Source organism: Ottowia sp. (assembly GCF_047601385.1).
In the GTDB taxonomy this organism is placed as follows: domain Bacteria; phylum Pseudomonadota; class Gammaproteobacteria; order Burkholderiales; family Burkholderiaceae_C; genus Ottowia.
In genome coordinates, this window is the sequence record NZ_JASGJP010000001.1 from 1,682,347 (window position 1) to 1,908,369 (window position 226,023).

The following is a 226,023-nucleotide window of genomic DNA, read 5'->3' on the forward strand; positions in this document are numbered from 1 at the left end:
TGTCGGCGTAGTCAACCGTGTCGGTGTGGAACTGCTCCAGCACCACGGTGAACAGGTCTTCGCGCGCGAAGCCGCGCACCACCTGGGGCGACTCGGGCGCCACCGCCACCGGGTTGCTGTTGTAGACCACCAGCGCGTCGATGCGCGGGCCGAAACCGTCCGAGGCCGGGCGCAGCAGGTCGTCGCCGATGGTCACCATGTTGACGGCGCGCGGGCGCCGTGCGCCCAGCAGGCCGGGCCGCTGCAAGGCCGCGCGGTCCACGGGGAAGTGGCCCGAACTGGACAGCAGCACGCCGCCGGCGCGGTGCCGCCAGGCGCCCGTGAGCGCCGGCAGGCAGGCGATGGCGCGCACGGCGTTGCCGCCGCCGGCGCAGCGCTGCACGCCGTAGTTGAGGCGGATCGCGGCCGGCCGCGTTGTGCCGTAGGCACGCGCCAGCTCGACGATCTGCGCCGCCGGCACGCCGCAGACTTGCGCGGCGCGCTCCGGATTCCAGAGCAGCGCGCGCTCGCGCAGCGCCGGCCAGCCGAGGGTGTGGCGCGCGATGTAGTCGTGGTCGAGCCAGTCGTGGCGGATCAGCTCGTGCATGATCGCCAGGGCCAGCGCGGCGTCGGTGCCGGGGCGCAGCGCCACGTGCTCGTCGCACTTGTCGGCCGTCTCGGTGCGGCGGGGGTCGATGCACACCAGGCGCGCGCCGCCCCGCCGCGCCTGCTGCGCCAGACGCCAGAAATGCAGGTTGCTGGCGATGGAGTTGCTGCCCCAGATCAGGATCAGCTGGCTTTCGGCGAAGAACTCGGTGCGCATGCCGACCTTGCCGCCCAGCGTGTGCGCCAGCGCCTCGCCGCCGGCGGTGGCGCAGATGGTGCGCTCCAGCAGGCTGGCGCCCAGGCGGTGGAAGAAGCGCCGGTCCATCGACTCGCCCTGCACCAGCCCCATGGTGCCGGCGTAGCTGTAGGGCAGCACGCCCTGCGGGTCGCGCGCGGCGATGGCGGCCAGGCGCGCGGCCACCTCGTCCAGCGCCTCGTCCCAGCCGATGGGCGCGAACCGGCCCTCGCCCTTGGCGCCGACGCGCCGCAGCGGCGTCAGCAGGCGCTCGGGGTGATGCGTGCGCTCGTGGTAGCGCGAGACCTTGGTGCACAGCACGCCGGCGGTGGGCGGGTGCGCCGGGTTGCCGCGCACGCGCACGGCGCGGCCGCCTTCCACCGTGGTGACCAGGCTGCAGGTGTCGGGGCAGTCGTGCGGGCAGGCGCCGACGATTTCAAACGGGGATGTCATGAGCAGTCGGGACTGAACAGGTCCTGCGGGCGGTGCGCCGCATTGTCCCGCATGCGGCGCTAGACTGGCGCCATGAACCTGATCGAACCCATCCTGGCGCAGGCCGCGGCCATCACCCAACTGCGGCGCGACATCCATGCGCATCCCGAGCTGTGCTTCGAGGAGGTGCGCACCGCCGACCTGGTGGCGGCCAAGCTGGCCGAGTGGGGCATTCCCATCCACCGCGGCCTGGGCACCACCGGCGTGGTGGGCATCGTGCACGGGCGCGACGGCGGCCGGAGCGGCAGGGCCATCGGCCTGCGCGCCGACATGGACGCCCTGCCCATGACCGAGTTCAACACCTTCGCCCACGCCAGCCGGCACGCTGGCAAGATGCACGCCTGCGGCCACGACGGCCACACCGCCATGCTGCTGGCCGCCGCCCAGCACCTGGCGCGGCACCGCAGCTTCGACGGCACCGTGTACCTCATCTTCCAGCCGGCCGAGGAAGGCGGCGGCGGCGCGCGCGAGATGATCAAGGACGGCCTGTTCGAGCAGTTCCCCATGGAGGCCGTGTTCGGCATGCACAACTGGCCCGGCATGGCGGCGGGCAAGTTCGCGGTCAGCCCGGGGCCGGTGATGGCCTCCAGCAACGACTTCCGCATCACCATCACCGGCAAGGGCGGCCACGCCGCGCTGCCGCACACGGGCACCGACCCGGTGCCCGTGGCCTGCCAGATCGTGCAGGGCTTCCAGACCATCCTGACGCGCAACAAGAAGCCGATCGAGGCCGGCGTCATCTCCGTCACCATGATCCACGCCGGCGAGGCCAACAACGTCATCCCCGACGCCTGCGAGATCCAGGGCACGGTGCGCACCTTCACCTTCGAGACGCTGGACCTGATCGAGCGCCGCATGCAGGAGATCGCCGAGGGCGTGAGCGCCGCCTTCGGCGCCACCTGCGCGTTCCACTTCAACCGCAACTACCCGCCCACCATCAACACGCCCTACGAAGCCGATTTCTGCCGCCGCGTCATGGCCGGGATCGTCGGCAACGACAACGCCCTGGCGCAGGAGCCCACCATGGGCGCGGAGGACTTCGCCTTCATGCTGCAAGCCAAGCCCGGCGCCTACTGCTTCATCGCCAACGGCGACGGCGCCCACCGCGGCCGCTACGAGGGCGGCGGCCACGACGCCGGCCCCTGCACGCTGCACAACCCGCACTACGACTTCAACGACGAGCTGATCCCGCTGGGCGCCACCTACTGGGTGCGGCTGGCGGAGGAGTGGCTCGGCCACGTCAAGCCATGATCCCGATCCCGTCCGCCTTTTCTCCCAGCTACGCCAAGGCGCGCGTCAAGTTCCTGGAAGCCGCCGCCGCGGCGGGCACGCGCATCGAGTCGCACAACCACCCGCTGCCCGGCCGCGAGGGCGAGGTGCTGGCGATGGACGTGGCGCTGGACGCCGCCGCCACCGGCAGCCCCGGCGAGCGCCTGCTTATCGTCAGCAGCGCCTGCCACGGCGTCGAAGGCTTCTGCGGCAGCGGCGTGCAGGTGTTCGCCCTGCACGACGCCGAGTGGCGCGCCAAGGCGCGCGATGCCGGGGTGGACGTGCTCTACATCCACGCGCTCAACCCCTGGGGCTTCTCGCACATCCGCCGCGTGACGAACGAGAACGTGGACCTGAACCGCAACTTCCACGACTTCAGCCGCCCGCTGCCGGTCAACGAGGGCTACCGCCGCGTGCACCCGCTGCTGCTGCCCGAAACCTGGCCGCCGAACGAGGCCAACCGCGCGGCGGCGCAGGATTTCATCGCCCGCGAGGGACTGGCCGTGTGGCAGGCCGCCATCTCCGGCGGCCAGCACGAGTATCCCGGCGGGCTGTTCTTCGGCGGCACGGCGCCCACCTGGAGCAACCGCACGCTGCGCGAAGTGCTGGCGCGCCACGCCGGCGCCTGCCGCGAGGTGGCGTGGATCGACCTGCACACGGGCCTGGGGCCGGGCGGCGTGGGCGAGCGCATCTACGCCGGCCGCGACGACCGCGCCACCGAGGCGCGCGCGCGCCGCTGGTGGGGCGAGCAGGTGACCTCCATCTACGACGGCAGCTCCACCAGCGCGCTGCTGACGGGGCTGATGTGGGAGTCGATCCACGACGCCGCGCCGCAGGCCCGCTACACCGGCATCGCCATGGAATACGGCACCGAGCCGATCACCGAAGTGCTGGAGGCGCTGCGCGGCGACCACTGGCTGGCGCTGCACCCGGAAGCCCCGCCCGAGCTGGCGAACGCGATCCACGCACGCATGCTGCGGGCCTTCTACACCGACACCGACGCCTGGAAGGGCCAGATCGTCAGCCAGGCGCGCCAGGCGCTGTTCCAGGCCGTCGAGGGGCTGGCGGCCTGAGCGGCGCCCGCCCGGCTCAGAACCCTGAGTGCAGCGCCTCGCGCTCGGCGGCGATCGCCAGCAGGCCGTCGAAGATGAGGCTTTCCACCAGCTCGTAGGACCGCCCCATCGAAGGCAGCATCTTCCAGCCGGCGCCGCCGGTCATCAGGCACAGCGGCTCGGCGCCGCAGCGCGCCTTCAGGTGCTGGAACATGCGCTCGCACGCGCCGGCGATGGCGAAGCTGCCGCCGCTGGTCAGGCCGTCGCTGGTGTTGGTGGGAAAGTTCGTCACCTCGCCGGTGGGCACGTGCAGGCCGGCGGTGCCGGATTCGAGCGCGCGCAGCATGATGCCGTGGCCGGGCAGGATCAGCCCGCCCAGGAAGCGCCCCTGCTCGTCGATCGCCTCCACGGTGACGGCCGTGCCCACCATCACCAGGATCACCGGCCGCGCCGGGCCGTGCCGCAGCATGTGCTGGCGCGCGCCGATCATCGCCACCCAGCGGTCGGCGCCCAGCCGGGCCGGGTAGTCGTAGCCGTTGACCAGGCCGGCCTCGGCTTCCGAGGCCACCACCCAGCGCGGCTCCACCGCCCACAGCTCCATCTGCTCCTGCACGCGGTACTTGACGGCCTGGCCGGCGACAATGCAGCCCAGCATGCGCGTGGGCTCGGGCAGTTCCACCCAGGTCGATTCCGACAGGCGGTCGATCTGCTCCAGGAACTCGACCCCATGCGCCAGCACGAGGGCGCCCGGTTCGGGGCGGTCGTACAGCGTCCATTTCAGTCGCGTATTGCCGACATCCAGTGCCAAAAAGCTCATGGGGCCGCAATATAAGTGGTTTTGTCCTACAGGCACTGCGGGGCAACCCGGCCCGGAACGGCGGCTCGGGCGGGTACAGTGTCGGCTTCCCGATCCACCAACCTAGGAGAAAGCGCATGGGATTGTTCAGTTTCATCAAGGAAGCCGGCGAGAAGCTGTTCGGCGGCAAGGAGGTCGAGCAGGCCGCCGCGTCCGGCGCGCCCAACGTGGCCGAGCTGAACCAGAAGGCCGGCGACGCCATCAAGACCTACATCGAGCAGCAGAACCTGGGCCTGTCGGGCCTGAGCGTGGCGTTCGACGGCGCCGTCGGCATGGTGACGCTGGCCGGCAGCGCCCCCAGCGAGGAAGCGGCCGAGAAAGCTGGCCTGGCCGCCGGCAACGTGGCCAGCGTGCGCAGCGTGGCCAACAATCTCGAATACCCGGCCGGCACCGCCTCGCAGTACCACGACGTGGTGCGCGGCGACACGCTCTCGGCCATCGCCAAGAAGTACTACGGCGACGCCAACAAGTACCCGGTGATCTTCGAGGCCAACAAGCCCATGCTGACGCACCCGGACAAGATCTACCCGGGCCAGAAGCTGCGCATCCCGGCGCTTTGATTTCGATAGCTGCCAGCGCTTGCTCCGCAAGCGCTGGAGCCCAATTCGATGCATAAAAGGCACCTGCGGGTGCCTTTTTCATCGCCGGGCCGCCCCAAGATGAAAAAGCCCCTCTCGGGGGGCAGCGGACCACGCGCAGCGGGGAGCTTGCGGGCCATTTTCCATCGCCACAGGCCACGCTCTCTTCTAGCGCGCCCCCCAACCGCGCGCCAGCAGCACCGCCAGCAGCGGGATCAGCGCCAGCAGGTGCGCCTCGATCATCACCAGCCGGCGCGTGGCGCGCACCTCGGCCGCGGCGGGCAAGGCGCCCGTGGCGCGCAGCGCGCGGCGCCAGCGCAGAAAGCGCAGCGTGGGCGCGATGGAGACGAGCCCGGTCACCACGAACAGCGTGACCTTGGCGTGCAGCAGCGGCTGCGACCAGTACCAGCCCGCGCCCTTCAGGCCCCACCAGGTGCGCGCCAGGCCCGTGGCCAGCAGCACCAGCGCCGAGACGGCGTAGATCAGGTCGACGCGCGCCAGCCGCTCGACCACGGCGGCGTTCATCCATTCGGGGCGGCACAGCGCGGCCTCGCTCGCGAGGAACGTGACGGCCATCAGGATGGCAAGGATGTGCGCGTAGGCGAGCAGGGCTTCGGTCATGGCGCGATGGTATTACCTGCGCCAGAAGGCGGGATCGCCGAAGCGCTCCCGGAGGTGGTCCACCCACAGCCGCACGCGCAGCGGCGCATGCCGGCTGGCGTGCGGCAGGATGGCGTAGATGCCGTTGGGCGGCGCGGCGAAGGCTTCCAGCACCGGCACCAGCAGGCCGGCGGCGATCTCGGACTCCACCTCCCAGGTGCTGCGCCAGGCGATGCCGTGGCCGGCCAGGCACCAGTCGTGCAGCACCTGGCCGTCGGAGCAGTCGAGCGGGCCGCCGGGGCGCAGGTGGATCACCTCCTCGTTGCGCTCGATGGAGGCGCCCGCACCCGCAAGCGCGCGTTCATCTTCCTGCCCTTGGGCGTTCCGCGGAACGCGGAACGCCCAGCCGCGCGTCTGCGAGGCGTCGCTGGACAGCACCAGGCAGTCGTGCTGCAGCAGCTCGCGCGGGTGGCGCGGCGCGCCGCGCCGCGCCAGGTAGGCGGGCGCGGCCACGGCCAGGCGCCGGTTGTCGGCCAGGCGGATGCTGACGAGCGACGAATCCGGCAGGTCGCCCACGCGCACCGCGCAGTCGTAGCCCTCGCCGGCCAGGTCGACCACGCGGTCGGACAGGTTGAGCGAGATGCGCAGGCGCGGGTGCGCGGCGTGGAACCCGGGCACCAGCGGCGCCACGTGCCGGCGCCCGAAGCCGGCCGGCGCGGTGACGCGCAGGTGCCCGCTGGCCTGCACGCCGCCGGCCGAGACGCTGGCCTCGGCGCCCGCCACCTCGGTCAGGATGCGCTGGCAGTCGTCCAGGAAGGCGGCGCCCTCGTGCGTGAGGGCGATGCGGCGCGTGGTGCGCACCAGCAGCTTCACGCCCAGGTGCTCCTCCAGCGCGTCGAGCCGGCGCCCGATCACGGCCGGGGCCACGCCCTCGGCGCGCGCGGCGGCGCTCAAGGAGCCGCGCGTGGCCACCGAGGCGAAAGTCTCGAGTGCCTTGAGTTTGTCCATGCGCGGGCATTATCCGCAGGGGACGGCTGTGCGATCATGGCGCGCCGCATGCCGCGCACGCCCCCATGTCCAAGGACTCCCCGCTTTCCGCCAGCCCTGCCCGCCCGCACATGGACGTGCGCAGCCTGAGCCTGGCGCAGTTGCAGAAGCTGGCCGCGCAAGGCAGCCGGCGCGCCCGCGCCGAACTGGAAGGCCGCATGCGCGCGGCGGCGCCGCGTACCGACACCCCGGCGCCGGCCGCGCCCCAGCCCGCGCCGCCCCCCGCCACGGCGGCCGCGCCCGCACCGGCCGCCGCGCCCAGCCACCGGCTGGCCGACCAGCTCGAACTGATTGCCCGCCAGGACAGTCAGCGCGCGCGCCAGGACGGCCCGCCGCGCCTGGTCGGCATGGTGCTGATCGCCTGGGGCGCGTTGATCCTGCTCGGCGGACTGGTGATGCTGGCGCACCGCGGCGGCCCCTACTACCTGTTCTGCGCCCTGGGCGTGGCGGCGGTCGGCGGGCTGCTGATGCGCCGCAGCCGCTGGGCGATGGCGCTGCACGGCGCGCTGCTGCTGGTGGCGCTGGGCTGGGCCTGGCGCAGCGCCGGCGGCAGCCTGGCCACGGCGCTGGTGCAGGCGGCGCCGCTGCTCATCCCGGCGGCGTGGATGGCGGTGCGGCCGGTGCGCGAGCCGCTGGAATAATTTTCAAGCCAAATCGGCCTCCAGCGCTTACTGGACAAGCGCTAGAAGCTATCAAAAGAGAAGCGTTTTCCGCTAACTGCCTTCTCAGCCCATGACGACGGCGCGCAGGCTGGTGTAGGCCTCGATGCCCGCGCTGCCGTTCTCGCGCCCGTGGCCGCTGTCCATGACGCCGCCGAAAGGCGTTTCGGGCTGCATGAGCTGCACGGCGTTGATGCCCACGGCGCCGGCGCGCAGGCCCTCGCCGAGCCGCCGCGCGCTGGCCAGGCTCTGCGTGAAGCCGAAGGCCGCCAGCCCCACGGGCAGGCTGTTGGCCAGGGCCAGGACCTCGTCCAGGTCGTCGAACGGCACCACCGGCACCAGGGGGCCGAACGGCTCCTCCTGCATCACGCGCGCGTCCAGCGGCACATCGGCCAGCACGGTGGGCAGGTGGAAGAAGCCGGCCTCGCCGCCGGCCGAGTCGCAGGCCCGGCCGCCGCACACCAGGCGCGCGCCGCGGCGCGTCGCGTCCTGCACCAGCGCCTGCACCGCGCGCTGGCGCCGCGCGCTGATCACCGGGCCCATCGTGGTGGCCGGGTCTTCACCGGGGCCGACCACGGTGCTCTCGGCCACCTGGCGGAAGGCGTCCACGAAGGCGCCGTAATGGCGCCGGTGCACGAAGAAGCGCGACGGGTTGGCGCAGATCTGGCCCGCGTTGCGCAGCTTGATCTGGGCCAGCGCGGCCACGGTGGCCGGCAGGTCGGCGTCCTCGCACACCACCACGGGCGCGTGGCCGCCCAGCTCCAGCGTGATGGGCTTCAGCCGGTCGCCCGCCCGCGCCGCCAGCAGGCGGCCCACGGGCGTCGAGCCGGTGAAGCTGAGCTTGTGGATCTGCGGCGCGTCGATGAGCGCCGCCGAGATCTCGGCCGGCACGCCCAGCACCATCTGCAGCGCTTCGCCGGGCACGCCGGCCTCGTGCAGGCAGCGCACCAGTTCCGCCACGGCCAGCGGCGTCTCCTCGGCCGGCTTGAGCACCACGCTGCAGCCGGCCGCCAGCGCCGCCGACGCCTTGATGGCCGACAGCATGACCGGGAAGTTCCACGGCGTGAGCGCCGCCACCGGGCCGATGGGTTCGCGCTGGGTGTGGAAGCGCGCGCCGGGGTAGCGCGTCGGGATGGTCTGCCCGTACAGGCGGCGGCCTTCCTCGGCATGCCACTCGATCATCTGCGCCGCGTTCTCGATCTCGCGGCCCGCTTCCACCAGGGTCTTGCCCTGCTCGCGCGTCAGCAGGCGCGCCACGCCGCCGCCGCGCGCGCGCAACAGCTCGGCGCCGCGGCGCAGGATGGCGCAGCGCTCCAGCGCGGTGCGCGCGCGCCAGTCGGCGAAACCGCGCTCGGTGGCCGCCAGCGCCTGCTGCAACTGCGCGCCCGAAATGGCCTGGAACCCGGCCAGGGGCTGCGCCGTGGCGGGGTTGAGCACCGTCACGCGCGTGGCGCCATCGCCCGCGACCCAGGCGCCGGCGATGGACTGCAGGTTGGTTTCGATGGCACCGCTCACTGGACTACCCTCCGTCCTTCGGACTGCGGGGGGGTTGACACAGGGTGTCTCATGACGCCACCGCCTGGGCTTCGCTGCCCGCCAGGCCCAGGTCCTGGGCGATGAAGTCGGCGGCGCGTTCGCCGATCATGATGATGGGCGCGTTGGTGTTGCCCGAGACGATGCGCGGCATGACCGAGCCGTCCACCACGCGCAGGCCGTCCACGCCGTGCACGCGCAGGCGCGCATCCACCACCGCCATCGGGTCGTCCCGCGGCCCCATGGCGCAGGTGCCCACCGGGTGGAAGATGCTGGCGGCGCGGCGGCGCACCCAGTCCAGCACTTCGGCGTCGCTCCGCGCGGCCGGGCCGGGCTCGTGCTCGCCGACCACGTACTTCGCCAGCGGCGGGCTGGCGGCGATGTCCTGCATCTTGCGCACCATGGCCACGGCGGTGGCGCGGTCGCGCTCGGTCTGCAGGTAGCCGCTGAAGATGCGCGGCGCCTTCAGCGGGTCGCCGTCGGCGATCTCGATGCGGCCGCGGCTTTCCGGGCGCAGGTCGCAGGCCGACAGCGTGACGCCGGGGAACGGATGCGGCGGCTGGTGCGGGCGGTCGAAGCTGACCAGGCCGAAGTGGATCTGCACGTTGGGCCAGCCCTGGTGGCCGCCGGGCGGCAGCTCGAAGAAGGCGCCGGCGCGGTACACGCCGTTGCGCAGCGAGCCCTGGCGCGTGAACTGGTAGCGCAGGAACTCCGCCGCGCTGCGCCAGGTGCTGCGGGCGATGTCGTTGAGCGTGACCACGCCCTGGCAGCGGTAGGCGGGCCGCACCTGGAGGTGGTCCTGCAGGTTCCGCCCGACGCCGGGCAGGTCCAGCGCCACCTCGATGCCGTGCCGCTCCAGCAGCTCGGCCGGGCCGAAGCCCGAGAGTTGCAGCAGCTGGGGCGACTGCAACGCACCGGCGCAGAGCGCGACCTCGTGGCGGGCGCGCAACTCGCGCGCCTGCCCCTGGTACAGCACCCGCACGCCGGTGACGCGGCGGCCCTCGCGCAGCAGCCCCAGCGCCTGCGCGCCGCTCAGCACGCGCAGGTTGGCGCGCGATTCGGCCGGGCGCAGGTAGGCGCGGCCGGTGCTCATGCGCACGCCGTTGCGGGTGTTCATGCGGAAGTAGCCGGCGCCGGTGTTGTCGCCGCCGTTGAAATCGCGCGTGGGCGGAATGCCGCAGCGGCCCGCCGCCTCGATGAAGGCGTCCGACAAGGGGTCCGGCGGCACGTCCGAGATCCACAGCGGGCCGCCCTGGCCGTCGGCCTCGCCGCGCGAGACCTCGCCGTGCATCGAACGGCGGAAGTACGGCAGCACCTCGCGCCAGGACCAGCCGGGGTTGCCGAGCGCCGCCCATTGGTCGTAGTCGCGCTGGTGGCCGCGCAGGTACAGCATGCCGTTGATGAGGCTGGAGCCCCCCAGCCCCTTGCCGCGCGGCCAGGGCAGGCGGCGGTCGGCCATGCCCGGGTCGGGCTCGGTCTCGAAGCCCCAGTCGAAGCGCGGGTTGCCCACGGTCTTGAAGTAGCCGATGGGGATGTCGATCCACGGGTAGCGCGTGCGCTCGCCGGCCTCGACGAGCAGCACCTGGAGCTGCGGGTTCTCGCTCAGCCGGGCGGCCAGGGCGGCGCCGGCCGATCCCGCGCCGACCACGATGACGTCGGCGCCGTTCATGTCGCTGGCGGCCATGGCGCTCAGTCCACCGATATCTTGGCGTCGCGCGCCACGCGCAGCCACTTCTCGGACTCGGTGGCGATCACCTTGCCGAAGGCTTCGGGCGGCATCGGGTCGGCCTCCAGCGCCAGGGGCGCGAAGCGCTCGCGCACCTCGGGGCTGGAAAGCGCCGCGTTCAGCTCGGCGTTGAGGCGCTTGACGATCTCCGGCGGCGTGCCCGCCTTGGCCGCGAAGCCGTCGAACGAGCGCAGCACGAAGGCGGAGTAGCCCAGCTCGGCCATGGTGGGCACGTCTTTCAGCGCGGGCAGGCGCTGCGCGCCGGTGGTGGCCAGCGGCCGCAGCTTGCCGCCCTGTATCTGCGGCAGCGCCGCCGAAGCCGTGAGGAACATGAAGTTGGCGCGGTCGCTCAGCAGGTCGGCGATGGCCATGGGGAACTGGTTGTAGGGCAGGTGCGTGGTCTTGATGCCGAGCTGCTGGTTGAACAGCTCGCCGGCCAGGTGCGCGGGCGTACCGTTGCCGCCCGACGCGAAGCTGAGGCTGCCCGGCTTGGCGCGGGCGGTGTCGATCAGTTCCTTGGTGGACTTGATGGCGCTCTGCGTGGGCACCACCAGCACGTTGTAGTTCCAGGATTCGTGGCCGACGGGCGTGAGCGACTTGAGGAAATCGACTTTCTGCGTCGGGTACAGCAGCGGCGCCACCAGCGACGCCGACGACAGCGAATACAGCGTATAGCCGTCGGCCGGCTGGCGCAGGACATCGGACAGGCCGATGGTGCCGGCGGCACCGGGCTTGTTGTCCACCACGATGGGCTGGCCCAGGCCGGCGGCCATGCGCTCGCCCACCACCCGCGCGGCCACGTCGGCCGGCGTGCCAGCCGCCCAGGGCACCACCAGGCGGATCGGTCTATGGGGGTAGTTCTGCGCCGCGGCGCCCAGCGGCAGCAGGGCAGCGCACAGGGCGGCGATCCATGCGGTCTTCATGCGAGATGTCTCCTCTTGGTGGTTACGCCGCCCCGGCGACGGCGGCTGGCTGACCGCGATTGTGGGTAGCGCCTTGTCCTGCATCCAATGCAAAATGCGGGCGCATTCATACCAGCACCGTCATGAATCGAGCCCCCCTGGACCTCCAGCGCAAGCTCACGCTCAAGCAGTTGCGCCTGCTCGGCGTGCTGGGCGAGGAGCTGAACCTGAGCCGCTCGGCCGAGCGCCTGCACACCACGCAGCCGGCGCTGTCGCGCGCGCTGGCGCAGCTCGAAGGCGTGGTGCGGCGGCCGCTGTTCGAGCGCACCACCAAGCGCGTCGTGCCGACGCCCGCGGGCCTGGCGCTGATACAGCATGCCCACCGCGTGCTGGCGCAGATCGACCTGGCCGAGCAGGACCTGCTGGGCCTGCAGCAGAGCACGCACGCCCCGCTGGTGGTGGGCGTGCTGCCGGTGTTCTCGCACGAGCTGCTGGCCGCGGCCGTGACGCGCGTGCGCGCCGTGCTGCCCGGCGCGCTGCTGCGGATACGCATGCTCGACCAGGTCGCGCTGTACGAGCAGCTGCTGGACGGCGGCATCGACCTCATGCTGGCGCACGCCGAGATCCGGGTGGACCTCAACCGCGTCGAGGTGCGCCCGCTGTACGAGGAGCACAACGCCGTGCTGTGCGGCCCGCAGCACCGCCTGGCCCGGCGCCGCAGGGTCGGCTGGGCCGAGCTGGCGCGCGAGGCCTGGGTGCTGCCGCCGCAGGGCACGCCGCTGCGGCCCAAGCTGGACCGCCTGCTGTCGGTGCACCGCTCGCCGGGACACGAAACGCTGGACGTCGAAACCGACTCCTCGCTGCTGGCCATGCAGCTGCTGCGCCACGCGCCGCTGCTGTGGAGCATCGCCAGCCGCCTGGCGGCGCTGCTGGAGACCTCGGGGCAGCTGGTGCGCCTCAATGCGCCCAGCGACCTGGTACGCGGCCCGATCTGCTGCATGAAGCTGCACGACCGCGTGCCCTCCACCGCCATGCGGCTGCTCATGGACGGGCTGGAGGTGGCGGCGCGCGAGCAGCGGCCCGGCGCCTGAGCGCGCCCCGCAAGCCAGCCGGCCCGCGCCTGAAACCTTCACCTTTGCAAAATCGTCATAAGTTTTTCTATCCTGGCGTCGTTTATTGCCTAAAACAAATCGAATACATTGCCAGCGAGGGCGCCGCAGCGGCGCCCGGCCTTTTCCTGAACCCGCCCCGAGGACCACCCCATGACCGCACGCACCGCCACCCACGACCTCCAGGTCGCCACCCCGCTGTACGACTTCGTCAACGCCGAGGTGCTGCCCGATCTGGGTATCGCGCCCGACGCCTTCTGGCGCGGCTTCTCGGCCATCGTGACCGATCTGGCGCCCAAGAACGTCGCCCTGCTGGCCGAGCGCGACCGCCTGCAAAAGGAGCTGGACACCTGGCACCAGGCCAACCCCGGCCCCATCAAGGACATGCGCGCCTACCGCGCCTTCCTGGAGCGCATCGGCTACCTCGTCAAACCACCGGCGCAGGCCAAGGTCACCACCACCAACGTCGATGACGAGCTGGCCGTGCAGGCCGGCCCGCAGCTGGTGGTGCCCATCCTCAACGCCCGCTACGCGCTGAACGCCGCCAACGCGCGCTGGGGCAGCCTGTACGACGCGCTCTACGGCACCGACGTGATCCCCGAGACCAAGGGCCTGGAAAAAACCGGCAAGTACAACGCCAGGCGCGGCGCCAAGGTGATCGAGTGGGCGCGCCACGTGCTGGACCGCACCGCGCCGCTGAAGAAAGGCTCGCACGTCGATTCCACCGGCTACGTGGTGAAGGACGGCGAGCTGGTGGTCAAGCTCAAGGGCGGCAAGAGCAGCAAGCTGGCCGACGGCAGCCGGTTCGTGGGCTACCAGGGCGAGGCGAAGGCGCCCACGTCCATCCTGCTGGTGCACAACGGCCTGCACCTGGACATCCGCGTCGACCCGGCCTCGGCCATCGGCCGCAACGACCCGGCCGGCGTGGCCGACCTGGTGGTCGAGGCCGCCGTCTCCACCATCCTCGACCTGGAGGACTCGGTGGCCGCCGTCGACGCCGAGGACAAGCTGCTGGGCTACCGCAACTGGCTCGGCATCCTGCGCGGCACGCTGACCGAGTCGTTCGACAAGGGTGGCAAGACGGTGACGCGCGGCCTGAACCCCGATCGCGTCTACACCGCCGCAGGATCGGAAGGCGCCGCCAAAGGCGGCGCGGGCCAGCGCAGCGTGCGGCTGCACGGCCGCTCGCTCATGTTCGTGCGCAACGTCGGCCACCTGATGACCACCCCGGCCATCCTCTACAAGGCGGCCGACGGCAGCCTGAAGGAGATCCCCGAAGGCATCCTGGACGCGGCCGTCACCACCGCCATCGCCATGCACGACTTGAAGGGCCTGGGCAAGGACGGCCTGCGCAACTCGCGCAAGGGCAGCGTCTACATCGTCAAGCCCAAGATGCACGGCCCGGCCGAGGTGGGCTTCGCCGCCGAGCTGTTCGGCCGCGTCGAGAAGCTGCTGGGCCTGAAGGACAGCACCGTCAAGCTGGGCATCATGGACGAGGAGCGCCGCACCAGCATCAACCTGCAAGCCTGCATCGCCGCCGCCCGGTCGCGCGTGGCCTTCATCAACACCGGCTTCCTGGACCGCACCGGCGACGAGATGCACAGCTGCATGCAGGCCGGCCCGGTGTACCGCAAGGGCGACATGAAGACCAGCGCCTGGATCCAGGCCTACGAGCGCAACAACGTGCTGGTGGGCCTGGCCTGCGGCCTCGCTGGCCGGGCGCAGATCGGCAAGGGCATGTGGGCCATGCCCGACCTGATGGCCGAGATGATGAAGCAGAAGATCGGCCACCCCCGGGCCGGCGCCAACACCGCCTGGGTGCCCAGCCCCACCGGCGCCGTGCTGCACGCCATGCACTACCACCAGGTGCTGGTGAGCGACGTGCAGAAAGCCATGGAAGCCGACCTCGCCAAGGCCGACCCGGCCGCGCTGCGCGACGAGCTGCTGACCGGCCTGCTCTCCATCCCCGTGGCGGCCGAGGCCAGGTGGAGCGCCGCCGAGCGCCAGCAGGAGCTGGACAACAACGCCCAGGGCATCCTGGGCTACGTGGTGCGCTGGGTGGACCAGGGCGTGGGCTGCTCCAAGGTGCCCGACATCCACGGCGTCGGCCTGATGGAAGACCGCGCCACGCTGCGCATCAGCAGCCAGCACATGGCCAACTGGCTGCTGCACGGCGTGGTGAGCAAGGGCCAGGTCGAGGCCACGCTGCAGCGCATGGCCGCGCTGGTGGACCAGCAGAACGCGGGCGACCCGGCCTACCGCCCGATGCACGGCAACTTCAAGAAATCCGCCGCCTTCCAGGCCGCGTGCGAGCTGGTGTTCAAGGGCGTGGAGCAGCCCAGCGGCTACACCGAGCCGCTGCTGCACGCCTGGCGGCAGAAGGTGAAAGCCGGCGCCTGAACCCGGATTGCTATCTTAAAAATAGCTGCCAGCGCTTGTCCAGCAAGCGCTGGCAGCCTTTTTTATGCATAACCCAAGCGCGGCCCCGGCCTACAGCCTGTCCACGAAGGACGGCAAATCCGAGCCCAATGCCTCGACCCAGAGCTTCAACTCGATCACATCCAGCCGCCGCACCCCGGTCTCGACCTTGCTCACGTTCACCTGTGTCCAAGCCAGCCGCTCGGCCAGTTCGGACTGTGTGACCCCTTGCGCCTGGCGCAACTCGCGGAGCTGGGTCAGGAGTGCCTGATACTGCGTTGTATAGAGAGACTTGTGCATCGGCCGGGGCGTCCGGCCGGCACAATGAATGCGAAACCGAAATATGCGAAAATCGCGTACAGCACGCTGTCACCACATCCATCATCCGGCCAGTACGCTGGCCGGGAGGCACCAGCAGACCAGGAGGGCCCGGCCGTTCGCGGGCGATCGTTTGGACCGGGTTCAGGCGCCCGGCACGGTCATCGGACGCGAAGCGCGCCACATGGCGCCGGCGTTCGTTCAACCCATGAACAACGGGGCCAAGGCCGAAGCACGGGAAAAACGTGCGGCCGAAAAGAGCCCGCTCCCGGCATTGCGGCGGCTGGGATCACGGCCGCCGGCCCGGCCCACGATTGCTTCATGAAAGATAGCTGCCAGCGCTCGCTGGGCAAGCGCTGGCAGCTCTTTCAATCACGAGAAGCGCCGTCCCTCAAGCGGGCTGGGCCTGTTCCCACTCCGACTTGCACTGCACGCCGTGCCGCGTCATCGGCTCCGCCTTCAGGCGCTCGAACGGGCTCGGGCGGCCGCATTCCTCGCAGTCGCCGTAGCCGCCGTCCGCCATCTCGTCCAGCGCGGTCGGCGCCGCGTCCACCTCGCGCGTCTGGTGGGCCAGGCGGCCGCGCTCGTCCTGCGACACGCTGCCGCCGGTGTTCTCGGCCGGCGCCAGGTTGGCGCGGCTCTGCGCCACCTGGGCCTGCAACGCCTGGCGGCGGGCCTCCAGCAGAGCCGTCAGCTCCTGCAACTGGGGTGCGGTCAGGGCCTGGATCACGCCGTTTCCTCTGTGATCGCCGCAGGGGTGTCTTCCCCCAGAATACCCGCATGGAGCTTGCCGACACCGCCCCCGCCCCTGCGCGCTGCCCCTTGTGCGGCGGCCCGAACGGCTGCGCGATGGCAGTGCCGCGCGCCGCGAACGGCCTGCCGCCAGCCTGCTGGTGCATGGCGGCCGCCTTCCCGCCCGCGCTGCTGGCGCGCGTGCCGCCGGCCGCGCGCCGCCAGGCCTGCATCTGCGCCCGCTGCGCCGCCGCGCAGCCGCCGGACTCCCCCGGCGAGTAAAGCCGGGCTGCAAGCCACGCGCGGCGCGGCTATGCTCGCGGCTGCCCCAGCCTCCTCCCCCGCCCCATGCCGCCCCAGAACGAAGCCCCCTCCGGATCCAGCGCCGCGCTCGCCGCCCGCTATGGCGAGCGCTACCGCTGGCTGCTGCTGCTGTCGGTGATGGTAGGCACGGTGGCCGCCATCATGTCGTCCACCGTGGTCAACGTGGCCATCCCCGGCCTGTCGCACCAGTTCAACCTGGGGCAGGCGCGCGCGCAGTGGGTGACCAGCGGCTTCATGGTGGCCAGCACCGTGGCCATGCTGACCACGCCCTGGCTGCTGGCGCGCTTCGGCTACCGCGCCACCTACAGCGGCTGCATGTGGATGCTGCTGGCCGGCGGCCTGCTGGGCGGCTTCGCGCAGAACTTTCCCCTGGTGCTGGCCGCGCGCGTGGCCGAGGGGCTGGCGGCCGGCGTGGTGCAGCCGATCCCGGCGCTGATCATCATGCGCGCCTTCGAGCCGCACGAGCAGGGCCGCGCCAGCGGGCTGTTCGGCATGGGCGTGGTGCTGGCCCCGGCCGTCGGCCCCTCGATCGGCGGCCTGCTGGTGGACTGGTTCGGCTGGCGCTCGATCTTCTTCATGGTGACGCCGTTCTGCATCGCCTGCCTGTACCTCGCGCGCCGCTACGTGCCCGTGACGGCGCCCGGCGGCGCGGCGGCCAGCCGCGACGAGGCGCTGGACTGGGTGGGCCTGACGCTGGGCACGGCGGGCACGCTGTGCCTGCTGAACGGCCTGGTGGCGCTGAGTGGCGGCCCCGCGTGGGAGGCCGGCGCGCTGCTGGCGCTGGCCGTGCTGAGCGCGCTGGCCTTCGTGGCCTGGCAGCGGCGGCGCTCGGCGCGCGGCCAGGCGCCGCTGATGGACCTGGCGCTGTTCGCCTGGCGGCCCTTCGCCATGGGCTCGCTGGTGGCGCTGATCTACGGCACCGCGCTGTTCGGCTCCACCTACCTGCTGCCGGTGTACATGCTGATGGGGCTGGGCCTGTCGGCCACCAGCGTGGGCGGCATCCTGATGCCGGCGGGCATCGCGCTGGCGGTGGTGATCCCGCTGGTGGGACGGCTGGCCGACCGGCAGCCGACCCGCCTGCTGGTGAACATCGGCCTGTCGCTGCTGGCTCTGTCGTTCGCGCTGATGGTCACCATCGGCTTGCAGGCCAACCTGTGGTGGCTGATGGTGTACTGCATCGTCGGCCGCGTCGGGCTGGGCTTCATCCTGCCCTCGCTCAACCTGGGGGCGATGCGCGGGCTGGCGCCCGAGCTGCTGGCGCAGGGCTCCAGCGTGATCGGCTTCGTGCGCATGCTGGGCGGCGCGGCGGGCGTCAGCCTGTGCGGCATCGTGCTGGAATGGCGGCTGGCCGCGCACGGCACCGCGCTGACCGACGGCCGCCACCCGGCGGCGCGGCTGGCGGCCTTCGACGAGGTGTTCCTGATGCTGGCCGCGCTGTGCGCGCTGGCCATGCTGGCGGCGCGGGGCTTGAGCCAGGGCAGCCGGCTGACGCCACCCAGATAATGCCGCCATGTGCCAACTGCTGGGAATGAACTGCAACACGCCGACCGACGTGACCTTCAGCTTCGCCGGTTTCGCGCAGCGCGGCGGGCGCACCGACCACCATGCCGACGGCTGGGGCATTGCCTTCTTCGAGGGGCGCGGGGCGCGGCTGTTCATCGACAGCAGCGCGGCCTGCGACTCGCCGGTGGCCGAGCTGATCCGCCGCTACCCGATCAAGAGCCGCAACGTCATCTCGCACATCCGCAAGGCCACGGTGGGCGACGTGCGGCTGGAGAACTGCCACCCCTTCGTGCGCGAGCTGTGGGGCCGCTACTGGGTGTTCGCCCACAACGGCGACCTGAAGGACTACGCGCCGCGCCTGCACGGCCAGTTCCGCCCCGTGGGCAGCACCGACAGCGAGCTGGCCTTCTGCTGGCTGATGCAGGAGCTGGCCAAGGCGCACGCCACGGTGCCGCCGGTGGAGGAGCTGACGCGCACGCTGCGCGAGCTGCTGCCGCGGGTGGCGCGCCACGGCACCTTCAACATGCTGCTGTCCAACGGCGAGGCGCTGTGGGCGCACGCCAGCACCAAGCTGTGCCACATCGTGCGCCAGCACCCGTTCGCCAGCGCGCGGCTGGCCGACGAGGACCTGGCCGTGAACTTCGCCGAGCACACCACGCCGGCCGACCGCGTGGCCGTGGTGGCCACCACGCCGCTGACGCGCGACGAGACGTGGACGCCGTTCGCGCCGGGCGAGCTGCGCGTGTTCGTGGACGGCGCGCTGCAGGCCGCCTGAGCGCATTTGCTCCTAATTCAGTAGCTGACAGCGCTTTCCCTGCAAGCGCTGGAGCCCATTTTCATGATGAAGCCCGCCGCTTCGGCACCCGGCGGGGGCGGGGCACGGGGGCGGCGGTGCTCTCGCGCAGCAGGCGCCGCACCAGGGGCGGCTCGCCGCCCACGTGGAAGGCCCACTTGCGCTCGCGCAGCGCCACGTCGGCGGCGGTCACGCGCTCGAAGCGGCGCAGGTGGTCGGTCCAGGAGGCGTCCTCGATCACCTCGACGAAGTAGCCCGGCTCGTTGATGTCCGACAGCAGCTCCCAGGCCACGGCGCCCTGGCGCAGGCGCGCGCGGCGGCTTTCCTCCATCAGCGCGCGGAAGGCCGCCGCCTGGGCCGGGTCGATGCGGTATTCGATGGTGACCACGACGTGGCCGCTCTCGGGCGGGGCGGCGGCCTCGGGCCAGGGCTGCGGGCCGGCGGGCGTGGGGTCGTCGATCATGCCGCGGTCGGGCCAGCGCCAGTTGGCCAGCGCCATCGCCGCCGCGCCGGCGGCGGCGGCGATGCCCAGCGCCCAGGGCACGCTGGACCAGGTCGCCACCTGGCCCCACGCCGCCGCGCCGGCGGCGCTGGCGCCCATGATGGCCATCTGGTACATCGACATGCCGCGCGCGCGCACCCAGTCCGGCAGGCTGGTCTGCGCCGACACGCTGAGCGTGTTGGCGGTGGTGATCCAGGCCGCGCCGCCCAGCGCCATGGCCAGCACGCCCAGCCACAGGCTGTGGTTGACCGCCATCACCGCCGTGGCGAGGGACTGGCCGCAGGCGCCCAGCAGCACCAGGCGGTCGCGCGCGAACGCGCGGCGCAGCCGGGGCAGCGCGAAGGTGGAGGCGATGGCGCCCGCCCCCATGGCCGCCAGCAGCACGGTGAAGGTGCCGGCGTTGCCGCCGTCGATGGCGCGCGCGGCCAGCGGCAGCAGCGCCAGCAGCCCGGTGGAATGGAAGAAGAAGACGGCGATGCGCAGCAGCACGCCCTTCAGGTGGTAGGACTGCGCCAGGTACTGCACGCCCACGCGCATGGCGCCGCGCAGGCTCTCGCGCCCCAGCCGGCTGGGGCGGTGCTCGCGCCGCCAGCGCGAGATGACCACCGCCGCCGCCACCGACAGCACGGCGTTGAGCAGGAACACCCAGGCGCTGCCCAGGCTGGCGATGACGGCACCGGCGACCAGCGGCCCGAGGATGCGCGAGGCGTTCATCGACACGCCGTTGAGCGCCAGCGCCGCCGGCAGCTGCGGGCGCGGCACCAGCTCGGGCACGATGGCGGCGAACACCGGCCAGCGCATCGCCAGGCCGATGCCGTTGAGGAACACCAGCAGCAGCAGCAGCGGCGGCGTGACCACGCCGGCGAACACCGCCGCCGACAGCAGCGTGCCGACCACCGCCATCCACACCTGGGTGAAGAACAGGAAGCGCTTGCGGTCCAGGATGTCGGCCAGCGCGCCGGAAGGCAGGCCGAGCAGGAACATGGGCAGCGTGGCCGCCGTCTGCACCAGGGCCACCCAGATGGGCTTGGACGTGAGCGTGGTCATCAGCCAGGCCGATGCCACGTCGTTCATCCACATGCACAGGTTGGCGATCAGCCAGGTGCTCCACAGCATGGCGAACACGCCGTGCCGGAACGGCGCCAGCGCGCCCAGGTCGTCGTCGGCGCCGACGGGCGGGCGGCTCGGGGGCAGGGCATCGGGCATGGCAGCCGATGATAGTGAAGCCCGCGGGGCGCCGCCTTTCATTCCGGCCGCGCATGGCCGGCGCAGCGGCCGCGCCCGGCGAACCGACCGCTGGCCGGCGCGGCACGCACCTGCTAGGAGTCTGCGCGGCAGAACCTGCGCCGGCTGCAACGCGCGAGAAAACGGTCCATCGCGGCGCTACCGCCTGCGCCCAGGGGGCCTACCCTGGGCTTGTCGGTATCACCACGCTGTCCTCGTTTTTCGCGCGTTTCGCTTCGGCGGCTTCTGCCGCGCAGACTCCTAGGGCGCCGCGCGCAGCCGCGCCGTATCGATCTGGAACACGAACGGGAAGCGCGCCGCCCAGTGCAGGTACTTGCGCGCGCCGGACTCCGACAGGCTCCACAGCCGGCCCGCCTCGTCCACCGCCAGGCCCTCCAGGCCCGGCACCATCGGGTAGCCGGCCCGAACCTGGCCCTGGCGGTCGAGCCGGTACAGCCGCGCCCAGCGGCCGTTGCTGGCCGACAGCCACAGCCCGCCCTCGCGGTCGAAGGCCGCGCCCTGCGCCTCCAGCGGCACCGGCAGGGATTCCAGCGCCTGCGCCTCGCTGATGGTCTGCCCGTCCAGTGTGTCGAACAGGCTGGCCGGCAGGCGGTACATGCGCGCCGCGCCGGGCTCGCGAGTCCAGGTGCCGATCCACGGGTCGCGCCCGTCGAAGGCGGCGTAGGCGCCGCGCAGCGCGCCGCCGAGCTTCAGCGTGCGCGCGGCGCCTTCGGTGCCGCCGCTGGCCAGCGCCCGCGCCAGGTCGATCAGGAAGAGCCGGCGCGTGTCGGCCAGCAGCAGCCGGCCCGGGCCGACCAGCACCAGGCCGCCGGCGTGGGTGCAGGCGCCCGGCGGGACGTCGAAGCGCCCGGTGACGGCGCCGCTGGCGGCATCGACGCGGAACACCCGGCAGGGGCCGCCGTTGGCCTTCAGGTCGGGCATCGGCCGGTAGGCGCTGACGTAGAGCACGCCGCCCGGGGCGCTGGCCAGGCCCTGGGGCACGTAGCCCTCGTCGAGGCCGGGCACCCAGATGCGCCGGCGCAGCGCGTCGGCATTGGGCACGTCCAGGGTGGCGCCGCCGAGGTAGCCGGGCGCCGCGCCGCGCGCCGGACCGCCGGCGGGCGCGGTGGCGCAGCCGGCCGCGAGGGCCGCGAAAAGAACGGCAAGGAGGACGGCAAGCAGGCGGCGCATGGCGGGAGGCGCCCGGTCAATCGGCGCCCGCGCGCCACACTCGCGCCAGCGTCGCCAGCTTGCCGCGCCAGGTCTGCCGCTGGTCGGACAGCGCGTCGATGAAGTCCGACAGACGCTGCGACTTGATCAGGGTGTAGAAGGTCAGCCAGGTGAAGAAGCCGGCGACGAGGATGAACATGCCCAGCTTGCGCCACCACGGCGCGTCGGCCTCGGCCAGCAGATTCATGCCCAGGAAGCCCGTGGTCACCGAGCCGATCAGGCCGAACAGCGTGACCACGGTGAGCCGCATCACGGTGTTGGCCTGCCGGCGCAGGCTGTCGGTCTCCAGGTAGGCGTTCATGTCGGCGATGCGGTCGCGCACCTCCTGGTAGAGCGCGTCGGTGTCCAGATGCCGCACGCACAGGGCCGAGAGGGCACGCACCTGCGCCTGCTCGGAAATCTGGTGGAACCAATAGCGGTGCGTGAAGCGCAGGAAGCGCTCGAAGGCGGCGCGGATCGAGCGCTTGAAGCGCTTGACGAGCCGCACGTCGCGGATGTCCAGCCGCTGCAGGGCCTCGACGAGCTGGGCCGAGAACATCAGCAGCGCGGCCTTCTGGAAGTGCGCGATCAGGAACAGCAGGAAGTGCTGGTGCCGGAACTGCGCCAGCACGCCGCGCAGCGGGCAGCGGAAGAACTCGGCGCGCGCGTCGCCCACCACCACCAGCGCGTGGCCGCTGCACAGGTAGCGCGTGTAGGGCGCGGCGCCGCCGGGGGACCAGAAGCGGTCGTAGCAGCAGCGCTGCTCGAAGTCGTCCAGGTGCTGCTCCGAAAAGGGCAGGTCGCCGTCGGCGCCGCCGGGGCCGGTGACCAGGCCCAGGCGAACGAACTCGGCGCGGGTGAGGCGCTGGGGCTCGTCCACAGCCAGGTAGGCCATCATGGGCATGCGGTAGTACTCGATCTGCCGGTAGCGGAGCGCGCCGACGGCACCGGAATGGTCGCTGACCAGCGGCCGCATGACGTAGTCCCAGTGGCTGGCCACGCGCGGCGCGCGGTGCTCGGACACGTGGGCGAGGAAGACCTCGCGCTCACGCGCGTCGGAGCTGGCCAGCACGGCGCCCTGCGCATCGAGCCATTCGACGCCGTGCATGCAGTGCAGCGCGGCGCCGTCGGGCTTCCAGCCGGCGGGGTAGGCGCGGCCGAAGCGGTAGAGCTGCTCGTGCGCCTGCGCCAGGCTCAGGTCGTCGGCGCCGACCTCGACGTTGAGGATCACCACGTCCACGTCGTAGAAGAAGTACAGGTCGATGTGCGCCACGTGCAGCGTCAGGGGCGCGTCGCCCGCCCGGGGCACCACGCGCAGCGCGGCGATGTCCTGGCGGCGGAACACGCGCATGGGCGAGTCGCCTCCGCGCTCGGCGCGGCCCTCGCCGCGAGAGCCGCCGCGGCCTTCGCCGTAGAGGAAGCGCTGCACGTAGGGCAGGAAGCTGACGAACTCGTTGTAGTGCCGCTCCTGGAAGCGCCCGCCGCCGCCGGCGTCGTATTCGTCCACCACCTCGCGCCAGGGCGAGGCCTCGCCCATGGCCTGCAGCAGCTGCCAGGCGGGCACCGTGTCGGGGCCCCGGTGATCGGGCCGCATCAGGCGCACGGGCCAGAGCAGCACCTGGCGCAGATGGCGGACGACGGGCGCGCCGGTACAGCCTGCCGGCCCAGGGGCGGATGCGGTGCGGGAATCTGTCATGGCCGGGCGCGGGAGTGGCGGTGGCCGCAGTGTAGGGGCGGCGCCCTGCGCGTGCCAGGGGTGGGGCGGGCATCCGCATCCAAGAACGTGTTCACGATCTCCTGAGCAGCGGGGCATGGCCGCCGCGGGCTCTCCCGCGGGTTCCGCGCGAAGGCGCGGCCCGAGGTAGCGCGCCGCGCGCCATTCGCACCTCGTCGCGGGGTTGGTTTTCTGGTGAATTCAGTGCGTCGCGCCGCGCCGGAACCGCCGCCCGAACCACTGCGCCACGTCGTCCACGTAGGTGAACACGGCCGGGATCACCAGCAGGCTGAGGAAGGTCGAGGTGATCAGCCCGCCGATCACCGCCACCGCCATCGGCGAGCGGAAGCTCGGGTCGGCCGCGCCCCAGCCGACGGCGATGGGCAGCATGCCGGCGCCCATGGCGAGCGTGGTCATGACGATGGGGCGGGCACGCTTGTGGCAGGCGTCCATCAGCGCGTCGAAGCGGCTCATGCCCGCGACGGCCGGCCGGCCGTCGCTGCCATCGTGCCCGCGCCGCGCCATGATGGCGTACTCCACCAGCAGGATGGAGTTCTTGGTCGCCACGCCCATCAGCATGATCAGCCCGATCAGCGAGGGCATGGAGAACGACTTGCCCGCCAGCAGCAGCGCCACGAAGGCCCCGCCCAGCGACAGCGGCAGCGCCGCCAGGATGGTGACCGGGTGCAGCACGTGGTGGAACAGCAGCACCAGCACCAGGTAGATGCACAGGATGCCGGTGAGCATCGCCAGGCCGAAGCCGACGAACAGCTCGCCCATCACCTCGGCGTCGCCGATCTCCACCACGCGCACGCCGGCCGGCAGGTTCTTCACCGCCGGCAGTTCCTTGGCCTTGGCGGCCACGTCGCCCAGCGCCTGGCCGGACAGCTCCACCTCCAGGTTGACGTTGCGCGCGCGGTCGTAGCGGTTGATGACGGCCGGGCCGCCGCTGTAGCTCAGCGTGGCGACCTGGCTGAGCGGCACCGGCCCGCGCGCGCCGGGCACGTGCAGGTGCGCCAGCACGTCCAGGTCCTTGCGCGCGTCGGTGGCGAGCTTGACGACGATGGGGATCTGCCGCTGCGCCAGGTTCAGCTTGGGCAGCTGGGCGTCGTAGTCGCCCACCGTCGCCACGCGCAGCGTCTCGGCGATGGCCTGCGAGGTCACGCCCAGGTCCGCCGCGCGGGCGAAGTCGGGCTGCACGGCGATCTCCGGCCGCACCAGGCTGGCGGTGCTGGTGATGCTGCCCAGGCCCGGCAGCGTGCGCAGGTCGGCCTCCACGCCGCGGGCGGCCAGCGACAGCGCGTTCGGGTCTTCGCCTTGCAGCACCAGGATGTACTTCTCGCCCGAGCCGCCCAGGCCGACCTTGCTGCGCACGCCCGGCAGGTCGGACAGCAGCTGGCGCAGGTCGGCCTCCACCACTTGCTTCTTCGGCCGCTCGGCGCGCGGGCTGAGCTGGATGGTGAGCGTGGCCTTGCGCACGTCGGGGTTGGAGGTGGCGAACGGGTCGCCCCCCGCCGAGCCGCCGCCCACGGTGGTGTACACGCTCTTGACGCAGGGGTTGCGCAGCAGGCGCGCGCGGGCCTGTTCGGCCGCCTGCAAGGTCTTGTCCAGCGTGGCGCCGGGCGGCAGCTCCAGGTAGACCTGGGTCTGCGAGTTGTCGTCCGGCGGGATGAAGCCGGTGGGCAGCAGCGGGATCAGCGCCACCGAGCCGATGAAGAACAGCAGCCCGCCGATCAATGTGACCAGCCGATGCCGCACGCACCACGCGGCCCAGCGGCCGTAGACGCGCAGCCAGCCGGGCTCATGGTGCGCCTTCGGATCAGGCTTGAGGATGTAGGCCGCCATCATGGGCGTGAGCAGGCGCGCCACCACCAGCGAGGCGAACACCGCCAGCGCCGCCGTCCAGCCGAACTGCTTGAAGAACTTGCCCACCACGCCCGTCATGAAGGCCGTGGGCAGGAACACCGCGATCAGCGTGAAGGTGGTGGCGATCACCGCCAGGCCGATCTCGTCGGCCGCCTCCATCGCCGCCTGGTAGGGCGGCTTGCCCATGCCCTGGTGGCGCACGATGTTCTCGACCTCGACGATGGCGTCGTCCACCAGGATGCCCACCACCAGCGACAGCGCCAGCAGCGACACCACGTTGATGGTGAAGCCGAACAAATACATGCCGATCAACGCCGGCAGGATCGACATCGGCAGCGCCACCGCCGCCACGAAGGTGGCGCGCCCGTTGCGCAGGAACAGCCACACCACCAGCACCGCCAGCAGCGCGCCTTCGGCCAGCATGTGCAGCGAGGCGTGGTATTCCTCCTCCACCGGCGTGACGAAGTCGAACGCCTCGGTGAAGCGCAGGTCGGGGTGCGCGGCCGCCAGCTCCGCCAGCGCCCGGCGCACGCCGGCGCCCACCTCGACCTCGCTGGCGCCGCGGCTGCGCGCCACCTCGAAGCCGACCACCGGCTTGCCGTCCAGCAGCGCGGCGGTGCGCGGCTCGGCCACGGTGTCGCTCACGGTGGCGACCTGGTCCAGCCGCAGGCTGCGGCCGTCCGGCAGGGCGATGGGCAGGGCGCGCAGCTGGCCGGCGCTCTGCACCGTGGCGAGCGTGCGCACCGGCTGCTCGCCCTGGCCCAGATCGACACGGCCGCCGGCGCTTTCCATCTGTACCTGGCGCAGCTGGCGCGACACCTCGGCCGCCGCCAGGCCCAGGCCTTGCAGCCGTCCCGGCTCCAGCGCCACCTGCACCTGCCGGTCGGCGCCGCCCACGCGCGTGACCGCGCCCACGCCGGGGATGGCGAGCAGGCGCTTGGCGACGTCGTTGTCCACGAACCAGGAGAGGTCGGCCGCAGTCATCGACGAACCTGCGCCCTCGCGGGCTGCGGTGCTGGCGCCTTCGGGCGGCCGGGCGGCGCCGCGTCCGGACGCCACCGCGAACGCCAGCATCGGCGACGACGCCAGGTCGAGCTTGGCGACGATGGGCTCGTGCAGGTCGGTCGGCAAATCGCTGCGCACGCGCGAGACGGCCGAGCGCACGTCGTCCACCGCCTCCTGCAAGTCCTTCTCCAGCCGGAACTCCACCATGATGCTGACGGCGCCGTCCACCACCGTGGTGCTGATGTGCTTGACGCCCTGCACCGTCGCCAGGCTGTTCTCGATCTTGCGCGCGACGTCGTTCTCCAGCTGCCCCGGCGTGGCGCCCGGCAGCGAGGCGGCCACCGTGACCATCGGCATCTCGATGTCCGGGAAGTTCTGCACCTTCATCTGGTGGAACGCGAACAGGCCGCCCAGCGTGAGCAGCACGAACAGCATCAGCGCGGGCACCGGGTTGCGGATCGACCAGGCGGAGAAGTTCATGGCGATGCGTCGCTTACTACTTATTTGATAGCTGCCGGCGCTTGACTGGCGGGCGCTGGAGCCTGATTCGGCTCTGAATCCTGCACCACCCGCACATGGTCGCCGTCGTTCAGGAAGGCGGCGCCGCGCACCACCACGGTGGCGCCTTCGGGCAGCGCGTCCAGCAGCTCGATGCGGTCGCCCGCCAGCCGGCCGGTGCGCACGCGTTGCAGGCGCACCGCGTCGCCCGGCTGCATCAGCAGCACGTGGGCGAAGCCGTCGCGCATGACGATGGCCTCCTGCGGCACCGTGAGCGCGCGGCTCTCGCCCACGTCGATGCGGCCGCTGGCGAACATGCCGGCGCGCGCGAGCGAGCCGGCCGGCAGATCGACGTAGACGGTGGCGTAGCGCGTCTTCGGGTCCACCGTGGGGCCGAGCTGGCGCACCGTGCCCTGTACGCGCGGCACGGCATCCGGCGGGCCGGGCAGGGTCAGCTCGGCGGCCTGGCCGGGGCGGATGCGCGCCAGGTCCTCGGCCATCACGTCGGCGCGCCACTCCAGCCGGCCGCGCCGCACCAGGCGGAACAGCTCGGTGCCGTTGTCCGCCACCTGGCCGACGGTGGCGCTGCGCGCGGAGATCACGCCGGCGTCGGGCGCGCGCACCTCGGCGCGGTCCAGCCGCAGGCGCTGGGCGGCCACCACCGCGCGCGCCGCCTGCACGCGGGCGCGGGCGGTCTTCTCGGCGGTGCGGTACTGGGCGATCTGCTGCGCGCTCAAAGCGCCGCTGGACTCGACGGCGGCGGCGCGCGCGGCGTTGCCCGCGGCCTCGGCCAGCGCCGCCTCGGCCTCGGCCAGCGAGGCCTGCGCCTGCGCCTCGTCCTGGCGCACCGGCGCGGCGTCGAAGGTGGCCAGCACCTGGCCGGCGCGCACCACGTCGCCCACGTTCACCTTCACGTCGGCCACGCGCAGGCCCTGCACGTTGGCGCTGACGATCGCCTCCTGCCACGCCGCCACGTTGCCGTTGGCGGCCACCTGCTGCGCCAGCACGCGCGGCTCGGGCCGCGCCACCGTCACCGTGAGGGCGGCGCGCGGCGCGCTGGCGGCGGCCTGCGGGGCGCTGGCCTTGTCGGCGGCGGCAGGCTTGTCGCCGCCGCCGCAGGCGGTCAGCAGCGTGGCGGCCAGAGCGGGGATCAGGAGGGTGCGGAAATGCGTCATGTGCGGCATCCGTGTTCAGTGCGCCCAGCCACCACCGGCGGCGCGATAAAGCTGCACGCCGGCGGCGCGCGCGTCGTGCTCGGCTTGCAGCAGGCCGGTCTCGGCGGCCAGCAGGTTGCGGCGCGCCTCCTCCAGTTGCGGCAGGCTCGCCATGCCCTGGCGGTACATCGCCTCGGTGGCGGCGAACTGCCGGCGGTAGCCGGCGACGGCGGCGCGCGCGTCTGGCGTGCGTTCGCGGGCGGCGGCGCCCTGCACCAGCGCGGTCTCCACCTCCTGCACCGCCTGGCGCACCTTGGCCTGGTAGTTGGCCACCGCCTCGTCGTAGCGGCCGCGCGCGGCAGCCTGGCCGGCGGCGATGCGGCCGCCGTCGAACAGCGGCAGCGACAGTTGCAGCGGCCCGAACGACCAGATGCTGAAGTCCTGCGACACGCCGCCGGCGCGCAGCCGCAGCGCGCCGATGCTGCCGGCCAGGCTGAGCGCGGGCCAGCGCGCGACGTCGGCGGCGCCCACCTCGGCGCGCGCGGCCAGCACCTCGCGCTCGGCGGCCCACACGTCGGGGCGCTGGCGCAGGGTGTCGGCGGGCATCTCTACTATCGAAAAGAGAGCTGCTGGCGCTTGACTGGCGGGCGCTGGAGCCATTTTTTGCATCAAATCAGGTTCGGGCAGGCCGGTCAGCGCCACCAGCACCTTGCGCTGCGCGTCGCAGGCGGCGCGCTGCTGCGCCGTGCGGGCGCGCGCGTCGGCCGCGCTGGCGTCGGCCAGGGCCGCGGTGGCGGGCGCGGTGAAGCCGGCGCCCTGGCTGATGGCGGCCAGCCGCGCGGTCTCGGCGCGCGAGGCGGCGTCTTGCGTGGTGGTGTCCAGCAGGGCCTGGCACAGGCGCAGGCCGTAGTAGGTGTCGGCCACGTCGGCCGCCAGCGACACGCGCGCCAGCTGCGCCAGCGCCCGGGCGCCGTCGGTGCGCGCCTGGGCCGCTTCGACCAGCGCGCGCTGGCGGCCGAACAGGTCGATCTCCCAACTGGCCTGCGCGCCCGCTTGCAGCGTGGTGACCACCGGCAGATCGACCCCCGGCGCCGTGGTGCCCACGCTGCCGCCGTTGCCGCGCGAGGCGCTGGCGGCCACGCCGAGCTGCGGCAGCAGCCCCGCGCGCGCGCTCTGCGCCTGCGCGCGCGCCTGGGCCACGCGCGCCTCGGCGGCGGCCAGCGTGGGGCTGCCGGCCAGCGCGGCGTCGATCAGCGCCGACAGCGCCTCGTCGCCCGCCTCGCGCCACCAGCCGGCCAGCCGCGCCGGGTCGCCGCCGTGCGGCAGCGGGGCTTGCCAAACGGCGGGCCAGGTGGCTTCGAGCGCGGGCGGTTCCGGGCGCGGCGCGGCGCAGCCGGCGAGCAGGCCGGCCAGGGCCAGCGCGGCGGCTTGCGCGTGTCGTCGGATGCGAGGGCGGTGAAGGGCGATCCACATGGCGGTATGAAACGAAGCCGGCCATTGTGCCGTCAGCCCGCGCCATTTCTGTGTCCTTCCGCTGCGTGGGGGTTCACCAGCGGTTGAGCGGAATGGCGGCAGAGCGGTGCTGGCTGGAATGAAAGCGATGGCGCGATGCTCGCGGCACCGCGCTCGGCGCGCCAGCGGCTTGCGACGAAACGCGGTGTGGCGGGCGCGAAATGCACCGGCGGCGGGACGGATGGCCGTCCGGTACCGACATTTCCCTTTGAATGTGTATTGTGATTTGCGCTACGCCGCTACAATAGACCGTTCATCAAACCCCGTGAGGCCCGCCATGACCCTCGCCGCCCGCAAGGAACACCCGTTGTCGCTCCGGCTCGCCGAAGCCGACATTGCCGTGATCGACCGCGCCGCAGCGCTGCGCGGGCGCTCGCGCACCGAGTTCATGCGCGACGCGGCGGTGCGCGCCGCCGAAGAGGTGGTGCTGGACACGCTGCCGATCCGCATGAGCCCCGAGGGGTTCGACGCCTTCCTGGCCGCCCTGTCGGCGCCTGGCGCGGCCGTGCCCGAGATGGTGGAAGCGCTGCGGCGCCCGGCGCCCTGGGAACGCACGCTGGAATGATCGAGGGGCCGGAGCCGCTTGCCGAGCGGCACGACGTTTCGGCCTTCTCCTGCGGCCATGCGGCGCTGGATCGCTGGTTGCAGACGCGCGCGCTGTCCAACCAGCAGAAGGGGTTCACGGCGGTCGTCGTGGTGCACGTGGGCGGGCGCGTGGTCGGGTTCTATGGCCTCTCGCCCACGGCGGTGCTGCCGGCACAGTTGCCGCGCGCGATCCGTACCGGCCAGCCGCCCGACCCGGTGCCCTGCCTGCTGCTGGGGCAGCTGGCGACGGACACGGCCTGGGCCGGCCGAGGCGTCGGCACGGGGCTGGTCAAGCACGCCTTGCAGCGCAGCGTGGCCGCGGCCCGCCTGATCGGCGGGCGCGCACTGGTGGTGCATGCGGTGGACGCGGACGCGGCGGCGTTCTGGGTGCGCCGCGGCTTCGTGGCCTCGCGCGACGATCCGCTGCTGCTGTTCCGGTCGATGACGGACATCGCCGCGTCGCTGGCGGCTGCCGGCGCTCTGCCGGATCATTGAGGAAAACTCCGAAAAAGATAGCTGCCCGCGCTTGCCTGGCAAGCGCTGGAGCCTGATCAGGCTTTCATGTCGCCGAACACCGCCTGCCACAGCACCATGATCGCATCGCGCTCAGCCGCCACGCCTTCGGGCGGCACCTGGGTGGGCTGCTCGTCAAGCCGCGCCATGTGCTGGCGGCGGCGCAGGCTGCGGTAGGCGTCGCCGGCGTGCTGGCCGACGCCGGGCGGCAGCAGGCCGGCATCTTCGGCGCGGCGCAGCAGGGCGATGTTGCCCAGGTTGGGCTCCAGCCCGGGGTGGGCGCCGCTGTCCGCCAGCACCAGGAACTGGGTGACGAACTCGGCGTCGACCATGCCGCCGGGGCTGTGCTTGACGTCGAACAGGCCAGGCGGCACCGGGTGGGCGGCGCGCATGCGCTCGCGCATGGCGATGATCTCGGCCTTGAGCGCGGCGCGGTCGCGCGGCGCGGTGACGACGGCGTGGCGCACGGCGTCGAAGCGGGCCTCCAGGGCGCCGGCCTCACCCAGCACGGGCGGGATCATCCGGGCGCGCGTCATCGCCTGGTGCTCCCAAGTCCATGCCGTGTTGCTGCCACGGTTCTCCTGGTAGTCGGCGTAGGCGTCGATGCTGGTCACCAGCAGGCCGGAGTTGCCGTTGGGGCGCAGCGCGGTGTCGATCTCGAACAGGTCGCCCTCGCCGGTCTTGACGGTGAGCCAGTTGATCAGCTTGCGCACCAGCGCGCCGTAGATCTCGGGGGCGCGCTCGTCGTCGTCGTCGAACACGAAGACGATGTCGAGGTCGCTGCCGTAGCCCAGCTCCTTGCCGCCCAGCTTGCCGTAGGCGATGACGCCGAAGCGCGGCTCGCCGCGGTGCTTCTGCCGCAGGCGCGGCCAGCACCAGCGCGTGGTGACGCGCAGGATGGCGTCGGCCAGCGCCGACAGGTCGTCCGCCACCTGCTCCACCGTGAGGCGGCCGGTGACGTCGCGCACCAGGGTGCGGAACACCTCGGCGTGGTGGGCGCGGCGCAGCAGGTTGAGCAGGTTCTCCTCGTCGTCCTCGCGGGTGCGGCGCAGGGCGGCGTGGCGCTCTTCCAGCTCGCGCTCGAAGGTGGCGGCGTCGAAGCGCTCGGCCAGCACGCCGGCGTTGGCCAACTCGTCGATCACGCCGGGGTGCTGCAACAGGTAGCGCGCCGGCCAGCGCGCCGTGCCCAGCACCGTGAGCAGGCGCTCATGCACGGAGGGGCGCTCCAGCAGCAGGGCGACGTAGCTCTCGCGCCGCAGCAGCGGCTCGACCCAGTCGACGAAGCGCAGCACCGCGTCCTCGCCGACGCGGCCCTCCCGCAGCCACTGGGCGGTGCGCTGCAGCAGGCGCAGCAGGCGGCCGCGCGCCTCGTCGCGCAGCGCCTGCACGCGCGGGTGCTGGCGCCACTCTTCCACGCGCTCGCGCACCGGCGGAGGCAGCAGGGCCAGCACGGCCTCGATCTCGGGCGGCGCGGCGCGCGCGGCGGCGCCCTGGCCCTTCTTGCCGCAGCCCTTGCAGGGCGCGTCGCCTCCGAGCAGGCGGTCGAACTCCTGCGCCACGAACTCGCGGTGCGCGCCGAGGTCGGCGAGAAAGGGGCAGGCGCTGTCGTAGCCCAGGGTGCGGGCGATCCAGTCGAGATCCTCGTCCTGCGTCGGCAGGATGTGGGTCTGCTGGTCGTCCAGGTACTGGATGCGGTGCTCGACGCGGCGCAAAAAGACGTAGGCGCGCGCCAGCGCGTCGGCCGTCTCCCGCGGCATCAGGCCGGCGCGCGCCACGCGCTGCAAGGCCTCCAGCGTGGGGCGGGTGCGCAGCTCGGGGAACTGGCCGCCGCGCACCACTTGCAGCAGCTGCACGGTGAACTCGATCTCGCGGATGCCGCCGCGCGACAGTTTCACGTCATTCGCGCGCTCGGGCCGGCCGGCCGAGCGCTTGCTGGCGTGGTCGCGGATCTGGTGGTGCAGCGTGCGCAGCGCCTCGAACACGTTGTAGTCGAGGTAGCGGCGGAACACGAAGGGCAGCACCACGCCGCGCAGCGCCTGCGCCGAGCCGCCTTTGATGGCGGCGCGCGGGGCGACGGCGCGGCTCTTCATCCAGGCGAAGCGCTCCCATTCGCGGCCCTGCACCTGCATGTATTCCTCCAGCGCGTCGAGCGAGCACACCGTGGGGCCGGAGTTGCCGTTGGGCCGCAGCGCCAGATCGACGCGGAACACGAAGCCGTGCTCCGTCACGTCGCCCACCAGCGCCTGGATCAGCTTGACGGCGCGGGTGAAGTACTCCTGCGCCGAGACCTGGCCGCGCCCGTCGGCGCGGCCGGTGGTCTCGCCGTCCTCGTCGTGGATGTAGATCAGGTCGATGTCGCTGGACACGTTCAGCTCGCGCGCGCCCAGCTTGCCCATGCCGATCACCCACAGGTGCGCGCACGCGCCGGCCGCCGTCAGGGGCGGGCCGTGGCGCTCGTCGAGCTGGGCGAAGGCGTCCTCGCAGGCGGCGTCCAGCGCCAGCCCGGCCAGCTCGGTAACGGCGCGGGTGACCGCCTCCAGGGGCGCGGCCTGCTCGCAGTCGAGCACCACCAGGCGCTCCATCACCAGTTGGCGCAGGATGCGCAGGCGCGCGCCGAGGTCGTGGCCGCGCCCGGCCAGCGCCGCCAGACAGGCCGTCATGCTTTCGCGGTTGGGGGCGCCGGGCGGCAGCAGGGCCAGTTCGTCGGCATAGCGGCGCCGCAGCCGCTGCACCAGGCGCGAATGCGCGGCGCTGCCCGGTGCGCCGGCGAACGGCGCTGACAAACTCTCACTGTTGGTCAAAGAACCTTGCGCGTCGCCGCCGGTCATAATTTCTCTCGTTGCCTCCTGGCCGGACCCGCATTGCTGCCGGGGCGGCCTTTGCCCTCGTCGGAACGCCTTGGTCCAGTTCTCCATCCGCCTCGCCGCCAGCCTGATGAAGTGGGCCGTGCGCGCCGTGGCGACCTTGTTCGTGCTGCTGGCGCTGGCCTGGGCCACGCTGCATTGGGTCATTGTGCCGCGAATCGACGAATGGCGTCCGCGACTGGAACAGCTGGCGTCCGAGGCCCTTGCGGCGCCGGTCAGCATCGGCGCCATCCGGGCCGAATCCAACGCGCTGGTGCCCGCCGTGGCGCTGCTCGACGTGCAGGTGCGCGACCCCAGCGGCCGCCCCGGCCTGCGCGTGCCGCGCGTGCTGGCGGCGTTCTCGGTGCTGTCGCTGGCGCAGGGCGAGCTGGAGCAGTTGGTCATCGACCAGCCCGAGCTGGAGGTGCGCCGCACCGCGCAGGGCCGGCTGCTGGTGGCGGGCATCGACCTGTCGGGCGACGCGGCGGGCGACACCGGGGCCGCCGACTGGTTTTTCTCGCAGCCCGAGTTCGTGGTGCGCGGCGGCCGCGTCAGCTGGATCGACGAGCAGCGCGCCGCGCCGCCGGTGGGCCTGCACGACGTGCAGCTGGTGCTGCGCAACGGCCGCTGGCGCCACCAGATGCGCCTGGACGCCACGCCCGAGGACGGCTGGGGCGAGCGCTTCACGCTGATCGGCCGGTTCCGCCAGCCGGTGCTGTCGCTGCACGCCGGCCAGTGGCGCGACTGGGACGGCCAGCTCTACGCCAGCCTGCCGCACGTGGACGTGTCGCTGCTGCGCCAGTACGCCGACCTGAAGGCCGAATGGGGCGTGGACCTGCGCGAGGGCCGGGGCGCGCTGCGCGCCTGGGCGGACGTGCGCCGGGGCGCGCTGGCGGGCGTCACCAGCGACCTGGCGCTGGGCGCGGTGTCGGTGCGCTTCGGTCCCGAGCTGGAGCCGCTGGCCTTCGGCAGCGTCAGCGGGCGCCTGGGCTGGCGCCACCAGGCGGGCGCGGTGGACTTCGACACGCAGGGCCTGCGCTTCGTCGATGCCGACGGCGTGGCCTGGCCGGGCGGCAACTTCGCCCTGCACTACCGCGACGGCCAGGGCGGCCAGTCTGCCGGCGGCGAGCTGCGCGGCGACACGCTGGACCTGGCCGCGCTGGCCAAGATCGCCAGCCGCCTGCCGCTGCCGCCCGCCGTGCACGCACGGCTGGCGGCGCACCCGGTGCAGGGCCGGGTGGACAACATCCTCGCGCGCTGGGACGGCCCGCTCGATGCGCCGCGCGACTGGCGCCTGCAAACGCGTCTGAGCGCGCTGTCGGTCGGCGCCCGCCCGGCGCCGCCGCGCGCCGACGGCACGCCGGTGGAGGGCGTGCCCGGCATCGAGGGCGCGTCGCTGGATCTGGAGGCCAGCGGCGCCGGCGGCAAGGCCACGCTGGGCATCCGCGACGGCGCGCTGGTGTTCCCCGGCGTGTTCGAGGAGCCGCGCATTCCGCTGGCCGAGCTGGCGGTGCAGGCGAAGTGGCGCGTGCAGGGCGAGCGCATCGAGGTGGATGTCGATGAGCTGAAGCTGCGCAACGCCGACGCCACCGCCAGCTTCAAGGCGCGCTGGCACACGGCGGCCGGCGAGCGGCGCTTTCCCGGCGTGCTGGACCTGGAGGGCGCCTTCAGCCGCGCCGACGGCGCGCGCGTGCACCGCTACCTGCCGCTGGGCATCCCGGCCCCGGCGCGGCACTACGTGCGCGACGCCATCCAGAAGGGCGAGGCGCGCGACTTCGCCGTCAAGGTCAAGGGCAACCTGCTCGACGTGCCGTTCGACAAGAACCCCGCCGCCGGCGAGTTCCGCTTCGCCGGCCAGGTGCAGGGCGTGACCATGGCCTACGTGCCGCGCGCCCTCCAGCCCGAGGAGCAGGCGCCCTGGCCGGCGCTGGAGGCGCTGGCGGGCGAGCTGATCTTCGAGCGCAACGGCATGCAGGTGCGCAACGCCAGCGCGCGCGTGCAGGGCCACCCGGGCTGGCGCTTCGCGCGCATCCAGGCCGGCATCGCCGACATGGGCCACGCCCGCGTGCTGGTCGAGGCCGACGGCCAGGGCGCGCTGGCGGCGGCGCTGGGCATCGTGCGGCAGTCGCCGGCGGCGCAGTACACGCAGCACGCGCTGGACGAGGCCAGCGCCAGCGGCGACGCGGCGCTGAAGCTCAGGCTCGACCTGCCGGTGGACCGCATCGAGAACGCCAGGGTGGAAGGCCGCGCCACCCTGCAGGGCAACGACCTGCGCATCACGCCCGCGTCGCCGCCGCTGGGGCGGGCGCAGGGCGTGATCGGTTTTTCCGAGACCGGCTTCACGTTGCAGGACGCGCGCGCGCACCTGCTGGGCGGCGAAGCGCGCATCAGCGGTGGCACCGTGGCGGGCGCGGCCGCCGGCGCGCCCTCGGTCGTGCTGCGGGCCAGCGGCACGGCCACGGCCGAGGGCCTGCGCGCCATGCACGACTGGGCGCCGCTGCCCGCCTTCGCCCGCCAGGCCAGCGGCAGCGCGGCCTACGAGGCCAGCGTGGGCTTTCGCGCCGGCGCGCCCGAGGTGGCGGTGACGAGCGACCTGCGCGGCCTGGCGTTCGATCTGCCCGCGCCGCTGGGCAAGAGCGCCGAGGCGGCGTGGCCGCTGCGCTTCCAGTCCGGCCCGCAGGCCGGCGAGGCCGGGCGCGAACGCCTGCGCCTGGCCGTGGCCGACCAGCTGGCGCTGGACTACGAGCTGGACACCGGCGTCCGCCCCGCCCGCGTGCTGCGCGGCGCCATCGGCATCGGGCCACAGGCCACGGCGGGCCTGGCGCTGCCGGCCGCGGGCGTGCTCGGCCGCCTGCGGCTGCCCGCGCTGGACGTCGATGCCTGGGACACCGCCGCCGAAAGCCTGCTGGGCGACGCAGCGTCCGCCGCACCAGGCACTGCGACCGGCCCGGCCGACCGCGCCTACCTGCCCAGCGCCTGGTCGGTGCGCGTGGGCGAGCTGCGCGTGGACGACCGCGTGCTGCACGAGTTGGCGAGCGAGGGCACGCGCGAGGGCGCCACCTGGCGCGCCGAGGTGCAGGCGCGCGAGCTGGCCGGCCGCGTCGACTACAGCGAGGGCGCCAACGGCCGCGCCGGCAAGGTGCACGCCCGGCTGGCGCGCCTGTCGATCCCCGCCAGCGCGGCCGGCGAGCAGCCCGCCCTGCTGACCGACCCGCCGGCCCACATCCCGGCGCTCGACATCGTGGTGGACGAGTTCGAGCTGCGCGGCAAGAAGCTCGGCCGGCTGGAGCTGGAGGCCGTCAACCGCGACGCCGCGCCCGCGCGCCAGGGTGCCGCCGGCGGCGTGCAGGAATGGCAGCTCTCGCGCCTGCTGCTGCGCACGCCCGAGGCCAGCTTCACCGCCAGCGGGCTGTGGGCGGGGCCTGCGCGCGGGCCGGCCCCGCCCGCCGACCCGCGCGCGCCCCGGCCGCCGGGCGAGGCGCGCCGCACGCAGCTCGACTTCAAGCTCGACATCCAGGACGGCGGCGCGCTGCTCGCGCGGCTGGACATGCCCGGCATGCTGGCACGCGGCAAGGGGCAGCTCGAAGGCAGCATCGGCTGGGCCGGCGCGCCCTTCTCGCCGCACTACGCCAGCATGCATGGCCAGCTGCACCTGGACATGGGCGCCGGCCAGTTCCTCAAGGCCGACCCCGGCATCGCCAAGCTGCTGGGCGTGCTCAGCCTGCAAGCCCTGCCCCGGCGGCTGACGCTGGACTTCCGCGACGTGTTCTCCACCGGCTTCGCGTTCGACTTCGTGCGCGGCGACGTCGCCGTGCAGGGCGGCGTGGCCAGCACCAACAACCTGCAGATGAAGGGCGTCAACGCCGCCGTGCTGATGGAGGGCAGCGCCGATATCGACAGGGAGACGCAGGACCTGCGCGTGCTGGTGGTGCCCGAGATCGACGCCGGCACCGCCGCGCTGGCGGCCGCCGTCATCAACCCGGCCATCGGCATCGGCGCCTTCGTCGCGCAGCTGGTGCTCAAGCGGCCGCTCATCAAAGCCGCCACGCGCGAATTCCACGTCGGCGGCAGCTGGGCCGACCCGCAGGTCACGCCCGTCAACCCGCGCGCGCAGGCCCCCAAGGACACCGAGGAGGAACGTTCATGAAAGTCGCCGCCATCCAGATGGTCTCGGGCACGCAGGTCGAGCCCAACCTGCGCGCCGCCCACGCCCTGCTGGCCGAGGCCGCCGCCGCCGGCGCCGAGCTGGCCCTGCTGCCCGAATACTTCTGCGTCATGGGCCGGCGCGACACCGACAAGCTGGCGCTGCAGGAGCCGCTGGGCCACGGCCCCATCCAGGGCTGGCTGGCCGCCACCGCGCGCGAACTGGGCCTGTGGATCGTCGGCGGCACGCTGCCGCTGGCCTGCGAGCCGCGCGATGCCGGGCATGTGCGCAACGCTTCTCTAGCGTTCAATCCGCAGGGCGAGCGCGTGGCCTGCTACGACAAGATCCACCTGTTCCGCTTCCACGACGGCAGCCGCCTGTACGACGAGGCCGCCGTGCTGCTGCGCGGCACCCGGCCGACGCTGTTCGACCTGCCCTCGCGCGACGGCCACCGCTGGCGGGTGGGCATGAGCGTGTGCTACGACCTGCGCTTCCCCGAGCTGTACCGCGCCTACGCCGCCGAGGGCGCCGACCTGCTGCTGGTGCCCAGCGCCTTCACCCACGTCACCGGCCAGGCGCACTGGGAGGTGCTGCTGCGCGCCCGCGCCATCGAGAACCTGGCCGGCGTGGTGGCCGCCGCGCAGGGCGGCACGCACGAGAACGGCCGCCGCACCTGGGGCCAGTCGATGGCGGTCGACCCCTGGGGCCAGGTGCTGGCCCTGCAGGCCGAAGGCGCCGGCGTGGTGCTGGCCGAGCTGGACCCGGCGGCGCTGGCGGCGCGGCGGCAGCAGTTGCCGGCGCTGTCGCACCGGGTGCTCTGACTACGTTTTTGATAGCTGCCTGCGCTTTCTGCATGAGCGCTGGCGGCATTTTTCATCATCAACAAAGTCCACTCAAGCCGCTGCGTAATGGCGTCCGGGTTCTGGCGGCAGTCCAGCACCGCGACGACCATGGCAACGCCGCCTTCCAGGCCGTGGTGAACGGCGAAGGGCATCGCCGCTTGGCCAGCGTGCGGTGCGGGCGCCCATCGGGCCTGGGGTGAACGCCCGCGCACAGGGCGAGCGTGTCGATGGCCCCAAACAGGCTGTCGAGAAGCCACCCCCGATGCCCGCCTGCCGCCGCCCGTGGAACACGTAGCCTTCCAGCAGATCATGGCGGCGCCGGCGTTTCAGGCATGGTGTCGGCACGTGGCGGCACGTGGCGGCGGCAGGGCCAGCGCCTCTAGATTTGCCGCCGCATCCCGAACGAGACACAAGGGCGCGAAGATGCCGCGCGCGCCGGCAAGGATCGGGGCCGCGTAAGCTATTGTTTTGAGAGCCTCCAGCGCTCATCCGGCAAGCGCCGGCACCGAAATTGCGTAACATCTCCCCGCATTCCCGCCCATCCTCCAGGAGCCCACCACGATGCCGCGCCCCACCGCCCTCGCCCTGCTGGCGTTCTCTGCCGCCGCCCTGCTGGCCGCGCCCCAGGCCGGCGCCCAGGCCGCCTACCCGAGCAAGCCCATCACCCTCATCGTCGGCTACCCGCCCGGCGGCAGCACCGACCTGACCGGCCGCACGCTGGGCGAGGCCCTCTCCAGGCAGCTCGGCGTGCCGGTGGTGATCGACAACGTGGGCGGCGCCGGCGGCGCCATCGGCGCGCAGAAGGCCGTCAACGCCGCACCGGACGGCTACACGCTGTTCGTCGGCGCCAACAACGAGGTCGCCATCGCCCGGCTGATCAACAAGTCCGTGAAGTACAACCTGCAGGACTTCACCCCCATCGGCCTGGTCGCCACGCAGCCCATGGTGCTGGTGGCCTCCACCTCCTCGGGCGTGAAGAACATCGACCAGTTCATCGCCAAGGTCAAGGCCGCGCCTGGCAAATACAGCTACGGCAGCTCCGGCGTCGGCACCGCGCTGCACCTGTCCGGCGAGACGATCAAGGAGCGCGCCGGCCTGTTCATGACCCACATCCCCTACCGCGGCGTGGCGCCGCTGACCACCGACCTGATCGGCGGCAACCTGGACTACGGCGTGTTCGTGCTCTCCAGCGGCCTGCCGCACATCAGGGCCGGCAAGGTGGTGGCCCTGGGCACCACCGAGGCCAGGCGCTCGCCGATCACGCCCGACATTCCCGCGCTGGCCGAGGACCCGAGGCTCAAGGGCATGGACATCGGCAGCTGGTTCGCGCTGCTCGGCCCGGCCAAGCTGCCCGAGCCCGTCGTCGCCCGGCTCAAGACGGCGCTGGGCGAGGCGCTGAAGTCGCCCGAGTTCCGCAAGAAGATGGAAGAGTCCGGCTCCGTCGTGGCGCCCGCCAGCGGCGGCGTGGACCTGGGCAAGTTCATGCAGGCGGAAGCCGCCAAGTACCAGAAGATCGTGCAGTTCGCGAAGATCGAGCAATGAGCACGCCCGCCCCGCTGGAATTCGAGCTGCCCCGGCCCGACATCGCCGCCTGGCGCGCCGGCAACACCGGCGTCGAGGGCGTGTGGCGCTTCGACACCGGCCGGCCCGGCCGCGAGGTGCTGATCAGCGCACTGATCCACGGCAACGAGCTGTGCGGCGCCTGGGCCCTGAAAGGCCTGCTCGAAGCCGGCCTGCGCCCCGCGCGCGGCGCGCTGACGCTGATGTTCTGCAACCTCGCCGCCTTCGACCGCTTCACCCCCGCCCGCCACGACGCCGCCCGCTTCGTCGAAGAGGACATGAACCGCCAGTGGAGCGACGAGCGCCTGAACAACCCCACCACCCTGGAGCGCCGCCGCGCCGCCGCGCTGCGCCCCTTCGCCCTGCGCGCCGACTGGCTGCTGGACCTGCACTCCATGCACGAGCCCTGCACCCCGCTGCTGCTGACCGGCGTGCAGCCGCGCAACCTGCAACTGGCGCGCGCGCTGCGCACGCCCGAGCACGTCGTCGTCGACGCCGGCCACAAGGACGGCGTGCGCATGCGCGACTTCGGCCGCTTCGGCCTGCCCGACGAAGCGGCGGGCGACACGCGCTCGCTGCTGCTGGAATGCGGCTTCCACGGCGACCCGGCCAGCCGCGCCGTGGCGCAGGACATGTGCCTGCGCTTCCTGGAGCAGGCCGGCGCGCTCGACGCCGGCGCGCTCGACGCCGCCCTGCCTGGCTGGCGCCTGCCCGACGCGCCGTGCCAGTGGGCACTGGCCGTCGAAGGCGCGGCGGTGGCGCGCAGCGAGCGCTTCGCCTTCACCGGGCCCTTCACCGGGCTGGAGATGTTCCCCCAGGCCGGCACCGTCATCGGCCACCACGACGGCCCCGGCCAGGGCGAGGCGGTGACCACGCCCTACGACGACTGCGTGCTGGTCATGCCCTCGGTGCGGCAGGCGCGCAAGGGCGTCACCGTGGTGCGCTTCGCGCGGCGCAGCGCACTGTAGGGCACCACACGGGACTACAAGCCTTTTTGGCCTCCAGCGCCCGCCAGGAAAGCGCTGGCAGCTATCAATAGAGAAGCGTCGCCGCATATCCTTGCCCGCATTCCTTGCCGCCGCCGTCGTGCTGGCAGCCAGCGCATGGCTTGCATAGTGGCGCGCACCGGTCGATCGCTGCCGATGGCCGCAGGTGTCGGCTTGACTGACCTGTCCATCGACCACGCGATTGCCAAGCGTGGAGCACGGCTCACCAGGCCGACACTCGCAACGACCGTGATCTGCCGACAGCGGCCACTGGGCCGGCCGATGGCGCCGCCATCGTCGCCCGCCACGTGATACACCTCGAGCCTATCCCGGGGCTGTTATCAACCCGCGCGGATATCTCCCGACGAAACGTGTTCAAACAAGGCATGAAAGGACATCGCCATGCGTGATCTCGGCATCAACAGCGGCAGCATCGACTACGAAGTGGCCCTGGAAATCTTGGGCCAGAGCCTCCAGCCCTTCATCATGACGATCCAGCGCGAGCGGGAGAAGCCGCACCCCTCCAAAGCGCTGATTGCATACTGCAAGGCTCGGATGGCCGCCATTGGCGACCTACAGGAAGATCTCCGCGTCAATGACCGGGAGACCATCGAACGCATCCTGAACCCCCAGGACGACGTATTCGGGCCGCGCATCAGGAGGATGGCTGCGCCCGAAGATAGCCACGGTCAGCGCTTCTGACGCATAAGAGCTTGCTCAAGCAACTCACCAGGTTGCCAATCGACAAGATCTCGAAGGTGGGCGAGTGTGAACTTGTCCGGCAAGGGCCACCTCGAAGCATGCGAGCCGTCGTCCGCAATGAAACATGCCTCTTTCGAATCGCAGGCCTGGCTGGCGGCGGCTACCTTGTGCAAACCGCTTGGCTTCTGTGCCCGTGGCGTCGTCATGCGGTGAGCCCCAGGGTATCAACGCGGATCGCCTCGATGTCGAAGTCTTCAGCCGCCGCCATGCGCAGCAACCCGACCGGATTCTTGTCGGTCTGGGTAAGTCGACGGTACTCGGCAATCGGCTGAAGCGCGAGAGCGGGCTCACCGTACTCGGTGATGATGACCGTGCTGCTTTCGCGGGCCACCCGCTTCGCCGCGCTCACGTTGTCCAGGATCAGCGCCACCGGTCACCCCTTCTGTTGGCATTTCATTTGTTCGATTCTGCTGGATACCAACAAATCACGCGGATGCCAGCGCGCTGCCACGGACTTACACGGACAACAAAAAGCCCGCAATGCAGGGCTGCATGCGGGCTGGCGGAGGTTGGCGGACTTCTGCGAACGAATTCTTGGCGCGGCTGGCGGGGATCGAACCCACGACCCTCGGCTTCGGAGGCCGATACTCTATCCACTGAGCTACAGCCGCGCGGGATGAAGCCCGGCATTATCCCCGATCACACGGGCGGCAGGCCGATGCCGCGCAGGTAGGCGTCCACGGCCTCGGGCGCCTCGGCCTCCAGCGCGAAGCCGCGCTCCAGCAGCCAGTGGTTGATCAGGCCGAAAATCAGCGCGTCCAGCCCGCGCGCCAGCGTGGCGGCCGGTGCCGGCAGCGCCGCGCCGCGCTGGCGCGCGGCCTTGTCCAGCACCCGCTCGAACCGCAGCACCGAGGCCTGGACGGCCTGCGCCCGCCGCGTGCGCAGCGCGCCCAGGTCGTCGACATGCTCCACCATCAGCATGGCGATCTCGACGACGCGGCGCGTCTGCCCGTCGTGGACGATGCGGCCGATGGCCGCCCGCAGATGCGCGCGCAACTGCGCCACGGGGTCGCCGTCGGCCTCCACCGCCTTGGCGATCTCGGCCTCCAGCGGCAGCGTGACGCGCTCCATCATGGCGCTGAACAGGTCGGCCTTGTCCTTGAAGTGCCAGTAGATCGCCCCGCGCGTGACGCCGGCCGCCTGCGCGATCTCGGCCAGCGAGGTGCGCGCCACCCCGCGCTGCAGGAACACGCGCTCGGCCGCGTCGAGCACGGCGGCGCGGGTGGCTTGGGCGTCTTCCTTGGTGCGGCGCGCCATGGCGTATGAAACCGGGGAATGAATGGCCATTGAAAGGAAAGACCGGATTCTATTGCATACATTCATGTATGTATATAAAATGCGCCGCTTGCCCTGCTGGAAATGGCGGTTTGCCGTCTAATGGGTGCCTGCCGGACGCGGCCTCGCCGGGAGAGCGGGAGGCTCTTGCGCCGCCGACACGCCCCGCCCGCAGGCTTTGGCCTTGCTCCGTTTCACGCCCGGGAATTCTTGCTTTCCGCGGCGCCTGCAATCGTTCTGGAACCACACCATGCCCGTTTTCACCGACCTCCGTTCCGTGTCGCCCGCCCGCCGCGCGCGCGCGGTTGCCGCCAGCGTGCTGGCCGCCGCCGCGCTGTCGGCCTGCGGCGACAAGAAGGCCGATGCCGGGGCCGGCGCGGGCGCCCCGCCGCCGCCCGAGGTGGCGGTGGTCACCGTGCAGCCGGGCGTGGTGCCGCTGACGACGGAACTGCCCGGCCGGCTGGAAGCCTCGCGCGTGGCCCAGGTGCGCGCGCGCGCCACCGGCATCCTGACCAAGCGCGTGTTCAGCGAGGGCAGCGACGTGCGCGCCGGCCAGGCGCTCTACCAGATCGACGCGGCGCCCTACCAGGCCGCCGAGCAGAGCGCGCGGGCGCAACTGGCGCAGGCGCAGGCCACGCTGGCCAACGCCAGCGGCGTGGCGGCGCGCTACAAGCCGCTGGTGGCGGCCAACGCCGTCAGCCAGCAGGAGTACGACGCCGCCGTGGCCGCCGAGAAAGCGGCGCAGGCGCAGGTGGCGGCGGCGCAGGCCGCCGTGCGCACGGCCGGCATCAGCCTGGGCTATGCCACGGTGACGGCGCCGATCTCGGGCCGCATCGGCCGCTCGCTGGTGACCGAGGGCGCGCTGGTCAGCGCCACCGAGGGCACGCAGCTGGCGACCATCCAGCAGATCGACCCGCTGTACATCAACATCACGCAGTCGGCCGCCGAGGTGCTGCGGCTGCGCCAGGCGCTGCAGGCGGGCCAGTTGGCGCGCGCCGGCACCGATGCCGCCAAGGTGCAGGTGCTGATGGAGAACGGCCAGCCGCACACGCAGGCCGCCAAGCTGCTGTTCACCGACCTCAGCGTGGACCCGGCCACCGGCGAGGTGAGCCTGCGCGCCGAGCTGCCCAACCCCGGCGGCGCGCTGCTGCCGGGCATGTTCGTGCAGGTGCGCGTGGAGCAGGCGCAGGTGCAAGGCGCCATCCTGCTGCCGCAGCAGGCGGTGACGCGCGGCAGCCACGGCGACTCGGTGATGGTGGTGGCGGCCGACGGCGCGGTGGCGCCGCGCCAGGTCAAGGTCGAAGGCACGCAGGGGCAGAGCTGGATCGTCACCGGCGGCCTGAAGCCCGGCGAGCAGGTGATGGTGGAAGGCGCCATGAAGCTGATGCTGGGCGCCAAGGTGGTCAAGCCCGTGCCCTGGCAGCCAAAACAGGCTCCAGCGCAGGCGGGACAAGCGCCGTCAGCTCCTGAATCAGGAGCATCCGTCACGCCCGCCGCCGCACCCGCCAGCGCGGCGTCGAACTGAGGGGACGGCCCGGCATGGCACGCTTCTTCATCGACCGGCCCATCTTCGCGTGGGTCATCGCGCTGTTCCTGATGGTGATCGGGGTGACCTCGATCACCCAGCTGCCCATCGCCCAGTACCCGTCGGTGGCGCCGCCGACCATCGTGCTGAACGTGGCCTACCCCGGCGCCTCGGCGCAGGCGCTGGAGGAATCGGTGCTGTCGGTCATCGAGCGCGAGATGAACGGCTCGCCCGGCATGGCCTACATGGAGTCGGTGGCGCAGGCCAACGGCACCGGCAGCATCACCATCAGCTTCGAGCCCGGCACCGATTCCGACCTGGCCCAGGTGGACGTGCAGAACCGCCTCTCGCGCGCCTCGCCGCGCCTGCCCGCCGTGGTCAACCAGCAGGGCGTGCGGGTGGACAAGTCGCGCTCGAACTTCCTGATGTTCGTGATGATGTCCTCGTCCAACCCCGACGTGGACGTCAACGCCGTCTCCGACTACGCCGCGCGCAACGTGCAGCCCGAGCTGCAACGCCTGCCCGGCATCGGGCAGGTGCAGCTGTTCGGCGCCGAGCGCGCCATGCGCATCTGGGTGGACCCGGCCAGGCTGCAAAGCTACAAGCTCGCGCCGGCGGACGTGAACAGCGCCATCGCGGCGCAGAACGCCCAGGTGTCGGCCGGCTCGATCGGCGACCTGCCGCTGGCCGCCGGCCAGACCATGACGGCCACCGTGGTGGTGCCGGGCCAGCTCGGCACGCCCGAGCAGTTCGGCGACATCGTGCTGCGCGCCAACACCGACGGCAGCGCCGTGCGCCTGAAGGACGTGGCGCGCATCGAGCTGGGCGCGCAGACCTACGCCACCTCGGCGCGCCTGAACGGCCAGCCCGCCGCCGGCATGGGCATCCAGCTCTCCTCCACCGGCAACGCGCTGGCGGCGGCCAAGGCGGTGCGCGCGCGCATGACCGAGCTGCAGGCCTACTTCCCATCCGGCGTGAGCTGGACGGTGCCCTACGACGCCTCGGCCTTCGTGAAGATCTCCATCCAGAAGGTGGTGGAGACGCTGCTGGAGGCGGTGGCGCTGGTGTTCCTGGTGATGTTCCTGTTCCTGCAGAACTGGCGCTACACGGTGATCCCGACCATCGTGGTGCCGGTGGCGCTGCTGGGCACCTTCGGCGCGCTGCTGGCGTTCGGCATGTCGATCAACGTGCTGACGATGTTCGGCATGGTGCTGGTGATCGGCATCGTGGTGGACGACGCCATCGTGGTGGTGGAGAACGTCGAGCGCATCATGAGCGAGGAGGGCCTGCCGCCGCTGCAGGCCACGCGCAAGGCCATGAGCCAGATCTCCGGCGCCATCGTCGGCGTGACGGTGGTGCTGATCGCGGTGTTCGTGCCGCTGGCCTTCTTCGCCGGCTCGGTGGGCAACATCTACCGCCAGTTCTCGGCGGTGATGGTGGTGTCGATCGCCTTCTCGGCCTTCATGGCGCTGTCGCTCACGCCGGCGCTGTGCGGCACGCTGCTGAAACCCGTGGAGGCCGGCCACCACCACGCCAAGGGCGGCTTCTTCGGCGGGTTCAACCGCGGCTTCTCGCGCACGGCCAAGGGCTACGAGGGCTTCGTCGCCAGGCTGCTGCGGCGCGGCGGCCGGCTGATGCTGGTCTACCTGGTGCTGGCTGCCGTGGTGGGCTGGCTGTACCTGCGCCTGCCCACGGCCTTCCTGCCGCAGGAGGACCAGGGCAACCTGCTGGTCAACATCCAGCTGCCGCCGGGCGCCACCACCGAGCGCACGCAGGCCGTGGCCGAGCAGGTGGAGAACTACATGCTGAAGCAGCCCGAGGTGCAGAGCATGGTGGCGGTACTGGGCTTCTCGTTCTCCGGCCAGGGCCAGAACGCGGGCATCGGCTTCGTCACGCTCAAGCCCTGGGACGAGCGCGCGGGCGCCCGGCATTCGGCCGACGCCATCGCCGGCCGCGCCATGGGGGCGCTGTCGGCCATCAAGGACGCGTTCATCTTCCCGCTCAATCCGCCGGCCATTCCCGAGCTGGGCGTGAGCGCGGGCTTCAGCTTCCGCCTGCAGGACCGCGGCGGCAACGGGCACGAGGCGCTGGTCGCCGCGCGCAACCAGATGCTGGGCATGGCCGCGCAGAGCAAGCTGCTGGCCGGCGTGCGCCCCAACGGCCTGGAGGACGCGCCGCAGCTGCAGATCGACATCGACCGCGACAAGGCCGCCGCGCAGGGCGTGAGCTTCAGCGCCGTCAACAGCGTGCTGTCCACCTCGCTGGGCTCGTCGTACATCAACGACTTCCCCAACGCCGGACGCATGCAGCGCGTGGTGGTGCAGGCCGACGCGCCGGCGCGCATGACGCCGGACGAGGTGCTGGCGCTCACCGTGCTCAACGGCAAGGGCCAGCCGGTGCCGCTGGCCGCCGTGGCCAGCACGCGCTGGATCACCGGCGCCATGCAGACGGTGCGCTACAACGGCTACCCGGCGATGCGCATCGACGGCGGCCCGGCCGCCGGCTACAGCACCGGCGAGGCGATGGCCGAGATGGAGCGGCTGGCCGCCCGGCTGCCCGCCGGCTTCGGCTACGAGTGGACGGGCCTGTCGCGCGAGGAGAAGCTGGCCGGCAACCAGGCCATGGTGCTGTACGCCTTCGCCATCCTGGCGGTGGTGCTGGCGCTGGCGGCGCTGTACGAGAGCTGGTCGATCCCGCTGGCGGTGATCCTGGTGGTGCCGCTGGGCGTGCTGGGCGTGCTGCTGGCGGTGACCGGGCGCGGGCTGCTGAACGACGTGTACTTCCAGGTCGGGCTGATCACCATCATCGGCCTGTCGGCCAAGAACGCCATCCTGATCATCGAGTTCGCCAAGGATCTGCAAGCCCAGGGCAAGAGCCCGTCCGAGGCCGCGCTGGCGGCGGCGCACCTGCGGTTCCGGCCGATCGTCATGACCTCGATGGCGTTCACGCTGGGCGTGCTGCCGCTGGCCATCGCCACCGGCGCCAGCTCGGCCAGCCAGCGCGCCATCGGCACCGGGGTGATGGGCGGCATGATCGTGGGCACCGCGCTGGCGGTGTTCTTCGTGCCGGTCTTCTACGTGGTGGTGCGCCGCGTCTTCAAGCCCGGCCAGCGCGAGCAGGAGCGCTCGCACCTGCACGCCGAGCACGCCGGCATCACCGCCGCCACGGCCGACACCTACGTGAACGAGGCCGAGCACGGCCTGAGCGACGAGGAGCGCCGCGCGCTGCACGAGGGCGCCGAGCCGCCGCCCCCTTCCGACTCCACCCCGCCGGGAACGCCGCGATGACCCTGACTTCCTCCTTCCGCTGGAGCGCGCTGGCCGCCGCCGCGCTGCTGTCCGGCTGCTCCTTCATCCCCGTGCACGAGCGCCCGGCCGCCCCGGTCGCCGCCGACTGGCCGGCCACGGCCGGCGCGCTGCCCCAGGGCGCCACGGCCGCGGCCGACCTGCCCTGGCAGGCGTTCGTGCACGACGCGCAACTGCGCGAGCTGATCGCGCTGGCGCTGGGCAGCAACCGCGACCTGCGCATCGCGGTGCAGAACATCGAGCAGGCGCGCGCGCAATACCAGATCCGCCGCGCCGACCAGTTCCCCACGCTGGGCGCCAGCGCGACCGGCAGCCGCTCGGCGCCCAACCCCTACGCCGCGTTCGGCGGGCCCAGCGTGGCCTCCAGCTACAGCGTGGGCATCGGCGTGTCGGCCTGGGAGCTGGACTTCTTCGGCCGCGTCGCCGCGCTGAAAGAGGCCGCGCTGGCCAGCTACCTGGCGACGGAAGAGGCCCGCCGCTCGGCGCAGATCAGCCTGGTCGCCAGCGTGGCCAGCACCTGGCTGCAACTGACGACCGACACCGCGCTGCTGGCCCTGGCCGAGCGCACGCTGGCCACGCGCGAGCAGTCGCTGCGCCTGACGCGCCTGCGCTTCGAGAACGGCGCCTCGTCGGCGCTGGACATGCGCCAGGCCGAGTCGCTCGCCGCCAGCGCGCAGGCCGCGCGCGCGCAGCAGCAGCGGCTGCGCGCGCAGGACATCAACCTGCTGACGCTGCTGGTCGGCCAGCCGCTGCCGCAGGCGCTGATTCCGCCGCCGCCGTCGGCGACCGCCGCCCCGGAGGACGATCTGCCCGCGTTCGCCGAGGTGCCGGCCGGCCTGCCGTCCGACCTGCTGCTGCGCCGGCCCGACATCCGCGCCGCCGAGCAGCAGCTGGTCGGCGCCAACGCCAGCATCGGCGCCGCGCGCGCCAGCTTCTTCCCGCGCATCACGCTCACCGCCAGCCTGGGCCGCGTCAGCGCCGACCTGGACGGCCTGTTCGGCGCCGGCGGCAGCAAGGGCTGGTCGTTCGCCCCCGGCATCACGCTGCCGATCTTCGACATGGGCCGCAACCAGGCCAACCTGGACGCCGCCCGTGCCGGGCGCGAGATCGCCGTGGCGCAGTACGAGAAGGCGGTGCAGTCCGCCTTCCGCGAGGTAGCCGACGCCCTGGCCGGCCGCGCCACGCTGGCCGACCAGCTCGCGGCGCTGCAGGCGCAGGCCACGGCCGAGCGCGACCGCCTGCGCCTGGCCGACCTGCGCTACCGCAACGGCATCGCCAGCTTCCTCGACCTGCTGGACGCGCAGCGCTCGCTGTTCGCCGTGGAGCAGGCGCTGGCGCAGGCGCGGCTGGCGCAGCGCGCCAACGAGGTGGCGCTGTACAAGGCGCTGGGCGGCGGCTGGACCGAACCGCCGGCGCCGCAGGCCGCCGACGCGCGCTGACGGCCTCCTATAATCGCCGGCTGGCAAGCGCCCAACCGCCCACGACAAAAGCGCCGAGGACCCCATGAGCGACATCACGCACGAAGAAGCACACACCGGCCCCATCCGGACTCCCAAGCAGCTGTTCTGGGCCAGCGTGGCGTCGTTCGTGATTCCGGTGTTCATCATCATCGGGCTGGTCTACTACGTCACTTCCGCCAACAAGGCGGCGCCGGGTTCCAGCGACATGGAGCGCGCCATCGCCGAGCGCCTGCAGAAGGTCGGCACGGTGGAAATCCGCGACGCCAACCGCCCGCTCGAATCCGGCGAAGCGGTCTACAAGGCCCAATGCGCGGCCTGCCACGCCACCGGCGTCTCCGGCGCGCCCAAATTCGGCGAAGCCGGCGACTGGGGCCCGCGCCTGGGCCACGGCTACGAGGCGCTGCTGAACTCCGCGCTCAAGGGCAAGGGCGCCATGGCGCCGCAGGGCGGCGGCAACTTCAGCGACGTCGAAATCGGCCGCGCCGTGGTCTACATGGCCAACGCCGGCGGCGGCAAGCTGGCCGAGCCGGCAGCCCCGGCCGCCAGCGCGCCCGAGGGCGCGGCCTCGAACTGAGGCGCGCGCATTCCGCCAGAGGCCGGTTCCACGAACCGGCCTTTTTGTTTCTTCAGAGCCAAATCGGCCACCAGCGCCCGCCAGGCAAGCGCCGGCAGCTATCTATTCAGAAGCATGCTCGGACTCTTCACGAACCCGAAGCGCGCCGGCAGCTCATCGGCGCGCACATCGCGCACCGCGCGCGGCCCCCAGCGGCCCTGCTCCAGCGCCTCGGCCGCCGCGCCCACGTCCTGCGTGTGCACCAGGCCCAGGCCGAGGTCGGAGGCCAGGTACAGGCGGCCGGCTTCGTCGGTCAGCGCCTCGCGCACCCGGGCCGGCCGGCTGGTGTGCGACAACACGGCGCCGTCGGCCAGCACGCGCCATATCCAGGGCGCGGCCTCCAGCTCCACGTAGACGCGCTGCGGGCCGTTCTGGAAGTACCACTGGCCGGTGGCGTCGGCCTCGTAGTTGCGGTGGATGAAGTCGATCAGCCGCTCCAGCCGCACCAACGCCCCCTTGGCGCCGGGCACGCCGCTGGCGAAGGCGCCCAGCGCCTGCGCGGCGGCGTCGCGCAGGTACCAGTTGCCCCGCGCGTCCAGCCCCAGCCAGCCGTGGCAGTGCGGCACGTTCGGCCACTTGGCCATGGCCTGCCTGACGATGTCGTCCATGCGTCGATTATGGTGGGCTGCCGGCCTGCGCCAGCAGCCAGCCGCCGACGACGCGCGGCAGCCAGGACAGGTCGCCCGGCGGCCCGCCCTGCGCGAAGCCGGCGTGGCCGCCCTGCCCGGGCTGCCACAGCGTGACGCAGGGGCCGGCCTCGCCCGGGCGCGGCAGCGAGGCGGCGGGCACGAAGGGATCGTTGCGCGCGTTCAGCGCCAGCGCCGGCACGCGGATGCGCGCCAGGTGCGGCTTGGACGCGGCGCGGCGCCAGTAGTCGTCGGCGCTGGCGAAGCCGTGCAGCGGCGCGGTGAAGAGGTCGTCGAAGTCGTGCAGGTCGCGCACGGCGTCCAGGCGCCCGGCATCGAACAGGCCCGGGTGCTGCGCCAGCTTGGCGCGCGCCTTGGCCTTGAGGGTGCGCAGGAACATGCGGGTGTAGACCAGCCGGTTGAAGCCGCGCCCGATGGCGCGGCCGCCGGCCGCCATGTCCAGCGGCGCGCAGACGGCGGCGACGGCGCTGGCCTGCTGCCCCGCCGACGCGCCCGCCTCGCCGGCCCAGCGCAGCAGCGCGTTGCCACCGAGCGAGACGCCGACCACGAGAACGGGCGAGCCGGCGCTGCGCTCGGCAAAGCGGCGCAGGATCCAGTCGATCTCCTCGAAGTCGCCGCAGTGGTAGGCGCGCGGCGCGCGGTTGATCTCGCCCGAGCAGCCACGGAAGTGCGGCACGGCGAAGCCCAGACCGTGCGCGCGCGCCCAGGCGGCGAAGGCTTCGGCGTAGTGGCTGCGCGAGTCGCCTTCGAGACCATGGAACAGCACGAGCAAAGGTGCCCCCACGCTCCCCGCTGCGCGCGGTTCGCGGCCCCCCGGGAGGACGCTCGCGCCTTGGAGCAGCCCAGCGGCGCCCGGCGGCGCGCCGGCCGCAGACTCGGCACCGGCCAGCCAATCGACGTCGATGAAGTCGCCGTCCGGCGTGTCCCAGCGCTCGCGCCGGTAGGCCATGCGCGGGCCACCCGCCCACCGGCTGCGCAGCGCGGGCCAGATGGTCTGCAAGTGGCCGCCCGGCAGCCAGGCCGGCGCGCGGTACGGGGCAACTACGTTTTTGATAGCTGCTGGCGCTTTATGGACGGGCGCTGGAGGCACTTTTTATCAAGAACCCGTTATCCGCAGCAGCACAGCGCAGGATCACCCAAGAGCCCGAAGGCCGCGGAGCAGGCCGGGGCAGCGGCCGCCGCGGACGGGCTTGCACCGGCCGCTGGCGGCGCCCCCTCGAGGGGGGTGGCGCAACAGCGCGCAGCGCGTGGAGCCTGGGGGTGGGCCATTTTCAATGCAGCAATTGCCCGGGCTGCGTGACCTCGGCCACCTCGGCGCGGCCGGGGCTGGCGTGGTGCGCGGCCAGGCGCCAGCCCTGCGCCGTCTTCAGGTACACGTTGGTGGCCACCACCCAGGCGCGCTGCGTGCCCTCGGCGGTGACCAGTTCGATGCGCTCCAGCACGTTGTGCACGGCCGCGCCCAGGGCGTCGAGGCGGCGCAGGCGCTCGGGGTAGGCGCGGATGCTGCCGGCGGCGAACATGGCCTCGAACGCCTGCCGGATGGCCGCCGCGCCCACCAGCCGCGGGCCGCCGGGGTGCACGCAGACGATGTCGTCCTCGTCGGCCCAGCAGGCCATGAGCTGGTCGATGTCGCCAGCTTGCAGCGCTTCGTAGAACGCGGCTTCGACGTCGTCGGCGGAGCCGGCGGACTGGGCGGCGCGGTAGCGGGGCTTGGGCATGGCGGCTGGGCCTGGAGGAAGCGGCGCCTATTGTGCCGCGCGCGGCAGGCCGCCGAAGTGCGCGCGCAGCACCGGCGCGGGCTGGTCCCGCGCGGCGGCGTGCAGCAGCGCCGGCCCCAGCACGTGCGCGCCGGGCGGCGCCAGCGCGAGCGCGGCCTCGGCCACCCGCGCGAGCTGCGCGGCGCGCAGCGGCCGCTCGGTGGCGGGCACCATGTGGCGCAGGGTGCCCAGCATCCAGGCCGCCAGGCGCGGCAGCGGCGCCAGGCCGGCGGCCCGCGCAGGATCGCGCGCGGCGCGCAGCAGCAGCAGGCGCTGGAAGCCCAGGGCGGCGACGGCGGCCTCGTCCAGATCGGCCAGGCCGCGCTGCAGCGCCTGCGGCAGGCGGCCGCTCTGGTGCGGCGTCAGCACCAGCAGGTCGCGCACGCCGGCGCGGCGCAGCCAGGCGGCCAGCGTGGGCAGGCGGGCGGGCTCGGGCGTCCAGAAGGCACGCTCGCGCTGGTGGAGGGCGCGCGGCGGCTCGAACATGACCACGGCCACGTCGGCGCTGGTTTGGGGCCAGGGCGCGTCATCGCCCGCCGGGCCGTGCTGCAAGGCCGCCGGCACCGTCAGCGGCGTGACGCCGCGCAGCGCCACCTGCATGGGCTCGCGCAGCAGCACCTGCGCCTGCGCATAGCGCCCGCTGCCGATCAGCCGGCGCGCCACCTCGGCCCCCAGCACGCCGCCGGCCCCGGCAATGAGCAGGCGCGGCCGCGCCGGCGCCGCGGCCGGCGGGCGCGCGGCCCGCATCAGCGCTTGGCCTACGGACTGGGGCATGGGCCTATGATAAGTTCGCGCATCCGTTGCGCATCCCTGAGAGAGGACTTCCCATGAAATGGCTTCTGAAAATGGCCGCCCTGCTGGCCGCCGCGCTGGCGCTGACCGGCTGCGGCTACAACGACTTCCAGCGCCTGGACGAGGCCACCAAGTCGGCCTGGAGCGAAGTGGTCAACCAGTACCAGCGGCGCGCCGACCTGATCGACAACCTGGTCAACACCGTCAAGGGCGAGGCCAGCTTCGAGCAAGGCACGCTCACGCAGGTGATCGAGGCGCGCGCCAAGGCCACCAGCATCCAGGTGACGCCCGAGACGCTGAACAACCCCGAGGCGTTCAAACAGTTCCAGGCCGCGCAGGGCGAGCTCGGCAGCGCGCTGAGCCGCCTGATGGTGACGGTGGAGCGCTACCCCGACCTGAAGGCCAACAAAGCCTTCTCCGAGCTGCGCGTGGCGCTGGAAGGCACCGAGAACCGCATCGCCGTGGCGCGCAACCGCTACATCGAGGCGGTGCAGCAGTACAACGTGCTGGCGCGCAGCTTCCCGACCAACCTGACGGGCATGGTGTTCGGCTACAAGCCGAAGGAGAACTTCAGCGTCGCCAACGAGGCGGCGATCAGCACCGCGCCCAAGGTGGACTTCGGCCCCGCGCCGGCCGCGTCCCGGTGATTCGCAATTACATATAAAAAGTGCCTCTAGCGCCCGTCCTGCAAGCGCTGGCAGCTATCTTTATAATAGCTCTGTCGGCCTTCGGCGTGCACGCCCAGGGCGTGCAGCCGGTACCGGCGCTGACCGCGCGCGTGATCGACGCCACCGGCACGCTGGACGCCGCGCAGACCGCCGCGCTGGAGGCCAAGCTGGCCGCGCTGGAGCAGGACAAGGGCGCGCAGGTGGTGGTGCTGATGGTGCCCACCACCGCGCCCGAGGACATCGCCGCCTACGCCAACCGCGTGGGCAACGCCTGGAAAATCGGCCGCCGCGACGTCGGCGACGGCCTGATCCTGCTGGTGGCGCTGAAAGACCGGCGCGTGCGCATCGAGGTGGCCAAGACGCTGGAGGGCGCGGTGCCCGACATCGCCGCGCACCGCATCATCGACGAGGCGCTGATGCCCTTCTTCCGCCGCGGCGACTTCGCCGGCGGGCTGGACGCGGCGGTGGACCAGATCGCCGCGCGCATCCGCGGCGAGGCGCTGCCGCCGGTGAGCCCCGAGCCCGCGCAGCGCGGCGGCGGCCAACTCGGGTTCGACCTGTTCGAGCTGGCGATCCTGTTCTTCGTCGCGGTGCCCATCCTCAACGGCATCGCGCGCGGCATCTTCGGCCGCAAGCTGGGCGCGCTGGCCACCGGCGCCGGCGTCGGCGCGCTGGCCTTCGTCATCACCACCAGCGTGCTGCTGGCGGTGGCGGCCGGCTTCATCGCCCTGGTCTACGCGCTGATCAGCGGGGTGGCGGCGGCGCTGCCCACCTCGCGTTCGCGCGGCGGCGGCTGGGGTGGGCCGATGTTTCCGCCGTCCTCCGGCGGTGGCTGGGGCGGCGGCGGTGGTTTCGGCGGCGGGGGCGGGGGCGGCTTCAGCTCCGGCGGCGGCGGCAACTTCGGCGGCGGCGGCGCCAGCGGGAGCTGGTGAAATGAAGCCAACCCCGTTGCTCCACTCACTGTGCGATGTTGCGGCACCGCCCCTCCAGGGGGCACCGCGGGCGGGCGGGCCAAGCCCTTCCGCAGCGGTTGCTGGCATGACTTGCTCCGCGGCCTTTGGGCTCTTGGGGTTCCGTTCGCTGCGGGCAGCGCGCGGCGCCATGGATGACTGAAATGTTCCAGACCCTGGCCCGCCTGCTGCGCCACCGCTGGCTCGACGCCGCCGACGCGCGCCGCGCCGTCCCGCCCGCGCTGGCCGAGCGGCTGCGCCGCCGCGTTGCCGCCAGCGAGCAGCGCCACACCGGCGAGGTGCGCATCTGCGTCGAAGGCGGGCTGCCCGCCAGCTACCTGTGGCGCCACGTGCGCGACCGCGTGCCGATGCCGCAGGTCGTGCGCGAGCGCGCGCTGATGATGTTCTCCAAGCTGCGCGTGTGGGACACCGAGCACAACAACGGCGTGCTGATCTACGTCCTGCTGGCCGAGCACGCGATCGAGCTGGTGGCCGACCGCGGCATCGACCGGCTGGTCGGCCCCGCCGGCTGGCAGGCCATGGCCCTGCACCTGGGCCGCGCCATTGCCGGCGGCCGGGTGGAGGACGGGCTGACGCAGGCGCTGGAGGAAGTCTCGGCGGCGCTGGTGGCGCATTTCCCGCAAGCCGCCGGGAACGCGGCGCCGGTCAACGAACTGCCGGACGAGCCGGTGCTGCGCTGAGCGGCGCCGTCAAGCCGCAGTCTTGCCGCGCGACGCAACGGCCCCGGCCTTCAGCTCGGCGATCTCGTTCAGCAGCCGCCGATTGATGGCGTGGGCGGCGTCCAGCTCCTGCTGCAATGCCTTGCCGACCTGGGCGAAGGTCAGCAGCTTGCGGTTGGTTTCGCGCAGATGGTCGGCGATGCGCTTGGACATGGCCATCAGCAGGCGCGCAGCCACCGCCGGGTGGGCCTCCATCAGGCGCGTCATGGCCTCGCGCGTGAGCACGGCCAGCGCCAGATCGGTAGCGGCGGTGCAGGTGGCCGAGCGGGCGCCCCCGTCGATGATGCCCATGTCGCCGATCAGGCTGCCGGGGCCGAGCACCGACACCACCATGCTGTCGTGCGCGGCGGCGACCGTGCTCTCGACCGTGACCTCGCCGTCAAGCACCAAGGCCATGAAGTCGCTGTGGCGCGCCTCGCCCTCGCGGATGATCACCTCGCCCACGCTGGCCAGGCGTGGGTGCATGTAACCCACCACCTCGCGCGCATCCGCCGCGCTGAGTTCGACCAGCGCGCCTCCCGTGATCAGCAGGGCGGCCGCCTTGGCCTGGACGCTCTCGGCCGCCCGTTGTCTGCTTGCGAACATGGGGCCGATTCTAGGAACCCCGGGCAGCGGCCGATAGCGGATTTATTGTCAAAAACCGGTGCTCTCGCCGACGCCCCCAAAAAACAAAGCCCGCCAGGGCGGGCTTTGCATGCGGCGCGGTCGCGCTGCCGTCAGCGTTTCTGGCGGTACTTGCGCAGCGCGGCGATCTGGGCCGCCAGCACGGCCAGCTCGGACGTGGCGCGGGCCATGTCGATCTCGCTCTTGGCGTTCTTGAGGGCTTCCTCGGCGTCGCGCCGGGCGGCGTTGGCCTTCTCCTCGTCCAGATCCTTGCCGCGGATGGCGGTGTCGGACAGCACGGTGACGCGGGTGGGCTGCACTTCGAGGATGCCGCCGGCCACGAAGATGAACTCCTCGCCGCCGCCGGCCGTCTCGACGCGCACCGAGCCGGGCTTGATGCGGGTGATGAGTGGCGTGTGGCGCGGGTAGATGCCCAGCTCGCCCGCCTCGCCGGGCAGGGCGACGAACGTGGCCTCGCCGGAGTAGATGGACTCCTCCGCGCTGACCACGTCGACGTGAATGGTGTTTGCCATGGCTCAAGGCCTCCTTTGCTTGGGGCGGGCCTCTATCAGCCGACCTTCTTGGCCTTCTCCATCGCTTCGTCGATGGTGCCGACCATGTAGAACGCCTGCTCCGGCAGGTGGTCGCACTCGCCGTTCACGATCATCTTGAAGCCGTGGATGGTGTCCTTCAGCGACACGTACTTGCCGGGCGAGCCGGTGAACACCTCGGCCACGTGGAACGGCTGGCTCAGGAAACGCTGGATCTTGCGCGCGCGCGCCACGGCCAGCTTGTCCTCGGGGCTGAGTTCGTCCATGCCCAGAATGGCGATGATGTCGCGCAGCTCCTTGTAGCGCTGCAGCGTGCCCTGCACGGCGCGGGCGACGTTGTAGTGCTCCTCGCCCACCACGTGCGGGTCGAGCTGGCGGCTGGTGGAGTCCAGCGGGTCCACGGCGGGGTAGATGCCCAGCGCGGCAATGTCGCGCGAGAGCACCACGGTGGAGTCCAGGTGGGCGAAGGTGGTGGCGGGAGACGGGTCGGTCAAGTCATCGGCCGGCACGTACACGGCCTGGATGGAAGTGATCGAGCCCACCTTGGTGGAGGTGATGCGCTCTTGCAGGCGACCCATTTCCTCGGCCAGCGTCGGCTGGTAGCCCACGGCGGAAGGCATGCGGCCCAGCAGGGCGGACACCTCGGTGCCGGCCAGCGTGTAGCGGTAGATGTTGTCCACGAAGAACAGCACGTCGCGGCCCTCGTCGCGAAACGATTCGGCGATGGTCAGGCCCGTCAGCGCCACGCGCAGGCGGTTGCCCGGGGGCTCGTTCATCTGGCCGTACACCATGGACACCTTGGACTCGCTCAGCTTCTCCAGGTTGACGACGCCCGATTCGGCCATCTCGTGGTAGAAGTCGTTGCCCTCACGGGTGCGCTCGCCCACGCCGGCAAACACCGACAGGCCCGAGTGCGCCTTGGCGATGTTGTTGATCAACTCCATCATGTTCACGGTCTTGCCCACGCCGGCGCCGCCGAACAGGCCCACCTTGCCGCCCTTGGCGAAGGGGCAGATCAGGTCGATCACCTTGATGCCGGTTTCCAGCAGCTCCTGCGACGGGCTCAGCTCGTCGTAGGTGGGCGCCTTGCGGTGGATGGAGGCGGTCTGGGTCAGATCGACCGGGCCACGCTCGTCGATGGGGTTGCCCAGCACGTCCATGATGCGGCCCAAGGTGGCGGGGCCCACAGGTACGGTGATCGGGCGGTCGGTGTTGTGCACCATCATGCCGCGGCGCAGGCCGTCGGAGGAGCCCAGCGCGATGGTGCGCACCACGCCATCGCCGAGCTGCTGCTGCACTTCCAGCGTCAGCGCCGAGCCCTCCATCTTGAGGGCGTCGTACACCTTGGGCATGCGGTCGCGCGGGAACTCGACGTCGACCACGGCGCCGATGCACTGAACGATTTTTCCTTGAACTTGAGCCATGTCTTGCTCCAACTAAATTGATTCTGTTCTGGGTGATGGCGTTAGCCGCTGATGGCGGCCGCACCGGACACGATCTCGGACAACTCTTTCGTGATGGCGGCTTGACGGGTCTTGTTGTAGACCAGCTTCAGCTCGTTGATCACATTGCCCGCGTTGTCCGTCGCCGCCTTCATGGCCACCATGCGCGCGGAATGTTCCGACGCCATGTTTTCAGCCACGGCCTGGTACACCAACCCTTCGACGTAGCGCACCAGTAGTTCGTCGATGACGGTCTGGGCATCGGGCTCGTAGATGTAATCCCAGCCATGCTGAGTGCCGCTCTGGCGTGTCTCTTCCTGCATGCGCTCCGCCGACAGAGGCAGCAGCTGCTCGACCACCGCCTCTTGCTTCATCGTGTTGATGAAGCGCGTGTACGACAGATAGACGGCGCTCAACTCGCCCTTCGCGTACTGGTCAAGCAGTGTCTTGACGGGGCCAATCAGCTTGTCGAGGTGCGGCGTGTCGCCCAGCTGAGTAACTTGAGACACCACCTTGGCACCGATGCGGGTGAGAAAACCCAGACCCTTGTTGCCGATGGCCACCGTGTCGATGCCGACGCCGGCGCCCTGCATCTCGCGCAGCTTGCCGGTGACGGCGCGCAGCACGTTGGTGTTCATGCCGCCGCACATGCCCTTGTCGGTGGTCACCACGATGAAGCCGGCGCGCTTGGCGTCGTTGGCCTTCATGAAGGGGTGCACGTACTCGGGGTTGGCCTGGCCGAGGTTGGTGGCGATGTTGCGCACCTTCTCGGCGTAGGGGCGGGCGGCGCGCATGCGGTCCTGCGCCTTGCGCATCTTCGACACCGACACCATCTCCATGGCCTTGGTGATCTTCTTGGTGTTCTCCACCGTTTTGATCTTGCCGCGAATTTCCTTGCCGACTGCCATTGGTTCAGCTCCAGTAGGAGGATTTAGGCAAAGCTCTTCTTGAAGGCTTCGATCGCGGAGGTCAGCTCGGCCTCAGCTTCCTTGTCCTTGTCGAGCGCCTTGCCGCCTTCCATGCGCTGCAGCAGCGCGGCGTGCTTGTCCTTCAGGTAGCCGTGCAGGCCGGACTCGAAGGGCAGCACCTGCTTGACCTCCAGATCGTCCATGTAGCCCTTGTTCACCGCGAACAGCGAGGCGCCCATCAGGCTGATGGGCAGCGGGCTGTACTGCGCCTGTTTCAGCAGTTCGGTCACGCGCGCGCCGCGGTCGAGCTGCTTGCGCGTGGCCTCGTCCAGGTCGGAGGCGAACTGCGCGAAGGCGGCCAGCTCACGGTACTGCGCCAGGTCGGTACGGATGCCGCCGGACAGCTTCTTGATCAGGTCGGTCTGGGCCGCGCTGCCCACGCGCGACACCGAGATACCCGCGTTGATGGCGGGGCGGATGCCGGCGTTGAACAGGTTGGTTTCCAGGAAGATCTGGCCGTCGGTGATCGAGATCACGTTGGTCGGCACGAAGGCGGACACGTCGCCGGCCTGCGTTTCGATGATGGGCAGCGCGGTCAGCGAACCGGTCTTGCCCTTGACCTCGCCCTTGGTGAATGCCTCGACGTAGTCGGCGTTCACGCGCGCGGCGCGCTCCAGCAGGCGGCTGTGCAGATAGAACACGTCGCCAGGGTAGGCTTCGCGGCCCGGCGGGCGGCGCAGCAGCAGCGAGACCTGGCGGTAGGCGACGGCCTGCTTGGACAGGTCGTCGTAGATGATCAGGGCATCCTGGCCGCGGTCGCGGAAGTACTCGCCCATCGTGCAGCCGGAATAGGCGGCCACGTACTGCATGGCGGCGGACTCGGAGGCCGAGGCGGCGACGACGATGGTGTAGTCCATCGCGCCGGCCTGCTCCAGGGCGCGCACCACGTTCTTGATCGACGACGCCTTCTGGCCGATGGCGACGTAGACGCAGGTCATGTTCTGACCCTTCTGGTTGATGATCGCGTCGATCGCCACCGCGGTCTTGCCGGTCTGGCGGTCGCCGATGATCAGCTCGCGCTGGCCGCGGCCGATCGGCACCATGGAGTCGATCGACTTCAGGCCGGTCTGCACCGGCTGGCTGACGGACTGGCGGGCGATCACGCCGGGGGCGACCTTCTCGATCACGTCGGTCATCTTGGCGTTGATCGGACCCTTGCCGTCGATGGGCTGGCCCAGGGCGTTGACCACGCGGCCGATCAGCTCGGGGCCGACGGGCACTTCCAGGATGCGGCCCGTGCACTTGACGGTGTCGCCCTCGGAGATGTGTTCGTACTCGCCCAGAATCACGGCGCCGACGGAGTCGCGCTCGAGGTTCAGCGCCAGGCCGAAGGTGGGCTGGCCGCCGGGAGTGGGCGGGAACTCCAGCATTTCGCCCTGCATCGCGTCGGACAGGCCGTGGATGCGAACGATGCCGTCGGTCACCGACACCACGGTGCCCTGGTTGCGCACGTCGGCGCTGACGCCGAGGCCCTCGATGCGGCTTTTGATCAGTTCAGAAATTTCGGTGGGATTGAGCTGCATGACTCTTTCCTTTAAGTCCTAGTAAATATCGAGGGCTCTCGTGCCAACGCGATGCGTCAGGCGGTGAGGGCCGATTTCATTTGTTGCAGGCGGGCCTTGACGGAGGTGTCGAGCACCTCGTCGCCCACCACCACGCGCACGCCGCCGATCAGCTCGGGATCGACCTGCACCTGGGTTTCCAGTTGACGCCCGAAGCGCTTTTCCAGCACCGCCTTCAGGTCCGCCAGTTCGCCCGGCGCGATCGGAAAGGCGCTGTAGATCCGCGCGTCCGAGCGCCCGTTCTGCGCATTGGCCAGATCGCGGAACTGCCGGGCCACCTCGGGCAGCGCCGCCAGCCGGTCGTTCTCGATGACGGCGCGCAGGAAGTTGGCGCCGCGCTCGGGCAGCGGCTGCGGCAGTACCGAGGTCAACAACCGGAAGACGTTGGCGGCGCCGACCTTGGGGTTGGCCGCGAACTGCAGCAGCTGCGGGGTGTCCGCGGCGGCCGCGATCGCGTCGAGCCAGCCCTGGGTGGCCGGCAGGTCGCCTCGGCAGGTCTCGAACAAAGCCTCTGCGTACGGCCTGGCGATGGTGGCAAGTTCGGCCATCTCGTGTGTCCTCGGGCGATCAGAGCTCGGTCTTCAGGCGGCCGAGCAGGTCCGCGTGCACGGCAGGATTGACCTCCTTGCGCAGAATCTGCTCGGCGCCGCGCACGGCCAGCTTGGCGACGTCGTCGCGCAGCGCCTCGCGGGCCTGCACCATCTGCTGGTCGGCCTCGGCGCGGGCGGCGGCGATGATCTTGGCGCCTTCCTCGCTGGCACGGGCCTTGGCTTCCTCGATGATGGCCTGGGCGCGGCGCTCGGCGTCGGCCAGGCGCTGGGCGTTCTCGCTGCGCGTGGCGGCCAGTTCCTGCTCGACGCGCTGATTGGCGGCGGACAGTTCGCTCTTGGCCTTGTCGGCGGCGGCCAGGCCGTCGGCGACCTTCTGGGCGCGCTCGTCCAGCGCCTTGGCGATCGGCGGCCACACATATTTCATCGTGAACGCCACCAGGAGCAGGAACACGATGATCTGGATGATTAGGGTACCGGTGATGCTCACGGTTGATCCTTCATGCGGCGGCGCTGGGCCGGAAACTCGTTCGCGGGGCGCCCCACGCCATCAGCGCGCGGCTGCCCCGCCCCAACACGGCCCGGGGCTTACTTGGGCAGGTTGGCGATCTGGCTCAGGAACGGGTTGGCGGTGGCGAACCACAGCGCGATACCGGTGCCGATGATGAAGGCGGCGTCGATCAGGCCGGCCAGCAGGAACATCTTGGTCTGCAACTCGCCCATCAGCTCGGGCTGGCGCGCGGCCGATTCGAGGTATTTGCTGCCCATGATGCCGATGCCGATACAGGCGCCGACGGCACCCAGACCGATGATCAGGCCGGCGGCCAGGGCGACAAAGCTGATAACTTCCATGAGATGACTCCTAAGGGACGTGGTGGGTTAACGGAAAAGAAAAGCGAAATCAGTGCGCATCGTGTGCCTGGCCGATGTAGATCAGCGTCAGCATCATGAAGATGAAGGCCTGCAGGGTGATGATCAGGATGTGGAACACCGCCCAGGCCCAGCCCGCGACGATGTGCAGGATGGCCAGCCCGATGCCGGTGCCCGTCAGCGTGAAGGCGCCGCCCAGCAACGCGATCAGCAGGAAGATCAGCTCGCCCGCGTACATGTTGCCGAACAGCCGCATGCCGTGCGACACGGTCTTGGCGATGAATTCGACGATCTGCATCGCGAAGTTGAAGGGATACAGCGCCCAGTGGTTGCCGAACGGCGCGGTGAACAGCTCGTGCACCCAGCCGCCGGCTCCCTTGATCTTGATGTTGTAGTACAGGCAGATCAGCAGCACCGCCACCGACAGGCCCAGGCTGACCGACAAATCGGCTGTGGGCACGACGCGCATGTAGGCGTGGTGCGGGTCGCCGCCGGTGGCGCCGTAGATGCGCTCCCAGATCCAGGGCAACAGATCGACCGGCAGCAGGTCCATGGCGTTCATCAGGAAGATCCAGACGAACACCGTCAGCGCCAGCGGCGCGACGAACTTGCGGCTGGTGGCGTTGTGCACGATGCCCTTGGCCTGGTTGTCCACCATCTCGACCAGGATCTCGACCGCGGCCTGAAAACGGCCCGGCACGCCCGACGTGGCCTTGCGCGCGGCCAGCCACAGCAGCCAGCAGGTCACGATGCCGAGCACGATGACATAGAACAGCGAATCCAGATTGAACACCGACAGATCGAACACGCCCTTGGGGGTGTGGTTCTGCAGGTGCGTCAGGTGGTGGACGATGTACTCACCGGCGGTGGGGCCGTGCCCCGCAGCGTTCTCAGCAGCCATTGGTCTTCACTCTCTGCGCCTGTCCTTGCCTGGACTTCATCGACTGGGCCAGCAGCAGGCCGACCCAGTACACCTTGATCGTCAGCGCCAGACCGATCAGCAACGCTGGCCAGTTCGGCGCTCCCAGAATCTTCGGGGCCGCCATCAGCATCCCCACGGCCAAGATCACCTTGACCGCCTCCCACAACAAAAAGCCTGCCAGCGCCGCCCCCGGGGGGAACCCGGGCGCCGCCCAGCGGGCCGTGCCTTTTGCAGCCAGCGCGGCCGGGACCACCCCGACCAGCGCACCGTACGCTGCCGACCAGGCCACTTCCGCCTTGCCCGTCAGCACCCACGCCACAGCCACCACCACGATGCCGGTGACCACCTGCATGGCCAGCGCGCGCGACACCGGCATCTGCGGGTGGCGCGCGCGCCACTGGCGCGCCTGGTCCGCCGTGAGCGGGGTGGAAGCCTCCTCGTTGGCCGCAGTGTCCTGCCAGCCGGGGGATTGCCTGGGCATGGGCCGCAGCGTCCTGGGTGTGATTTTTGTCATGCCATTCGACGCCACGGTTGCGCTGCCGCAACCTGCTGCAAAAACCGCGCGATTATACGTAGGAACCAGCCTACGCCGGCGAACGGGGGTGACAATTGCGCTCGCGCTCCCTTCCACCCCTTTTCCAGCCCACCATGCCCCCCTACCGCACCGACCACCTGCCCCCCCTGCCCTGCTACCTGAACGGCGAGATCGGCACGCTCGACACCGTGCGCATCTCGCCGCTGGACCGCGGCTTCATCTTCGGCGACGGCGTCTATGAAGGCATCGCCGTCTATGGCCGGCCGGGCCAGGCGCCGCAGCCGTTCCGCTTCGATCAGCACATGGCGCGGCTGGCGCGCGGCCTGGCGGAGACGCGCATCGACAACCCGCACACGCCGGCCGAGTGGCGCCAGATCGCGCTGGACCTGATCGCCGCCTACGCCCGGTCGCCCGCGGCCCAGCAGCCGCTGCCGCAGGACTGGTTCTTCTACTTCCAGGTCACGCGCGGCGTGGCGCTGCGCGACCACCCGATGCTGCCGGGCCTGGCGCCCACCGTGTTCGCCACCTGCCTGCCGATGAAGCCACCCACGGCCGAGCAGCGCGCGCACGGCGTGGCCTGCGTCACGGCCGACGACTTCCGCTGGCAGAAGGCGCACATCAAGTCGATCAGCCTGCTGGGCGCGGTGTTCGCGCGCCAGATCAGCTTCGAGCAGGGCGCGCTGGAGACGGTGATGTTCCGCGACGGCTTCCTCAGCGAGGCCGCCGCCAGCAACGTGTGGGTGGTGAAGGGCGGCGTGGTCAGCGGCCCGCCCAAGGACAACCTGGTGCTGGAGGGCATCCGCTACGGCGCCATCGAGGCGCTGTGCCGTGAGCAGGGCATCGGCTTCGAGCTGCGACGCATCCCGCGCGCCGAGGTGCTGGCGGCCGACGAGCTGCTGCTGTCCTCCGCCACCAAGGAGGTGCTGCCCATCACCACGCTGGACGGCCGCCCCGTCGGCAGCGGCCAGCCCGGGCCGGTGTACCGCGCGCTGTACGACGGCTATCAGCGCGCCAAGGGCGCGCTGTTCCAGCCATGAGCGGCGCGCCCACCCCACCCGCCGGCGGCGCCACGCCGCGCGAGGAGCTGCTGCGGTTCCCGGTCGATTTCCCCATCAAGGTGGTCGGCGTGAACGAGGACGGCTTCGTGCACGCCATCACCCACATCGCGCGGCAGTTCGACCCGCACTTCGACGCCGCCAAGATCGAGCTGCGCGAGAGCGGCGGCGGCAAGTACCTGGGCGTGACCATCACCGTGCGCGCCACCAGCCGCGAGCAGCTCGACGAGCTGTACCGCGCCCTCAGCACGCACCCGATGGCGCGCTGGGTGCTGTAGGCACACCAGCGGATGTTTCAAGCCAAATCGGCCTCCAGCGCTTGCTGGGCAAGCGCGAGCAGCTATATTTATTGAAGCACTCCGTCATCCCCGCGCAGGCGGTGAAACCGTGCCCCGCGCCCGGCACGGCAGGCCCGCTCAGCGCCGGTAGCGGTCCACCCACGCGATGCGCAGCGTGTCGCGCTGGCGCAGCCAGCCTTCCGGCAGCACCACGCGCAGCGTGCCCTCGCGCTGCCACACCACGAAGCCGTCGGGCGGCGGGCCGGGCAGATCGTCGCCGCTCTGGTGCGCCCAGGGGCTGACCTGCACGCGCAGGCCCTCCAGCCCCTCGAACGGCCGCGCCTCGGCGTACTGGAACTGCACCTCCACCTCGCGCGGCCAGACCCCGCGCACCGGCCGCAGCTCGGCCGCGCCGATGCCGCCGCTGGACGTCACCACCAGCCGCAGGCCGCCGCGCTCGCCGGCAGGCACCACCTCTACGCCGTCCTCGTCCGCGCGGTTGGCCAGCGGGCGCAGCCAGCGCACGGTGTAGCCGTTGCTCTCGGCGACGGCGGGGCGCTGCGGAGCGCTGGCGGCCGAGGCTGGCGCGGAGACTGCCAGCGCCGCCTGCGAGGCCGCGGACGATGCGGGCCGTGCCGGGCGCACCGGCGCGCCGGCACTGCTGGCGGGCTCGGCGGGCACGGGGGCCGCCGGCGCCTCGTGCGCCGCACCGGCGGCGGCCAGCAGCGGCGCCCGGCCACGCAGGCCCTCGGCGCCGTCGTCCGGCGGCGGGGCGCCGTTCACGCAGGCCAGCAGCGATGCCGCCAGCGCAGCGCCCAGCAGGCCGCGCCCGGCGGCGCCGCCCGGCGGCACCGCCGGGTTGCAAGCCTTATCGGCCTCCAGCGCCCGCCCATCAAGCGCGAGCAGCTCTTTTTTCAATAGCTTTCTCCCATCGCTGCGTCGGCCGCCGCATGCGCGCCGCCGGCAAAGCAAAAATCTTAAATAAACTGCCAGGCAGCTGCCCACCAAACCCCATCATTCCATGCCCACGCACCCAGACAGCAGGCACCCAGGTTCCGGCCAGGCTCCGGCATGAGCCTGGACGTGCACCTGCTCGGCCGCGTGGACTACGCGCCCACCTTCGAGAAAATGAAGGAAATCACCGCCCAGTGCCCGCCGGACGGGCGCGAGCAGCTATGGATTTGCGAGCATCCGCCGGTCTTCACCCTCGGCCTGGCGGGCCGCGCCGAGCACGTGCTGGCGCCGGGCAGCATCCCCGTGGTGCCCACCGACCGGGGCGGCCAGGTCACCTACCACGGCCCCGGGCAGGTGGTGGCCTACCCGCTGATCGACCTGAAGCGCCGCGGCATCTTCGTCAAGGAATACGTGTTCCGGCTGGAAGAGGCGGCCATCCGCACGCTGGCGCACTTCGGCGTCACCGGCCACCGGGTGGCGGGCGCGCCGGGCATCTACGTGCGGCTGGCCGACCCCTTCAGCCACGCCGCCCTGCCCCAGCGCCCCCGGCAGCGCGCGCCCGGCGCCCCGGCGCCCGCGCCCGACTTCACCGGCCTGGGCAAGATCGCCGCGCTGGGCATCAAGGTCAGCGGCCACCGCACCTACCACGGCCTGGCGCTGAACGTGGCGATGGACCTGGCGCCCTTCTCGCGCATCAACCCCTGCGGCTACGCGGGGCTGCAAACGGTCGATCTTTCTACAATCGGCGTTCCGGCCACCTGGGACGACGCGGCGCACGAACTGGCCGCGCAGCTCTCCCGCCTGCTGGCCCTCTGAAAGAACGATGCCCATGAGCAGCCCCCTCGGCCCCCTCGCCACCGCCGGCCCCGACGCGCCCGTCGTGCGCGACGCCCAGCCCGCGCACGCCTACGACGCCACCGCCAAGCAGAAGGCCGGCGCCAAGCTGGCGCGCATCCCGGTCAAGGTGCAGCACGACGGCCCGGCGCTGAAGAAGCCCGACTGGATCCGCGTCAAGGCCGGCAGCGCCAGCACGCGCTTCTACGAGATCAAGGACATCCTGCGCAAGAACAAGCTGGTGACGGTGTGCGAGGAGGCCAGCTGCCCCAACATCGGCGAATGCTTCGGCCACGGCACGGCCACCTTCATGATCATGGGCGACAAGTGCACGCGCCGCTGCCCGTTCTGCGACGTCGGCCACGGCCGGCCCGACCCGCTGGACCCGAACGAGCCGGTGAACCTGGCCAACACCATCGCCCAGCTCAAGCTGAAGTACGTCGTCATCACCAGCGTGGACCGCGACGACCTGCGCGACGGCGGCAGCCAGCACTTTGTCGATTGCATCCGCGAGACGCGCGCGCGCTCGCCGCAGACGCAGATCGAGATCCTCACGCCCGACTTCCGCGGCCGCGACGACCGTGCACTCGGCATCCTGCGCGCCGCGCCGCCCGACGTGATGAACCACAACCTGGAGACCGTGCCGCGCCTGTACAAGGAGGCGCGCCCCGGCAGCGACTACCAGTTCAGCCTGAACCTGCTGAAGAAGTTCAAGGCCATGCACCCCGGCGTGCCCACCAAGAGCGGCCTGATGGTGGGCCTGGGCGAGACCGACGAGGAAATCCTGGAGGTGATGCGCGACATGCGCGCGCACGGCGTGGACATGCTCACCATCGGCCAGTACCTGGCGCCCTCCACCGCGCACCTCCCGGTGCGCCGCTACGTGCATCCCGACACCTTCAGGATGTTCGAGCGCGAGGCCACCGCCATGGGCTTCACCCACGCCGCCGTCGGCGCGATGGTGCGCAGCAGCTACCACGCTGACAAGCAGGCGCAGGCGGCGGGGGTGGCGGCCGGCGCGTGACGGCCGCTGCCTGCGAGCCGGACGAATACGCGCCGGCTGGCGCTGGCATGCGCCCCGGCAGCCAGCTCGCGCACCTCGTCGGGCCGGGCGGCGCGGGCAAAACTACCGTCGGCGCGCTGCTGGCCGGCCGGCTGGGCTGGGACTTCATCGACCTGGACCAGGCGTTCCTGGCGCAGCACGGCCACATCGCCACCTTCATCGACACCCAGGGCTACGAGGCCTACGCGCGGCACAACGTGGCGCTGTACGCGCGCATCCGGCGTGCGCTGCGCAGGCCAGGCGTGGCGGCCCTGTCGTCCGGCTTCATGACCTACCCGGCGGCGATCGGCGGCGGCTACGCCGAACACCGGGCGGCCATCGAGGCGGCGGCGCACACCGTGCTGCTGCTGCCCAGCCTGGACGTGGAGCGCTGCGTGGACGTGCTGGTGGCACGGCAGCTGTCGCGCCCCTACCTGGACGGCGACCGCGGCCAGCACGAACGCCGCGTGCGCGAGCGTATGCCGGCTTTCCTGGCCCTGCGCTGCGCGCGCCATGTCGGCACCGAGGCGCCACAATGCATCGCGACCGCAGCCAAGGCGCGGACGACGGCGACAAAGTCTTCCGTGACCGGACACAGATTCCTGGTTAAAAGTCGCTCCAGCGCTTTCTGAGCAAGTGCTGGCCGCTATATAAAAATGAGTTCTCCGGCGGCGATCGACCCATCCGCCCACTTCAAATCGGCGGGTTCGACCTCATCTGGCCTTCTACGCCGTGCGCCCGGCCGCGGCACCAACCCCTCAAGGAGATTCAACATGGTCGCCCTCAAATCCGTCGTGCAGGTGCACAGCGCGCCCGGCCGCCACTGGGTGGGCGACGGCTTCCCGGTGCAGGGCCTGTTCGGCTACAGCGGACCGGGCGTGGCGCGGCGCAGCCCCTTCCTGCTGCTGGACTACGCGGCGCCAACGCACTTCACGCCCAACGCCGGCCAGCGCCGCGGCGTGGGCGCGCACCCGCACCGCGGCTTCGAGACCGTGACCATCGTCTACGACGGCGAGGTGGAGCACCGCGACAACACCGGCGCCGGCGGCATCATCGGCCGCGGCGACGTGCAGTGGATGACCGCCGGCGGCGGCATCCTGCACGAGGAGTTCCATTCCGATGCCTACAGCCGCACCGGCGGCCCGTTCGAAATGGTGCAGCTCTGGGTCAACCTGCCCGCGCGCGACAAGATGACGCCGGCGCGCTACCAGGGCATCACCGCCGACGCCATCGCCGAGGTGCCGCTCGCCGACGGCGCGGGCCGCGCGCGGGTGATCGCCGGCGCGCTGGACGGCCGCCAGGGCCCCGCCGCCACCTACACGCCGATGAACGTGTGGGACGTGCGCCTCGCCGCCGGCCACGCGGCCGAGCTGCCGCAGCCCGCCGGCTGGACCACGCTGGTGCTGGTGCAGGCTGGCGTGGTGCAGGTCAACGGCGCGGCGGCCGGCCCGGGCCAGCTCGTCACGCTGGAGCGCGAGGGCACGGGGCTGCGCGTGCAGGCGGGCGCGGACGATGCCCGGCTGCTGCTGCTGGCCGGCGAGCCGATCAACGAGCCGGTGGTGGGCTACGGCCCGTTCGTGATGAACAGCGAGGCCGAGATCCGCCAGGCCATCGCCGACTTCAACAGCGGCCGCTTCGGCCCGGCACCCTGACGCGGCAGGCCCCGCGACCCGGCCACCGCCACCAGTCGCGGAGCAGCAGCAGTTTCATGGGGAAAAATGGTTCCATGGCTTGCGGGACAAGCACCGCAAGCCACGAATTTAGAGCACATTTAATTTAAGCATTCCCAATGCCGTAAGACCATCCCTCCCTTGAAGGAGGTCTTCATGCCTGCGTATTCGCCCAGGATCTTCGCGGTCGTGTTCTGGGTGCGGTGGAGCGAGGCGAGAGGCCCAGCGTCATCGCCCAAGCGCCTGGAGGCCAGCCGGGCGTGGGGGTACCAAGTCAAAGTACGCCACCTGCAAGACGGCGAGCACAGCAGCCGGGCGCAGGGTGGGCATCGGAGATCCGCGAATTGCCCATCTGGAGGCGACGGTGCGCGACTGGATCAAGGCGCAGCCGGACTTGGCGCTGGCTCAGCTGTGCGAGCGCCTGGCCGAACAGCAAGGCACCCAGATCAAGCCGCCAGCGCTGTGGCATCAGCTCGACAAGTGGCAGTTGAGCTTAAAAAGAACGCTGCACGCCAGCGAGCAAGAGCGCGAGGACGCCAAGCGGGCACGCCATGAGTGGCGGCGCGGCGATCAGGGCAGTTGGGAGCCGAGCCGATCACCAATAACCTGTCCAGTCACGAGGTCGCTGGCGTGCGTGAAGCGATCGAGGCTGTGGGCGCCACGAGCCGCTACCTGCCCCCGTGCTCGCCGGACCTCAACCCCATCGAAAAGTTCCTCGCCAAACTCAAGGCGCTGCTTGGGCGTGCCGCCGCGCGCAAGGCCCAGGCTCTGTGGGAGCCGGTCGGCCATCTCCTCGACCACTTCCTACCGCATGAATGCAGGCATCTACTTCAGACCCGGCGGATACGTAAACTTATAAATCGAAAACGCCCTGGTCAGCGCAAAGACAACTGCCTATGGCCCGGGCAGTGCAGTTCTGAAGCCCGCTGCAAGCACGCCTGGCTCAACCACCAGTAGGCCCCCCGCATAGGCCGCAGAATGCAAAAAGCCCATCGCTATGGATGGGCTTCTCTGAGATGTCTGGTGGCCTGGGGCCCAATCCCAAAAGATTGTTTATCCAGCATGAGGGCAGCCTCTTGAAATATTGATAGCGAGCCGAGGGAACAATCTGGGGAAAGCCCCTCGGAAAGCTATTTTAGAGGCTGTTTTTTGGTGTGCATACAGCACCAGAAACACGACTGTATGCGTAGTGCGTGATGGCTATCCAACGCAGGCATCTACGAAGACCCGTCCAAGAATCTGGCCCTAGTGCCGCTGTCGCGGCTGGTGCTGCGCCACCGGGCCGGACCTGACTTTGAGCCCATCGGCATCGAGCAGCCCAGGTCGGCAAACACATTGCCCGAGCCTTGTTCGACGGGAACGCCAACGATCCCTAGTCCGAGGCGACGTTGATGGCTTCTTCCAACTGCCGCACGCTCTCCAGCACATCCTCCAGGCGAGGCACATCGCCGAACACCATGCCGGCCATCGCCTCGTAGTCCCTGGCGAGCGCATCGCGCATCGCGGCACTCGGGGTCAGCGTGAAGGTGCCCGGCGCGGCAGCATCCAGACCCAGGTCCGCACTGCCGAAGAACAGCCGCGCATGGCGCGCGCAGTCGAGTGCGAGCGCGTGGTCGGCTGCCCACTGCGTCGCCTCGCCGGACCGCATCATCTGATGCACGTCGTAGTAGTGGCGCGATACCCGCTGCCCGCCATGGCGCAACTCGCCACGGCGCTCATGCCACTGACGCAGCCCATGGAGGATGACCACCTTGTCCCAGAACGTGCGCTCGGGCTTGACAGTCGTGACACCGCCGATGGCCAGGTCCACGTCGGGCAGGTCCTGCGCGACATAGGGCACAACGGTTGCCGAGACATGCGGGTCCAGCGCCGACTTCGCTCCGGACTCGATCTTCACCGCCGAGCGGATGTAGCCGTTCTCGCCGCGCGCCGTGACCACCGGATACCAGAACAGGATCGTCTGCCCGTCCCGGTCCTCGGCATCGAGTTCCAGCCGGAAGCGATCGGCCGGCATCACCGATGCGGCCAGCGCGCCAAGCTGCTCCAGCAGCGGACCCGCGATGTAGGCTTGGCAGGCGGCGCGAACCGCGTCCAGCCGGGCACGCCGCTTCTTGCCGCTGAGGGCATCCAGTTCAACAACGTCCACCGACTGCCCAAGATCATCGCGAAACACCGTGACGTCGATGTCCTCCGAGAAGCGCGGCACCAGGCCGAAGGCCTTGGACAGCGATGTACCGCCCTTGAACAGCAGCCTCGGCCCGCCGGCAGGCAGACCGTTGAACAGCGCATCGAGCGTCCAGCAGACCCAGAAGTCCTTTTCCACGTTCTGCACCGCTGTACCAAGGCGGGCAGAGGCCGCCAGGAACAGATCGCGCCGCTCCCCGTCGTCGGCCGCAATGGCGGCGTTGAAGGCCTCGTTCACCCAGGCACCCTCACCTTTCTCGCGGCGCTTCGCGTGACTGGCGAACGCTCCCTCGGGGCAACACGCCGCGTGGCCAGAGAATCGAAGCTCGGCAGTTCGCGCAGCAACTCGCGCATCCATGCGGGCAGCACCGCGAAGCCCTCGATCAGATCCTGCCGGATCGCAGGCCCGTGCGCGGGCTCGGCGAGGATCTTGTCGAGCCGCTGCAGGATGCGTTCCCGGTCGGAGCCTAGGGTGTCCTTGAGCCAGTGCAGCGCCTGCACCACCCGCATGGCGGGTCGCCCGGCCCAATAGAGGCGGCTGGGCGCCGTCTGCTTGAACTCGATGACGAGGTTGTCGAGTTGGATCGAACGCCGCCGCGCATCGGTGTGGATGGTCACACGCGCCGGAACGGCATCGGTCATGCCCAGATCGTTCGCGGCGGTCATGCCATCGACCAGCATGCGCAGCTGGTCCCGGCGCGCGATGGCATCAAGCACGGCGCGGTAGTCGGGTGTCGTGGGGCGCTTGGTCAAGCGATTGACCGCGGGCCGGTCGTACAGCCCCCGGTCGATCCGGCGCAGTTCGCCCGCCAGCGCCAAGCGCTGCAGTGCCTTGTCCACTGCGTCACGGCTGCCCAGTGCTGCGAAGTCGGCAGGCGTCCAGACGCTGCCGGGCGGCGCAGCGGACACCATTGAGGTAATTTGGAATTTGAGATCGGGCATGTCCGATATTTGTATATTTTTTTCGGACCTATGGCAAGCATTTTCGTCCGAAAAATGCCAACAATTTTCGGACAGACCACTCGACGCACTGCGAGGCCGACCTTTTCCAATCACGCACGGCGGGCCTGCCAGGCATCCGCGCCAGCAGCAGGTTGAAGTCGAACTTTTCGGCACAGGCCTTGTTGAGCAGCCGGGCGCGAACTGACGCGGCAACGTTGCGCTGGTTCATGCCAGACTCTCCAGATAGGGGCGCATCACGTTGGCCACACGGTCGACCTTGGCGTAGTGCCAGATTTCATCGCTGGTCATGCGCTTGGCATTCCACGCTTCGCGCAACGCCTCCAGCGCCACGTCCAGCCCGATCTTGTTGCGGTACTTGAAGCAGTCGGCCACCGTCTTGGCGACGCCGGTGACGCGGATGGTGACGCCATCCACGACATGCTCCTCGACGCCTTCGGTCAGCGCTGCGCCGGAGAAACGCACGAGGCGCAGCGGCGGGTATTCGAGCCTGGGCGTGGCCGCCTTGTTGTCAATGGCCAACCAGACCTGGAACGGAGCCTGCGTCGTCAGGTCATGGACGCGCAGCGCCGACAGCAGGCACACCACGCCCTTGGGGACGCGCCGGGCGACTTCGGCCAGCGTGCCGTGCGCCGACACCGGGCGTCCCGTGAGGCCGTACAGCCCGCGTCCGACGCGCTCCAGTTGCCCGCGCCGCACGGCTCGCGTCAAGGCAACCCGTGGGATGCCCAGCGGGGCCAAATCGTGCGGGCGCAGCAATCCCTGCGAGCGCACGAGTTCGAGCAGTTTGTCGATAGACGCGTCCATGATCTAGCCATTGTTCCGTAACATCGGCAAATATAAATAAAAGCCGACACATAGGAACACGCACTCCAGAGTGCGCACTCAAACCTCGACGACCTTCTGCATAGCGTTCAGCGAGGGGAGATGGCCGGGATGCGCGCATGCATCGTCCAGCCCCTGTAGCCTAGTAGCCTGCCAGTTCGTAGCCGGTGCTGCGCCCACCACCCGGGGACTTCTTCAGCACGCCCAGTTCCAGCAGTTGCGTGATATCACGCAGCGCGGTGTCAGGCGAGCACTTGGCGATGACGGCCCACTTGCTGCTGGTGAGTTTTCCCTCGAAACCTTCCAGCACGTGGCCCAGCAGTTTCCCCTGTCGCTCGTTCAACGGCGTACCCGCCCAGCGTTGCCAGAAGCGCGCCTTGGCCAGCACGGCGTCCAGCGTGGTGCGCACTGGCGACGGCACGGGTCAGCGTGCCAAGGAACCACGACAGCCAGCCGGTCACGTCGAGCGCGCCCTTCGGCGTGTGCTCCAGCACGTCGTAGTAGTCCTTGTGCTCGCGCTGGATCTGCGCCGACAGGCTGTAGAAGCGTTGCGGGCTGCCGCCGGCACGGGCGAGAAATAGGTCGCCCATGGCGCGCGATGCGCCCGTTGCCATCGTCGAAGGGATGCCGCGTGACGAACCACAGGTGCGCGAGGCCGGCCTTGATGAGCGCCGGTTCGCCGCTATCCCCGTTGGCCCACGACAGGAATTTCGTCGTCTCGGCGGGCAGTACGTCGGCGGGCGGCGCCTGGTAGTGAATCTTGCGCCGCCCCATCGGGCCGGACACTACTTGCATTGGCCCATCGGCATCGTCGCGCCACCGGCCGATGGCGATCTTGCTCATGCCTGAGTAGCCGGTCGGAAACAGAGCCGCGTGCCATCCGGACAGACGGGGGCGGTCAACGGATCGGCACTGCGGGCCGTGGCGTCGAGCACCATCTCCACGACACCCTCGACATGCCTGTCCACCGGCGCGACCGCGCCGATGTCCACACCCAGGCGACGCGCGATGGATGAACGCACGGACTCGACATGGAGCACTTCGCCTTCGATTTCGCTGGTTTTGACCACGTCCTCGGTCAGCGCGGCAAGGCTGGCCTGATCGCGCAGCGCCAGTCCCACGTCGGCCAGACGCCCCAGCAGCATGCCTTGGGCGCGGCTGACCTCGGTGAGGAGCGTGGCCAACGCAGGCAGGCCCTCTGCATGGAACTCGGCTGCGAGCATCGGCGCTCCACAGTGCAGCGCAACGCTCAAGTTATGCGATAAAGCTGACGGAAACAAAAACTATGCAACACCGGCCACTGCAACTGTAAGCGTTGATGGGTGGTCCCGTTTTAGGAGGTTCGATGCTCAAGGCCATTTACTACCCCCACACTGAGGTAGGCAGCGAAACTGTGCTCAAGAATGCCTTACTCCTATGGGATTCTCTTGAAACCATCGTGCCTCGCAGCCCGCGACCATCGCCCCGTGCTCCAAAAACTGCCCTGCTCCGAGAAGCGACAAATCTGATCGTTCGGCCGCGCCAACCGAACGACAAGGAGCGTCAAGCAGCACACAGGGCGCTTGAGAAAATGCTGCAGTCTGGGCAACTTGCCACCATCATGGCCAGGGCACCCAATGGATGGCAGGAAGGCCAGTACCTCATATACCCTGACAAGTTCCTGCACATGACATGGCGTATGCTGGAAACGGAAGGCTTGGGCCAATTTGAAGCGCGCCATCAACACTACGGTGTGCCTTCCGCGCTCGGCTTTCTGATGATGTCTCTGTTGGCCGACAGTTGCGCGGGTACGCAGATTCAGAAGGTAACAGACCGAACTGACGCCTACTCGTGGCTGGCCGATGCACATGCAGCCGCTCTAGGTGTCCACCCTGTCCTCGGCCTTGACGCAAGCCAGGTAGCCCCAGCTTATGACCGACTCGTGTCGCTCTCACTTGACGTGCTTGATGCCCGCCAGATTCCACTAGAGAAGTTGTTGGCATTCCGGCAGCGCGAGGCCAAGAGCAGCAGCACAGACTACGCGGCGATGCGCAGACGCTATCTCTCAGCGCTCAATGCCCACATCAAACGCGTGACCAACGAAGCAAGAACGGTCAACGACTTGCGTGAACTTGAACGTCAGTTTCGCGACGAGTTTCGGCATGATCTCAATGACCTCAAATCAGAACTCGACGTGACCAGTCTGAAAACTCTCTTTTCGAAGGAAGTCGCCATATCCACGGTGGTCACGGCCGGGACTCTTATCGCTCCAATTCCTGGATTGACTACCCTGTCCACCCAGATCGGCTTAGTGGGGATCATCCCGTTGATAAAGTCTGCAATCGAATTGCGGGGCACGCGACGAACCGCTCTACTCAAGCATACGTCGTCCTGGCTCTACCTCGCCACACAGCCTCGCCTCCAACTGCGCTAATAGCGTAGATACAGTTCGACGCTGGAAGCCGTTTCTGGGACGCTACAAGGATTCAACCGCAAACGCCCATTTGTACCAAGTACGCCGTCGCGAGGCCGCATCGAAGGCCAGTTTCGCCCTCGAAGCCCCTACCCAAACGCCTTCTTGATTCAACCCTCGCTGCGCAAGTTCTTCTCTAGCCAATCGATTGAGATCCAGTTTCCCGTGGGCGACCGCCACCAGAACACGAACCGGAACGTGCTGAAGGAATTCGATCTCATCTACGGCAAATCCAGACGTCGTGTATTTCATCCGTATGCGGTCAACGAACAACGTCCTTGATCCGCAGGCTATGACCTGACAGCCTACGTTCCCACATAGAGCAACGTGGGAACGTAGATGACAGACAATTTGGAAGACCTCAAACGCCGGCTGGTGGTGGGGCACAAGAGCGACGGACGCAGCGTGTACGACGAAGCGGCGAAGTCGGAACTGGTGGCATTGTGTCGACAGCCGGGCGCCTCGGTGTCGCGCTTGGCGCGTGAGTGCGGCGTCAACGCCAACCAGGTCAGCCGCTGGCTTCGCGAGCATGGCGACAGTGGGCGTGCGCGCAGGGCCGTTGCAAACGTAGCTGCCGCACCTTCGGCATTCGTGGCGGTCTCTATGCCTGCAACGGCGCCGATTGCGGCCGCAAGCAGCGACAGCATCGCCGCTGTCATCGACATGCATGCAAGACTGCCCAATGGCGTGGCGATCGACCTTCGCAGCATTGATCTGCGCATGCTGGGCGATGTGGTCGAAGCGCTGGGGAGGCTGCGGTGTTTCGCTTCGACGAAGGCCTGAAGGTCTACCTGCACCGCGAGCCGGTGGACTTCCGGCTGAGCATCAACGGCCTGGCGATCCTGGTCGAGCAGGGGCTCGGCCTGGATCCATTCGCCTGCTGCGCGTACGTCTTCAGCAACCGGCGGCGTGACCGGGTCAAGATCCTGGGTTGGGAGCGCAATGGCTTCTGGTTGCTGCTCAAGCGTCTGGAGAAGGACCGGTTCATCTGGCCCTCGGCCGAGGCGGTGCCCACGCTGACGGCTGAGCAGTTGCACTGGCTGCTGGAGGGCATTGACATCGCGGTGGTGCAACGCCACGCCCATCTGCGCTATTGCAGCGTGGCCTGACGGAGCATTGGAACGATGATGGGGCATGCCGATCCAAGCTGGCGTGTCGCTGCCGCCTGCCCTTGCCACCATCACCACCGAAGACCTCGCCGCTCTCATCGCCGAGCGCGATGCGCTGGCCGGCGCGCTGCGGGTGGCGACCACCGAGCGGGACCTCGCATTGGTGCGACTGAGGGCGCTGCAGCGCCAGCTCTTTGCCGCCAAGAGCGAAGCGCGCGGCACCGTTCAGAAGGACCTGTTCCTCAACGAGGCCGAGGCCCTCGCGCCCACCGAGCAGACGCCGCAGGCCGAGACGGATGAAGAGGCGTCAATGCCGGTCGCCGGGCATCAGCGCAAGAAGCGTGGCCGCAAGCCGCTGGATGCGGCCCTGCCACGCGAGGTCGTGCGCCACGAGTTGCCCGAGGCCGAGCGCGTGTGCGCCCATGACGGGCATGCGCTGGTGGAGATCGGCTCGGAAGTCAGTGAGCAACTGGACATCATCCCCGAGCAGGTCCGCGTGCTGCAGCACCACCGTATCAAGTACGCCTGCCCCTGCTGCGACCAGAGCCTGAAGGTCGCGCCGACGCCGGCGCGCATCATTCCGCGCGGACTGCTCACTGAAGCCGCCCAGGCCTGGGTCATCACCGGCAAGTACCAGTTCGGCATGCCGCTATATCGCACGGCCGCGCTGCTGCGCCGCTTCGGCGGCGATCTGGCCAGCAACACGGTGGCCTCAGGCGTCGTGCGCATCGGCCAGGCCGTGCAGCCCGTGATCAATCTGCTGCGCGACCACCTGCTCGACTCCCAACTCATCTACGGTGACGAGACCACGGTGCAGGTGCTCAAGGAGCCTGGACGCAAGGCGCAGACCAAGAGCTACATGTGGGCGCAGATGAATGGCGCCGGCACCGGCCCGCCGGTGCGGCTGTTCGCCTATGCGCCGGGACGTGGCGCCGTGCATGCCGATAGGCTGTATGCCGGCATCCGTCCTGGCGCTACGCTCATCACCGACGGCTACGAGGTCTACAACGGCATCGCCAGGGCCAATGGCCTCACGCACCTGGGATGCTGGGTGCATGCACGCCGGCCGTTCATCAAGGCTGAGGAGGCCATCCCGAAGGCAACGCGTTCACCGGATCAGATTGCAACCCGGTTCGTGCGGCTGATCGCCAAGCTGTACCGAGCCGAATCCTTGGCCAAGGACTGGGCGCCCGCACGTCGGCTGCGGCTGCGTTCGCGCTACAGCCGCGCAGTCGTGCGCGAGATCGAGCGGCTGCTGCTCACGCACCTGCACAGCGTCGCGCCATCCAGCCTGCTTGGTGAAGCGCTGCACTACCTGCACGGGCAGTGGCCCAAACTTGTGCGGTTCCTGGACAACTCAGCCTGGCCGCTGGACTCCAATCCGGTGGAGAACGCCATCCGGCCCTTCGTCGTCGGAAGACGCAGTTGGCTGTTTGCCGATACCGTGGGCGGTGCCAACGCGAGCGCCAACCTGTACTCGTTGATCGAGACCGCCAAGGCCAACGGCATCGAGCCCTACCGGTACCTCGTCGTGCTCTTCAAGAAGCTGCCGCTCGCGCAGACCGTGGATGACTACGAGGCGCTGCTGCCCTGGAACATCGCGCTCGGCGGCGCGTAGGACGCCCTGCGCGGATCGATTCCCACACCATGCGCAAGGGCGTGGTTGATTGACGGCTTACTTTCATCCTCCGCTTCCTTCATGCTTTGTCACTCCATCTTGGAACAGGCAACTCGAACAGTCTTCGTCGAGAGCATGCGTTCGTCCCGTCATAGGCCAACTTAACTATCGTCGGTCATAGGCGGCAATGGCTTGACCTGTATACGTCGCGCCCGTGGCGATGACCGATCCCTAAGATAGCCGTCACCTCTTCCCTTCAAACTAGTCAGCGCCTCTGGATCCATGTGGACGTTCGGTGCGTTCTTCTTCGCCTCCTTGACATCCATTGGCTTCAACACCAACCAAGTGGCAGCATTCGCTTTGACCTCCGACCCAAAGTGATCGCTCATCTGAGAGGCCAGGATCATTCCCAAGCCAAACTTGCGAGCTTCGGTGAAGAGCAGATTCAAGATCCGATCCGGCGCATCCGGATCACCCCCCCCTGTGCTCAATATTTTCGCTTCATCGATGATCACAAACAGGCGGAAACGTTGCTTGTCATCAGTTGGTTGGACAGGAATTGGGCCTTTCAAGCGAAGCACTCGGAAGAGTTTGCGAAGGAGCGTCTCTGCCGTGATGTAGCGGACTTCATCAGTCAGTTTGCTGAGATCGAGACGTACGTTCGATGACAATATCTCGTCTACCGAGACATGCTCGCTGCGATGAAAGATCGGGTGCTCGAAGATTTCACGAACGGCGGCAAGACAACCCTCGATCGCGGATCTTTGGCTCTTCCTTCCATCGTCATCGATCCAGCTTTCCAGAATTCGCTCCACATCACCGAAGGTCGGCGGCGTATTGCGCCAAGTACTTGGGTCAGAATCATCAAACCCGGCAGCGGTGTACGCCTCTTCCAACGCTTCTCGCAGAATGCTGTTCTGGCGATGGCCAAGCGCCGGTACAGCGTTCCGAATCATGTCCCGCAGCACCTTACGCTGGTCATACAACCCGGTCTCCTCCGCACTTTGCGAGTCCAACTCCATAGGGTTGACACCCGCGGTGCTCGACGTTCCGGACGAAAGCAAGACTGAACGCAATCCAGGAAATTTCACATCCCCATGGAAGTCGAGCACCAGCACCGGCACGCCAAAGTCGCTGATGTTCTTGCCGATCACTTTCAGAGCTTCGGTTTTCCCGGAACCCGAAGATCCGAGGATCAGGAAAAAGCCATTGCTTTGTTTTCCCGGACTCCAGCGAACAATGGATTTTGCGTTGGCCACCTCCGAGCCCAGTTCAACCTCCAGGAGTCCCGACGCGGAGAGTTCCGCCCCCCCCGGTTCCGAACTTGGCGTCGCAAGATTCGTTCGGGTCTCAGGTATACCCTCCCCGACCGAAGAAGTGTTGCCTTCATCGGGCGATACCGACGGATCGACTTTGGGAAGACCACTGCCGGCGTCTTGGCTGGGATTGACCAAGCGCTGAAACACGACGCTCGGCTCAAGCCCTTTCGAAGCATTCCCTCCTGCGCTGCCATGACCCCGACCCGACAACGGCAGTTCTTCTTTGGTGATCCTCGTCGCCGTCAATGCCAGTCCCACATCAGTGGCCGCCAGCGTATTGATCTCGACGGGAATGCCAAGACTCGTGGTAACGCTTAATGACTCAGTGGTCACCACGCTGGCCAACTGCACATGCACGATCCGTGCAGCCAGTTTGACGGAGATGCTCCCGTTGAATAGGTCCTGTAACAAGCCGTGCCATCGCTCAATGTACTCAGCGTCGAGGTCGCGCAGAAGCGCGGTGTAGAGGTGTTCTCGCACCACCTCTCTTCTTGGCTTCGCCAAAGGAGACAGGTTCGGCCCACCGAACACCTCCGCCAGTGCATGAAGCGTCGCGACCACCTGATCCACTGCGTGGCCAGTGACGATGCCATCCTTGACGGTGTAAGGCGTGCTCTCATCGTGCGTCTTGACCTCAATGACGTCAATGATCAGTTCACCGTTTTCCTCACGCAGCCCGATGACATCAGCTTTCTCATTGGAGTGGCCGCCCGCCGTCAGCCATCTGCGGGCGTTCTGGGTGTCCAGACTCACAGCCAAACCACTGGGATCACGCCGCCTGTACCACCGCATCGCGATGAGTTTTCCAAGCGCCCCCTTCACATGCTTGGACTTGTCGCCTCCGACCAATCCGAGGATGCCATTGGGCTCCATTGCCACCAGATCACGAACGAGTTCCTCCAACGTGTTGTGGTCTGCCACAAAATGGGTCTTGCGCAACTGCTGATCCAGTCGCCGAATAAATGGACTGAGATCTCGCCCAAAAGTCGTCAGTTGGCGAGCGCCTTCGATACGCCTGTCAACCACCTCCGCGTCTCCCAATCGGGGGACCAGCACACGATGAGGATCGGCAACGACTGTCCAAGTGCAGCTTTCGGCCAGTTGGTCCAACCAACTCTTGACTGACGCAACTTGCGGCTGATGCGTTGCGGTGGTCTGGCGCAGTTCCCGATGGACCAAGGTTGCAGTCGCAAAGTAGGTGGCGAACACCTCTTCTTGAGCTACCGGGATGATGGCGATCTGCTTCTTCAGTTTGTTGTAGCGGTACTCACAACTCGGCATCCACGGGCTTAGATCGTGCAGACCAGCTCGCGCGACGAGGGTGGTACGTACCTCGAAGGGATCGAACACCACACTGAGGTGGGCGGGAAGCTTTCGGATTTCTTCAATGACCTGCGGCCATTTCTTCACTTCCGGATCCACTGACAGACTGACCAAGCCGCGCTCCTGGCCTGCTCTGATGCGGTCCTTCAATTGATCGTCCATATCCTCTAACTCACCGGTCCATCCACGTGTGTCATCCGAGGTGTAGCGAAGGCGAATGTGAACACCCCAATATGTATCCTCCGTCCCTTGGTTGTCGAGATCCAACGCGTCGAGCAGCACTTCAATGAATCGTGCAGGGCGAGGCACATTGACAAAAAGCACCTGCAAGCCAGGTCTCGCAAAAGGACGCAGTTGTGCAGCCAGCGAAGCCAGGAAACTGACCGATTTCAGGCCATCTGGCTCCAGAACACCTCTGGGCGCCTCCTTGAAGAGCGGCAGATGAGCGACGGCGCCAGCATGTCCAAGCAGCGATGGCTGACCGGTGACGGACTCGATCTTGGGAAGGACCAAAACGTTGAGGAGTTGAAGATCCTCTGCAGATGCCGCGATGAGGGTCGAGCGCTCTGCCTCAGAGAGTCGACCACCCAACGCTTGCAGATCGCGTACGATTGCCGCGCTGCGCCAGAGATTCAGTGGGTGCAACGGCGACAAGAGAACTTCCGGCACGCCTTCCCTTCGATAGACATACAGTTCCATCGAAAGCAGCCAGTGGACAACGCGTTCTGCCTCGTCCATGGCCTGGGAATACATCTCTTGAAACGCTGCCTGGAGTTGCTTGAGCAACTGATCGTAGGCTTCTAGATACTCGGTGGCAGCGGTCAGCGCCTCCGGACGCCCAGCCAGCACGGCGACGGGAGAGACAGTCAGTTCCGCGGCTATTGGCAGCAGTCTTCCTCTCGCACTGGCAAGGGAGGCCGCCAGATCAAGACATGCGGCTGGCGCAAGTTCGGCTTCGACAAACTCCGTGAGCCATTGCTGGAACTCCTGAAAGAGGAATGGCTGCCAGGCTTTGAAGGCGGCAACCTCCATGAGCGCATCTATGCGATCCGACTCAATGTCGATCACACCGCCCCATTCTGCATGCGTAGATCTCGACTTCACAAGCGCGATGACGTTGGCATTCACGCTGGTCACAGTCTGAACAGGAAGTGCGCCATCGTCACTCTTGCCCTCGACGCCGCCTAGCGGTTCATCCTCTCCAACGGTCTGGTCGTTTTCCGCCTGCTCTGCCAACACCGATACTTGTTCGGCAAGATCAGATAGCTTCTCATTGCCTCCGTCCAACAGCAGTTCCGCCACCACAGATTCGACAGGAACCTTTCCGCCGTCCTTCTTCAATCCGCCCGCCTCAGCACCTGGATGTGTTGGCGCAAGCTTTCCCCGCCACAGGGTCATCACGTCTGCCAACTCGATGCCCACAAGAACATCGGCGGTTCGATCATTGATGGATCGCAGACGCTTGCGAATCGCGTTGAACTTGCCCTTGTCACCTTTCGGCAATGCACGACAGAAGACTGCAGTGCGATCCCAGTCGTCAGGCGCCCCATTACTGACGGTCGCGAGAATCTCAGCATTCGACTTCAACCGCCGGACAAGACGACCTTCGCTGGATTCATCGGCAAGATGAGAGTCAGGAAATAGGCCTAGGGCATGCAGTGCTGCGGGTGCCTTCACGGAGCGCTCCAAGGGACTGAATCCCTTCAGAACGTCGGCGTAACTCGCGATCGCGCGCAAGGACAGACTCGGGCCCCTGGTGGACTTCAGCGCATCCCAAAGTGTCCGAAGCCACAGCACCTCGGCCTTGTCCCGCTGGTCCTCGCACAGGCGCTTGATGAGTGCGTTCTCGCTCAGAACGCGAAAGTCCTTCAGAGATGCCTGCTTGCTCAGAGGTCCGTCCGCAAGTACCACAATAGTTTTGAGTTTCTGATTGCGCCACTGCACCGCAGTCTCTTCGTCTGCCGCCAGCAACTCCGCGTACTTCGGATACAGCGATTGAAACTTGCCGACCGCCTCGTGTTGCCCCACGAGCGACAGCCGCAGTTTCCCCTTCGTTCTTCCCAACACATCAGGGAGAGCACCCAGGAAATGGTCGCGATCAAACCCCGCTGTGTCCAAAACCACGACGCCAAAATCCTCTCGTATCGCGGCGATCTCAAACTCAGCGAGCAAGAGATCTGCGATATGGCGGTTGACACTCATTGCCACGTCACTCATGGTTTGCCTCCAACAGGCCGACAACTGCCACGCTGTCGGCCAAGCGACGTGCGAGCCCAATGGACTCCAGTCGGCTCAAGAATCGTTCACTGTTTTCGCTCAGAGCTCGCGCGGGCACCATCGCGCCGATCTCCGCCAGCAGAATTCCATCGTCAGCGCGGCCGCCAACCACGATTGACCACTTTTGCCGAAGCAGGTCTAAGAAATCACGGTACTCCAATGGTGGCTGGTTGACATCGATCGTCGATGCGACCAGAACCTCAAGTGTTCGGTCTGCAGGGTTCAGCCTCTTGTTGGGGTTTTTCTGTGTGGGATACAGGAACCCGGACCGAATTCCCAGCAATCGTAGATACCCGTCCAAGCCACGACTAGAAGAGCCCTCCGCTTGTCGGATCACTTCTTCAGCCGCCTCCTGGGCTGCCTCCTGCGGATCATCGTGTTCTTGGACGATGTCTTGCAGCCGGCGGGCGATTGAACTTGAATCCTCCAGCGGCGCGGCCCCAGAGTCCTGCAGGATTCCATTGAGCGCGGCAACCGGGTCGGCGTGCCATTCAGGAGATTGGGCACTGAGTAGATCGGCCACGACCGATGCCATGTACGACCTTGCATCACCGATCAGTTGAGAAACGCAGCGTGTGCTGGCGATGACGGTGGGCGATGAGTGATCACCCGACGCGTCCAGCAGCAGAACACGCTCGGGCAAGCCCAAGCGCTCCCGAGGCCGGCTTGCGGCGTGCATGAACACAGAAAGCGCCGCCAGAAGCACCACGCGCTGCAAACTTGCAATGGGATTGGGATTGAGCTTTCGTTCGTATGCCTCAAGTTTGTCGGCCGCATCGCGCAAGGCCCTCTCGACGGGCGAGTAGCCATCTTTCAGGTCTTCGCTATCGACAGGTGCTGTTGCTCTCTTTCGCGTCGAATCCACCAGCGGCGAGAGAAGGGCCGAAAGATCATCCATGTCAGCCGGGTTCTTCTCCGGGTTCGTCAGTTGCGAAAGGAGATTGAGGATCTCCAGACGTTGAGCAGGGTCGTGCCCTCCCCACAGCCGATGAATGAACAGGCCAGCGCCGTCATCAGAGGGATCCCCCGTGACGGTCAATGCCGTGGGAGACGAGAAGGATGAGAGTTCCGGCGATTTGCCAAACACAGCGCCATCCGCGCCAAGCAATGTCCGAATGAGCGGAAGCACCTTGGTCATGAGCGCAGACGACTTCAGGTCTGCCGCTTCCCCCAGCGCGCCCCAGCGGTCACGCTGGCCGTCCACGAGAGATCGAACTGCTGCGACGCGCTTGTCCAGACTGTTCTTAGGAAGCGTGGCTTCAAACAGTTGTTCCAACACCGACATCCGCCCGACACCCTGATGTTCAGCACGCATCAGTGCGTTGGCAATGTGGACTGGTTTGATCTTGGCCTCCATCACCTTGTAGCCATGACGACGCTGAATCTCATTGGTGATCGCCTTGCGAAGTTGCGTGCTCATGATTCTTCTCAGGTGGCAGAGTCGAAGCGACGGTTGATCAAATCCACAACAACCGTCGTGCGCAGTTCACTTTGCGGGTCAACCACATCTACGGTTCGCACATCAGGGCTCTTCTCACCGTACTGGGAAAGCGTGTCGTTGAACTGCCCCAGTCGTCGCGCGACCTCACTCTGCCCGTCTGCGAGTGAGCCGTGAATGAGCCCCTCCAGCAGTTCCGGATCGACAACGAGCCGAGCGAACCGAGGATCATCAGCGGAGGCAAGCAGAAGGTGAGTTGCTGGTTGCTCACCGAACGCCTTGCGCAGTACGGGTGCCAACTCCGGCTTGTAGAGCCTGAGTCGATTTCTATTGACGGCCAAGCCAGACACCATGGCTTGGCTGCGTGTACGCGGTTGGTATGAGAGACGAGTCCACAGTCGGAGGGCATCTGACTTTGCTTCACCTCCTCGGTTCCACCATCGATTGATGAGCGCAATAAGACGACTGAGTCGAATCGCCATCGCGATTGACGTGTCTTGCAGTTCGGCGAACAGTTTGTTCGCATCCGAGAAATCGAAGAGTTGTCCATTGGCGTGCTCGAAGTACCAGCGCCGCTTCAATGCCGTGAACTCACCGGCAAGATTGCGCTGCTCCTTCTCTGCAACTTCATCCAGGTTGCGTTGAAGCACCGATAGCTTCTCGTGACCAGCAAAATCGCTCGGGTCGATCGTGCCTCGCCATAGGTTCTCATCGACCTGTGGGTTCGTCTGCTTCATCGGGTCGATTCCCCGATTCAACAGTTCGAAGATAGCCCCTTCACCCTCAAAGGCGTTCCAGTAGTACCTGGAAAACTCGCTGGTGCCCGATTCCCTCAGTTCTTCTCGCGACTTCCCAGCGAAGATGCAGTAAGAGACGAAGGCAAGCGCTTCACGGAAGGTGATCTTCACGCCGGTGCGCCCTACTGTCGTCAACAGGTTCACCATCCGCTGTCGTGGCAGAAGTGAACGAAGCATTGTGCGGTTGTAGTTGATGACTGAGTTGTCTTCTAAGGCGCATGCCTCATACCAGTGGTCATCAGTCAGTTTGTCGATGATCTCTCCAGCCAAATCGGGCGACAGCACGCGGCGATGGCTCAGATCAAGAATGACGGTTTCGCCCTTTTGAGGCTTCCAGGTTTCCTCATCCTCCTGTGATGCGGCCTCCATGGGCTTGTAAGTGACCAAGCGGAGCAACTGCGCGCGGATGTCCTCCAGCCATCGATGCTTTCCGCGAAATTCGCGAACTAGATCGACCAAGGGGCCTTCGTTGATGGCGATACAAAAAGGTCTTTGCTCATCGCGAGCTGCTTGCCATAGGCGAACAATCTCTGCGGATGAGAGTTCGCTGGCGTCGGTCACGACTTCCGCATCTTTCAGATCCTTCTTCATCAGAAGGATAGCGTGCGTCTTTCCGTCCCCGGCATTTCCAGTAATCACGACAGAGCCGCCGATCCGAACCACTTTTCGGACTACCTCCTCCAGATTGGTCTTGATATTGAGTTCTTTGAGCCGACTGATGCTTACATGATCGCTAAAGGCGCTCTCATTGCGATAGAGCAAGCGGATGAACTGCAGACGATCGTCCGCCTTGGTGTCGCTTTGCATGTCGTTCCTCTCTCCAATGGCGGGTTTGAGCATCAGTTGCTTCTGGGGGACACGTGGCCCGGTTCTATCTGGAATGAGCCGTGACACGCGCTCTGTGAGCGGGGTCGAGCGAGTTACGGCTTCTAGTGCGGGTAGATAATCCAAACGTGATGCAAGCCATCTCGATACCCAATGGCTGGCGATTTTCTCCTCCGCACCCTCCGTTTGTGGATCAATGCCGTACTGAGGCTCCGCATCGATGCCAAGCAGCACACGCTTTAAATTCATCACGAGCGGAACACCATAGATGATCCGTGGCGCTCCGTGCTGGAGGAGGTTGGTTTGATTGAGCCCCAGGTGGGCAAACCCTTCACGCAGTTGGCGCAATTTTGGGCTTTGGCCCTCGCCAAAAACGAAATTAACGTTTCGGAATCCGCTTGCTTGCTCCGCGATCTGAGCAAGGCCGAATTCTGTCTCAGTGGATAAGTTTGGTGAACCAAACCCCTCCGTCCTTCCCAACTGCTCGTACAAAATCGCAGTCGTTTGTCCCTCGACCGTATTCTTTGGCAATTTGACACGGTTGTACTGTGAAGAGTGATCGGTATAGAGACTGGTGGTCCCCAAGAATGCCAAATGCGGATCCTTAGTGATCGGACGGCCCGCCATTTGACTGGCGATGATGCTGACAGTGCCGCCGTAACGTTCGCGGTAGTCGTTGACCACGCGCGGGCTCATCATCATCATGCACACCAGTTTCCCCCCCAATAGATGGTTGTAGGGAGCGACCGCACCGCAAACGGTGAGTTCCATCATGCTGGTAGCGGAGAAACGCTTTTTCAGTTGCTTGATAACAAGATTGAGCGCCCACGCGCCATGATCGGTTGCCGCCAGGTCGCGCAGACTGGCATGCCAGATTGCGATCGTCCGATAGGCACGAAGGATCTCTCTTGCTGCACGTGCACGTTTCGAGCGGTACAGAGGTGTCTTGGTCAGTTCCAGCAACCGCTTGGGTGTCAAATCATCGGGCCGCTTCGGCGTGCTGTCGTCATCGCCTTTCAAAGCGTCTTCTCGATCCCGCAACGCATCCTGCTCGATGACCGCCAGTCTGCTCAGCGTTTCATCATCCACGCTGTGATCAATACGACGATCGACAGGGAGATCATCGCGGTATATTTGATCGAAATCCTCTTCGAGACGTTCGCGAAACGCACGCAATACCTCGGCATCGGACACCACGCCTTTTGCTACAAGTGCCAGCAGACCATCCACCGTCCATCCGAGCGCCCTGTCCCTCGGAGTCAGTTGCATGACCATATTGCCAAGCGCCGTGATGCCCATCACAGGATGGTTAGGTTGAGCGGCATCGCGAATGAGATAGAAGAGATTGCGCCCAGGGGTGGACCGATATCGCGTGCTCCAACTGTGGCGAAAGTATCGCCATATGTCGATCAACCTCAGATTCGTGAATTCATCGCGATCATCAGTGACCAGTTGCGCATAGGGCCGGCAGACGCTTTGCAGCAACGCTGCGCGCTCAACCAAGGGCATGGCAGCAATCGGCTTTAGTTGCTCTGACAGTCTGCGACCGTCAGCGATCAGGTCAGTTACCGGTCTGCTGGAGGAATATTTTGAAGGCCGCTCCATCGAATAGATGAATCGGCGATGCGAATCCTCCAGCAGTTGATCATCGCGACCGAAAAGAAGTTGCTGGCGAATCACCTGTTTGCGATTTGCGGGGTCTGAATGTTTTGGTGGCCTTACGTGAATGTGGTTCGAAGACACACGAGTTTCCCACCCAATTGCAATCAGGTCACGCAACAAGGTCGTGGCAACCTTGGCCTTCAGTTTGGACAGGGTGGAGGTTTCAAGCCTGTCTGCGAACTCCGAGAGTTTCTCGACCCCCTCGTCTCGTGGAAGTTTGGAAAGCCGATGCAGTTCGACGTACACACTCCCGTCGCCGTCGATCTTCGGATTGAAGAGACGCCAGTCGTCATCTTTCGTCACAGCAATGAAAGACCGCTCATCGGCTTTGAGTCGGCTAGAAATGATGCTCTCCATTTTTCATTCTCTTTAACACTAGCCGCGCTTTGTGAGCAAAGACCGCAGCAACTCTTCGAAGGTACCATGTGAACACGTTTTGATACAGCAGCGCACGTCCAGCCGCTGGACACCACAAACCAAAGGGTTAAGTCGCCCGGAACCCGATCGTTGCTTGATCGATGGTTCACTCTCGTCTTGGAGGACAAGCAGGGGCGCGTGGTTGGCCCGGTCAGCATGGATGGCGATGAGTGCAACCATTGGATCAGCGGGCTTTCCGCGGCCGCCGTACAGGTGGCGCCTTGATCAGGCGAGCCAAGGTGTCGGCGCTGGCGAAGCCGCCCTCCTCTACCCAATCCTCCTCCCCGCCCGCTCGCTTGCTGTCCTTCATGGCCCGCTGGTTGGACGTGCCTCGCGGAGCGGCATGCTCACGCCTCTGATCACGGGGTATCGAGATCAGTGCCTCGCAAAGTTGCTCACCGAGCAGAGATCGAAGCACCTTGCTCAGTTGCTCCATGGACATAGAGTCCCCGACGTCATGTGGCTTGTTCCCTACAGTCGAGACCAAAGTCGATGCCTTGACGCGCGCCGGCAATCTGGCGTCCTGGAGTTGCCGGCCCACCGGATCCTCCTGCCCCAACAAGTCGAGATCTTTTTCAATGCCCAGTACCTGCATGACCAAGAGGTAGGCACCCATGGTCACACCTGCGCTGCCGCGCTCCAGACTGCGCAGCGTCATGGGCGACATGCCGGCGCGCTCAGCCACCTGCTTCGCCGTAAGACGTCGGCGCTGACGCGCTAAGCGCAAACGCTCGCCGAACCGGCGCAGCACTTCGTCGGTGGAGGGAAGCAAGGGCGCGGTCCTCTTAGCCATATGCCATTATTTCATCTTTATTTCCACCTAAATCTCAAAATAATGACTTCTTAGCCAAATAGCGCCATTATTTTGGTGATGCAGGAGGAAAAGGCACGAAATATTAACCTTTCGCACCGCAGGTAGGTTTCCCACAGAGATGAGCATCCCCGGCCTTGCCGGGCCGCGCTGTGCGTGCTGCGCATCGAGCCCCTGGCGGGTCTCGACCTGTCGGCTTCCATCACTGATGCCTCCGCGGCGAAGCCGCTGCGCGCTGCGCTTGCTCACCAATGCATAAGGATGCGGGGGCTGGCTTGCTGACTCCCTCCATCCTGTCACGCCGGTCTCGCGGTCAAGGTCTGCGCGTGCGTGCGACGCACGCTTGCGTCCTTCGGCCGTCTTCGAACCTGTGACCGCTGTGCTGCGGCGTGCCGTCTCCGGTCCCGGGCAATCCCGCCCGGTCACTGGAGACCATCATGGACGACAAATCCTACGTTTCGCTGGAACAGCGCCTGTGCCTCGTGTGCGGCGCTCCATTCGACACCGGCAACCTACTGCTGGACAAGCGCCTGCGCGCGAGCATGAAGCGCCATACGACGACCGGTTGGGGCCTTTGCCCCGAGCATCAGAAACTGTCCGATGACGGCTTCGTCGCGCTGGTCGAATGCGATCCGCAGCGCAGCGGTTCACCGGCCGAAGGTCGTCTGAAGCCCGAGCAGGCGTACCGAACAGGTCGACTGATTCACTTGCGGCGCACGGTGTTCGCCAAAGTGTTCAACGTTTCGATCGAGGACAAGCAGGCTTGCGTGTTCGTCGAACCTGGCGTGATTGAGCAGTTGCAGACGATGGCGAGGCCGGCGGCGGACTGATCGCCTGCTGAAGTCATCTGTGCGCTGTCCTTTTGGGGCGGCGCACTTTTCTTCGTGCGTCTCGTGTCGAAGGCTTCGGCCCTAGCGGGCCTGCGCGCTGCGCTTGCCTCCAGGAGAAGGGCTCGTCGGCCCATCCCCGCCGCGCTGCGCTTGGCGCCCCTGCAAGACCGCCAAACAGGCTGCGCCTGATCGGCCTTCGCGCCTGGCGGCGCTGCGCGCTGCGCTTGCGGGGTGCCGGCGCCGATAGCGACCGTTGCCGCGCTCGCCGCCTTTCCTGAGCCCATCACCTTGTCCGCGACTGTAGCCCGCGGCCCGTGGCCGTCAAGGCGCGCCGGGCCGTGTCCTCGCTTCGCTGCGGGCCGCCCCAGCACCCGGCGCTTCTTCCTTGACGGCCACCGGCCGCGGTCTCCCTTTCGTCGCGGGCGATGAACTCAGGAAAGACGGTGGCAACGAGACCGACCTGGGTCTTCGCGCCGACCCCACCGGGGAGTCCGAAGAGGGCTCCGAATCTAGGAATCCGGTGGGGGTTTTTCAACAGCCAACTTCATTGGAGAAAGACCATGCAACTCGCTTCCCGCTTCGCACCGCATTCGCCGGTGCTGCGCTCCGAACATCCCTTGTCAGACGACCAGATCAGGACGGTGGCTCCGTCCATCTTCGCGCAGGCCCCCCACGACAGCCGCTCGCACCGCTACAGCTACATCCCCACCGCGACGGTGCTGCACAAGCTGCGCGCCGAGGGCTTCGAGGCCTTCATGGTCTGCCAGACCCGCGTGCGCCAGGAAGGGCGGCGCGACTTCACCAAGCACATGCTGCGGCTGCGCCACGCCAGCCAGATCAACGGCCGCGAGGCCAACGAAATCATCCTGCTGAACTCGCACGACGGCACCAGCAGCTACCAGATGCTGGCCGGAATGCTGCGGTTCGTCTGCACGAACGGCCTCGTCTGCGGCGACACGGTGGCGGACGTGCGCGTGCCCCACAAGGGCGACGTGGCCAGCGCCGTCATCGAGGGCGCCTACGAGGTGCTGCACGGCTTCGGGCAGGTGCAGGCCTCGCGCGATGCGATGCGGTCCATCACGCTGGACGACCGCGAGGCCGAGGTGTTCGCGCGTGCCGCGCTGACCCTCAAGTACGACGACCCCGTCAAGCCCGCGCCCATCACCGAGGCGCAGGTGCTGGCCCCGCGCCGCCTGGACGACAACCGTCCCGACCTGTGGAGCGTTTTCAACCGCACGCAGGAGAACCTGACCCGGGGCGGCCTTCCCGCACGCACGGCCAACGGCCGCCGCCAGCACACCCGGCCGGTGCAGGGCATCGACCAGAACCTGCGCCTAAACCGCGCGCTGTGGCTGCTCGCCGACGAAATGCAGCGCCTCAAGGCCTGAACCCCTCGCGGAGGGGTCTTCACGCCAACACGGCCCCTCCGTTTCTTCCCACCGTTGGCTTGTCCGTTTCTTCATTCGATAGGAGTTTCACCATGAATACTGCAACCCTTCACGAAACCACCGCCATCGCTGCCGCCGTGCAGACCGTGGCTGCCATCGGCGCGGGGCAAGACCTGCGGCTGATCCCGTTGTCGCGGCTGCGCCCGTCCTCGCGCAACGTGCGCAAGAGCGGCGGCACGTCGATCCCCGAACTGGCCGCGAGCGTCGCGCGCGTGGGTCTGCTGCAAAACCTCACCGTGGTGCGGTCGCCCGATGGCGAGCACTACGAGGTCGTGGCGGGCCGGCGCCGCCTCGCCGCCCTCAAGCTGCTGGTCAAGCGCCGCAAGCTCGCCAAGGACCACGAGGTGCCGTGCCTCGTGGTGCCCGGTGCGGCCGCGCGCACCGTGAGCCTGACCGAGAACGTGCAGCGCGAGGCCATGCACCCGGCGGACCAGTTCGAGGCATTCGCCGCCCTGGTGGCCGAGGGCCGCGCCGTCGAGGACATTGCCGCCGACTTCGGCGTGACACCGCTGGTGGTCCAGCGCCGCCTCAAGCTCGCCAACGTCTCGCCCCGGCTGCTGGCCGACTACCGAGCCGACGCCGTGGCGCTCGACCAGTTGATGGCGCTTGCCATCACCGACGACCATGCAGCGCAGGAAGCCGCGTTCTACGAGGCCCCGCAGTGGCAGCGCGACCCGGAATCGTTGCGCGATCACCTGACGCACGAGGAAATCGACGCGGGCCGCGACCCGGTGGCGCGCTTCGTCGGCCTGGCCGCCTACGAGCAGGCGGGCGGCGGCACGCGCCGCGACCTGTTCGCCGATGAGCACAGCGGCGTGTTCTTGGCCGATGCCGTGCTGCTGGACGCGCTGGCCCGCGACAAGCTTGCGGCGGTGGCCGAGGCCGTGCGCAGCGAGGGCTGGGGCTGGGTGGACGTGGCCCCGCGCGCGACCTATGCCGACCTGCACCGCTTCCAGCGCGTGCGCGCCACGCGGCGCGAGCCGGGCAAGGCCGAGGCCAAGCGCATCGCCAGACTGGAAGCCGAGCAGGCCAAGCTGCAAGAGCAGCTGGACGACGAGAACGAAGCCATCGGCGACGACGAGGCGCAGGCGCTGCAGGATGCGATGGACACCATCGGCAATGACCTCGATGCCATCGAGCGCAAGCTGCTGGTCTACCCGGTGGGCGTGGTGCCGATGGCCGGCGCCGTGGTGTCGCTAGATTCGGAGGGCGCGGTGGTGGTGCATCGCGGGCTGCTGCGCGAGGACGAGGCCAAGGCGCTGCGCGCGCAGCAGCGCGGCGCGGAGGCCGAGGGCGATGCGGACGAGACTGGAACGCAGCAGCGTCCTTCGGACGAGCCGCCCGCGCTGACGATCTCCGAGAAGCTGGCGCGCCGCCTGTCGGCGCACCGCACTGCCGCCTTGCAGGCCGAAGTCGCCCGCCATCCGCATGTCGCGCTGGTGGCCGTGGTGCACAGGCTTGCGCAACGCATCGTGCTGGAGGGCTACCACGGCTCGCCACTGAACATCAGCGCCGATGCGCAGGACCGGCTGGAACAGCACGCGCCGGACATGGCCGAGGCCCCGGCCGCCACGGGCATGCGCCAAGTGCGCGAGGCGTGGGCCGAACGGCTGCCCGAGGATTCGGAGGCGCTATTCGCCGAGCTGCTGGCGATGCCGCAGTCGGAGCTGCTGTCGCTGCTGGCGCTGTGCGTGGGCTTCACGGTCAGCGCGATCACGTCGCGCGAAGGCGAGCGGCCTGCTGCGTTGCTGGCGCACGCCGTGAGCCTGGATATGGGCCAGTGGTGGACGCCGACCGCTGCGGGCTACTTCGAGCACGTGTCCAAGGCCAAGGCGCTGGAAGCCGTGCAGGTGTTCGCGCCGGGCGAGGTGCACCGGCTCGGCAAGCTCAAGAAGGCGCAGATCGCCGCCGAGGCCGAGCGGCTGGCCGCAGGCAGCGGTTGGCTGCCCGCGATGTTCCGCACGCCGGAGGCCGTGACGGAAGCGGCCGCAGCGCAGGCCGAGACACAGGAGGATGCCACGGCAAAGGAGGAAGCATCGGTGCCCGATGACCAGAACGCCGACGAAGTGCAGGCGGTGGCCGAAGCCGCTTGATGTGGCAAGCCCCGGCCGCCCTCGCGGGTCGGCCGGGGCTTGGCGACATCAGCGCGACGCGCGCGGCAGGTGTGCCGCGCGCGTTGTCACATCCAGCCGGGCCGCCAACCCGCGGCAGCGCGCCACGGCACGCCGCAGCGGGTTGGCGGCCCGGCCACTCCACGGGAGCATCGGTGGATCGGAGGCATTCGCCCTCTCGCCACCTCGCACCCATGAACCATGAAGCAGTCAGCGCGGTCTTCTTCGAGGAGTCCTACGTCGTCCCGGCCGACCAGACCGCCCGGTCTCTTTTCTCGCGGCTGCCGCATGGCCGCGACTACGCGGAGCAGTTGATCGAGTGCCTGGCGACCGGCTATCTGGTCGCGGTCATCGAGTCGGTGTGCATCCGCGAGGTGCAGCGGCTCACGGACGCCGAGGCGGAAGTCGTCGTCGGGCGTTCCATCCGCATCGACCACCTGGGGCCGATCCCGCCGGGCTCGCCGCTGCGGCTGCGCGGATGGGTCGAGCGACTGAGCGACCGCAGCGTCACCTTCCGCGTGCGCGCGCACGATGCGCACGAGATCGTCTGCGAGGCGATCGTCACGCTGGTGGCAACGTCGCGGCAGACCATCGAGTCGCGCATCACGGCCAAGGTCACCGCGCTGCGGGAACCGGCGCCCTGAGCCATGCCGGGCGGCGCGCGCCGGAGTGTGCCGCCCCGCCGTGGGCCGCCCGTCCAGATCAGGCTGCGCGTCCGGTCCCGATACCAGCAGCCCGCGATGAGGCGGGGGCCGGGTTCTCACGCCGGGCCGGTCCGCCATGCTCTCCCACGCCGCGCTGAAGCTGCCGGCGACGATGCGCGGGAGCGGCTCACTCGCGTTGGGGACTGACCGTGACGGCGGTTGGAGTGCGCATGGTGCCGGCGGTGTTCGCGGGGTGGTGCGTAGGCCATGACCCCTTGCGGTGGCGGTCGCGCCCAGGGCGGCCTTGGCTTGTCGTGAATCCTGGCGATGCACCGGCTAAAGCCTCGGGCTTCATGGCAGCAACCGTCCGGCCCGAACAAATTTCCCAGCCGCTGTCACTGCGTTCGGCGGCTTCCTCGCGAGACAAATTTCTTCGGGCACTCCCGGTCCTCCACGCTGTTGCGGCCCCTTCGCTGTGCTCAGGGGTGCAGCCCGCCCGTGCCTCGCCCTATCGGATCACCGACAAGGCCGCGATGGGCGCGACCAGTCAACCACCGTAAGGAGTTTCATCATGGCCAACATCGGCACCTTCACCGCACAGAACAACGGCTTCACGGGCACCGTGCGCACCCTGACGCTCAACGTCAAGGTCAAGCTGGTCCCCAACGACAAGGAGAGCGAGCACGCTCCCGACTACCGCATCGTCGCCGGCAACTTCGAGATCGGCGCGGCGTGGAAGAAGATCAGCAAGGCGGACCGGCCCTACCTGTCGGTGACGCTCGATGACCCGTCGTTTCCGGCGACCATCTACGCCCGCCTGGTCGAGGCCGAGGACGGCACGCACAACCTGATCTGGTCGCGCAGCAAGGGCGACTGACTGCCACCCACCCGGCGCCCCGCCCACCGGCGGGGCCTTCAGCGTCATCGCTGCATCGCCGCCGACTCGACGGCTTTCCGTAAGAGCGGCTTCGTGGCTTCGATGCTGCACGGGAAGCCGCTTTCGTTCATTTGTGCTTTTCCGCAGTTACGTGGAATCGCCAAAGCGCCTTCGTGCTTGCGTGACTTCGTAAGAAGGCGAATGCGGAGTGTTGTGCTTTCCGGCGAACGCGGCTTCGAGGGCTCGGGGTTCTGCGCGGATCGGCCATTCCGGGGGATCCCCGGCGTGGCTGAGTTTCGACAAGCACCCAGCTACCATACAGGCTGATCATCGGCCGCAAGCAGTTGCACACGACAGGCGACCGTCCCTGGCAGGAATGCTCTCTAGAGACACTTGAATATCCAATGGCGGTTTGCAGAAAAGTTCTTGACATAAGTTATGCCAAAGATCGCAGACTGACCGACTGGCTGAGCCAAAGCAAGCAGCACCAAGTGGTGTTGACCGAATACTTCGCAATCGAAGCCCTTAATGCACGAGATGATCGTGGCGCTGTAGCGAATTTCGACATACTGCGTACCTATCCCGACCAAGTGCTGGTTGCCAAGCCGATGAATCTGCTGTGCCAGCTTGCGCCAAAACAATTGCGCAGGCCGAAGAATCTGATTGACGTCCCTTCAACCAAGGACTTCGCCCGGCTTGGCCGGCAGATGGGCCGCATGCATTCAGACCCAGGGATTCAACTGAGCATTCAAGGAAAAATGCATGAGGCACACCTGTACCTCGAAAATTTATCTCCTGCTGGCGACGCGATGAAGGACGTGCTTAGCGAGTGGCTAAAAACCTTCAGGGAAACTGACGTCAAGACACTTCGGAAAGAGAATGAATGGACGCCAGAGTTCAGGCATACCTTCCTCAGGAACATCATTACGCAATCCGACATGATGTTGCAGCTCGCTCGTCCCGCAGCCTGTCCGGACACCCTGCAGGATTTGCTGCTCTCCATGAACTTTGCGTTTCCCTTGTGCTTCTCCATCAGAGCTGTCCACCGTAGCGCCAAAGGGGATCCCCAAGATATTGGCAGTAGATCTCACAGAAGCGACCTGATCGATTCCACGTATTGCGCCCTCGCGCTTTACTTTGATGGCCTTCTTACTCACGACGTAGGCGTCCAAAGAACTTTCGATCAAGCTCGGAAGCTTCTGAGTCAGTTATTGGAGGATGCACCCCGCGTGCCACCAATCCGGTATGAGAAGGATTGGTGAGAGTGATCACCATTGCCTGCTCCAGAAAGCAGCTTACTTCCTGAATATCTTCGCCCGCGATGTCAATGGCTCTCGGAGTCCGCTGCTGATGCGGGAAAGACAGCCAAGCTATCACTGGAGACAGGGCTGGCTTGCTGGGTCGCCCACCGTAGCACGCCGGTCTCGCCGTCAAGGTCTGCGCGTGCTGCGCACGCTGGCGGCCTGCGGCCGTCTGCCGAACCCTGACGGCTGCGCTGCGCCGTGCTTCTCCGCGGTCCCGGGCAATCCCGCCCGGCATTCCTTCCAAGGAGAAGACCATGACCGCACTCATCACCGACGACCAACGCACCGCGTTGCTGGCCAACGGCCGGCAATCGCTCGAAGAGAGGGACTTCGACCCCGCCCCGGTGGTCAAGCTGTTCACGCCCGATGCAGGTGCAACCTGGCTGTTGACCCACATCGACCCCGATGTGCCCGACCATGCCTACGGCCTGTGCGACCTGGGCTTGGGTTGCCCCGAGACGGGATGGGTGAGCCTGGCCGAGCTGGCGGCCCTGCGCGGTCCGCTCGGGCTGCCGGTCGAGCGTGACCTGTACTTCCGGCCTGAGAAGCGGCTGCGCGCCTATGCGCGCGAGGCGCACCAGGCTGGGCGCATCGTGACGTAGCAGTTGGGCAGGCGCTGACGGCGGCGCCCGCTGCCCGCGTTCAATCCGCCGGGACTTCCTGCATTGCAGCCAGCTCGCGCTGCACGCGGGCGAGCAGCTTGTCCGCACCCTTGGCGTCGAGCCCGTAGGTCAGGGCCAGCAGCGTCAGCGGATGCACCTGCATCACCTCGCACAGCTCGTCCACCTTGCTGAGCGTCGGGTTCTTCAGGCCCCGTTCGAGCGAACTCATGTACGTGCGGCTCGACACCTCCGAAAACGCTTCCTGGCTCAGGCCGCGGGATTTTCGGAGGGTACGCAGGGCAGCAGGAAATGAGTTCTTCGCAGTCATCAAACGGACTTGGGACAAGTCCAAGATGACATCGCATGGACACCTATAGAGCTACAATCTATAGGATTCATTTTGCGGGTTCGCCCGCTTGCAATCTCGTTGGCCCGCTTTATGCTGACCTCTGAATCCAGCACATGATGGTCCGCACAACATCCCTTCCTGCGACTGCGACACGCCCTCGGCGGCTTCCCATCGCGCTCATTCCGGGCGGTTGCTCTGCCCGGAGAGGGTGCCGGTGACCGCGCTCATCACCGAGGAGCAGCGCCGCGAGCTGCTCCACAACGGCCATGCCGCGGCCGGCGGCGCGCAATCCGATCCCTGGCCGGTGGTCAAGCTGTTCACCCCCGACGCGCACGCCACCTGGCTGCTGGTGCAGCTCGATCCGCGCGACGAAGACACGGCCTACGGCCTGTGCGACCTCGGGGTGGGTGCGCCCCGCCTCGACCACGTGCGCCTGTCGGACCTGCAGAACATCCGTGGCCCGCGCGACTTGCCGGTGCTGCGCGACACGCACTGGGCGCCGCAGCGCCCGCTGTCGGAGTATGTGCGCCGCGCCGAGGCCGACGGCTCGATCAACGACTGACGCGGGCGACCTTCGGCCGATGGACGGCCCGCGGCTGAAAGTTCGCGGCCCCGTATGATGGATGCAGCGGCGCAAGGGCGGCCGCACGCGGCATCGCCTGTCAGCCATTCACATATCCAACACCGAGACAAGCACGCTACCGCACTGACCGGATCGCTGCCCGTGGCGCCACCTGCGAGCAAGGAGGTTTCTCGACATGGGCGCACGTGCGAACGACTGGCATCCGGCCGCGGCGTATCTCTACGCCCTGACGCTGGACGGGCCGGCGCTGGCCTGGGAGTACCTGCGGCGCAACCCGCGCTACCGCGCGGTCTACGCCCTGCATGCGCACGGCAGCGATGACGAAGCCGGCCACGCCGTACCTTGGGGCCTTCGCCTGCTCGAAGACCCGGCGAGCGATGCCCGCCAGGCGCAGCCGGCGTGGCTGCCCGATCCCGACGGGATGCCGCAGCTCCACGCCGACCCGGCCGCAGCGCCTGATGCACCGATCTTCTCCCTGTGGCGCATGCCAGGGCGCAAACAGCTTGCCCATGACGGCCGGCGCCTGCTGCTGACCGCCTACCGCCCGGAGGGCGCGCTGCGTGCCGCGTTCTCGCCTTCGCTCGAACACGGCATGGCCTACGCCCACGGTCTGGCGGCCGGCGCGCGGCTGCGCGAGCGCTGGCGCGCCGCGTCCGTCGCGATGGAGCGTCTCGACGGCTACTACGGTTCCAAGGCCTCGCTGCCGGGCGTACATGCCCACGCGCATGGGCGTCCCGACCGCATCGCGCTGCTGCACATGCGCAGCCTGCAGGCGCTCGACGGCCTGGCCGTCGGCGCCACGCACCGCGAGATCGCGCAGGCGCTGTTCGGCGCGGCCGTGGTGGCCGAGCGCTGGCACGACCTCGGCGAGCTGCGCGCCCAGGTGCGCCGGCTCGCCCGCCGTGGACAGGTGCTCGTGGACGGCGGCTACCGGCGACTACTGCAAATGGAATCCGCCAGGGACGGACGTTCCGGCTGACGTTCGAACGTCCGTCCCCAGGACGCCGGGCTTTCCGGAGACTGCCTCCAGCCGGCGGCGCTTCGCCCGTCGGCGACCAGAACCGACAGAGGCCCATTCCATGAGACCCGCTTCGCTGCGGCCGCAGGCCGCACCTTCATCGACGCCCGAGCCTGCGCAGGCCAGCGCGGCGGCCACGGCGCAGCCGGACTACCTCACCAACGACGAGGCTGCCGCCTTGCTGCGGCTGTCGCCGCGCACGCTGGAGAAGCACCGCGTGATCGGCGGCGGCCCGCGGTTTCGCAAGTTCGGCCGGCGCGTGATGTACGCCCGGTCCGACCTCCAGGCCTGGGCGGACGCGCGCAGCTTCGAGGCCACCTGCGATCCCGAGTACGTGGAGTTGCGCACCGAACGCCATGCTCTGCGCCGCAACGGCGGGCGCTGACATGGACGCGGCAACCGATGCCCGCCCCGCGCGATCCGCAGCGCGAGCAGCTCGAACTGTTCCATGCCCTGCCGGGCGAGATGCCCGCGCGCGACGTGCAGGACCTGATGGCCTATCCGTTCTTCTCGCTGGCCAAGAACCGGCGCACCGTGCCGATCGACTTCCGCGCAGGGCCGGTGACGGTGCGCGTGGAAGGCACGGCCGAGCACGGCCTCGCGACGATCTGGGACGCCGACATCCTGATCTGGGCCGCCAGCCAGATCGTCGAAGCGCGCGACGCGGGCCTGCGCAGCTCGCGGCTGATGGCCGCGACACCGCACGAGATCCTGCGCTTCGTCGGCCGCGGCACGTCGCTGCGCGACTACCAGCGGCTCAAGGCTGCGCTCGACCGCCTGCAGTCCACCAGCGTGGCGACCTCGATCCGCCAGCCCCATGCGCGGCGCCTGCACCGCTTCTCGTGGATCAACGAGTGGAAGGAGCGTGCGGACGGACAGGGCCGGCCGCTGGGCGTCGAGCTGATCTTGCCCGACTGGTTCTACGCGGGCGTGATGGAGGACAGCCTTGTGCTGACCATCGACGCCGACTACTTCCGCCTGACCGGCGGCATCGAGCGCTGGCTGTACCGCCTGGTGCGCAAGCACGCGGGCTGGCAGCCGGAGGGCTGGCGCTTCGAGTTCGCGCATCTGCACCGCAAGTCCGGCAGCTTGGCCCGCTTTGCGGACTTCGCCTGCGACCTGCGGCGCATCGTCGCGCGCCAGCCGCTGCCCGGCTATGCGCTCTCCATTCTTCGCTCACGGCGCGGCCCGGAGGTGTTGGCCTTTCGGCCGGTGCCGTCCACGGCACCGCTGCGCCCCGGCGGCAGCTTCGGCGACGGTGCATGGCCTGTGGACAGCTGGTGAACGGGCTCGTGCTATCAGGCGTGCCCCGACTCGTGCTATCAGGCGCAGCGCACTCGTGCTATCAGGCGTGCGGATGGCCGAAAAATCCTTGCGCCGCAGCGACTTGCGCGATCTCTAACGTATCTAACGTATTTAGTAAAAACCTAACGACAGGAGAGGGCCGCGCGCTGTGGAAAAGCCCCGGCGGCGCACGGCACGCATCCGGCACGCGCAGCGCGAAGAACGGCGAAAGGTTCGCAAGGCCGAATACCGAAAGCCGGTCTGCCAGGAGCGCGCCATGATCATCGCGCTGCTCAACCAGAAAGGCGGGGTCGGCAAGACAACGCTCGCCACGCACCTGGCCGGCGAGCTGGCCTTGCTTGGCAAGAACGTGCTGCTGCTCGATGCCGACCCGCAGGGCTCGGCATTGGACTGGACGCAGCGGCGCAGCCAGAGCGGCCTGCCGCGCCTGTTCGGCGCCGTCGGCCTGGCGCGCGAGACGCTGCACCAGGAAGCGCCCGAACTCGCACGGCGAGCCGATCACGTCGTGATCGACGGGCCGCCGCGCATCGCGGCGCTCGCGCGCTCCGCGCTGCTCGCCGCCGACCTCGTGCTGATCCCGGTGCAGCCCAGCCCTTACGACGTGTGGGCCAGTGCCGAGATGGTGTCGCTGGTTCGCGAGGCGCAGATGTTCCGTCCGGCGCTGCGCGCGGCCTTCGTCATCAACCGGCGCGTCAGCACGACGGTGATCGGCCGCGAGGCGCGGGGCGCGCTGGCCGACCAGCCGCTGCCGGCGCTGTCGGCCGAGGTGCGCCAGCGCATCGCCTTCGCCGACAGCGCGGCAGCCGGGCGGCTGGTGCGCGAAATCGACGACGACGGTCCGGCCGCGCGCGAGATCGCGGCGCTGGCCGCCGAGGTGTTGCGAGGCCCGGCATGAAGAACGGCAAGCGCGTGTCCATTGGATCGAGGCCGCCGGCCAATCCGCAGGCCGAGGCCTGGGTGCGCGCCGGCGACGGCAACAACCTGGCGGCGCTCGCGCGTGCCGAGGTCTACACCGCGCGCCTGACGCTGGACGTGACGCCGGCGCTGCGCGGGCGGATCAAAGTGGCCGCGTTCTCGCAGGGCATCACGGTGGCCGACATGCTGCGCGTGCTGCTGGAGCGGGAGTTTCCGGAGCAGCGGCCATGAACTTGTACCCATCGACCGTTCAACAGGCGGATGCCTTGTCGCCCATCGTGCGCGCAGACGTGCTTTCGGACGTGCCGCGCGAACCGCCGCTCACGCGCGTCTCGCTCGCCTATGTCGAGCGCCGCATCAACCTCTATCTGCGCTTCGGCCGGCCGCTGCGCGAGCTGCGCCTGGACCGCTGGCGGCGCTGCGCAAGCTTCGCGCCGGGCGCGGTCTTCTGCCGCGTGCGCTGGGAGTCCAACGACTACGGAACGATCTGCTGGCAGCTCATGGTGCTGCAAGCCTGCAGGCCGGGCGAGCGCATGCAGCGCATCGCCGGCATCCGGCCCGGCGCTCACCTGCTGCTGCGCGCCGAAGGCGAAGCCGCGGTGCAAGCCGTGTTGCAGCGGATCGACGCCATCGAGGCGCTCGCCATCGACCCGGCCGATGCCGCGCCCGCGTACTGGCGCACGCTGGGCAACCGCCTCTCCGCACGCCAGCCGCTGCCGGCCTACGGCGCGGGGCGGCACGCGGCCTGGCTGCGCGGGGAGGTGCTGCGATGAGCGGACCCGCGCATCGCCTCCTGCTCGCGCTGGTGGCGACCCTAGGCGTTGCCGCGCTCGCCGGGCCCGCGCTGCACGCGCCCGCCGCGCGCTGGGTCTACAACCCGAGCGACAGCGTGCCGCGCGGCTGGTATCGCATCGAGTCGCTGCCCGTACCGGCCGATGCGCTGCACGTCGGCGACATCGTGCTGGCCCGCCTGCCGGCCGGGGCCGCCGCGCTCGCTGCGCAGCGCGGCTACCTGCCCGAGCGCGTTCCGCTGCTCAAGCGCATCGGCGCGACGGCACCGCAGCGGGTGTGCGTCGCGCAGCGCACCGTCTACGTCGATGACGTGCCGGTGGCGCTCGCGCGCGAGGCCGACGGCCTGGGCCGCGGGCTGCCGCTGTGGTCGCACTGCCGCGCGCTGCGCGCCGGAGAGCTGTTCCTGCTCAGCGCGACGAACCCGGCATCGTTCGACAGCCGGTACTTCGGTCCCATCGACGCGGCGGCCGTGCTCGGCCGCGCGCAGCCGATGTGGACCTGGAGCGCACGATGACTGCCGTTCGCCGTGCCTCGGCGCTGCCGATCCACGCGCAACCGGCATGCACGCGTCGTGCCGCGCCGCCTGCGGCCGGCGCGCCTCGTCCGTGCAGACGATCGCCGCCCGACCGTCGGGGCCGGTCGCGCCAGCGATCGGCAGAGACGGAGGGCAAGATAGAAGGGCGCGGCACGCGCGGGTGCCGTGGGCCTTGTCTGCACGGGGGGTGGCGCGGCACGGCCTGGGGCCGGCCGCGTGCCGCGAGCGGCGCGAAGTCCGCGTCGGCGTTCGCGTTCTCGCGTGCCGCCTATGCTCCGTTGCGCTTGGCTGCGCCGGAGCTTGCGCGATGACTTCGCGCGACGACGACCGCTTCCGCATCCGGCCAGGGCCGCCGAAGGCGCGCCAATCGAGCGGCGGCCAGCGCTTCGTCAACCGTGTGCTGCGCGAGGCGAACAAGGCCGGCGCGAAGCCTTCGACCAAGCCGTCGCGGGTCGGTGCGCGCAGCGCCGCCAAGCTCGGTCGCGGCCACGTCGCGGCGCGGACCGCCGGCCGGACCCTCGGCCCCGGCGCGCGCCGCGTCGTCATCAAGGCCCGCTACGTGGTGCTGAAGCAGGCCGGCGCGCATTCGGTGGAAACGCACCTGCGCTACATCGAGCGCGAGGGGGTGGACCGCGACGGCGGCAAGGGCCACGCCTACGGCCCGGCGACCGACCAAGCGGACCTGGCCGAGTTCGAGGAACGCGGCCGCGGCGACCGGCATCAGTTTCGCTTCATTGTCTCGCCCGAGGACGCGCAGCAGCTCGAAGACCTGCGCGGCTACACGCGCCACCTGATGACCCGGATGGAGGGCGACCTGGGTAGCTCGCTCGACTGGGTGGCCGTCGATCACTGGAACACCGACAACCCGCACACCCACATCGTGCTGCGCGGCCGCGACCAGACGGGCCACGACCTCATCATCGCTCGCGACTACATCGCCCACGGCATGCGGCTGCGCGCGAGCGAACTGGCGACCGAATGGCTCGGGCCGCGCACCGAGCGCGAGATCCGCGAAGGCCTGCTGCGCGAGGTGGATCAGGAGCGCTGGACCAGCCTGGACCGCGACCTGCAGCAGCGGGCCCAGCAGTCGCGTGGCGGCGTGGTGGAGCTGGCCGCGAAAGCCGACGCGGCGCACCAGCCGCGCACGCTGCTGATCGGCCGGCTGCAGCGACTGACCGAGATGGGTCTGGCCCAGCCGGACGGCATCAACCGCTGGCGGCTGCGGCCGGACATCGAGCCCACGCTGCGCGCCATGGGCGAGCGCGGCGACATCGTGCGGACCATGCAGCACGCGCTCGGCGCGCAGCAGCGCGAGATGGCCGTCTTCACGCCGGGCGAGGTCGCGCAGCCCGTGGTCGGCCGCGTGGTCGGCAAGGGCCTGGCCGACGAACTGCAGGAGCGCGGCTACCTCGTGGTGGACGGCATCGACGGCCGCGCGCATTACGTCGCGCTGCCGGCCGGCACCGAACTCGAGCAGTTCCCGGCTGGCGCCGTGGTCGAGGCGCGCGGCGCGGCCGAGGGGCGTGCTGTGGACAAGACCATCACCGGGCTCGCAGAGGGTGGCCTGTACCGCACCGATCATCACCTTGCGTTGCTGCGGGCGCAGCCCGCTCGCGGCGATCCGCAGGAGACCGTCGCTGCGCACGTGCGCCGCCTGGAAGCGCTGCGCCGCGCCGGCTTGGTCGAGCGCGTGGCCGAGGGTGTCTGGCGCGTGCCGGCTGACCTGCCCGAGCGGGCACGCCAGCACGACGCGCAGCGCCTTGCCGGTGGCAGCGTGACGCTGCATTCGCACTTGCCGATCGAGCGGCAGGCGCGCGTGATCGGCGCAACTTGGCTGGACCGGCAACTGATCGGCGGCGCGGCCGGAGTTGCCGACAAGGGCTTCGGCAGCGAACTGCGCGAGGCGCTGCGCCAGCGCAGCGACTTCCTCGTCGAGCAGGGCCTGGCCGAGCGGTGCGGTGCTCGCGTGGTGCTCGCGCGCAACCTGCTGGGCAGCTTGCGCCAGCGCGACCTCGATGCAGCCGCGCGTGGCATCGCCGGCGAGACCGGCTTGCCGTACCGGCCGGCGGCGGACGGCGAGCGCGTGTCCGGCGTCTACCGCCGCAACGTGCTGCTGGCCAGCGGCCGCTTCGCGATGCTGGACGATGGCCTGGGTTTCACCCTCGTACCGTGGAAGCAGGTGATCGAGCAGCGCTTAGGTCAACGAACGTCGGCAATTGTGCGGGGGGGTAGCGTTACGTGGGATTCTGGTAGGCATCGGGCCCTCTCTCTCTGAGCCAAAGCTGTTCAGCGAGTCATCGGTAACGTGTCGGGACTCGTCATGGTAGGTCTAGCGCGGGGAGGCGGTTCGACCTTTGCTGCCGAACATTGCACTACAACGTAGATGCATGTTCGGAAGTAAAAATTCTGATGCTGGCCATGCAGATCTACGCGTCTACTTCATCACCAAGCGCGGATCAAGCTCGGCGACAGCAAAGTCGCGCACGTGCGAGATGAAGTGGTCAACGAGTTTTGATGGCAATGTTCGCAGCGGTCTCAATACTGAGAATTCAAGCGGAATCGATGGCTCGAATGGGATAAAGCTCAGATCTCCTCCCTTGTATTCCATAGCAGTGATTGCGTCGACGAGTGCGACACCTTGGCCTGAGGCGACGAGAGAGCAAATAGCGGCCGCAGTTTGTGTTTCTACCTGTGCAGGCTTGTAGGTCACCCCATGAGCCGCAAACATGGCATCTATCAGCAGGCGCGTACCCAAGTGGCCAGGATGTGCGAGGAAAACCTCTCCATCAATATCAGCCGGGACTACCACCTCTCGGTCTGATAGTCGATGACCAACGGGAACGGCGCACACGTGAGCGATCGACAGCAGGCTGTCTCCGTGTGTTCCGGTATTACTGATAGAGAGGTTAACGATTCCGACGTCGCAGCGCTGACCGATCACCATGTCCACGATCGTGCGTGAGTCATATACGCCCAATGTGACCTTGATCTCGCTGGACTCCTTGAGGAAGTTTGCAATCGCCCTCGGCATGAGGGACAGCGCAATCGACGGAGGTGCCGCGACATTCAACGCGCCCCGCTGCTGCGTTCTTATCGCATGCGCCGTACGCGCGATCCGTTCAATCCCGACCAGCGAGCGGTTGACCTCCTCGTAAAGCAACTGTGCTTCGGCGGTTGGGTGCAGCCGTCCGCGCACGCGTTCGAACAGTTGGAAGCCGACGCTGTCTTCCAGGTCGGAAAGCAAGCGGGTGACCGCAGGTTGCGATATGCACAGCATTTCGGCGGCCCGTGTCACCGTCTGGCAGAGCATGAGGGCTCGGAAAGCTTCAAGTTGGCGCTGGCGCACGAGGACCCCCGCAAATCAATAATGTGATGTTATGGCTGAGGGAAATAATTGTATTTGATAGCTCAGAGGTAGGAGGGATAGCATCCAGCTACAAGGTGATATAGCGTACTCAAGAGCATGTATAACGTAATGTTTGAAGTTGGTGCATCGTGGCACCTTGACTGCGCTATCGCACTGTTATGGAGCACATTCACATGGACGCCAGACACCTCGATGCTGCAGTTCTCGACTTTGCGCGCTCACGTCGTACGCGGCCAATCCTCCGCACTTGCCTAAGCGCCAGCGGGGCATCGACATGAGCGTCCTCACATGCAAGTCACGCATCGCCGCCATTCAAGCCAGCTTGAAAAGGGTGGCTGGTGGTGATCCAGCCCTAGCACTTCCGCTAGCTCTCCCACGCCTTAATGCCGCAACTCACAGGTCGCTAGCAATTGCGGTTCTTTGACTGCTTGGTGACCAGATCAATACAGGCGATTGCACACAGCCGAGGAATACATGCTCAACCAAACTTCGAACTCTCCATCCCATCGAGCAGATCAGATCAATCGAGTCGCGGCGCTGGCCGAAGTTCTTCGCGGTCGACAGATCGACGCCGTGATAATCGACGCCGCCGAGCACATGCGCTATCTGTTTGGCTTCTCGGCTAGCGCAGTCATGTACCAGTGCTGCATCGTCACGGCCGACGGCAGTGTGCACGGCATTGTGCGGAAGCTGGATGAGGCACTTTTCGCATCGGTCTCCTGGGTGGAGGATTGGGTAGCTTACGTCGATTGGGAAGACCCGTTCGACTTGCTCATCGATGAGATCCGTCGTCTGGGGCTGGCGAAGGCCACCATTGGCCAGGAACTCGATTCCAACTACCTTACCGTCCGCGACCAGCGCCGCATCGCCGCTGCACTTCCGGATGTGAGATTCGCAGACATCTCAGGCGTCATCGTAGAGATGCGCGCCCGTAAGTCTCCGGCTGAAATAGAGGAGCATCGCCGCGCTGCTGCGATTGCCGACTTGGGCGTCGCCGCGATCCTTGACGCCATCACGAAAGGAGTGAGTGAGCGGGAGCTCGTAGCAGTGGGATATTCCGCTGCTCTCGCAGCCGGTGCCGACAACAACGCGCCGCGCATTGTGTTGCTTGGCATGGGGTCGGCGACCCAGCACCTTCATTGCAACGTCGGCGACCGACGGCTTGAACTCGGTCAGGCTGTCCATGTTGAACTGCTCCCTCAGTCAAACGGCTATTCCTCGCGTCTGATGCGGCCCGCAGTGCTAGGTGAGGCGCCTGCCGACCTGCTGTCTAGCGTTGAGCAGCTGGTGAAGATCCAGGATCGTCAGTTCGCTGCCATCCGTCCCGGTGTACCAGCGAAAGAGATCGATCGCATCGGGCGCGAGGGTCTCGCCTCAGCTGGTCTCCGCGCCAGTTTTCCTCACAGTACTGGGTACGGGATCGGGATTATCACGGGACCAAAGACAGCGGACTTCGCGCACTTGTTCACGCCCGGAGGCGAGTGGGAGCTCCAGCAGGGCATGGTGTTCCACATGTATCTCTCGGCGGGAGGTCTTCAAATCAGTGAAACGATCTGCGTAACTGACAACGGTGTCGAGGTATTGACACACACGCCGCGGCGCCTGCAGATACGGTAGGTCGAGAGGCCGCGCAATGATTCCGAGAGCTGAGCTGAGAGTCTCATTCTTTCAGCGATAGACATTCAACTGCGATCACCTTCTTGGGAAGGGTGGTCGACAACCGAGTTTTCTTCCCCAGCTTCTTTAACCCTTTTCCTAGGAGAAATTGAAATGCCCGACTTCCTCTGTAGCGACCACTCCCCTCGCAAGAGCTCCAACTACTTGTGGCAGCTTCGGGCGGCTCTTTTCGGAATTGGAATGGCTCTCTTTTCTGCGGTGAGTCATGCACAGGAGGCCTATCCGAACAAGGTCGTGAAACTAGTCGTTCCCTTTGCGCCAGGCGGTGCGACGGATATGCTCGGCCGCGTTGTAGCGGAACGCCTCGGCGCTGTCTGGAAGCAAACGGTGGTTGTCGACAATCGTGGTGGCGCTAGCGGGACCATTGGAGCTGATGGCGTCGCAAAGTCGAAGAACGACGGCTATACGATTCTGCTGGGAACGTCATCGACTCACGCAGTCGCCCCGACGCTGAGGCCTTCCCTTCCCTACGACGCAGAACGTGACTTCGCGCCCATTACATTGGTGGCCACTACTCCGTTTGTACTCGCTGTGCATCCTGGCATTCCGTCTAAATCATTGGCCGAATTTGTTTCATTCGCCAAGGGAAATCCGAGCCAGATTCCGTACGACGGTACGCCTGGCACTGCGCCACATATGGCAATGGAGTTGCTGAGCGCACGCGCGGGAATCAAGTTGCTGCCGATCGGCTACAGAGGTAGTGCACCGGCACTGATGGATCTGGCTGCCGGGCAGTTGCAGGCAGCATTCAGCGATGTGCCGCCATCCCTTCCGTTTATCCGTGATGGAAAGCTGCGTGCCTTGGCCGTCACCAGCCCCAAGCGGCTTGCTCTGCTTCCTGAGGTTCCCACCGTCGCTGAACAAGGGTATCCAGGCTATGACGGAGACGCTTGGCTTGGGTTGTTTGCACCGGCCGGAACCTCGCCAGAAATCGTCCGCAAGATTGCGGCCGACCTCCAGAGAGCTTTGAGCGAGCCGAGTGCCAGAAAGAAGCTTGAGGAAGCAGGCTTCACGTTGATCCCGGGCACTCCGAGCGAGTTTGCTGCTCGGATCAAGAGCGATATTCCGAAGTGGCGCAAGGTAATCACTGACGCTGGCATCAAGATCGAGTAGGCCCGCGTAATTCTTCTCCGGACGGTGTGCACAGAGCAATATGCCAAAGAAGAGCGTTGGCTCTAAACGGCACAAGATTGCGTCGGTAGCTATGCGCACCCGGGCCAGTTGTCCCTCGGAGTCACTGGATCATCGAACTCATTTCTCTCGTTATGTCCGCTGAACCATTATTCCAGCCGCTCGCTGATGCCGAAAGTCTTGTAGAGGTGATGTTCAATCGCAAACCTCTGCGAGTGCCTGCGGCGTCAAGTGTCGCTGCCGCCCTGCTTGCGGCTGGCGTCCGGCGATTCCGCAAATCGCCAGTATCTGGCGAGGGTCGAGCGCCGTACTGCATGATGGGTGTTTGCTTTGAATGCCTGCTCGAAATAGACGGTGTTCCAAATCGCCAAGGATGCCTGGTGCCGCTGCATGCCGGTATGGATATCCGCACGCAAGACAGCTTGCCAGACTCTCTTGCTTCCGCTGACGACCAAGACTTGGTACTTGCACAGGCCACTGTCGGAGGGGCTCACCATGGCAGCTGAAGCTTCGCCTCAGATTGCGTCCCGCCAGCAGGTCGATACTGTTGACATCGCCATCGTTGGGGCCGGCCCTGCAGGTATGGCTGCGGCCGTGACCGCGCGTCGGCACGGCGCCAGCGTTGCGCTGCTTGATGAACAGCTTGCCGCGGGCGGACAGATCTACCGAGGGGTTACCGCTGCGCCGCCCGAGCGCATCCATGTGCTCGGTCCAGACTATGCGGTCGGAGCGGAATTGGCCCGGGAGTTCGCCGCGAGCGGGGTGCACCATATCACTGGCGCCGCTGTTTGGCAGGTCACGCCACATCACCAGGTGCACTACTTGCAGCATGGCGCTTTGCGCAGTGTCCAGGCGCAACGGGTGTTGCTGTGCACTGGGGCGATGGAGCGGCCTTTCCCGATTCCGGGCTGGACGCTGCCCGGAGTGCTGACAGCGGGAGCGGCGCAAATCCTGCTCAAGGGCTCCGGCATGACGCCTCGATCGCCTGTGGTGCTGGCAGGGTGCGGTCCGCTGCTATACCTGCTGGGTTGGCAGTACGTTCAGGCTAGCGTACCGATCGCCGCTATCGTCGATACCACCGCAGGAACTGACTATCGCCACGCACTGCGGTATGCCGGCGGCGCCTTGGCCGGATGGCGATACCTAAAGAAGGGGTTGACCCTCATGGCCACCCTTCGGCGCGCCGGTGTGCCGTTCTATGGCGGCGCGACTGACTTACACGTTCTTGGTGAACACGAAGTTCAAGGCTTGCGGTTTGTCAGCGGCGGTACGCAGCGCGAAGTGCGCAGTCCGGTCGTGTTGCTGCATCAGGGCGTGGTTCCAAATACTCAGTTTACTTGGTCGCTCCGCGCTCGGCACTTGTGGGACGATGCCCAATTGTGTTGGGTGCCCGTGACGGACGCTTGGGGTGAACTCGACATACCTGGCATCTTCGTGGCTGGCGATGGGCGCGGTATCGGCGGCGCCCAGGTCGCAGCGTTGCAGGGAAGGCTTGCCGCCCTGGCCGCAACAGCACAAGTTCGCAAGCTCAATGACCTTGCTCGGGACGATCTGGCAGAGCCGCTGCGCGCTGAGATGCGCCAGCATCTGTTCATCCGGTCCTTTCTCGACGCCTTGTACCGCCCCAAACAAGCCAACCGCATTCCTGCGGACAGCACGATCGTCTGCCGGTGCGAAGAGGTCACGGCGGGTGACCTGCGCGGCTTCGTCCGCATTGGCTGCGCTGGTCCCAATCAGGCCAAGAGCTTCGGCCGCTGCGGTATGGGACCCTGCCAAGGTCGCCAATGCGGACTGACCGTGACTGAGGTCATTGCACATGCACGAGGCGTGTCGCCGGCGGAGACCGGCTACTTCCGGATTCGGCCACCGATTAAGCCGATCACGTTGGGAGAGTTAGCCCATGAAGCGTGATACCGGACTGCCGAATGGCAGCGATGTCGTCGTGATAGGGGGAGGCTTCCATGGGATGTCCAGTGCCTACCATCTGGCAAGCTGCGGCGCCAAGGTTACGTTGTTGGAAGCCGAGTACTGCGCGCGCCACGCATCGGGCGTCAATGCGGGGGGCGTGCGCACCTTGGGACGCCATCATGCTGAGGTTCCGCTGGCGCGTGCCTCCCTGGACCTCTGGCATCGCCTGCCCGAGCTGATCGGCGAGGATGGATCGTTTGTGGCCAGTGGCCAGTTCCAAGTCGCAGAGTCGCCGCAGGAACTCGACAAGCTGCGTGGGCGTGTCGCGGCTCTCAATGCACTGGGCTACACACACGAAGTCATAGTCGACGCGCAGCAGGTACGCGAAATCGCGCCGCGCTTAGCACGTCACGTCGTCGGTGGCATCTGGGTCAAGGATGACGGACACGCGGTGCCTTTTCGCGCCGTCACGGCCTTTCGTCATGCTGCACAGCGACTTGGGGCACAGATCCACGAAGCCACGCCTGCGCAAACCATCGAACGGGTCGGTGATCAATGGTGCGTCACTACACCGCACGGGGTATTCACCGCGCCATGGCTAGTAAACGCGGCCGGGGCCTGGGCTGGTGAACTCGCTGCGCAGGCAGGAGATTCAGTGCCGATGAAGCCGGGAGGACTCATGCTGATGATCACTCAGCGTGTGCCGCACTTCATCGAGCCGGTTCTCGGAGCGGCCGGACGCCCGCTGTCTTTCAAGCAGTTCGCAAATGGGACGGTACTCATTGGCGGTGGGCTCCGTTGCGAGGCCGATGTAGTGCAGCGTCACGGTGACGTTGACTTCTTTCGACTCCCGTCTAGTGCAAAGACGGTGACCGACCTTTTCCCCCACCTTGCCGGAATCAATGTCGTGCGTGCATGGGCCGGCGTGGAAGCGTTCATGCCGGATGAAATCCCCGTCATCGGGATGAGCCCCCGCGCGCCACAGCTAGTTCACATTTTCGGATTTTCAGCTCACGGCTTTGAACTCGGCCCCATTGGTGGAAGGATCGTGGCCGAGTTGGTGCTCGAGGGGCAGTCGTCATTGCCGATCGCTCCGTTTGCCGTGGACAGGTTCGCATCAGTCACAGCGCGTTGACGGCGCTCCTGCACTTAGTCCCTTTGCACCCTATGCAGCATCCAAATCTCACTACATCGTCGGTGACCGATCAAGAGGCCCCCGCATCGCCTGTCGCAGGCGTTCCCGACGATATCGAACGCACGTATACGAATGCACGCATGAGCAAGATCGTGCGGTACTCGGGACTGATCTTCCTATGCGGGCAGACCGCAAGTGGCTGCTCCAACGAAAACGCCGGGATCAAGGTTCAGGTGCAGGAGGTTCTATCGCGGGTCGATGCACTCCTGACCGATGCGGGTAGCGACCGAGCGCGAATCCTCGCGGCCACCTTATACCTGCGCGACATCAATGACTTCGCCGCGATGAATGAGGTTTGGGAGTCTTGGATACCTCTTGGCGCGGCGCCGGCAAGAACGACCGTGGAGGCTCGGCTCGCTTCGGAGAATCTGCTGTTCGAGGTGACGGTGACTGCCGCGCTGCGTTGAGCCGAAGAGTCCGTCTATGCGAGCATCAGCCGGTGTCAAGTAGTGAAAGCAGAGTCTATGCAGGCCTTTCACTTCGAACCAATTTCGGCTTCCACTCGCGTACATGCAACGGCCACGTCACCTCACCCAGCTGATGCCTCTGCAAATCAAAAAAAAGACATAGACGCGCATCTGAACTTAGCGCGATTCGACTTTGTGACCTTCTATCTCGTGGTCTTGTGCGCTGAACACGGCAGCTTGTGTGAGGCAGCAAAGGCTGCGCACATCTCGAAATCCGCAGCGAGCCATCGCATCAGCACACTTGAAGATCATATTGGAAGGAAACTTTTTTACCGCCATCACAACGGCCTGGAACTAACTGCTGCAGGCGTCCTGTGTGCAGAACGCGGGCGGAAGATACTCGATGAAGTACGCGGGCTCAAGCTCCGGCTCGCATCAATTTAGATCTTGGTGAAGAAAACCCGCCTGACACCGACAAGACTCCGAAGGTGAGTCGTCAATGACATGAATAACAAGGATGCGCAAGCGCTTCTCACCCACATAGTCGCAAGGGTGCAGCCGCTATTGTCGCGAGGTGTGTTGCCGAAATACATTCCGCAACTGACACACGTCAACCAACTGCAATTTGGTATGGCGTTTATCACGCTGGACGGCCAGGAGGCATTTGTCGGCGACGCCGATGTGCGGTTCTCGATTCAAAGTATCTCCAAACTCTTCGCTTTGATGCTCGCATTGGAACGTGTAGGTGACGACCTGTGGAGCCGCGTGGGGAGGGAGCCGTCTGGTAGGCCGTTCAATGAACTGGTGCAAGTTGATCACGAAGCTGGCGCGACACGCAACCCCTTTGTGAACGCAGGGGCGCTCGTCGTCACTGACATACTTTGCTCCTGCTTTGCACAACCTGAACTTGCATTACTCCAAAACTTGCGACTAGGTGCGCGCGACGAGCGGATCGACATTGATCAGGGCGTCATGCGGTCGGAGCGTGGAAGCTGTCACCGCAATGCGGCTATAGCCCATCTGCTCAAGAGCTACGGATCTATCCGAAACTCTGTCGAAACAGTGCTAGATACATATTGTCGGCAGTGCGCACTCGCCATGACTGCGCGTCAGATCGCGCGATGCGTGTTGCCACTTGCAGCGGACGATGGACTTTCGGTCGCTGGCACACGCGATTCACTGAAGGCCGCACAGCGCCACAGCGTAGTAGCCCTGATGCTCACGTGCGGAACATACGACGCCGCAGGTGACTTTGCCGCTAGGGTCGGATTGCCTATGAAGAGTGGTGTTGGAGGAGGGATCGTCGCGGTAATTCCAGGAGTTGGAAGTCTATGCGCATGGTCGCCCGGTCTGGACGAATCCGGAAACAGCATCGCGGCTGCACGAGCGATCGAGATCTTCGCAAGCCATACCGGACTGTCACTACTCGGCGCGCGTGAATGGGTGCGTGCTGCACCTTGACGCTTGCAGGGGCCAAGCAGGCATTCCGTGGCGTTCGGGGAAATGGAAAAAAGTTGGCACTGCCAAGCAGCCTAACTGCCTGCGTCTCACCAATCGCACATTCGATTCTTGATGCGGCTTCTCCAGCCTCGACCGGCAAACAGTGAGAAACACGCAACAGCGCGTTCGTAAGAATAGAACAGCATGGTCGGAAAGGGGAGGCAGCGTCGACGGCAGTACTTGACTTTAAGGAGTCCATTCTTCAATGCAGAGGCTGCCCAAAGCTCACATTCCGTTGGCCGCATATTGCTGGAGCCCGATGCCTCGGGTCTGCAAGCGCCGAGCCTGAGAATCGACTTTTCTTTGCACCCCGATCGAGTCAAGTGTCGCCGATCTCAGACAACGTTCTGATATTAAGAACGCCGACTAATACTGTTTCACGTAGGCCGATCCGCGGATAACTTTGCAAAGCTGAATTGTTCAGCCAATCAAAGCTATTTACCTGGAGATCAATCTACATGAAGAACATCTTGATCGCTGTGGCCGCAACATCGGCCGCCCTCACTAGTCCCGCCTACGCCCAATCGTCGGTAACGCTGTTCGGCATCATCGACGCCACGCTGGCGGTGGGTAAGGGTTCCCTTGCAGACCGCACGCAGCTTGCGAACAGTGGGTGGAACTCCTCGCGCCTCGGTTTTCGAGGATCCGAGGATCTTGGCGGTGGAATGTCCGCCTCGTTTTGGTTGGAGGCTGGGTTCTCGCCGGATAGCGGCGTCGGGGCGGCAACCAACACCAACAATCAAGCCAGTGGCGCTGCGCCAGCTGGTGCAGCCGGCGGCCAGGGGCTGACATTCAACCGTCGCTCTACAGTGTCGCTCGCAGGAAATTGGGGCGAGGTGCGCCTCGGTCGCGACTACACGCCGCAGTACTGGATCCTCAGTGACTTCGACCCGTTCAACAACAACGGCGTGGGAACGTCGCAGACACTGAACAGCATCATCACTGGGGTCACCTCTGTTCGCGCCTCGAATTCCATCGGGTACTCGTTGCCGGCGACGCTGGGCGGCATCTACGGACAGGCGATGTACTACTTGGGTGAAAACCCGAGCAACGCCGGCGCGACCAAAGACGATGGTCGGGGCTATGGCATGAGGTTGGGATATGCGTCGGGGCCTTTGAGTGTCGCCATTTCGACCGGCCAGACAAAGTACGCCGCAGGGAACACCAGGCAGACCAACATCGGCGCACATTGGGATTTTGGTGTCGCCAAGCTGATGGGCCAGCTTAGCCGTGACAAAGCAGGCGCAACGGATGGTCGCGGCTGGGTATTCGGGGCCATCGCCCCTGTCGGCGTTGGCGAGTTTCGCATCGCGCTTTCGGAATACAAGACCGACGCTGGGGCAGGGACCGAGCCGAGAACCCGCAAGTTGGCACTCGGGTACGGGCACAACCTGAGCAAACGCACGGCTGTTTATACGGCCTATGCGCGGGTGCGGAACAGCGGGGGCGCGACGGCGGCATTGAACGGGGCGACGACGGCTGCAAACGCTTCGTCGTCTGGCTTCGACATCGGGATCCGGCACAGGTTCTAGAACACCAGAGTTGTGAAGCATTCCGGCCGTACTTTGCGAGTTCTCCAAGCCGGACTTTGGCCCCGAGCGATTCCGGCTCGGGGCATTTTTTGTTCCTTTACTGGAGACGCGTTGCACTTCACTGCAGTGTCGTCCCCCGCAAATCGATAAGCAGCTATCGTCCGAAAGGTACTCGCATGAAATCGATCATTCCGACTCCATTCGTAGCGGGCGGAGGGTCACTGAGACGGGTAGTGCGAAGCATGATTGTCATGGCCGCAGCTCTTGGAGCCGACTACCTGCAGGCATCTGAGGTGGTGGTGGGGCAGGTCGCCCCGCTGTCCGGGATGGAGGCCAGTCAAGGTCGCGCGTACTCCACCGGCATGCAACTGATCTTCGACTCTGTGAACAAGGCTGGCGGCGTCAATGGTCACTCATTCAAGCTTGTTCGTAGGGACGACGGCGGACGTCCGGCGGACACGGTGAGCGCCACCAAGCAGATAGTGGCCGAGCACAAGCCGCTGATTTTGGCTGGCTACTTCGGTGGACGCAATGTTAGTGAGCTGGTGGGCTCGGGCATTCTCGAACGGGAGCGAATCGCACTGATCGGCTATCGCATCGCCGAGATCCGGCCGGAGACGCCATGGCTTTACAACGTCCGTGCGAGCCTTAGCGACGAGGTCAATAAGATCGCCGAGCACTTGGCCACCATTGGAGTCACGAGGCTCGGCCTCTTCTATGAGGAGGGGCCAAGCGCCCACGCACTGATCGCCGCTGCCGACGAGGCCGCAAAGCGCGCGCGCGTCGCCGTTGTTTCACGCGCGAGCTATCCGGCCGGGACAGCGAGCGTGGCAACTTCGATAGGAGTATTTCTGAAATCGGCACCGCAGGCGATCATCCTGGTTTCTTCCGGCGCAGCGGCTGCGGTATTTATTGAGCAATACAGAGGGGCCGGCGGCGCAGCTCAATTGTTCGCGCACTCCGGCGCCGACGTCGAGCAGTTGGCCAAGCGATTGGCCGAAGAGCAGATGCAGGGAGTGGCCATCGCGCAGGTCACACCGAGTCCGTACAAGGTGTCTAGTCCGTTGACGAAGGAGTTCACAGATCTTGTTGCAAAGTCAAATAGCTTAGAGGTGCCGGTGAGCTACGCCATGATCGAGGGCTATATCACGGCCAAGGTCATAGTCGAGGCTGTGCGCCGCCAAGGGCCACGGCCGTCTCGTGAGGCCATGCCCATATCCATTGAATCGGTCAACAACTTGAACCTGGCTGGGTACGCGCTGAACTTCCGGCCTGGCCAGCGCACCGGTTCGAAGTTCGTGGAGCTTTCGATCGTTACCAGCGCGGGAAAGATCCGTCAGTAGGGCGCCTCCCGTTGACAAGTATTGACGTGGCTAAGCTGCTGTCTTATTGCACGCGAGCTTCAACTCGTTGCCGAGAAATTCTTAGGCCGCATCAAGTGCGACAAAGGTTATGGGCACCTCGACTGGTTGCTTTCCGTGGTTGCCGCAGAAAAGCGAGAGCGTGCTGGTGGAGGTTGGAGCTGCCAAAGCTGGCTAGTCAACATGCCCGACGCAGTGACGTCATCAGTCCGATAGCGGGGCGCTGGTGATGGAGTTACGGCATTTGCGCTACTTTATTGCCGTCGCCGAGGAACTGAACTTCCGGCGCGCCGGCGAGCGTATTCACATGGATCAGAGCCCGTTGTCGCGGGCTATCCGGGATCTTGAAGAGGAACTGGGTGTTCCGTTGTTCGTTCGTCTGCCACGTGCGCTCCAGCTCACTCCGGCCGGGCTGAAGCTGCTGACGGAATGCCGCAAGCTCCTGATCCGGTTGGAGCGAGTCAAGCTGACGGTGCGCCACACTCATACCCTGTACCAGGCGCCGCTGAGCATCGGCGTGGCGGATGGTATCGCGCAGCCGAAGTTGTCCAAATGCCTGAACCGCTGGCGCCTGGTGGCACCGGAGGTTCCCCTTGAGATCGCGGAGATGCGGGCCTATGAGTTGGCCAGCGCGCTCAGGAGCGAGGACGTCGATGTGGGCTTCTCCTTCGGCATCCCGGATGACGAAGCCATTGCCCAGACGCCCGCATGGCGCTACCGAGTCATGGCGCTGGTGCCGCGCGACCACGAGCTTGCCAAGCACTCCACGATACCGCTGTCCGAACTGCTAGCCTTTCCGCTGTTGTCCTGCAACGAGGAGCGTCTACCTGGTCTTCTCGCACAGATGCGAGCCATCGTCCGGAAGTACACCGAGCAGGTAACGCCCGCGGGTGCTGCCAGCACGCTGTCGGGCTACGTGACACGCATTGCTGCGGGCGTCGGCGTGGGCCTGGCCGACGCCGGGCACACATGGTCGGTGCAGCGCGACGACGTGCTTGCACTGCCGCTGGCCGAGGAAGAGCACGTCACCACGTTCGTGCTGCACAAGCACCAGCGTTTCGGAATCGCCGAACCACTGCAGCGGTTCCTTGCCCACGTCAGCACTTTGTCATGAAAGTTACCGGCGGCGGCGATCCGGCGCCGTCCTTCGCCTCATCGGTCTTGGACGCCGGGCGCCTGGGCAAGGATGCTCCTGATCTGAAAAGCTGGGGTCACTACGCCCTCAGTTTCCTGGAGTCCAGCAAGCCTACTGCGTTTTCCTGAGACGTACCCGCCAGCCTTCGCCGAGCTACGCCCACATGGGTGTACCGCACGGCACTTCGATTCCAGACTCAGGCGATGCGCTCATTTGGGCGCAACGCATGGCGCGCATGCGCTGAAAGGAGTCGGACGTGGCATTCGGATCGGGAACCGGCGAGGGCGGCACCTCGCATGTCCAGACGGGCATCCTGCTCGGCCAGATCGCGGCCGTCCTCGGCGTGACCCTGGGCGGGGTGTGGTGCGCCACCCAGTGGACCGCCCATGCGCTTGGATATCAGGAACAACTGGGTCCTGCATGGGTCAATTTGGCAGGCCTGCCGGTCTACGTGCCCTGGAAACTGTTCGAGTGGTGGTACTGGTACGACGCCTATGCGTCCGGCATCTTCCTGCGCGGCGGCGCCATCGCAGCGGCCAGCGGCCTGCTCGCCACGGGCGTCGCGATCGGCATGGCGGTGTGGCGCTCGCGCGTGGCGCGCCGCGTCACCACCTACGGCTCCGCGCGCTGGGCCGAGGACGACGACATCCGCAAGGCAGGCCTGCAGGAGCCCGCCGGCGTCTTCCTCGGCCGCAAGGATGAGCGCTACCTGCGGCACGCTGGCCCCGAGCACGTGATGGCTTTCGCGCCCACGCGCTCCGGCAAAGGGGTGGGCCTCGTGGTCCCCACGCTGCTGTCCTGGCCAGGCTCAGCCGTGATCCACGACATCAAGGGCGAGAACTGGACGCTCACGGCTGGCTGGCGCGCGCGCTATTCGCACTGCCTGCTGTTCAACCCCACCGATCCGAGGTCGGCCGCCTACAACCCGCTGCTCGAAGTCCGCCTCGGTACGCACGAGGTGCGCGACGTGCAAAACATCGCGGACATCCTGGTCGATCCCGAAGGCGCGCTGGAGCGGCGCAATCACTGGGAGAAGACCTCGCACGCGCTGCTGGTGGGCGCCATCCTGCATGTGCTGTACGCCGGCGAGGACAAGACCCTGCGCGGCGTCGCCAACTTCCTGTCGGACCCGGCGTGCCCCTTCGAGGTGACGCTGCACCGGATGATGACGACGAGGCACCTTGGCGACGTGCCGCATCCGGTCGTCGCCTCGGCCGCGCGCGAAGTCCTCAACAAGAGTGACAACGAACGCTCTGGCGTGCTGTCCACGGCCATGTCCTTCCTGGGCCTCTACCGTGACCCCACGGTGGCCCAGGTGACCTCGCGCTGCGACTGGCGCATCGCGGACCTGATCTCGGCCGAGCACCCGGTGTCGCTGTACCTGGTCGTGCCGCCCTCGGACATCAGCCGCACCAAGCCGCTGATCCGCCTGATCCTCAACCAGATCGGCCGGCGCCTGACTGAATCGCTCGACGGCTCCGACGGCATCGCGCGCCGCCACAAGCTGCTGCTGATGCTCGACGAGTTCCCCGCGCTCGGACGCCTGGACTTCTTCGAGTCGGCCTTGGCCTTCATGGCGGGCTACGGCCTGCGCGCCTTCCTGATCGCCCAGTCGCTCAACCAGATCGACAAGGCCTACGGCCAGAACCATTCGATCCTGGACAACTGCCACGTGCGCATTGCCTACGCGAGCAACGACGAACGCACGGCCAAGCGCATTTCCGACGCGCTGGGCACCGCCACCGAGCTGCGCGCGCAGCGCAACTATGCCGGACACCGGCTCGCCCCGTGGCTGGGCCATCTGATGGTTTCGCGCCAGGAGACGGCGCGCCCGCTGCTCACGCCCGGCGAAGTGATGCAACTGCCGCCCGACGATGCCGTGGTGATGGTCTCCGGTCATCCGCCGATCCGTGCCCTCAAGATCCGCTACTACCTCGACCGCAACTTCACGCAGCGCGTGAAGAAGGCCCCGGTGCTCACCGCGGGTAGGCGCTATGCGGATGCTCCGCCAGCGCGGGAGGACGACTGGAGCGGGCTTGCGCCGTTGGCCGCGCCCATCCTCGACATGGCGCTTGCCGGCCAGGTCGGCGCCGTGGATGACGGCGGCCGGCAGCAGCAGCCCGAGCTGGGCGAGGTGAGCTACGTGCCGCAGCCCGAACCCGCCACCGACGACCTGGGCCTGCTCGATGACGACGACGTGCCGCTGCCCCTGCCGACGCAGCTCGATCCGCGCCTGCAGCGCGCCGCGCGCCTGGCCGCGCTCGACCCTGACGACGGGATTGCGCTATGAGCCGCGCCCGCCTGAACATCTTCCTCGAGCGGGACCACGCGCGCCGGCTCGACGAGCTGGCCGCGATGAAGGGCCTGTCCAAGTCCTCGATCATCGCTGCCGCGCTGTCGTCGTTCCTGTCGCCCGACAGCGGCGACCAGCGCGAGGCCGCCATCGCCAAGCGCCTGGACCGCCTCTCGCGCCAGCTAGATAAGCTCGAACGCGACCAGAACATCTTGATCGAGACCGTGGCGCTGTACGTGCGCTACTTCCTGACCGTCAGCACGCCGGTGCCCGAGGCGCACCAGGAGGCGGCGCGCGCGCAGGGGCGGGCGCGCTTCGAGCAGTTCATCGAACAGCTCGGCCGCCACCTGCTGCGCGGGCGCAGCCTGGTCAAGGACGTGTACGAGGAGATCCAACCGGAGGACGGCCAGTTCTTCGGGCTCGATGCTTCCACGGGAGACCATCGGCCGGCGACTCCGGCCGGCAGCAAACCGGAGGCTGCGCCGTGACCGAGCCGCTGCCCAAGCCCGCGGCCCCGGCCTCGCTGGCGCTGGACCGTCGCATCCGGATGCTGCGCACGGCGATGGGGCCGGAGATCGCGCAGGCCCTGGCCGACCCCGACGTGGTCGAAGTGCTGCTCAATCCCGATGGCTCGCTGTGGCTGGACCGGCTGGGCACCGGCCGCGCGCCGATGGGCGTCACTCTGTCGCCCGCGGACGGCGAACGCATCATCCGCCTGATCGCCGCGCACGTACGCGCCGAAGTGCATGCGGGCAAGCCGTTAGTGACCGCTGAATTGCCCGAGACCGGCGAGCGCTTCGAAGGCGCGCTGCCGCCCGTGACACCGGGTCCGGTCTTCGCGCTGCGCAAACGCGCCGTCGCGCTGATCCGCCTGGAGGACTACGTGGTCGACGGCATCCTGACGGCCGACCAGGCTGCGTTCCTGCGCACGGCCGTGCGTAATCGCCAGAACATCCTGATCGCCGGCGGCACCAGCACCGGCAAGACCACGCTCGCCAACGCGCTGCTCGATGAGGTGGCCGCCACCGGCGACCGCGTGATCGTGCTCGAAGACACGGTGGAACTGCAGTGCACGGCACACGACCACGTGCCGCTGCGCACGCGGCCCGGCGTCGTCAGCATGACGGAACTGGTGCGCTCCACGCTGCGCCTGCGGCCGGACCGCATCGTCGTCGGCGAGGTGCGCGGCCCCGAGGCGCTGGACCTGCTCAAGGCCTGGGGCACGGGGCACCCGGGCGGCATCGCCACCGTGCATGCGGGCTCGCCCGTCGGTGCGCTGACGCGGCTCGAACAGCTCGTGCAGGAGGTGTCGATGAACGTGCCGCGCGCGCTGATCGCCGAGACCGTCAACGTCATCGTCTTCATCGCCGGGCGCGGCCGCACGCGGCGCGTCGAGGCCATCGCGCGCGTCACCGGCCTCGACGGGAACAGCTACCGGCTCGACCACGAGCTGGCGGCCACGCCGCTGCCATCCCTTCCTTCATCCCCTTCCGTTCCAGGAGAAACGCCATGACGACTTCGTTCTTTTCCGTAAATCCGCTTGCGCACCAATCGGTGCGGGCCGCGCGCATGCGCCTGGTTCTGCAGGGGCTGGGCCTAGCGTCGCTGCTGCTCGTGGTCGCGCTGCCGGCACACGCCGCTGGCTCCAGCATGCCCTGGGAGGCGCCGCTGGAATCTATTCTCGAATCCATCCAGGGGCCGGTGGCGCGCATCGTGGCGGTCATCATCATCATCGCGACGGGCCTGACGCTCGCTTTCGGCGATACCTCGGGCGGGTTCCGCAAGCTGGTGCAGATCGTCTTCGGCCTGTCGATCGCGTTCGCTGCATCGAGCTTCTTCCTGTCGTTCTTCTCGTTCTCGGGCGGGGCGGTGCTGGCATGAATGCGCAGGACGTACCGGGCTTCGCGGTGCAGGGCTTCGAAGTTCCTCTTCACCGCTCGCTGACCGAGCCCATCCTGCTCGGCGGCGCTCCGCGCACCGTGGCGATTGCCAACGGCACGCTGGCCGCAGCCGTCGGCCTCGGGCTGCAGCTCTGGATTCCCGGGCTGGTGCTGTGGCTGGTCGGCCATTTGCTCGCGGTCTGGGGTGCGCGCGCGGACCCGCAGTTCATGCAGGTCTTCGCGCGCCACATCAAGCAGCGCGCACTGCTCGACGTGTAGCGGATGCGAGGACGATGCGATGCTGAACCTCGCCGAATACCGCCAGCGCCCCGCGCTGCTGGCCGACTGGCTACCCTGGGCCGGGCTGGTCGCGCCCGGCGTGGTGCTGAACAAGGACGGCTCGTTCCAGCGCACGGCGCGCTTCCGCGGCCCGGACCTGGACAGTGCGACGCAGGGCGAGCTGGTCTCCGTCACCGCGCGCCTGAACAACGCGCTGCGCCGGCTCGGCTCGGGCTGGGCGCTTTTCGTCGAGGCCGAGCGCCTGCCTGCGGCGGACTATCCGCGCTCGGAGTTTCCCGAGCCGCTGTCGTGGCTGGTGGAGGAAGAGCGGCGTGCTGCCTTCGAGGAGTCGGCCAGCCACTTCGAGAGCCGCTACCACCTGACTTTGCAGTACCTGCCGCCGGAAGAGTCCCGCGCCCGTGCGGCGGGCCTGCTGTACGAGAACCGGCCCAGCGAAGGCGTGGACTGGCACGAACGTCTGACGGCCTTCGTGGCGGAGACCGACCGGGTGCTCGACCTGCTGGATGGCGTGATGCCCGAGATCGCCCGGCTGGACGATGCGCAGACGCTCGCCTACCTGCACGGCACGGTGTCCACCCGCCGTCATCCCTTGGCGGTGCCCGAGGTGCCCATGCACCTCGATGCACTGCTGGCCGACGCCCCGCTGGTCGGCGGCCTCGCGCCCATGCTGGGCGACCAGCACCTGCGGGTGCTGACGGTGCGCGGCTTCCCGACTTCGACCTGGCCGGGCATCCTCGACGACCTGAACCGGCTGGGCTTCGCCTACCGCTGGTCCACGCGCTTCCTGTGCATGGACAAGGCCGAGGCGGAGAAGGAACTGACGCGCCTGCGGCGGCAGTGGTTCGCGAAGCGCAAGAACATCGTGGCGCTGCTGCGCGAGACCATCTTCCAGCAGGAGAGCGTGCTGGTCGACACGGACGCGAGCAACAAGGCGGCGGATGCCGACGCCGCGCTGCAGGCATTGGGCAGCGACCAGGTGGCCTTCGGCTACCTCACCGCCACGGTGGTCGTGATGGACGCTGCTGCGGGCGCGGCCGACGAGAAGCTGCGGCAGGCCGAGCGGGTGATCCAGGGCCGGGGCTTCGTGACCATCCCCGAGACGCTGAATGCCGTGGAAGCGTGGCTGTCGTCGATTCCCGGGAACGCCTACGCCAACGTGCGCCAGCCCATCGTCTCCACGCTGGGGCTCGCGCACATGATGCCGGTGTCCGCCGTGTGGGCCGGGCAGGAGCGCAATGCGCACCTCGACGGCCCGCCGCTGATCGTGACGCGCACGGATGGCGCGACGCCGTTCCGGTTCGTCACACACATCGGCGACGTGGGCAACACGCTGGTGGTCGGCCCGATCGGCATGGGCAAGTCGGTGCTGCTGGCGACGATGGCGCTGCAGTTCCGCCGCTACGCGGGCTCGCGCATCTTCGCATTCGACTGGGGACGCTCGATCCGCGCGACCGTCCTGGGGCTGGGCGGCGAGCACTACGACCTGGGCCGCGCGGACGGTGACGAGAACGGGGAGAGCGCCATTGCCTTCCAGCCGCTGGCGCGCATCGACCGTGAGGGCTACCGCACGTGGGCGGCCGAGTGGATCGAGGGGCGGCTGATCCAGGAGGGCGTGGCGGTTGGCCCGGACGAGCGCGAGGCCGTCTGGTCGGCGCTCGGCAGCCTGGCCAGCGCCCCGGTGGAGCAGCGCACGCTCACGGGCCTGTCGGTGCTGCTGCAATCCAACGCGCTGCGCCAGGCGCTCGCGCCCTACGTGCTGGGCGGCGCGCACGGCCGGCTGCTGGACGCCGACCACGACTGGCTGGGCAGCGCGGACGTGCAGGGCTTCGAGATGGAGGAGCTGATGGCCAGCAAAGCCGCGGCGCTGGCCGTGCTGCGTTATCTGTTCGCGCGCTTCGAGGAGCGGCTGGACGGTGCGCCCACGCTGCTGATCCTCGACGAGGCCTGGCTGTTCCTCGACGACCCGGTGTTCGCGGCGCGCATCCGCCAGTGGCTCAAGACCTTGCGCAAGAAGAACGTCAGCGTCGTCTTCGCCACGCAGAGCCTGGCCGACATCGAGGGCTCGGCCATCGCGCCCGCCATCGTGGAGAGCTGCGCGAGCCGGGTCTTTCTCCCCAACCCGCAAGCCACGGAGCCGCAGATCCGCAAGATCTACGAGAGCTTCGGTCTGAACGCGCGGCAGATCGGCATCGTCGCGCAGGCGCAATCCAAGCAGGACTACTACTACCAGTCGCGGCTGGGCAACCGCGTGTTCGACCTGGACCTGGGCCCGGTGGCGCTCGCCTTCGCCGGCGCCTCGACCCCCGCGCACCAGCGCGACATCGACGCCGTGCTCGCGGCACACGGTGCCCCGGACTTCGCGGCCCACTGGCTGCGCCACTGCAGCCTGCATTGGGCTGCCGACCTCATTGATCCACCACCACCCGAAGGAGTCTCGCCATGACCCCCATCGCTTCGTTCAAACCCCGCCCCTTCAAGGGCCGCGTCCTTGCGCTGGCGGTTGCTGGCGCGCTTGCACTCGGCGTCACCCAGCCTGCCCATGCGCTGTTCGGCATCGGCGACATCGTGTTCGACCCCTCGAACTATGCGGAGAACGTGTTGACCGCCGCGCGCATGCTGGAGCAGATCAACAACCAGATCCGCCAGCTCCAGAACGAGGCGCAGATGCTGATGAACCAGGCGCGCAACCTGACCAGCCTTCCGTTCAGCGTGCTGGCCGACCTGCGTGCGACGCTGGACGCGACCAACCAGCTCATCCAGCAGGCACAGGGGATGGCCTTCACCGTCTCGCAGATGGAGACGGATTTCCTGCGCCTGTACCCGGAGTCGTACACCGCTGCGATCTCGGGTACGCAGATGGGGCTCGACGCGCGCACGCGCTGGCGCAACTCGCTCGAGGCGCTGCGCACCGCCACCAAGGTGCAGTCGCAGGCCGTGCAGAACTTTGCGGCCGACGAGCGCGCACTAACCGACCTGGTGAATCGCAGCCAGTCGGCCACGGGCGCGCTGCAGGCGATGCAGGCCACCAACCAGTTGCTCGCGCTCCAGTCGCGCCAGGCGATCCAGGCGCAGCAGCTCCAGATTACCCAGGACCGCGCCGCGGCGCTGGAGCAGGCACGCCAGGTCGCGGTGCACGAGCGCGCGCGCGAGGTGCGCCGGCGCTTCCAGGGCGACGGCACGCCGTACACGCCGGCGGCCGTCAACTTCTACGGCAACTGAAGGAGGGCAGGTCATGCGACGCGTCCATTGTCTGATCCTGTGTGCGCTGGCGCTGGCCGCCTGCGAGAAGAGGCCGCCGCCCATCGAGAGCGTCGAATCGCTGGTGGCCAACCCCGAGCGGCTGAAGGCGCTGCGCGAGGCCTGCAAGGCCGATCACGCCAAGGTTGGCGATGCGCAGTGCAACGCGGTGGCGGAAGCCTCGCGCCGACGCTTCATGGCTGGCGGCCAATCGCCCTATGCGAGCGATCCGGTGAAGCCGCCTGCACCGCCGGCGGCCGAGTCGGCGCCGTCTGCAGCGAAGGACTGATGCCGTGGGCGACGTTGGCGTCATCGACCGCTTCCTCGACGTTTTCTCGCGCTACATCGACTCGGGCTTCGGCCTGCTGGGCGGCGAGGTCGCGTTCCTGACGGCCACGCTGGTGCTGATCGACATGACGCTCGCCGGCCTGTTCTGGGCCATGAGCAACGCGAGCGGCGGTGGCGGCGACGAGGTGATCGCCAAGCTCATCAAGAAGGTGCTCTACGTGGGGGCCTTCGCCTACATCATCGGCAACTTCAACACGCTCGCCGGCATCATCTTCCGGTCGTTCGCGGGCCTGGGGCTGACCGCTTCCGGCTCGGCGCTGACGCAGGCGCAGCTGCTGCAGCCGGGCCGGCTCGCGCAGGTCGGCATCGACGCCGCGCGGCCGATCATGGCGCAGATCGGCGACCTGGCGGGCTTCCCCGAGGTGTTCGCCAACCTGGACCTGATCGTGGTGCTGGGGCTGGCCTGGCTGGTGGTCGTCGTGAGTTTCTTCGTGCTCGCGGTGCAATTGTTCGTCACCCTGATCGAGTTCAAGCTGACGACCCTGGCCGGCTTCGTTCTCGTGCCGTTCGCGCTGTGGAACAAGACATCGTTCCTTGCCGAGCGGGTGCTGGGCAACGTGGTGTCCTCGGGCATCAAGGTGCTGGTGCTGGCCGTGATCGTGGGCATCGGCACCGGGCTGTTCGGCGAGTTCACCGCGCCGACCGGCACCGAGCCGAGCATCGACCATGCGCTGACGATCATGCTGGCCTCGATCGCGCTGTTCGGGCTCGGCATCTTCGGTCCCGGCATCGCGACCGGTCTGGTGGCTGGCGCGCCGCAGCTTAGCGCGGGCGCGGCGGCCGGGACCGTGGTTGGCGGCGCAGGATTGGCTGTCGCCGGTGGCGCCGCGGTTGCCGGCGCCGGCGCGGCGGTCGCAGCCGGGGCGCGCTTGGCGCCCGGCGCCGCGCGCAGCGTGATCGGCGGCGCGGCGGCTGCAGGCCGTTCTGCAGGCTCGCTCGCCAGCGGCGCGCGCTCAGCCTACGCGGCCGGTGCCGCGGCCTCGGGTGGCAGCGGCATGCGCGCCGCCGGCGCGGGCCTGGCCAATGTCGCGCGCAGCGGCGCCGGCGCTGTCGGCGACCGCGTTGCGTCGGGCGCCAAGGCCATGCGCGACCGCGTGGCGAACTTCGTCGCCGTGGCCGCCGCGCCGCCGGCTGCTGCCGCAACGGCATCCACAGACACGGCAGCCACTCCCAGCGCGCCGCCCGCCTGGGCGCAGCGGCTTCAGCGACACCAGCGCCTCGCGCACGGCGCGACCGTCGCCGCCCACACGCTGCGCTCGGGCGACAGCGGCGGCAGCGGTGCCAGCCCCAGCCTGCGCGATGACAGCTAAGGAGAACCCTTCATGCGATTCAAACGACCCCAGGTGCGCTACTCGGACACGCCGGCGCCCGTTACGCCCTACCAGGCTGCCGCGCAGGCGTGGGACGAGCGCATCGGTTCGGCCCGCGTGCAGGCCAGGAACTGGCGCTTCATGGCCTTCGGATGCCTCACCCTCGCGCTGCTGATGGCCGGCGGGCTTGTCTGGCGCTCGGCGCAGTCCATCGTCACGCCCTATGTCGTCGAGGTGGACCAGGCCGGGCAGGTGCGCGCCGTCGGCGAGGCCGCCACGCCGTACCGGCCCCAGGACGCGCAGATCGCGCACCAGCTCGCGCGTTTCATCACCGACGTGCGATCGCTCTCCATCGACCCCATCGTCGTGCGGCGCAACTGGCTCGAAGCCTACGACTACACCACGGACCGGGGCGCGGCCACGCTCAACGACTACGCGCGCACCAACGACCCGTTCTCGCGCATCGGGCAGAACTCGGTGGCCGTGGAGGTGACCAGCGTCGTGCGGGCCAGCGACTCCTCGTTCCAGGTGCGCTGGGTCGAGCGCGCATTCGTGAACGGCGCGCCGGCCGGCACCGAGCGCTGGACCGCCGTGCTGTCCATCGTGCTGCAGCCGCCGCGCAGCGAAGAGAAATTGCGCAAAAACCCCCTGGGCATCTACGTCAACGGTCTGTCGTGGAGCCGTGAACTCGATGCGACCGAAGGAGCGAAGAAGCCATGAATCGACCATTCCGCCTTTACGTTTTGCCGGCACTGTGCATTGCGGGCCTGTCCGGCTGCGCGTCGCAGGGCACGCCGCCGCCGGCCATCACGCTGGACGAACCCGTGCAGGCGCAGCGCCTGCCCGATCCGCCCACGCCTATCGAAGTGGTCGAGGTGCCAAAGCCCTTGCCGCTGCCGGCGCAGATGAAGGCGCTACCGACCACCGAGACGCTGCCGCCGGCGCCCGAGTCCGCCGACGAGAAGCTGCGCGTGTCCAAGGCCAACGACGAGGCGCGCATCGCGCCCTCGCGCGAAGGCTATGTCAACGCGATCCAGGTCTGGCCTTTCACCGACGGTGCGCTGTACCAGGTCTACACGAGCCCGGGCCGCGTCACCGTCATCGCGCTTCAGGAGGGGGAGGAGCTGGTGACGGTCTCGGCCGGCGACACAGTGCGCTGGATCGTGGGCGACACCGCCAGCGGCACCGGGCCGTCGCAGCGCGTCAACGTGATGGTCAAGCCCACGCGCACGGGCCTGAAGACCAACATGGTCATCACGACCAACCGGCGCACCTACCTGATCGAGCTGTCCTCGACGCCGCAGGCCTGGATGGCCTCGGTGTCCTGGGACTACCCGCGGGACCGCATGGTGGCGCTGCAGAAGCAGGCGCGCGAGGCGCACGCCGCGGCGCCGGTGGATTCAGGGCTGTCGCTGGAGAACCTTCGCTTCCGCTACGCGATCAGCGGCGACAGCCCGCCCTGGAAGCCGCTGCGCGCCTTCGACGACGGGCAGAAGGTCTACATCCAATTCCCGGGCGGCATCGCGCAGGGCGAGCTGCCGCCGCTGTTCGTGATCGGGCCGCAGGGCGACGGCCAGCTCGTGAACTACCGCTTCCGCGCGCCGTACTACATCGTGGACAGGCTGTTCGGCGCGGCCGAACTGCGCCTGGGCGGCGGCAAGGGCGTCAAGGGAGAAGTGGTGCGCATCGAGCGCACCGATGGCGTGCCGCGCGCTTCGGGTGGCAGCGCGGGGAGCAGCGGATCATGAGCGAGGCCGCTGCCGTTCAGCCCAAAGCCGATCCCGAGGCGATGGCGTTGCGCGCTTCGCCGCGCCCGGTGGTCCGGCTCAACCGCCGCATGCTGGCCGTGATCGCCGGCACGCTGGCGACCGTGGTGCTGGGTGCAACGCTGTGGTCGCTGCAGCCGCACCGGCGCGAGCGCAATCCGGCGGCCGAGCTGTACAACGTCGACCGCATCGCCAAGGCCGAGAGCCTGGACCGGCTGCCGAAAGACTACGCCGGGGTGGCCCGGCCGGCGCTGCCGCCCGCGGTGCCGCAGCTGGGGGAGCCGCTGCCAGGCGACCTGGGGCCGGCCATTGTCAGGTCGCAGCAGCCGGTGGAGGCGCGCGCGCAGGGCGCCGATGCCGCGCACGCGGCGCGCCTGGCGGCCGAGGAAGCAGCGCGCTCGGGCGTGTTCTTCCGTGCGACTGGCGGCACTCCGGCCGGCGCGACGCCGGCGCAGGCACCAGCGGGCGAGGGACGCAGCGCGCAGCCATTCGATGCGTTGGCAGGCGCGCTGGCGCCAGCCGCTGCGCAGCCCGCCGATCCGACGGCCGTGCAGAACCGCCAGGAGCAGAAGGAAGCATTCCTGAATGCCGGGTCCGCACAGACCCGCAATTCCGGCACTCTGCAGCTGCCGGCTTCGCCCTACCAGGTGATGGCCGGCACGGTGATCCCCGCGGCGCTGGTCACGGGCATCAAGTCCGACCTGCCGGGCGACGTGATCGCCACGGTGACGGAGCCGGTCTACGACACGGCCACCGGCAAGTACCTGCTGATCCCGCAGGGCTCGCGCATCCTGGGCAAGTACAACAGCCAGGTCAGCTACGGCCAGAGTCGGGTGCAGGTGGTGTGGAACCGGGTGATCCTGCCGGACACCTCCTCGTTCAAGATGGACAACCTGGTGGGCACCGACCCGGCCGGCTATGCGGGCCTGGAGGATGGCGTGGACTGGCACTGGGACCGCATCTTCGCGGGTGCGGCGTTGACCACGCTGCTGGGCATCGGCGCCGAGCTGGCCGCACCAGAGAACCGCCAGGACGGCAACCGCGTGGTCATCGCCGGGCGGGACAGCGTGCAGGACAGCGTGAACCAGATCGGGCAGGAGATGACGCGGCGGAACATGAACATCCAGCCCACGCTGACCGAGCGCCCCGGGCTGCCGGTGCGGGTCATCGTCAACCGCGATCTGGTGTTGCGGCCGTACCAGCCGTTGTTCTTCAACCGCGGCGCCTCGAGATGACCAAGGCCCAGGTTCCGGACTGCGGCCGCGGTATCCGGTTTGCACCCATCAGCCAGCGGGCGGCGAAAGATTGGGTCACGGTCACGCATCGCCACCTGCCAGCGCCAGTCGGCGACCTGTACCGCGTCGCGTTGGAAGTCCATGGGCGGCTGGTGGCGGTCGGTGTGGCCGGCCGGCCGTGCCGGATGCTGCAGGATGGCCGGACGGCGGAACTGACCCGCGTGGCCTCGGCCGCGCCGGTGGCGGTCAATGCCTGTTCCCGGCTCTACGGCGCATTGCGCCGCGCCGGCCAGTGCATGGGGTATTTGCGCTTCGTGACCTACACGCTGCCCAGCGAGCCCGGCACCAGTCTGCGGGCGGCGGGGTTTCACTTCGATGGCCTGACGGATGGGGGCGAATGGTCGCGCCCTAGCCGGCCACGCGCAGCCGCTGTTCAGCCGGGTCCGAAATGCCGGTGGATTTTTCCGGGCCGTGACAGCGGCTTGTGGGATGACTTGAAGCCAGGGCGCCCGGCAGCGCGGTTGGTTCAACAGGGAACGCCGCGATGAGCAAGAGCAAGCTGCGATTGGGGCCGCTGCCTTCGAACACCAGCGTGAAGCTGACCTTCACGTGCCCGGCCAGCCTCAAAACCGAACTCGATCGTTATGCCGCGCTGCATGCGCAGCTCTATGGGGAGACGGTTGATTCAGCGGTGCTGATTCCACACATGCTGCAGGCATTTATGGCGCGGGATCGGGGGTTCAGGGCGCTACGGGCGAAGCCGGCCATAGCGGCACGAGTTGGTACGGTCCCGTGAATCGTGGAGCGCAGACCGTTTGATGGACGTCTGAAGGTACGTTTTATGCGCCCTTGGACACCTGCGCTTCTCGCAGCCACCGGCTCAACTCCCGCTTGCCCTTGGCATTGGCCTGCCGCCAGGCCTGCCGCGCGGCGGCGATGAAGCGCTCCTCCGCCGGGTCGGGCGCATCCGCTGCCAAGGCTTCCCTGTCAAGCCAGCCTGCATCGACGCCGCAGTGCCGTTCGATCTGCCGGGCCAACGTGTCGCCAATCGGCCGTGCGCTCTTGATCTGGCTCCACATGCTCGGCGATATCTCGAGCTTCTTCGCGAAGGCCTGGTCCAGCCCCTTGGCGGGCAAGCCCGCCGCGATGGCTTCTTCCAGGAAGCGCCGGTGGAGCAGGAGCGCATTGCGGCGGCGTGTGACGGTGGTCTGGGGCACTGTTCAAAAACAACAACGGGACAAAAAAGATTGTCGGCCCTGTTGACGCAGGAGTAAAGACTATTTACATTACATCCCACTCGCGGTTTTGGCCGCACAGATTTCAAACGCACCGACACCACCAGGAACCATCGTGAAAACCGCACTGACCCTCACCAGCATTCGACCCGCATCGGGCCGGGCGTTCGTGCGCGTCGCGTTCTTTGGTGTCCTCGGAAACCTGCCGATGTGCCATCAGCACCTGAACCCCGCGCATGCCCTGCAAGCAGGCTTGTGGGCTGGCGCATACGAGGATCAGGTGCTACCGGGTGGAGGAAGCGCGTAGGCGCGCACCTCCCAAGCTCTCTTCACAGAGGCCCGGACACCGCAAGGTTCCGGGCCTTTTTTGTTTTTCAACCTGGGCGGCATGCCGCTCGCCACCCTCGCAGTGCCATGCATCGCCATGGCCTGCCCTTGCGGTGATCGCGCCGCATGGCATCCGGTTTGATCCGGGGATGTTCATTAACAACTTGCCGCGGGGCGTGGCCGGACACTGGACCGGCGCACTGTCCCCGCATGACGCGGACCCTGGGCCTCGGCCCGGTGTCCGCTCCATTTCGGGTGTGTCTTCACCACACCGCCGGAGATCAGCCGCGTGGACGGTCTGGCGGAATGTGCAGGAACGTGGACCACTCCTGTGCAGCGATGTCGACGGAGCAGCGCGCCTGGCGCCTTGTTCATCGCGTGAGGGCACAACCGAAATGGATCCTTCCAAGCCCCGGTGACGGAACCGGCATACGTGTCCGCCTTAGAAGCGGAATTCTGGGAGTTCGACTCTCCCCTGGGGCACCAGTTTTTTCTCTGGGTGTAATGTCAATCAGGTAGACGGCCTGCCTTGGAAGCAGGAGGCTGCAGGTTCAAATCCTGCCATTCAGACCAATCCTTTTCCCTTGCACGTGTAGCTCAATTGGCAGAGCACTGGTCTCCAAAACCAGCGGTTGAAAGTTCGACTCCTTCCACGCGCGCCACTCCTTTCTTTTTTCATTCTCCCGCGTTAGCTCAATGGACCAGAGCACCTGCCTACGAAGCAGGGGGTTGCACCTTGCTCGCGCTGCAGCGCTCGGCCTTCGGCCCGTCGCTGCGCGACGTCCTGCCCGCTGCTGCGGGCAGCGCGAGTCGTGCACGTGGGACCACTTGCCTGCAACCTGAATCACCACGGGTCACCAATCTCACGAAATCACCTCCATCCCCATCACTCACCAAAGGAGCCCCCATGCGCCATCACATCGACCCGATCCGCACGATCACCGTGCCTCCAGTCCGGCCGCGCAACCCGGTGGTCCTGGCCGTGATGCAGCGCCTGGGATCCCTGCCCGGCCGCCGGTGTGCCGAGGAGACGCGCACGCGCGAACGCCTGGCGCGCATGGACCCCGACCAGCGCGTGCGGGAAATCGGTGAGTGGTAACACCGGACACGCATTTCCCGAGAGCCCATCCAGCCCCTTAGCTCAGAGGCAGAGCAGCCGGTCGATAACCGGCAGGTCGACGTTTCGAAACCGTCAGGGGCTACCAGTTTCGTGGTGCGCGTAGCTCAATGGCAGAGCTGCGGGTTGTGGTCCCGCCGGCAACGGTTCGATCCCGTTCGCGCACCCCACTTTCTCTTTCTCTCCATGGCGGAATCGGCAGACGCGCCAGCTTCAAACCCTGGAGCCCTCGGGCATGTCCGTTCGAGTCGGACTGGAGAGACCACCACGCGCCCGTAGCTCAGCGGACAGAGCGCTGCCCTCCGAAGGCAGAGGCCGGAGATTCGACGTCTCCCGGGCGCGCCATCGCATTCATACCAACTCTCAAGGGAGACCATCATGGAACTCATGAAGAACGTCCAGGCCTGGACCGAAGGCGTCGAGGTCGAGTGGGACGCCCTGCAGCAGATCCGCAACATCGCGGGCCTGCCGATCCTCGCCGGCCACGTGGCGGTAATGCCGGACGTGCACCTGGGCAAGGGCGCCACCGTGGGCACCGTTTTGCCCACACGCGGCGCGATCATCCCGGCGGCGGTCGGTGTCGACATCGGCTGCGGCATGGCCGCGCTGCGCACCGAACTGCAGGCGGCGCAGTTGCCCGAGAGCCTGGCCGCTGTGCGCGCGGCGATCGAGGCGGCCGTGCCGGTCGGCTTCGACATACATGACGCGGAAATCAACCCGACGCACGAAGGCCCGCATGGCCGCGATCTGCGCGCGAAGATGCAGGCGCTGTTCGCGCGTTTCGAGAAGCTCGCGATCCTTACGGCGCTGCGCCGCGTGGATGCGCGCCGCATCTGGCGCCAGCTCGGCACGCTGGGCGGCGGCAACCACTTCATCGAGTTGTGCCTCGACGAGGGCGGCACCGTCTGGATCATGCTGCACTCGGGCTCGCGCAACATCGGCAAGACCATCGGCGAGGCCGCCATCGGCATGGCGCGCGAGGCGGCGCATCGCGCCGGCGTGGCGCTGCCCGACAAGGACCTCGCCTGGCTGAACGAAGGCACGGCCGAGTTCGGCCAGTACGTCGAAGCCCTGCAGTGGGCGCAGGACTATGCGGCGCTGAACCGCGAGCTGATGCTGTTCCGCGTGCTCAATGCGCTGCGTGCAGCGCTGCGGCACCCTGTGAAGCTCACCGCCCAGGTCGTGAACTGCCACCACAACTACGCCACGGTCGAGGAGCACTTCGGCGCCAAGGTGTGGATCACCCGCAAGGGTGCGGTGAGCGCGCGCGAGGGCCAGCTCGGGATCATCCCGGGCTCCATGGGCACGCGTAGCTACATCGTGCGCGGCCGCGGCAACCCGCTGGCGTACTGCTCGTGCAGCCATGGCGCGGGACGGCGCATGTCGCGCGGTGCGGCCAAGCGGATGTTCGACCTCGAGGCGCTCGCGGCGCAGACCCGCGGCGTCGAGTGCCGCAAGGACGAAGGCGTGCTGGACGAGATCCCCGGCGCCTACAAGGACATCGACACCGTGATGGCCGCGCAGGCCGATCTGGTCGAGGTCGTCCACACCCTCAAGCAGGTGCTCTGCGTGAAGGGCTGATCCGGCGGATGCGCCGGCAGCCCCGCGCGGCACCGGCCCCATTCAAAGGAGATACCGATGCATTCCACTGTCCTGCAACTGGACATCCAGGGAACACCGCAGGCCTGGATCCCGCTGGAGCAGGCCGCGCTGCACTACGCCACCGATTCGGTGGCCTGGGCCGAGGGCGAAGGCCCGCTCGCCGTGCTGCGCGGCGGCTGGAACGCGGTCACGGGTCGCCAGTCGCGGATCGAGGTGCACCCGATCATCGCCGTGCGCGGACATTCGCGCGTCAACCTGTTCGAGGTGCCGGTCGGCGTCACCAAGCACAAGCTGCTGCGGCGCGACCGCCATACCTGCGCGTACTGCGGCGAAATCCACGACGTGCGCGATCTGCAGGCCGAGCACATCGTGCCCGCCTCGCGCGGCGGCGCCTACGCGTGGATGAACCTCGTCACGGCGTGCGCCGCGTGCAATGCGCGCAAGGTGAACCGCACACCCGAGGAGGCGGGCATGCCGCTGCTGTACCTGCCCTACGTGCCGAGCCGGTACGAGGCCTTCCTGCTGGAAGGCCGCCGTATCCGCGCCGACGTGCATGAGTGGTTGGCCGCACGGCTGCCCAGGCATTCGCGGCTGCACTGAGCCTGGTGCCCGGTGCGCCGCACAACAGTTCTTTCGTGAAAGGCAATGCGCTCACAGGCAGGGGTTCCCAAGCCCCGCCGGCGTGCGATGCCCGGCCTCGCGGCCGTCGGCGTCGAATGTGCCGCCATTGCGGGAAGCGAGGGAAGCGCGATGACATGGTGTGTCACCGGGTTCGAGTCCCGGCATCGCTCCCATTGGATAGCTCAGAGGGTAGAGCAACGAGCCCATCACTCGTCTGTCGCAGGTTCGACTCCTGCTCCAAGCCAAGAACGGTCGAAAGACCATCCGCCGAACGCATCGGGAGGCATGCCGCGCAAGCGGCGTGTCACCGGTGTCAGCGGCCCGGTCCCGTGCCGGTGCCATGCGGAGCTTCGCGTCCGCGGTCAGCCAGCCGCCCACGACTTCGGTCCGGGCGGCGGCGCACCGTGGTCCCGTGCTCTGGCAGCGCCGGCCCGCCGTGCCCCTGTAACGGCCCCCTTTTTCTACACACGCTTTTTTGAAGGAGAACAACATGGAATTCAAGCGTGTCACCATTCGCAAGAACGAGCGCGGCCTGCTGCTGCGCAACGGCGACTTCGAGCGCGTCCTGGCGCCGGGTGCGCACCGGCTCTTCAGCCTCACGGACACCCTCTCGGTCGAGAAGTTCGCGCTCGAGCAGCCCGCCTTCACGCATGCCATGGCCGACTACCTGATGGCCAGGGAGCCGGAGGTGGTGGCGAAGGAGTTCGTGCGCGCCGAACTGTCCGAAACGCAGGCCGGCCTGCGCTACGAGGACGGCGTGCTGGTCGAGATCCTGCCGCCCGCGACGCGGCGCCTGTACTGGCGCGGCCTCGTGGACGTACGCGTTGACGTCGTGGACGTTTTGGCCGATCCGCGGCTGCCTGACGATCTGGCGCAGCGCCTGACGCAGACGCAGTTGCGCCAGCGCCCGGTGACGGGTCTGGCCGGCGTGCTGCAGGTGCAGGTGCCCGACCACGGCGCTGCTCTGCTGACCATCGACGGCAAGGTCACGCGCCTGCTCGAAGCGGGTAGCCATGCCTTCTGGAAGTTCGGCCGCAGCATCGCGGTGGAACTGGTCGATCTGCGCCTGCAGGCGATGGAGGTGACGGGCCAGGAGATCCTGACCAAGGACAAGGTGAGCCTGCGCCTGAACCTCGCCGCGACCTGGCGCTACACCGACGTGCTGAAGGCCCATGCCCAGCTGGCCAAGCCGGCCGAGCAGTTGTACCGTGAGTTGCAGTTCGGCCTGCGCGCCGCCGTCGGCACGCGCACGCTCGACGAGTTGCTGGAGAACAAGACGGTGATCGACGAGGTCGTTTCCGCACACGTGCGCGCCAGGCTCTCGGCCCTCGGGCTGGAGCTCGACGGCGTGGGCGTGAAGGACATCGTGCTGCCCGGCGAGATGAAGACCATCCTGGCGCAGGTGGTCGAGGCCGGCAAGTCGGCCGAGGCCAACGTGATCCGCCGCCGTGAGGAAACGGCGGCCACGCGCTCGCTGCTCAACACGGCCAAGGTGATGGAGGACAACCCCGTCGCCCTGCGCCTGAAGGAGCTGGAGACGCTGGAACGCATCTCCGAGCGCATCGACAGGATCTCCGTCTTCGGCGGTCTGGACCAGGTGCTCAACGGGCTGGTGAAGCTGGCTCCGCGCTGAGCACGACCACAAAGGGCTCCCGCTTCGGCGTGGAGCCCTTTTTCAATGAAGCCCTTCAATGCGCAGGCCTACGGCGCTCTGATCGATTTCTCGATCTTGAGACCGCGCATGCTGGCGGAATTTGCCGCGTGTAACCGGAGCTTCAAGAAACCTAGGGCCGCCAATTCAGCCTTCAGATGTCCAGCCTGAGCAGGCCCGGCATTCCCCTTCTGGGTCAAATCTTCGCCCTACTACGCCACACTGGGTGTACCAGGGCGGCTGGATGGGGCAATCTGGCGTGGATCGACACAGCGGGAGAACCGAATGTTCCAGGCCAGTAACCTTGCTTCGCAGCCCCAGCCTCAAGCCGAGCTCATGCGACCCATGTTCTATCGCATGCGCGATGTACTGCGGATGACGTCATTGAGCCGGTCCAGCCTGTATCGACGCATCGCTGCGGGCAGCTTCCCTGCGCCCGTGTCCTTGGGGGGCGCCGCGAAAGGCTGGCGGCGCATCGATCTGGAGCAGTGGGAGCAGGATCCGGGGAACTTCAAGCTGATGGCGGCCTGCACAACCATCACCACCGGGCAGGGAGCGAAAGTCCGCCAAGTGCGCTACTGAGCGCTCTTCACTGAGGGTGGTCAGAGCCACTTCAATGTGCTGCCGCCCTGCATTGGCAGCTGATTCTCAGATATTTTCCATATAGCTGAAAATAAGCTATTATTGATTTAGCTGTTTTACTGCTAAATCCATGGATAACGCGCTTCCCCCGCAGCCTCTGCTTTCCGCCGATCAGTTGGGACAGATCCTGCGCGCCGCCCGCAAGCACGCCAAACTGACCCAGGCGGCGGTCGCTGCGCGGCTGAACCTCAGCCAGAACCGGGTTTCCTATCTGGAGCTTCATCCGGAGGAACTGAGCTTCAAGCAGCTTCTGACTTGGTGTGGGGTGCTGGGGCTTGAACTAAAGCTGGGCACGCGCGGTGCGGTTGTCGTGCCAGCAGCCGCGTCGGCACCCTGGTGACATGGGACGCCGGTCACACAGCCGCACCCTGGGCCTGTGGGCCAATGGCGAGCACGTGGGGCGCTGGACGCTGCCCGCGCGCGGGCCCATGGAACTGCACTACGACGCGGACTGGGTTCAGTCCCCCCTGGGCCGCCCGCTGTCGCTGTCCCTGCCCTTCAACCTGCACAATGCGCCCCTCAAAGGCGCCGCGGTCGCGCACTACTTCGACAACCTGCTGCCCGACAGCGATGCGATCCGTCGACGGATCGCCGCCCGCTTCAGGACGGGCTCCATCGATGCCTTCGACTTGCTACGTGCGATTGGCCGCGATTGCGTGGGAGCGATCCAGGTCTTGGGCGACGAGGAAGTTCCCGCAGGGCCGGGCCGGATTGAAGCGGTTCCGCTGGACGAGGTGGCCATCGAACGGCACCTGCAGAACGTCGTGGGGCCCGACCGCTTCGGTGCGGCCGAGGAGCCTGACGACGATTTCCGTATCTCGCTGGCGGGCGCCCAGGAGAAGGATGCCTACCTGTGGTGGAACGGTGCCTGGCACAAGCCGCGTGGCGCCACCCCTACCACGCATATCTTCAAGCTGCCGATGGGGTTGGTCGGCGGGCGGCGGGCGGATTTCTCCACGTCGGTCGACAACGAGTGGCTGTGCCTGCGGCTGCTGCGCGCCTATGGATTACCCACCGCGCAGGCGCAGATCATGGCCTTTGGTACGCAGCGCGTGCTGGTGGTGGAGCGCTTCGATCGCCGATGGACGGACGACGGGCGGCTGCTGCGGCTGCCGCAGGAGGATTTCTGCCAGGCCACCGGCACCTCGCCGCTGGTCAAGTACGAAAGCGAGGGCGGACCGGGCCTGCGCACCCTCTTCACCCTGCTTCAGCAGTCGGTGACGGCGCAGGAGGATATGCGCACGCTGATGGCGGCGCAAATCCTGTTCTGGTTGCTGCGCGCGCCCGACGGCCATGCGAAGAACTTCAGCCTCCGCCTGCTGGCGGGCGGGGGCTTTCAACTGACGCCGATGTACGACGTGATGTCGGCCTATCCGGTGATCGGCAGCGGTCCGAACGAGTGGTCTCCGCGCGAGGCGAGGCTGGCCATGGCCCTGCTGGGGCGCAACCGGCACTACCAAGTGGACACCATCGTGCGGCGCCACTTCAACAGCACGGCCCGGCAGGTCGGACTCGGGGCGGATGCGGAGGATCTCATCAAGGTGATCGTGACCGCGACGCCGAATGTGATCGCAGGCGTGCAGCGTGAGTTGCCGAGCGGGTTTTCGCAGAAAGTGCTGGACAGCGTGCTTGGCGGGCTGGAGCGCGCTGCCGCGCGACTCGGGCGTATGCCGCCGGATTGATTTTTGGCGGCTCTTTGGCGGCTTCAGACTGAAAGCGGTCTTTCGGCTGCCATCGCTGGATGACTGCTTCTGGTGCGAGCGGCCGTTCAACTCGGCGACGACGATCCTGCTGCCTGAGGAATACTGATCCGGCTGTTGCTGCGGGCCGCTGGGCCCGCAGCAACAGGGACGTTCGGCGTCCCCCTACTCGTCGCGCTGGCTCACCACATGAAGCCGCGTCGGCTTCGCCGGCTTCGCAGACCCCTTCGCGCCGCCGGCGAGGCCGGTCAGCGCCAGGCCGAACACGAGCTGATCAAGGTCTTCGACATGGACGCACAGATCGCTCGCGATGTCGCCCTTCGAAATGCTCTCGCTCCGCAGGGCGGCAAAGACCTTCTGAAGAATCTGCGACGCTTCGCGATGCCCTTCAGCGGGTTCGCGCTTCCGGTAACCGCGCTTGGCGATCTCGATACATAGCGATTGATAGTGCCAGTCGCTCAGCGCGCCCACCGCGTGCAGCCTGTAATTCAGCGCCGCTACGGAGACGCTCCAGTACTTCTTGAGCTGAATCAGATGCTCGACGCTCGCCATGTACGGCGCGTGCGCCAGCACGCTTGCGCGCGGCATCAGGAACGCCGATGCGAACGCATCGGCCTGCTTCTCGGCCTCGCGGCCTTGCGGCGAGCCATGGCGGTGAAGCACGAGATGCCCCAACTCGTGCGCCGCATCAAAGCGGCTGTGCTCTGCCGACTTCTTGGTGTTCAGGAACACGAAGGGCGTGTTCGTGCGCCACATGGAAAACGCATCGACCTCCATCGCATCGACCGAAAGCGAGTAGACGCGCACGCCCTTGGCTTCGAGCAGATGGACCATGTTCTTGATCGGCAACTCGCCGAGGCCCCATTGCTGGCGCAGCGTGCGCGCCGCCGCTTCCGGGTTGTCTTCGCGGCCTAGGTCCGGTAGGTCCGATGGCGGCAGCTCGAACCGTTCCTCGATCCAGCCATTGAGCATGAGCGCGATCGCACCAGCGCCGAGCGCGGTGTCGCGCTGGCCTGCCGTCATCTTGGAGAGCGCACGGAAGCTCGCGACATCGGGTGTCGGCTCGTCGAGATCGTCGCCGAAGAAGAACGCGACCGGAAACGCCAGCTCTTCGCACAGTCTGCCAAGGCGCTCGTCATCCGGCCCGAACTCGCCCTTCTCGTAGGCGGAGATCGACCGCGGCTCAACGCCTACGGCCTTGGCGAGCTTCGTCATAGTCAGCCCGCGACGCTTGCGGGCGAGGGTCAGCCTGGTCGGGTTAAACAGCGCATGCGCCGTCATGGCCGTCGCTTCACAGCAACGTCGATGTCGGGCTGTTGCGGCGGCGTCGGTGGAGCCACTTCGAGAACGTCCGGATCGGTCGGGATGACCCCAAGGATGATCCGCTCCTGCCAGCCGTCCACGCGCCCGTCCGGGCCCATGGATGTCGGCAACGAGAGTTCGCAGCGCACTTCGCCTTGGGAGCGATGCACCAGCAGAATCCAGGTGGTGCGTTGCTGGTCCTGACCCAAGGGCCGCGAGGCTTGCGGCAACTCGACGGGCGGGAAGATCAGGTCGAGGGTCAACTGGTTCGATGTAACGGCCTCAGCGGTGCTCGGCCCCTTCGACGACTTGGTGGTGGGTTGCTCCTCGGCGCGGCCCGTTGCTGCATCGCCGGTCGCAACGGCGATGGCGACCGTGCCGGCGCTGTTGATGACCAGTGAGTAGTTGTTCTCGTCCGAGCGCTCCCAGCCTTCGGGCAGCAGGTATTCCCGCAGGCCTCGGACCATCATGGCCCAGGCGCTGAAGCCGGGGAACAGCGGCGGATCGTTTGGCGTGCAGGAAATGAAGGCAACGTAGCCGCGCCGGACGGTCTCGCCAAGCCGCTCCGCCTTGAGGCCGAGCTCGCCCAGGCGGTCTTCGACGGCTTGCGGCTGTACGTGGGTCAGGGTCATAGGGAAATCCTCTTTTCGGGGCGCAGCCCAACTTCCGGTTTTTATACCTTATCCAAGGAGGAAAAACAAGAAGTTGGCGAAGATTCATCCCCAGGCACCTCCGCCCTGACTGGCGGCGGTCAGGGGCCGACAGCGCCAGCCCGCGCCCTCGCGGGCGGCCTCACCGTCAGTCACAAATACGGTGTCGCGTACCCGAGGAATTCATCATGTTCCGACCTAGCGGTCTTCCAGTACCTGGCCCCTTCGGGCTGCTCTCTTTCCTCGCAGACCGTCAGGAACAGGCGATGCTTGGCACGCGAGACTCCAACGAAGAAGGCGGAGCGCTCGGCGTCTTGGTCACCCCAGAACGTCTGCGTCTCAACACCCAGCACCACGACCGTATCGAACTCCAGACCCTTGCTCTTGTGGATCGACATGATGCGCACGGCTCTGTCGCCCGAGAAAGAGGCAAGGGCTGTCGCTGGATCAGAGCCTTCGGACAACAGCGTGTGCGCGCGGTCAATCGTCGCGTCGATCTGCTGTTGCAGATAGTCTCCCTGGGTGTACTCCGATGCGAGCCCGACCACGGCATCGCGCCCGACGATGTCGAGCAGCTCGCTCACCACCTCTCGTAGATCGTCGAGGTCCGCCAGATCGGCCTCTTCCGATCCGAGCCTTTGTTTGACGGTCGCGATGAAGCGGTTCCACCGTGATCGCGCGCGGTACTCGTTCTCCAGATCGAGCCCACGCCCGAACACCACAAGGTCGAGGAGGCGTCGAAAGGGACCGGGCTGTCGCTGTCCAGTCGCAACGAGAAGGAAGTCCACGATCAGGTTTGCGACCGGTTCGGACGCCAGATTCTGCGTTGCGTCCTCATCCCGAAAGGGCACGCCTCGAGCATCAAGCGCGGCTCGCAGCTTCTGGCAGTAGAGGTTCTGCTGCTTGCTGACTAGCACCGCGATCTCTGAAGGATTCGCACCGTCGTCATCGATCCACGTGCGCACAGAGTCTGCGAGCGTCTCTGCTTCGTGATCATCGTTGTCGAACCGCAGAACCTCGATCTCCCCTTCATCCCCCGGAAGGGCAGTGTCGTCGAGTGCAGCCGGTGCGTCCATGACGCGCACCATGGCGTTCTGCATGCGGCGCAACCTCGGCTCCGACCGGAAGTTCTGATAGAGGTTGAGCGGATGTGCGTCGAAGTCTTCCGCGTAGGCCTCAAAGATTCCCTCAAGCGCCCCGGCCCATCCCATGATCCGTTGCTTCGTGTCGCCAACCGCCGTTAGCCGAACACCCGTACCCTGAAAACAAGCCTTGATGAGGTCGTATTGCGCATCCGTGCAGTCCTGAAACTCATCAAGGAACACATGGCTGTAGGTCTGACGGATCGCGTTGCGTGCGATCTGACTGGACTCCACGATCTGGACCGCGAGCGGCACCATGTCATCGAAGGTTATGGATCGCCTCTGAACACGGTGCTTCCCGATGCTGTAGTCCGAATCAAGAGCATCCTGTCCGGTCAGTACCGGCCTGAAGCGGTCGATGATGCGTTTCGCGAACGCATGGAACGTGTGGCTGTCAAAGCGCGCCGCAAGGTCTGGCCCGCAGCGCTTGCGGACCCGGGCCTTGAGGTTCTGGCTGGCATCGACCTTGAACGAAATCGCCAGGATGCGCTTGGGATATCGGCACGCCCCGGTGCGCAGCAGGAAGTCGGCACGCTGCGCCAGCATCTCTGTCTTGCCTGCGCCCGGACCGGCGGTCAGCGCCAGGTTGCGGTCGATCTCCTTGGCCGCGGCCAGCGCGTTCGGCTCAAGAGAGAGACCGTCTGCCGGTGCCCATTGTTCGGCCCTTATCATTCGGGCAGGTCCGCGAGCTTTTCCTCAACCGCATCGAACATGCGGTCGAGCACATCGGGCATGTCCTCGATGAGCTTCTCGTCATCCAGGTTCGCCATCGCGCGGATATGCGAGGTGGGCTTGCTGTCAAGCTTGAACCTCTGGTGGTAGGCATCGAAGTAGCTCTGCTGCTCTTCAGAGTACTGATCCTCAAGCACGTCATGACTCTTGCCAAGCACGGCCTTGATCGTGTCGTCGTCGGGCTCCTCCAGATCGTCGTCCTTCACGCGATAAGCAGCCGGGTAGTGCGTCATCATCATGAAGTCGAGATCGAGCGGCGTGGAAAAGTAGACCCCGAGCGCCTCAAGACGGGCAATCCAGCCCAGATCGCCAAGCATGATCCCGTCGTCGGAGTTCCACTTCGGGATGTCGTCGATCTCTTCCTCCGTCAAGTCGTTGCCGTCGATGTCGGAATAGCTCAGAAGCTGATTGGCGGCGTACTTGATGCGGCCCCATCCGCCCTGATAGCGCGCGACATCAAGGTCAAGCAGGGTGACGTGCGGGATGCCAAGGCCGTTCAGGAGCCGCCAGAGGTGATTAACGTGCCGCCCGCCGAGGGGTGCTACTGAGATGGATGCGTCATCGGCGAGGATGCCTCGGGCCTCCAGCAATCGCGGAAGCACGATCTGCTCGCTGTCACCTTCACCCAGGATGACCAGCCGAGAGAAGTAAAGCTCCGGGAAGGCCTGGACGCCTTCGCGGACAAACTTCTGTGCGGACGCGTCCGTCGGAAGCTCGATGCTCTTGACGACGGTGCTCCGCTCTTCATTCAGGCGAAGGTAGCGGACCGACTCTGGCGGCACCCGGCGCAAGAGCGAGGGCGCGTGCGTCGCCACCAGCGCCTGGCTGTCTTTTCCCTCGGCGAACGTCGTCAGCGTCCGGACGACCCGTCCGAGATAGTGGGGCGACAAGCTGTTCTCGGGCTCCTCGATGGCGATGAGCGTGAAGACGGCAGGCCGCAGCTTATCGATGTCAAACGCTTCGGCCAACTCGCCGCTCAGGACTTTGCTACCGACGTCGTGCATGGCGAGCACCAGAGAAACGTAGAGCAGGGACTGCTGCCCGTCACTGAGCCGGGTGAAGTCCACGATGCTCTCGCCATGGCCGGGCGTGAATCCGATGCTCAGATGCCGCAGAAGGTTCTCGATCTCGTTCCGCCCGAATGAGACTGACGGGTTTGTGTAGTGGCTTCCCTTGTGTAGGCCGCCCCACTGGCCGGTGAGTGCGGCGGCGATCCCTCCGATGGCAGCGTTGTCTCGGAGTTCATCGCCAATCTGTTCCGTCAGCGTGCTGATCTCCTCGCGCTCTGCGCTCCAGTCCGCTGATCGCAGCGCTCGCCCGAGCAGCGCGTTGGCAGAGTAGGAGATGTGGTCGGCAGGGTCGCGTCGTGCTGGCAGGTAGTGGACCTGGATAGAGCTACGATCCTGCTTTGATACGCGGCTCTCTTCGGTTGGATTTCCGTCGTCGTCTTCGCTGATGACGAACGTGAAGCTCTCTTCGATATCGTCGTCCTGATCGATGGTCGCTTTCAGCCGGAAGCGAACCTGCGCCGGGCCTTCTGCCGCTACCAGTTGCATGTGCGCGAAGTTGCCAGGCACAGCCGGAAGTGCCGCCTCGTCGGCACCATCCTGTTCCAGTTCGGGAAACTCGAAGTCCGCTTCGATCCAGAGGGTCCGCTGTTCAGGGGCGTCCTCCGGCGCTTCGCTCGCCGGGACGTGAAAGTCTGATCGCTTGATCCGCCGCTGCGCGGGATCGAGGCCGAACATGCGGGCGAGGGCCTGAAGTACGGCGGTCTTGCCTGCGCCGTTTGGCCCGAGCAAGAACGTCATGTCGGTCAGCTCGACCACGGTGGGTTCCGGACCGAAGGAGCGGAAGTTGGATAGTCGAAGTCGAACGAGTTTCATGTAATCTCCCTGAAGCGATCCCCATAGATAGCCGTTTCCGGACGATCTTTGAAGGCTGAACTTGTACTACTGCGGCACGTGGAACACGAGCACAGTCAGGATCAGCTCGCGGTTCTTGTCGCCGTTGGCATGGAAGCTGTACCGGAAGCCGCTTTCATGCGGCCAGTCGATGGCGCGTTTGAAGTTGGCGTGCGCCTTGGCGGTGGCGTCGATGCCTGAGAGCACCGTTGAGGTCTCGGTTCCCCGGTTGAACACGAGGATCGCGGTCTTGCCGTCGCGCCAGGTCGCGTAGCCGAGGAACTGGTCGATGGCCTCGCCGAAGGCCTTCGGACCCTTCCAGAACTTGCACTCGGCGATGAAGACGTTGCGGTCGCCCTCGCGCAGCAGGATGTCAGTCTTGCCTGCCATGTTGAAGGTCTCAGCCATCGCCTTGCCCTCGAACTGACCGTTGAGCTGCACGAGGAAGTGCTGGCGCAGCGCCTCTTCGTTCATCGCTTTGAAGGCATCTGGGCTGCGTTCCATCACGAGCGCCATGTCCTGCACCACTTTCAGGATGTGCTCATATAGCTCCATCGCGAGCGCCGGTTCGGGCTTGAACTGCGCCGTCGTCGCCGGTGGCAGGGTTGGGACGGCCTTGCGCTTCACGGTCGGGAGCGCATAGGTCTTCGGCGCGTCGGCGCGCCGTCGGATCGGAATGCCGAGGGCATCTGCGCGCTGCGACTGCGCCAGCAGGCGCTCGCGCCGCTGGCGGATCGCCTGTTCCGCTGCGGCGGGCAGGCCCTGGTTGTGGGCGTCGATCATCGGGCGCTGCCAGCCAAGATGCTGCTCGATGTCGCGCAAGGTCTGATCGACGAGCGCGCGGATGTCGCGCGGCTGATCGGCAGGTGTGTCGTAGCGCAGGACGATCTTGTTCTTCTCGATGACAGCGCGGGGCGGGTTCATCGAGTACGTGTTGGCCTTCGCGTAGAAAAGTTCGCTTTCGCCCTCAAACGGAATGCGGACCTCGACGCGCTCACCCGCCACCATGGCCGGGCGGCTGCGGTCGTCGATCCAGCGCATCGTGTCATGCCGGACATCGACGGGTGTGTCCTCGTGGTCGGCGTACCACTGATCGCGCAGCAGCGTGATCGGCGTGATGTCATGCTTTTCGACCAGGTAACGCTTCAGGTCCTCAGGCGGTGTGTTGAGCAGGCGGTTCTCGTCGAGCCCTTCGACCTCCTGCTGCATCTTCTGCATGGTGAGCCGGATCGAGTGATCGAGATCGTGGGTGACGAACAGCAAGCCTTTGCTCTTGTCGATGCTGCCAAACATGGTGTGCCTTCCTTCGTTGTTGTTGTCAGCCATTCCTACGCCGCGACCTCAGCGCCCGCGAAGGTCGCTGCGTCGGGTGTGTGCCCCTGCCGCTGGCCGATCAGCGCCGCGTAGCCCTTCAGGTAGTACTTGTTGGGTTCGTTGACGCCGCGCGTCTGCGAGTGCTCGCGGTCCACGCCTTCGAGCAGGCCCGCGCCAATCAGCAGGCTGATCGCCCGGCGGATGTCGCGCTCGGGAATGCGCGTGCGCTCGAAGATGGTCTCGTAGGACGCCATTGAGTAGGCAATGTAGTTACCCCGGATCGACGCGAAGTACAGATAGAGCTTCAGCGCATGCAGTTCGTGCTTCGAGCGCATCGTGAAGTTCTTGAACGGCACGATCACGTTGCCGTTCGTGATGGCCTGGCACGGCAGCTTGAAGAAGCGGTGCTCGGCAGGCCAGGTGATCTTGTAGCGGCGCTTCTGGTGCGAGCCTTGCGGCGCGATCAGGCCGAGGGCCTGAAGCCGCTGCAAGCCCGCCGAGATCAGCGCGCGTGAAAGCCCGGTCGCTTCGCCGAGATCGACATATGTGCCCTCGGCGACCGCATGGAACTGGTTCTGCTCGTCGGTCGAGGTCGAGACCATGAAGTTCAGCGCGATGAAGATCATCAGCGCCGCCGTCTCGGCAGCAGGCTGCACGCCGCCCGCGCGGCTCCAAGTCATCTGCGGCAGTGCTGCCAGCACCGGCACGGTCGGCAGGCGATGCCACCTTGAGGGTTTGATCATTTGCGGCCTCCTTTCTTGTGCGTGACGTGCAGCGCGTAGCCGACCACCACCAGCGCCACGACCGGCACGAGTGCGCCCAGCAACTGAACCAGCGACGGCGTATTCGCCGAAATCCAGTCCAGACAAACCAACAGCAGTTCTTTTTCCATTTCTTCTGATCCTTCCTTCGGCGTCTTCCAAGCCGATAGAACCAGAATTTAATGCTCTAGGCAGCTCGTATCTAGATATAGGTGCAGTTCTGAATCAGGCATCTTGGCGAGAATTCTGTTGTGTGACAACAGTTTGCAAGATCTTCGCATGGTTCGCGGAAGATCGCGCTTGGTTCACGAAGAGGCCGTTCTAGCGGGTTCGTGAACTGACCGTGGCCGCACAGGGCGGCTGGCAGGGTGCCTGATCGGCACGATAGCAGCCGGGTCGGGGGCGCGTCGGACCCACGACTTCGCATCGGCCCGACCGTTCAGGGTTGCCGGATAGCGGTCGCGGCGCTTCCTCGATGCCGCCTTAGCAGAGGGCGGTGCGCACTGGCCTACCTAGGGCCTTGGCCAATCGAAGGGCGCTCTTCGCCGCTTTGCGGCGACTGCTGCGTCTGACTCGTTGAAGCCTTCTCAGCGGCCCGATGACGGCAAAGCGCCACGAAGCAGTCGCTAAGCGCGCCATGCCGAACGTCAGCAGACGCTGCAAAGTCGCCTTAGTTCGGTGAACACGTTGGCGAACTGGCCTCGACCTCACTGCCATTCTCGACCCATCTCTTCATTCAGCGCTCCGCATCATTTCTCTGGGAACCACCGCAACGCCTTGAGCCGCCTCTCAAGCCACTGCCAATTCGGCGGACAACTCGGGATGCTTCACGATGAGCCGCAGCAGTTTCAGCGCAGCCCCCGGCGGCGTAAACCGGCCCTGCTCCCAGTCGCGCAGCGTCGCCACCGGCGTGCCGATGCGCTCGGCGAAATCGGCCTGCGTCAGCCCGGACTTCTGACGCGCTTGGCGTACGAGAATCTGCTCGGGGGTAGTCACGCGCCCTACTCCCTCCTTGGCCTCCTTCAACGCTTGGCGCAGATCAGGCAGCGCCTCGCCCGCATCGGCCTCGATGGCCTTTGCCACGGCCTCGATGTCGAACTTCCTGCTGCCCATATCACACCGCCTTTCTGATTTCGGAGGGAGCCATGCTTCCACGCTCCGCCTTGGCGTACACCGCCACCAACAGCACGATCTCTTCCTCGGTCAGATTGAAGTAGATCACCCGCGCGCCGCTCGATTTGCCGGCCCCTGCACGCGCCCAACGCACCTTGCGCGCCCTCTAGGCGCCCGGGATCACATCACCAGCCAGGGGGTTGGCCGCGATCCAGTCGATGAAGGCCCACCGCTCCTCTTCCGACCAGACTTTTTCGGCCTGCTTCTGGAAGGCCGGCGTCTCGATGACGGTGCGCAGCGTTTCGCTCGGATTATACGGGAATCCCGTAGTCATGTGATCTTCCTCCTTGAGCCCGGACGTGAGGTTGCAGCACGAATCAACTGCAGAAGGCGGTGCGTCAACCGCGACGCGAAGATTTACCAAATGCAGCGCTAGGAAAGCATGCGCACCGGCATTGATGGGCTGTCGCCGGCGGCATGGCTTGGCGGCGGATTGAGCAAGGGTGTGAAGCGCTTGGCCGGCGGGATCTTGTGATCCGCCAACTGGTCCAGGTAGTCGGCCCAGGCCTGCGCCATTGCGTGGCGCTGTTCGATGAATTGGGCACGGTCGTAGGTATCGCCCAGTTCTTCGTCGGAGACGTGGGCAAGGTGCTTCTCGATCAGTTCCCGGTCCCAGCCGAGCTTTTCCCGGATGAGCGTGCGGGCCATAGCCCGGAAGCCGTGCCCGGTGATGTCCTGCTGGGTGTCATAGCCCAGGGCCCGCAGAGCGCTGTTCATCGTGTTGTTCGAGATGTAGCGCGTGTAGCCATCCTTTCCCGGCCTGCGGGACACGCTCTTGAACACGGGGCCCGATGGTCCGGTCACCTTGTGCATGCGATGCAGGATCTCGACGACCTGGCGCGGCAGGGGCACGACGTGGGGCGGCGTCTGATTGTCGAACTTGTGGGCTTCCCGTACCTTCATGATGTGCGGCGGGCAGACCCAGAGGCCGGCATCGAGGTCCAGTTGCTCCCACTCCATCATGCGGATCTGGCCGGGCCGCTGGAACACATAGGGCATGATCATCAGGGCGCAGGTGACGGTGAAGTGGCCCCTGTAGCCGCGGATGTCGCGCAGGAGTTGCCCAATCTTCTCGGGGTCGAGCATGGTCGCGAAGTGCTTCACCCTGGGAGCACGCAACTTGAAGTCGGCCACGCTCTTGGCCATGAAGTTCTTACCTGTGTCCAGGAGACCGAGCGTGACGGCCCTGGCGTAGACGCGCTGCAGGCTCTCACGCAGGCGGATGGCTGTCTCTCTGGTGCCGGCCAGGGAGACGGCCTCCAAGCATTGCAGGACGTCCATCTGGTTGAGGGTTCCGATCGGGTGGCGGCCCAACCTGGGGAAGGCGTGCATTTCCAGTTGGCGCAGGATCTTTTGGCTGTAGTTCTCGCTCCACTCGTGCACGTCGGTGGCGTGCGCGTGCCACTCGCGCGCCACACTCTCGAAGGTGGCCAGCGCCTGGCGCTGTGCCTCTTGGCGTACTTCAAGCTTCTTGACGCGCGGATCCTTGCCCATGGCGAGGAGACGTCGCTGCTCCGCGGCTAAATCGCGAGCCGTCGCCAGAGAGATCTCAGGGTACGGACCCAGCGTGAGCTTGATCCGCCGGCCCTCGACACTGATGTAGTTGAACAGCCAGCGCTTGCCGCCGCTAGGATGGACGCGAAGGTACAGTTTGTCCCCGTCGGACAGCATGTACTCCTTGTCCGCAGGCTGGGCCAGATCAATGGCCTTGGCAGTGAGCTTCATCGCCGTACCTCCGTGTACCCTGTGAAAACAAGGAGAACGGTAAGGGAACACGCCAGGGAACAAAAACCCTGGGATTCGGCGGAACCGAATGCGACGCTGTGGGACAGGTTTCTTGCGCAACCCCTTGATTTCCTTGAGGAAACGGGATTCGATGAAACCGGGTGGGAAAGGGGGATGGTGGCCTGGGGCGGAATCGAACCACCGACACGCGGATTTTCAATCCGCTGCTCTACCAACTGAGCTACCGGGCCGTGAAGCCGCGCATTCTAGCATGCGCGGCCTGTGGTCAGGATGCGTTGGCGCTGCTGCCGCGGCGGCCGCGGGACAGGTCCACGCCCAACTGCTTGAGCTTGCGGTACAGGTGCGTGCGCTCCAGGCCCGTCTTCTCGGCCACGCGGGTCATGGAGCCGCCTTCCTTGGCCAGGTGAAACTCGAAGTACGCTTTCTCGAAGGCATCGCGCGCGTCGCGCAGCGGCTTGTCGAGCTCGAAGGTCTGCTGGCCCTGCGGGCTCAGATCGACCACGGCGGGCAGTGACTGGCCACCCGTCATCGCGGCTTCGACGGTCAGGTCGGACGCGGCGATGGACAGGCCGCCGCCGGCATGGGGCTGCTCGGCCCCGTCGACGGCCGGCTTGCGCGCGGCGGGCACGTCGCGCGACAGCGCCTGGTCCACGGACTTGAGCAGCTTCTGCAGCGTGATGGGCTTTTCAAGGAACGACTGCGCGCCGATGCGCGTGGCCTCGACGGCGGTATCGATGGTGGCGTGCCCGCTCATCATGATCACCGGCATGGTCAGCAGGCCGGTGCCACGCCACTCCTTGAGCAGGGTCACGCCGTCGGTATCGGGCATCCAGATGTCCAGCAGCACCAGGTCGGGACGGGTGGCCTGCCGGGCAGCACGCGCCTGCGCGGCGTTCTCGGCAAGCTCGACAGTGTGACCCTCGTCGTTCAGGATCTCCGACAGGAGATCGCGAATGCCGAGTTCGTCGTCCACTACGAGGATGTTGGCCATAAGGGGTTGTTTTCTCCTGCGTTGTCCCGGGCGTTCGGCCCGGCGCCGGCGGCTGGCGCCGGCTCGAATGATAACGACACTTGCGCGCCCACCACCCGGCCGTCGGCGACGCGGTTGGACACGTCCAGGCGGGCGCCGTGCTCCTCCGCGATCTTCTTGACCACCGCCAGACCGAGCCCGGTGCCCTTGGCCTTGGTGGTGACGTAGGGCTCGAAGGCCCGCTTGAGTATGGCGTCGGAGAAGCCGTGGCCGTGGTCCAGCACGGCCAGCCTGACGCGGTGCGAGGTGGCCTGCCATTGCGTGCGCACGATCACGCCGCGGTCACCACCGGCCGGCTCGGCCGGCTGCTCCGACGCATCCAGCGCATTCTGCACCAGGTTGTGGATGACCTGCCGCAGTTGCTGCGCGTCGCCCATGACAGGCGGGCAGGCGCGGTCGCATTCCAGGCGCAGGGGCGCCGGCAGGCCGGTCGCGCCGTCGCCGCCATACAGGTGCAGCACCTCGGCCACCAGGGCGTTGAGGTCCAAAGGCTTCAGCTCGGCCGTGGGCAGCCGGGCGTAGTCGCGGAACTCGTTGACCAGCCGCTTCATGGCATCGACCTGGTCGACGATGGTCTTGACCGACTTGACCAGCATGGCCCGGTCGGCGCCCTCCAGCTTGTCGGCCAGCTTGTGCTCCAGCCGCTCGGCCGACAGTTGGATCGGCGTGAGCGGATTCTTGATCTCGTGCGCCAGCCGGCGCGCGACTTCGCCCCAGGCCTGAGCGCGCTGGGCCGACACGATTTCCGATATGTCGTCGAACACCAGCAGCCGCAGGCCGCCTGGCAGCGCCGCTCCGCGCGCCACCAGGGACACCGCTTCGGTGGCCACGCCGCCGCCGGCGTGGCCGTACAGCTCGAACGATTTCTGCCAGTGGTCCAGCCCGTGCTCGGTGCGCTCGCCCTCGAATTCGGCGAATTGCGCCTGCACTTCCTCGGCAAAGGCATCCAGGCCAGGCAGCGTGCCGAGCGGCTGGCCCGTGTGTGCCGCGAAGGGCGCGCGCAGGATGCGCGTGGAGCCAGGGTTGGACGACTGGATGATGCCGTCGCGGTCAAGCACCAGCACGCCGGCCGTGAGGTTGTCCAGGATGGTCTGCAGGCCGGAGCGCGCGGCCTCCACCTCGCGCATGCTGGAGTCGACCGCCGCGCGGGCGTCGGCCAGTTGCTGCGTCATGTCGGCGAACGAGCGCGTCAGGCCGACCAGTTCGTCGCGCCCTTGCAGCACCACCTTGGGCCGCAGGTCGCCGGCGGCCACCTGGCGCACGCCGTCGGCCAGCATGAGCAGCGGCGTGGCCAGCTGCTTGCCCAGGGCCACGGCCAGCAGGACGGCGCCGAACACCGACAGGAACAGGCTGAGCGTCAGCGTGCCGATGTACATGCGGCGCAGACCCTCGCGCCCCAGCGCACGCTCCTGGTATTCCCGGTTGGCGGCCTGCACGGCCAGGGCGTTTTCCACCAGCGCGGTCGGCAGCGGCTGCACCGCCTGCAGCAGGCGCGGCTCGCCGACCAGCCCGATGGAGCGCGCGTTGACCGCCACCAGCGCCTTGATGCGCGGCGGCTGCGCGTCCGCCGCGCCAGGGTTGCCCACATCGTCCACACCCTCGATCTGGGTCGCCACCCCCTGGGCGCGCAGGCTGCGCAGCATCGACGGGCCGGGGCGCTCGGGCGTCAGGTCGAACCGGGACTGACCGGCGCTGGCGATCAGGCGCCCCGGAGCCGACCACAGGCTCACGTCGGTCGCGCCCAGCTGGGTGCGCAGCTGCTCCAGCGGCAGCGCGGCCAGCGCGTCGGGCGTGTCGGCCAGCGCGGCGGAGGCGGTGCGCAGCTGGTTGCCGAAGTCGCGCGCCTGCGTCTCCAGAGAGGTGCGCGCCAGCGTCAGCCCGGCGGTGAGGGCGCCTTCCACCTTGACGTCGAACCACGACTCGATGGAGCGCGACACGAACTGGTAGGACACGATGTAGATCAGCAGCCCCGGCAGCACGCCCACCAGCCCGAAGATGGCCGCCAGCTTGATCAGCAGGCGGCTGCCGAACTTGCCGCGCTTCAGGCGCAGGGCGAGCCGCAGGATGCCCCACAGGATCACCAGCACCAGCACCGCCGCCACCGCGACGTTGACGGCGAACAGCCGCGCGTAGTAGCGTTCGTACAGCAGGCGGTTGTTGGTGGCCTGCGCCAACAGGAAGATCAGCAGCAGGCCGCCGAGCACCAGCCCGGCGATGCCCAGGCCCATGGCCCAGCGCCGCAGGCGCTTGCGGCCGCTCTGCTCCGCCTGCGGCTCGACCGGCAAGGGCGTCACCGCCCGCCCTCCTGGGTCAGGTCGACGCGGCGCTCGACCGACAGCACCCAGTCCGAATCGCCGAAGGCGCCGATCTGGAAGGTGCGCGGCAGCTGGCTGGCGTCCAGCCGGAAGCGAAAGCGCACGCTCTGGCGGCCGCCCTCCTCCAGCTCGGCCGCCGTGGCGATGCGCCAGCGCGTGATGCGCTGGATGGCCGCCATCACTTCGGCCAGCGAGTCGTAGTGCTGCGTCAGCGTCACGCCCAGGCCCGAGCTGACGATGGGCTCGGACGAGGTGTTCAGGCGCCAGCGCCGCGTCAGCGGCTGGTAGGCCACGCGCATGTAGCGCTGCACGGAGGCCATCTGGCGGTCGTACCAGTACCAGCGGTCGCGCACGACCTCGGCGTCGGCGACGAAGTGCACCGCGATGCCCTTGTCCAGCGCATCCTCCACCGCCGCCGGCAGCTCGAAACGCAGGCGCGCCGACAGGTACAGGCCGTCGTCGGCCCGCTCGACCCGCAATTCGGCCAGCTCGATGCTGGCGCCGGCGCGCGCCGGCCCGGCACCCAGCCCGAGCGCACAGAGCACGAACAGGACCGCCAGCAGCCCGCTAGGCCAGGCGCTTTTCCAGCAACGCGTAAAAGAATCCATCGTCACAACCGCCATTGTCGCCACGCCCGAGGCCGCCATCGTCCAGGCGGGGCCACAAATGGCCCGGGGACGGCAGCCGCGCGGCGTCGCTGTTGTGCGCAACAAACGCCTGGATGCGCTCGTCGCCCTCGGCCCGGAACACCGAGCAGGTGCAGTACAGCAGCCGGCCGCCGGGCGCCAGCAGGGGCCACAGCGCGTTCAGCAGGCGGTCCTGCCGGGCCGCCAGCTGGGCAATGTCGGTCGGGCGGCGCAGCCAGCGCACGTCGGGGTGGCGGCGCACGATGCCGGAGGCGCTGCAAGGCGCGTCGAGCAGGATAGCGTCGTAATGCTCGCCATCCCACCAGGCGGCGGTGTCGGCGGCGTCGGCCACGCGCACGTCGGCATGCTGGCCGAGGCGGGCCAGGTTCTCGGCGATGCGCGGGCTGCGCTGGGGATCGATCTCCAGTGCGGTCACGCGCGCGCCGGGCGACAGCTCCAGCAGGTGCGCCGTCTTGCCGCCGGGCGCGGCGCAGGCGTCGAGGATGCGCGGGGCGCCCACGGCCAGCCCGCGCAGCAGCAGCGGCGCGGCCAGCTGCGCGGCGGCCGACTGCACCGACACCTGCCCCGCCGCGAAGCCCGGCAGATCGCCCACAGGCATGGGCCGGCGCAGCACCAGGCCCGAATCACCCACCGGCGAAGCTTCTATATTGATAGCTGCCAGCGCTTGCTGGTATTGCGCTGGAGGGCATTTTTGCTTGTAAACCCGCAGTACCATGGGTGCGGGGTGCTGGGCGGCGGCCAGCATCTCGGCCCAGGTGTCGGGATGGTCGGCGCGCAGCCGCTCGATCCACCAGCGCGGGTGGTTCCAGCGCGCCACCGGGTCGTCCCGCACGACGCTGGGCAGCAGCGCCTCGCGTTCGCGCAGGAAGCGGCGCAGGCAGGCGTTGACCAGCGGCGCGCTGGCGCGCGTGGCCGCATCGCGCTTGGCCGCCTCGACCGCCTGGTCCACCAGGGTGAACGGCGCATAGAGGTCTGGGCCATCGGCCGCGAGCAGGCTGAGCGCGGTGCACAGCAGAGCGTCCGGCCGGGGCGCGGGCCTGCTGCGCGCCGTCAGGCGGCCGCGCAGGGCTTCGGCCAGGCCCAGCCAACGCAGGGCGTGGAACGACAGCGCCTGCACGCCCGGGCGCAGGCCGGCCGGCACCTCGGGCAGCTGCGCCGTCAGCGAGCGCCCCTGGCGCACGCCGTGCACCAGCCGCGCCGCCGCCTGCAATTGCCGCCACAGCGGCGGCGAGGGGTGCGGCGGCGAGGCGCTCATCAGCGGGGCTCGGCGAGCCGGGTCACGGTACCCGCCGGCTTGAAGCCCGCCAGGCGCGCGATGAACGAGGCGGGGAACTGCGCGATGGCCTGGTTGTAGGCCTGCGCCGCCTCGTTGAACGCGGCGCGCAGGGGCAGCGACTGGTGCAGCAGGCGCAGCCAGCGGGCCTGCAGGCGGTCGGCCGAGGGCACGGCGTCGGGCGCCACGGCGCCGGCCAACGCGCCGGCCCAGGCGGTGCGCATGGCCTCGTGCGCCAGTACCAGGCCGGCCATGGTGGGCACGTCGGCCACGTCGGCGCGGGCGTGCGCCAGCGCGGCGGCGAACTGGTCGCTGGCGGCATGCAGCAGCGCCCAGGCGGCCGTCACCTCGTCCTGCAGCTCGGCCGGCGCGGTCTGCGCGCCGCCGCGCATGGACTCGGGCAGGCAGCCCTGCACCCAGACGATCTGGCGCACCAGCTGCTCGTCCAGCGCGGCGAAGGCCCGGCGCGCGCCAGCGCGCAGCCGCACCAGCCGGTTGTAGGCCCCGATGGCCCAGAAGAACAGCAGGGCCGGCACGGCCCAGATCCACAGCGAGAGGTTCGGCATCCGGTAGAACCCAGGAAAAACGCCCTGCCCGCTGGTTGCACAACGGCAGGGCGCTATCCAGAAAGGAGCGCTCGCCTTATTCGGCGGCGGCCCCTTCGTCAGCGTTGGCGGCTTCGCCCGCGCCGTCGGCGCCGGCGGTGGCTTCCGCCAGTTCGGCGGCCTCGGCATCGGCGATGGCGCGGCGCTCGGCCTCGTCCATCTGGTCCTTGACCTTGCGCGCCTGGTGGTAGGCCAGCCCCGTGCCGGCGGGGATCAGGCGGCCGACGATGACGTTCTCCTTCAGGCCGCGCAGCTCGTCGCGCTTGCCCATGATGGCCGCCTCGGTCAGCACGCGCGTGGTCTCCTGGAAGGAGGCGGCGCTGATGAAGCTGTCGGTGGACAGCGACGCCTTGGTGATGCCCAGCAGCAGGTTGCTGTAGGTCGCGGGGATCTTGCCGTCGGCCTGCAGCGCCTCGTTGGTGTTGAGGATCTCCGAGCGCTCGACCTGCTCGCCCGCGATGTAGCCGGACTCGCCCGGGTTCTCGACCACGACGCGGCGCAGCATCTGGCGCACGATCACCTCGATGTGCTTGTCGTTGATCTTCACGCCCTGCAGGCGGTAGACGTCCTGCACCTCATCGACGATGTAGCGCGCCAGCTCCTCCATGCCCAGCAGGCGCAGGATGTCCTGCGGGTCGGCCGGGCCGTCGACGATGCTCTCGCCCTTGTTCACCACCTGGCCTTCGTGCACCAGGATGTTCTTCTCCTTGGGGATCAGCTCTTCCCACACCTTGCCGTCGGGGTCGGTGATCTGCAGGCGGATCTTGCCCTTGGTCTCCTTGCCGAACGACACGGTGCCGGTCTGCTCGGCCAGCACGCCCTTGTCCTTGGGGCTGCGGGCCTCGAACAGCTCGGCCACGCGCGGCAGGCCGCCCGTGATGTCGCGCGTCTTCTGGCCTTCGACCGGGATGCGCGCCAGCACCTCGCCGGGGCCCACGTCCTGGCCGTCGCGCACCTGGATCAGCGCGCCGACCTGGAAGCCGATGGTCACGGAGTGGTCGGTGCCGGGGATCTTGACCTCGTTGCCGCCGGCATCGATCAGCTTGACCTGCGGACGCACGATCTTGGTCGAGCCGCGGCGCTTGGGATCGATCACCACCAGGGTGGACAGGCCGGTGACCTCGTCCACCTGCTTGGCCACCGTCAGGCCCTCCTCGACGTTCTCGAACTTCACGGTACCGGCGTACTCGGTGATGATCGGGCGCGTCAGCGGGTCCCAGTTGGCGAGGATGGTGCCGGCCTTGATGGGCTGGTCGGCCTTCACCGTCAGCGTGGCGCCGTAGGGCACCTTGTGGCGCTCGCGCTCGCGGCCGTGCTCGTCGTGCACCACGATCTCGCCCGAGCGCGAGATGACGACCAGCTCGCCCTTGCTGTTGGTGACGTAGCGCATGGTGGCGTTGAAGCCGATCGCGCCGTTGCTCTTGGCCTCCACGCTGGAGGCCACCGCCGCGCGCGAGGCCGCGCCGCCGATGTGGAAGGTGCGCATCGTCAGCTGCGTGCCCGGCTCGCCGATGGACTGCGCGGCGATCACGCCCACCGCCTCGCCCATGTTCACCAGGCCGCCGCGGCCCAGGTCGCGGCCGTAGCACTTGGCGCACAGGCCGAAGCGGGTGTTGCAGGTCAGCGCGGTGCGCACGCGCACCTCGTCGATGCCCGCCGCCTCCAGCTCGTCGATGGCGTCCTCGTCCAGCATCTGGCCGGCCTGGATCACCACCTCCTGGCTCTCGGGGCTGACCAGGTCCTCGGCCGCAGTGCGGCCCAGGATGCGCTCGCGCAGCGACTCGATCACCTCGCCGCCCTCGACGATGGCGCGCATCACCGAGCCGTCGCTGGTGCCGCAGTCGTCCTCGGTCACCACCAGGTCCTGCGTCACGTCCACCAGGCGGCGCGTGAGGTAGCCGGAGTTGGCCGTCTTCAGCGCCGTGTCGGCCAGGCCCTTGCGGGCGCCGTGCGTGGAGATGAAGTACTGCAACACGTTCAACCCCTCGCGGAAGTTGGCCGTGATGGGCGTCTCGATGATGGAGCCGTCGGGCTTGGCCATCAGGCCGCGCATGCCGGCCAGCTGGCGGATCTGCGCCGCGCTACCGCGCGCGCCCGAGTCGGCCATCATGTAGATGGAGTTGAAGGACTCCTGATCGACTTCCTTGCCGTTGCGGTCGGTGGTCTTCTGCTTGGCGAGCTGCGCCATCATGACCTTGGACACCTCGTCGCCGGCCTTACCCCAGATATCGACCACCTTGTTGTAGCGCTCGCCGGCGGTGACCAGACCCGAGACGTACTGCTGCTCGATCTCCTTCACCTCCTTCTCGGCGCGCTCGATGATGCCGTGCTTCTCCCTGGGCACCAGCATGTCCTCGATGGCGATGGAGATGCCGGCGCGCGTGGCCAGGCGGAAGCCGTTCTGCAGCAGCTTGTCGGCGAAGACCACGGTCTCCTTCAGGCCGCACTTGCGGAAGCTGGCGTTGATCAGGCGCGAGATCTCCTTCTTCTTCAGCGCCTTGTTCATCAGCGCGAAGGGCAGGCCCTTGGGCAGGATCTCCGACAGCAGGGCGCGGCCCACGGTGGTGTCCACCAGCGCGGTCGAGGGCTCGAACCCGCCGGTGTCCTTGTTCCTGCTCCATTCGGTCAGGCGCACGCTGATCCTGGCGGTGAGCTCGGCCACGCCGTTGTCCAGCGCGCGCTGCACCTCGCCGATGTCGGCGAAGACCATGCCCTCGCCCTTGCCGTTGATGCGCTCGCGGGTGGTGTAGTACAGGCCCAGCACCACGTCCTGCGAGGGCACGATGGAGGGCTCGCCGCTGGCCGGGAACAGCACGTTGTTGGAGGCCAGCATCAGCGTGCGGGCTTCCATCTGCGCCTCGACCGACAGCGGCACGTGCACGGCCATCTGGTCGCCGTCGAAGTCAGCGTTGAAGGCGGCGCACACCAGCGGGTGCAGCTGGATCGCCTTGCCTTCGATCAGGATCGGCTCGAACGCCTGGATGCCCAGGCGGTGCAGCGTGGGCGCGCGGTTGAGCAGCACCGGGTGCTCGGTGATGACCTCTTCCAGGATGTCCCACACCACCGGCGTGCCGGCTTCGACCTCTTTCTTGGCGGCCTTGATGGTGGTGGCGATGCCCATCGCCTCCAGGCGGGCGAAGATGAAGGGCTTGAACAGCTCCAGCGCCATCAGCTTGGGCAGGCCGCACTGGTGCAGCTTGAGCGTCGGGCCCACGGTGATGACCGAGCGGCCCGAGTAGTCCACGCGCTTGCCCAGCAGGTTCTGGCGGAAGCGGCCACCCTTGCCCTTGATCATGTCGGCCAGCGACTTCAGGGCGCGCTTGTTGGCGCCCGTCATGGCCTTGCCGCGGCGGCCGTTGTCCAGCAGCGAATCAACGGCTTCCTGGAGCATGCGCTTCTCGTTGCGCGCGATGATCTCGGGCGCCTTCAGCTCCAGCAGGCGGCGCAGGCGCGAGTTGCGGTTGATGACGCGGCGGTACAGGTCGTTCAGGTCCGACGTGGCGAAGCGGCCGCCGTCCAGCGGCACCAGCGGGCGCAGGTCGGGCGGCAGCACGGGCAGCACCTGCAGCACCATCCACTCGGGCTTGATGCCCGACTTCTTGAAGGCTTCCAGCACCTTCAGGCGCTTGGCGTTCTTCTTGACCTTGACTTCGGAGCCCGTCAGGTCGCCGCGCAGCCGCTCGATCTCGACGTCGAGGTCGATGCTCTCCAGCAGCTCCTTGATGCCTTCGGCGCCCATGCGCGCGGTGAACTCGTCGCCGTACTCCTTGCGCTTGGCGTCGTAGTCGTCCTCGCTCATGATGCCGAACTTCTTCAGCGGGGTCATGCCGGGGTCGGTGACGACGTAGGCCTCGAAGTACAGCACGCGCTCGATGTCGCGCAGCGTCATGTCCAGCACCATGCCCAGGCGCGAGGGCAGCGACTTCAGGAACCAGATGTGCGCGCAGGGCGCGGCCAGGTCGATGTGGCCCATGCGCTCGCGGCGCACCTTGGTCTGCGTGACTTCCACGCCGCACTTCTCGCAGATCACGCCGCGGTGCTTCAGGCGCTTGTACTTGCCGCACAGGCACTCGTAGTCCTTGATGGGCCCGAAGATCTTGGCGCAGAACAGGCCGTCGCGCTCGGGCTTGAAGGTGCGGTAGTTGATGGTCTCGGGCTTCTTCACCTCGCCGAAGGACCACGAACGGATCTTCTCGGGCGAAGCCAGGCCGATGCGGATGGCGTCGAAGTGCTCATCCGGCGTGAACTGCTTGAACAGGTCGAGTAGCGATTTCATGTGACTCTTTCCCTATCAAAAATCATAGCTGCCAGCGCTTGCTGCTAGCCGATTACAGATATAAAACAACCTGAAACCCTTGAATGGCAAGCGCCAGCAGCTCACTTTTTCATTGCACCGGTGGCGCTTCAGGAGCGCTCCAGCTCCATGTCGAGGCCCAGCGAACGGATTTCCTTGACCAGCACGTTGAACGACTCGGGCATGCCGGCGTCGATGGAATGCTCGCCCTTGACGATGCTCTCGTACACCTTGGTGCGGCCCTGCACGTCGTCGGACTTGACGGTGAGCATCTCCTGCAGCGTGTAGGAGGCGCCGTAGGCTTCCAGCGCCCACACTTCCATCTCGCCGAAGCGCTGTCCGCCGAACTGCGCCTTGCCGCCCAGCGGCTGCTGCGTGACCAGCGAGTACGGGCCGGTGGAGCGCGCGTGCATCTTGTCGTCCACCAGGTGGTGCAGCTTCAGGAAGTGCATGTAGCCGATGGTCGTCGGGCGCTCGAAGGCGTCGCCGGTGCGGCCGTCGTACAGGTGCGCCTGGGTGCGCGTGGGCGTCAGGCCCTTGGCCTTGGCCACGGCCTCGGGGTAGGCCAGTTGCAGCATGCCGTGGATCTCGGCCTCGGAGGCACCGTCGAACACCGGCGTGGCGAAGGGCATGCCGGTGGTCAGGTTGCCGGCCATCTCCAGCAGCTGCTCGTCGCTCAAGCGGGCCAGGTCTTCCTTGTGGCCCGTGGTGTTGTAGAGCTCTTCCAGGTACTTGCGCAGCTTGGCCACGCGCCCCTCGGAGCGCAGCATCTCGTCGATGCGCTGGCCGATGCCCTTGCCGGCCCAGCCCAGGTGCACTTCCAGCACCTGGCCCACGTTCATGCGCGAAGGCACGCCCAGCGGGTTGAGCACGATGTCCACCGGCGTGCCGTCGGCCATGTAGGGCATGTCCTCGACCGGCACGATCTTGGACACCACGCCCTTGTTGCCGTGGCGGCCGGCCATCTTGTCGCCGGGCTGCAGGCGGCGCTTGACGGCCAGGTACACCTTGACCATCTTCAGCACGCCGGCGGGCAGCTCGTCGCCCTGCGTCAGCTTCTTGCGCTTTTCCTCGAACGCCAGGTCGAAGCTGTGGCGCTGCTGCTCGATGGAAGCCTTGATGCTTTCGAGCTGCGCAGCCACCTCGTCCTCGGCCGGGCGGATGTCGAACCAGTGGTACTTGTCCACCGAGGCCAGGTAGGCCTTGTCGATCCTGGTGCCCTTGGCGATGCGGTTCGGCCCGCCGTTGGCGGTCTTGCCGTTCAGCAGCTTCTCGATGCGGTCGAAGGCGTCGGCCTCGACGATGCGCAGCTGGTCGTTCAGGTCCAGGCGGTAGCGCTTCAGCTCGTCGTCGATGATCTGCTGCGCACGCTTGTCGCGCTGGATGCCCTCGCGGGTGAACACCTGCACGTCGATCACGGTGCCCTGGCTGCCCTGGTCCACGCGCAGCGAGGTGTCCTTCACGTCGCTGGCCTTCTCGCCGAAGATGGCGCGCAGCAGCTTCTCCTCGGGCGTCAGCGTGGTCTCTCCCTTGGGCGTGACCTTGCCCACCAGCGTGTCGCCGGGCATGACCTCGGCGCCCACGTAGATGATGCCGGACTCGTCCAGGCGGTTGAGCTGCTGCTCCGACAGGTTCGGGATGTCGCGCGTGATCTCTTCGGCGCCCAGCTTGGTGTCGCGCGCCATCACCACCAGCTCCTCGATGTGGATGCTGGTGTAGCGGTCGTCGGCCACCACGCGCTCGCTGATCAAGATCGAGTCCTCGAAGTTGTAGCCGTTCCACGGCATGAAGGCGATCAGCATGTTCTGGCCGATGGCGATCTCGCCCAGGTCGGTCGAGGCGCCGTCGGCGATCACGTCGCCCTTGGCCAGCACGTCGCCGCGCTTGACGATGGGCCGCTGGTGGATGTTGGTGTTCTGGTTGGAGCGCTGGTACTTGATGAGGTTGTAGATGTCCACGCCCACCTCGCCGGCCATCGCCTCGTCGTCGTTGACGCGGATCACGATGCGGGTGGCGTCCACGTGGTCCACCACGCCGCCGCGATGCGCCGTCACCACGGTGCCGGAATCCACGGCCGCCACGCGCTCGATGCCGGTGCCCACCAGGGGCTTCTCGGGCCGCAGCACGGGCACGGCCTGGCGCGACATGTTGGCACCCATCAGCGCGCGGTTGGCGTCGTCGTGCTCCAGGAAGGGCACCAGCGACGCGGCCACCGACACGATCTGCGCCGGCGACACGTCCATGTACTGGATGCGCTCGGCGCCGACCAGGATCGATTCGCCCTTCTCGCGCGCCGACACCAGCTCGCCCGTCAGGCGGCCGTCCTTGTCCAGCGTGGCGTTGGCCTGGGCGATGACGTACTTGCCTTCCTCGATGGCCGACAGGTAGTCGATCTCCATCGTCACCTTGCCGTCCACCACGCGGCGGTACGGCGTCTCGATGAAGCCGTATTCGTTCAGGCGCGCGTACAGCGCCAGCGAGTTGATCAGGCCGATGTTCGGGCCTTCCGGCGTCTCGATCGGGCACACGCGGCCGTAGTGGGTGACGTGCACGTCGCGCACCTCGAAGCCGGCGCGCTCGCGCGTCAGACCGCCCGGGCCCAGGGCCGAGACGCGGCGCTTGTGCGTGATCTCGGCCAGCGGGTTGGTCTGGTCCATGAACTGCGACAGCTGCGAGGCGCCGAAGAACTCCTTGAGCGCCGCGGAAATCGGCTTGGAGTTGATCAGGTCGTGCGGCATCAGCGGGTCCTGCTCGGCCTGGCCCAGGCGCTCCTTCACGGCCTTCTCGATGCGCGCCAGGCCCGTGCGGTACTGGTTCTCGGCCAGCTCGCCCACGCAGCGCACGCGGCGGTTGCCCAGGTGGTCAATGTCGTCCACCTCGCCGCGGCCGTTGCGCAGCTCGACCAGGATCTTGACCACGGCCAGGATGTCCTCGTTGGTCAGCACCATGGGGCCGGTGGATTCCTCGCGGCCCACCTTGGCGTTGAACTTCATGCGGCCGACGCGCGACAGGTCGTAGGTGTCCGGGTTGTAGAACAGGCGCTGGAACAGGGCCTGCACAGCATCCTCGGTCGGCGGCTCGCCGGGGCGCATCATGCGGTAGATGGCGACGCGGGCGGCGAACTCGTCGGCGGTCTCGTCGGCGCGCAGGGTCTGGCTGATGTAGGCGCCCTGGTCCAGCTCGTTGGTGTACAGGCATTGCAGCTCCTGCACGCCGGCCTCGCGCAGCTTCTTGAGCAGCGCCTCGGTCAGTTCGTCGTTGGCCTTGGCCAGGATCTCGCCGGTGTCGGCGTCGACCACGTTGCGCGCCACCACGCGGCCGACGAGGAAGTCCTCGGGCACGCTGATGTGCGTGGTGCCGGTCTGCTCCAGCTCGCGCGTGTGGCGCGCGGTGATGCGCTTGTCCTTGGCGACGATGACCTTGCCGGACTTGTCGGTGATGTCGAAGCGCGCCACCTCGCCCTTCAGGCGGTCGGACACGAACTCCATCTGCGCGCCGCTGTCCATCAGGCGGAAGTTGTCGTTGACGAAGAAGTTCGCCAGGATCTGCTCGGGGTTCAGGCCGATGGCCTTGAGCAGGATGGTGACCGGCATCTTGCGGCGGCGGTCGACGCGGAAGAACAGGATGTCCTTGGGATCGAACTCGAAGTCCAGCCACGAGCCGCGGTAGGGAATGATGCGCGCGGAGAACAACAGCTTGCCCGAGCTGTGCGTCTTGCCCTTGTCGTGCTCGAAGAACACGCCGGGCGAGCGGTGCAGCTGGCTGACGATCACGCGCTCGGTGCCGTTGACGATGAACGAGCCCTTGTCGGTCATCAGGGGCACTTCGCCCATGTAGACCTCCTGCTCCTTCACCTCCTTGACCACCTTGCTCTGCGGCGTGGAGGATTCGCGGTCGTAGATGATGAGCTGCACGCGCGCGCGCACGGCCGAGGCGTAGGTGAGGCCGCGCGTCTGGCACTCGCGCACGTCGAACGCGGGCTTGGCCAGGTTGTATTCGACGAACTTCATCTCGACGAAGCCGTTGTGCGAGACGATCGGGAAGGCCGACTCGAAAGCCGCCTGCAGGCCCTCGTGCGTGCGTTTCTTGGGCGCCACGTCCTTTTGCAGGAATGCGGTGTAGGCGTCGCGCTGCATCTGCAGCAGGTACGGTACTTCGAGCACGCTCTCACGGGTGCCGAAGCTCTTGCGGATGCGCTTGCGTTCGGTGAAGGTATAGGCCATGTGATCTCCGGGCGGTGAACTGGGGGTCCTGGACATATGGCGACTTTTGGCATCAGGCACGCAGCCTGAGGAGAGCTTGGTGGCTGGCCACTACCAGCCGATGGCGGACGGCCGCGCGTTGCACGCGGCCCGAACCAAGTGGTCCTCTGCAGTCGGGATCAGAAGACACGTGAAAACAGCCCACCGCAGGGACTCTTTCAGGTGCGCTCTGAAAGCGGAAAAGGCTGGTTCACTACCAGCCCGGCAGCAAACCGGAGACGGGCCGCGGCGAACCGCGGCCCGGGCCGATTTACTTGAGTTCGGCCTTGGCGCCGGCTTCCACCAGCTTCTTGACAGCAGCCTCGGCGTCGGCCTTGGCAATGCCTTCCTTGACGTTCTTGGGCGCGCCGTCCACCAGGTCCTTGGCCTCCTTCAGGCCCAGGCCGGTGATCTCGCGCACGGCCTTGATGACCGACACCTTGTTGGCGCCGGCCTCGGTCAGCACCACGTTGAACTCGGTCTTCTCCTCGGCCGCGGCGGCCGCGGCGCCACCGCCACCAGCGGCCGGAGCGGCCATGGCGGCGGCGCTCACGCCGAACTTCTCTTCGATGGCTTTCACCAGGTCGTTGAGTTCCATGACGGTCATGCCGTCCAGCGCGGTCAGGAATGCGTCTTTATCGAATGCCATTTGATTCACCTAAACAGAAAATTGGATTGATCGAATGCCGCGCCCTCAGGCTGCGGCAGGCTCCGCGGCTTCGGCGCCTTCGCCCTTTTTCGCCGCCAGCGCGCCCAGCACCACGGCGGTGCGGGAGATGGGCGACATGAGCAAGCCGCACAGCTGGGCCAGCAACACTTCCTTGGAGGGGATGTTGGCCAGCTGCTTCACGCCGTTCGCATCCAGGCTCTTGCCGCCAAAGACGCCGCCGCGGATGACCAGCTTGTCGTTGGTCTTCGCGAAATCGGCCACCACCTTCGCGGCGGCCACGGCGTCCTCGGAGAAGCCATAGATGAGCGGGCCGGTCATCTGGTCGGCCACCACTTCGAAACTGCTGCCGGCCACAGCACGGCGGGCCAGCGTGTTCTTCAGCACGCTCAGGGCCACGCCCTTGCTGCGCGCGTCGGAGCGCAGTTTCGTCATGTCGGCGACCGTGACGCCGCGGTATTCCGCCATCACCAGCGTTTGAGCTTTGGCGGCGAGGCCGGTCACCTCCTGGATGACCGCTTCTTTCTCACTGCGATTCAGACTCAAGGTCTACTCCTTCAAAATGCGCCGTCGGGTGGGGCCGGAAACCGACCCGGCCTCTCGGGCGCGCCTTCTTGCAGCGACCAACTGTTCAGGATCAAAACCCTTTGCAGCGGGTGCGCCATCTGCGCTGGCAGCTCTGGAATCCAGAGCAGATTAAGCCGGGCTCGCGCCCGGCACCAGCGGTCTTGGATGGCCCGCGGCGTCCTTGCGGCTGCCGCGGCCCACCACACCGGACGCGCGCCTCGCGGCCCGCCTCCGAATCACTTGCCCGTCTAAGCGCCGATGGTCTGCGTGTCGACGCGAACGCCCACACCCATCGTGCTCGACACTGCCACCTTGCGCAGGTACACACCCTTGCTGGTGGCCGGCTTGGCCTTGTTCAATGCATCGATCAGCGCCGCCAGGTTGCCTTGCAGCTTGTCGGCCTCGAACGAGCGACGGCCGATCGTGCCATGCACGATGCCGGCCTTGTCGACGCGGAACTGCACCTGGCCGGCCTTGGCGTTCTTCACCGCCGTGGCGACGTCGGGCGTCACGGTGCCGACCTTGGGGTTCGGCATCAGGCCGCGCGGGCCAAGAATCTGGCCCAGCGTGCCGACCACGCGCATCGCGTCCGGCGCGGCGATCACCACGTCGAAGGGCATGTTGCCCGCCTTCACCTCGGCGGCCAGGTCGTCCATGCCGACGATGTCGGCACCGGCGGCCTTGGCCTCCTCGGCCTTCGCGCCCTGGGCGAACACGGCCACGCGCTTGGTCTTGCCGGTACCGTTGGGCAGCACCACGGCGCCGCGCACGACCTGGTCGGACTTCTTGGCGTCGATGCCCAGTTGCACGGCGACGTCGATGGACTCGTCGAACTTGGCCGTGGCGGCCTCCTTCACGATGGCCAGCGCCTCGCTCAGGGGATACAGCCTGGTGGTGTCCACCTTGCCCTGCTGGGCCTTGGCTTTCTTGGTCAGCTTGGCCATGTCACACGCCCTCCACGGTCACGCCCATCGAGCGGGCCGAGCCCGCGATGGTGCGCACGGCGGCATCCAGGTCGGCCGCCGTCATGTCCTTCATCTTGGTCTTGGCGATCTCTTCCAGCTGTGCGCGGGTGATCTTGCCGACCTTGTCGGTGTTCGGCTTGGCCGAGCCCTTGTCGAGCTTGATCGCCTTCTTGATCAGCACGCCGGCAGGCGGCGTCTTGATGACGAAGGTGAAGCTCTTGTCCGCGAACGCCGTGATGACCACGGGCAGGGGCAAGCCAGGCTCCACGCCCTGGGTCTGCGCGTTGAACGCCTTGCAGAACTCCATGATGTTCAGACCGCGCTGGCCCAGAGCAGGGCCGATGGGCGGCGACGGATTGGCTTTACCAGCCGGCACTTGCAGCTTGATGAAGCCGACGATCTTCTTCGCCATGCTTTTCTCCTTGCGGGTACTAGCGCCTGCGGCCGCATTGCCACAGGCTCCCCGGGGTGAACGACTCTATGAACAAAAACGGCTGCTGGCGCAGAGCCGGAAAGCGCCAGCAGCTATCAAAACAATAGTCAGGCCTTCTCGACCTGGGCAAACTCCAGCTCCACCGGTGTGGCGCGGCCGAAGATGGTGACGGACACCCGCACCTTGCTCTTCTCGTAGTTGACTTCCTCGACGGTGCCGTTGAAGTCGGTGAACGGGCCTTCCTTGACGCGCACGTACTCACCCACTTCGAACTCGACCTTGTGGCGCGGTTTGTCCGTGCCTTCCTGCATCTGGTTGACGATCTTCATGACCTCGTCTTCCGAGATCGGGGCCGGGCGATTCTTGGCGCCGCCGACGAAGCCGGTCACCTTGTTGGTGTGCTTGACCAGGTGCCAGGACTCGTCGTCCATGACCATCTCGACCAGCACGTAGCCGGGAAAGAACTTGCGCTCGGTGGTGCGCTTCTGGCCGTTCTTGACCTCGACCACCTCTTCCGTCGGCACCAGGATGCGGCCGAACTTGGCCTGCATGCCGGCGCGGTTGATGCGCTCCAGGATGTTGCGCTCGACCGCCTTCTCCATCCCCGAATAGGCGTGGACGACGTACCACTTCAGGTCGGGATTGGCGGCCGCCACGGGCTCGGCCACGGGTTGATTCACAGCATCGCTCATCTAGCGCCTCCAACCCAGGATCAGGTCGTAAAAGACCCATTCCAGCGTCTTGTCGGTACCCCACAGAAAGATCGCCATCACGACCGCGAAGGCGAACACGAAGGCCGTCGTCTGCAGGGTTTCCTTGCGCGTCGGCCAGACGACCTTCTTGACCTCGCGCCAGGCGTCACGACCGAAGGCGACCAGCCGCCTGCCCGACTCCGACGTGAAGAACACGACCGCGGCCAGCACCAGGCCGCCGGCCAGGGCGCCCCACTGCGCGGCGGCGCCCTGGCCGGCGAGCAGGTAGAAGCCCGCCAGCGCGGCCACCACCAGCAGGCCGGCAACGGCCAGCCGCGCCTTGTCGGCGCCTGTGCTCACGGTCTCAACTTGAGTGCTTGCCATGTTGGGCTGATTTAAATTCACAGGGCGCGAAGTCACGGGACCTCGGGCGCCAGACCTTCTAGACACACAAGCCCGCCAAGGCTTTGGCGGGCTTCTCGGGCGGGATTCACATCACCTCGGGGGCGCCACCTCAGGTGGCAGGGGCAGTAGGAATCGAACCTACAACCTTCGGTTTTGGAGACCGACGCTCTGCCAATTGAGCTATACCCCTAAAGCCAATCCCTTGCGACCAGCGCTTACTCGATGATCTTGGCCACCACACCCGCGCCCACGGTGCGCCCGCCTTCGCGGATGGCGAAGCGCAGGCCTTCTTCCATGGCGATGGGCGCGATCAGCTTCACCGTGATGCTCACGTTGTCCCCAGGCATCACCATCTCCTTGTCCTTGGGCAGCTCGATGCTGCCGGTGACGTCGGTGGTGCGGAAGTAGAACTGCGGGCGGTAGTTGTTGAAGAAGGGCGTGTGGCGCCCGCCTTCGTCCTTGGAGAGCACGTACACCTCGCCGGTGAAGTGGGTGTGCGGCTTGATGCTGCCGGGCTTACAGAGGACCTGGCCGCGCTCGACTTCCTCGCGCTTGGTGCCGCGCAGCAGGATGCCGACGTTGTCGCCGGCCTGGCCCTGGTCGAGCAGCTTGCGGAACATCTCGACGCCGGTGCAGGTGGTCTTGGCGGTGGGGCGGATGCCGACGATCTCGATTTCCTCGCCAACCTTGACGACGCCGCGCTCGATGCGGCCGGTGACGACGGTGCCGCGCCCGGAGATGGAGAAGACGTCTTCGACGGGCATCAGGAAGGTGCCGTCCACCGCGCGCTCGGGCGTGGGGATGTAGCTGTCGAGGGCGTCGGCCAGTTTCATGATGGCCTGCTCGCCGAGCTCGCCAGTGTCACCTTCGAGGGCCAGCTTGGCGCTGCCTTTGATGATGGGGGTGTCGTCGCCGGGGAATTCGTACTTGCTGAGCAGCTCGCGCACTTCCATCTCGACGAGTTCGAGCAGCTCGGCGTCGTCGACCATGTCGGCCTTGTTGAGGAAGACGATGATGTAGGGCACGCCGACCTGGCGCGACAGCAGGATGTGCTCGCGGGTCTGGGGCATGGGGCCGTCGGCGGCGGAGCACACCAGGATGGCGCCGTCCATCTGGGCGGCGCCGGTGATCATGTTCTTGACGTAGTCGGCGTGGCCGGGGCAGTCGACGTGGGCGTAGTGGCGGTTGGCCGTTTCGTATTCCACGTGGGCGGTGTTGATGGTGATGCCGCGCGCCTTCTCCTCGGGCGCCGCGTCGATCTGGTCGTACGCCTTGGCCTGACCGCCGAACTTCTTGCTCAGCACGGTGGTGATGGCCGCCGTCAGCGTGGTCTTGCCATGATCGACGTGGCCAATCGTGCCCACGTTCACGTGCGGCTTGGTACGCTCGAATTTCTCTTTTGCCATTTCTTCGACTCCGAAAAAATCAACTCAACACACCGATAAGCGGCGCCACCCACCGGGTGCGCGCCGCGTGTCTGGTGCCCTTGGCGGGAATCGGACCCGCGACCTCTCCCTTACCAAGGGAGTGCTCTACCACTGAGCCACAAGGGCGAAAACCTGCTGCAAACCTCTCGCGCAGCGAACCAACTGGAGCGGGAGACGGGAATCGAACCCGCGTCATTAGCTTGGAAGGCTAAGGTTCTACCATTGAACTACTCCCGCGAAGCCCCGCACCAAGACGGATGCCCAGCGAGCGCGCAGCCCCGGCAGAACCGAAAACCACTCCAACTCCAAGTCGCTCGTCGCGTCAGCCGTGCGAGACTGGCCTGCGTCTGCTGGTGGAGAGGGCTGGATTCGAACCAGCGTACTCGTAAGAGGGCAGATTTACAGTCTGCTGCCATTAACCACTCGGCCACCTCTCCGGCAGAGAACCACGGATTATGCCACCAATTGACCGGGGGCGGCAAGTCTGTTAGGTCGCCGGGGTCGGGCGCTCGCCCAGCCAGTCGATGGGCGGCTGGCCCGCGCGGCGCAGGAAGTCGTCCGCCGCGCCGAAGTGCCCGCAGCCGATGAAGGGCACGGGCGGGCGCAGCGCCGACAGCGGCGAGGGGTGGTTGGCGCACAGCCACAGGTGGCGCGCCGGGGCATGGGGCGGGCGCAGGCTCTGCGCGTGCGCGCCCCACAGCATGAACACCAGCGGGCGTGGCCCGGCCAGCAGATGGTTGAAGATGGCGCCGGTCAGGGCCTGCCACCCGATGCGGGCGTGGCTGCCGGCCTGGCCGGCCTCCACGGTAAGGCTGGTGTTGAGCAGCAGCACGCCCTGGGCCGCCCAGTGGTCCAGCAGGCCCTCGGCGCGCGGTGGGCGGCCGTGCTGTCGCGCCAGCTCCTTGAAGATGTTGCGCAGGCTGGGCGGCGGCCGCGCGCCCGGGGCGACGGCGAAGGCCAGCCCGTTGGCCTGCCCGGGGCCGTGGTACGGGTCCTGGCCCAGGATGACCACGCGCACGGCCTCCGGCGGGGTGAGTTGCAGCGCCCGCAGCGGCTGCGGCGGGTAGATGGCGGCGCCGGCGGCCAACCGGTCGGCCAGCACCTGCTGCACGCCGCGCCCGGCCGGGCTGGCCAGGAAGTCGTCGATCAGCGGGCGCCAGGCGGGCGCTACGCGATCCAGCCCGGCGGGCCAGGATTTCAGCATCAAATCGGTCATTCGCGCAGGCACAGCAAGCGCTGGCAGCTATTTAATCGATAGCGATCAGCGAAACAGCTCGGCCAGCGCCTCGCCCGGCTCGCCGGCGCGCATGAACGCCTCGCCGACCAGGAAGGCGTGTACGCCGGCCGCGCGCAGGCGCTGCACGTCGGCGCGGGTGGCGATGCCGCTCTCGGTGACCAGCAGGCGGTCGGCCGGCACGTCGGCCAGCAGGCCGAGCGTGGTGTCCAGCGAGGTCTCGAACGTGCGCAGGTTGCGGTTGTTGATGCCGACCAGCGGGGTCTTGAGCTTGAGCGCGCGCTGCAATTCGGCGCCGTCATGTACCTCGACCAGCACCGCCATGTCCAGCGCGTGCGCCACCGCCTCCAGTTCGGCCATCTGCGCATCCGACAGGCAGGCGGCGATCAGCAGGATGCAGTCGGCCCCCATGGCGCGCGCCTCATAGACCTGATAGGGGTCGATCATGAAGTCCTTGCGCAGCACCGGCAGGTCGCAGCTGGCGCGCGCCTGCTTCAGGCCATCGACGCTGCCCTGGAAGAACTGCCGGTCGGTCAGCACCGACAGGCAGGCGGCGCTGACCTTGCCATCGCCCTGCGCGTAGCTCTGCGCGATGTCGGCCGGCACGAAGTCGGCGCGGATCACGCCCTTGCTGGGGCTGGCCTTCTTGACCTCGGCGATCACCGCGGCTTGGCCGGCGGCCACCTTGGCGCGCAGCGCGCCGATGAAGTCGCGCGTGAGCACGCGACTTTCGGCGTCTTCGCGCACGGCGGCGAGCGGCTTCTTCCTCAGCGCCGCGGCCACCTCCTCGCGCTTGACGGCGACGATCTTGTCCAGGATGTCACTCATATTTCGATAGCTCCTTGCGCCCGACTGGCGGGCACCAGTGCATGATTTTCCTTAAAAACCGGCCTGCTGGCCGAACGCCGCCACCTGCGTCAGCTTGGCCTGGGCCGCACCCGAATCGATGGCCTCGCGCGCCCGCCCGATGCCGTCCTGCATGCTCGGCGCCAGGCCGGCCGCGTACAGCGCCACGCCGGCGTTCAGCAGCACGATGTCGCGCGCGGCGCCGGCGTCGCCGGCCAGCACGCCGCGCAGCATGGCGACGGATTCCTGCGGCGTCTCGACCTTGAGGCTGCGGTTGCTCTGCATGGCCAGGCCGAAGTCCTCGGGATGGATCTCGTACTCGCTGATCTCGCCGCCCTTGAGCTCGCCCACCAGGGTGGCGGCGCCCAGGCTGACCTCGTCCATGCCGTCGCGGCCGTAGACGACCACGGCGTGCTCGGCGCCCAGGCGCTGCAAGGCGCGCACCTGGATGCCCACCAGGTCGGGGTGGAACACGCCCATCAGGATGTTGGGCGCGCCGGCCGGGTTGGTCAGCGGGCCCAGCAGGTTGAAGATGGTCTTGACGCCCATCTCGCGCCGCACCGGCGCCACGTTCTTCATGGCCGGGTGGTGGTTGGGCGCGAACATGAAGCCCACGCCAGTCTCGGCGATGCTGCGGGCGATCTGCTCGGGCGCCAGGTTGATGTTGACGCCCAACGCCTCCATCACGTCGGCGCTGCCCGACTTGCTGGACACGCTGCGCCCGCCGTGCTTGGCCACCTTGGCGCCGGCGGCGGCGGCCACGAACATGGCGCAGGTGCTGATGTTGAAGGTGTGCGAGCCGTCGCCGCCGGTGCCGACGATGTCCACCAGGTGCGTGGTGCCGGCCACCGGCACCTTGGTGGAGAGCTCGCGCATCACCTGCGCGGCGGCGGTGATCTCGCCGATGGTCTCCTTCTTCACACGCAGCCCGGTGATGATGGCGGCCACCATCAGGGGCGAGATCTCGCCCTTCATGATGAGGCGCATCAGGTGCAGCATCTCGTCGTGGAAGATCTCGCGGTGCTCGATGGTGCGCAGCAGCGCTTCCTGTGGGGTGATCATCGTTCGTCTCGCTCGGTGGAAGTGGTCAAGAAGGTCAGGGGCGCGCCGGCAGCTCGGCCAGCGCCAGCCGCACGCCGAAGGCCACGAACAAGCCGCCGGCCAGGCCGTCGAGCCAGCGCATGGCGCGCTTCAGCGCCCCGGCGCGCCGTGCCGCCCAGGCGGCGGCCAGCGCCCAGCCGACGCACACCAGCAGCCCGTTGGCGGTGAAGATCAGGCCCAGCGCCAGGAACACCGCGCCCGGGTGCGCCGTGCCGGGCGCGATGAACTGCGGCACGAAGGCCAGGAAGAACAGCGCCACCTTGGGGTTGAGCACGTTGGTCAGGAAGCCGCGGCGCAGCACGGTGGCGACGGGCATGTTGTTTTCAGCATCAAATCGACCTCCAGCGCCCGTCTGGCGAGCGCTGGCAGCTATCAATTCAGAAGCATCCGGCCCGAGCGCGCCCCGCAGCATCTGCCCCCCAACCCACACCAGATAGACCGCGCCCAGCCACTTCAGCGCCGTGAACGCCGTGCCGCTGGCCATCAGCAGGGCCGACACGCCCAGCGCCGCCGCCAGCACGTGCACCAGGCAGCCGCCGCAAATGCCCAGCGCGGCCGCCACGCCCGCGCGCCAGCCGCCGCGCACGGCGTTGGCGACGATGAACATCACGTCCGGCCCCGGCGTCAGGTTGAGCAGCAGGCCGGCGGCGATGAAGACCAGCAGATGGTGGGCGTCGGGCATGGCCGCACTCCCCGGTCAGCGGCGCAGAAAGTTCGCCAGCATCGCGTGCCCGTGCTCGGTCAGGATGCTCTCGGGATGGAACTGCACGCCCTCCACGTCCAGCGTCCTGTGGCGCACGCCCTGGATCTCGCCGTCCTCGCTGGTGGCGGTGACGGCCAGGCACTCGGGCAGGGTCTTGCCGGCGATCGCCAGCGAGTGGTAGCGGTTGACGGTGAACTGCTTCGGCAGGCCGGCGAACACGCCCTGCTGGTCGGTGGTGATGACGCTGGTCTTGCCGTGCATCTGCTGGCCGGCGCGCACCACGTCGCCGCCGAAGGCCGCGCCGATGGCCTGGTGGCCCAGGCACACGCCCAGGATCGGCAGCTTGCCCGCGAAGTGCCGGATGGCTGCCACCGACACCCCCGCCTCGGCCGGCGAGCAGGGGCCGGGCGAGATGCACAGGCGCTCGAACTCAGCCGCCTGGAACAGGGCATCGAGCTCATCCAGCGTGACCTCGTCGTTGCGCAGCGTCGTCACCTCGGCGCCCAACTCACCGAAGTACTGCACGATGTTGAAGGTGAAGCTGTCGTAGTTGTCCAGCATGAGGAGCTTCATCGCGCGCTCTCCATGGGTCGAACCGCCCCGCTGAAGGGGCTTGCCCGCCGGCCGGCGGAAGGGAATCGGGTGAGGGACATCGGCCATTCTCCGTGGGTTGGAGCCGCCGTGCCGGAGAGCCATCTGACCTGCCCTTGTCCACCGGTACGGCGGCAAGGTGCGGTTCGCAACCGCAGCGACATGCCGCTTCCTACGGGAAGCGCCACCACTGCACTGCGCTGGATGGGAAAGCGGGGGTCATCAAAGGTTCTGAATACACGGCAAGGCGTTGCCGGCGAGGTAGTTTACACGCTCACCGGAACACCAGGGACTGGTGCGCGGCCGCGCCGGCCTGGGCGCCATCGCCCACGGCGAACGCCACGTTTCCCGCTGGGCGCGCCGCATCGCCGCACGCGAATACGCCGGGCACGGACGTTTCCTTGAACGCGTCGGTCTTGATGTACGCCCCCAGCGGCCCGGCCTCGAAGGCGCAGCCCAGCACCTCGGCGATCGGGCTGGCCGCGCGCGTGCGGCTGGCCACGAACAGGCCGTCCTGCACGATGCGCTCGCCACCCACGAGTTCGACCGTCGCGGCATCCACGATACGGGCCACGGGCCGCGGTTCAACCACAGCGCGGCGTGCCGCCAACGCCGTGCGCTGCGCCTCGTCCAATGCGCAGGCGCCGTTCGTGAAGAAGGTGACGGTGCCCCAGTCCGGCAGCATCAGGGCCTGGTGCAGCGACATGCCGGCCACGCCGAGCACGCCGATGCGGCCCTGATGGAGTTCGTAGCCATGGCAGTAGGGGCAGTGGAAGACGCTCCTGCCCCAGCGGGGCGCCAGCCCCTCGATGCCGGGCAGTTCATCGACCACCCCGAAGGCCAGGACGAGCCGCCGCGCGTGCACCACCTCGCCCGCGCCGATGCGCACGTCGAAGCCGCTGCCGCTTGGCGCCGCATGGGTGGCCGTCGCCTCGCGCCAGCGCACGTCCGGGTAGGCCATAAGCTGCGCCCGCCCTTCGGCGGCAATGGCGGCGGGCGGGCGCCCGTCCTGGCCCAGGAGCCCGTGCGAGGTCTCGGCGAAGCGGTTGCGGCGCTCGCCCGCGTCGATCACGAGCACCCGCCGCCGCGCCCGCGCCAGCTGCAACGCGGCCGACAGGCCGGCGTAGCTGCCGCCGATCACGGCGGCGTCGAAGTCTTCCGTCGCCATAACCTCGATTCGCTCAGCGCTTGTGCTTGTTCTTCGCACCGCCCTGGCGCGCCTTGTAGCGGGGATTCGACTTGCAGATCACGTAGATGCCGCCGCGGCGCTTGACGATCTGGCAATCCCGATGCCGGTTCTTGGCTTCCTTGAGCGACGAGAGAACTTGCATGACAGCTCCTGCAGAAGATGAATGAAGAGCAGCGAGTCTAGCTTTTAATGAAAATATATTATCAATAATGTCTTTCCGCTCGTGCTCGCTGGCAGCTCCTGTCGTCGATCTATCATCCCGGCAGGCAGGTGCACGGGCCTGTCGCCGCGCCTGTGCACAACCGTCCGATGCCACGCCCTTTCACCACGCTCCCGGCCGCCGACGACTGGCCGCCCGTGCTTCGCCGGCACGGGCTGCGCGCCACCTCGGCGACGCTGGGTGTGCTCGGCGTGATGCGGCGGGCTGAAGTGCCGATGACGCATGAGGAAATCCAGCGCGCCTATGCAAGAGAATTCGGCGCGCCGCCGGACAAGGTGACGCTGTACCGGGTGCTGGAGCGCCTGACCGGCGCGGGTTTGTGCGACACCCTGGCCGGGGCCGACCGCCGCAACCGCTTCGCCCTGCATGCCAGCGGCTCGGGCCACGTCTTCGAGTGCTCCTGCTGCCACAAGGTCCTTCCCCTGCCGGACGACCCGGAACTGCCGGCCGCGCTGGCCCGGCTGGGCAAGGCGCTCAAACGCCAGGGCATCCGGGCGCAGGCGTCCGCCGTCACCCTGCGGGGCACGTGCGCGGACTGCGGCAGGCACGCGGCCTGACGCGCGTGCCGGGCTCAGCGGCCGGCGGTGTGCCGCCGCGGCTTGCTGGAGCAGCCGGCCTTCGCGCAGACGCCGTAAAGCGCCAGCGCGTGCGCCTGCAGGCGGAATCCGTGCCGGCGCGCCACGGCGACCTGCCGCTCCTCGATGGCGCGGTCGTGGAACTCCTCCACCTTGCCGCAATCGAGGCAGACGAGGTGGTCGTGGTGGCGCCCATCGTCCAGTTCGTAGACGGCCTTGTCGAGCTGGAAGCTGCTGCGCTTGAGCAGCCCGACCTGCTCCAGTTGCGACAGCACGCGGTACACCGTGGCCAGACCGATCTCCTGGCGCCCTTGCCGCAGTAGCCGGTAGATGTCGTCGGCCGTGAAATGGCGCTGCGGCCCGTTCTGGAACAGGTCCAGGATCTTCAGGCGCGGCAGCGTGGCCTTCAGGCCGGCGCTCTTGAGTTCGGCGGGCTGGCTCATGGGCTTCTTCCTCGCGCTCGGGACATTTCACGCAGGCCGGCGGATCAACTCCATGCCGGGAAAGGATCCTCGTAGCGCGCCCAGGCCCCCGGGCCTTGGGCCATCTCGGCATCGGTCAGCAGGCAGGCGTCCAGGCGCCGGCGCAGCGCCGGCTCGTCCATGCCCGTGCCGATCAGCACCAGTTCCTGCCGCGCATCGCCCACGCCGTCCTGCCAGTGCCGATCGATCATGGCGCGCGCCTCGGGGTCGCGTGGCCAATGCGCGCGCGGCACGGCCGCCCACCAGTAGCCGGCCGCGCCATGCCGCGCCACGGCCCCGGCCTGCGACCACGAACCGGCGTAGGTCGGCCGGCTCGCCAGCCAGAAGAAGCCCTTGGAGCGCACCACGCCAGGCCATTCGCTTTCCACCCAGTCGAAGAAGCGCTTGGGATGAAACGGCCGGCGCGCCCGATAGACGAAGCTGGCGATGCCGTATTCCTCGGTTTCTGGCGTGTGCTCGCCTCGCAGTTCCTTGAGCCAGCCCGGCGCCCGCGCCGCCTGCTCGAAGTCGAACAGGCCTGTATCGAGCACCGACTCCAGCGCCACCCTGCCGAACGCCGACGCCTCGATCCGCGCGCGCGAGTTGAGGCCGCGCAGGATGGACATGAGCTGCGCACGCTGCTCGGCGGTGATCAGGTCGGCCTTGTTCAGCACGATCACGTCGCAGAACTCGATCTGCTCGACCAGCAGGTCCACCACCGTGCGCGCGTCTTCTTCGCCCAGCGACTCGCCGCGCGATTGCAGGCTGTCGCGCGAGCCGTAGTCCTTCAGGAAGTTGAAGGCATCGACCACGGTGACCATGGTGTCCAGCCGCGCGACGTCCGACAGGCTTCTGCCGTCCTCCCCGGCGAAGGTGAAGGTCTCGGCCACAGGCAGCGGCTCGGAAATGCCGGTCGATTCGATGACGAGCTGATCGAACCGGCCGTCCCGCGCCAGCCGCTGCACCTCGACCAGCAGGTCTTCGCGCAGCGTGCAGCAGATGCAGCCGTTGGTCATCTCCACGAGTTTCTCGTCGGTGCGCGACAGCTCCGCGCCGCCTTGGCGCACCAGGTCGGCGTCGATGTTCACCTCGGACATGTCGTTGACGATGACAGCCACGCGGCGGCCTTCGCGGTTGTTCAGGATGTGGTTGAGCAGCGTGGTTTTGCCCGCGCCGAGGAAGCCGGACAGCACGGTCACGGGCAGGCGCTCGTTCGATGGGGTTGTCATGGCGTGGGGATGGAGAAACGGGAAGGCCGCCGCTCTTAATGCAACTTGATTGCATTATAGGGAGAAATGAACTTATTTGATAATACGATCTCACTTGCAGGTGCCAACACCCGTTCCCAAGGAGATGCCCATGCCCAAGCCGTCATCCCGTCACGTCGGCGGCGCCCATGTGCCCGCCCTGGTTCTCGCCAGCCTGGCCCTCGCGCTGCCGGCGGCCGCGCAGCAGCAGCATGCCCATACGCATGGGCGCCTGGCGCTGGACGCGGCGGTCGATGCGCAGTCGATCACGCTGGCGGTCGAATCCCCGCTGGACAACTTTCTCGGCTTCGAGCGCGCGCCGCGCACCGATGCCGAGCGCAAGCGCGTGTCGGACCTGGTGGCGCGTCTGAACGCGGCCGACCAGCTGTTCCAGCCCGACCCGGCCGCGGGGTGCAAGCTGTCTAAGGTCGATCTGCAATCGGCTGCGCTCGGCCTCGGCCGGGCCGGGGAAGCGCACGGCCACGACCATGACCACGGCGAGCACGCCGACATCGACATGAGCGTCGTCTTCACCTGCGCCGACGCCGCGCAGGCCCGCTTCATCGACGTCAGGCTGTTCGACGCCTACAAGCGTCTGCGCACCATCGACGCGCAGGTGGCCTCGCCCCAGGGCCAGTTCAAACGCACGCTGCGGCCGGGCGCCGCCCGCCTGAGCCTGGCGCGCTGACGGCGGCACCATGGCGGACCGCCTGCTGGCGCTGCAAGACCTGCGCTTCGCCTGGCCGGGCAACGCCGAAATGTGCCTCGACATCGCCGACTTCGGCGTCGAGCGCGGCGAGGCCGTCTTCCTGCACGGCCCCAGCGGCTGCGGCAAGAGCACGCTGCTGTCGCTGATGGCCGGCGTGCTGCTGCCGCAGGCGGGTCGCGCGGCGCTGCTCGGCACACCCTGGGCCGACCTGCGCCCCGCCGCGCGCGACCGCCAGCGGGTCGATCACGTGGGCTACATCTTCCAGCAGTTCAACCTGCTGCCCTACCTCACCGCGCTGGACAACGTGCTGCTGCCTTGCCACTTCTCGGCACGGCGGCGCGACGCGGCGCTGCGCCAGGCCGGCACGCTGCGCACGGCCGCCGAGCATTGGCTGGCCGGCATGGGGCTGGATGCATCGGTCTGGCGGCGCGCCGCGCACACGCTGTCGGTCGGCCAGCAGCAGCGCGTGGCGGCCGCGCGCGCCCTGATCGGGCAGCCCGAACTGGTGATCGCCGACGAGCCGACTTCAGCGCTGGACGAGGACCGGCGCGAGGCATTCCTGGACCTGCTGCTGTCGGCCTGCGCCACGGCCGGCAGCGCGCTGGTGCTGGTCAGCCACGACCGCCGCATCGCCGGGCGCTTCGCGCGCCAGGTGGCGCTGCCCGCCATCAACCGCGCCGCGCAGGCGCGGGAGGCCGCATGAGCAGAGGCTTCCTGCTGAACCTGGCCTGGCGCAGCGCCTGGAACCGGCGCTTCACCCTGCTGCTGACGGTCTGCTCGATCGCCCTCTCGGCCTTCATGCTGCTGGGCGTGGAGCGCGTGCGCACCGATCTGCGCAGCAGCTTCTCCTCGGCGGTGTCGGGCACCGACCTGATCGTCGGCGCGCGCACGGGCTCGGTGCAGTTGCTGCTGTACGCCGTGTTCCATGTCGGCGCGGCCACCAACAACGTGCGCTGGAGCAGCATCCAGGCGCTGGAACACCTGCGTGGCGTGGCCTGGGTGGTGCCGTTGTCGCTGGGCGATTCGCACCGGGGCTTTCCGGTGCTGGGCACCACGGCGGCGTATTTCGAGCATTTCCGCTACGGCGAAGAGCAGCCGCTGCGGCTGCGCGAGGGCCACCGCTTCAGCGACCTGTACGACGCCGTGGTCGGCGCCGAGGTGGCCGACCGGCTGGGCTACCACGTCGGCCAGCGCATCACGCTGGCGCACGGCACCGGCGAGGTCAGCCTGGGCGCGAGCCATGCGGACAAGCCCTTCACCATCAGCGGCATCCTGGCGCGCACCGGCACGCCGGTGGACCGCACGGTGCACATCAGCCTGGAAGCGATGGAGGCGATCCACGTGGACTGGATGGGCGGCGCGCGGCTGCCCGGCCAGCGCGTCAGCGCCGAAGAAGCGCGCCGTATGGACCTGCAACCCCAGAGCGTGACGGCAGCGCTGGTGGGCCTGCACAGCCGCGCGGCGGTGTTCTCGGCGCAGCGGCAGGTGAACGGTTTCGCCGGCGAGCCGCTGATGGCCATCCTGCCCGGCGTGGCGCTGGACGAGCTGTGGGACGTGGTGGGCGCGGGCGAGCAGGCGCTGTTGCTGATGGCGGGCCTGGTGGCGCTGGTCAGCATGGCGGGCCTGATGTCCACCGTGCTCGCGGGCCTGAACGAGCGCCGGCGCGAACTGGCCGTGCTGCGCGCGGTGGGCGCCAGCGCGTACCACGTGCTGATGCTGCTGGCGCTCGAAGGGCTGCTGCTGACCCTGGCCGGTGTCCTGCTGGGCGTCGCGGCGCTGGCGGCCAGCGTGCTGGCCCTGGGGCCGTGGCTGCAATCGGCCTTCGGCCTGTCGCTGCAACTGGCGCAGCCCACACCCATGCAATGGGCGCTGCTGGCCGGGCTGCTCATCGCAGGCTGGTGCGCCAGCCTGCTGCCGGGCTGGCGCGCCTACCGGTTGTCGCTGGCCGATGGCCTGTCTCCGAGGATTTGACATGCTCCAGACACCTTCCCTTTCACGGCGCCGGCTGCTGGCCGCGGCGCTGAGCCTGGGCGCCGCGTCGCGGGCCCAGCCGGCGACCTACGAAGACATCACCTGGGAGGCGCTGGTGCCGCCCGACTGGGATCCGATGAAGTCCTTCCGCGACCTGCAGAAGCTCGCCGTGCTGCCCGACACCGATCCGCGCACGCAGGCGCTGTACGACCGCATGCGCAAGATCTGGGACGAGGCGCCCACGGTGCCCGCCGTCACCGGCCGTCCAGTGAGGATCCCCGGCTTCCTCGTTCCGCTGGAATCGGGCGCCAAGGGCATCCGCGAGTTCCTGCTGGTGCCCTACTTCGGCGCCTGCATCCACACGCCGCCGCCGCCGGCCAACCAGATCATCCACGTGCGCGCCAACCCGCCAGTCAAGGGCTTCCAGACCATGAGCGCGGTCTGGGTCAGCGGCACGCTGGGCCTGGCGCGCGGCAAGTCCGAATGGGGCGCCAGCGGCTACAGCATGCAGGCCGCGCGGGTGGAGAAGTACGAGGAGAAATAGCCCGCCCGCTCAGCGGGCGGCCAGCGCCTGGGCCAGCGCGGCGGTGTTGGCCTCCATCATCTCGGCGTAGGTCGCGGCCGGGCCGCCGGGCGGCGACAGCGCGTCAGAGTAGAGCTGGCCGCCGATCACCGCGCCGGTCTCACGCGCCAGCTGCTCCAGCAGCCTCGGGTCGGCGATGTTCTCGACGAAGATGGCGGGAATGCGCTCGCGGCGCACCTGCTCGATCAGCGCCGCCAGCTCGCGCGCCGAAGGCTCCGACTCGGTCGAGAGGCCGCGCGCCGGCACGAAGCGCAGCCCATAGGCGTCGGCGTAGTAGCCGAAGGCGTCGTGCGTGGTGACCACGCTGCGCCGCCCGGCCGGCAGCGCGGCCAGCGTCTGCCGGATGCGTGCGTCCAGCGCGCTCAGGCGCGCCGCGTAGTCGGCGCCGCGCGCGCGGTAATGGGCGGCGCGAGCCGGATCGGCCTGGGCCAGGCCGTCGGCGATGTTGCCCGCGTAGACGACGGCATTCTTCACGTTTTGCCAGGCGTGGGGGTCGTGCTCGTCGCCGTGGTGACGGTGGCGGCCGTGCTCGTGTGCGGCGTGTGCGAAGTGGCGCGGCTTGACGCCGCGCGAGGCGACGACCTCCAGCCCCTTGAAGCCCGCCGATTTCTTCAGCCGAGGCATCCAGCCCTCGAAGCCGAGCCCGTTGACGACCAGCACGCGCGCCTGCTGCAAGGCACGCGCGTGCTGCGGCGTGGGCTCGAACACGTGCGCGTCGCCATCGGGACCGACCAGCGACGCCACCTCCACCGCGTCGCCCCCGATCTGCCGGACCATGTCCGCGAGGATGGAAAAGCTGGCGACGACCTGGAGCCGGGGCGCTGCCGCCCAGGCAGGCAGGGCCGCGGCCAGCGCGGCGCCCAGCATGAGCCGGCGGCGCGGCGGGAACGTTTTCACAAGCAATCTCCAGTGGCAGGTACGGTGAAGCACTGATGATAATGGACAATCATTATTGTCCTGCCTTGGCACCCCCGCGGCCGGGCTGCACAATGGCGCCCATGGAACGCTCGACCCGCCAACGCCAATCGATCCGCTCGGCCATCGAAGCCGCCGGGCGGCCGCTGCTGCCCGGCGAAATCCTCCAGGCAGCCCAGCAGGACGTGCCGGCGCTGGGCCTGGCCACGGTCTACCGCAACCTCAAGCAGCTGACGGAAGCCGGCGAGATCCAGCCGGTGGAACTGCCCGGCGAGCCCCCGCGCTACGAAATGGCCGGGCACCAGCACCACCACCACTTTCGCTGCAACGGCTGCCAGCGCGTGTTCGACGTGCACGCCTGCCCGGGCGACATGCGCAAGCTCGTGCCCAAGGGCTTCACCGTGGAAAGCCACGAGCTGACCCTGTACGGATATTGCAGCGACTGCCGCCCGCCCGCCAGGCGGCGCGGCCAGCACGCCTGAAGCGTCTTGCGGGGCCATCGCATCCCATCCGTGAGCCCAATAGCCACCCCAGGTGAGCCAGATTCCAGCGGCACATGCGCCTGGGTATGCGCGGGCAAGCTGCTGAGACAGTAGCTGGCTGACCTCGCTGCTGGCAGACTCATCGAAACAGCGGCCGGGCAGTTCGTCAGGCTGCCGTCGGTGTTGCGCCGCGGGGTTGAGTCGGCCGTCGCGCCGCTGCCGTAGATGGCGCCGTCGCTCCAGCGGACGAGGGCATTGCCGCGCCACTCGTAGAGGCTCCCTTGATGGTCGGCCGGGCTGGGGCTCAGCGGAAATACGACGGTGCTCGCCATGGCGTCCTGCGAGATGCGGCGGTGCATGGCCGGCTCTGGGTCGAGGTACCTGTCGCTCGCGTAGAGCACGCCCTGGCTGTACGTGACGCCGCCGATCTCGTAGAACTGCGCCGCCAGCCCCGTGCCATCGGCGGGGCCGTCGAGAGACCGCGGCTGGATGCCTGCGAACGGCTGCGTGCCGGTTGCGGTGACTTTCCGCATGACCGCACGCACCCGTTTCCGGTAGGGGTCAGAGTCGTCGCGGCAGGGGTATGCGCGCCATGCGGCTGCCAAGCCTGCCGCAGCGCCGGCGGCCCTCCTCGATATCTCGAATTGCTACCAAAAGAAGAGCTGCCAGCGCTTTCTGTACAAGCGCTGGCAGCCTGTTTGATGCTCAACCTTTTACGCCGGCAGCGGCACCAGCGGGTTGCCGAACATCGGGTCGGCTTCCTTCGAGGCCAGCGCCTTCTGCAGGTCGATGCCCAGCGCCTTCGCCACGCCGGCGCCGTAGGCCGGGTCAGCGGCGTGGCAGTTGCGGATGTGGCGGAACTTGATGAACTCGGGCGCGTCGCCCATGGCGCGGCCGGTGTTGCCGAACAGCGCTTCCTGCTGCGCCGGCGTCATCAATTGGAACAGCTTGCGCGGCTGCTCGAAGTAGTTGTCGTCGTCCTGGTGGTAGGACCAGTGCTTGGCCTCGCCGGCCAGGCGCAGCGGCGGCTCGCCGAACTGGGGCTGCGCCTGCCATTGGCCGAAGCTGTTGGGCTCGTAGTGCGGCAGGCCGCCGTAGTTGTCGTCTACACGGCCCTGGCCGTCGCGGTGGTTGCTGTGCACGGGGCAGCGCGCGCGGTTGACGGGGATCTGGTGGTGGTTCACGCCCAGGCGGTAGCGCTGCGCGTCGGCGTAGTTGAACAGGCGCGCTTGCAGCATGCGGTCGGGGCTGGCGCCGATGCCGGGCACCAGGTTGGACGGCGAGAAGGCGCTCTGCTCGACGTCGAGGTGGAAGTTCTCGGGGTTGCGGTTCAGCTCGAACTCGCCGACCTCGATCAGCGGGTAGTCTTTCTTGTACCAGACCTTGGTCAGGTCGAAGGGGTGCAGGCGGTACTGCTCGGCGTCGGCCTCGGGCATGACCTGGATGTACATCGTCCACTTCGGGAAGTCGCCGCGCTCGATGGCTTCGTACAGGTCGCGCTGGTGGCTCTCGCGGTCCTTGCCGACCAGGGCCTCGGCCTCGGCGTCGGTCAGGTTCCTGATGCCTTGCCGGGTCTTGAAGTGCAGCTTGACCCAGAAGCGCTCGCCCTTGGCGTTCCAGAAGCTGTAGGTGTGCGAGGCGAAGCCGTGCATGTGGCGGTAGCTGGCGGGGATGCCTCGGTCGCTCATGACGATGGTGACCTGGTGCAGCGCCTCGGGCACCAGGGTCCAGAAGTCCCAGTTGTTGCGGGCGCTGCGCAGGTTGGTGCGCGGGTCGCGCTTGACGGCCTTGTTCAGGTCGGGGAACTGGCGCGGGTCGCGCAGGAAGAACACCGGCGTGTTGTTGCCCACCATGTCCCAGTTGCCCTCTTCCGTGTAGAACTTGAGGGCGAAGCCGCGGATGTCGCGCTCGGCGTCGGCCGCGCCGCGCTCGCCGGCCACGGTGGTGAAGCGGGCGAACATCTCGGTCTTCTTGCCGACCTGGCTGAAGATCGCTGCGCGGGTGTACTGGGTGATGTCTTTCGTCACCGTGAAGGTGCCGAAGGCGCCGGAGCCCTTGGCGTGCATGCGGCGCTCGGGGATGGTCTCGCGCACGAAGTTGGCGAGCTTTTCGTTCAGCCACACGTCCTGGGCCAGCAGCGGGCCGCGCGGGCCGGCGGTGAGGCTGTCGCGGTTGGTGACCACGGGGGCGCCGAAGTCGGTCGTCAGGTGGGTCACGGGGCAGGTCTTGGCATCGCGGGGCATGGCGGCTCCTTCGTTGGAATGGGTTTATCGGGGCCCGAGGAACGGGCTGCCTGAATGGTAGATAGGCTCACCAGGAATCGGGAAGTCAATAGTTTTTATCAATTCAATAGGCGGCACCGATCGGCGCTGATGCCAGGTTGGGGGAGTCAGGGCGCCGTGCCGCGCTGGAGGGCCATTTCGGCCGCCTGGCGCGGCGTGCCGATGGGGGCGCTGGCCTGGCCGCGCTGCACGGCCTTCAGGTCCTGCTCGCTGGGGTAGAGGCCGGCCAGCCAGTAGTCCATCGCGCGGCGCACCAGCGGCGCGGCGTGGGCGGCGCCGAAGCCGGCGTTCTCGACGATGGCGGCGACGGCGATGCGCGGCGCGTCGGCCGGCGCGAAGGCGATGTAGAGCGAGTGGTCGCGCTGGTGCTCGGCCAGCTTGGCGGCGTTGTAGCGGCCCTTCTGGCCGATGGTGACGGCCTGCGCGGTGCCGGTCTTGCCGCCCGAGAGGTAGGGCGCGCCGGCGAACACGCCGCGCGAGGTGCCCTCCTGCGTGACGCCGACCATGGCGCGCCTGACCAGCGCCACGTTCTGCGGCGCGTAGCCCAGCGGCTGCGCGGGCGGGCGCGGCACGGCCTGGAACTGCTGCGTCAGCGGGTCCTGCCGCGCCTGCACCAGGTGCGGCACGTGGCGCACGCCGCCGGCCGCCAGCGTGGCGGTGGCGCCGGCCAGCTGCAGCATGGTGAAGTTGTTGTAGCCCTGGCCGATGCCCAGCGAGATGGTCTCCCCCGCGTACCACTTCTGCTGCTCGGGCCGGCGGTAGGTGGTGCGCTTCCATTCGGTGGAGGGCAGGATGCCGCGCGTCTCGCCCGGGATGTCGATGCCGGTGATCTGGCCGAAGCCCAGCGGCTTCATGAAGTCGTGGATGGCGTTCACGCCCATGTCGTTGGCCAGCTGGTAGTAGTACACGTTGCTCGACTTGACGATGCTGCGGTACAGGTCCACCGGCCCCAGCGCGTGGCCGGAGCGGAAGGTATGGCCGCCGAAGGTCCACGAGCCGCCGTCCATCACGATGGTGCCGGGCGCGCGCCTGCCCGTCTCCAGCGCGGCCAGGCCCATGAAGGGCTTGTAGGTGGAGCCGGGCGGGTAGGTGCCCCGCAGGGCCCGGTTCAGCAGCGGCTTGTCGATGGATTCGTTCAGCTCGGCCCAGCTCTCCTGGTCGATGCCCTCGACGAACAGGTTAGGGTCGAAGGTGGGCTTGCTGACGAAGGCCAGCACCTCGCCGTTGGCCGGGTCGATGGCGACCAGCGCGCCGCGCCGTTCGCCGTACAGCTCTTCCACCAGCTTCTGCAGGTTGATGTCGATGGTCAGGCGCACCGAGTCGCCCGGCGTCGCCGGGTGGCTGGCCAGCCGGCGCACGGCGCGGCCGCCGGCCGAGGTCTCCATCTGCTCGACGCCGGTGGTGCCGTGCAGCACCGGTTCGTAGCTGGCCTCCACGCCCAGCTTGCCGATGTGGTCGGTGCCGCGGTAGTTGGCGGCATCGTCGGAGTCCTCGATGCGCTCCTTTTCCTTCTGGTTGATGCGGCCGATGTAGCCGACCACGTGCGCGCCGGTCTCGCCCAGCGGGTAGGTGCGGAACAGGCGCGCCTTGATCTCCACCCCCGGAAAGCGGTAGCGCCGGGCGGCGAAGCGCGCCACCTCCTCGTCCGACAGGCGCGTGCGGATGGGCAGCGACTCGAAGCTGCGCGAATCCTCCTGCAGGCGCTTGAAGCGCCGCCGGTCGCGCGGGGTGATCTCCACCACCTGGCCGATGGCGTCGATCACCTCGTCCAGCGGCCGGCCGGTGCGCGAGGGCGTGATCTCCAGCGTGTAGGCCTTGTAGTTGGTGGCCAGCACGACGCCGTTGCGGTCGAGGATCTCGCCCCGGTTGGGCACGATGGGCACCACCGCCGTGCGGTTGGTCTCGGCGCGCTCGGCCAGCTCGTCGTGGCGCAGCACCTGCAGCGTGTACAGGCGCCAGCCCAGCAGCGCGAAGCAGGCCAGCACCACCAGCGCGACCACCGCCAGGCGCACGCGAAAGCGCGTCAGCTCGGCTTCGACGTTGCGCAGCTCGGTCATGGCGTTTGCTATGTTTAAGGTAGCTGCTCGCGCTTGCCAGTCAAGCGCTGGAGGCCGATTTTATTCATATCGGACGATTGGCGTCGGGGTTGGGGGCGCGCCGCTGAGGCGCCAGCAGCAGGGCGCTGACGATGGGCCACAGCGCCGCTTCGAGCAGCGGCGCCAGCAGCACGTCCCAGCCCGGCAGCGCGCCGCCGCCGATCAGCCGCAGCACGATGGTGATGGCGTGCGCGGCGGCGAACAGCGGCAGCAGCTGGGTCGCCTGCCCCGGCACCGAGAACCACAGGATGCGCCGGTGCAGCATGATGGCGAAGTAGATCAGCACCGTGTAGGCCAGCGCGTGCTGGCCCAGCAGCGCGGCCTGGTGCACGTCCAGCGCCAGGCCGAACAGGAAGGCCGCGGTCAGCCCCACGCGGCGCGGCTGGTGGATGCTCCAGAACACCAGCACCACGGCCAGGAAGTCGGGCATCCAGACCACGCGGCCGAGCGGCAGCAGGTTCAGCATCAGCGCCACCAGCAGGCTGCCCCAGATGAAGCCGGGGCTGGCCGGCAGCAGCAGCACCTGGCCGCGCGGCATGATCATCGGCGGGCTCCGGCGTGCGCGCGGCGCGCGGGCGGCGTGGCGGAGGCGGCCGGCGGCGGCGCGGAGGCCGCCTCCGCCGCGGCGGCTGCGGGCGCATCGGCCGCGGTGGCGCCGGCGGCGGCCGCCGATGCGCCATCGGGCTGCGGCGTCACAGGGGCCAGCACCATCACGTGGGCCACGCCCTGCAGCCGCGCCACCGGCTGGCACTGGATGCGCGCGAAGCTGGTGTCGCTGCGCCGGTCCACCCGCGCCACGCGGGCCACCGGCAGGCCGGGCGGGTAGACGCCGTCCACGCCGCTGGTGGTGAGCAGGTCGCCTTCCTTCACGTCCTCGGTGACCGACATGTAGCGCAGCTCCATCATGCCGCCGTGCGGCGACGGGTCGCCGTAGGCGACGCTGCGGGTGCCGGTGCGCGCGTTCATGACGGGGATGACCTGGTCGCGGTCGATCAGCAGGGTGATCTCGCTGACGAAAGGGTACACCCGCGTGATCTGGCCGAGCACGCCCGATTCGTCCATCACCGGCGAGCCGGCCGCGATGCCCTGCAACTGGCCCTTGTCGATGACGACGCGGCGGCTGTACGGGTCAGTGGCGTCGTACAGCACCTGCGCCGCCGTGCCGGGCGTCTGCACGCGCTCGCGCAGGGCCAGCAGGGCGCGCAGGCGCTGGTTCTCCAGCGCCAGCTGCTCCACCTGGCCGGCGCGCTGCGACTGCTCGGCCAGCTTGCGGCGCGCGGCCTCCTCGGTCTTGCGCGCGGTCTTCAGGTCGGTCAGGTAGCTGGCGAAGGTCTCGGCCGCCTGCACCGGCTGCAAGGCCAGCCACTGCGCCGGGTACAGCACCGTGGCGATGGCCGCGCGCAGCGGCTGCACGAGGTGCAGCCGCGCGTCGGCCACCATCAGGAACAGCGCCAGCGCGCCGAAGAACACCAGGCGCGACAGCGCCGACGGCCCCTGCTTGAAGAAGGGCGGCGGCGTGCGGTCCAGCGTCTCCAGCGGCATGGGGTCAGTGGGGAATCAAGGCCGCCGCGAGCAGGGCGCGGCAGCGTGCAAGCGCCATTTTGCTCCTGAAAGAGGAGCTGCCAGCGCTTGATGGGCGGGCGCTGGCGCCATATTTTGTTATGAATTGCGTCCGCGCGGCGGCGGCGCGTGTCATTCGTTGGTGAAGATGCTGCCCAGCCGCTCCATGCGCTCCAGCGCCAGGCCGCAGCCGCGCACCACGCAGGTCAGCGGCTGCTCGGCCACCAGCACCGGCAGGCCGGTCTCCTCGGCCAGCAGGCGCTCCAGGTCGCGCAGCAGGGCGCCGCCGCCGGTCAGCATCATGCCGCGCTCGGCGATGTCGGCGCCGAGTTCGGGCGGGGTCTCTTCCAGCGCCTTCTTCACCTCGGAGACGATGCTGTTCAGCGGCTCGGTCAGCGCCTCCAGGATCTCGTTGCTGCTGATGGTGAAGCTGCGCGGCACGCCCTCGCTGAGGTTGCGGCCCTTGACCTCCATCTCGCGCACCTCGCTGCCGGGGAACGCGCTGCCGATCTCCTTCTTGATCAGCTCGGCCGTCGGGTCGCCGATCAGCATGCCGTAGTTGCGGCGGATGTAGTTGATGATGGCGTCGTCGAACTTGTCGCCGCCCACGCGCGCGCTGCCCTTGTAGACCATGCCGCCGAGCGAGATCACGCCCACCTCGGTGGTGCCGCCGCCGATGTCCACCACCATCGAGCCGCTGGCCTCGCTCACCGGCAGGCCGGCGCCGATGGCCGCGGCCATCGGCTCCTCGATCAGATACACCTCGCTCGCGCCCGCGCCCAGCGCGGATTCGCGGATGGCGCGCCGCTCCACCTGGGTGGAGCCGCAGGGCACGCAGATGATGATGCGCGGGCTGGGCCGGAACAGGCCGCGCGGGTGCACCATCTTGATGAACTGCTTGAGCATCTGCTCGGTGACGGTGAAGTCGGCGATCACGCCGTCCTTCATGGGCCGGATGGCCTCGATGTTGCCCGGCACCTTGCCCAGCATGGCCTTGGCCTCGCGGCCCACCGCCTGGATGGTCTTCTTGCCCTGCGGGCCGCCTTCGTGGCGTATGGCGACCACCGAGGGCTCGTCCAGCACGATGCCCTTGTCGCGCACGTAGATCAGGGTGTTGGCGGTGCCCAGGTCGATCGCCAGGTCGGTGGAGAAGTACCGACGGAAAGCTCCAAACATGAAAAATCCTTCTGGGCCGCCGGCCGGCACCACTGCCGCGGCTCCTGTGTTCGCTGCGAAATGGCTGCGCTTTTCGTGCAAATACGGCCCGTTCCCGGGCCGTTGCGGTAAAGGCGGGATAATACCGTATCGGACCGGCCGGCCACCCTGGCGGGCATGCAAAAGAGTCCGCCCAGCCCTCCCGTTTCTGGCATTTTTTCCATGTCTCTGACCCGCACGGACATCGACCGCATCGCGCACCTGGCGCGGCTCCAGCTCGATGATGATCGGAGTGAGCGCATGCTCACCAAACTCAACGGTTTCTTCGGCATCGTCGAGGCCATGCGCGCGGTGGACACCACTGGCGTCGAGCCGCTGGCCCACCCCGTGGCCGCGATCCGCGACGTGCAACTGCGCCTGCGCGATGACGTAGCGAGCGAGCCCGACCAGCGCGAGGCCAACCAGCGCAGTGCGCCGGCCGTCGAGGGCGGGTTGTTCCTGGTGCCGAGGGTGATCGAGTGATGAGCGCGCCGCACGAACTTACCGTGGCGCAATTGGGCGCTGAACTGCAAGCGAAACGCGTGTCGGCCGTCGAACTGGCCGAGCATTTCTTGTCGCGCATCGACCAGCACGCCGATCTCGGCGCCTTCCTCGCCACCGACCGCGCCGCCACGCTGGCCCAGGCCCGCGCCGCCGACGCGCGGCGGGCGGCGGGCGGCGCGCCGCTGCTGACCGGCGTGCCGCTGGCGCACAAGGACATCTTCGTCACGCGCGACTTCCCGACCACCGCCGGCTCGCGCATCCTGGCCGGCTACCGCTCGCCGTTCGACGCCACCGTGGTGCGCCGGCTGGCCGAGGGCGGCATGGTCTGCCTCGGCAAGCTGAGCTGCGACGAGTTCGCCATGGGCTCGGCCAACGAGAACTGCGCCTTTGGCCCGGTGAAGAACCCGTGGGACGTGTCGCGCGTGCCCGGCGGCTCGTCCGGCGGCAGCGCGGCGGCCGTGGCGGCGGGCCTGGTGCCGGCGGCCACCGGCACCGACACCGGCGGCTCCATCCGCCAGCCGGCCAGTTTCTGCGGCCTGACGGGCATCAAGCCGACCTATGGCCGCGCGTCGCGCTACGGCATGATCGCCTTTGCCTCCAGCCTGGACCAGGCCGGCCCGATGGCGCGCACGGCCGAGGACTGCGCGCTGCTGCTCTCGGCCATGTGCGGCCCCGACCCCGACCGCGATGCCACCTCGCTCGACGAGCCGGCCGAGGACTTCACGCGCACCCTGAACGACGGGCTGGACGGCCTGCGCATCGGCCTGCCGAAGGAGTTCTTCGCAGGCGGCCTGGCCGCCGACGTTCGCGCCGCCATCGACGCCGCGCTGGCCGAACTGCAAAAGCTGGGTGCGCAACTGGTCGAGATCAGCCTGCCGCGCACCGAGCTGGCCATCCCCGTCTATTACGTCATCGCCCCCGCCGAGGCCAGCTCCAACCTGAGCCGCTTCGACGGCGTCAAGTTCGGCCTGCGCGCCCCGCAGTACGCCGACCTGGAGGACATGTACAAGAAGACGCGCAGCCAGGGCTTCGGCGACGAGGTGCAGCGGCGCATCATGACCGGCACCTACGTGCTGAGCCACGGCTACTACGACGCCTACTACCTCCAGGCGCAGAAGATTCGCCGCATGATCGCGGGCGACTTCCAGCAGGCGTTCACGCAGTGCGACGTCATCGCCGGCCCGGTGGCGCCCAGCGTGGCCTGGCACTTGGGCGCGCACGGCGCCGACCCGCTGGCCGACTACCTGGCCGACATCTACACCCTGCCCGCCTCGCTGGCCGGCCTGCCCGGCATGAGCGTGCCGGCCGGCTTCGGCGAGGGCGGCATGCCCGTCGGGTTGCAACTGATCGGCAACTATTTGCAGGAGGGCCGACTGCTGAACGTGGCGCACCGTTTGCAGCAGGCCACCGATTTCCACCTCCGCCGACCGGAGGGTTTCCTATGAGCCCCCACGTTCCTCACTTCGTGTATTCACTGCCCCCCGAGGGGGCTGGCCTCCCTTGGGGCGGCCCGGCGGGAGACCGGACATGACCGCCCCCAAGCTGATCCAGGGCTACGAAGTCGTCATCGGCTTCGAGACGCACGCCCAGTTGCAGACGCAGAGCAAGATCTTCAGCCGCGCGCCCACCGCCTTCGGCGCCGCGCCCAACACCCAGGCCTGCGCGGTCGATCTGGCGCTGCCCGGCACGCTGCCGGTGATGAACCGCGAGGCGGTGCAGTGCGCCATCAAGTTGGGACTGGCACTCGGCTCCCACATCGCGCCGCGCAGCGTTTTCGCCCGCAAGAACTACTTCTACCCCGACCTGCCCAAGGGCTACCAGATCAGCCAGTTCGAGATTCCGGTGGTGCAGGGCGGCGAGGTGTCGTTCTTCGTCGGCGACGAGAAGAAGACCGTGCGCCTGGTGCGCGCCCACCTGGAAGAAGACGCCGGCAAGTCGCTGCACGAGGACTTCCACGGCCAGTCCGGCATCGACCTGAACCGCGCCGGCACGCCGCTGCTGGAGATCGTGACCGAGCCCGACATGCGCGGCAGCGCCGAGGCCGTGGCCTACGCCAAGGAGCTGCACAAGATCGTCACCTGGATCGGCGTGTGCGACGGCAACATGCAGGAGGGCAGCTTCCGCTGCGACGCCAACGTCAGCGTGCGCAAGCCGGGCCAGCCGCTGGGCACGCGGCGCGAGATCAAGAACCTGAACAGCTTCAAGTTCATGCAGCAGGCGATCGACTACGAGATCCGCTGGCAGATCGAGCAGCTGGAGGACGGCCACGCCATCCAGCAGGCGACCGTGCTGTTCGACCCCGACACCGGCGAGACGCGCGCCATGCGCACCAAGGAGGATTCGGCCGACTACCGCTACTTCCCCGACCCCGATCTGCCGCCGCTCTGTATTTCGGAGCAGTGGATCGAGGACACGCGCGCGCGGATGCCCGAATTGCCTCGCGGAATGGCAGAGCGCTTCGTCAGCGGCTACGGGCTGCCCGAGTACGACGCCGCCACCCTCACCCAATCCACCGGCATGGCCGCGTACTTCGAGGAAGCCGCGAAGGCCAGCGGCCAGCCCAAGCTGGCCAGCAACTGGATCATGGGCGAGGTTTCCAAGCGTCTGAACGCCGAGGAGATCGGCATCGAGGCCGCCAGGGTGCCGGCCGCGCAACTGGCCCAGCTCATCGGCCGCATCCAGGACGGCACCCTCAGCAACGCCGCCGCGCGCCAGGTGTTCGAGGCGCTGTGGAACGGCGAAGGCGCCGCCGACGCGGCGGCGCGGGGCGAAGGCAGCGCGGTCGATGCCGTCATCGAGGCCAAGGGCCTCAAGCAGATGAACGACACCGGCGCGCTGGAAAAAATCGTCGATGAGGTGATCGCCGCCAACCCCGACAACGTGGCGCAGTTCAAGGCCGGCAAGGACAAGGCATTCAACGCCCTGGTCGGCCAGGTGATGAAGGCCAGCCAGGGCAAGGCCAATCCGGCGCAGGTGAACGCGCTGCTCAAGGCGCGGATCGGGTGAGGGCGGCCGGCGGCCGGCATGCTCCCAAATAAATAGCTGCCGGCGCTTTCCTGGCGGGTGCTGGAGAACTGAAAGGCTTGAAACCGCCGGCCGGCCCCCGTCAGCGCTCCAGGTTCCACACCAGCTTGAGCATGGCCCGCGTCTGCTGCGGCTCCAGCCGGCGCTGCGCCCCGGTGTAGCCCAGCCGGTCCAGCGAGAAGACCGCCTCGCGCCCGCGAGCCCACTGCCAGCGCAGGCGCGCGCTCACCCCCAGCGCGCGGCTGACGTTGTCCCACTGGAGCAGCAGGCTGCCGGCCAGCCGCGTGCTCGGCGTGTGGTCCAGCCGCAGCGTCGCCAGCTTCACCGTGAAGCGCCCCGTGGGCAGATGGATCGCGTGGCGGCCCAGCCCCACGCGCGCCTCCCACCGCGCCGAGGGCTTGAAGCCGACGGTCGCCGACTGGTCGTTGCGCCGCCCGTCGTAGAAGCCGCCCGCCCGCAGCTCGCCCGACACCCACAGCGGCCGCGCATGCGAAGTCTCCAGCAGCCCGAACAGGTAGTGCCAGCGGTAGCTGCCCGGCGCGACCCAGGTGCCCGGCACCGGGGCGTAGCCCTGGGCCAGTTTGTCCTGCTCGAAGAACGCCTCGGCGATGAAGAAATCGCCGGCGGCGCTGGTGTAGCCCAGCTCCGGGTTCAGCACCAGCGTGCGTTCGCCGCCGTCGAGCGTGCGCCGGTAGTTCCAGTCCAGTCCGGGGGTCACGTCCGCCCCGCCCTCCGTGCGGTGCCACCAGCCCAGCGTGCCCTCGCCGCGAATGACGTTGGCCTCGGCCAGATAGCCCAGCGCCGGCTCGAAGCCCTGGCCGATGCGCTGCACCTGCACCTCGGCCACGGGGCCGATGTTCAGGTGGCTCAGGCTGCCGCCCCAGGCCTGCCCGTTCACCCCGGCATTGGACGAATGCATCGCCCAGGCATGCCCTTCCAGCGTCTTGCCGCCCGCCCAGGCGGTGTCGCGGAACTGGTAGTCCACCCCCCACAGGTGGCTGCCGGCCGTGCCCTGGGGGTTGCCGCGCGTGGCGATCAGGCCCAGGCGCTGGCGGCTGTCCAGCGGGCGGGCCAGACGGATGACGGCGACGTCGGTGGGTTTCTGCTCGGGCTCGCCGGGCTCGGTCGGCCCGCCGGCCACTCTTGCGGCGAAGGCGCCGAAGTCGGTGCCCGCCAGGCGGCCGGTGAGCTTGATGCCGGCGTCCAGCCCGCGCGCGCGCCCGCCGGCATCCAGGCCGATGCGGCGCGAGTAGTACGGCGTGACGGCCGCATCCGCGAGACCACCGAAGCTGAAGCGCCCGGCGTCGCGCAGGAAGAACTCGCGCTTCTCGGGGCGGAACAGCTCGAAGCGCGTGAGGTTGACACTGCGCTCGTCGGCCTCGGCCTCGCCGAAGTCGATGTTCAGCGCGGCGGTGGTGCGCAGGCCGGCTTCGCTCTCGTGGAACAGCTCCAGACCGGGTTCGAGCCGCTGGCGGGCGCGCCCGGTGCCGGAGGCGGCCGGGGATTCGTGGGTCAGGCGCAGGGAGGGCTTGATGCGCAGGCCCCAGCCCTGGTGTTCGGGCCGTGGGGCGGGGATGGGCACGCCTTCGCCCAGGGCGTGGACGGGCCGGTCGGGCCGGGCGCCGGCCAGGCGCACGCGCTCGCTGCCGCGCGGCATCCAGCGCTCGGCGTTGAGGCGCCACGTGGTGGATTCACCGTGGCCGAAGACGGACAGCGGGATGGCCAGCCGGGCGCTCCAGCCATAGGGCTCGATGCGCGCCTCGCTCTCCCACCGGGCGTCCCAGTCGAAGCGCATCTGGCCGCCGTCGTAGATCAGGGCGTCGAACTGCGCGCCGTGGGGGTTGACGGCAAACAGGTAGCCGTGGCGGCCGGCGCCTTCGGCGTCGAGGACCAGCGTCACCTGGTCCTCGGCCAGCATGCCCTCGACATCGCGGCGCATCTGGCGCGCGACGATGGCGCCGGGCTCGGGGTCATGGGCCCTGATCTGCACGTGCAGCGTGCGCGCGTCCTGCCACAGGCGCAGCTCGGTGCGCCGCGTGGGCGGCGCGCCGGTCGACGGCGAGGTCTGGATGAAGGCGTCCAGCAGCAGCGCGTCCTCGGGCGCGGACGCGCGCGCCAGCGGCGCCAGCACGGCGGCCAGGAGCAGCGCCGCCCGCCTCACCGCGCCGCCCAGGCCAGTCCCCGCAGCCAGCGCGGCCGCCACGTCAGCACCATCGCCACCCCCAGCGCCGAGGCGGCCAGCGCCATGACCCACACCAGCACGGCCATGGAGGCGTGGTCGGCGGCCAGGCACAGCGCCAGGCTGGCGGCCAGCGCGAGCGCGCCCAGCACCCGCAGGCGTCCCGGGCGGGCAAGGGGGACGCCGGGCCACACCTGCGCCCAGTGTGCTTGCATCGCCAGCGCCAGCCAGCCCATGCCCAGGGTGCAGGCCAGCAGTGCCGCCGCCAGCAGCGCCGCCTCACGCATGAGCCGCCTTGATTCGGGGCGAGGGCAGGTCGGCCAGGGCGCGGTGGCCCAACTGGCGCGCCGCCCACGCGGCGAGGGCCGCCGTCGCCAGCAGGCCCAGGTCCACGCCGGCCACGGGCCAGTAGGTGTCGGTGAGCACCGTCTTGACGAGGTGGTCGCCGGTGGTGAGCCAGTTCAGCAGCACCGCGGTTGGCGCCAGGGCGGCGACGGCCCAGCATTGCTCGCGCCAGGCGGGGTTGATCTTCCCCCGGGCCACGGGCGCGCTGCGCCAGAAGGCGTGCAGCAGCGCCAGCGCCCAAGCGGCCCAGAAGACGTACTGCTCCACGTCGCCCCGCCTGGGCAGCGCTTCGGGCAGCAGCCGGTTGGCGATCAGGATGGTCAGCGTGGCGACCAGCATGCCGGTCACCGTGGTCACGGCCAGCGCGTCCACCACCCGGCTGCCCTGGCTGCCTTGCTTCGTGTGCTGCTGCTTGCGCTTCTCGACGAAGAAGACGAAGCCGGTGGCGATGCACACGCAGCCCATCAGCCCGCCCAGCAGGTACAGCCAGCGCAGCAGCCAGTGGCGGAAGTGCTGCAGGTGCAGGCCGGTGAGGAATTCGCTCACGCTGTCCACCGCGCTGCGCGGCGGGTCTTCGCGCAGCACCTGGCCCGTGCTGGCCTGGAAGTGGATGCCCTCGCCCACCGTCGCCACGCGGTCGGTGCCCGCGCGGTACACGCTGACGTAGCCGTTGGCGTCGCCCACGTGGGTGAGCGACAGCGCCCCGACTTCGCCGCCCATGCCCCTGGCCGCCCAGCGGCGCCGGGCTTCCAGCACCATGGCATCGACCGAGGCCAGGGGGGCCGGCGTGCCCGCGCGGTCGTGCGGCAGGCCGGTTTCGCGCGCCTCGACCCGCTCATGCAGCTCGTGCAGGGGCTTGAGCTGGGTTGCCGTGATGGGGAAGTAGATGCCGGCAAAGATCACCAGCCCGGTGAAGGCGAAGAAGAAGTGGAACGGCAGCGCCAGCACGCCGGTCATGTCGTGCAGGTCGAGCGTGCCGCGCCGGGCGGCCTTGGCGGGGCGGAAGGTGAAGAACTCGCGGAACACCTTGCGGTGCAGCACCACGCCGGAGACCAGCGCGGCCAGCATGGCCAGCGCCGCCAGGCCGACGATCCAGTAGCCCAGGTCCATCCAGTGCAGGTTCAGGCTGAAGTGCAGCGGATAGAAGAAGCCGCTGCCGATCTTGAGCCGGTCGTCGGCGAACGCCGCGCCGCTGCGCGGGTCGATGGTGCGGCTGCCCCAGGCCGTGTCGTCGGGGTCGCGGGCGCCCGGCACTTCGTAGCTGGCGTACAGGCCGAGCACCGGGTCGCGATGGGTGGTGTAGGCGCCCCAGCTGCGCACCACCTCGAAGCGCGCGGGCGGCGGGCCGGTCAGCTTGCCGCGCAGCTCGTCCAGGCTCTCCTTGTCCGGCTGCATGCCCTCGAAAATGGGGCGCAGCACGCGGTCGAACGAGGGCATGGGCTGCGCGGCGAAGCGCGTCTCGGGTATCGCCCAGCGGTCGATCTCGCGGTCGAACACCGACAGCGCGCCGAAGAAGAAGCATGCCATCAGCACGTAGCCCAGCACCAGGCCGAACCAGGTGTGCGGCCAGGCCATGGCTTGGCGCAGGCTGGGCGATAACGGGGGTTCATGCATCGAATCGGCCTCCAGCACCCGTCCAGCAAGCGCTAGCAGCTATATTTTTGGTAGTTTTCATGCCGCCGCCCCTCAGGCCACCAGCCGCGATTGCAGCAGCGACGCGGCCCCGGCCATCAGCGCGCCGCCGCCGCCCAGCACCGCCCACACGCGCCACAGGCTGCGCGCGGCAAACGCCCACAGGAACACCACCAGGTACAGCAGCAGGCCCAGCAGGGCGCCCAGGTGCTCGGCATCGTGGAACGGCAGGCCCAGCGCATGGCCGCCGGTGTTGATCAAGGCCATCAGCCCCCAGCAGAACGCGTAGCCGCCCGCCAGCGCCGCCAGCACGCGCCAGGCCGGTCGCCATCGGGCGGCCTTCAGTGCCATCGCCTGCCTCTCCACGTGAAAGAGACGCGCGCCGGGCCGCGCGCATCAGAACTTGTACTGTAGCGTCGCCAGGAGGTTGCGCGGCGCGCCATAGTTGTGGCTCGACACCTCGGTGCGGTAGACCTTGTCGAACACGTTGTTCAGGTTCACCGTCAGCGTCAGCTGCTTGCTGAAGGCGTAGCGCGCCATCAGGTTGACCACGGCATAGCTCTTCTGGGTGTAGAGGCTGCGCCAGGATTCATCGACCCAGGTGGCATAGGTGCTGCTTTCCCAGGTCACGCCGCCGCCCACGGTCAGTCGGTTCAGGCTGGCGGGCGTCCACGATGTGTACAGCTTGAACTGGTGCTTGGGCTGGTCGCCATTCAGGCGGCCGCCGCTGCTGTCCTTCGTCAGCACCCGGGTGTAGCCGCCCTGCACGCGCCAGCCGGGGAACGGCTCGCCGGCCACTTCCAGCTCCCAGCCGCGGCCCTTGGTGTTGTCCTCGGCGCGGTAGGCGTCGTCGCCGCTGGGCGTGACGTTGGTGCCGTCCTGCACGGCCAGGTTGTCCTTCTTGACCTGGAACACGGCCACGCTGGCGTTCAGGCGGCCGCCGAACCATTCGCCCTTCAGGCCGGCTTCGATGTTGGTGCCGGTCTCCGGGTCCAGCAGGCTGCCGTTCACGTCGCGGTAGGACTGCGGATTGAAGATGGTGGTGTAGCTGGCATAGGCCGAAAGATGGGGCGTGAAGGCGTACACCACGCCCAGGTAGGGCGTGAAGACGCCGTTTTCCTTGCGCTCGTCGGTCACGCCGCCGGTCTCGTCGAGGCTGCGCGTGCGCCAGTTGCTCCAGCGCACGCCGCCCAGCACCGACAGCTGGTCGGTGGCGCGCAGCCGGGTGGCGGCGTAGAAGCCGTACTGGCTGACCTTGTCGCGCCAGCCGAAGCCGTAGAGCGAGGCCCAGTCCGGCTCGGGCGTCTGCCGGTTCCAGGTGTAGACGTTGGCGCTGGCGCCGCCCCAGTCCAGGTACCAGTCGGGCGTGGCCTCGTCCGACCAGGCGCCGTTGAAGCCGGCCACCAGGTCGTGCTGGCGGCCGAACAGCTCGTACTTGCCGTCGAGCTTGACCGACAGCGCGTCGACCTCGTTCTTGATGCGGTAGCTGCGCAGGTGCAGGTCGACGGTGCCGTCCGGCTGGGGGTAGTCGGCCGCCAGCCCGAAGCGCTGTCTCGTCCTGATTTCATTGCGCATGTAGGCGGCCTTGATCTTCCAGTCGTCGTTGAAGCGGTGCTCCAGCGCCGCCGTCAGGCCGCTGCGGCGGTCGTTGAAGCCGGTCCACGCGGCCGATGCGTTGTCGCGGCGGCCAAACGGGGTCGGGTTGCCTTCGGTGTCCGACAGGGCGTAGCCGGTGTACGGCGCGGCGCCCCGGGCGTCGTTGCTGCCAAGCTCCAGCGCCAGCGTGGCCAGGGTGCGGCTGGACAGGTCGGCCTCCAGCACGCCGTAGCCCACGGACTTGTCGTACTTGTAGCCCTCCTGCCAGCCCTTGCCCCGTTCGTAGGCGCCCACCACGCGGCCGCGCAGCGTACCGGCTGCGTTCAGCGGGCCGCCCACGTCGGCCACGGTGTGCGTCTGGTTCCAGCGACCGATCGATTGCGACACGTGCGCCTGGAACTCGGGCGTGGGGCGCTTGCGCGTGAGGGCGATGGAGGCCGAAGGGTCGCCCGCGCCGGTCATCAGGCCGGTGGCGCCGCGCACCACGGTGACCGAGTCGTACACGTCGGTGTTGATCGTGGCCAGGCCCTGGATATCGGCATAGCCGCCGAAAGCACTGGTGGGAAGGGGCAAGCCGTCCAGAATGGTGCTCGACACGGCGTAGCCGCGCGCATAGAGGAAGGTGTAGCCGCCCAGCGGCGTGCCCCCGGGCTGATAGACGATGCCCGGCGTCGAAGCCAGCGCCTCGCCCAGGTTGCTGATGCCGCCTTCGTCCATGCGCTCGCGGGTGATGACGGTGACCGACTGCGGCGTCTCGCGCAGCGACAGGTTCAGGCCGGTGGCGGCCGTGGTGCTGCCGGTGGTGAAGCTGCCCGTGCCTTCGGTGGTGCCGTCGCGCAGGGCGCTGGCGCTCACCTTCACCTCCGCCAGCGTGGCGTCCTGGCCGGCCGCCGTGGGCGCCGGCGCGGCGGCGGCCCGGCGCAGCGCATAGCCGCCGCCCGGCTGCGCCGCGGCTTCGAGGCCGCTGCCGGCCAGCAGCGCGCGCAGCGCGGCGGCAACGCCGTGGCTGCCGGCCACGCCCTGCGTGCGCACGCCGTCGACCAGCGCGGCGTCGTAGCGCAGATCGATGCCGGCCGTGCGCGCGAAGCGATCCAGCGCGGGGCGCAGCGGGCCGGCGGGCACGTCGAAGACGCGTACGTCGTTGGGGGCGGGCAGCGCGGCGGCGGCCTGGGCGCGTGCCTCTGGCGGCAGCACGGCCGCGCCCAGGGCCAGCCCCAGCGCCACGGCCAGGGCGGTGGGGCGGGCGCAGGCCGCAGACGGGGTCGAACGGCGCGCGGCGGCGTGCGGCGAGGGGTGGCGGAAGAAGGGCATGGCTGACTTTCGCGACGGGGAGATCCATATGAAAAACACAGCTGCCAGCGCTTGTCCGGCAACCCTGGAGGCCGATTTGATTGAATGGAGCGGGCCGGGCGGGCGCCGCGAACGAGGGCGCGCCTACGGCCCGGCCGGCATCGATCCGCGCGCCCACTCGGCGCGGCCGCGCAGCCATCCGCGATGGCTGGCGTACGGATCATGAATGTCTTGCGTCGCGGTGTCGGCGGCCGGCACGGCGGAACCCCTCCCGGTGCTGCGGATCGGCTGGGCAGCGGAGCGGCCTACGCGATCACATAATAATAATTCGCATTATTGTTTGCGTGCCGGCACCCCTTGGGAATGGGGGTTAACGCTGAGTCGACGAGGCGGGAGTCTTGGCGGCCTGCGCGGCGGCGGCCTGCCACAGCGGCTGCAGCCGCTGGGCTTCGTCGTCGAAGCGGGCGTGGATGCGGTTGCGCTCGTCCTGCTGGCCGGCGATGGCGCGGCGCTGCTCCTCCACCTCCTGGGCGTTGCTTTCGATGGCGCGGCGCAGCTTGGCCGGCGCGCGCGAGGGGTCCTTGCGGTAGAACTCCATCTCGTCGTCCAGCGTCCTGCGCTCGGCCGCCAGCTCGGCGATGCGGCGCTCGGCGGTGTCCACCACCGCCTGGGTCTGCGCCAGCGCTTCCTTGCGGCCGGCGTCATGGGCGGCCTTGTCGGGGTAGCGGGTGATCAGCGCCTGGTCGCGCCGGATGGTGTCGCGCGCGCGCTGGCGCTCCACGTAGGCCTCGCGCTCGCGCGCCTCGCGCGCCTCGCGCTCGGTGGCCGTCATGCCGGGCGGGATCACGCGGCGCAGGATGCCGGTGTTGCTCAGTTCGCGCTGCTCGCGGTCGAGGCAGGCCAGGATCGGCCGGTCGGAGGTCAGCCGGCGGCCCTGGGCGTCGACGCAGGTGTAGATGCTGCTCGCAGCCGTTTTACTGGCCTGGGCGCCCGCGGGCGTGCCGGCCGCGCCCAGCGCCAGCGCGGCGGCGACCAGCGGCAGGTGAGACAGCAGCGGGCGGAGCGAGACGGGCATTTGAGGGTCATTCAACGCCGTAGCGGCCCCGGTAGGCCGCCACGGCGTCATAGAACTGCGAAAAATTGTCAGTGTGGCGCAGATGCTGCAATAAGTGGGCCAGTTTGGCGATGGCACAGACTTGCAGGCCCAGCGTGTCGCGGACATATTGCACGGCCGACCAGGGCACGTCCTGGCCGTGCTCGGTGGCTTTCTCCTGCCGGTCGAGCGCGATCGCCACGGCGTGCGGCGCGGCGCCGGCGGCCTGGATGAGGGCGATGGACTCGCGCACCGCCGTGCCGGCCGAGATCACGTCGTCCACGATCAGCACCCGCCCCTTGAGCGGCGCGCCGACCAGCGTGCCGCCCTCGCCGTGGTCCTTGGCCTCCTTGCGGTTGTAGGCGAAGGGCTTGTTCACGCCCAAGCGCGCCAGCTCCACCGCCACGGCGGCGCCGAGCGGGATGCCCTTGTACGCGGGGCCGAAGATGACGTCGAATTCGATGCCCGAGGCCAGCAAAGCCCGCGCATAGAATTGCGCCAGCCGGCCGAGCTTGGCGCCGTCGTCGAACAGGCCGGCGTTGAAGAAATAGGGCGACATCCGCCCCGCCTTGGTCTTGAATTCGCCGAAGCGCAGCACGCCGCTGTCGATGGCGAACTGCACGAAGTCTTGCGCCAGGCGGTCCTGCTCATCGGCCGCTGCCTGCGGTGCGTTCATTGGAGTCGTTTCCTTGTTCAAACTCACCAGCCTCAACCTCAACGGCATCCGCTCGGCCGCCACCAAGGGCGTGGAGGCGTGGCTGGCGCGGCTCGCGCCCGATTGTATTTGTGTGCAGGAGATCAAGGCGCAGATGCCCGACCTGGCAGGCCGCTTCGAGGTGCTGGCCGGCATGCGCGGGCACTTCCACCTGGCCGAGAAAAAGGGCTATTCGGGCGTGGGCATCTACACCCGGCACGAGCCCAGCGCGGTCATTGCCGGCTACGGCTCGGAGGAGTTCGACGCCGAAGGGCGCTACCTGGAGGCGCGCTTCGACACGCCCCGGCGCAAGTTCTCCGTGATCAGCTGCTACTTTCCCAGCGGCTCGTCCGGCCCCGAGCGGCAGGAAGCCAAGTACCGCTTCCTGGCCGAGTTCTACCCGGTGCTGCACCGCCTGAAGGCCGAGCGCGACTTCGTGCTGTGCGGCGACGTGAACGTGGCGCACCAGGAGATCGACCTGAAGAACTGGAAGAGCAACCAGAAGAACAGCGGCTTCCTGCCCGAGGAGCGCGCCTGGGTCAGCAAGGTGACGGGCGAGCTGCAACTGGTGGACGTGTACCGGCGCCTGAAGCCCGACACCACCGGCGAGGCCTACACCTGGTGGAGCAACCGCGGCCAGGCCTACGCCAAGAACGTGGGCTGGCGGCTGGACTACCACTTGGCGACTCCGTCTCTTGCCACCGCCGCCCGGACCGCCGCCATCTACAAGGACGTCAAGTTCAGCGACCACGCACCGCTGACCATCGACTACGACTTCGAAATCTGATCAGGCAAGGATTGGGCTTGCTTTGACCCCACCTCCTACGTTCGTCGCACGCCGAAGCAGTCGTCGGAGCAACGTGCCCAGGCTCGCTCGCGAGCACTCAAGCTGTTTTGCGTTTGACGAACTGAGCCGATGATTTTGGCCGGCCGAGTTGATTCTCCCGGATCAGGTCCGCCAGCAGCTTGACCTTGGGCTGCGGCGAGTCCTTGCGCCAAACGAGCATGGTCCTCACCGCTCGGAAGTCACCCTTGAGCTTGTGCTCCGAAAGCCTGGCGCGCTCGGTGTAGGTGTCCAACACGGCCGCCGGAATCAGCGCGACGCCCATGCCCGCCACGCAACACCCCAGGATGGCATGGTAGGAACCCACCTCGATAATTCGCCGCGGCGCCATGTCATCTCGGGCGCACCAGGCTTCCAATCGTTGACGATGGGGACAGTCAGGCTCGAAAACCAGCAACGTGCCTTTGCGGATGTCGTGGGCAGAGCGAATCGGCGGGTGATCGACGGGACCGATGATCACCAGTGGTTCCGTGCACACCACGAGGCTGGCCAGCTGCGGATCGGAGACCGGTTCAGCGACCAGTGCTGCGTCGAGTTCTCCTGACAAGACGCGGATCGTCAGAGCACGCGGCGTGCCCGTGCGAAGCTCTACCGACAACTCCGGGTAGCGCTCGTGGATTTGCCCGAGAAGCGACGGTAGACGGATGGCTGCCGTGCTTTCCATGGAGCCCAGATGAAGGACACCACGCGGGGCCTGTTCATGCATGGCATTGCGCGCTTGCTCCGCCAACGACAGCAGACGGTTCGAAAACTCAAGCAGCACCTTGCCCTGCGGTGACAGCTGCAGACGACGCCCCTCCCTGTTGAAGAGCGCGACGCCGAGATCATCTTCGAGATTCTTGATGCGCGTCGTGACGTTGGACGGAACGCGATGCAGCACGGTGGCTGCCCGCGTGATGCCGCCAGCCGTTGCAACGGCTTGAAAAACGCGCAGATCGGAAAGATCCATGTTCTTATTCAGAGAATGAAATCGTCATAATTATTCATTTTATGAGATGTAAACCAATTCCTACACTGCGACGACTTCATTTTCAAAACCCCACCACTCGTTGCAAAGGCGCCCCATGATCGTGACCGTTTTCAGATCCAGACTGAACGCCGAATCCCAGGATGAATACCAACAATCTTCAGCTCGGATGAGCGAACTGGCCAAGGGCATTGCAGGCTACATTTCGCACAAGGGGTTCACCGCGGCGGATGGCGAACGCGTGACGATCGTCGAGTTTGAGTCCGAGGAAGGGTTGCGGGCTTGGGCAACCCACCCCGAACACGTGAAGGCCAAGAAGATGGGGCGGCAGGTGTTCTTCTCGGATTACCGCGTGCAGGTTTGCAGCGTCATTCGGGACACCGCCCACAGAAAGCCCGCCATGGATCGCGCCGATGCTTGAATGCGACAAGAATGTCGATGCAGAAGCGATCGTTGGCAACGCAGAGCGATCCCGCAACAAACCACTTCGATTTCCTTGGTGCCGCACAGTCGCGCGACTGGCCCAGCTATTTTGGAGGAACGAATGCACGCAGGCTGAGCGTCGCGACAGGGTTGTGCCTTGGTACTGAATTCCTGTAGCGTGGCAGTACGTCTTAGCCTCGCGAGATCTGGTCAACCCTTTCCCGGGATGCTCTGAACGACCGCTTCCGACCTACCGCACCCGTCTTTGCGCTCAGCCCGTCTTTACGCAGGTTTTCTGTCGGATTGACTACCACCTGGCCACGCCCGCCATCGCCGCGCTGGCGCCGGGTTGAGATTGCTCTTTTTATAGAAGCTGCCGGCGCTTACTGGACGGGCGCTGTAGCCCGATTTCATTCAAAAACAGAAAATCAGCCCGGCGCCCCGTAGGGCGCGAAGCGGCTCTGGTTCTCGTCCACTTCCAGCGCGCGGCCGATGAAGGGGAAGGCGCGCTGCGGGCAGTCGGCGCGCTCGCACACCTTGCAGCCCATGCCGATCGGCGTGGCGGCCTCGGGGTCGCGCAGGTCCAGCCCCTTCGAATACACCAGGCGCGGCGCGTGGCGCACGTCGCACCCCAGGCCGATGGAGAACACCCGCCGCGGCGCGCCCCAGCCGCCGCCGCGGCCGTGCACGGTGCGGGCGATCCACAGGTAGGCGCGGCCGTCCGGCATGCGCGCCAGCTGCGGCAGCACGCGGCCGGGCTGGGCGAAGGCCTCGTATACGTTCCACAGCGGGCAGGTGCCGCCGGTGCGGCTGAAGTGGAAGTGCGTGGCCGACTGCCGCTTGCTGATGTTGCCCGCGCGATCCACGCGCACGAAGAAGAACGGCACGCCTGGCGCGCCCGGGCGCTGCAAGGTGGACAGGCGGTGGCACACCGTCTCGAAGCCGACACCGAATTCCTGCCCCAGCAGGTCGATGTCGTAGCGCAGCCGCTCGGCCGCCGCCAGGAAGGGTGTGTAGGGCAGCAGCAGCGCGCCGGCGAAGTAGTTGGCCAGGCCGATGCGGGCCAGCCGGCGCGCGGCCTCGTCGTCCCGCAGCGGCGGCGCGTCCGCCAGCGCGTCGATCAGCCCGGCGTGCTCGACCAGCGCCAGTTGCGTGGCGAGCTGGAACACCTGCTGCGCCGGCCCCAGCGTCGGCGCCAGCCGCAGCACGCGCCGCGCCGGGTCGAACGCGCGCTTGCCGGCCTCGTCGCCCTCGGCGGGCGCCACGCCGATGCGGTGCCGGCGCGCCAGCCGCTGCACCAGCCAGTCGGCCAGCAGCGCCGCGCTCGCGCCCACACCGGCCTCGGCGGCCAGCGCCTCGGCGCGCCGGTCCACCTCGTCGAAGTGGTTCTGGTGCGCGAAAAAGAAGTCGCGCACCACCTCGAAGGGCATGGCGCGCGGGGCGGCGCTGTCGGCGCGGTCGTCGCCCAGGCGAAGGGCCATGGTCTCCAGCTGCTCCTGCGCCTGAAGGCCGCGCCGGTGCAGGGCCAGCAGCGCGCGGCCCAGCGCCGGCATCTGCGCGGCGACTTCCTTCAGCTCGGGCAGCGACACAGGTTCGGGCGCGTCGGCCAGCGCGTCGCGCAGCGCGGCCACCAGGCGCGCCTCCTCGTCTTCGGAGAACTGCTGGATGTCCACGCCCAGGGCGCGGTGGATCTTCAGCAGCACCGCCACCGTCAGCGGCCGCTGGTTCTGTTCGAGCTGGTTCAGGTAGCTGGGCGACAGCCCCAGCGCCTGCGCCAGCGCCACCTGCGACAGGCCGCGCTCGGCGCGCAGGCGGCGCAGGCGCACGCCCATGAAGGTCTTCTTCATCGTGGCGGCTCCCGGGCCGGGAAATTCGCAGAATTCGCAAATTGCAGAGATTTGATTCGCAAGATTTCGCCTTTTCAGTGCTGGGCGGAGGCCGCTATTTTGCGTAGATTGCGAAGCATGACAACCCCCAACGGAACCGTGGAGCTGCGCGAGCTGGTGCTGCCGCCGCACGCCAACCACCGTGGCACCCTGTTCGCCGGCGAAGGCCTGCGCCTGATGGCCAAGGCCGCCTTCCTGGCCGCCCGCGGCCTGGCGCGGCGCGAGGCCGTGATGGCGGCCGTCACCGGCGTCGAATTCCTCTCGCCGGTGGCGGTGGGGCAGGCGCTGCTGCTGCGCGCCTGGGTCAGCCGCGTCGGCCGCAGCTCCATGACCGTGTGCGTCACGGGCCGGTCCGAATCGCCCGGCACGCCGCCCGAGGAGGTGCTCAAAGGTGTTTTTGAAATGGTGGCGGTGGACGGCAGCGGCCGGCCCGCCGCCATCGACCGCGCGTATCTGAACAAGGAAGCTGCATGACCACCGAAACCCCCGCGAAATCCGCCCCCAAGGCCAAGAAATCGGTCGCCCTCTCGGGCGTGGCCGCCGGCAACACGGCCCTGTGCACCGTCGGCCGCACGGGCAACGACCTGCATTACCGGGGCTACGACATCCTGGACATCGCCGAGGTCTGCGAGTTCGAGGAGATCGCCCACCTGCTGGTACACGGCAAGCTGCCCACGCGCGCCGAGCTGCGCGCCTACAAGGCCAAGCTGCGCGCCCTGCGCGGCCTGCCGGGCATCGCGCGGGCGGCGCTGGAGCAGCTGCCCGCCGCCAGCCACCCGATGGACGTGATGCGCACCGGCGTCTCCGCCCTGGGCTGCGCGCTGCCCGAGAAGGACGACCACAACCTGCCGGGCGCGCGCGACATCGCCGACCGGCTGATGGCCTCGCTCGGCAGCATGCTGCTGTACTGGTACCACTTCAGCAACTCAGGCCGGCGCATCGAGGTGGAGACGGATGACGACTCCATCGGCGGCCACTTCCTGCGCCTGCTGCACGGCCAGCAGCCCAGCGACGCCTGGGTGCGCGCCATGCACACCTCGCTGAACCTGTACGCCGAGCACGAGTTCAACGCCAGCACTTTCACCGCGCGCGTCATCGCGGGCACGGGCAGCGACATGTATTCGAGCATCGCCGGCGCCATCGGCGCGCTGCGCGGGCCCAAGCACGGCGGCGCGAACGAGGTGGCGTTCGAGATCCAGAAGCGCTACGACTCGCCCCAAGAGGCCGAGGCCGACATCCGCCGCCGCGTGGACAACAAGGAAGTCGTGATCGGCTTCGGCCACCCGGTGTACACCGTGAGCGACCCCCGCAACGTGGTCATCAAGGGCGTGGCCAAGCGCCTGTCCGACGAAGCCGGCTCGACCAAGATGTACGACATCGCCGAGCGGCTGGAGTCGGTGATGTGGGAAGTGAAGAGAATGTTCCCCAACCTCGACTGGTTCAGCGCCGTCAGCTACCACATGATGGGTGTGCCCACGGCCATGTTCACGCCGCTGTTCGTGATCGCCCGCACCAGCGGCTGGGCCGCGCACGTGATCGAGCAGCGCGTGGACAACAAGATCATCCGCCCCAGCGCCCACTACACCGGGCCGGAAGACCAGAAGTTCGTGCCGCTGGACGCACGCGGCTGATTGACTCCCCTCTCCCCTCGCGGGAGAGGGGCCGGGGGAGAGGGGGAGCAGGCGCATCATTGGCGCCGCCCCTCTCCCCAACCCTCTCCCGCGAGGGGAGAGGGGGCAAGACATTCGTCACATGACCCACGACAAATACCGCAAACCCCTGCCTGGCACCGCGCTGGACTACTTCGACGCGCGCGCCGCCGTCGATGCCCTCCAGCCCGGCGCCTGGGACGGCCTGCCCTACACCGCGCGCGTGCACGCCGAGAACCTGGTGCGCAAGGCCAACCCGGCGCAGTTGAACGACTACCTGCGCCAGCTCATCGAGCGCAAGCGCGAGATCGACTTCCCCTGGTTCCCCGTGCGCGTGGTGTGCCACGACATCCTGGGGCAGACGGCGCTGGTGGACCTGGCCGGTTTGCGTGACGCGATTGCTTCGGCCGGCGGCGACCCGGCTGCCGTGAACCCGGTCGTGCCGGTGCAGCTCATCGTCGACCACTCGCTGGCCGTGGAGTGCGGCGGGTTCGACCCCGATGCGTTCCGCAAGAACCGCGCCATCGAGGATCGCCGCAACGAGGATCGCTTCCACTTCATCGAGTGGACGAAGAAGGCGTTCGCCAACATGAGCGTGATCCCCGCAGGGAACGGGATCATGCACCAGATCAATCTGGAAAAAATGTCGCCTGTCGTCTATGTGCAGGACGGCACGGCTTTCCCCGATACCTGCGTGGGCACCGACAGCCACACGCCGCACGTCGATGCGCTGGGCGTGATCGCAGTGGGCGTGGGCGGCCTGGAAGCCGAGAACGTGATGCTCGGCCGCGCGTCGTGGATGCGCCTGCCGGACATCGTGGGCGTGAAGCTCACTGGCAAGCGCCAGCCGGGCATCACCGCCACCGACATCGCCCTCGCGCTGACCGAATTCCTGCGCAAGGAGAAGGTCGTGGGCGCCTACGTCGAGTTCTTCGGCGAGGGGGCGGACAGCCTGTCGATTGGGGATCGCTCCACCATCTCCAACATGTGTCCCGAGTACGGTGCGACCGCCGCGCTGTTCTACGTGGACCCGCAGACCATCGACTACCTCAAGCTGACCGACCGCAGCCCCGAGCAGGTCGCCCTGGTCGAGAACTACGCCAGGACGGCGGGCTTTTGGAGCACCTCGCTGCAAACCGCCGAGTACGAGCGCGTGCTGAGCTTCGACCTGTCGAGCGTCGTGCGCAACATGGCCGGCCCGTCGAACCCGCACCGCCGCCTGCCCACCTCGGCACTGACGGACCGCGGCATCGCCGGCGCCATCAAGCTCGAAATGGCCCGCGCCGAGGAAGCCGAGGGCCTGATGCCCGATGGGGCCGTCATCATCGCCGCCATCACGAGCTGCACGAACACCAGCAACCCGCGCAACGTGATCGCCGCCGCGCTGCTGGCGCGCAATGCGAACAAGCTGGGCCTCATGCGCAAGCCGTGGGTCAAGTCCTCGCTCGCGCCCGGATCGAAGGCTGTCGAGCTGTACCTGAAGGAAGCAGACCTGCTCGGCGACCTGGAGAAGCTCGGCTTCGGCATCGTCGCCTTCGCCTGCACCACCTGCAACGGGATGTCGGGCGCGCTCGATCCGAAGATCCAGCAGGAGATCATCGACCGCGACCTGTACGCCACCGCCGTGCTCTCGGGCAACCGCAACTTCGACGGGCGCATCCACCCGTATGCCAAGCAGGCGTTCCTGGCTTCGCCGCCGCTGGTGGTGGCCTATGCCATCGCGGGCACGGTGCGCTTCGACATCGAGCAGGACGTGCTCGCGGTGGTCGATGGCAAGGAGATTCGCCTGAAAGACATCTGGCCCAGCGACGAGGAGATCGACGCCATCGTCGCCCAGGCCGTCAAGCCCGAGCAGTTCCGCAAGGTCTATGAGCCCATGTTCGCCCTCCGCGTGGACGACGGCGAAAAGGCCGCGCCGCAGTACGACTGGCGCCCCCTATCCACCTACATCCGCCGCCCGCCGTACTGGGACACGGAAGGCGTGGGCGCGCTGGCGGCCTTCCCGCGCACGAACAAGGGCATGCGCCCGCTGGCGATCCTGCCCGACAACATCACGACCGACCACCTCTCGCCCTCGAATGCCATCCTGATGGACAGCGCGGCGGGTGAATACCTGCACAAGATGGGCCTGCCGGAAGAGGACTTCAACTCCTACGCCACGCACCGCGGCGACCACCTGACCGCGATGCGCGCGACTTTCGCCAACCCGCAGCTCGTCAACGAGATGGCGGGCCGCAAAGGCTCGCTCGCCCGCGTGGAGCCCGAGGGCCGGGTGATGCGGATGTGGGAGGCCATCGAGACCTACCTGAACCGCCGCCAGCCGCTCATCATCATCGCGGGCGCCGACTACGGCCAGGGCTCCAGCCGCGACTGGGCCGCCAAGGGCGTGCGCCTCGCAGGCGTGGAGACGGTGGTGGCCGAGGGCTTCGAGCGCATCCACCGCACCAACCTGATCGGCATGGGCGTGCTGCCGCTGGAATTCAAGCCGGGCGTGAACCGCCTGACGCTGCAACTCGACGGCACCGAGACCTACGACGTGGAAGGCGAGCTGCAACCACGCGCCGACCTCGCGCTGGTCATCCACCGCAGGAACGGCGAGACTGATCGCGTGACCGTGACCTGCCGTTTGGATACCGCCGAGGAAGTCTCGGTCTACGAAGCGGGCGGCGTGCTGCAGCGCTTCGCCCAGGATTTTTTGGCCAAATCGGCCTCCAGCGCTTGATGGACAAGCGCAAGCAGCTATTAAAATATGAGCAATCAACCACAGATCCGCATCCCCGCCACCTACCTGCGCGGCGGCACCAGCAAGGGCGTTTTCTTCCACGCTCCAGACTTGCCCGCCGCAGGCCCCGCGCGCGACGCGATCCTGCTGCGCGTGCTGGGCAGCCCCGATCCGTATGGCAAGCAGATCGACGGCCTGGGCAATGCGTCGTCCAGCACCAGCAAGGCGGTGATCCTCAGCAAGAGCACGCGGCCCGGCCATGACGTGGACTACCTGTTCGGCCAGGTGTCCATCGACCAGTCCTTTATCGATTGGAGCGGCAACTGCGGCAACCTCTCCGCCGCCGTGGGGCCGTGCGCCATCCACCTGGGGCTGGTGGCTGTGCCGCAGGACGGCACCTGCACCGTGCGCACCGTCCGTATCTGGCAGGCCAATACGGCCAAGACCATCGTCGCGCACGTGCCCATCACCAATGGGCAGGTGCAGGAGACGGGCGACTTCGCGCTGGACGGCGTGACCTTCCCCGCCGCCGAAGTGCCGCTGGAGTTCATGGAGCCCGCCGACGGCGAAGGCGCGATGTTCCCCACCGGCAACGTGGTCGATGACCTCGACGTGCCCGGCGTCGGCACGTTCAAGGCCACGCTGATCAACGCCGGCATCCCCACCATCTTCCTGAACGCCGCCGACATCGGCTGCACCGGCTGCGAGCTGCAAGGCGACGTCAACGAGGACCAGGCGGCACTCGCGCGCTTCGAGGCCATCCGCGCCTGGGGTGCCGTGAAGATGGGCTTGATCAATCAAGTCTCGGAAGCGGCGACGCGCCAGCACACGCCCAAGGTCGCCTTCGTCGCACCGCCCAAGGACTACGTGTCATCCAGCGGCAAGCCGGTGAAGGCGGCCGACGTGGACTTGCTGGTGCGCGCCCTCTCCATGGGCAAGCTGCACCACGCCATGATGGGCACGGCAGCCGTCGCCATCGGCACCGCAGCGGGAGTGCCCGGCACGCTGGTCAACCTGGCGGCGGGCGGCGGCGGGCGCCACGCGGTGCCGAGATCGGTAGTTTTTGGCCACCCCTCCGGCACGCTGCGCGTGGGCGCCGAAGCCAAGCAGGAAAACGGCCAGTGGGTCGTCACCAAGGCCCTGATGAGCCGCAGCGCGCGCATCCTCATGGAAGGCTGGGTGCGCGTGCCCGCTGAAGTTTTAAGTCAAAACAGCCTCTAGCGCCCATCCACCAAGCGCGGGCAGCTATTAAATAAATAGTCATGAACACCAGGCAGCAACTCAGAAAACTCATCGAAGCCCGCCGCGGCGTGCTGGTGCCCGGCGCGTTCAACGCGCTCTCCGCCAAGGTCATCGAGGACCTGGGCTTCGAGGCCCTCTACGTCACCGGCGCCGGCGTCACCAACATGTGGTTCGGCCTGCCCGACCAGGGTTTCATGGGCCTGGCCGAGATCGCCGACCACACCGCGCGCATCCGCGACGCGGTGCAGGTGCCGCTGCTGGTCGATGCCGACACGGGCTTCGGCAACGCGCTCAACGTCTACCACACGGTGCGCGTGCTGGAGCGCGCGGGCGCCGACTGCATCCAGCTCGAAGACCAGGTGGCGCCCAAGCGCTGCGGACATTTCTCGGACAAGGAAGTCATCAGCACCGAGGAGGCCGTGAGCAAGATCAAGGCCGCCGTCGATGCGCGCCGCGATGCGGACTTGCTCGTCATGGCCCGCACCGACGCGGCCGCCACGCACGGCTTCGAGGCCGCCGTGGAGCGCGCGCAGAAGTTCGCCGAAGCCGGTGCCGACATCCTGTTCGTCGAGGCCGTGACCCAGGCCGAGGAAGTGCGCGCGCTGCCCCGGCGCCTGTCCAAGCCCCAGCTCATGAACATGGTGATCGGCGGCAAGACGCCCATCTTCAACGCCGACCAGTTGGCCGAACTGGGCTTCGGCATCGTGCTGTACGCCAACGCCGCGCTGCAAGGCGCCGTGGCCGGCATGCAGAAGGCGCTGACGGTGCTGCGCGACCAGAAGGAAGTGCGCGAATCCAGCGGCCTGGTGGCGCCCTTCGCCGAGCGCCAGCGCCTGGTCGGCAAACCCGCGTGGGACGCGCTGGAAAAGCACTACACCTGACGGAATTCAAGAAGAATCGGCCTCCAGCGCTTGTCCAGCAAGCGTCAGCAGCTATTGTTTTTGAACCCCGCCCTCGCGCGCCAGGGCGATGAACGCCTGCACGTAGTCCGTCTCCCCATCCGCCTCGCGCAGTCCCAGGTGGATCTGCTTGGCGATGCCCTTGGGCCCCAGGCGCACGGGCACCACGGCCATCTTCTGCGCGTACTCCTGCGCCAGCCAGCGCGGCAGCGCCGCCACGCCACGGCCGCTTTCCACCATCTGCAACATGATGTCCGTCGTCTCGATGGTCTTGTGGCGCCTGGGCGCCACGCCCGCGGGCAGCAGGAACTGGTTGTAGATGTCCAGCCGCTCGGTCTCCACCGGGTAGGTGATCAGCACCTCCTGCGTGAGCTGCCTCGGCTTCACGTAGGGCGCCCGCGCCAGCGCATGGCCGCGCGCCACCACCAGCACCTGCTCGTAGTCGAACACGGGTTCGAAATGCAGGCCGGGCTTGTGCAGCGGATCGGGCGTGACCAGCAGGTCGATCTCGTAGCCGAACAGCGCGCCGATGCCGCCGAACTGGAACTTCTGCTTCACGTCCACGTCCACGTCGGGCCATGCCGCCAGGTAGGGCGACACCACTTTCAAAAGCCACTGGTAGCACGGGTGGCATTCCATGCCGATGCGCAGCGTGCCGCGCTCACCTTGCGCGAACTGGCGCAGCTGCGCCTCGGCCAGGTCGAGCTGCGGCAGCACGCGGTTCGCCACCGCCAGCAGGTACTGCCCGGCCTGCGTCAGCCGCAGGCTGCGGCCCTCGCGCAGCCAGATGTCGGTGCCGAGCTGCTGCTCCAGCTTCTTCATGCTGTGGCTCAGGGCCGACTGCGTGACGTGCAGCACCTCGGCGGCGGCGGTCAGAGAGCCCTGCTTCTCCACTTGCTGCACCACGGCGAGATGGATGCGCTCAAGCATGAATAGAACTAATCATTTGTTGAGATAAAACCATTTTACTTCATTGATTTGTCTGCCTACGATACCGCCACTTTTTTGCGATTTCCCCAAGGCAAACCATGACCACCCTCCACAACCTCGGCTTTCCCCGCATCGGCGCCCGGCGCGAACTGAAGTTCGCGCTGGAGTCGTACTGGAAGGGCGAATCCTCGCGCGACGACCTCCAGGCGCTGGGCGCGCAGCTGCGCCAGCGCCACTGGGCCGACCAGGCCGGCCTGGACCTCGTGCCCGTCGGCGACTTCTCGTTCTACGACCAGGTGCTGGACATGAGCTTCACCCTGGGCAACCTGCCCGAGCGCGTGCGGGGCTTCCACGGCGACGCGCTGGACAACTACTTCCGCGTCGCGCGCGGCCGCTCGGCCAAGGGCACGGAGGACCATGCGGCCTGCTGCGGCGGCGTGGCCGCCGGCGAGATGACCAAGTGGTTCGACACCAACTACCACTACATCGTCCCCGAGTTCACTGCGCAGACCGAATTCAAGCTCGACGCCTCGCGCCTGCTGGCGCAACTGGCCGAAGCCAAGGCGCAGGGCGTGAAAGCCAAGCCCGTCATCGTCGGCCCGGTCACCTACCTCGCCATCGGCAAGGCCAAGGACGGTTCCGACAGGCTCGCCGTGCTGGAGCGCCTGCTGCCCGTGTACGCCGAACTGCTGGACACCCTGGCCGCGCAGGGCGTGGAGTGGGTGCAGATCGACGAGCCCATCCTCGTCACCGAGCTGGATGCCGACTGGCAGCACGCCTTCAACACCGCCTACCACCACCTGAAGGCGGCCAAGGTCAAGCTGCTGCTGGCGACCTACTTCGGCCCCTTGCAGGAGAACGCTTACCTCGCCGCCAATCTGCCCGTGGCCGGCCTGCACGTCGATGCCGTCAGCGACCGCGAAGGCGTGCGGCCGCTGATCAACCTGCTGCCGCCGCACAAGGTGCTGTCGCTGGGCGTCATCAACGGCCGCAACATCTGGAAGACCGACCTGGCGGCCGTGCTCGACTGGCTGGAGCCCATTGCCGAGCGCCTGGGCGATCGCCTGTGGATCGCGCCCTCGTGCTCGCTGCTGCACGTGCCGGTGGACCTGGCGCAGGAGCAGAAGCTGGACGCCGAGGTCAAGTCCTGGCTGGCCTTCGCGCTGCAAAAGCTGGATGAACTGCGCGTGCTGGGCCAGGCGCTGCGCGAGGGCCGCGCCGCCGTGCGCGATGCGCTGGCCGCCAACGCCGCCGCGCTGGCCGCGCGCCGCGCCTCGCCGCGCGTGCACAACCCGCAGGTGCAGGCGGCCGTCGCCCGGATCGCCCCCCACCTGGGCCTGCGCGAGAACACCTACGCCCAGCGCGCGCCCAAGCAGGCCGCGCTGCTGAAGCTGCCCAAGTTCCCCACCACCACCATCGGCTCCTTCCCGCAGACGGCCGAGATCCGCCATGCGCGCAGCGAATACAAGGCCGGCCGTCTGGACGAAGCCGGCTACCGCGCCGCGATGCGCCAGGAGATCGCGCGCAGCGTGCGCGAGCAGGAGGCGCTGGGCCTGGACGTGCTGGTGCATGGCGAGGCCGAGCGCAACGACATGGTCGAGTACTTCGGCGAGCAGCTCGAGGGCTACGCGTTCAGCCAGTTCGGCTGGGTGCAGAGCTACGGCTCGCGCTGCGTCAAGCCGCCGATCCTGTTCGGCGACATCAGCCGCCAGAACAATGGAACGAAGGCGATGACGGTCGAGTGGATCACCTACGCGCAGTCGCTGACGACCAAGCCCATGAAGGGCATGCTCACCGGCCCGGTGACCCTCCTCAACTGGTCCTTCGTGCGCGACGACCAGCCGCGCTCGGCCTCGTGCCGGCAGCTGGCGCTGGCGATCCGCGAGGAAGTGCTCGACCTGGAGAAGGCCGGCGTGCGCGTGATCCAGATCGACGAGGCCGCGTTGCGCGAGGGCCTGCCGCTGCGCAAGTCGCAGTGGAAGGACTACCTGGACTGGGCCGTGGACGCTTTTCGCATCACCGCCAACGGCGTGCGCGACGAGACGCAGATCCACACCCACATGTGCTACTCGGAGTTCAACGACATCATCGCGTCCATCGCCGACATGGACGCTGACGTGATCACCATCGAGACCTCGCGCTCGGACATGGAGCTGCTCGATGCCTTCGAGCACTTCCAGTACCCCAACGACATCGGCCCCGGCGTGTACGACATCCACTCACCCAACATCCCCACGCAGGATCACATGGTGCAGTTGATGCAGAAGGCCGCCGAGCGCGTGCCCGCCGAGCGGCTGTGGGTCAATCCCGACTGCGGCCTGAAGACGCGCCAGTGGGGCGAGGTCATGCCCGCGCTGGCGAACATGGTGGCTGCGGCGAAGGCGCTGCGGGCGACAACCTGACGCCGCGCAACCCGCTTGTTCACTCCAGCGGGTAGCGCTTCACCAGCGCACCCAGGCGCTGGCCTTCCTCGCGTACCTGGGCAGCGAAGTCGGCCGGGTCGTTCACCACGGGCTCCGCGCCGGCGCTGGCGATGGTCTGGCGCACGTGGGCATCCTTCACCGCTTCTCGCAGCGCGGCCACGATGCCTTGCTGCACCGGAACGGGCGTGCCCTTGGGCGCGAAGAGGCCGAACCAGGTCACCGACTGGAATTGCGGGTAACCGACCTCGGCGGTCGTGGGCACGTCGGGCAGGGCGGCGGCGCGCTGCCGCCCCAGGGTCGCCAGGATGCGCAGCGTGCCGGCCTTGTGGTGCGGCAGCGCGGCGGTGATGCCGGTGAAGGCGAAGTTCACGTTGTTGGCGATCATGTCGGTCACGATCGCGCTCGTGCCGCGGTAGTTGGCGGTGATGAGGCCGGGCAGCGGCACCTCGGCCGCGATCTGTTTCGCGGCCACTCTGCCCGATGTCTCGCCGCTGCCGATGGAGCAGGGCTGCGGCGTCTTCTGGCAGTACTCGAACAGTTCCGGCAGCGTCTTCACGGGCAGCTTGGCGCTGGCCACGACGGCGCCCGGTGACTGCGACACGGCCGTCACCGGCGTCAGTTGTGCCAGCGGGTCAATGCCTTTCAGTCCCGGCGTGTACTTCGTGAGCACGATGGAGGGCACTTGCAGCAGCAGCGTGTAGCCGTCGGGCTTGGCCTCCATCACGCGGCGCGTGCCGATGAGACCGTCCGCGCCCGGCAGGTTCTCGACCACCACGGGCTGCTTCCACAGCACACCCAGTTGCTTGGCCACGGCGCGCGCCGTGGCGTCTGTGCCGCCGCCGGGGGCGTAGGGGACGATCAGGCTCACGGATCGGTCGGGGCGCCAGGGCGCGCTCTGGGCCGAAGCGGGCTGCGCCATCAGCATAAGTGCCGCTCCCGCGAGCAGGGCGGATGCTCCAGACGGAGTGGTCTTGAAAAACTGCGTCATGTCTGTCTCCTTGGGTCGTATTTGTCGTTTGCGTTTTCGAAGGCGGGAAGGTCAGGGGCGCGGCTGCGGCGCGGGCCACGCCCATGGCCGGCGCTGTCGATCGGCCACCTGCCATGCGCGAATCAGCTCGTCGTCCTTGAGCGTGAGGCCGATGTCGTCCAGGCCGTGCAGCAGCGCTTCACGGCGCAGCGGATCGATGGTGAACGGCGTGATGCCGTTGTCCGGGCCGGTGACGGTGCAGGCCTTCAGGTCCACCGTGATCGACGCGCCATCCGCGCACTGCGCGGCCAGCGCCTGCACCTGAGGCATCGGCAGGGTGATCGGCAGCACGCCGTTCTGGAAGCAGTTGCTCCAGAAGATGTCGCCATAGCTGGGCGCGATGACGCAGCGCACCCCCATGCCTTGCAACGCCCACACGGCACCTTCGCGCGAGGAGCCGCAGCCGAAGTTCTCAGCGGCCAGCAGCACCGGCGCGCCGCGAAAGCGCGGCGCGTTGAGCACGCAGTCCGCGTCCTCGTCGCCGTCGGGCAGGCGGCGCAGCGCCTCGAAGGCGTAGTAGCCGAGTTCGGCCTTGCCCAGCGTGGTCAGGCGCTCGATGCGGATGATGACGTCGGTGTCCACGTTCGGCCGCATCAGCGGCACGGCGGGGCCGGTGAGGGTGGTGAAAGGCGGGTTCATGCCAAGCCCCTCACGTCGGTGATGCGGCCCGTCACCGCGGCGGCGGCGGCCATCGCAGGGCTGGCGAGGTGCGTGCGCGCGCCCGGCCCCTGCCGGCCGACGAAGTTGCGGTTGGAGGTGGACACCGAGCGCCGCTGCGGCGGTACCTGCTCGCCGTTGGCGGCCACGCACATGCTGCATCCGGGTTCGCGCCACTCGAAGCCGGCGGCGACGAAGACTTCGCGCAGGCCCTCGGCCTCGGCCGCGCGCTTGACGTTCTCCGAGCCCGGAACGACCCATGCGCGCACGCCGTCAGCCACGCGCCGGCCGCGCGCCACCTCGGCCGCGGCGCGCAAGTCCGTCAGACGGGAGTTGGCGCAGGAGCCGATGAACACCCAGTCCACCGGGGTACCGCAGATCGGCGCGTTGGCTGCCAGCCCCATGTAGTCGAGCGCGGCGCTCCAGGCCTCGCGCTGGGTGGCGGTGGCGGCCGCTGCCGGGTCGGGGATCGCGCCATCGACGGCGATCGCATGCTCGGGGCTGGTGCCCCAGGTGATGGTCGGCGCCACGGCGCCGGCATCGATCAATTCCTCCCGGTCGAACACCGCATCGGGATCGCTGGCCAGCGTGCGCCAGTACGCGGCCGCGGCCTCGAAAGCCTCGCCCTGCGGGGCCATGGGCCGGCCGCGCAGCCACGCGATGGTGGTCTCGTCGGGCGCGACCATGCCGAAGCGCGCGCCCAGTTCCACGCTCAGGTTGCACAGCGTGAGCCGGTCTTCGACATCCAGCGCCTCGACGGCCGGCCCCGCGAACTCGATCGCATGGCCCACACCGGCAGCGGCGCCGAGGCGGCCGATGAGGTGCAGTGCCAGGTCCTTGGCCGTCACGCCCGGGGCCAGGCGTCCCTCGCAGCGGATGCGCATGCGCCGGGGTTTCTGCTGGCGCAGCGTCTGGGAGGCCAGCGCGTGGGTGCTTTCGGACGAGCCGACGCCGAACGCCATCGCGCCCAGGCCGCCATTGGTACAGGTGTGGCTGTCGCCGCAGATCACGGTGAGGCCGGGCAGCACGATGCCCATCTCGGGGCCCATGACGTGCACGATGCCTTGGCCTGGCTCGCCGAGGTCGAAGAGGGGCACGCCCATGGCGCCGGCAAGCTGCTTCAGGCCCGCGTGCAGCTTGCCGCCGAGCGGGAAGGTGGTGGCCACGCGGCCCGGCTGGCTGGAGACGGCATGGTCGGGCGTGGCGAAGACCAGTTCCGGGTTGTGCAGCGGCAGGCCGCGCGTGCGCACGTCGCTGAGCGCGGGCGGCCCCGAGAGGTCGTGCAGCAGGTGGCGGTCGATGTGCAGCAGGGCCCAGCCGTCACCCAGCTCGCGGATGACGTGGGCGTCCCACAGCTTGTCGAAGAGGCATCGCGCGGACATGTCATGCCGCCTTCTTCGGGGCTTCCATCGCCGCGCCGGCGTTGAAGCGCGTGCGCAGTGCATCCCACTCGTCGGCGCCGAAACGGCGGAAGGTCTGTGCCACGCTGGCACTGGTGCTGGGCGCCACCAGCGTGGCCTTGACCTCGGCCAGCGCCGCATCGCCGGCCTCGATCGCCGCCTTGAGCATCAGCCCCGGCAGGATCGCGAGCTTGTAGCCCATGTCCTCGGCCGCGCGCAGATCGTGCACCGGCGTGCGGCCGCCGGGCACCACGTTCAGCAGGCACGCGCCCTTGACGCGCCGGGGCACCAGCGCGGCCTCCTCGGCGGACTGCGTGGCTTCGACGAAGGCGACGTCGGCGCCGGCGTCGAGCGCCGCCTGGGCGCGCCAGATGGCCTCGTCCAGGCCCAGCATGGCGCGGGCATCCGTGCGGGCGATGAGCACGAAGTCCGGCGTGCGGCGCGCCTCGACGGCGGCGCGGATCTTGGAGACGAATTCCTCGCGCGAGATCACCTCCTTGCCGTCCAGGTGGCCGCAGCGTTTGGGCGCGACCTGGTCCTCGATGTGGATGGCGGCCACGCCGCGAGCCTCGTACTCGCGCACGGTGCGCGTCACGTTCAACTCGTTGCCATAGCCGGTGTCGGCATCGGCGATCAACGGAATCTGCGCCGCACGCGCCATGACGGCGGCGTTCTCGACCATTTCGCTCATCGTCAGCAGACCGAAGTCGGGAAAGCCGCGCGCCGCCGACGTGCCGGCGCCAGTCATGTAGCAGGCGCCGAAGCCGGCCTGCTCGATCAGGCGCGCGCCGATGCCGTCGTAGGCGCCGGGGGCAATCAGCATGCCGGGCGCGGCAAGCTGCTGACGCAGCCGGGCACCGGCGGACGAAGGGGCGGGGTGGCTCATGGGCGTTGTCTCCTGAAGGGTCTGCGCGGGCTTGCCCGGCTGGGTCGCCTCTGATTAGATATCATATTATTATGACAACATAAACTCAAGTCAACAGGCTATGCTCGACGTTCATCCTTCCTGTCGTGTTGTTCTTGATGAAGCCTGCGAACGCCTTGCTCGATGCCGTGCCCCTGGCGCGCGCGCCTGGAACCTCGCTGCATCGCCAGCTCTTCGTGGTGCTGCGCGACGAGATCGTGCGAGGCGTGTACGCCACGGGCCTTCTGCCCAAGGAGGAGACGCTGTGCGAACGCTTCGGTGTCTCGCGCATCACGGTGCGGCGCGCGCTGGCCGACCTGGCGACGCAGGGCCTCGTGGAACGCCGCCACGGGCGGGGCACTTTCGTGCGTGAAGACCATCTTCCGCAGGCGCGGGCATGGCCCAGCCTCACCCTGATCGACAGCCTGCGAAAGACCGCGACCGACACGCAGGTGCAGGTGCTGCGCGTGGAGCAGGCAGAGCCGCCGCTCGAAGTCGCCGCGCTGCTGCAGATCGAACCAGGCGACAAGGCTGTGCATGCGCTGCGCCTGCGCAGCATCGACGGCATACCGGTGATGCTGACCGATGCCTGGGTACCGGTGAATCTGGGCCGGCGGGTGAACGCCACCTCGCTGCGCAAGCAGGCGCTTTACGAGATCCTGCTGGCCCAGGGCGTGAAGTTCGGGCGGGTGGTCCAGGAAATCACCGCCGAGGTCAGCGACCCGGTGCGCGCGCGGCTCATGCAGACCGAGGTAGGCATGCCGCTGCTGAAGATCGTGCGCGTGATCCACGACCTGGGCGCGCGGCCGGTGCAGTACATCAGCGTGACCCTGACGCCCGAGCGCAGCCGCATGCTCATGGACATTCCCGGCGAGACGGTCAACACGCTGAGCACGGGCCAGTTCGTGCACCAGGTGCCGTCGGCCGGCGCTGCGGCCGGGCGCTGACGTTCAGCGCTGCGGGCCGAAGCTCAGCCCGGCCCGTTCTGCCCATCGCCGATGCGGATGTTGGTCTGCACCGGCGCGTTGGGGTCGAAGGGCGGCGGCGGGCGCGGGCCGGGGCGCTCGGTGGGCTGCACCGGGGCGGGCGTGGCGCCGTCGGTGGTGGGCGCGCGCTCGCAATAGACCGGCTCGGGGATGCCGGTGTAGTCCAGCCGCACCAGCCGCCGGTCCACGCCCAGGCCGAAGCTGGCGCGCACGTTGCTGTCGGCGTAGACGAGCGCCGTCTTGTCCTCGGGCACCGCCACGCGCTCCAGCCGGGCGTGGCCGCGCAGGCCCTCCAGCAGCGCCATGTCCTGGTACAGCCGCGCCTCGAAGCCGAGCTGGCGCGGGCACTGATAGGCCAGGCGCGGCGCGTCGAAGGCCGCCGCGCAGCCGACGAGTATCCCAGAAGCTATTAAATATATAGCTGCCGGCGCTTTCCTGGCGGGCGCTGGAGCCGTTTTTTGATATGAAGACGCGGCGGTGGGCGTCATTTCGGCCAGAGTACCCACAGCTTCAAGGGCTGCTTCATGCGCCCCGCGAAGTCGCCCGCCTCCGGTCCCCAGCCGGCGAAGTAGTCGGCGCGCACGGCGCCGACGATGGCGCTGCCGGTGTCCTGCGCCAGCACCAGCCGCTGCAAGGTCGCCACCGGGCCGCTGGAGGCCAGCCACACCGGCGTGCCGTAGGGAATGCTCTGCGGATCGACGGCGATCGAGCGGCCCGGCGTCAGCGCCACGCCCTGCGCGCCGCGCGGGCCGAACTGCGCGTCCAGCGGCGACAGCGCTTCCTCCCTGAAGAACACCATGCGCGGGTTGCTCCACAGAAAGTCCTGCACGCGCTGCGGGTTGGCGGCCAGCCAGTTCTTGATGCCGGGCCAGGTGGCGTCGCGGATGGCGCCCTGGTCCAGCAGCCAGCGGCCGGGGCTGCGGTAGGGCTGGTCGTTGGTGGCGGCGAAGGCCAGGCGCACGATGCGCTGGCTGCCGTCGGCCTCGGTCACGCGCGCGCGGCCCGAGCCCTGGATCTGCAGGATCATCGCGTCCACCGGGTCGGCCAGCCAGGCCAGCTCCTGGCCGGCGAGCTGCGCGCGCGCCTCGGGCAGGGTGTCCATCTCCTGCCGGGTGTACCAGGGCCGGCGCTGGCCCAGGGTGGGCGGCGGGCGGTAGATGGGCGCGCCGAAGCCGGGGCGCGGCTGGCGCGTGGCGTCCACCAGGGGCTCGAAGTAGCTGGTCAGCAGGCCCTCGGTGGGCGCGCCGTCGGCCGGCTCCACGCGGTAGGGCTGAAGACGTGCGCGCATCCAGTTGCGCTGCTCCTCGGGCGTGGCCAGCGACAGGCGCCGCACCTCGCTGCACAGGCGCGCGAAGGTGGGGCCGGGGCGCTCGCAGCTCTTGATCCAGGCGTTCCAGGCGGCGGTGGTGTCGTCCTGCTCGAAGCCGGGCAGATCGGCCCAGCGCACCGGCACCCAGCGGCTGCGCGCGCGCTGGATGGCGGGGCCCAGGGGCGCGGTGTCGGGCGTGGCGCCGAGGGGCGGCAGCGGAGCCTCGGCCGGCGGCGGCGGGGCGGGGGCGGGCGGCGGCTGTCGCACGGCGCAGGCGGCCAGCGTTCCTACAATGGCCGCTGCGCACAGGAACCGTATTGCTCGTTTCATGACCCTGATTCTGCTGGAAGCGCTGGGCGCGCTGCTGCTGCTGCTGTTCATCGTGTGGTGGACGATGTTCTCCGGCCGCCGCAAGGGCGAGCTGCCCCCGCCGCCGGCGCCGGACGCGCCGCCCGCCGGCGGCTCGGAGGGCGAGGGGGCGCGCCAGCCGGATTCAACATCAAATTGACCTCCAGCGCCCGCCAGTCAAGCGCAGGCAGCTATTCTTAGCATAGCAATCGTGTGGCGGCCCGGGCCGCCGAATCCGCCGCCTTCAGGGCAAAGTGCACAGCCGCGGACGGCGGCGCGCCGACACAATCGCGCGTACCTTCGTCTGGACGCCACCATGCCCGCACTCCCGCGCCTTGCCACCCTGGCCCTTGCCCTGGCGCTCGCCGCCTGCGGCGGCAGCGACGACGCGCCGCCCGAGCCCACCGACCCGCTCACGCAGCCCGCCGGCACGCTGCTGTCGGGCGCGTTCGTCAACACCGTGCCCGCCGCCGACGTGGCGGCCGCGCTGGACGACCCCGACAGCAAGGTGCACCTCGGCGTCACGCCGCGCTACGCCGTGGCCTCCTACCGGCTGACCTACGCCACCACCGACAAGGCCGGCCAGCCGGTGGTGGCCTCGGGCCTGGTCAGCGTGCCGGTCAAGGCGGCCGGCGCGCGCAGCCCGGTGCTGAGCTACCAGCACGCCACCACCTTCCACGACGACCAGGCACCCAGCAACCAGGTGGAGGCGGTGGAGCCGCCGCTGGTGCTGGCCTCGGTGGGCTACATCGTGGTGTCGCCCGACTACGTGGGCTTCGGCGCCTCGAACGCGCTGGAGCACCCCTACCTGACCGCCGCGCCCACCGCCGCCGCCGTGGTGGACCTGCTGGCCGCCGCCCAGCGCTGGCGCGCGCAGCAGGGCGTGGCCGACAACGGCCAGCTCTTCCTGGCCGGTTACTCCGAGGGCGGCTACGCCACCATGGCCGCGCACCGCGCCATCCACCAGGCCGGCGGCGCGCTGGCGGCGCAGCTGCAGGCCGCCGTGCCCGGCGCCGGCCCCTACGACGTGCAGGCCACGCTGGACACGCAGGTGGCGCGCATCCGCGCCCTCAGCCCCGCGCTGGCGGCGCTGTTCGACCCTGATCGGCTCTCGCGCGCGTCCGAGTCGGTGCGCAACGAAGTGCGCCGCCTGCTGTTGCGCCAGATGGTGCCGGACGATGCCGACGTGCGCTACCAGACGCTGTTCCTCGACCGCTACATCGCCGACGATCGCGCCGGCCTGGCCGCCGAGCACGACGTGCACGCCGGCTGGGCGCCCGCCGCGCCGGTGTACCTGTTCCACGGTCGCGGCGACCTCACGGTGCCCTACGCCGCCAGCGTGTCGGCGCTGAACGCGCTGCGCGCCGCCGGCGCCCGCGACGTGTCGCTGACCGACTGCACCACGCCCGACTTCGGCCACCTGGACTGCGTGCCGGAATACTTCCGCTTCGCGCTGGAGCGCATGGGGCGGCTGGCGAACGACCTGTGACCGTTTGCTTTTGATTTGATAGCTGGTGGCGCTTGGTGGGCGGGCGCTGAGGGCTTCTTTGGCTCTTAATCCTCTGGCGTTTGCCGGATGCGCCCCCGCGCCACGCTGAAGAGGGTCACGCGCGACCTGTTCGCCGGTGCCGGCGACTTGGCCCAAGCCGCCTTCTGGACCGGCCCGCGCCCCATGACGCCAACCGGACATCCGCGCGGATGGGCCGGGGCTGGAACGCTATTCAATCAATAGCTACCAGCGCTGGTCTGGCAGCCTTCAGCGGCCGATTCATGCCTGATCCTTTGCTGGCTTGGCCGCAGATCGTCAACACGCCCTCAGGCTTTCGATCGCAGCTCCGCCAGCAGTTGCGCGCGCAGCTTGTACTTCTCGATCTTGTTGGTGGCCGTGCGCGGGATCTCGCTGACGATGCGGATGTGGCGCGGCCGCATGTACTTGGGCATGTTCTGCTCGGCGAACTCGCGCAGCGCCTGCTCGGTCAGCGTGGCATTGGCGGCCGGCGTGGCGAAGGCGGCGATGTCGTCCTCGTCGCCTTCGGCCGCGGCGACCGCGAACACCGTCACCAGCTCGACCGCCGGGTGCTGCGCCAGCACGTCCTCCACCTGGAAGGACGAGAGGTTCTCGCCCCGCACCCGGATGCGGTCGCCCAGGCGATCGACGAAGGCGAACATGCCGTTGGCGTGCCGCACCGCCGCATCCCCGGTGTGGAACCACAGGTTGCGCCAGGCGGCGACGGTCTTCTCGGGCTTGCCCAGGTATTCCTGCATGATGAGCGCGGGCAGCCTGGGGCGCAGCGCCAGCTGGCCGACCTGCCCGGGCGCGCAGACCTGGTCGCGCTCGTCGAGCACGGCGGCCTCGAAGAAGGGCGACGGAACCCCCATCACCCGCGTGATCGACGCCTGCTCCGGCGTGGCCACCGGGATGCCGGAGGCCTCGACGATGCCCAGCACCTCCTCGTGCGAGTAGCCCTTGTACAGCTCGGGCGGCGTGCCCTCCCCCTGCCTGGTCTGCGCCATGAAGATGCACAGCGGCCCGCCCGACTCGGTCTGGCCGAAGCCCGCGGTGACGAAGTCCAGGCCGAAGCGCCGGGCGACGGCGGCGTGACTCTCGGGCAGCGGCTGCATGTGCACCTTGTTCAGGCTGTTGAAGCGGTCGCGCGGGCTCTCGGGCGCCTTGGTGAGCCAGGGGATCATGACGTCGAGCAGCACGGCGGTGGTGGCGCCGCGCGCGTGGATGCGGTCCCAGAAGGCGCCGGGGCTGAAGCGGTTCCACACCGCCACCTCGCAGCCCACCATGGCCGCGCGCACCACGTTGAAGACCGCGCCGCCCACGTGGTACATGGGCAGGTCGTTGTAGATCACGTCTTCCTGGCAGAGGAACTTGCGGCCCCAGAAGGTGTACTGGGCCATCCAGCGATGGGGTTGCACCACCCCCTTGGACGGGCCCGTGGTGCCCGAGGTGTAGATGATGTTGGCCGGATCGTCGAAGGCCACCTGCACGTCGGGCCGCGCGGCGGGGCGGGTCAGGTCGGCCCAGGGGACCTCGCCCTTTAAGCGCCCGTCCACCGCGGCGGCCGGCCCGCTGCCGTGGTCGTGCGCACCGGCGGGCGCTTGGTAGACGCACACCAGGGGCTGTTGCGCCAGGTCGGCCGCCACGCCGTTGAGCGCCTCCAGCAGCGCCGGATCGGTGATGACCAGGCTGGGCGCGGTGTCATTTAACTGGTAGGACAGCAGGCGGCCGGTGTAGCCGAAGTTGACCGGGCAGTACACGGCGCCGGCCTTCCAGATGCCGAACATGGCCAGCGCGCACAGCAGCGGGTTGAGGCTGAACACGCTCACATGGTCGCCCTTGGCGATGCCCAGCGCCGCCAGGTTGCCCGCGATCGCATCGCTGCGCGCGCCGAACTCGGCGTAGCTCAGCGTCAGGTCGTCCTCGCCGTAGTGGAAGAAGGTGCGCTCGCCCGCCACGCGCGCCCAGTGGTCGAGCCGCTCGACGGCGAGCTCACCGTCGGCGCGCAGCATGGCGGTCAGTTCTGCTTCGTTCATGTCGCTTGTCTCCTTGTCAAATCAAAATGGCACGACTCAGGGCCGAAGGCCGAAGGCGGGGGGGCCGATCAGCTCGGGCAGCAGGCGGTAGGCGTCGCGCACCCAGTCGCACAGCAGGGCCCGGCTGTCGCGCGGGTCGATCAGGTCCTGCACGCCGAAGTGCTCGGCCGTGCGGAAGGGCGAGCCCAGCGCCTCCAGCTCGTCGCCCAGGCGCGCGATGGTGGCCGCGCGGTCCTCGCTGGC

The 226,023-nt window shown here is 68.2% G+C and carries 205 protein-coding genes, 15 tRNA genes and 2 pseudogenes (2 of these 222 cut by a window edge); 114 read left to right on the top strand and 108 right to left on the bottom strand.

Annotated elements, in window-relative coordinates; translation table 11 throughout:
- Positions 1-1,273, bottom strand: partial view of a molybdopterin-containing oxidoreductase family protein gene (locus tag QM772_RS08175; protein ID WP_415135331.1) — the 5' portion only. The gene continues 761 nt to the left of window position 1, outside the view; only the first 1,273 of its 2,034 coding nucleotides appear in the window; the start codon lies at positions 1,271-1,273; the stop codon falls past the left edge of the window.
- Between the two features lie 72 nt (positions 1,274-1,345).
- Between QM772_RS08175 and QM772_RS08180 the strand changes: the two genes are divergently transcribed.
- The gene (locus QM772_RS08180; RefSeq protein ID WP_415135333.1) at positions 1,346-2,563 is read left to right on the top strand and encodes a M20 aminoacylase family protein; all 1,218 of its coding nucleotides are present in this window, start codon (positions 1,346-1,348) and stop codon (positions 2,561-2,563) included.
- A complete protein-coding gene (locus QM772_RS08185; RefSeq protein WP_415135335.1) occupies positions 2,560-3,654 on the top strand; it encodes a M14 family metallopeptidase in 1,095 nt (364 codons plus the stop codon). Before QM772_RS08180 ends, QM772_RS08185 begins: the two co-directional genes overlap by 4 nt.
- Before the next feature lie 16 nt (positions 3,655-3,670).
- On the opposite strand, the gene QM772_RS08190 is transcribed toward QM772_RS08185, so the two are convergent.
- Positions 3,671-4,450 carry a type III pantothenate kinase gene (locus QM772_RS08190; RefSeq protein ID WP_415135337.1) on the bottom strand — a complete coding sequence of 260 codons (780 nt, stop codon included), beginning with the start codon at positions 4,448-4,450 and terminating at the stop codon, positions 3,671-3,673.
- Between the two features lie 116 nt (positions 4,451-4,566).
- Between QM772_RS08190 and lysM the strand changes: the two genes are divergently transcribed.
- The gene (lysM, locus tag QM772_RS08195) at positions 4,567-5,049 is read left to right on the top strand and encodes a peptidoglycan-binding protein LysM (protein ID WP_415135339.1); all 483 of its coding nucleotides are present in this window, start codon (positions 4,567-4,569) and stop codon (positions 5,047-5,049) included.
- Positions 5,050-5,235: 186 nt separating this feature from the next.
- On the opposite strand, the gene QM772_RS08200 is transcribed toward lysM, so the two are convergent.
- Positions 5,236-5,688, bottom strand: a complete 453-nt coding sequence (locus QM772_RS08200; protein WP_415135341.1) for a DUF2214 family protein — start codon at positions 5,686-5,688, stop codon at positions 5,236-5,238.
- A gap of 12 nt (positions 5,689-5,700) precedes the next feature.
- Positions 5,701-6,675: a LysR family transcriptional regulator gene (locus QM772_RS08205; protein WP_415135343.1), complete on the bottom strand. Its 975-nt coding sequence runs from the start codon at positions 6,673-6,675 to the stop codon at positions 5,701-5,703.
- 65 nt (positions 6,676-6,740) lie between these two features.
- Between QM772_RS08205 and QM772_RS08210 the strand changes: the two genes are divergently transcribed.
- Positions 6,741-7,355, top strand: coding sequence for a hypothetical protein (locus QM772_RS08210; protein WP_415135345.1), 615 nt, complete (start codon positions 6,741-6,743; stop codon positions 7,353-7,355).
- Between the two features lie 84 nt (positions 7,356-7,439).
- On the opposite strand, the gene QM772_RS08215 is transcribed toward QM772_RS08210, so the two are convergent.
- Genes QM772_RS08215 through QM772_RS08225 form a run of 3 tightly spaced genes read right to left on the bottom strand, consistent with a single transcriptional unit; the run spans position 7,440 to position 11,555 of the window.
- A complete protein-coding gene (locus QM772_RS08215) occupies positions 7,440-8,888 on the bottom strand; it encodes an NAD-dependent succinate-semialdehyde dehydrogenase (RefSeq protein WP_415135347.1) in 1,449 nt (482 codons plus the stop codon).
- A 49-nt stretch (positions 8,889-8,937) separates the two neighbouring features.
- On the bottom strand, positions 8,938-10,590 hold the full coding sequence (locus QM772_RS08220; protein WP_415135349.1) for a GMC family oxidoreductase: 1,653 nt from the start codon (positions 10,588-10,590) through the stop codon (positions 8,938-8,940).
- Positions 10,591-10,595: 5 nt separating this feature from the next.
- Positions 10,596-11,555, bottom strand: coding sequence for a Bug family tripartite tricarboxylate transporter substrate binding protein (locus tag QM772_RS08225; RefSeq protein ID WP_415135351.1), 960 nt, complete (start codon positions 11,553-11,555; stop codon positions 10,596-10,598).
- A gap of 122 nt (positions 11,556-11,677) precedes the next feature.
- Between QM772_RS08225 and QM772_RS08230 the strand changes: the two genes are divergently transcribed.
- Both QM772_RS08230 and QM772_RS08235 read left to right on the top strand, forming a co-directional pair.
- Positions 11,678-12,625, top strand: a complete 948-nt coding sequence (locus QM772_RS08230; protein ID WP_415135353.1) for a LysR family transcriptional regulator — start codon at positions 11,678-11,680, stop codon at positions 12,623-12,625.
- 171 nt (positions 12,626-12,796) lie between these two features.
- On the top strand, positions 12,797-15,043 hold the full coding sequence (locus tag QM772_RS08235; protein ID WP_415135355.1) for a malate synthase G: 2,247 nt from the start codon (positions 12,797-12,799) through the stop codon (positions 15,041-15,043).
- Between the two features lie 90 nt (positions 15,044-15,133).
- Here the strand turns inward: QM772_RS08235 and QM772_RS08240 are convergent, their stop codons facing one another.
- Positions 15,134-15,361 (bottom strand): helix-turn-helix domain-containing protein, encoded by a 228-nt coding sequence (locus QM772_RS08240; protein WP_415135357.1) that lies wholly within the window; start codon positions 15,359-15,361, stop codon positions 15,134-15,136.
- 409 nt (positions 15,362-15,770) lie between these two features.
- Positions 15,771-16,109 (bottom strand): TraR/DksA family transcriptional regulator, encoded by a 339-nt coding sequence (locus QM772_RS08245; protein ID WP_415135359.1) that lies wholly within the window; start codon positions 16,107-16,109, stop codon positions 15,771-15,773.
- A gap of 50 nt (positions 16,110-16,159) precedes the next feature.
- Between QM772_RS08245 and QM772_RS08250 the strand changes: the two genes are divergently transcribed.
- The 3 genes from QM772_RS08250 to QM772_RS08260 all read left to right on the top strand — a co-directional run bounded on the left by QM772_RS08250 (position 16,160) and on the right by QM772_RS08260 (position 18,713).
- Positions 16,160-16,393 (top strand): cysteine-rich CWC family protein, encoded by a 234-nt coding sequence (locus QM772_RS08250; RefSeq protein WP_415135361.1) that lies wholly within the window; start codon positions 16,160-16,162, stop codon positions 16,391-16,393.
- Positions 16,394-16,459: 66 nt separating this feature from the next.
- Positions 16,460-17,938 carry a DHA2 family efflux MFS transporter permease subunit gene (locus QM772_RS08255; RefSeq protein WP_415135363.1) on the top strand — a complete coding sequence of 493 codons (1,479 nt, stop codon included), beginning with the start codon at positions 16,460-16,462 and terminating at the stop codon, positions 17,936-17,938.
- A gap of 7 nt (positions 17,939-17,945) precedes the next feature.
- A complete protein-coding gene (locus QM772_RS08260; RefSeq protein WP_415135365.1) occupies positions 17,946-18,713 on the top strand; it encodes a class II glutamine amidotransferase in 768 nt (255 codons plus the stop codon).
- Between the two features lie 61 nt (positions 18,714-18,774).
- Here the strand turns inward: QM772_RS08260 and QM772_RS08265 are convergent, their stop codons facing one another.
- The 6 genes from QM772_RS08265 to QM772_RS08290 all read right to left on the bottom strand — a co-directional run bounded on the left by QM772_RS08265 (position 18,775) and on the right by QM772_RS08290 (position 29,376).
- The gene (locus QM772_RS08265) at positions 18,775-20,439 is read right to left on the bottom strand and encodes an MFS transporter (protein ID WP_415135367.1); all 1,665 of its coding nucleotides are present in this window, start codon (positions 20,437-20,439) and stop codon (positions 18,775-18,777) included.
- 279 nt (positions 20,440-20,718) lie between these two features.
- Positions 20,719-21,648 (bottom strand): hypothetical protein, encoded by a 930-nt coding sequence (locus QM772_RS08270; protein WP_415135369.1) that lies wholly within the window; start codon positions 21,646-21,648, stop codon positions 20,719-20,721.
- A 16-nt stretch (positions 21,649-21,664) separates the two neighbouring features.
- A complete protein-coding gene (locus QM772_RS08275; RefSeq protein WP_415135371.1) occupies positions 21,665-23,362 on the bottom strand; it encodes a hypothetical protein in 1,698 nt (565 codons plus the stop codon).
- Between the two features lie 219 nt (positions 23,363-23,581).
- Positions 23,582-26,731 carry an efflux RND transporter permease subunit gene (locus QM772_RS08280; protein WP_415135373.1) on the bottom strand — a complete coding sequence of 1,050 codons (3,150 nt, stop codon included), beginning with the start codon at positions 26,729-26,731 and terminating at the stop codon, positions 23,582-23,584.
- 20 nt (positions 26,732-26,751) lie between these two features.
- The gene (locus QM772_RS08285; RefSeq protein ID WP_415135375.1) at positions 26,752-27,924 is read right to left on the bottom strand and encodes an efflux RND transporter periplasmic adaptor subunit; all 1,173 of its coding nucleotides are present in this window, start codon (positions 27,922-27,924) and stop codon (positions 26,752-26,754) included.
- A 15-nt stretch (positions 27,925-27,939) separates the two neighbouring features.
- Complete coding sequence (locus QM772_RS08290; RefSeq protein WP_415135377.1) at positions 27,940-29,376, bottom strand: efflux transporter outer membrane subunit; 1,437 nt, start codon at positions 29,374-29,376, stop codon at positions 27,940-27,942.
- Between the two features lie 316 nt (positions 29,377-29,692).
- Between QM772_RS08290 and QM772_RS08295 the strand changes: the two genes are divergently transcribed.
- Together QM772_RS08295 and QM772_RS08300 are read left to right on the top strand one after the other, a co-directional pair.
- Entirely contained in the window at positions 29,693-29,980 is a 288-nt protein-coding gene (locus tag QM772_RS08295; protein WP_415135379.1) for a DUF1778 domain-containing protein, read from the top strand.
- The gene (locus QM772_RS08300) at positions 29,977-30,495 is read left to right on the top strand and encodes a GNAT family N-acetyltransferase (RefSeq protein ID WP_415135381.1); all 519 of its coding nucleotides are present in this window, start codon (positions 29,977-29,979) and stop codon (positions 30,493-30,495) included. The genes QM772_RS08295 and QM772_RS08300 overlap by 4 nt, the downstream gene beginning before the upstream one ends.
- Positions 30,496-30,551: 56 nt before the next feature.
- Here the strand turns inward: QM772_RS08300 and glnE are convergent, their stop codons facing one another.
- On the bottom strand, positions 30,552-33,341 hold the full coding sequence (gene glnE / locus QM772_RS08305; RefSeq protein WP_415135383.1) for a bifunctional [glutamate--ammonia ligase]-adenylyl-L-tyrosine phosphorylase/[glutamate--ammonia-ligase] adenylyltransferase: 2,790 nt from the start codon (positions 33,339-33,341) through the stop codon (positions 30,552-30,554).
- Positions 33,342-33,411: 70 nt separating this feature from the next.
- Between glnE and QM772_RS08310 the strand changes: the two genes are divergently transcribed.
- From QM772_RS08310 to QM772_RS08330, 5 genes are all read left to right on the top strand, one after another.
- The gene (locus tag QM772_RS08310; RefSeq protein WP_415135385.1) at positions 33,412-37,503 is read left to right on the top strand and encodes a YhdP family protein; all 4,092 of its coding nucleotides are present in this window, start codon (positions 33,412-33,414) and stop codon (positions 37,501-37,503) included.
- Positions 37,500-38,321, top strand: a complete 822-nt coding sequence (locus QM772_RS08315) for a carbon-nitrogen hydrolase family protein (protein WP_415135387.1) — start codon at positions 37,500-37,502, stop codon at positions 38,319-38,321. Before QM772_RS08310 ends, QM772_RS08315 begins: the two co-directional genes overlap by 4 nt.
- 582 nt (positions 38,322-38,903) lie before the next feature.
- Positions 38,904-39,884 carry a Bug family tripartite tricarboxylate transporter substrate binding protein gene (locus QM772_RS08320; RefSeq protein WP_415135389.1) on the top strand — a complete coding sequence of 327 codons (981 nt, stop codon included), beginning with the start codon at positions 38,904-38,906 and terminating at the stop codon, positions 39,882-39,884.
- On the top strand, positions 39,881-40,870 hold the full coding sequence (locus tag QM772_RS08325) for a succinylglutamate desuccinylase/aspartoacylase family protein (RefSeq protein ID WP_415135391.1): 990 nt from the start codon (positions 39,881-39,883) through the stop codon (positions 40,868-40,870). The genes QM772_RS08320 and QM772_RS08325 overlap by 4 nt, the downstream gene beginning before the upstream one ends.
- A 420-nt stretch (positions 40,871-41,290) precedes the next feature.
- Positions 41,291-41,590 (top strand): antitoxin, encoded by a 300-nt coding sequence (locus tag QM772_RS08330; protein ID WP_415135393.1) that lies wholly within the window; start codon positions 41,291-41,293, stop codon positions 41,588-41,590.
- A 202-nt stretch (positions 41,591-41,792) separates the two neighbouring features.
- On the opposite strand, the gene QM772_RS08335 is transcribed toward QM772_RS08330, so the two are convergent.
- The 3 genes from QM772_RS08335 to QM772_RS08345 all read right to left on the bottom strand — a co-directional run bounded on the left by QM772_RS08335 (position 41,793) and on the right by QM772_RS08345 (position 42,907).
- The gene (locus tag QM772_RS08335; protein ID WP_415135395.1) at positions 41,793-42,020 is read right to left on the bottom strand and encodes a type II toxin-antitoxin system prevent-host-death family antitoxin; all 228 of its coding nucleotides are present in this window, start codon (positions 42,018-42,020) and stop codon (positions 41,793-41,795) included.
- A gap of 165 nt (positions 42,021-42,185) precedes the next feature.
- Positions 42,186-42,261 (bottom strand) — tRNA-Arg (locus QM772_RS08340).
- Between the two features lie 28 nt (positions 42,262-42,289).
- Entirely contained in the window at positions 42,290-42,907 is a 618-nt protein-coding gene (locus QM772_RS08345; protein WP_415135397.1) for a TetR family transcriptional regulator, read from the bottom strand.
- 268 nt (positions 42,908-43,175) lie between these two features.
- On the opposite strand from QM772_RS08345, the gene QM772_RS08350 reads away from it, so the two are divergent.
- The 4 genes from QM772_RS08350 (at position 43,176) to QM772_RS08365 (ending at position 49,789) form a co-directional block, all read left to right on the top strand.
- The gene (locus QM772_RS08350; protein ID WP_415135399.1) at positions 43,176-44,450 is read left to right on the top strand and encodes an efflux RND transporter periplasmic adaptor subunit; all 1,275 of its coding nucleotides are present in this window, start codon (positions 43,176-43,178) and stop codon (positions 44,448-44,450) included.
- Positions 44,451-44,464: 14 nt separating this feature from the next.
- Positions 44,465-47,737 (top strand): efflux RND transporter permease subunit, encoded by a 3,273-nt coding sequence (locus QM772_RS08355; RefSeq protein WP_415135401.1) that lies wholly within the window; start codon positions 44,465-44,467, stop codon positions 47,735-47,737.
- Positions 47,734-49,194, top strand: a complete 1,461-nt coding sequence (locus QM772_RS08360; protein ID WP_415135403.1) for an efflux transporter outer membrane subunit — start codon at positions 47,734-47,736, stop codon at positions 49,192-49,194. Before QM772_RS08355 ends, QM772_RS08360 begins: the two co-directional genes overlap by 4 nt.
- A gap of 64 nt (positions 49,195-49,258) precedes the next feature.
- Positions 49,259-49,789 (top strand): c-type cytochrome, encoded by a 531-nt coding sequence (locus QM772_RS08365; protein WP_415135405.1) that lies wholly within the window; start codon positions 49,259-49,261, stop codon positions 49,787-49,789.
- A 98-nt stretch (positions 49,790-49,887) separates the two neighbouring features.
- On the opposite strand, the gene QM772_RS08370 is transcribed toward QM772_RS08365, so the two are convergent.
- From QM772_RS08370 to QM772_RS08385, 4 genes are all read right to left on the bottom strand, one after another.
- Complete coding sequence (locus QM772_RS08370; RefSeq protein ID WP_415135407.1) at positions 49,888-50,436, bottom strand: DUF2946 family protein; 549 nt, start codon at positions 50,434-50,436, stop codon at positions 49,888-49,890.
- A 7-nt stretch (positions 50,437-50,443) separates the two neighbouring features.
- Entirely contained in the window at positions 50,444-51,475 is a 1,032-nt protein-coding gene (locus QM772_RS08375; RefSeq protein ID WP_415135409.1) for a YheT family hydrolase, read from the bottom strand.
- 271 nt (positions 51,476-51,746) lie between these two features.
- Positions 51,747-52,193, bottom strand: coding sequence for a YybH family protein (locus QM772_RS08380; RefSeq protein ID WP_415135411.1), 447 nt, complete (start codon positions 52,191-52,193; stop codon positions 51,747-51,749).
- Between the two features lie 27 nt (positions 52,194-52,220).
- Positions 52,221-53,006 carry a hypothetical protein gene (locus QM772_RS08385; protein ID WP_415135413.1) on the bottom strand — a complete coding sequence of 262 codons (786 nt, stop codon included), beginning with the start codon at positions 53,004-53,006 and terminating at the stop codon, positions 52,221-52,223.
- Between the two features lie 53 nt (positions 53,007-53,059).
- Between QM772_RS08385 and QM772_RS08390 the strand changes: the two genes are divergently transcribed.
- The 3 genes from QM772_RS08390 to QM772_RS08400 all read left to right on the top strand — a co-directional run bounded on the left by QM772_RS08390 (position 53,060) and on the right by QM772_RS08400 (position 55,343).
- Positions 53,060-53,671: a LemA family protein gene (locus QM772_RS08390; RefSeq protein WP_415135415.1), complete on the top strand. Its 612-nt coding sequence runs from the start codon at positions 53,060-53,062 to the stop codon at positions 53,669-53,671.
- A 20-nt stretch (positions 53,672-53,691) separates the two neighbouring features.
- Positions 53,692-54,624 carry a TPM domain-containing protein gene (locus QM772_RS08395; RefSeq protein ID WP_415135417.1) on the top strand — a complete coding sequence of 311 codons (933 nt, stop codon included), beginning with the start codon at positions 53,692-53,694 and terminating at the stop codon, positions 54,622-54,624.
- Between the two features lie 182 nt (positions 54,625-54,806).
- On the top strand, positions 54,807-55,343 hold the full coding sequence (locus QM772_RS08400) for a TPM domain-containing protein (RefSeq protein ID WP_415135419.1): 537 nt from the start codon (positions 54,807-54,809) through the stop codon (positions 55,341-55,343).
- A gap of 9 nt (positions 55,344-55,352) precedes the next feature.
- On the opposite strand, the gene QM772_RS08405 is transcribed toward QM772_RS08400, so the two are convergent.
- From QM772_RS08405 to QM772_RS08450, 10 genes are all read right to left on the bottom strand, one after another.
- Entirely contained in the window at positions 55,353-55,967 is a 615-nt protein-coding gene (locus QM772_RS08405) for a Crp/Fnr family transcriptional regulator (RefSeq protein ID WP_415135421.1), read from the bottom strand.
- 131 nt (positions 55,968-56,098) lie between these two features.
- Positions 56,099-56,518 carry a F0F1 ATP synthase subunit epsilon gene (locus QM772_RS08410; RefSeq protein ID WP_415135423.1) on the bottom strand — a complete coding sequence of 140 codons (420 nt, stop codon included), beginning with the start codon at positions 56,516-56,518 and terminating at the stop codon, positions 56,099-56,101.
- Positions 56,519-56,553: 35 nt separating this feature from the next.
- Positions 56,554-57,960 carry a F0F1 ATP synthase subunit beta gene (gene atpD, locus QM772_RS08415; protein ID WP_415135426.1) on the bottom strand — a complete coding sequence of 469 codons (1,407 nt, stop codon included), beginning with the start codon at positions 57,958-57,960 and terminating at the stop codon, positions 56,554-56,556.
- Between the two features lie 41 nt (positions 57,961-58,001).
- Positions 58,002-58,886, bottom strand: a complete 885-nt coding sequence (atpG, locus tag QM772_RS08420; protein ID WP_415135428.1) for a F0F1 ATP synthase subunit gamma — start codon at positions 58,884-58,886, stop codon at positions 58,002-58,004.
- Positions 58,887-58,909: 23 nt separating this feature from the next.
- Positions 58,910-60,469: a F0F1 ATP synthase subunit alpha gene (gene atpA / locus QM772_RS08425; RefSeq protein WP_415135430.1), complete on the bottom strand. Its 1,560-nt coding sequence runs from the start codon at positions 60,467-60,469 to the stop codon at positions 58,910-58,912.
- A gap of 56 nt (positions 60,470-60,525) precedes the next feature.
- A complete protein-coding gene (locus tag QM772_RS08430) occupies positions 60,526-61,056 on the bottom strand; it encodes a F0F1 ATP synthase subunit delta (RefSeq protein ID WP_415135432.1) in 531 nt (176 codons plus the stop codon).
- Positions 61,057-61,075: 19 nt separating this feature from the next.
- Entirely contained in the window at positions 61,076-61,546 is a 471-nt protein-coding gene (locus tag QM772_RS08435) for a F0F1 ATP synthase subunit B (RefSeq protein ID WP_415135434.1), read from the bottom strand.
- A gap of 98 nt (positions 61,547-61,644) precedes the next feature.
- The gene (gene atpE / locus QM772_RS08440; RefSeq protein WP_019657641.1) at positions 61,645-61,908 is read right to left on the bottom strand and encodes a F0F1 ATP synthase subunit C; all 264 of its coding nucleotides are present in this window, start codon (positions 61,906-61,908) and stop codon (positions 61,645-61,647) included.
- A gap of 49 nt (positions 61,909-61,957) precedes the next feature.
- Positions 61,958-62,827 carry a F0F1 ATP synthase subunit A gene (atpB, locus tag QM772_RS08445; protein WP_415135437.1) on the bottom strand — a complete coding sequence of 290 codons (870 nt, stop codon included), beginning with the start codon at positions 62,825-62,827 and terminating at the stop codon, positions 61,958-61,960.
- Positions 62,817-63,329, bottom strand: a complete 513-nt coding sequence (locus QM772_RS08450) for an ATP synthase subunit I (RefSeq protein WP_415135439.1) — start codon at positions 63,327-63,329, stop codon at positions 62,817-62,819. The genes atpB and QM772_RS08450 overlap by 11 nt, the downstream gene beginning before the upstream one ends.
- A 167-nt stretch (positions 63,330-63,496) precedes the next feature.
- On the opposite strand from QM772_RS08450, the gene QM772_RS08455 reads away from it, so the two are divergent.
- Together QM772_RS08455 and QM772_RS08460 are read left to right on the top strand one after the other, a co-directional pair.
- Positions 63,497-64,420, top strand: a complete 924-nt coding sequence (locus QM772_RS08455) for an aminotransferase class IV (protein WP_415135440.1) — start codon at positions 63,497-63,499, stop codon at positions 64,418-64,420.
- Positions 64,417-64,716: a YbeD family protein gene (locus tag QM772_RS08460; protein WP_415135442.1), complete on the top strand. Its 300-nt coding sequence runs from the start codon at positions 64,417-64,419 to the stop codon at positions 64,714-64,716. Before QM772_RS08455 ends, QM772_RS08460 begins: the two co-directional genes overlap by 4 nt.
- A gap of 138 nt (positions 64,717-64,854) precedes the next feature.
- Here QM772_RS08460 and QM772_RS08465 read toward each other — a convergent pair whose 3' ends face one another.
- Positions 64,855-65,634, bottom strand: a complete 780-nt coding sequence (locus QM772_RS08465) for a hypothetical protein (RefSeq protein WP_415135444.1) — start codon at positions 65,632-65,634, stop codon at positions 64,855-64,857.
- Between the two features lie 153 nt (positions 65,635-65,787).
- Between QM772_RS08465 and lipB the strand changes: the two genes are divergently transcribed.
- From lipB to QM772_RS08490, 5 genes are all read left to right on the top strand, one after another.
- Positions 65,788-66,486, top strand: a complete 699-nt coding sequence (lipB, locus tag QM772_RS08470; RefSeq protein ID WP_415135446.1) for a lipoyl(octanoyl) transferase LipB — start codon at positions 65,788-65,790, stop codon at positions 66,484-66,486.
- 13 nt (positions 66,487-66,499) lie between these two features.
- Positions 66,500-67,528, top strand: a complete 1,029-nt coding sequence (gene lipA, locus QM772_RS08475; protein ID WP_415135448.1) for a lipoyl synthase — start codon at positions 66,500-66,502, stop codon at positions 67,526-67,528.
- Entirely contained in the window at positions 67,525-68,178 is a 654-nt protein-coding gene (locus QM772_RS08480) for a shikimate kinase (RefSeq protein ID WP_415135450.1), read from the top strand. Before lipA ends, QM772_RS08480 begins: the two co-directional genes overlap by 4 nt.
- A 141-nt stretch (positions 68,179-68,319) precedes the next feature.
- Complete coding sequence (locus QM772_RS08485; RefSeq protein ID WP_415135452.1) at positions 68,320-69,198, top strand: pirin family protein; 879 nt, start codon at positions 68,320-68,322, stop codon at positions 69,196-69,198.
- Between the two features lie 573 nt (positions 69,199-69,771).
- Positions 69,772-70,173, top strand: a complete 402-nt coding sequence (locus QM772_RS08490) for a transposase (RefSeq protein ID WP_415135454.1) — start codon at positions 69,772-69,774, stop codon at positions 70,171-70,173.
- Between the two features lie 415 nt (positions 70,174-70,588).
- Here the strand turns inward: QM772_RS08490 and QM772_RS08495 are convergent, their stop codons facing one another.
- The 5 genes and pseudogenes from QM772_RS08495 to QM772_RS08515 all read right to left on the bottom strand — a co-directional run bounded on the left by QM772_RS08495 (position 70,589) and on the right by QM772_RS08515 (position 74,408).
- Positions 70,589-71,638, bottom strand: coding sequence for a nucleotidyl transferase AbiEii/AbiGii toxin family protein (locus QM772_RS08495; RefSeq protein WP_415135456.1), 1,050 nt, complete (start codon positions 71,636-71,638; stop codon positions 70,589-70,591).
- Positions 71,635-72,342, bottom strand: a complete 708-nt coding sequence (locus QM772_RS08500) for a DUF6088 family protein (protein WP_415135458.1) — start codon at positions 72,340-72,342, stop codon at positions 71,635-71,637. The genes QM772_RS08495 and QM772_RS08500 overlap by 4 nt, the downstream gene beginning before the upstream one ends.
- Before the next feature lie 28 nt (positions 72,343-72,370).
- Positions 72,371-72,571, bottom strand: a complete 201-nt coding sequence (locus tag QM772_RS08505; protein ID WP_415135460.1) for a hypothetical protein — start codon at positions 72,569-72,571, stop codon at positions 72,371-72,373.
- Entirely contained in the window at positions 72,568-73,167 is a 600-nt protein-coding gene (locus tag QM772_RS08510; protein WP_415135462.1) for a type IV toxin-antitoxin system AbiEi family antitoxin domain-containing protein, read from the bottom strand. The genes QM772_RS08505 and QM772_RS08510 overlap by 4 nt, the downstream gene beginning before the upstream one ends.
- Before the next feature lie 160 nt (positions 73,168-73,327).
- A pseudogene (locus QM772_RS08515) lies at positions 73,328-74,408 on the bottom strand (Fic family protein).
- Between the two features lie 122 nt (positions 74,409-74,530).
- On the opposite strand from QM772_RS08515, the gene QM772_RS08520 reads away from it, so the two are divergent.
- From QM772_RS08520 to tnpC, 5 genes are all read left to right on the top strand, one after another.
- Positions 74,531-75,598 (top strand): hypothetical protein, encoded by a 1,068-nt coding sequence (locus tag QM772_RS08520; RefSeq protein ID WP_415135464.1) that lies wholly within the window; start codon positions 74,531-74,533, stop codon positions 75,596-75,598.
- Positions 75,599-75,742: 144 nt separating this feature from the next.
- Positions 75,743-75,919: a hypothetical protein gene (locus tag QM772_RS08525; protein ID WP_415135466.1), complete on the top strand. Its 177-nt coding sequence runs from the start codon at positions 75,743-75,745 to the stop codon at positions 75,917-75,919.
- A 57-nt stretch (positions 75,920-75,976) separates the two neighbouring features.
- Entirely contained in the window at positions 75,977-76,420 is a 444-nt protein-coding gene (gene tnpA, locus QM772_RS08530) for an IS66-like element accessory protein TnpA (RefSeq protein WP_415133655.1), read from the top strand.
- Positions 76,396-76,746, top strand: coding sequence for an IS66 family insertion sequence element accessory protein TnpB (gene tnpB, locus QM772_RS08535; protein ID WP_415133653.1), 351 nt, complete (start codon positions 76,396-76,398; stop codon positions 76,744-76,746). The genes tnpA and tnpB overlap by 25 nt, the downstream gene beginning before the upstream one ends.
- Before the next feature lie 25 nt (positions 76,747-76,771).
- Complete coding sequence (gene tnpC, locus QM772_RS08540) at positions 76,772-78,364, top strand: IS66 family transposase (RefSeq protein WP_415133651.1); 1,593 nt, start codon at positions 76,772-76,774, stop codon at positions 78,362-78,364.
- Positions 78,365-78,525: 161 nt separating this feature from the next.
- On the opposite strand, the gene QM772_RS08545 is transcribed toward tnpC, so the two are convergent.
- The 4 genes from QM772_RS08545 to QM772_RS08560 form a co-directional block, all read right to left on the bottom strand.
- A complete protein-coding gene (locus QM772_RS08545; protein WP_415135468.1) occupies positions 78,526-83,223 on the bottom strand; it encodes an ATP-binding protein in 4,698 nt (1,565 codons plus the stop codon).
- Positions 83,216-84,703: a hypothetical protein gene (locus QM772_RS08550; protein ID WP_415135470.1), complete on the bottom strand. Its 1,488-nt coding sequence runs from the start codon at positions 84,701-84,703 to the stop codon at positions 83,216-83,218. The genes QM772_RS08545 and QM772_RS08550 overlap by 8 nt, the downstream gene beginning before the upstream one ends.
- Positions 84,704-84,711: 8 nt before the next feature.
- Positions 84,712-88,362, bottom strand: a complete 3,651-nt coding sequence (locus QM772_RS08555) for a Druantia anti-phage system protein DruA (protein WP_415135472.1) — start codon at positions 88,360-88,362, stop codon at positions 84,712-84,714.
- A gap of 244 nt (positions 88,363-88,606) precedes the next feature.
- Entirely contained in the window at positions 88,607-89,194 is a 588-nt protein-coding gene (locus QM772_RS08560; protein ID WP_415135474.1) for a helix-turn-helix domain-containing protein, read from the bottom strand.
- A 476-nt stretch (positions 89,195-89,670) separates the two neighbouring features.
- Here QM772_RS08560 and QM772_RS08565 point away from each other — a divergent pair, with 476 nt between their 5' ends.
- From QM772_RS08565 to QM772_RS08595, 7 genes are all read left to right on the top strand, one after another.
- On the top strand, positions 89,671-90,063 hold the full coding sequence (locus QM772_RS08565) for an ATPase (RefSeq protein ID WP_415135476.1): 393 nt from the start codon (positions 89,671-89,673) through the stop codon (positions 90,061-90,063).
- A 560-nt stretch (positions 90,064-90,623) separates the two neighbouring features.
- A complete protein-coding gene (locus QM772_RS08570) occupies positions 90,624-91,451 on the top strand; it encodes a DUF932 domain-containing protein (protein WP_415135478.1) in 828 nt (275 codons plus the stop codon).
- A gap of 92 nt (positions 91,452-91,543) precedes the next feature.
- Complete coding sequence (locus QM772_RS08575; RefSeq protein WP_415135480.1) at positions 91,544-93,604, top strand: ParB/RepB/Spo0J family partition protein; 2,061 nt, start codon at positions 91,544-91,546, stop codon at positions 93,602-93,604.
- 212 nt (positions 93,605-93,816) lie between these two features.
- Positions 93,817-94,266, top strand: a complete 450-nt coding sequence (locus QM772_RS08580) for a thioesterase family protein (protein ID WP_415135482.1) — start codon at positions 93,817-93,819, stop codon at positions 94,264-94,266.
- A gap of 571 nt (positions 94,267-94,837) precedes the next feature.
- Entirely contained in the window at positions 94,838-95,143 is a 306-nt protein-coding gene (locus QM772_RS08585; protein WP_093212460.1) for a DUF736 domain-containing protein, read from the top strand.
- A gap of 491 nt (positions 95,144-95,634) precedes the next feature.
- Positions 95,635-96,405, top strand: coding sequence for a hypothetical protein (locus QM772_RS08590; RefSeq protein WP_415135484.1), 771 nt, complete (start codon positions 95,635-95,637; stop codon positions 96,403-96,405).
- Positions 96,406-96,701: 296 nt separating this feature from the next.
- The gene (locus tag QM772_RS08595) at positions 96,702-97,049 is read left to right on the top strand and encodes a DUF2958 domain-containing protein (RefSeq protein WP_415135486.1); all 348 of its coding nucleotides are present in this window, start codon (positions 96,702-96,704) and stop codon (positions 97,047-97,049) included.
- Positions 97,050-97,089: 40 nt separating this feature from the next.
- On the opposite strand, the gene QM772_RS08600 is transcribed toward QM772_RS08595, so the two are convergent.
- Positions 97,090-97,377 (bottom strand): helix-turn-helix domain-containing protein, encoded by a 288-nt coding sequence (locus QM772_RS08600; protein ID WP_415135488.1) that lies wholly within the window; start codon positions 97,375-97,377, stop codon positions 97,090-97,092.
- A gap of 235 nt (positions 97,378-97,612) precedes the next feature.
- Between QM772_RS08600 and QM772_RS08605 the strand changes: the two genes are divergently transcribed.
- The 9 genes from QM772_RS08605 (at position 97,613) to QM772_RS08645 (ending at position 104,821) form a co-directional block, all read left to right on the top strand.
- On the top strand, positions 97,613-97,960 hold the full coding sequence (locus QM772_RS08605; RefSeq protein WP_415135490.1) for a DUF2958 domain-containing protein: 348 nt from the start codon (positions 97,613-97,615) through the stop codon (positions 97,958-97,960).
- Positions 97,961-98,156: 196 nt separating this feature from the next.
- Positions 98,157-98,960: a DNA -binding domain-containing protein gene (locus QM772_RS08610; protein WP_415135492.1), complete on the top strand. Its 804-nt coding sequence runs from the start codon at positions 98,157-98,159 to the stop codon at positions 98,958-98,960.
- 100 nt (positions 98,961-99,060) lie between these two features.
- Positions 99,061-99,384 carry a helix-turn-helix domain-containing protein gene (locus tag QM772_RS08615; protein WP_415135494.1) on the top strand — a complete coding sequence of 108 codons (324 nt, stop codon included), beginning with the start codon at positions 99,061-99,063 and terminating at the stop codon, positions 99,382-99,384.
- A 17-nt stretch (positions 99,385-99,401) separates the two neighbouring features.
- On the top strand, positions 99,402-100,283 hold the full coding sequence (locus QM772_RS08620; RefSeq protein ID WP_415135496.1) for a replication initiator protein A: 882 nt from the start codon (positions 99,402-99,404) through the stop codon (positions 100,281-100,283).
- Positions 100,284-100,560: 277 nt separating this feature from the next.
- Positions 100,561-101,199 carry a ParA family partition ATPase gene (gene parA, locus QM772_RS08625; RefSeq protein ID WP_415135498.1) on the top strand — a complete coding sequence of 213 codons (639 nt, stop codon included), beginning with the start codon at positions 100,561-100,563 and terminating at the stop codon, positions 101,197-101,199.
- The gene (locus QM772_RS08630; RefSeq protein WP_415135500.1) at positions 101,196-101,450 is read left to right on the top strand and encodes a chromosome partitioning protein ParB; all 255 of its coding nucleotides are present in this window, start codon (positions 101,196-101,198) and stop codon (positions 101,448-101,450) included. The genes parA and QM772_RS08630 overlap by 4 nt, the downstream gene beginning before the upstream one ends.
- The gene (locus QM772_RS08635; protein ID WP_415135502.1) at positions 101,447-101,992 is read left to right on the top strand and encodes a DUF2840 domain-containing protein; all 546 of its coding nucleotides are present in this window, start codon (positions 101,447-101,449) and stop codon (positions 101,990-101,992) included. Before QM772_RS08630 ends, QM772_RS08635 begins: the two co-directional genes overlap by 4 nt.
- On the top strand, positions 101,989-102,525 hold the full coding sequence (locus QM772_RS08640) for a S26 family signal peptidase (RefSeq protein ID WP_415135504.1): 537 nt from the start codon (positions 101,989-101,991) through the stop codon (positions 102,523-102,525). The genes QM772_RS08635 and QM772_RS08640 overlap by 4 nt, the downstream gene beginning before the upstream one ends.
- A gap of 328 nt (positions 102,526-102,853) precedes the next feature.
- Positions 102,854-104,821 carry a DUF3363 domain-containing protein gene (locus QM772_RS08645; RefSeq protein ID WP_415135506.1) on the top strand — a complete coding sequence of 656 codons (1,968 nt, stop codon included), beginning with the start codon at positions 102,854-102,856 and terminating at the stop codon, positions 104,819-104,821.
- Positions 104,822-104,980: 159 nt separating this feature from the next.
- Here the strand turns inward: QM772_RS08645 and QM772_RS08650 are convergent, their stop codons facing one another.
- The gene (locus QM772_RS08650) at positions 104,981-105,892 is read right to left on the bottom strand and encodes a LysR substrate-binding domain-containing protein (protein WP_415135507.1); all 912 of its coding nucleotides are present in this window, start codon (positions 105,890-105,892) and stop codon (positions 104,981-104,983) included.
- A 495-nt stretch (positions 105,893-106,387) separates the two neighbouring features.
- On the opposite strand from QM772_RS08650, the gene QM772_RS08655 reads away from it, so the two are divergent.
- The 26 genes from QM772_RS08655 to QM772_RS08780 all read left to right on the top strand — a co-directional run bounded on the left by QM772_RS08655 (position 106,388) and on the right by QM772_RS08780 (position 130,924).
- On the top strand, positions 106,388-107,530 hold the full coding sequence (locus QM772_RS08655; protein ID WP_415135509.1) for a M24 family metallopeptidase: 1,143 nt from the start codon (positions 106,388-106,390) through the stop codon (positions 107,528-107,530).
- A gap of 153 nt (positions 107,531-107,683) precedes the next feature.
- Complete coding sequence (locus QM772_RS08660) at positions 107,684-108,703, top strand: Bug family tripartite tricarboxylate transporter substrate binding protein (protein WP_415135511.1); 1,020 nt, start codon at positions 107,684-107,686, stop codon at positions 108,701-108,703.
- A 152-nt stretch (positions 108,704-108,855) separates the two neighbouring features.
- The gene (locus tag QM772_RS08665) at positions 108,856-109,227 is read left to right on the top strand and encodes a (2Fe-2S)-binding protein (RefSeq protein ID WP_415135513.1); all 372 of its coding nucleotides are present in this window, start codon (positions 108,856-108,858) and stop codon (positions 109,225-109,227) included.
- A complete protein-coding gene (locus QM772_RS08670) occupies positions 109,217-110,632 on the top strand; it encodes an NAD(P)/FAD-dependent oxidoreductase (protein WP_415135515.1) in 1,416 nt (471 codons plus the stop codon). Before QM772_RS08665 ends, QM772_RS08670 begins: the two co-directional genes overlap by 11 nt.
- Complete coding sequence (locus QM772_RS08675) at positions 110,622-111,764, top strand: NAD(P)/FAD-dependent oxidoreductase (protein WP_415135517.1); 1,143 nt, start codon at positions 110,622-110,624, stop codon at positions 111,762-111,764. The genes QM772_RS08670 and QM772_RS08675 overlap by 11 nt, the downstream gene beginning before the upstream one ends.
- A gap of 140 nt (positions 111,765-111,904) precedes the next feature.
- Positions 111,905-112,231, top strand: coding sequence for a RidA family protein (locus QM772_RS08680; protein ID WP_415135519.1), 327 nt, complete (start codon positions 111,905-111,907; stop codon positions 112,229-112,231).
- Positions 112,232-112,288: 57 nt separating this feature from the next.
- Positions 112,289-112,675, top strand: a complete 387-nt coding sequence (locus tag QM772_RS08685; RefSeq protein WP_415135521.1) for a LysR family transcriptional regulator — start codon at positions 112,289-112,291, stop codon at positions 112,673-112,675.
- Between the two features lie 60 nt (positions 112,676-112,735).
- Positions 112,736-113,692, top strand: coding sequence for a glutaminase (locus QM772_RS08690; protein ID WP_415135523.1), 957 nt, complete (start codon positions 112,736-112,738; stop codon positions 113,690-113,692).
- 497 nt (positions 113,693-114,189) lie between these two features.
- Positions 114,190-115,263 (top strand): porin, encoded by a 1,074-nt coding sequence (locus QM772_RS08695; RefSeq protein WP_415135525.1) that lies wholly within the window; start codon positions 114,190-114,192, stop codon positions 115,261-115,263.
- A gap of 251 nt (positions 115,264-115,514) precedes the next feature.
- Positions 115,515-116,606 carry an ABC transporter substrate-binding protein gene (locus QM772_RS08700; protein WP_415135527.1) on the top strand — a complete coding sequence of 364 codons (1,092 nt, stop codon included), beginning with the start codon at positions 115,515-115,517 and terminating at the stop codon, positions 116,604-116,606.
- 262 nt (positions 116,607-116,868) lie between these two features.
- Positions 116,869-117,738, top strand: a complete 870-nt coding sequence (locus QM772_RS08705) for a LysR family transcriptional regulator (RefSeq protein WP_415135529.1) — start codon at positions 116,869-116,871, stop codon at positions 117,736-117,738.
- Positions 117,735-117,887 (top strand): hypothetical protein, encoded by a 153-nt coding sequence (locus QM772_RS08710; RefSeq protein ID WP_415135531.1) that lies wholly within the window; start codon positions 117,735-117,737, stop codon positions 117,885-117,887. The genes QM772_RS08705 and QM772_RS08710 overlap by 4 nt, the downstream gene beginning before the upstream one ends.
- A gap of 128 nt (positions 117,888-118,015) precedes the next feature.
- On the top strand, positions 118,016-120,049 hold the full coding sequence (locus QM772_RS08715) for a conjugal transfer protein TraG (RefSeq protein WP_415135533.1): 2,034 nt from the start codon (positions 118,016-118,018) through the stop codon (positions 120,047-120,049).
- Positions 120,046-120,540, top strand: a complete 495-nt coding sequence (locus QM772_RS08720) for a ribbon-helix-helix protein, CopG family (protein WP_415135535.1) — start codon at positions 120,046-120,048, stop codon at positions 120,538-120,540. Before QM772_RS08715 ends, QM772_RS08720 begins: the two co-directional genes overlap by 4 nt.
- A 59-nt stretch (positions 120,541-120,599) precedes the next feature.
- Positions 120,600-121,565 (top strand): P-type conjugative transfer ATPase TrbB, encoded by a 966-nt coding sequence (trbB, locus tag QM772_RS08725; RefSeq protein ID WP_415139527.1) that lies wholly within the window; start codon positions 120,600-120,602, stop codon positions 121,563-121,565.
- On the top strand, positions 121,562-121,933 hold the full coding sequence (locus QM772_RS08730) for a TrbC/VirB2 family protein (protein ID WP_415135537.1): 372 nt from the start codon (positions 121,562-121,564) through the stop codon (positions 121,931-121,933). The genes trbB and QM772_RS08730 overlap by 4 nt, the downstream gene beginning before the upstream one ends.
- Complete coding sequence (locus tag QM772_RS08735) at positions 121,930-122,211, top strand: VirB3 family type IV secretion system protein (protein WP_415135539.1); 282 nt, start codon at positions 121,930-121,932, stop codon at positions 122,209-122,211. The genes QM772_RS08730 and QM772_RS08735 overlap by 4 nt, the downstream gene beginning before the upstream one ends.
- Before the next feature lie 19 nt (positions 122,212-122,230).
- On the top strand, positions 122,231-124,675 hold the full coding sequence (gene trbE, locus QM772_RS08740) for a conjugal transfer protein TrbE (RefSeq protein ID WP_415135541.1): 2,445 nt from the start codon (positions 122,231-122,233) through the stop codon (positions 124,673-124,675).
- Positions 124,672-125,451: a P-type conjugative transfer protein TrbJ gene (gene trbJ, locus QM772_RS08745; RefSeq protein ID WP_415135543.1), complete on the top strand. Its 780-nt coding sequence runs from the start codon at positions 124,672-124,674 to the stop codon at positions 125,449-125,451. Before trbE ends, trbJ begins: the two co-directional genes overlap by 4 nt.
- A gap of 13 nt (positions 125,452-125,464) precedes the next feature.
- Positions 125,465-125,758, top strand: a complete 294-nt coding sequence (locus tag QM772_RS08750; protein ID WP_415135545.1) for an EexN family lipoprotein — start codon at positions 125,465-125,467, stop codon at positions 125,756-125,758.
- Between the two features lie 4 nt (positions 125,759-125,762).
- Positions 125,763-127,127 carry a P-type conjugative transfer protein TrbL gene (gene trbL / locus QM772_RS08755; protein ID WP_415135547.1) on the top strand — a complete coding sequence of 455 codons (1,365 nt, stop codon included), beginning with the start codon at positions 125,763-125,765 and terminating at the stop codon, positions 127,125-127,127.
- A 12-nt stretch (positions 127,128-127,139) separates the two neighbouring features.
- Entirely contained in the window at positions 127,140-127,847 is a 708-nt protein-coding gene (gene trbF / locus QM772_RS08760) for a conjugal transfer protein TrbF (RefSeq protein ID WP_415135549.1), read from the top strand.
- Positions 127,844-128,875, top strand: a complete 1,032-nt coding sequence (trbG, locus tag QM772_RS08765) for a P-type conjugative transfer protein TrbG (RefSeq protein ID WP_415135551.1) — start codon at positions 127,844-127,846, stop codon at positions 128,873-128,875. Before trbF ends, trbG begins: the two co-directional genes overlap by 4 nt.
- Entirely contained in the window at positions 128,872-130,128 is a 1,257-nt protein-coding gene (locus QM772_RS08770) for a TrbI/VirB10 family protein (protein WP_415135553.1), read from the top strand. The genes trbG and QM772_RS08770 overlap by 4 nt, the downstream gene beginning before the upstream one ends.
- Positions 130,125-130,676 (top strand): XF1762 family protein, encoded by a 552-nt coding sequence (locus tag QM772_RS08775; protein ID WP_415135555.1) that lies wholly within the window; start codon positions 130,125-130,127, stop codon positions 130,674-130,676. The genes QM772_RS08770 and QM772_RS08775 overlap by 4 nt, the downstream gene beginning before the upstream one ends.
- Positions 130,673-130,924, top strand: coding sequence for a DUF2274 domain-containing protein (locus QM772_RS08780; RefSeq protein WP_415135557.1), 252 nt, complete (start codon positions 130,673-130,675; stop codon positions 130,922-130,924). The genes QM772_RS08775 and QM772_RS08780 overlap by 4 nt, the downstream gene beginning before the upstream one ends.
- Before the next feature lie 43 nt (positions 130,925-130,967).
- Here the strand turns inward: QM772_RS08780 and QM772_RS08785 are convergent, their stop codons facing one another.
- Positions 130,968-131,345 (bottom strand): hypothetical protein, encoded by a 378-nt coding sequence (locus QM772_RS08785; protein WP_415135559.1) that lies wholly within the window; start codon positions 131,343-131,345, stop codon positions 130,968-130,970.
- A gap of 133 nt (positions 131,346-131,478) precedes the next feature.
- Here QM772_RS08785 and QM772_RS08790 point away from each other — a divergent pair, with 133 nt between their 5' ends.
- The 17 genes from QM772_RS08790 to QM772_RS08870 all read left to right on the top strand — a co-directional run bounded on the left by QM772_RS08790 (position 131,479) and on the right by QM772_RS08870 (position 139,005).
- Positions 131,479-131,670 (top strand): hypothetical protein, encoded by a 192-nt coding sequence (locus tag QM772_RS08790; protein ID WP_415135561.1) that lies wholly within the window; start codon positions 131,479-131,481, stop codon positions 131,668-131,670.
- A gap of 429 nt (positions 131,671-132,099) precedes the next feature.
- Positions 132,100-132,176: transfer RNA gene (locus QM772_RS08795), tRNA-Leu, on the top strand.
- A gap of 9 nt (positions 132,177-132,185) precedes the next feature.
- A tRNA-Pro gene (locus QM772_RS08800) sits at positions 132,186-132,263 on the top strand.
- A gap of 13 nt (positions 132,264-132,276) precedes the next feature.
- Positions 132,277-132,352: transfer RNA gene (locus tag QM772_RS08805), tRNA-Trp, on the top strand.
- 20 nt (positions 132,353-132,372) lie between these two features.
- A tRNA-Arg gene (locus QM772_RS08810) sits at positions 132,373-132,517 on the top strand.
- A gap of 80 nt (positions 132,518-132,597) precedes the next feature.
- On the top strand, positions 132,598-132,789 hold the full coding sequence (locus QM772_RS08815; RefSeq protein ID WP_415135563.1) for a short-chain dehydrogenase: 192 nt from the start codon (positions 132,598-132,600) through the stop codon (positions 132,787-132,789).
- Between the two features lie 31 nt (positions 132,790-132,820).
- Positions 132,821-132,895: transfer RNA gene (locus QM772_RS08820), tRNA-Ile, on the top strand.
- A gap of 8 nt (positions 132,896-132,903) precedes the next feature.
- Positions 132,904-132,977, top strand: a tRNA-His gene (locus tag QM772_RS08825).
- 10 nt (positions 132,978-132,987) lie between these two features.
- A tRNA-Leu gene (locus tag QM772_RS08830) sits at positions 132,988-133,072 on the top strand.
- Positions 133,073-133,076: 4 nt separating this feature from the next.
- Positions 133,077-133,152, top strand: a tRNA-Arg gene (locus QM772_RS08835).
- A gap of 33 nt (positions 133,153-133,185) precedes the next feature.
- The gene (locus QM772_RS08840; protein WP_415135565.1) at positions 133,186-134,388 is read left to right on the top strand and encodes an RtcB family protein; all 1,203 of its coding nucleotides are present in this window, start codon (positions 133,186-133,188) and stop codon (positions 134,386-134,388) included.
- 57 nt (positions 134,389-134,445) lie between these two features.
- Positions 134,446-135,009: an HNH endonuclease gene (locus QM772_RS08845; protein WP_415135567.1), complete on the top strand. Its 564-nt coding sequence runs from the start codon at positions 134,446-134,448 to the stop codon at positions 135,007-135,009.
- Positions 135,010-135,203: 194 nt separating this feature from the next.
- A tRNA-Met gene (locus QM772_RS08850) sits at positions 135,204-135,275 on the top strand.
- A gap of 245 nt (positions 135,276-135,520) precedes the next feature.
- The gene (locus QM772_RS08855; protein WP_415135569.1) at positions 135,521-136,663 is read left to right on the top strand and encodes a slipin family protein; all 1,143 of its coding nucleotides are present in this window, start codon (positions 135,521-135,523) and stop codon (positions 136,661-136,663) included.
- Positions 136,664-137,026: 363 nt separating this feature from the next.
- Positions 137,027-137,263: a helix-turn-helix transcriptional regulator gene (locus tag QM772_RS08860; protein ID WP_415135571.1), complete on the top strand. Its 237-nt coding sequence runs from the start codon at positions 137,027-137,029 to the stop codon at positions 137,261-137,263.
- A gap of 130 nt (positions 137,264-137,393) precedes the next feature.
- Positions 137,394-137,663, top strand: coding sequence for a helix-turn-helix domain-containing protein (locus QM772_RS08865; protein ID WP_415135573.1), 270 nt, complete (start codon positions 137,394-137,396; stop codon positions 137,661-137,663).
- A 1-nt stretch (position 137,664) separates the two neighbouring features.
- On the top strand, positions 137,665-139,005 hold the full coding sequence (locus QM772_RS08870) for a type II toxin-antitoxin system HipA family toxin (RefSeq protein WP_415135575.1): 1,341 nt from the start codon (positions 137,665-137,667) through the stop codon (positions 139,003-139,005).
- Between the two features lie 183 nt (positions 139,006-139,188).
- Here QM772_RS08870 and QM772_RS08875 read toward each other — a convergent pair whose 3' ends face one another.
- The 36 genes and pseudogenes from QM772_RS08875 to ykgO form a co-directional block, all read right to left on the bottom strand.
- Positions 139,189-140,304: a helix-turn-helix domain-containing protein gene (locus QM772_RS08875; protein WP_415135577.1), complete on the bottom strand. Its 1,116-nt coding sequence runs from the start codon at positions 140,302-140,304 to the stop codon at positions 139,189-139,191.
- The gene (locus QM772_RS08880; RefSeq protein ID WP_415135579.1) at positions 140,301-140,957 is read right to left on the bottom strand and encodes a hypothetical protein; all 657 of its coding nucleotides are present in this window, start codon (positions 140,955-140,957) and stop codon (positions 140,301-140,303) included. Before QM772_RS08880 ends, QM772_RS08875 begins: the two co-directional genes overlap by 4 nt.
- Positions 140,958-141,127: 170 nt before the next feature.
- On the bottom strand, positions 141,128-142,789 hold the full coding sequence (locus QM772_RS08885; RefSeq protein ID WP_415135581.1) for a UvrD-helicase domain-containing protein: 1,662 nt from the start codon (positions 142,787-142,789) through the stop codon (positions 141,128-141,130).
- Positions 142,786-144,732, bottom strand: a complete 1,947-nt coding sequence (locus QM772_RS08890; protein ID WP_415135583.1) for an ATP-dependent nuclease — start codon at positions 144,730-144,732, stop codon at positions 142,786-142,788. The genes QM772_RS08885 and QM772_RS08890 overlap by 4 nt, the downstream gene beginning before the upstream one ends.
- A gap of 66 nt (positions 144,733-144,798) precedes the next feature.
- Complete coding sequence (locus QM772_RS08895) at positions 144,799-146,043, bottom strand: hypothetical protein (RefSeq protein ID WP_415135585.1); 1,245 nt, start codon at positions 146,041-146,043, stop codon at positions 144,799-144,801.
- A 35-nt stretch (positions 146,044-146,078) separates the two neighbouring features.
- A complete protein-coding gene (locus QM772_RS08900) occupies positions 146,079-146,807 on the bottom strand; it encodes a hypothetical protein (protein ID WP_415135587.1) in 729 nt (242 codons plus the stop codon).
- Positions 146,804-146,956 carry a hypothetical protein gene (locus QM772_RS08905; RefSeq protein WP_415135589.1) on the bottom strand — a complete coding sequence of 51 codons (153 nt, stop codon included), beginning with the start codon at positions 146,954-146,956 and terminating at the stop codon, positions 146,804-146,806. Before QM772_RS08905 ends, QM772_RS08900 begins: the two co-directional genes overlap by 4 nt.
- 658 nt (positions 146,957-147,614) lie before the next feature.
- Positions 147,615-147,938: a helix-turn-helix domain-containing protein gene (locus QM772_RS08910; RefSeq protein WP_415135591.1), complete on the bottom strand. Its 324-nt coding sequence runs from the start codon at positions 147,936-147,938 to the stop codon at positions 147,615-147,617.
- Between the two features lies 1 nt (position 147,939).
- Positions 147,940-148,236, bottom strand: a pseudogene (locus QM772_RS08915) (DNA-binding protein).
- A gap of 134 nt (positions 148,237-148,370) precedes the next feature.
- A complete protein-coding gene (locus tag QM772_RS08920) occupies positions 148,371-149,723 on the bottom strand; it encodes a tyrosine-type recombinase/integrase (protein WP_415135593.1) in 1,353 nt (450 codons plus the stop codon).
- A gap of 175 nt (positions 149,724-149,898) precedes the next feature.
- Positions 149,899-149,974: transfer RNA gene (locus QM772_RS08925), tRNA-Phe, on the bottom strand.
- A gap of 35 nt (positions 149,975-150,009) precedes the next feature.
- The gene (locus QM772_RS08930) at positions 150,010-150,735 is read right to left on the bottom strand and encodes a response regulator (RefSeq protein WP_415135595.1); all 726 of its coding nucleotides are present in this window, start codon (positions 150,733-150,735) and stop codon (positions 150,010-150,012) included.
- Positions 150,717-153,068 (bottom strand): ATP-binding protein, encoded by a 2,352-nt coding sequence (locus QM772_RS08935; RefSeq protein WP_415135597.1) that lies wholly within the window; start codon positions 153,066-153,068, stop codon positions 150,717-150,719. The genes QM772_RS08930 and QM772_RS08935 overlap by 19 nt, the downstream gene beginning before the upstream one ends.
- Positions 153,065-153,634 carry a DUF4390 domain-containing protein gene (locus QM772_RS08940; protein WP_415135599.1) on the bottom strand — a complete coding sequence of 190 codons (570 nt, stop codon included), beginning with the start codon at positions 153,632-153,634 and terminating at the stop codon, positions 153,065-153,067. The genes QM772_RS08935 and QM772_RS08940 overlap by 4 nt, the downstream gene beginning before the upstream one ends.
- Positions 153,635-153,656: 22 nt before the next feature.
- Positions 153,657-154,991 (bottom strand): 16S rRNA (cytosine(967)-C(5))-methyltransferase RsmB, encoded by a 1,335-nt coding sequence (gene rsmB / locus QM772_RS08945; RefSeq protein ID WP_415135601.1) that lies wholly within the window; start codon positions 154,989-154,991, stop codon positions 153,657-153,659.
- Positions 154,991-155,575, bottom strand: a complete 585-nt coding sequence (locus tag QM772_RS08950; protein ID WP_415135603.1) for a LemA family protein — start codon at positions 155,573-155,575, stop codon at positions 154,991-154,993. Before QM772_RS08950 ends, rsmB begins: the two co-directional genes overlap by 1 nt.
- A gap of 76 nt (positions 155,576-155,651) precedes the next feature.
- Positions 155,652-159,890 carry a DNA-directed RNA polymerase subunit beta' gene (gene rpoC, locus QM772_RS08955; RefSeq protein WP_415135605.1) on the bottom strand — a complete coding sequence of 1,413 codons (4,239 nt, stop codon included), beginning with the start codon at positions 159,888-159,890 and terminating at the stop codon, positions 155,652-155,654.
- 128 nt (positions 159,891-160,018) lie between these two features.
- Positions 160,019-164,131: a DNA-directed RNA polymerase subunit beta gene (gene rpoB / locus QM772_RS08960; RefSeq protein ID WP_415135607.1), complete on the bottom strand. Its 4,113-nt coding sequence runs from the start codon at positions 164,129-164,131 to the stop codon at positions 160,019-160,021.
- Positions 164,132-164,420: 289 nt separating this feature from the next.
- Positions 164,421-164,798 carry a 50S ribosomal protein L7/L12 gene (gene rplL / locus QM772_RS08965; RefSeq protein ID WP_415135609.1) on the bottom strand — a complete coding sequence of 126 codons (378 nt, stop codon included), beginning with the start codon at positions 164,796-164,798 and terminating at the stop codon, positions 164,421-164,423.
- A 45-nt stretch (positions 164,799-164,843) separates the two neighbouring features.
- Entirely contained in the window at positions 164,844-165,362 is a 519-nt protein-coding gene (rplJ, locus tag QM772_RS08970; RefSeq protein ID WP_415135611.1) for a 50S ribosomal protein L10, read from the bottom strand.
- A gap of 269 nt (positions 165,363-165,631) precedes the next feature.
- Positions 165,632-166,327, bottom strand: coding sequence for a 50S ribosomal protein L1 (gene rplA, locus QM772_RS08975; RefSeq protein WP_415135613.1), 696 nt, complete (start codon positions 166,325-166,327; stop codon positions 165,632-165,634).
- A 1-nt stretch (position 166,328) separates the two neighbouring features.
- Entirely contained in the window at positions 166,329-166,760 is a 432-nt protein-coding gene (rplK, locus tag QM772_RS08980) for a 50S ribosomal protein L11 (RefSeq protein WP_415135615.1), read from the bottom strand.
- Between the two features lie 128 nt (positions 166,761-166,888).
- Positions 166,889-167,473: a transcription termination/antitermination protein NusG gene (gene nusG, locus QM772_RS08985; protein WP_415135617.1), complete on the bottom strand. Its 585-nt coding sequence runs from the start codon at positions 167,471-167,473 to the stop codon at positions 166,889-166,891.
- Entirely contained in the window at positions 167,474-167,857 is a 384-nt protein-coding gene (secE, locus tag QM772_RS08990) for a preprotein translocase subunit SecE (RefSeq protein ID WP_415135619.1), read from the bottom strand. It abuts the gene before it with no gap.
- Between the two features lie 135 nt (positions 167,858-167,992).
- Positions 167,993-168,068 (bottom strand) — tRNA-Trp (locus QM772_RS08995).
- A 25-nt stretch (positions 168,069-168,093) separates the two neighbouring features.
- The gene (gene tuf / locus QM772_RS09000) at positions 168,094-169,284 is read right to left on the bottom strand and encodes an elongation factor Tu (RefSeq protein ID WP_415135621.1); all 1,191 of its coding nucleotides are present in this window, start codon (positions 169,282-169,284) and stop codon (positions 168,094-168,096) included.
- A 72-nt stretch (positions 169,285-169,356) separates the two neighbouring features.
- Positions 169,357-169,431, bottom strand: a tRNA-Thr gene (locus QM772_RS09005).
- A 37-nt stretch (positions 169,432-169,468) separates the two neighbouring features.
- Positions 169,469-169,542, bottom strand: a tRNA-Gly gene (locus QM772_RS09010).
- Between the two features lie 114 nt (positions 169,543-169,656).
- Positions 169,657-169,742, bottom strand: a tRNA-Tyr gene (locus QM772_RS09015).
- 50 nt (positions 169,743-169,792) lie between these two features.
- The gene (locus QM772_RS09020; RefSeq protein ID WP_415135623.1) at positions 169,793-170,521 is read right to left on the bottom strand and encodes a uracil-DNA glycosylase; all 729 of its coding nucleotides are present in this window, start codon (positions 170,519-170,521) and stop codon (positions 169,793-169,795) included.
- 45 nt (positions 170,522-170,566) lie between these two features.
- Positions 170,567-171,367, bottom strand: coding sequence for an indole-3-glycerol phosphate synthase TrpC (gene trpC, locus QM772_RS09025; RefSeq protein WP_415135625.1), 801 nt, complete (start codon positions 171,365-171,367; stop codon positions 170,567-170,569).
- A gap of 51 nt (positions 171,368-171,418) precedes the next feature.
- On the bottom strand, positions 171,419-172,447 hold the full coding sequence (gene trpD / locus QM772_RS09030; protein WP_415135627.1) for an anthranilate phosphoribosyltransferase: 1,029 nt from the start codon (positions 172,445-172,447) through the stop codon (positions 171,419-171,421).
- 34 nt (positions 172,448-172,481) lie between these two features.
- Positions 172,482-173,168: a LysE family translocator gene (locus QM772_RS09035; protein ID WP_415135629.1), complete on the bottom strand. Its 687-nt coding sequence runs from the start codon at positions 173,166-173,168 to the stop codon at positions 172,482-172,484.
- Positions 173,169-173,183: 15 nt separating this feature from the next.
- Positions 173,184-173,762, bottom strand: a complete 579-nt coding sequence (locus QM772_RS09040) for an anthranilate synthase component II (RefSeq protein WP_415135631.1) — start codon at positions 173,760-173,762, stop codon at positions 173,184-173,186.
- 292 nt (positions 173,763-174,054) lie between these two features.
- The gene (locus QM772_RS09045) at positions 174,055-174,948 is read right to left on the bottom strand and encodes an NAD(P)/FAD-dependent oxidoreductase (protein WP_415135633.1); all 894 of its coding nucleotides are present in this window, start codon (positions 174,946-174,948) and stop codon (positions 174,055-174,057) included.
- Positions 174,949-174,961: 13 nt separating this feature from the next.
- Complete coding sequence (gene ykgO, locus QM772_RS09050; RefSeq protein ID WP_415135635.1) at positions 174,962-175,111, bottom strand: type B 50S ribosomal protein L36; 150 nt, start codon at positions 175,109-175,111, stop codon at positions 174,962-174,964.
- Positions 175,112-175,278: 167 nt separating this feature from the next.
- On the opposite strand from ykgO, the gene QM772_RS09055 reads away from it, so the two are divergent.
- Positions 175,279-175,746: a Fur family transcriptional regulator gene (locus tag QM772_RS09055; RefSeq protein WP_415135637.1), complete on the top strand. Its 468-nt coding sequence runs from the start codon at positions 175,279-175,281 to the stop codon at positions 175,744-175,746.
- A gap of 14 nt (positions 175,747-175,760) precedes the next feature.
- On the opposite strand, the gene fur is transcribed toward QM772_RS09055, so the two are convergent.
- Positions 175,761-176,207: a ferric iron uptake transcriptional regulator gene (gene fur, locus QM772_RS09060; RefSeq protein WP_415135639.1), complete on the bottom strand. Its 447-nt coding sequence runs from the start codon at positions 176,205-176,207 to the stop codon at positions 175,761-175,763.
- A 44-nt stretch (positions 176,208-176,251) separates the two neighbouring features.
- Entirely contained in the window at positions 176,252-177,454 is a 1,203-nt protein-coding gene (zigA, locus tag QM772_RS09065; RefSeq protein WP_415135641.1) for a zinc metallochaperone GTPase ZigA, read from the bottom strand.
- A 130-nt stretch (positions 177,455-177,584) separates the two neighbouring features.
- On the opposite strand from zigA, the gene QM772_RS09070 reads away from it, so the two are divergent.
- The 4 genes from QM772_RS09070 to QM772_RS09085 are packed head-to-tail and all read left to right on the top strand — an operon-like array spanning position 177,585 to position 180,696.
- Positions 177,585-178,160, top strand: coding sequence for a DUF2796 domain-containing protein (locus QM772_RS09070; RefSeq protein WP_415135643.1), 576 nt, complete (start codon positions 177,585-177,587; stop codon positions 178,158-178,160).
- A gap of 10 nt (positions 178,161-178,170) precedes the next feature.
- Positions 178,171-178,884 carry an ABC transporter ATP-binding protein gene (locus QM772_RS09075; RefSeq protein ID WP_415135645.1) on the top strand — a complete coding sequence of 238 codons (714 nt, stop codon included), beginning with the start codon at positions 178,171-178,173 and terminating at the stop codon, positions 178,882-178,884.
- Positions 178,881-180,152 carry an ABC transporter permease gene (locus QM772_RS09080; protein ID WP_415135647.1) on the top strand — a complete coding sequence of 424 codons (1,272 nt, stop codon included), beginning with the start codon at positions 178,881-178,883 and terminating at the stop codon, positions 180,150-180,152. Before QM772_RS09075 ends, QM772_RS09080 begins: the two co-directional genes overlap by 4 nt.
- A 1-nt stretch (position 180,153) precedes the next feature.
- Complete coding sequence (locus QM772_RS09085; RefSeq protein WP_415135649.1) at positions 180,154-180,696, top strand: DUF3299 domain-containing protein; 543 nt, start codon at positions 180,154-180,156, stop codon at positions 180,694-180,696.
- A gap of 9 nt (positions 180,697-180,705) precedes the next feature.
- Here QM772_RS09085 and QM772_RS09090 read toward each other — a convergent pair whose 3' ends face one another.
- Entirely contained in the window at positions 180,706-181,602 is an 897-nt protein-coding gene (locus QM772_RS09090; protein WP_415139529.1) for a metal ABC transporter substrate-binding protein, read from the bottom strand.
- 131 nt (positions 181,603-181,733) lie between these two features.
- On the opposite strand from QM772_RS09090, the gene QM772_RS09095 reads away from it, so the two are divergent.
- The gene (locus tag QM772_RS09095) at positions 181,734-182,132 is read left to right on the top strand and encodes a Fur family transcriptional regulator (protein ID WP_415135651.1); all 399 of its coding nucleotides are present in this window, start codon (positions 181,734-181,736) and stop codon (positions 182,130-182,132) included.
- A 713-nt stretch (positions 182,133-182,845) separates the two neighbouring features.
- Here QM772_RS09095 and QM772_RS09100 read toward each other — a convergent pair.
- The 5 genes from QM772_RS09100 to QM772_RS09120 form a co-directional block, all read right to left on the bottom strand.
- Positions 182,846-184,375, bottom strand: coding sequence for a catalase (locus QM772_RS09100; protein ID WP_415135653.1), 1,530 nt, complete (start codon positions 184,373-184,375; stop codon positions 182,846-182,848).
- A gap of 146 nt (positions 184,376-184,521) precedes the next feature.
- Complete coding sequence (gene mrdA / locus QM772_RS09105) at positions 184,522-186,471, bottom strand: penicillin-binding protein 2 (RefSeq protein ID WP_415135655.1); 1,950 nt, start codon at positions 186,469-186,471, stop codon at positions 184,522-184,524.
- A 64-nt stretch (positions 186,472-186,535) separates the two neighbouring features.
- Positions 186,536-187,054 (bottom strand): rod shape-determining protein MreD, encoded by a 519-nt coding sequence (gene mreD, locus QM772_RS09110; protein ID WP_415135657.1) that lies wholly within the window; start codon positions 187,052-187,054, stop codon positions 186,536-186,538.
- Positions 187,051-188,052, bottom strand: coding sequence for a rod shape-determining protein MreC (gene mreC / locus QM772_RS09115; RefSeq protein ID WP_415135659.1), 1,002 nt, complete (start codon positions 188,050-188,052; stop codon positions 187,051-187,053). The genes mreD and mreC overlap by 4 nt, the downstream gene beginning before the upstream one ends.
- Before the next feature lie 150 nt (positions 188,053-188,202).
- Entirely contained in the window at positions 188,203-189,246 is a 1,044-nt protein-coding gene (locus QM772_RS09120) for a rod shape-determining protein (protein WP_415135661.1), read from the bottom strand.
- 201 nt (positions 189,247-189,447) lie between these two features.
- On the opposite strand from QM772_RS09120, the gene gatC reads away from it, so the two are divergent.
- From gatC to gatB, 3 genes are all read left to right on the top strand, one after another.
- On the top strand, positions 189,448-189,747 hold the full coding sequence (gatC, locus tag QM772_RS09125) for an Asp-tRNA(Asn)/Glu-tRNA(Gln) amidotransferase subunit GatC (protein WP_415135663.1): 300 nt from the start codon (positions 189,448-189,450) through the stop codon (positions 189,745-189,747).
- A complete protein-coding gene (gatA, locus tag QM772_RS09130) occupies positions 189,747-191,213 on the top strand; it encodes an Asp-tRNA(Asn)/Glu-tRNA(Gln) amidotransferase subunit GatA (protein ID WP_415135665.1) in 1,467 nt (488 codons plus the stop codon). The genes gatC and gatA overlap by 1 nt, the downstream gene beginning before the upstream one ends.
- 82 nt (positions 191,214-191,295) lie before the next feature.
- On the top strand, positions 191,296-192,774 hold the full coding sequence (gene gatB, locus QM772_RS09135; protein ID WP_415135667.1) for an Asp-tRNA(Asn)/Glu-tRNA(Gln) amidotransferase subunit GatB: 1,479 nt from the start codon (positions 191,296-191,298) through the stop codon (positions 192,772-192,774).
- Between the two features lie 100 nt (positions 192,775-192,874).
- Here the strand turns inward: gatB and QM772_RS09140 are convergent, their stop codons facing one another.
- From QM772_RS09140 to pyrE, 7 genes are all read right to left on the bottom strand, one after another.
- Positions 192,875-194,995, bottom strand: a complete 2,121-nt coding sequence (locus tag QM772_RS09140; RefSeq protein ID WP_415135669.1) for a hypothetical protein — start codon at positions 194,993-194,995, stop codon at positions 192,875-192,877.
- Complete coding sequence (locus tag QM772_RS09145) at positions 194,950-195,258, bottom strand: DUF3325 domain-containing protein (RefSeq protein WP_415135671.1); 309 nt, start codon at positions 195,256-195,258, stop codon at positions 194,950-194,952. Before QM772_RS09145 ends, QM772_RS09140 begins: the two co-directional genes overlap by 46 nt.
- A complete protein-coding gene (locus QM772_RS09150) occupies positions 195,251-196,891 on the bottom strand; it encodes a PepSY-associated TM helix domain-containing protein (protein ID WP_415135673.1) in 1,641 nt (546 codons plus the stop codon). The genes QM772_RS09145 and QM772_RS09150 overlap by 8 nt, the downstream gene beginning before the upstream one ends.
- A 111-nt stretch (positions 196,892-197,002) precedes the next feature.
- On the bottom strand, positions 197,003-197,299 hold the full coding sequence (locus QM772_RS09155) for an iron uptake protein (RefSeq protein ID WP_415135675.1): 297 nt from the start codon (positions 197,297-197,299) through the stop codon (positions 197,003-197,005).
- Between the two features lie 45 nt (positions 197,300-197,344).
- Complete coding sequence (locus QM772_RS09160; RefSeq protein WP_415135677.1) at positions 197,345-199,855, bottom strand: TonB-dependent siderophore receptor; 2,511 nt, start codon at positions 199,853-199,855, stop codon at positions 197,345-197,347.
- Between the two features lie 349 nt (positions 199,856-200,204).
- The gene (locus tag QM772_RS09165; protein WP_415135679.1) at positions 200,205-200,909 is read right to left on the bottom strand and encodes a DUF4124 domain-containing protein; all 705 of its coding nucleotides are present in this window, start codon (positions 200,907-200,909) and stop codon (positions 200,205-200,207) included.
- A 7-nt stretch (positions 200,910-200,916) separates the two neighbouring features.
- Positions 200,917-201,603, bottom strand: coding sequence for an orotate phosphoribosyltransferase (gene pyrE / locus QM772_RS09170; RefSeq protein WP_415135681.1), 687 nt, complete (start codon positions 201,601-201,603; stop codon positions 200,917-200,919).
- 13 nt (positions 201,604-201,616) lie between these two features.
- Between pyrE and QM772_RS09175 the strand changes: the two genes are divergently transcribed.
- Entirely contained in the window at positions 201,617-202,408 is a 792-nt protein-coding gene (locus tag QM772_RS09175) for an exodeoxyribonuclease III (RefSeq protein ID WP_415135683.1), read from the top strand.
- A 97-nt stretch (positions 202,409-202,505) separates the two neighbouring features.
- Here QM772_RS09175 and QM772_RS09180 read toward each other — a convergent pair whose 3' ends face one another.
- A complete protein-coding gene (locus QM772_RS09180; protein WP_415135685.1) occupies positions 202,506-203,414 on the bottom strand; it encodes a LysR substrate-binding domain-containing protein in 909 nt (302 codons plus the stop codon).
- Between the two features lie 115 nt (positions 203,415-203,529).
- Here QM772_RS09180 and QM772_RS09185 point away from each other — a divergent pair, with 115 nt between their 5' ends.
- On the top strand, positions 203,530-203,853 hold the full coding sequence (locus tag QM772_RS09185) for an antibiotic biosynthesis monooxygenase family protein (RefSeq protein WP_415135687.1): 324 nt from the start codon (positions 203,530-203,532) through the stop codon (positions 203,851-203,853).
- 430 nt (positions 203,854-204,283) lie between these two features.
- Here QM772_RS09185 and QM772_RS09190 read toward each other — a convergent pair whose 3' ends face one another.
- The gene (locus QM772_RS09190) at positions 204,284-205,702 is read right to left on the bottom strand and encodes a short-chain fatty acyl-CoA regulator family protein (RefSeq protein ID WP_415135689.1); all 1,419 of its coding nucleotides are present in this window, start codon (positions 205,700-205,702) and stop codon (positions 204,284-204,286) included.
- Positions 205,703-205,819: 117 nt separating this feature from the next.
- On the opposite strand from QM772_RS09190, the gene QM772_RS09195 reads away from it, so the two are divergent.
- From QM772_RS09195 to QM772_RS09215, 5 genes are all read left to right on the top strand, one after another.
- On the top strand, positions 205,820-206,215 hold the full coding sequence (locus tag QM772_RS09195) for an acyl-CoA thioesterase (protein WP_415135691.1): 396 nt from the start codon (positions 205,820-205,822) through the stop codon (positions 206,213-206,215).
- Positions 206,212-207,372: a 2-methylcitrate synthase gene (gene prpC, locus QM772_RS09200; RefSeq protein WP_415135693.1), complete on the top strand. Its 1,161-nt coding sequence runs from the start codon at positions 206,212-206,214 to the stop codon at positions 207,370-207,372. The genes QM772_RS09195 and prpC overlap by 4 nt, the downstream gene beginning before the upstream one ends.
- A 121-nt stretch (positions 207,373-207,493) precedes the next feature.
- Complete coding sequence (gene acnD / locus QM772_RS09205; protein ID WP_415135695.1) at positions 207,494-210,112, top strand: Fe/S-dependent 2-methylisocitrate dehydratase AcnD; 2,619 nt, start codon at positions 207,494-207,496, stop codon at positions 210,110-210,112.
- A gap of 27 nt (positions 210,113-210,139) precedes the next feature.
- Positions 210,140-211,333 (top strand): 2-methylaconitate cis-trans isomerase PrpF, encoded by a 1,194-nt coding sequence (gene prpF, locus QM772_RS09210; RefSeq protein ID WP_415135697.1) that lies wholly within the window; start codon positions 210,140-210,142, stop codon positions 211,331-211,333.
- Between the two features lie 41 nt (positions 211,334-211,374).
- Positions 211,375-212,235, top strand: coding sequence for an isocitrate lyase/PEP mutase family protein (locus QM772_RS09215; protein WP_415135699.1), 861 nt, complete (start codon positions 211,375-211,377; stop codon positions 212,233-212,235).
- Positions 212,236-212,286: 51 nt separating this feature from the next.
- On the opposite strand, the gene QM772_RS09220 is transcribed toward QM772_RS09215, so the two are convergent.
- Entirely contained in the window at positions 212,287-213,183 is an 897-nt protein-coding gene (locus QM772_RS09220; RefSeq protein ID WP_415135701.1) for a LysR family transcriptional regulator, read from the bottom strand.
- 98 nt (positions 213,184-213,281) lie between these two features.
- Between QM772_RS09220 and metE the strand changes: the two genes are divergently transcribed.
- Entirely contained in the window at positions 213,282-215,585 is a 2,304-nt protein-coding gene (metE, locus tag QM772_RS09225) for a 5-methyltetrahydropteroyltriglutamate--homocysteine S-methyltransferase (protein WP_415135703.1), read from the top strand.
- A gap of 19 nt (positions 215,586-215,604) precedes the next feature.
- Here the strand turns inward: metE and QM772_RS09230 are convergent, their stop codons facing one another.
- From QM772_RS09230 to QM772_RS09245, 4 genes are read right to left on the bottom strand one after another with little or no spacing between them, the layout of a single operon-like run.
- A complete protein-coding gene (locus QM772_RS09230) occupies positions 215,605-216,594 on the bottom strand; it encodes a tripartite tricarboxylate transporter substrate binding protein (RefSeq protein ID WP_415135705.1) in 990 nt (329 codons plus the stop codon).
- A 51-nt stretch (positions 216,595-216,645) separates the two neighbouring features.
- On the bottom strand, positions 216,646-217,272 hold the full coding sequence (gene leuD, locus QM772_RS09235; protein WP_415135707.1) for a 3-isopropylmalate dehydratase small subunit: 627 nt from the start codon (positions 217,270-217,272) through the stop codon (positions 216,646-216,648).
- On the bottom strand, positions 217,269-218,672 hold the full coding sequence (leuC, locus tag QM772_RS09240) for a 3-isopropylmalate dehydratase large subunit (RefSeq protein WP_415135709.1): 1,404 nt from the start codon (positions 218,670-218,672) through the stop codon (positions 217,269-217,271). The genes leuD and leuC overlap by 4 nt, the downstream gene beginning before the upstream one ends.
- Before the next feature lies 1 nt (position 218,673).
- The gene (locus QM772_RS09245) at positions 218,674-219,576 is read right to left on the bottom strand and encodes an isocitrate lyase/PEP mutase family protein (RefSeq protein WP_415135711.1); all 903 of its coding nucleotides are present in this window, start codon (positions 219,574-219,576) and stop codon (positions 218,674-218,676) included.
- Between the two features lie 125 nt (positions 219,577-219,701).
- Here QM772_RS09245 and QM772_RS09250 point away from each other — a divergent pair, with 125 nt between their 5' ends.
- Entirely contained in the window at positions 219,702-220,541 is an 840-nt protein-coding gene (locus QM772_RS09250; protein WP_415135713.1) for a GntR family transcriptional regulator, read from the top strand.
- A 23-nt stretch (positions 220,542-220,564) separates the two neighbouring features.
- Here QM772_RS09250 and QM772_RS09255 read toward each other — a convergent pair whose 3' ends face one another.
- Together QM772_RS09255 and QM772_RS09260 are read right to left on the bottom strand one after the other, a co-directional pair.
- Entirely contained in the window at positions 220,565-221,068 is a 504-nt protein-coding gene (locus QM772_RS09255) for a hypothetical protein (RefSeq protein ID WP_415135715.1), read from the bottom strand.
- Positions 221,065-222,285 carry a murein transglycosylase A gene (locus QM772_RS09260; RefSeq protein WP_415139531.1) on the bottom strand — a complete coding sequence of 407 codons (1,221 nt, stop codon included), beginning with the start codon at positions 222,283-222,285 and terminating at the stop codon, positions 221,065-221,067. Before QM772_RS09260 ends, QM772_RS09255 begins: the two co-directional genes overlap by 4 nt.
- Between QM772_RS09260 and QM772_RS09265 the strand changes: the two genes are divergently transcribed.
- Positions 222,218-222,397, top strand: a complete 180-nt coding sequence (locus QM772_RS09265) for a hypothetical protein (RefSeq protein ID WP_415135717.1) — start codon at positions 222,218-222,220, stop codon at positions 222,395-222,397. The two genes, QM772_RS09260 and QM772_RS09265, sit on opposite strands and share 68 nt — an antisense overlap.
- Positions 222,398-222,553: 156 nt before the next feature.
- The gene (locus QM772_RS09270; protein ID WP_415135719.1) at positions 222,554-223,726 is read left to right on the top strand and encodes an alpha/beta hydrolase family protein; all 1,173 of its coding nucleotides are present in this window, start codon (positions 222,554-222,556) and stop codon (positions 223,724-223,726) included.
- A 326-nt stretch (positions 223,727-224,052) separates the two neighbouring features.
- Here QM772_RS09270 and QM772_RS09275 read toward each other — a convergent pair whose 3' ends face one another.
- Together QM772_RS09275 and QM772_RS09280 are read right to left on the bottom strand one after the other, a co-directional pair.
- Entirely contained in the window at positions 224,053-225,780 is a 1,728-nt protein-coding gene (locus QM772_RS09275; protein ID WP_415135721.1) for a class I adenylate-forming enzyme family protein, read from the bottom strand.
- 36 nt (positions 225,781-225,816) lie between these two features.
- Positions 225,817-226,023 carry the 3' portion of a carboxyl transferase domain-containing protein gene (locus tag QM772_RS09280; RefSeq protein ID WP_415135723.1) on the bottom strand. The gene runs 3,036 nt beyond the window's last position, so the window shows 207 of its 3,243 coding nt (coding positions 3,037-3,243); its start codon lies off the right edge, out of view; its stop codon occupies positions 225,817-225,819.

Bases quoted from the DNA above. Each gene is read 5' to 3' on its own strand.
- QM772_RS08180 (WP_415135333.1), top strand. From the start codon at position 1,346: ATGAACCTGATCGAACCCATCCTGGCGCAGGCCGCGGCCATCACCCAA.
- QM772_RS08185 (WP_415135335.1), top strand. From the start codon at position 2,560: ATGATCCCGATCCCGTCCGCCTTTTCTCCCAGCTACGCCAAGGCGCGC.
- QM772_RS08190 (WP_415135337.1), bottom strand. From the start codon at position 4,450: ATGAGCTTTTTGGCACTGGATGTCGGCAATACGCGACTGAAATGGACG.
- lysM (WP_415135339.1), top strand. From the start codon at position 4,567: ATGGGATTGTTCAGTTTCATCAAGGAAGCCGGCGAGAAGCTGTTCGGC.
- QM772_RS08200 (WP_415135341.1), bottom strand. From the start codon at position 5,688: ATGACCGAAGCCCTGCTCGCCTACGCGCACATCCTTGCCATCCTGATG.
- QM772_RS08205 (WP_415135343.1), bottom strand. From the start codon at position 6,675: ATGGACAAACTCAAGGCACTCGAGACTTTCGCCTCGGTGGCCACGCGC.
- QM772_RS08210 (WP_415135345.1), top strand. From the start codon at position 6,741: ATGTCCAAGGACTCCCCGCTTTCCGCCAGCCCTGCCCGCCCGCACATG.
- QM772_RS08220 (WP_415135349.1), bottom strand. From the start codon at position 10,590: ATGGCCGCCAGCGACATGAACGGCGCCGACGTCATCGTGGTCGGCGCG.
- QM772_RS08225 (WP_415135351.1), bottom strand. From the start codon at position 11,555: ATGAAGACCGCATGGATCGCCGCCCTGTGCGCTGCCCTGCTGCCGCTG.
- QM772_RS08230 (WP_415135353.1), top strand. From the start codon at position 11,678: ATGAATCGAGCCCCCCTGGACCTCCAGCGCAAGCTCACGCTCAAGCAG.
- QM772_RS08235 (WP_415135355.1), top strand. From the start codon at position 12,797: ATGACCGCACGCACCGCCACCCACGACCTCCAGGTCGCCACCCCGCTG.
- QM772_RS08240 (WP_415135357.1), bottom strand. From the start codon at position 15,361: ATGCACAAGTCTCTCTATACAACGCAGTATCAGGCACTCCTGACCCAG.
- QM772_RS08250 (WP_415135361.1), top strand. From the start codon at position 16,160: ATGGAGCTTGCCGACACCGCCCCCGCCCCTGCGCGCTGCCCCTTGTGC.
- QM772_RS08255 (WP_415135363.1), top strand. From the start codon at position 16,460: ATGCCGCCCCAGAACGAAGCCCCCTCCGGATCCAGCGCCGCGCTCGCC.
- QM772_RS08260 (WP_415135365.1), top strand. From the start codon at position 17,946: ATGTGCCAACTGCTGGGAATGAACTGCAACACGCCGACCGACGTGACC.
- QM772_RS08265 (WP_415135367.1), bottom strand. From the start codon at position 20,439: ATGCCCGATGCCCTGCCCCCGAGCCGCCCGCCCGTCGGCGCCGACGAC.
- QM772_RS08270 (WP_415135369.1), bottom strand. From the start codon at position 21,648: ATGCGCCGCCTGCTTGCCGTCCTCCTTGCCGTTCTTTTCGCGGCCCTC.
- QM772_RS08275 (WP_415135371.1), bottom strand. From the start codon at position 23,362: ATGACAGATTCCCGCACCGCATCCGCCCCTGGGCCGGCAGGCTGTACC.
- QM772_RS08280 (WP_415135373.1), bottom strand. From the start codon at position 26,731: ATGAACTTCTCCGCCTGGTCGATCCGCAACCCGGTGCCCGCGCTGATG.
- QM772_RS08285 (WP_415135375.1), bottom strand. From the start codon at position 27,924: ATGACGCATTTCCGCACCCTCCTGATCCCCGCTCTGGCCGCCACGCTG.
- QM772_RS08290 (WP_415135377.1), bottom strand. From the start codon at position 29,376: ATGTGGATCGCCCTTCACCGCCCTCGCATCCGACGACACGCGCAAGCC.
- QM772_RS08295 (WP_415135379.1), top strand. From the start codon at position 29,693: ATGACCCTCGCCGCCCGCAAGGAACACCCGTTGTCGCTCCGGCTCGCC.
- QM772_RS08300 (WP_415135381.1), top strand. From the start codon at position 29,977: ATGATCGAGGGGCCGGAGCCGCTTGCCGAGCGGCACGACGTTTCGGCC.
- glnE (WP_415135383.1), bottom strand. From the start codon at position 33,341: ATGACCGGCGGCGACGCGCAAGGTTCTTTGACCAACAGTGAGAGTTTG.
- QM772_RS08315 (WP_415135387.1), top strand. From the start codon at position 37,500: ATGAAAGTCGCCGCCATCCAGATGGTCTCGGGCACGCAGGTCGAGCCC.
- QM772_RS08320 (WP_415135389.1), top strand. From the start codon at position 38,904: ATGCCGCGCCCCACCGCCCTCGCCCTGCTGGCGTTCTCTGCCGCCGCC.
- QM772_RS08325 (WP_415135391.1), top strand. From the start codon at position 39,881: ATGAGCACGCCCGCCCCGCTGGAATTCGAGCTGCCCCGGCCCGACATC.
- QM772_RS08330 (WP_415135393.1), top strand. From the start codon at position 41,291: ATGCGTGATCTCGGCATCAACAGCGGCAGCATCGACTACGAAGTGGCC.
- QM772_RS08345 (WP_415135397.1), bottom strand. From the start codon at position 42,907: ATGGCGCGCCGCACCAAGGAAGACGCCCAAGCCACCCGCGCCGCCGTG.
- QM772_RS08350 (WP_415135399.1), top strand. From the start codon at position 43,176: ATGCCCGTTTTCACCGACCTCCGTTCCGTGTCGCCCGCCCGCCGCGCG.
- QM772_RS08355 (WP_415135401.1), top strand. From the start codon at position 44,465: ATGGCACGCTTCTTCATCGACCGGCCCATCTTCGCGTGGGTCATCGCG.
- QM772_RS08360 (WP_415135403.1), top strand. From the start codon at position 47,734: ATGACCCTGACTTCCTCCTTCCGCTGGAGCGCGCTGGCCGCCGCCGCG.
- QM772_RS08365 (WP_415135405.1), top strand. From the start codon at position 49,259: ATGAGCGACATCACGCACGAAGAAGCACACACCGGCCCCATCCGGACT.
- QM772_RS08370 (WP_415135407.1), bottom strand. From the start codon at position 50,436: ATGGACGACATCGTCAGGCAGGCCATGGCCAAGTGGCCGAACGTGCCG.
- QM772_RS08380 (WP_415135411.1), bottom strand. From the start codon at position 52,193: ATGCCCAAGCCCCGCTACCGCGCCGCCCAGTCCGCCGGCTCCGCCGAC.
- QM772_RS08385 (WP_415135413.1), bottom strand. From the start codon at position 53,006: ATGCCCCAGTCCGTAGGCCAAGCGCTGATGCGGGCCGCGCGCCCGCCG.
- QM772_RS08390 (WP_415135415.1), top strand. From the start codon at position 53,060: ATGAAATGGCTTCTGAAAATGGCCGCCCTGCTGGCCGCCGCGCTGGCG.
- QM772_RS08400 (WP_415135419.1), top strand. From the start codon at position 54,807: ATGTTCCAGACCCTGGCCCGCCTGCTGCGCCACCGCTGGCTCGACGCC.
- QM772_RS08405 (WP_415135421.1), bottom strand. From the start codon at position 55,967: ATGTTCGCAAGCAGACAACGGGCGGCCGAGAGCGTCCAGGCCAAGGCG.
- QM772_RS08410 (WP_415135423.1), bottom strand. From the start codon at position 56,518: ATGGCAAACACCATTCACGTCGACGTGGTCAGCGCGGAGGAGTCCATC.
- atpD (WP_415135426.1), bottom strand. From the start codon at position 57,960: ATGGCTCAAGTTCAAGGAAAAATCGTTCAGTGCATCGGCGCCGTGGTC.
- atpG (WP_415135428.1), bottom strand. From the start codon at position 58,886: ATGGCAGTCGGCAAGGAAATTCGCGGCAAGATCAAAACGGTGGAGAAC.
- atpA (WP_415135430.1), bottom strand. From the start codon at position 60,469: ATGCAGCTCAATCCCACCGAAATTTCTGAACTGATCAAAAGCCGCATC.
- QM772_RS08430 (WP_415135432.1), bottom strand. From the start codon at position 61,056: ATGGCCGAACTTGCCACCATCGCCAGGCCGTACGCAGAGGCTTTGTTC.
- atpE (WP_019657641.1), bottom strand. From the start codon at position 61,908: ATGGAAGTTATCAGCTTTGTCGCCCTGGCCGCCGGCCTGATCATCGGT.
- atpB (WP_415135437.1), bottom strand. From the start codon at position 62,827: ATGGCTGCTGAGAACGCTGCGGGGCACGGCCCCACCGCCGGTGAGTAC.
- QM772_RS08450 (WP_415135439.1), bottom strand. From the start codon at position 63,329: ATGCCCAGGCAATCCCCCGGCTGGCAGGACACTGCGGCCAACGAGGAG.
- QM772_RS08455 (WP_415135440.1), top strand. From the start codon at position 63,497: ATGCCCCCCTACCGCACCGACCACCTGCCCCCCCTGCCCTGCTACCTG.
- QM772_RS08460 (WP_415135442.1), top strand. From the start codon at position 64,417: ATGAGCGGCGCGCCCACCCCACCCGCCGGCGGCGCCACGCCGCGCGAG.
- lipB (WP_415135446.1), top strand. From the start codon at position 65,788: ATGAGCCTGGACGTGCACCTGCTCGGCCGCGTGGACTACGCGCCCACC.
- lipA (WP_415135448.1), top strand. From the start codon at position 66,500: ATGAGCAGCCCCCTCGGCCCCCTCGCCACCGCCGGCCCCGACGCGCCC.
- QM772_RS08485 (WP_415135452.1), top strand. From the start codon at position 68,320: ATGGTCGCCCTCAAATCCGTCGTGCAGGTGCACAGCGCGCCCGGCCGC.
- QM772_RS08500 (WP_415135458.1), bottom strand. From the start codon at position 72,342: ATGCCCGATCTCAAATTCCAAATTACCTCAATGGTGTCCGCTGCGCCG.
- QM772_RS08505 (WP_415135460.1), bottom strand. From the start codon at position 72,571: ATGAACCAGCGCAACGTTGCCGCGTCAGTTCGCGCCCGGCTGCTCAAC.
- QM772_RS08510 (WP_415135462.1), bottom strand. From the start codon at position 73,167: ATGGACGCGTCTATCGACAAACTGCTCGAACTCGTGCGCTCGCAGGGA.
- QM772_RS08520 (WP_415135464.1), top strand. From the start codon at position 74,531: ATGCTCAAGGCCATTTACTACCCCCACACTGAGGTAGGCAGCGAAACT.
- tnpA (WP_415133655.1), top strand. From the start codon at position 75,977: ATGACAGACAATTTGGAAGACCTCAAACGCCGGCTGGTGGTGGGGCAC.
- tnpC (WP_415133651.1), top strand. From the start codon at position 76,772: ATGCCGATCCAAGCTGGCGTGTCGCTGCCGCCTGCCCTTGCCACCATC.
- QM772_RS08545 (WP_415135468.1), bottom strand. From the start codon at position 83,223: ATGAGTGACGTGGCAATGAGTGTCAACCGCCATATCGCAGATCTCTTG.
- QM772_RS08550 (WP_415135470.1), bottom strand. From the start codon at position 84,703: ATGAGCACGCAACTTCGCAAGGCGATCACCAATGAGATTCAGCGTCGT.
- QM772_RS08555 (WP_415135472.1), bottom strand. From the start codon at position 88,362: ATGGAGAGCATCATTTCTAGCCGACTCAAAGCCGATGAGCGGTCTTTC.
- QM772_RS08565 (WP_415135476.1), top strand. From the start codon at position 89,671: ATGGACGACAAATCCTACGTTTCGCTGGAACAGCGCCTGTGCCTCGTG.
- QM772_RS08570 (WP_415135478.1), top strand. From the start codon at position 90,624: ATGCAACTCGCTTCCCGCTTCGCACCGCATTCGCCGGTGCTGCGCTCC.
- QM772_RS08575 (WP_415135480.1), top strand. From the start codon at position 91,544: ATGAATACTGCAACCCTTCACGAAACCACCGCCATCGCTGCCGCCGTG.
- QM772_RS08580 (WP_415135482.1), top strand. From the start codon at position 93,817: ATGAACCATGAAGCAGTCAGCGCGGTCTTCTTCGAGGAGTCCTACGTC.
- QM772_RS08585 (WP_093212460.1), top strand. From the start codon at position 94,838: ATGGCCAACATCGGCACCTTCACCGCACAGAACAACGGCTTCACGGGC.
- QM772_RS08595 (WP_415135486.1), top strand. From the start codon at position 96,702: ATGACCGCACTCATCACCGACGACCAACGCACCGCGTTGCTGGCCAAC.
- QM772_RS08600 (WP_415135488.1), bottom strand. From the start codon at position 97,377: ATGACTGCGAAGAACTCATTTCCTGCTGCCCTGCGTACCCTCCGAAAA.
- QM772_RS08610 (WP_415135492.1), top strand. From the start codon at position 98,157: ATGGGCGCACGTGCGAACGACTGGCATCCGGCCGCGGCGTATCTCTAC.
- QM772_RS08615 (WP_415135494.1), top strand. From the start codon at position 99,061: ATGAGACCCGCTTCGCTGCGGCCGCAGGCCGCACCTTCATCGACGCCC.
- QM772_RS08620 (WP_415135496.1), top strand. From the start codon at position 99,402: ATGCCCGCCCCGCGCGATCCGCAGCGCGAGCAGCTCGAACTGTTCCAT.
- parA (WP_415135498.1), top strand. From the start codon at position 100,561: ATGATCATCGCGCTGCTCAACCAGAAAGGCGGGGTCGGCAAGACAACG.
- QM772_RS08630 (WP_415135500.1), top strand. From the start codon at position 101,196: ATGAAGAACGGCAAGCGCGTGTCCATTGGATCGAGGCCGCCGGCCAAT.
- QM772_RS08635 (WP_415135502.1), top strand. From the start codon at position 101,447: ATGAACTTGTACCCATCGACCGTTCAACAGGCGGATGCCTTGTCGCCC.
- QM772_RS08640 (WP_415135504.1), top strand. From the start codon at position 101,989: ATGAGCGGACCCGCGCATCGCCTCCTGCTCGCGCTGGTGGCGACCCTA.
- QM772_RS08645 (WP_415135506.1), top strand. From the start codon at position 102,854: ATGACTTCGCGCGACGACGACCGCTTCCGCATCCGGCCAGGGCCGCCG.
- QM772_RS08655 (WP_415135509.1), top strand. From the start codon at position 106,388: ATGCTCAACCAAACTTCGAACTCTCCATCCCATCGAGCAGATCAGATC.
- QM772_RS08660 (WP_415135511.1), top strand. From the start codon at position 107,684: ATGCCCGACTTCCTCTGTAGCGACCACTCCCCTCGCAAGAGCTCCAAC.
- QM772_RS08665 (WP_415135513.1), top strand. From the start codon at position 108,856: ATGTCCGCTGAACCATTATTCCAGCCGCTCGCTGATGCCGAAAGTCTT.
- QM772_RS08670 (WP_415135515.1), top strand. From the start codon at position 109,217: ATGGCAGCTGAAGCTTCGCCTCAGATTGCGTCCCGCCAGCAGGTCGAT.
- QM772_RS08675 (WP_415135517.1), top strand. From the start codon at position 110,622: ATGAAGCGTGATACCGGACTGCCGAATGGCAGCGATGTCGTCGTGATA.
- QM772_RS08680 (WP_415135519.1), top strand. From the start codon at position 111,905: ATGAGCAAGATCGTGCGGTACTCGGGACTGATCTTCCTATGCGGGCAG.
- QM772_RS08685 (WP_415135521.1), top strand. From the start codon at position 112,289: ATGCAGGCCTTTCACTTCGAACCAATTTCGGCTTCCACTCGCGTACAT.
- QM772_RS08690 (WP_415135523.1), top strand. From the start codon at position 112,736: ATGAATAACAAGGATGCGCAAGCGCTTCTCACCCACATAGTCGCAAGG.
- QM772_RS08695 (WP_415135525.1), top strand. From the start codon at position 114,190: ATGAAGAACATCTTGATCGCTGTGGCCGCAACATCGGCCGCCCTCACT.
- QM772_RS08700 (WP_415135527.1), top strand. From the start codon at position 115,515: ATGGCCGCAGCTCTTGGAGCCGACTACCTGCAGGCATCTGAGGTGGTG.
- QM772_RS08710 (WP_415135531.1), top strand. From the start codon at position 117,735: ATGAAAGTTACCGGCGGCGGCGATCCGGCGCCGTCCTTCGCCTCATCG.
- QM772_RS08720 (WP_415135535.1), top strand. From the start codon at position 120,046: ATGAGCCGCGCCCGCCTGAACATCTTCCTCGAGCGGGACCACGCGCGC.
- trbB (WP_415139527.1), top strand. From the start codon at position 120,600: ATGCTGCGCACGGCGATGGGGCCGGAGATCGCGCAGGCCCTGGCCGAC.
- QM772_RS08730 (WP_415135537.1), top strand. From the start codon at position 121,562: ATGACGACTTCGTTCTTTTCCGTAAATCCGCTTGCGCACCAATCGGTG.
- QM772_RS08735 (WP_415135539.1), top strand. From the start codon at position 121,930: ATGAATGCGCAGGACGTACCGGGCTTCGCGGTGCAGGGCTTCGAAGTT.
- trbE (WP_415135541.1), top strand. From the start codon at position 122,231: ATGCTGAACCTCGCCGAATACCGCCAGCGCCCCGCGCTGCTGGCCGAC.
- trbJ (WP_415135543.1), top strand. From the start codon at position 124,672: ATGACCCCCATCGCTTCGTTCAAACCCCGCCCCTTCAAGGGCCGCGTC.
- QM772_RS08750 (WP_415135545.1), top strand. From the start codon at position 125,465: ATGCGACGCGTCCATTGTCTGATCCTGTGTGCGCTGGCGCTGGCCGCC.
- trbF (WP_415135549.1), top strand. From the start codon at position 127,140: ATGCGATTCAAACGACCCCAGGTGCGCTACTCGGACACGCCGGCGCCC.
- trbG (WP_415135551.1), top strand. From the start codon at position 127,844: ATGAATCGACCATTCCGCCTTTACGTTTTGCCGGCACTGTGCATTGCG.
- QM772_RS08770 (WP_415135553.1), top strand. From the start codon at position 128,872: ATGAGCGAGGCCGCTGCCGTTCAGCCCAAAGCCGATCCCGAGGCGATG.
- QM772_RS08775 (WP_415135555.1), top strand. From the start codon at position 130,125: ATGACCAAGGCCCAGGTTCCGGACTGCGGCCGCGGTATCCGGTTTGCA.
- QM772_RS08780 (WP_415135557.1), top strand. From the start codon at position 130,673: ATGAGCAAGAGCAAGCTGCGATTGGGGCCGCTGCCTTCGAACACCAGC.
- QM772_RS08815 (WP_415135563.1), top strand. From the start codon at position 132,598: ATGCGCCATCACATCGACCCGATCCGCACGATCACCGTGCCTCCAGTC.
- QM772_RS08840 (WP_415135565.1), top strand. From the start codon at position 133,186: ATGGAACTCATGAAGAACGTCCAGGCCTGGACCGAAGGCGTCGAGGTC.
- QM772_RS08845 (WP_415135567.1), top strand. From the start codon at position 134,446: ATGCATTCCACTGTCCTGCAACTGGACATCCAGGGAACACCGCAGGCC.
- QM772_RS08855 (WP_415135569.1), top strand. From the start codon at position 135,521: ATGGAATTCAAGCGTGTCACCATTCGCAAGAACGAGCGCGGCCTGCTG.
- QM772_RS08860 (WP_415135571.1), top strand. From the start codon at position 137,027: ATGTTCTATCGCATGCGCGATGTACTGCGGATGACGTCATTGAGCCGG.
- QM772_RS08865 (WP_415135573.1), top strand. From the start codon at position 137,394: ATGGATAACGCGCTTCCCCCGCAGCCTCTGCTTTCCGCCGATCAGTTG.
- QM772_RS08870 (WP_415135575.1), top strand. From the start codon at position 137,665: ATGGGACGCCGGTCACACAGCCGCACCCTGGGCCTGTGGGCCAATGGC.
- QM772_RS08875 (WP_415135577.1), bottom strand. From the start codon at position 140,304: ATGACGGCGCATGCGCTGTTTAACCCGACCAGGCTGACCCTCGCCCGC.
- QM772_RS08880 (WP_415135579.1), bottom strand. From the start codon at position 140,957: ATGACCCTGACCCACGTACAGCCGCAAGCCGTCGAAGACCGCCTGGGC.
- QM772_RS08885 (WP_415135581.1), bottom strand. From the start codon at position 142,789: ATGATAAGGGCCGAACAATGGGCACCGGCAGACGGTCTCTCTCTTGAG.
- QM772_RS08890 (WP_415135583.1), bottom strand. From the start codon at position 144,732: ATGAAACTCGTTCGACTTCGACTATCCAACTTCCGCTCCTTCGGTCCG.
- QM772_RS08895 (WP_415135585.1), bottom strand. From the start codon at position 146,043: ATGTTTGGCAGCATCGACAAGAGCAAAGGCTTGCTGTTCGTCACCCAC.
- QM772_RS08900 (WP_415135587.1), bottom strand. From the start codon at position 146,807: ATGATCAAACCCTCAAGGTGGCATCGCCTGCCGACCGTGCCGGTGCTG.
- QM772_RS08905 (WP_415135589.1), bottom strand. From the start codon at position 146,956: ATGGAAAAAGAACTGCTGTTGGTTTGTCTGGACTGGATTTCGGCGAAT.
- QM772_RS08910 (WP_415135591.1), bottom strand. From the start codon at position 147,938: ATGGGCAGCAGGAAGTTCGACATCGAGGCCGTGGCAAAGGCCATCGAG.
- QM772_RS08920 (WP_415135593.1), bottom strand. From the start codon at position 149,723: ATGAAGCTCACTGCCAAGGCCATTGATCTGGCCCAGCCTGCGGACAAG.
- QM772_RS08930 (WP_415135595.1), bottom strand. From the start codon at position 150,735: ATGGCCAACATCCTCGTAGTGGACGACGAACTCGGCATTCGCGATCTC.
- rsmB (WP_415135601.1), bottom strand. From the start codon at position 154,991: ATGAGCGCCTCGCCGCCGCACCCCTCGCCGCCGCTGTGGCGGCAATTG.
- QM772_RS08950 (WP_415135603.1), bottom strand. From the start codon at position 155,575: ATGCCGAACCTCTCGCTGTGGATCTGGGCCGTGCCGGCCCTGCTGTTC.
- rpoC (WP_415135605.1), bottom strand. From the start codon at position 159,890: ATGAAATCGCTACTCGACCTGTTCAAGCAGTTCACGCCGGATGAGCAC.
- rpoB (WP_415135607.1), bottom strand. From the start codon at position 164,131: ATGGCCTATACCTTCACCGAACGCAAGCGCATCCGCAAGAGCTTCGGC.
- rplL (WP_415135609.1), bottom strand. From the start codon at position 164,798: ATGGCATTCGATAAAGACGCATTCCTGACCGCGCTGGACGGCATGACC.
- rplA (WP_415135613.1), bottom strand. From the start codon at position 166,327: ATGGCCAAGCTGACCAAGAAAGCCAAGGCCCAGCAGGGCAAGGTGGAC.
- rplK (WP_415135615.1), bottom strand. From the start codon at position 166,760: ATGGCGAAGAAGATCGTCGGCTTCATCAAGCTGCAAGTGCCGGCTGGT.
- nusG (WP_415135617.1), bottom strand. From the start codon at position 167,473: ATGAGCGATGCTGTGAATCAACCCGTGGCCGAGCCCGTGGCGGCCGCC.
- secE (WP_415135619.1), bottom strand. From the start codon at position 167,857: ATGGCAAGCACTCAAGTTGAGACCGTGAGCACAGGCGCCGACAAGGCG.
- tuf (WP_415135621.1), bottom strand. From the start codon at position 169,284: ATGGCAAAAGAGAAATTCGAGCGTACCAAGCCGCACGTGAACGTGGGC.
- QM772_RS09020 (WP_415135623.1), bottom strand. From the start codon at position 170,521: ATGACCGATTTGATGCTGAAATCCTGGCCCGCCGGGCTGGATCGCGTA.
- trpC (WP_415135625.1), bottom strand. From the start codon at position 171,367: ATGAGTGACATCCTGGACAAGATCGTCGCCGTCAAGCGCGAGGAGGTG.
- trpD (WP_415135627.1), bottom strand. From the start codon at position 172,447: ATGATCACCCCACAGGAAGCGCTGCTGCGCACCATCGAGCACCGCGAG.
- QM772_RS09035 (WP_415135629.1), bottom strand. From the start codon at position 173,168: ATGCCCGACGCCCACCATCTGCTGGTCTTCATCGCCGCCGGCCTGCTG.
- QM772_RS09040 (WP_415135631.1), bottom strand. From the start codon at position 173,762: ATGAAGCTCCTCATGCTGGACAACTACGACAGCTTCACCTTCAACATC.
- QM772_RS09045 (WP_415135633.1), bottom strand. From the start codon at position 174,948: ATGGCGACGGAAGACTTCGACGCCGCCGTGATCGGCGGCAGCTACGCC.
- ykgO (WP_415135635.1), bottom strand. From the start codon at position 175,111: ATGCAAGTTCTCTCGTCGCTCAAGGAAGCCAAGAACCGGCATCGGGAT.
- QM772_RS09055 (WP_415135637.1), top strand. From the start codon at position 175,279: ATGCCACGCCCTTTCACCACGCTCCCGGCCGCCGACGACTGGCCGCCC.
- fur (WP_415135639.1), bottom strand. From the start codon at position 176,207: ATGAGCCAGCCCGCCGAACTCAAGAGCGCCGGCCTGAAGGCCACGCTG.
- zigA (WP_415135641.1), bottom strand. From the start codon at position 177,454: ATGACAACCCCATCGAACGAGCGCCTGCCCGTGACCGTGCTGTCCGGC.
- QM772_RS09070 (WP_415135643.1), top strand. From the start codon at position 177,585: ATGCCCAAGCCGTCATCCCGTCACGTCGGCGGCGCCCATGTGCCCGCC.
- QM772_RS09075 (WP_415135645.1), top strand. From the start codon at position 178,171: ATGGCGGACCGCCTGCTGGCGCTGCAAGACCTGCGCTTCGCCTGGCCG.
- QM772_RS09080 (WP_415135647.1), top strand. From the start codon at position 178,881: ATGAGCAGAGGCTTCCTGCTGAACCTGGCCTGGCGCAGCGCCTGGAAC.
- QM772_RS09085 (WP_415135649.1), top strand. From the start codon at position 180,154: ATGCTCCAGACACCTTCCCTTTCACGGCGCCGGCTGCTGGCCGCGGCG.
- QM772_RS09090 (WP_415139529.1), bottom strand. From the start codon at position 181,602: ATGCTGGGCGCCGCGCTGGCCGCGGCCCTGCCTGCCTGGGCGGCAGCG.
- QM772_RS09095 (WP_415135651.1), top strand. From the start codon at position 181,734: ATGGAACGCTCGACCCGCCAACGCCAATCGATCCGCTCGGCCATCGAA.
- QM772_RS09100 (WP_415135653.1), bottom strand. From the start codon at position 184,375: ATGCCCCGCGATGCCAAGACCTGCCCCGTGACCCACCTGACGACCGAC.
- mrdA (WP_415135655.1), bottom strand. From the start codon at position 186,471: ATGACCGAGCTGCGCAACGTCGAAGCCGAGCTGACGCGCTTTCGCGTG.
- mreD (WP_415135657.1), bottom strand. From the start codon at position 187,054: ATGATCATGCCGCGCGGCCAGGTGCTGCTGCTGCCGGCCAGCCCCGGC.
- mreC (WP_415135659.1), bottom strand. From the start codon at position 188,052: ATGCCGCTGGAGACGCTGGACCGCACGCCGCCGCCCTTCTTCAAGCAG.
- QM772_RS09120 (WP_415135661.1), bottom strand. From the start codon at position 189,246: ATGTTTGGAGCTTTCCGTCGGTACTTCTCCACCGACCTGGCGATCGAC.
- gatC (WP_415135663.1), top strand. From the start codon at position 189,448: ATGTCTCTGACCCGCACGGACATCGACCGCATCGCGCACCTGGCGCGG.
- gatA (WP_415135665.1), top strand. From the start codon at position 189,747: ATGAGCGCGCCGCACGAACTTACCGTGGCGCAATTGGGCGCTGAACTG.
- gatB (WP_415135667.1), top strand. From the start codon at position 191,296: ATGACCGCCCCCAAGCTGATCCAGGGCTACGAAGTCGTCATCGGCTTC.
- QM772_RS09145 (WP_415135671.1), bottom strand. From the start codon at position 195,258: ATGCGTGAGGCGGCGCTGCTGGCGGCGGCACTGCTGGCCTGCACCCTG.
- QM772_RS09150 (WP_415135673.1), bottom strand. From the start codon at position 196,891: ATGGCCTGGCCGCACACCTGGTTCGGCCTGGTGCTGGGCTACGTGCTG.
- QM772_RS09155 (WP_415135675.1), bottom strand. From the start codon at position 197,299: ATGGCACTGAAGGCCGCCCGATGGCGACCGGCCTGGCGCGTGCTGGCG.
- QM772_RS09160 (WP_415135677.1), bottom strand. From the start codon at position 199,855: ATGCCCTTCTTCCGCCACCCCTCGCCGCACGCCGCCGCGCGCCGTTCG.
- QM772_RS09165 (WP_415135679.1), bottom strand. From the start codon at position 200,909: ATGCCCGTCTCGCTCCGCCCGCTGCTGTCTCACCTGCCGCTGGTCGCC.
- pyrE (WP_415135681.1), bottom strand. From the start codon at position 201,603: ATGAACGCACCGCAGGCAGCGGCCGATGAGCAGGACCGCCTGGCGCAA.
- QM772_RS09180 (WP_415135685.1), bottom strand. From the start codon at position 203,414: ATGGATCTTTCCGATCTGCGCGTTTTTCAAGCCGTTGCAACGGCTGGC.
- QM772_RS09185 (WP_415135687.1), top strand. From the start codon at position 203,530: ATGATCGTGACCGTTTTCAGATCCAGACTGAACGCCGAATCCCAGGAT.
- QM772_RS09190 (WP_415135689.1), bottom strand. From the start codon at position 205,702: ATGAAGAAGACCTTCATGGGCGTGCGCCTGCGCCGCCTGCGCGCCGAG.
- QM772_RS09195 (WP_415135691.1), top strand. From the start codon at position 205,820: ATGACAACCCCCAACGGAACCGTGGAGCTGCGCGAGCTGGTGCTGCCG.
- prpC (WP_415135693.1), top strand. From the start codon at position 206,212: ATGACCACCGAAACCCCCGCGAAATCCGCCCCCAAGGCCAAGAAATCG.
- acnD (WP_415135695.1), top strand. From the start codon at position 207,494: ATGACCCACGACAAATACCGCAAACCCCTGCCTGGCACCGCGCTGGAC.
- prpF (WP_415135697.1), top strand. From the start codon at position 210,140: ATGAGCAATCAACCACAGATCCGCATCCCCGCCACCTACCTGCGCGGC.
- QM772_RS09215 (WP_415135699.1), top strand. From the start codon at position 211,375: ATGAACACCAGGCAGCAACTCAGAAAACTCATCGAAGCCCGCCGCGGC.
- QM772_RS09220 (WP_415135701.1), bottom strand. From the start codon at position 213,183: ATGCTTGAGCGCATCCATCTCGCCGTGGTGCAGCAAGTGGAGAAGCAG.
- metE (WP_415135703.1), top strand. From the start codon at position 213,282: ATGACCACCCTCCACAACCTCGGCTTTCCCCGCATCGGCGCCCGGCGC.
- QM772_RS09230 (WP_415135705.1), bottom strand. From the start codon at position 216,594: ATGACGCAGTTTTTCAAGACCACTCCGTCTGGAGCATCCGCCCTGCTC.
- leuD (WP_415135707.1), bottom strand. From the start codon at position 217,272: ATGAACCCGCCTTTCACCACCCTCACCGGCCCCGCCGTGCCGCTGATG.
- leuC (WP_415135709.1), bottom strand. From the start codon at position 218,672: ATGTCCGCGCGATGCCTCTTCGACAAGCTGTGGGACGCCCACGTCATC.
- QM772_RS09245 (WP_415135711.1), bottom strand. From the start codon at position 219,576: ATGAGCCACCCCGCCCCTTCGTCCGCCGGTGCCCGGCTGCGTCAGCAG.
- QM772_RS09255 (WP_415135715.1), bottom strand. From the start codon at position 221,068: ATGACGCCCACCGCCGCGTCTTCATATCAAAAAACGGCTCCAGCGCCC.
- QM772_RS09265 (WP_415135717.1), top strand. From the start codon at position 222,218: ATGACCCTGATTCTGCTGGAAGCGCTGGGCGCGCTGCTGCTGCTGCTG.
- QM772_RS09270 (WP_415135719.1), top strand. From the start codon at position 222,554: ATGCCCGCACTCCCGCGCCTTGCCACCCTGGCCCTTGCCCTGGCGCTC.
- QM772_RS09275 (WP_415135721.1), bottom strand. From the start codon at position 225,780: ATGAACGAAGCAGAACTGACCGCCATGCTGCGCGCCGACGGTGAGCTC.